Source organism: Spiroplasma corruscae (assembly GCF_002237575.1).
In the GTDB taxonomy this organism is placed as follows: domain Bacteria; phylum Bacillota_I; class Bacilli_A; order Mycoplasmatales; family Mycoplasmataceae; genus Spiroplasma_A; species Spiroplasma_A corruscae.
Map to the genome: position 1 here is coordinate 173,014 of NZ_CP022535.1, position 230,686 is coordinate 403,699.

Annotated in this window: 197 protein-coding genes, 7 tRNA genes, 3 rRNA genes and 1 pseudogene (2 of these 208 running past the window's edge); 185 read left to right on the forward strand and 23 right to left on the reverse strand. The window is 26.0% G+C overall.

Annotated elements, in window-relative coordinates; genetic code table 4:
- The 13 genes from SCORR_RS00875 to SCORR_RS00940 form a co-directional block, all read left to right on the forward strand.
- A protein-coding gene (locus SCORR_RS00875) for a septation ring formation regulator EzrA (RefSeq protein WP_094048207.1) crosses the window boundary here: on the forward strand, nt 1-181 show its final stretch. It extends 1,571 nt beyond the left edge of the window; the window shows 181 of its 1,752 coding nt (coding positions 1,572-1,752); its start codon lies beyond the left edge, outside the window; it ends in the stop codon at nt 179-181.
- Nucleotides 182-192: 11 nt separating this feature from the next.
- Complete coding sequence (thiI, locus tag SCORR_RS00880) at nt 193-1,389, forward strand: tRNA uracil 4-sulfurtransferase ThiI (protein WP_094048209.1); 1,197 nt, start codon at nt 193-195, stop codon at nt 1,387-1,389.
- Nucleotides 1,370-1,654, forward strand: coding sequence for a hypothetical protein (locus SCORR_RS00885; RefSeq protein ID WP_094048211.1), 285 nt, complete (start codon nt 1,370-1,372; stop codon nt 1,652-1,654). The genes thiI and SCORR_RS00885 overlap by 20 nt, the downstream gene beginning before the upstream one ends.
- A 14-nt stretch (nt 1,655-1,668) precedes the next feature.
- A complete protein-coding gene (locus SCORR_RS00890) occupies nt 1,669-2,079 on the forward strand; it encodes a J domain-containing protein (protein WP_094048213.1) in 411 nt (136 codons plus the stop codon).
- 704 nt (nt 2,080-2,783) lie between these two features.
- Nucleotides 2,784-4,568, forward strand: coding sequence for an ATP-binding cassette domain-containing protein (locus SCORR_RS05360; RefSeq protein ID WP_157705312.1), 1,785 nt, complete (start codon nt 2,784-2,786; stop codon nt 4,566-4,568).
- Nucleotides 4,569-6,108: 1,540 nt separating this feature from the next.
- Complete coding sequence (gene dnaE / locus SCORR_RS00905; RefSeq protein WP_094048217.1) at nt 6,109-9,087, forward strand: DNA polymerase III subunit alpha; 2,979 nt, start codon at nt 6,109-6,111, stop codon at nt 9,085-9,087.
- Nucleotides 9,088-9,103: 16 nt separating this feature from the next.
- Nucleotides 9,104-11,791, forward strand: coding sequence for a DNA polymerase I (gene polA, locus SCORR_RS00910; protein WP_094048219.1), 2,688 nt, complete (start codon nt 9,104-9,106; stop codon nt 11,789-11,791).
- A gap of 13 nt (nt 11,792-11,804) precedes the next feature.
- Nucleotides 11,805-12,638, forward strand: coding sequence for a DNA-formamidopyrimidine glycosylase (gene mutM / locus SCORR_RS00915; RefSeq protein WP_211279183.1), 834 nt, complete (start codon nt 11,805-11,807; stop codon nt 12,636-12,638).
- Nucleotides 12,639-12,790: 152 nt separating this feature from the next.
- A complete protein-coding gene (locus tag SCORR_RS00920; protein ID WP_094048223.1) occupies nt 12,791-14,041 on the forward strand; it encodes a DnaD domain protein in 1,251 nt (416 codons plus the stop codon).
- Entirely contained in the window at nt 14,041-14,940 is a 900-nt protein-coding gene (locus SCORR_RS00925; RefSeq protein WP_094048225.1) for a DnaA ATPase domain-containing protein, read from the forward strand. Before SCORR_RS00920 ends, SCORR_RS00925 begins: the two co-directional genes overlap by 1 nt.
- 117 nt (nt 14,941-15,057) lie before the next feature.
- Nucleotides 15,058-16,071: a type I glyceraldehyde-3-phosphate dehydrogenase gene (gap, locus tag SCORR_RS00930; protein ID WP_094048227.1), complete on the forward strand. Its 1,014-nt coding sequence runs from the start codon at nt 15,058-15,060 to the stop codon at nt 16,069-16,071.
- A 94-nt stretch (nt 16,072-16,165) separates the two neighbouring features.
- Nucleotides 16,166-17,362 carry a phosphoglycerate kinase gene (locus tag SCORR_RS00935; RefSeq protein WP_094048229.1) on the forward strand — a complete coding sequence of 399 codons (1,197 nt, stop codon included), beginning with the start codon at nt 16,166-16,168 and terminating at the stop codon, nt 17,360-17,362.
- An 88-nt stretch (nt 17,363-17,450) separates the two neighbouring features.
- Nucleotides 17,451-18,221 (forward strand): hypothetical protein, encoded by a 771-nt coding sequence (locus SCORR_RS00940; RefSeq protein WP_094048230.1) that lies wholly within the window; start codon nt 17,451-17,453, stop codon nt 18,219-18,221.
- Nucleotides 18,222-18,242: 21 nt separating this feature from the next.
- On the opposite strand, the gene SCORR_RS00945 is transcribed toward SCORR_RS00940, so the two are convergent.
- The 5 genes from SCORR_RS00945 to SCORR_RS00965 all read right to left on the reverse strand — a co-directional run bounded on the left by SCORR_RS00945 (nt 18,243) and on the right by SCORR_RS00965 (nt 25,630).
- Nucleotides 18,243-19,169 carry a hypothetical protein gene (locus SCORR_RS00945; protein ID WP_094048232.1) on the reverse strand — a complete coding sequence of 309 codons (927 nt, stop codon included), beginning with the start codon at nt 19,167-19,169 and terminating at the stop codon, nt 18,243-18,245.
- A gap of 1,302 nt (nt 19,170-20,471) precedes the next feature.
- Nucleotides 20,472-21,482 carry a hypothetical protein gene (locus SCORR_RS00950; RefSeq protein WP_094048234.1) on the reverse strand — a complete coding sequence of 337 codons (1,011 nt, stop codon included), beginning with the start codon at nt 21,480-21,482 and terminating at the stop codon, nt 20,472-20,474.
- A gap of 63 nt (nt 21,483-21,545) precedes the next feature.
- On the reverse strand, nt 21,546-23,084 hold the full coding sequence (locus SCORR_RS00955; RefSeq protein ID WP_094048236.1) for an APC family permease: 1,539 nt from the start codon (nt 23,082-23,084) through the stop codon (nt 21,546-21,548).
- A gap of 1 nt (nt 23,085) precedes the next feature.
- On the reverse strand, nt 23,086-24,864 hold the full coding sequence (locus tag SCORR_RS00960; protein WP_094048238.1) for a ribonuclease J: 1,779 nt from the start codon (nt 24,862-24,864) through the stop codon (nt 23,086-23,088).
- 136 nt (nt 24,865-25,000) lie between these two features.
- The gene (locus tag SCORR_RS00965; protein ID WP_342746543.1) at nt 25,001-25,630 is read right to left on the reverse strand and encodes a peptide deformylase; all 630 of its coding nucleotides are present in this window, start codon (nt 25,628-25,630) and stop codon (nt 25,001-25,003) included.
- A 69-nt stretch (nt 25,631-25,699) separates the two neighbouring features.
- Here SCORR_RS00965 and rsmD point away from each other — a divergent pair, with 69 nt between their 5' ends.
- The 9 genes from rsmD to SCORR_RS01010 are packed head-to-tail and all read left to right on the forward strand — an operon-like array spanning nt 25,700 to nt 33,497.
- Nucleotides 25,700-26,263 (forward strand): 16S rRNA (guanine(966)-N(2))-methyltransferase RsmD, encoded by a 564-nt coding sequence (gene rsmD, locus SCORR_RS00970; protein ID WP_094048242.1) that lies wholly within the window; start codon nt 25,700-25,702, stop codon nt 26,261-26,263.
- The gene (gmk, locus tag SCORR_RS00975) at nt 26,264-27,136 is read left to right on the forward strand and encodes a guanylate kinase (RefSeq protein WP_094048244.1); all 873 of its coding nucleotides are present in this window, start codon (nt 26,264-26,266) and stop codon (nt 27,134-27,136) included.
- A 1-nt stretch (nt 27,137) separates the two neighbouring features.
- A complete protein-coding gene (gene rsmB, locus SCORR_RS00980; protein ID WP_094048246.1) occupies nt 27,138-28,394 on the forward strand; it encodes a 16S rRNA (cytosine(967)-C(5))-methyltransferase RsmB in 1,257 nt (418 codons plus the stop codon).
- Nucleotides 28,395-28,439: 45 nt separating this feature from the next.
- Nucleotides 28,440-29,510 (forward strand): dual-specificity RNA methyltransferase RlmN, encoded by a 1,071-nt coding sequence (gene rlmN / locus SCORR_RS00985; RefSeq protein ID WP_094048248.1) that lies wholly within the window; start codon nt 28,440-28,442, stop codon nt 29,508-29,510.
- Nucleotides 29,500-30,258, forward strand: a complete 759-nt coding sequence (locus SCORR_RS00990; RefSeq protein ID WP_094048250.1) for a PP2C family protein-serine/threonine phosphatase — start codon at nt 29,500-29,502, stop codon at nt 30,256-30,258. Before rlmN ends, SCORR_RS00990 begins: the two co-directional genes overlap by 11 nt.
- A 41-nt stretch (nt 30,259-30,299) precedes the next feature.
- On the forward strand, nt 30,300-31,313 hold the full coding sequence (locus tag SCORR_RS00995; protein WP_094048252.1) for a serine/threonine-protein kinase: 1,014 nt from the start codon (nt 30,300-30,302) through the stop codon (nt 31,311-31,313).
- A 1-nt stretch (nt 31,314) separates the two neighbouring features.
- Nucleotides 31,315-32,202: a ribosome small subunit-dependent GTPase A gene (gene rsgA / locus SCORR_RS01000; protein WP_211279184.1), complete on the forward strand. Its 888-nt coding sequence runs from the start codon at nt 31,315-31,317 to the stop codon at nt 32,200-32,202.
- Between the two features lies 1 nt (nt 32,203).
- A complete protein-coding gene (locus SCORR_RS01005) occupies nt 32,204-32,887 on the forward strand; it encodes a ribulose-phosphate 3-epimerase (protein ID WP_094048254.1) in 684 nt (227 codons plus the stop codon).
- Nucleotides 32,877-33,497 (forward strand): thiamine diphosphokinase, encoded by a 621-nt coding sequence (locus SCORR_RS01010; protein WP_094048256.1) that lies wholly within the window; start codon nt 32,877-32,879, stop codon nt 33,495-33,497. The genes SCORR_RS01005 and SCORR_RS01010 overlap by 11 nt, the downstream gene beginning before the upstream one ends.
- Before the next feature lie 34 nt (nt 33,498-33,531).
- Here SCORR_RS01010 and SCORR_RS01015 read toward each other — a convergent pair.
- A tRNA-Leu gene (locus SCORR_RS01015) sits at nt 33,532-33,614 on the reverse strand.
- Nucleotides 33,615-33,632: 18 nt separating this feature from the next.
- Nucleotides 33,633-33,833, reverse strand: a complete 201-nt coding sequence (gene rpmB, locus SCORR_RS01020) for a 50S ribosomal protein L28 (protein WP_094048258.1) — start codon at nt 33,831-33,833, stop codon at nt 33,633-33,635.
- Nucleotides 33,834-34,037: 204 nt separating this feature from the next.
- On the opposite strand from rpmB, the gene SCORR_RS01025 reads away from it, so the two are divergent.
- From SCORR_RS01025 to phoU, 12 genes are all read left to right on the forward strand, one after another.
- The gene (locus SCORR_RS01025; RefSeq protein ID WP_211279185.1) at nt 34,038-34,337 is read left to right on the forward strand and encodes an Asp23/Gls24 family envelope stress response protein; all 300 of its coding nucleotides are present in this window, start codon (nt 34,038-34,040) and stop codon (nt 34,335-34,337) included.
- 61 nt (nt 34,338-34,398) lie between these two features.
- Entirely contained in the window at nt 34,399-36,042 is a 1,644-nt protein-coding gene (locus SCORR_RS01030) for a DAK2 domain-containing protein (protein WP_094048260.1), read from the forward strand.
- Nucleotides 36,043-36,054: 12 nt separating this feature from the next.
- Nucleotides 36,055-36,549: a peptide-methionine (S)-S-oxide reductase MsrA gene (gene msrA / locus SCORR_RS01035; RefSeq protein ID WP_094048262.1), complete on the forward strand. Its 495-nt coding sequence runs from the start codon at nt 36,055-36,057 to the stop codon at nt 36,547-36,549.
- A gap of 26 nt (nt 36,550-36,575) precedes the next feature.
- A complete protein-coding gene (locus SCORR_RS01040; protein WP_094048263.1) occupies nt 36,576-40,412 on the forward strand; it encodes an FtsX-like permease family protein in 3,837 nt (1,278 codons plus the stop codon).
- A 34-nt stretch (nt 40,413-40,446) separates the two neighbouring features.
- Nucleotides 40,447-40,662 (forward strand): hypothetical protein, encoded by a 216-nt coding sequence (locus SCORR_RS01045; protein ID WP_094048265.1) that lies wholly within the window; start codon nt 40,447-40,449, stop codon nt 40,660-40,662.
- 72 nt (nt 40,663-40,734) lie between these two features.
- Nucleotides 40,735-41,742 (forward strand): phosphate acyltransferase PlsX, encoded by a 1,008-nt coding sequence (gene plsX, locus SCORR_RS01050; protein WP_094048267.1) that lies wholly within the window; start codon nt 40,735-40,737, stop codon nt 41,740-41,742.
- The gene (gene rnc, locus SCORR_RS01055; protein ID WP_094048269.1) at nt 41,735-42,433 is read left to right on the forward strand and encodes a ribonuclease III; all 699 of its coding nucleotides are present in this window, start codon (nt 41,735-41,737) and stop codon (nt 42,431-42,433) included. The genes plsX and rnc overlap by 8 nt, the downstream gene beginning before the upstream one ends.
- A gap of 129 nt (nt 42,434-42,562) precedes the next feature.
- Nucleotides 42,563-45,514, forward strand: a complete 2,952-nt coding sequence (locus SCORR_RS01060) for an AAA family ATPase (RefSeq protein ID WP_094048271.1) — start codon at nt 42,563-42,565, stop codon at nt 45,512-45,514.
- A 22-nt stretch (nt 45,515-45,536) separates the two neighbouring features.
- Nucleotides 45,537-46,712: a phosphate ABC transporter substrate-binding protein gene (gene ptsS / locus SCORR_RS01065; RefSeq protein ID WP_094048273.1), complete on the forward strand. Its 1,176-nt coding sequence runs from the start codon at nt 45,537-45,539 to the stop codon at nt 46,710-46,712.
- 1 nt (nt 46,713) lies between these two features.
- The gene (pstA, locus tag SCORR_RS01070; protein ID WP_169709023.1) at nt 46,714-48,816 is read left to right on the forward strand and encodes a phosphate ABC transporter permease PstA; all 2,103 of its coding nucleotides are present in this window, start codon (nt 46,714-46,716) and stop codon (nt 48,814-48,816) included.
- A gap of 83 nt (nt 48,817-48,899) precedes the next feature.
- On the forward strand, nt 48,900-49,712 hold the full coding sequence (gene pstB / locus SCORR_RS01075; RefSeq protein WP_425442627.1) for a phosphate ABC transporter ATP-binding protein PstB: 813 nt from the start codon (nt 48,900-48,902) through the stop codon (nt 49,710-49,712).
- Between the two features lie 19 nt (nt 49,713-49,731).
- A complete protein-coding gene (gene phoU / locus SCORR_RS01080; RefSeq protein WP_169709024.1) occupies nt 49,732-50,418 on the forward strand; it encodes a phosphate signaling complex protein PhoU in 687 nt (228 codons plus the stop codon).
- A gap of 10 nt (nt 50,419-50,428) precedes the next feature.
- Here phoU and SCORR_RS01085 read toward each other — a convergent pair whose 3' ends face one another.
- On the reverse strand, nt 50,429-51,319 hold the full coding sequence (locus tag SCORR_RS01085) for a hypothetical protein (RefSeq protein WP_094048279.1): 891 nt from the start codon (nt 51,317-51,319) through the stop codon (nt 50,429-50,431).
- A gap of 69 nt (nt 51,320-51,388) precedes the next feature.
- Here SCORR_RS01085 and ftsY point away from each other — a divergent pair, with 69 nt between their 5' ends.
- The 11 genes from ftsY to SCORR_RS01140 all read left to right on the forward strand — a co-directional run bounded on the left by ftsY (nt 51,389) and on the right by SCORR_RS01140 (nt 62,074).
- Nucleotides 51,389-52,384: a signal recognition particle-docking protein FtsY gene (gene ftsY, locus SCORR_RS01090; RefSeq protein WP_094048281.1), complete on the forward strand. Its 996-nt coding sequence runs from the start codon at nt 51,389-51,391 to the stop codon at nt 52,382-52,384.
- Nucleotides 52,374-52,697 (forward strand): YlxM family DNA-binding protein, encoded by a 324-nt coding sequence (gene ylxM / locus SCORR_RS01095; RefSeq protein WP_094048283.1) that lies wholly within the window; start codon nt 52,374-52,376, stop codon nt 52,695-52,697. The genes ftsY and ylxM overlap by 11 nt, the downstream gene beginning before the upstream one ends.
- The gene (locus SCORR_RS01100; RefSeq protein ID WP_094048285.1) at nt 52,697-53,461 is read left to right on the forward strand and encodes a TIGR00282 family metallophosphoesterase; all 765 of its coding nucleotides are present in this window, start codon (nt 52,697-52,699) and stop codon (nt 53,459-53,461) included. The genes ylxM and SCORR_RS01100 overlap by 1 nt, the downstream gene beginning before the upstream one ends.
- 78 nt (nt 53,462-53,539) lie before the next feature.
- Nucleotides 53,540-53,905 carry a hypothetical protein gene (locus SCORR_RS01105; RefSeq protein WP_094048287.1) on the forward strand — a complete coding sequence of 122 codons (366 nt, stop codon included), beginning with the start codon at nt 53,540-53,542 and terminating at the stop codon, nt 53,903-53,905.
- A 29-nt stretch (nt 53,906-53,934) separates the two neighbouring features.
- Nucleotides 53,935-54,885 (forward strand): serine aminopeptidase domain-containing protein, encoded by a 951-nt coding sequence (locus tag SCORR_RS01110; protein ID WP_094048289.1) that lies wholly within the window; start codon nt 53,935-53,937, stop codon nt 54,883-54,885.
- 45 nt (nt 54,886-54,930) lie between these two features.
- Complete coding sequence (gene metK, locus SCORR_RS01115; RefSeq protein WP_094048291.1) at nt 54,931-56,064, forward strand: methionine adenosyltransferase; 1,134 nt, start codon at nt 54,931-54,933, stop codon at nt 56,062-56,064.
- Nucleotides 56,064-56,735: a copper homeostasis protein CutC gene (locus SCORR_RS01120; protein ID WP_094048293.1), complete on the forward strand. Its 672-nt coding sequence runs from the start codon at nt 56,064-56,066 to the stop codon at nt 56,733-56,735. Before metK ends, SCORR_RS01120 begins: the two co-directional genes overlap by 1 nt.
- A 181-nt stretch (nt 56,736-56,916) precedes the next feature.
- A complete protein-coding gene (locus SCORR_RS01125; RefSeq protein ID WP_094048295.1) occupies nt 56,917-58,485 on the forward strand; it encodes a lipoprotein in 1,569 nt (522 codons plus the stop codon).
- Nucleotides 58,486-59,045: 560 nt separating this feature from the next.
- Nucleotides 59,046-59,495 carry a hypothetical protein gene (locus tag SCORR_RS01130; protein WP_094048297.1) on the forward strand — a complete coding sequence of 150 codons (450 nt, stop codon included), beginning with the start codon at nt 59,046-59,048 and terminating at the stop codon, nt 59,493-59,495.
- A gap of 100 nt (nt 59,496-59,595) precedes the next feature.
- The gene (locus SCORR_RS01135; protein ID WP_094048299.1) at nt 59,596-61,089 is read left to right on the forward strand and encodes a biotin/lipoyl-containing protein; all 1,494 of its coding nucleotides are present in this window, start codon (nt 59,596-59,598) and stop codon (nt 61,087-61,089) included.
- Between the two features lie 19 nt (nt 61,090-61,108).
- Nucleotides 61,109-62,074 carry a 3'-5' exoribonuclease YhaM family protein gene (locus SCORR_RS01140; RefSeq protein ID WP_094048301.1) on the forward strand — a complete coding sequence of 322 codons (966 nt, stop codon included), beginning with the start codon at nt 61,109-61,111 and terminating at the stop codon, nt 62,072-62,074.
- Here SCORR_RS01140 and SCORR_RS01145 read toward each other — a convergent pair.
- Genes SCORR_RS01145 through SCORR_RS01155 form a run of 3 tightly spaced genes read right to left on the reverse strand, consistent with a single transcriptional unit; the run spans nt 62,071 to nt 66,643 of the window.
- Nucleotides 62,071-62,490: an HIT family protein gene (locus tag SCORR_RS01145; protein ID WP_245831793.1), complete on the reverse strand. Its 420-nt coding sequence runs from the start codon at nt 62,488-62,490 to the stop codon at nt 62,071-62,073. The two genes, SCORR_RS01140 and SCORR_RS01145, sit on opposite strands and share 4 nt — an antisense overlap.
- Nucleotides 62,491-62,543: 53 nt before the next feature.
- Nucleotides 62,544-64,376, reverse strand: coding sequence for a lipoprotein (locus SCORR_RS01150; protein WP_094048305.1), 1,833 nt, complete (start codon nt 64,374-64,376; stop codon nt 62,544-62,546).
- Complete coding sequence (locus SCORR_RS01155; RefSeq protein ID WP_094048307.1) at nt 64,376-66,643, reverse strand: lipoprotein; 2,268 nt, start codon at nt 66,641-66,643, stop codon at nt 64,376-64,378. The genes SCORR_RS01150 and SCORR_RS01155 overlap by 1 nt, the downstream gene beginning before the upstream one ends.
- A gap of 141 nt (nt 66,644-66,784) precedes the next feature.
- Between SCORR_RS01155 and sufC the strand changes: the two genes are divergently transcribed.
- The 5 genes from sufC to sufB are packed head-to-tail and all read left to right on the forward strand — an operon-like array spanning nt 66,785 to nt 71,384.
- Complete coding sequence (gene sufC / locus SCORR_RS01160) at nt 66,785-67,528, forward strand: Fe-S cluster assembly ATPase SufC (protein ID WP_094048309.1); 744 nt, start codon at nt 66,785-66,787, stop codon at nt 67,526-67,528.
- A complete protein-coding gene (locus tag SCORR_RS01165) occupies nt 67,528-68,307 on the forward strand; it encodes a SufB/SufD family protein (protein ID WP_094048311.1) in 780 nt (259 codons plus the stop codon). The genes sufC and SCORR_RS01165 overlap by 1 nt, the downstream gene beginning before the upstream one ends.
- Nucleotides 68,307-69,521 (forward strand): aminotransferase class V-fold PLP-dependent enzyme, encoded by a 1,215-nt coding sequence (locus SCORR_RS01170; protein ID WP_169709025.1) that lies wholly within the window; start codon nt 68,307-68,309, stop codon nt 69,519-69,521. The genes SCORR_RS01165 and SCORR_RS01170 overlap by 1 nt, the downstream gene beginning before the upstream one ends.
- Nucleotides 69,522-69,534: 13 nt before the next feature.
- Complete coding sequence (locus SCORR_RS01175) at nt 69,535-69,972, forward strand: iron-sulfur cluster assembly scaffold protein (protein WP_094048315.1); 438 nt, start codon at nt 69,535-69,537, stop codon at nt 69,970-69,972.
- Complete coding sequence (gene sufB / locus SCORR_RS01180) at nt 69,972-71,384, forward strand: Fe-S cluster assembly protein SufB (protein ID WP_094048317.1); 1,413 nt, start codon at nt 69,972-69,974, stop codon at nt 71,382-71,384. Before SCORR_RS01175 ends, sufB begins: the two co-directional genes overlap by 1 nt.
- A gap of 362 nt (nt 71,385-71,746) precedes the next feature.
- Here the strand turns inward: sufB and SCORR_RS01185 are convergent, their stop codons facing one another.
- Both SCORR_RS01185 and SCORR_RS01190 read right to left on the reverse strand, forming a co-directional pair.
- Nucleotides 71,747-72,211, reverse strand: coding sequence for a hypothetical protein (locus SCORR_RS01185; RefSeq protein ID WP_094048319.1), 465 nt, complete (start codon nt 72,209-72,211; stop codon nt 71,747-71,749).
- 24 nt (nt 72,212-72,235) lie between these two features.
- On the reverse strand, nt 72,236-72,475 hold the full coding sequence (locus SCORR_RS01190) for a NifU family protein (RefSeq protein ID WP_094048321.1): 240 nt from the start codon (nt 72,473-72,475) through the stop codon (nt 72,236-72,238).
- 88 nt (nt 72,476-72,563) lie between these two features.
- On the opposite strand from SCORR_RS01190, the gene SCORR_RS01195 reads away from it, so the two are divergent.
- The 50 genes and pseudogenes from SCORR_RS01195 (at nt 72,564) to SCORR_RS01440 (ending at nt 124,608) form a co-directional block, all read left to right on the forward strand.
- A complete protein-coding gene (locus SCORR_RS01195) occupies nt 72,564-72,884 on the forward strand; it encodes a S1 RNA-binding domain-containing protein (RefSeq protein WP_094048323.1) in 321 nt (106 codons plus the stop codon).
- A 31-nt stretch (nt 72,885-72,915) separates the two neighbouring features.
- Nucleotides 72,916-74,196 carry a glucose-6-phosphate isomerase gene (locus SCORR_RS01200; RefSeq protein ID WP_094048325.1) on the forward strand — a complete coding sequence of 427 codons (1,281 nt, stop codon included), beginning with the start codon at nt 72,916-72,918 and terminating at the stop codon, nt 74,194-74,196.
- An 831-nt stretch (nt 74,197-75,027) separates the two neighbouring features.
- Nucleotides 75,028-76,608 (forward strand): ATP-binding cassette domain-containing protein, encoded by a 1,581-nt coding sequence (locus tag SCORR_RS01210; RefSeq protein WP_094048329.1) that lies wholly within the window; start codon nt 75,028-75,030, stop codon nt 76,606-76,608.
- 17 nt (nt 76,609-76,625) lie between these two features.
- Entirely contained in the window at nt 76,626-76,877 is a 252-nt protein-coding gene (locus SCORR_RS05560; protein WP_157705314.1) for an ATP-binding cassette domain-containing protein, read from the forward strand.
- A gap of 32 nt (nt 76,878-76,909) precedes the next feature.
- Nucleotides 76,910-77,083, forward strand: a pseudogene (locus tag SCORR_RS05610) (ATP-binding cassette domain-containing protein); the annotation flags it as partial.
- A 54-nt stretch (nt 77,084-77,137) separates the two neighbouring features.
- A complete protein-coding gene (locus tag SCORR_RS05515) occupies nt 77,138-77,317 on the forward strand; it encodes a hypothetical protein (RefSeq protein ID WP_245831808.1) in 180 nt (59 codons plus the stop codon).
- On the forward strand, nt 77,310-78,611 hold the full coding sequence (locus tag SCORR_RS01225) for an FtsX-like permease family protein (RefSeq protein ID WP_094048333.1): 1,302 nt from the start codon (nt 77,310-77,312) through the stop codon (nt 78,609-78,611). Before SCORR_RS05515 ends, SCORR_RS01225 begins: the two co-directional genes overlap by 8 nt.
- 127 nt (nt 78,612-78,738) lie before the next feature.
- A complete protein-coding gene (locus SCORR_RS01230) occupies nt 78,739-79,242 on the forward strand; it encodes a dUTP diphosphatase (protein ID WP_094048335.1) in 504 nt (167 codons plus the stop codon).
- A 12-nt stretch (nt 79,243-79,254) separates the two neighbouring features.
- Nucleotides 79,255-80,331: a hypothetical protein gene (locus SCORR_RS01235; protein ID WP_094048337.1), complete on the forward strand. Its 1,077-nt coding sequence runs from the start codon at nt 79,255-79,257 to the stop codon at nt 80,329-80,331.
- On the forward strand, nt 80,331-81,092 hold the full coding sequence (locus SCORR_RS01240; RefSeq protein WP_094048339.1) for a TrmH family RNA methyltransferase: 762 nt from the start codon (nt 80,331-80,333) through the stop codon (nt 81,090-81,092). The genes SCORR_RS01235 and SCORR_RS01240 overlap by 1 nt, the downstream gene beginning before the upstream one ends.
- Nucleotides 81,093-81,101: 9 nt before the next feature.
- Nucleotides 81,102-82,517, forward strand: coding sequence for an NADP-dependent glyceraldehyde-3-phosphate dehydrogenase (locus tag SCORR_RS01245; RefSeq protein ID WP_094048341.1), 1,416 nt, complete (start codon nt 81,102-81,104; stop codon nt 82,515-82,517).
- Nucleotides 82,518-82,598: 81 nt separating this feature from the next.
- Nucleotides 82,599-83,795 carry a hypothetical protein gene (locus SCORR_RS01250; protein ID WP_094048343.1) on the forward strand — a complete coding sequence of 399 codons (1,197 nt, stop codon included), beginning with the start codon at nt 82,599-82,601 and terminating at the stop codon, nt 83,793-83,795.
- Between the two features lie 261 nt (nt 83,796-84,056).
- Nucleotides 84,057-85,577 (forward strand): 16S ribosomal RNA (locus SCORR_RS01255).
- Between the two features lie 288 nt (nt 85,578-85,865).
- Nucleotides 85,866-88,776 (forward strand): 23S ribosomal RNA (locus SCORR_RS01260).
- Between the two features lie 107 nt (nt 88,777-88,883).
- Nucleotides 88,884-88,989: ribosomal RNA gene (gene rrf / locus SCORR_RS01265) — 5S ribosomal RNA — on the forward strand.
- Together the 16S, 23S and 5S rRNA genes form the textbook arrangement of a ribosomal RNA operon.
- 180 nt (nt 88,990-89,169) lie before the next feature.
- Complete coding sequence (gene pheS, locus SCORR_RS01270; protein WP_094048345.1) at nt 89,170-90,216, forward strand: phenylalanine--tRNA ligase subunit alpha; 1,047 nt, start codon at nt 89,170-89,172, stop codon at nt 90,214-90,216.
- 12 nt (nt 90,217-90,228) lie between these two features.
- The gene (pheT, locus tag SCORR_RS01275) at nt 90,229-92,631 is read left to right on the forward strand and encodes a phenylalanine--tRNA ligase subunit beta (RefSeq protein ID WP_094048347.1); all 2,403 of its coding nucleotides are present in this window, start codon (nt 90,229-90,231) and stop codon (nt 92,629-92,631) included.
- A gap of 1 nt (nt 92,632) precedes the next feature.
- The gene (locus SCORR_RS01280) at nt 92,633-93,121 is read left to right on the forward strand and encodes a hypothetical protein (protein ID WP_094048349.1); all 489 of its coding nucleotides are present in this window, start codon (nt 92,633-92,635) and stop codon (nt 93,119-93,121) included.
- Nucleotides 93,122-93,137: 16 nt separating this feature from the next.
- On the forward strand, nt 93,138-93,314 hold the full coding sequence (gene rpmF / locus SCORR_RS01285; protein WP_094048351.1) for a 50S ribosomal protein L32: 177 nt from the start codon (nt 93,138-93,140) through the stop codon (nt 93,312-93,314).
- 60 nt (nt 93,315-93,374) lie between these two features.
- Nucleotides 93,375-93,704: a hypothetical protein gene (locus SCORR_RS01290; protein ID WP_094048353.1), complete on the forward strand. Its 330-nt coding sequence runs from the start codon at nt 93,375-93,377 to the stop codon at nt 93,702-93,704.
- 74 nt (nt 93,705-93,778) lie between these two features.
- Entirely contained in the window at nt 93,779-94,210 is a 432-nt protein-coding gene (mraZ, locus tag SCORR_RS01295) for a division/cell wall cluster transcriptional repressor MraZ (protein ID WP_094048354.1), read from the forward strand.
- A 1-nt stretch (nt 94,211) separates the two neighbouring features.
- Nucleotides 94,212-95,156: a 16S rRNA (cytosine(1402)-N(4))-methyltransferase RsmH gene (gene rsmH / locus SCORR_RS01300; protein WP_094048356.1), complete on the forward strand. Its 945-nt coding sequence runs from the start codon at nt 94,212-94,214 to the stop codon at nt 95,154-95,156.
- 2 nt (nt 95,157-95,158) lie between these two features.
- Nucleotides 95,159-96,670 carry a cell division protein FtsA gene (locus tag SCORR_RS01305; protein ID WP_094048358.1) on the forward strand — a complete coding sequence of 504 codons (1,512 nt, stop codon included), beginning with the start codon at nt 95,159-95,161 and terminating at the stop codon, nt 96,668-96,670.
- 20 nt (nt 96,671-96,690) lie between these two features.
- A complete protein-coding gene (gene ftsZ, locus SCORR_RS01310; protein ID WP_094049880.1) occupies nt 96,691-97,968 on the forward strand; it encodes a cell division protein FtsZ in 1,278 nt (425 codons plus the stop codon).
- A 681-nt stretch (nt 97,969-98,649) separates the two neighbouring features.
- Nucleotides 98,650-99,870, forward strand: a complete 1,221-nt coding sequence (gene oppB, locus SCORR_RS01315) for an oligopeptide ABC transporter permease OppB (protein ID WP_157705316.1) — start codon at nt 98,650-98,652, stop codon at nt 99,868-99,870.
- Between the two features lie 10 nt (nt 99,871-99,880).
- Nucleotides 99,881-100,843 carry an oligopeptide ABC transporter permease OppC gene (oppC, locus tag SCORR_RS01320; protein ID WP_094048362.1) on the forward strand — a complete coding sequence of 321 codons (963 nt, stop codon included), beginning with the start codon at nt 99,881-99,883 and terminating at the stop codon, nt 100,841-100,843.
- 8 nt (nt 100,844-100,851) lie between these two features.
- The gene (gene oppD, locus SCORR_RS05565) at nt 100,852-102,711 is read left to right on the forward strand and encodes an oligopeptide ABC transporter ATP-binding protein OppD (RefSeq protein ID WP_094048364.1); all 1,860 of its coding nucleotides are present in this window, start codon (nt 100,852-100,854) and stop codon (nt 102,709-102,711) included.
- A gap of 3 nt (nt 102,712-102,714) precedes the next feature.
- A complete protein-coding gene (gene oppF / locus SCORR_RS01330; protein ID WP_094048366.1) occupies nt 102,715-104,874 on the forward strand; it encodes an oligopeptide ABC transporter ATP-binding protein OppF in 2,160 nt (719 codons plus the stop codon).
- Nucleotides 104,875-107,184: an ABC transporter substrate-binding protein gene (locus SCORR_RS01335; RefSeq protein WP_094048368.1), complete on the forward strand. Its 2,310-nt coding sequence runs from the start codon at nt 104,875-104,877 to the stop codon at nt 107,182-107,184.
- Between the two features lie 72 nt (nt 107,185-107,256).
- Entirely contained in the window at nt 107,257-108,189 is a 933-nt protein-coding gene (locus SCORR_RS01340; protein ID WP_094048370.1) for an alpha/beta hydrolase, read from the forward strand.
- Nucleotides 108,190-108,200: 11 nt separating this feature from the next.
- On the forward strand, nt 108,201-109,469 hold the full coding sequence (locus tag SCORR_RS01345) for an ATP-binding cassette domain-containing protein (RefSeq protein WP_094048372.1): 1,269 nt from the start codon (nt 108,201-108,203) through the stop codon (nt 109,467-109,469).
- A 13-nt stretch (nt 109,470-109,482) separates the two neighbouring features.
- Entirely contained in the window at nt 109,483-110,472 is a 990-nt protein-coding gene (locus tag SCORR_RS01350; protein WP_094048374.1) for a hypothetical protein, read from the forward strand.
- Nucleotides 110,444-111,490, forward strand: a complete 1,047-nt coding sequence (locus SCORR_RS01355) for a DMT family transporter (protein WP_094048376.1) — start codon at nt 110,444-110,446, stop codon at nt 111,488-111,490. The genes SCORR_RS01350 and SCORR_RS01355 overlap by 29 nt, the downstream gene beginning before the upstream one ends.
- A gap of 2 nt (nt 111,491-111,492) precedes the next feature.
- Entirely contained in the window at nt 111,493-111,840 is a 348-nt protein-coding gene (locus SCORR_RS01360; RefSeq protein WP_094048378.1) for a hypothetical protein, read from the forward strand.
- Nucleotides 111,841-112,126: 286 nt separating this feature from the next.
- Complete coding sequence (gene ileS, locus SCORR_RS01365; protein WP_094048380.1) at nt 112,127-114,850, forward strand: isoleucine--tRNA ligase; 2,724 nt, start codon at nt 112,127-112,129, stop codon at nt 114,848-114,850.
- Complete coding sequence (locus SCORR_RS01370; RefSeq protein ID WP_094048382.1) at nt 114,851-115,615, forward strand: signal peptidase II; 765 nt, start codon at nt 114,851-114,853, stop codon at nt 115,613-115,615.
- The gene (locus SCORR_RS01375) at nt 115,599-116,516 is read left to right on the forward strand and encodes an RluA family pseudouridine synthase (RefSeq protein ID WP_094048384.1); all 918 of its coding nucleotides are present in this window, start codon (nt 115,599-115,601) and stop codon (nt 116,514-116,516) included. The genes SCORR_RS01370 and SCORR_RS01375 overlap by 17 nt, the downstream gene beginning before the upstream one ends.
- An 8-nt stretch (nt 116,517-116,524) precedes the next feature.
- The gene (locus tag SCORR_RS01380) at nt 116,525-117,865 is read left to right on the forward strand and encodes a hypothetical protein (protein WP_094048386.1); all 1,341 of its coding nucleotides are present in this window, start codon (nt 116,525-116,527) and stop codon (nt 117,863-117,865) included.
- On the forward strand, nt 117,865-118,338 hold the full coding sequence (locus SCORR_RS01385) for a deoxycytidylate deaminase (protein WP_094048388.1): 474 nt from the start codon (nt 117,865-117,867) through the stop codon (nt 118,336-118,338). The genes SCORR_RS01380 and SCORR_RS01385 overlap by 1 nt, the downstream gene beginning before the upstream one ends.
- Before the next feature lie 102 nt (nt 118,339-118,440).
- Nucleotides 118,441-120,036 (forward strand): hypothetical protein, encoded by a 1,596-nt coding sequence (locus SCORR_RS01390; RefSeq protein ID WP_094048390.1) that lies wholly within the window; start codon nt 118,441-118,443, stop codon nt 120,034-120,036.
- Nucleotides 120,026-120,364: a 4'-phosphopantetheinyl transferase superfamily protein gene (locus SCORR_RS01395; RefSeq protein WP_094049882.1), complete on the forward strand. Its 339-nt coding sequence runs from the start codon at nt 120,026-120,028 to the stop codon at nt 120,362-120,364. The genes SCORR_RS01390 and SCORR_RS01395 overlap by 11 nt, the downstream gene beginning before the upstream one ends.
- A complete protein-coding gene (locus tag SCORR_RS01400; protein ID WP_094048392.1) occupies nt 120,365-121,234 on the forward strand; it encodes a thymidylate synthase in 870 nt (289 codons plus the stop codon).
- The gene (locus tag SCORR_RS01405; protein WP_094048395.1) at nt 121,234-121,704 is read left to right on the forward strand and encodes a dihydrofolate reductase; all 471 of its coding nucleotides are present in this window, start codon (nt 121,234-121,236) and stop codon (nt 121,702-121,704) included. The genes SCORR_RS01400 and SCORR_RS01405 overlap by 1 nt, the downstream gene beginning before the upstream one ends.
- A gap of 2 nt (nt 121,705-121,706) precedes the next feature.
- On the forward strand, nt 121,707-122,591 hold the full coding sequence (locus SCORR_RS01410) for a lysophospholipid acyltransferase family protein (protein ID WP_094048397.1): 885 nt from the start codon (nt 121,707-121,709) through the stop codon (nt 122,589-122,591).
- A gap of 9 nt (nt 122,592-122,600) precedes the next feature.
- The gene (locus tag SCORR_RS01415) at nt 122,601-123,911 is read left to right on the forward strand and encodes a thymidine phosphorylase (RefSeq protein ID WP_094048399.1); all 1,311 of its coding nucleotides are present in this window, start codon (nt 122,601-122,603) and stop codon (nt 123,909-123,911) included.
- Nucleotides 123,912-124,182: 271 nt separating this feature from the next.
- Nucleotides 124,183-124,258 (forward strand) — tRNA-Thr (locus tag SCORR_RS01420).
- 4 nt (nt 124,259-124,262) lie between these two features.
- Nucleotides 124,263-124,346: transfer RNA gene (locus SCORR_RS01425), tRNA-Tyr, on the forward strand.
- Nucleotides 124,347-124,351: 5 nt separating this feature from the next.
- Nucleotides 124,352-124,426, forward strand: a tRNA-Gln gene (locus tag SCORR_RS01430).
- A 10-nt stretch (nt 124,427-124,436) separates the two neighbouring features.
- Nucleotides 124,437-124,512: transfer RNA gene (locus SCORR_RS01435), tRNA-Lys, on the forward strand.
- A gap of 7 nt (nt 124,513-124,519) precedes the next feature.
- Nucleotides 124,520-124,608: transfer RNA gene (locus tag SCORR_RS01440), tRNA-Leu, on the forward strand.
- A gap of 532 nt (nt 124,609-125,140) precedes the next feature.
- On the opposite strand, the gene SCORR_RS01445 is transcribed toward SCORR_RS01440, so the two are convergent.
- Nucleotides 125,141-126,016, reverse strand: coding sequence for a hypothetical protein (locus tag SCORR_RS01445; protein WP_094048400.1), 876 nt, complete (start codon nt 126,014-126,016; stop codon nt 125,141-125,143).
- A gap of 235 nt (nt 126,017-126,251) precedes the next feature.
- On the opposite strand from SCORR_RS01445, the gene rpmG reads away from it, so the two are divergent.
- The 24 genes from rpmG to SCORR_RS01565 all read left to right on the forward strand — a co-directional run bounded on the left by rpmG (nt 126,252) and on the right by SCORR_RS01565 (nt 151,669).
- Complete coding sequence (gene rpmG / locus SCORR_RS01450; RefSeq protein WP_094048402.1) at nt 126,252-126,395, forward strand: 50S ribosomal protein L33; 144 nt, start codon at nt 126,252-126,254, stop codon at nt 126,393-126,395.
- Between the two features lie 48 nt (nt 126,396-126,443).
- Nucleotides 126,444-127,508, forward strand: a complete 1,065-nt coding sequence (locus SCORR_RS01455) for an aminopeptidase P family protein (protein ID WP_094048404.1) — start codon at nt 126,444-126,446, stop codon at nt 127,506-127,508.
- A 4-nt stretch (nt 127,509-127,512) separates the two neighbouring features.
- A complete protein-coding gene (gene uppS / locus SCORR_RS01460) occupies nt 127,513-128,235 on the forward strand; it encodes a polyprenyl diphosphate synthase (protein WP_094048406.1) in 723 nt (240 codons plus the stop codon).
- A complete protein-coding gene (locus SCORR_RS01465; RefSeq protein WP_094048408.1) occupies nt 128,225-129,292 on the forward strand; it encodes a phosphatidate cytidylyltransferase in 1,068 nt (355 codons plus the stop codon). Before uppS ends, SCORR_RS01465 begins: the two co-directional genes overlap by 11 nt.
- 1 nt (nt 129,293) lies before the next feature.
- Nucleotides 129,294-130,421: a 1-deoxy-D-xylulose-5-phosphate reductoisomerase gene (gene dxr / locus SCORR_RS01470; protein WP_157705318.1), complete on the forward strand. Its 1,128-nt coding sequence runs from the start codon at nt 129,294-129,296 to the stop codon at nt 130,419-130,421.
- 1 nt (nt 130,422) lies between these two features.
- The gene (locus SCORR_RS01475) at nt 130,423-131,634 is read left to right on the forward strand and encodes a site-2 protease family protein (RefSeq protein ID WP_094048412.1); all 1,212 of its coding nucleotides are present in this window, start codon (nt 130,423-130,425) and stop codon (nt 131,632-131,634) included.
- Nucleotides 131,635-131,647: 13 nt separating this feature from the next.
- Nucleotides 131,648-136,072 (forward strand): PolC-type DNA polymerase III, encoded by a 4,425-nt coding sequence (locus tag SCORR_RS01480; RefSeq protein WP_094048414.1) that lies wholly within the window; start codon nt 131,648-131,650, stop codon nt 136,070-136,072.
- A gap of 23 nt (nt 136,073-136,095) precedes the next feature.
- Nucleotides 136,096-136,578 (forward strand): LSm family protein, encoded by a 483-nt coding sequence (locus SCORR_RS01485; RefSeq protein WP_094048416.1) that lies wholly within the window; start codon nt 136,096-136,098, stop codon nt 136,576-136,578.
- A 32-nt stretch (nt 136,579-136,610) separates the two neighbouring features.
- Entirely contained in the window at nt 136,611-138,638 is a 2,028-nt protein-coding gene (locus tag SCORR_RS01490; RefSeq protein ID WP_094048418.1) for an ATP-binding cassette domain-containing protein, read from the forward strand.
- A 62-nt stretch (nt 138,639-138,700) separates the two neighbouring features.
- Nucleotides 138,701-139,006: a hypothetical protein gene (locus tag SCORR_RS01495; RefSeq protein ID WP_157705320.1), complete on the forward strand. Its 306-nt coding sequence runs from the start codon at nt 138,701-138,703 to the stop codon at nt 139,004-139,006.
- Nucleotides 139,007-139,034: 28 nt separating this feature from the next.
- The gene (gene ybeY / locus SCORR_RS01500; protein WP_094048422.1) at nt 139,035-139,505 is read left to right on the forward strand and encodes an rRNA maturation RNase YbeY; all 471 of its coding nucleotides are present in this window, start codon (nt 139,035-139,037) and stop codon (nt 139,503-139,505) included.
- A gap of 29 nt (nt 139,506-139,534) precedes the next feature.
- Entirely contained in the window at nt 139,535-139,945 is a 411-nt protein-coding gene (locus SCORR_RS01505) for a diacylglycerol kinase family protein (RefSeq protein WP_094048424.1), read from the forward strand.
- A 1-nt stretch (nt 139,946) separates the two neighbouring features.
- Complete coding sequence (gene cdd, locus SCORR_RS01510) at nt 139,947-140,351, forward strand: cytidine deaminase (protein ID WP_094048426.1); 405 nt, start codon at nt 139,947-139,949, stop codon at nt 140,349-140,351.
- 11 nt (nt 140,352-140,362) lie between these two features.
- Entirely contained in the window at nt 140,363-141,067 is a 705-nt protein-coding gene (locus tag SCORR_RS01515) for a hypothetical protein (protein ID WP_094048428.1), read from the forward strand.
- A gap of 33 nt (nt 141,068-141,100) precedes the next feature.
- Nucleotides 141,101-141,817, forward strand: a complete 717-nt coding sequence (locus tag SCORR_RS01520; RefSeq protein WP_094048430.1) for a hypothetical protein — start codon at nt 141,101-141,103, stop codon at nt 141,815-141,817.
- A gap of 57 nt (nt 141,818-141,874) precedes the next feature.
- Nucleotides 141,875-142,546, forward strand: a complete 672-nt coding sequence (locus SCORR_RS01525) for a hypothetical protein (protein ID WP_094048432.1) — start codon at nt 141,875-141,877, stop codon at nt 142,544-142,546.
- A 9-nt stretch (nt 142,547-142,555) separates the two neighbouring features.
- The gene (locus SCORR_RS01530) at nt 142,556-143,689 is read left to right on the forward strand and encodes a hypothetical protein (protein WP_094048434.1); all 1,134 of its coding nucleotides are present in this window, start codon (nt 142,556-142,558) and stop codon (nt 143,687-143,689) included.
- A 12-nt stretch (nt 143,690-143,701) separates the two neighbouring features.
- The gene (gene era, locus SCORR_RS01535) at nt 143,702-144,604 is read left to right on the forward strand and encodes a GTPase Era (RefSeq protein ID WP_094048435.1); all 903 of its coding nucleotides are present in this window, start codon (nt 143,702-143,704) and stop codon (nt 144,602-144,604) included.
- A 9-nt stretch (nt 144,605-144,613) separates the two neighbouring features.
- The gene (gene recO, locus SCORR_RS01540) at nt 144,614-145,393 is read left to right on the forward strand and encodes a DNA repair protein RecO (protein WP_094048437.1); all 780 of its coding nucleotides are present in this window, start codon (nt 144,614-144,616) and stop codon (nt 145,391-145,393) included.
- 99 nt (nt 145,394-145,492) lie between these two features.
- Nucleotides 145,493-146,866 (forward strand): glycine--tRNA ligase, encoded by a 1,374-nt coding sequence (locus SCORR_RS01545; protein WP_094048439.1) that lies wholly within the window; start codon nt 145,493-145,495, stop codon nt 146,864-146,866.
- A gap of 11 nt (nt 146,867-146,877) precedes the next feature.
- Nucleotides 146,878-148,782, forward strand: coding sequence for a DNA primase (dnaG, locus tag SCORR_RS01550; RefSeq protein ID WP_157705322.1), 1,905 nt, complete (start codon nt 146,878-146,880; stop codon nt 148,780-148,782).
- A gap of 2 nt (nt 148,783-148,784) precedes the next feature.
- Nucleotides 148,785-150,179, forward strand: a complete 1,395-nt coding sequence (locus SCORR_RS01555) for a sigma-70 family RNA polymerase sigma factor (protein WP_094048443.1) — start codon at nt 148,785-148,787, stop codon at nt 150,177-150,179.
- A gap of 13 nt (nt 150,180-150,192) precedes the next feature.
- A complete protein-coding gene (locus SCORR_RS01560; protein WP_094048445.1) occupies nt 150,193-150,885 on the forward strand; it encodes a tRNA (adenine(22)-N(1))-methyltransferase in 693 nt (230 codons plus the stop codon).
- Nucleotides 150,878-151,669 (forward strand): Nif3-like dinuclear metal center hexameric protein, encoded by a 792-nt coding sequence (locus SCORR_RS01565; RefSeq protein ID WP_094048447.1) that lies wholly within the window; start codon nt 150,878-150,880, stop codon nt 151,667-151,669. The genes SCORR_RS01560 and SCORR_RS01565 overlap by 8 nt, the downstream gene beginning before the upstream one ends.
- Here the strand turns inward: SCORR_RS01565 and ispH are convergent.
- Nucleotides 151,666-152,547 (reverse strand): 4-hydroxy-3-methylbut-2-enyl diphosphate reductase, encoded by an 882-nt coding sequence (ispH, locus tag SCORR_RS01570; protein ID WP_094048449.1) that lies wholly within the window; start codon nt 152,545-152,547, stop codon nt 151,666-151,668. The two genes, SCORR_RS01565 and ispH, sit on opposite strands and share 4 nt — an antisense overlap.
- Nucleotides 152,548-152,640: 93 nt before the next feature.
- On the opposite strand from ispH, the gene SCORR_RS01575 reads away from it, so the two are divergent.
- The 6 genes from SCORR_RS01575 to mtnN all read left to right on the forward strand — a co-directional run bounded on the left by SCORR_RS01575 (nt 152,641) and on the right by mtnN (nt 160,434).
- On the forward strand, nt 152,641-153,363 hold the full coding sequence (locus tag SCORR_RS01575) for a hypothetical protein (protein ID WP_094048451.1): 723 nt from the start codon (nt 152,641-152,643) through the stop codon (nt 153,361-153,363).
- Nucleotides 153,364-153,393: 30 nt separating this feature from the next.
- Nucleotides 153,394-155,685 carry a hypothetical protein gene (locus SCORR_RS01580; protein WP_094048453.1) on the forward strand — a complete coding sequence of 764 codons (2,292 nt, stop codon included), beginning with the start codon at nt 153,394-153,396 and terminating at the stop codon, nt 155,683-155,685.
- A 379-nt stretch (nt 155,686-156,064) separates the two neighbouring features.
- Nucleotides 156,065-157,783: a hypothetical protein gene (locus SCORR_RS01585; RefSeq protein ID WP_094048455.1), complete on the forward strand. Its 1,719-nt coding sequence runs from the start codon at nt 156,065-156,067 to the stop codon at nt 157,781-157,783.
- A 25-nt stretch (nt 157,784-157,808) separates the two neighbouring features.
- Nucleotides 157,809-158,672, forward strand: a complete 864-nt coding sequence (locus SCORR_RS01590; protein ID WP_094048457.1) for an HAD family hydrolase — start codon at nt 157,809-157,811, stop codon at nt 158,670-158,672.
- A gap of 9 nt (nt 158,673-158,681) precedes the next feature.
- On the forward strand, nt 158,682-159,782 hold the full coding sequence (locus SCORR_RS01595) for a nicotinate-nucleotide adenylyltransferase (protein WP_211279186.1): 1,101 nt from the start codon (nt 158,682-158,684) through the stop codon (nt 159,780-159,782).
- Nucleotides 159,772-160,434, forward strand: a complete 663-nt coding sequence (gene mtnN / locus SCORR_RS01600; RefSeq protein WP_157705324.1) for a 5'-methylthioadenosine/S-adenosylhomocysteine nucleosidase — start codon at nt 159,772-159,774, stop codon at nt 160,432-160,434. The genes SCORR_RS01595 and mtnN overlap by 11 nt, the downstream gene beginning before the upstream one ends.
- A gap of 69 nt (nt 160,435-160,503) precedes the next feature.
- Here the strand turns inward: mtnN and SCORR_RS01605 are convergent, their stop codons facing one another.
- Entirely contained in the window at nt 160,504-160,701 is a 198-nt protein-coding gene (locus tag SCORR_RS01605; protein WP_094048463.1) for a hypothetical protein, read from the reverse strand.
- A 50-nt stretch (nt 160,702-160,751) separates the two neighbouring features.
- Between SCORR_RS01605 and SCORR_RS01610 the strand changes: the two genes are divergently transcribed.
- The 14 genes from SCORR_RS01610 to lon all read left to right on the forward strand — a co-directional run bounded on the left by SCORR_RS01610 (nt 160,752) and on the right by lon (nt 177,051).
- Entirely contained in the window at nt 160,752-162,251 is a 1,500-nt protein-coding gene (locus SCORR_RS01610; protein ID WP_094048464.1) for a glycoside hydrolase family 1 protein, read from the forward strand.
- Between the two features lies 1 nt (nt 162,252).
- Complete coding sequence (locus tag SCORR_RS01615) at nt 162,253-162,861, forward strand: hypothetical protein (protein ID WP_094048465.1); 609 nt, start codon at nt 162,253-162,255, stop codon at nt 162,859-162,861.
- A gap of 69 nt (nt 162,862-162,930) precedes the next feature.
- The gene (locus tag SCORR_RS01620; protein WP_094048467.1) at nt 162,931-163,233 is read left to right on the forward strand and encodes a PTS sugar transporter subunit IIB; all 303 of its coding nucleotides are present in this window, start codon (nt 162,931-162,933) and stop codon (nt 163,231-163,233) included.
- 23 nt (nt 163,234-163,256) lie between these two features.
- On the forward strand, nt 163,257-165,437 hold the full coding sequence (locus SCORR_RS01625) for a PTS sugar transporter subunit IIC (protein ID WP_094048469.1): 2,181 nt from the start codon (nt 163,257-163,259) through the stop codon (nt 165,435-165,437).
- A gap of 291 nt (nt 165,438-165,728) precedes the next feature.
- A complete protein-coding gene (locus SCORR_RS01635; RefSeq protein ID WP_094048473.1) occupies nt 165,729-166,049 on the forward strand; it encodes a PTS sugar transporter subunit IIA in 321 nt (106 codons plus the stop codon).
- Between the two features lie 88 nt (nt 166,050-166,137).
- Nucleotides 166,138-166,665: a phosphoribosyltransferase gene (locus SCORR_RS01640; RefSeq protein ID WP_245831797.1), complete on the forward strand. Its 528-nt coding sequence runs from the start codon at nt 166,138-166,140 to the stop codon at nt 166,663-166,665.
- A complete protein-coding gene (locus SCORR_RS01645; RefSeq protein WP_094048475.1) occupies nt 166,665-167,408 on the forward strand; it encodes a class I SAM-dependent methyltransferase in 744 nt (247 codons plus the stop codon). The genes SCORR_RS01640 and SCORR_RS01645 overlap by 1 nt, the downstream gene beginning before the upstream one ends.
- Nucleotides 167,408-168,262, forward strand: a complete 855-nt coding sequence (locus SCORR_RS01650) for an ROK family protein (RefSeq protein WP_094048477.1) — start codon at nt 167,408-167,410, stop codon at nt 168,260-168,262. Before SCORR_RS01645 ends, SCORR_RS01650 begins: the two co-directional genes overlap by 1 nt.
- A 125-nt stretch (nt 168,263-168,387) precedes the next feature.
- Nucleotides 168,388-170,235, forward strand: a complete 1,848-nt coding sequence (locus SCORR_RS01655) for a hypothetical protein (RefSeq protein ID WP_094048479.1) — start codon at nt 168,388-168,390, stop codon at nt 170,233-170,235.
- A gap of 119 nt (nt 170,236-170,354) precedes the next feature.
- A complete protein-coding gene (locus SCORR_RS01660) occupies nt 170,355-171,617 on the forward strand; it encodes a hypothetical protein (protein ID WP_094048481.1) in 1,263 nt (420 codons plus the stop codon).
- 410 nt (nt 171,618-172,027) lie between these two features.
- Nucleotides 172,028-172,582 (forward strand): hypothetical protein, encoded by a 555-nt coding sequence (locus SCORR_RS05365; protein ID WP_157705326.1) that lies wholly within the window; start codon nt 172,028-172,030, stop codon nt 172,580-172,582.
- 5 nt (nt 172,583-172,587) lie between these two features.
- The gene (locus tag SCORR_RS01670) at nt 172,588-173,229 is read left to right on the forward strand and encodes a hypothetical protein (RefSeq protein ID WP_094048485.1); all 642 of its coding nucleotides are present in this window, start codon (nt 172,588-172,590) and stop codon (nt 173,227-173,229) included.
- A 44-nt stretch (nt 173,230-173,273) separates the two neighbouring features.
- A complete protein-coding gene (gene tig, locus SCORR_RS01675) occupies nt 173,274-174,563 on the forward strand; it encodes a trigger factor (RefSeq protein WP_094048486.1) in 1,290 nt (429 codons plus the stop codon).
- Nucleotides 174,564-174,663: 100 nt separating this feature from the next.
- Nucleotides 174,664-177,051, forward strand: a complete 2,388-nt coding sequence (gene lon, locus SCORR_RS01680) for an endopeptidase La (protein ID WP_094048488.1) — start codon at nt 174,664-174,666, stop codon at nt 177,049-177,051.
- 522 nt (nt 177,052-177,573) lie between these two features.
- On the opposite strand, the gene SCORR_RS01685 is transcribed toward lon, so the two are convergent.
- Nucleotides 177,574-178,833, reverse strand: a complete 1,260-nt coding sequence (locus tag SCORR_RS01685) for a hypothetical protein (protein ID WP_094048490.1) — start codon at nt 178,831-178,833, stop codon at nt 177,574-177,576.
- Between the two features lie 846 nt (nt 178,834-179,679).
- On the opposite strand from SCORR_RS01685, the gene SCORR_RS01690 reads away from it, so the two are divergent.
- From SCORR_RS01690 to SCORR_RS01725, 8 genes are all read left to right on the forward strand, one after another.
- A complete protein-coding gene (locus SCORR_RS01690) occupies nt 179,680-181,569 on the forward strand; it encodes an ABC transporter ATP-binding protein (RefSeq protein WP_094048491.1) in 1,890 nt (629 codons plus the stop codon).
- Nucleotides 181,570-181,585: 16 nt separating this feature from the next.
- The gene (locus tag SCORR_RS01695; protein WP_094048493.1) at nt 181,586-182,830 is read left to right on the forward strand and encodes a replication-associated recombination protein A; all 1,245 of its coding nucleotides are present in this window, start codon (nt 181,586-181,588) and stop codon (nt 182,828-182,830) included.
- A gap of 10 nt (nt 182,831-182,840) precedes the next feature.
- Nucleotides 182,841-183,629: a hypothetical protein gene (locus tag SCORR_RS01700; RefSeq protein ID WP_094048495.1), complete on the forward strand. Its 789-nt coding sequence runs from the start codon at nt 182,841-182,843 to the stop codon at nt 183,627-183,629.
- A 46-nt stretch (nt 183,630-183,675) separates the two neighbouring features.
- Nucleotides 183,676-184,200, forward strand: coding sequence for a hypothetical protein (locus SCORR_RS01705; protein ID WP_094048497.1), 525 nt, complete (start codon nt 183,676-183,678; stop codon nt 184,198-184,200).
- 114 nt (nt 184,201-184,314) lie between these two features.
- A complete protein-coding gene (locus SCORR_RS01710; RefSeq protein WP_094048499.1) occupies nt 184,315-185,847 on the forward strand; it encodes an ABC transporter ATP-binding protein in 1,533 nt (510 codons plus the stop codon).
- On the forward strand, nt 185,847-187,847 hold the full coding sequence (locus SCORR_RS01715; RefSeq protein ID WP_094048501.1) for an ABC transporter permease subunit: 2,001 nt from the start codon (nt 185,847-185,849) through the stop codon (nt 187,845-187,847). Before SCORR_RS01710 ends, SCORR_RS01715 begins: the two co-directional genes overlap by 1 nt.
- Nucleotides 187,837-188,766, forward strand: a complete 930-nt coding sequence (locus tag SCORR_RS01720) for an ABC transporter permease (protein ID WP_094048503.1) — start codon at nt 187,837-187,839, stop codon at nt 188,764-188,766. Before SCORR_RS01715 ends, SCORR_RS01720 begins: the two co-directional genes overlap by 11 nt.
- A 126-nt stretch (nt 188,767-188,892) precedes the next feature.
- Nucleotides 188,893-190,239 (forward strand): hypothetical protein, encoded by a 1,347-nt coding sequence (locus SCORR_RS01725; protein ID WP_094048505.1) that lies wholly within the window; start codon nt 188,893-188,895, stop codon nt 190,237-190,239.
- 34 nt (nt 190,240-190,273) lie between these two features.
- On the opposite strand, the gene SCORR_RS01730 is transcribed toward SCORR_RS01725, so the two are convergent.
- Nucleotides 190,274-190,696 carry a hypothetical protein gene (locus SCORR_RS01730; protein ID WP_094048507.1) on the reverse strand — a complete coding sequence of 141 codons (423 nt, stop codon included), beginning with the start codon at nt 190,694-190,696 and terminating at the stop codon, nt 190,274-190,276.
- Between the two features lie 69 nt (nt 190,697-190,765).
- On the opposite strand from SCORR_RS01730, the gene SCORR_RS01735 reads away from it, so the two are divergent.
- The 8 genes from SCORR_RS01735 to SCORR_RS01770 all read left to right on the forward strand — a co-directional run bounded on the left by SCORR_RS01735 (nt 190,766) and on the right by SCORR_RS01770 (nt 198,632).
- The gene (locus SCORR_RS01735; protein ID WP_094048509.1) at nt 190,766-191,338 is read left to right on the forward strand and encodes a DJ-1 family glyoxalase III; all 573 of its coding nucleotides are present in this window, start codon (nt 190,766-190,768) and stop codon (nt 191,336-191,338) included.
- Nucleotides 191,339-191,443: 105 nt separating this feature from the next.
- Entirely contained in the window at nt 191,444-192,592 is a 1,149-nt protein-coding gene (gene nusA / locus SCORR_RS01740) for a transcription termination factor NusA (RefSeq protein ID WP_169709027.1), read from the forward strand.
- A gap of 28 nt (nt 192,593-192,620) precedes the next feature.
- Nucleotides 192,621-192,905 carry an RNase P modulator RnpM gene (gene rnpM, locus SCORR_RS01745; protein WP_157705328.1) on the forward strand — a complete coding sequence of 95 codons (285 nt, stop codon included), beginning with the start codon at nt 192,621-192,623 and terminating at the stop codon, nt 192,903-192,905.
- Nucleotides 192,898-193,197 (forward strand): L7Ae/L30e/S12e/Gadd45 family ribosomal protein, encoded by a 300-nt coding sequence (locus tag SCORR_RS01750; protein ID WP_094048515.1) that lies wholly within the window; start codon nt 192,898-192,900, stop codon nt 193,195-193,197. Before rnpM ends, SCORR_RS01750 begins: the two co-directional genes overlap by 8 nt.
- A 19-nt stretch (nt 193,198-193,216) precedes the next feature.
- Nucleotides 193,217-195,085 carry a translation initiation factor IF-2 gene (gene infB / locus SCORR_RS01755; RefSeq protein WP_094048517.1) on the forward strand — a complete coding sequence of 623 codons (1,869 nt, stop codon included), beginning with the start codon at nt 193,217-193,219 and terminating at the stop codon, nt 195,083-195,085.
- Nucleotides 195,086-195,087: 2 nt separating this feature from the next.
- Nucleotides 195,088-195,432 (forward strand): 30S ribosome-binding factor RbfA, encoded by a 345-nt coding sequence (gene rbfA, locus SCORR_RS01760; RefSeq protein ID WP_094048519.1) that lies wholly within the window; start codon nt 195,088-195,090, stop codon nt 195,430-195,432.
- A 114-nt stretch (nt 195,433-195,546) separates the two neighbouring features.
- Nucleotides 195,547-196,932, forward strand: coding sequence for a lipoprotein (locus SCORR_RS01765; protein WP_094048521.1), 1,386 nt, complete (start codon nt 195,547-195,549; stop codon nt 196,930-196,932).
- A 107-nt stretch (nt 196,933-197,039) separates the two neighbouring features.
- A complete protein-coding gene (locus SCORR_RS01770; protein WP_094048523.1) occupies nt 197,040-198,632 on the forward strand; it encodes a hypothetical protein in 1,593 nt (530 codons plus the stop codon).
- Nucleotides 198,633-198,670: 38 nt separating this feature from the next.
- Here the strand turns inward: SCORR_RS01770 and SCORR_RS01775 are convergent, their stop codons facing one another.
- Together SCORR_RS01775 and SCORR_RS01780 are read right to left on the reverse strand one after the other, a co-directional pair.
- On the reverse strand, nt 198,671-200,341 hold the full coding sequence (locus SCORR_RS01775; RefSeq protein ID WP_094048525.1) for a dicarboxylate/amino acid:cation symporter: 1,671 nt from the start codon (nt 200,339-200,341) through the stop codon (nt 198,671-198,673).
- Nucleotides 200,342-200,373: 32 nt separating this feature from the next.
- Nucleotides 200,374-201,696 carry a CoA-disulfide reductase gene (locus SCORR_RS01780; RefSeq protein ID WP_094048527.1) on the reverse strand — a complete coding sequence of 441 codons (1,323 nt, stop codon included), beginning with the start codon at nt 201,694-201,696 and terminating at the stop codon, nt 200,374-200,376.
- 118 nt (nt 201,697-201,814) lie between these two features.
- Between SCORR_RS01780 and SCORR_RS01785 the strand changes: the two genes are divergently transcribed.
- Nucleotides 201,815-202,345 (forward strand): ECF transporter S component family protein, encoded by a 531-nt coding sequence (locus SCORR_RS01785; RefSeq protein ID WP_094048529.1) that lies wholly within the window; start codon nt 201,815-201,817, stop codon nt 202,343-202,345.
- Nucleotides 202,346-202,394: 49 nt separating this feature from the next.
- Here SCORR_RS01785 and SCORR_RS01790 read toward each other — a convergent pair whose 3' ends face one another.
- Entirely contained in the window at nt 202,395-203,063 is a 669-nt protein-coding gene (locus tag SCORR_RS01790; RefSeq protein WP_094048531.1) for a hypothetical protein, read from the reverse strand.
- Between the two features lie 93 nt (nt 203,064-203,156).
- On the opposite strand from SCORR_RS01790, the gene SCORR_RS01795 reads away from it, so the two are divergent.
- From SCORR_RS01795 to SCORR_RS01805, 3 genes are read left to right on the forward strand one after another with little or no spacing between them, the layout of a single operon-like run.
- Nucleotides 203,157-203,882, forward strand: a complete 726-nt coding sequence (locus SCORR_RS01795) for an RsmE family RNA methyltransferase (RefSeq protein WP_094048533.1) — start codon at nt 203,157-203,159, stop codon at nt 203,880-203,882.
- 8 nt (nt 203,883-203,890) lie between these two features.
- Nucleotides 203,891-205,069, forward strand: a complete 1,179-nt coding sequence (locus SCORR_RS01800; protein WP_094048535.1) for a hypothetical protein — start codon at nt 203,891-203,893, stop codon at nt 205,067-205,069.
- A gap of 12 nt (nt 205,070-205,081) precedes the next feature.
- On the forward strand, nt 205,082-206,419 hold the full coding sequence (locus SCORR_RS01805) for a hypothetical protein (RefSeq protein ID WP_094048537.1): 1,338 nt from the start codon (nt 205,082-205,084) through the stop codon (nt 206,417-206,419).
- Between the two features lie 477 nt (nt 206,420-206,896).
- Here SCORR_RS01805 and SCORR_RS01810 read toward each other — a convergent pair whose 3' ends face one another.
- Complete coding sequence (locus SCORR_RS01810) at nt 206,897-207,421, reverse strand: hypothetical protein (RefSeq protein ID WP_094048539.1); 525 nt, start codon at nt 207,419-207,421, stop codon at nt 206,897-206,899.
- A 110-nt stretch (nt 207,422-207,531) separates the two neighbouring features.
- On the opposite strand from SCORR_RS01810, the gene truB reads away from it, so the two are divergent.
- The 8 genes from truB (at nt 207,532) to SCORR_RS01850 (ending at nt 213,322) form a co-directional block, all read left to right on the forward strand.
- On the forward strand, nt 207,532-208,449 hold the full coding sequence (truB, locus tag SCORR_RS01815; protein WP_094048541.1) for a tRNA pseudouridine(55) synthase TruB: 918 nt from the start codon (nt 207,532-207,534) through the stop codon (nt 208,447-208,449).
- Nucleotides 208,442-209,182 (forward strand): nucleotidyl transferase family protein, encoded by a 741-nt coding sequence (locus SCORR_RS01820; RefSeq protein WP_094048543.1) that lies wholly within the window; start codon nt 208,442-208,444, stop codon nt 209,180-209,182. The genes truB and SCORR_RS01820 overlap by 8 nt, the downstream gene beginning before the upstream one ends.
- Nucleotides 209,183-209,271: 89 nt before the next feature.
- Nucleotides 209,272-209,538, forward strand: coding sequence for a 30S ribosomal protein S15 (gene rpsO, locus SCORR_RS01825; RefSeq protein ID WP_094048544.1), 267 nt, complete (start codon nt 209,272-209,274; stop codon nt 209,536-209,538).
- Nucleotides 209,539-209,892: 354 nt separating this feature from the next.
- Nucleotides 209,893-210,447 carry a hypothetical protein gene (locus SCORR_RS01830; protein ID WP_094048546.1) on the forward strand — a complete coding sequence of 185 codons (555 nt, stop codon included), beginning with the start codon at nt 209,893-209,895 and terminating at the stop codon, nt 210,445-210,447.
- A gap of 193 nt (nt 210,448-210,640) precedes the next feature.
- Nucleotides 210,641-211,570: a tRNA (adenosine(37)-N6)-dimethylallyltransferase MiaA gene (gene miaA / locus SCORR_RS01835; protein ID WP_094048548.1), complete on the forward strand. Its 930-nt coding sequence runs from the start codon at nt 210,641-210,643 to the stop codon at nt 211,568-211,570.
- Nucleotides 211,571-211,579: 9 nt separating this feature from the next.
- Entirely contained in the window at nt 211,580-212,329 is a 750-nt protein-coding gene (locus SCORR_RS01840) for a MurR/RpiR family transcriptional regulator (RefSeq protein ID WP_094048550.1), read from the forward strand.
- A 126-nt stretch (nt 212,330-212,455) separates the two neighbouring features.
- A tRNA-Gly gene (locus SCORR_RS01845) sits at nt 212,456-212,529 on the forward strand.
- Nucleotides 212,530-212,602: 73 nt separating this feature from the next.
- Nucleotides 212,603-213,322, forward strand: a complete 720-nt coding sequence (locus tag SCORR_RS01850; RefSeq protein ID WP_094048552.1) for a DxFTY motif-containing membrane protein — start codon at nt 212,603-212,605, stop codon at nt 213,320-213,322.
- Here the strand turns inward: SCORR_RS01850 and SCORR_RS01855 are convergent.
- Nucleotides 213,312-214,127: a phosphotransferase family protein gene (locus SCORR_RS01855; RefSeq protein WP_094048554.1), complete on the reverse strand. Its 816-nt coding sequence runs from the start codon at nt 214,125-214,127 to the stop codon at nt 213,312-213,314. The two genes, SCORR_RS01850 and SCORR_RS01855, sit on opposite strands and share 11 nt — an antisense overlap.
- Before the next feature lie 53 nt (nt 214,128-214,180).
- On the opposite strand from SCORR_RS01855, the gene rdgB reads away from it, so the two are divergent.
- From rdgB to SCORR_RS01920, 13 genes are all read left to right on the forward strand, one after another.
- Nucleotides 214,181-214,777 (forward strand): RdgB/HAM1 family non-canonical purine NTP pyrophosphatase, encoded by a 597-nt coding sequence (gene rdgB, locus SCORR_RS01860; protein ID WP_094048556.1) that lies wholly within the window; start codon nt 214,181-214,183, stop codon nt 214,775-214,777.
- Nucleotides 214,778-214,780: 3 nt separating this feature from the next.
- Nucleotides 214,781-215,299 carry a TrmH family RNA methyltransferase gene (locus SCORR_RS01865; RefSeq protein ID WP_169709049.1) on the forward strand — a complete coding sequence of 173 codons (519 nt, stop codon included), beginning with the start codon at nt 214,781-214,783 and terminating at the stop codon, nt 215,297-215,299.
- An 11-nt stretch (nt 215,300-215,310) separates the two neighbouring features.
- On the forward strand, nt 215,311-216,675 hold the full coding sequence (locus SCORR_RS01870; protein ID WP_094048560.1) for a DEAD/DEAH box helicase: 1,365 nt from the start codon (nt 215,311-215,313) through the stop codon (nt 216,673-216,675).
- A gap of 61 nt (nt 216,676-216,736) precedes the next feature.
- Nucleotides 216,737-218,233, forward strand: a complete 1,497-nt coding sequence (locus SCORR_RS01875; protein WP_094048562.1) for an AAA family ATPase — start codon at nt 216,737-216,739, stop codon at nt 218,231-218,233.
- Between the two features lie 64 nt (nt 218,234-218,297).
- Nucleotides 218,298-219,953 (forward strand): VWA domain-containing protein, encoded by a 1,656-nt coding sequence (locus SCORR_RS01880; RefSeq protein WP_094048564.1) that lies wholly within the window; start codon nt 218,298-218,300, stop codon nt 219,951-219,953.
- A 12-nt stretch (nt 219,954-219,965) separates the two neighbouring features.
- The gene (locus SCORR_RS01885) at nt 219,966-220,328 is read left to right on the forward strand and encodes a hypothetical protein (protein WP_094048566.1); all 363 of its coding nucleotides are present in this window, start codon (nt 219,966-219,968) and stop codon (nt 220,326-220,328) included.
- 150 nt (nt 220,329-220,478) lie between these two features.
- Nucleotides 220,479-222,017 carry a cytoskeletal motor fibril protein Fib gene (gene fib, locus SCORR_RS01890; protein ID WP_094048568.1) on the forward strand — a complete coding sequence of 513 codons (1,539 nt, stop codon included), beginning with the start codon at nt 220,479-220,481 and terminating at the stop codon, nt 222,015-222,017.
- 77 nt (nt 222,018-222,094) lie between these two features.
- Nucleotides 222,095-222,484, forward strand: a complete 390-nt coding sequence (locus tag SCORR_RS01895) for a hypothetical protein (RefSeq protein ID WP_094048570.1) — start codon at nt 222,095-222,097, stop codon at nt 222,482-222,484.
- A 19-nt stretch (nt 222,485-222,503) separates the two neighbouring features.
- On the forward strand, nt 222,504-224,129 hold the full coding sequence (locus SCORR_RS01900; RefSeq protein WP_094048571.1) for a YitT family ABC transporter: 1,626 nt from the start codon (nt 222,504-222,506) through the stop codon (nt 224,127-224,129).
- Nucleotides 224,130-224,197: 68 nt separating this feature from the next.
- Nucleotides 224,198-224,476 carry a hypothetical protein gene (locus SCORR_RS01905; RefSeq protein WP_094048573.1) on the forward strand — a complete coding sequence of 93 codons (279 nt, stop codon included), beginning with the start codon at nt 224,198-224,200 and terminating at the stop codon, nt 224,474-224,476.
- Nucleotides 224,477-228,181 (forward strand): protein translocase SecDF, variant type, encoded by a 3,705-nt coding sequence (locus tag SCORR_RS01910; RefSeq protein WP_094048575.1) that lies wholly within the window; start codon nt 224,477-224,479, stop codon nt 228,179-228,181.
- Between the two features lie 3 nt (nt 228,182-228,184).
- Nucleotides 228,185-228,706: an adenine phosphoribosyltransferase gene (locus SCORR_RS01915; RefSeq protein ID WP_094048577.1), complete on the forward strand. Its 522-nt coding sequence runs from the start codon at nt 228,185-228,187 to the stop codon at nt 228,704-228,706.
- Between the two features lie 176 nt (nt 228,707-228,882).
- Nucleotides 228,883-230,686, forward strand: the 5' portion of a protein-coding gene (locus SCORR_RS01920) for a RelA/SpoT family protein (protein WP_169709028.1). 509 nt of this gene lie beyond the right edge of the window; the window shows 1,804 of its 2,313 coding nt (coding positions 1-1,804); the start codon lies at nt 228,883-228,885; the stop codon falls past the right edge of the window.

The window sequence follows — 230,686 nt, forward strand, 5'->3', positions numbered from 1 at the left end:
AATTTTTTTAGACTATATTTCACAAGAAATAATGATATATTTAGAAAGATATGTTGGAGAGTTTAAAGAAATAGAAAATGTAATTTATTCATGTGAAGATTTATTTAAACGAAGAAATCTTGAACAGTTAATTGGATATGCATTAGATATTTTATTAAAAATTAAAAATAAAAAAAATTAAAGGAAATAAAGATGACTAATATACTTATAAGGTATGGTGAATTAACACTAAAAGGGCAAAATAAAAAATTATTCATAACAAAGTTAATAAGAAATATAAAAGTAAAATTAAATTATTTTAAAGATAAAATTGAATATATTAAAGATACCAAAAGTCTTATAATATCTTTGAATGACAGTAATCAATTAGATAAAGTTTTAGGTATTCTTAAAAATATATTTGGGATATATTCTTTATCAGTCATTGAAGTAGTGAATAATAATGAAGAGGAGATATTAGCTAAAACACTTGAAATAGCAAAAAACCTAACTCCAGGAACATTTAAAATAGAAGTAAAAAGGGTTGAGAAGAGTTTTAAAATTGGCTCACAAGAATTAAAAATTTTGATTGCTTCAAATATTCTAACTCATACTAATCATTTAAAGGTAAATGTAAAAGAACCTGATCATTTAATTAATGTGGTTTTAAAAAAAATGGGCACACAAATTTTTATAGATAGAATAAAAGGATTGAAAGGATTACCAGTTGGAACAAGCGGTACAGCTCTTTCTTTACTAAGTGGTGGTATTGATTCTCCTGTAGCAAGTTTTCTCTCTATGAAAAGAGGACTTACAGTTTCTTATATTCATTTTATGACCCCGCCACATACTAGTGAAAAAGCATTAGATAAAGTGTTTAAACTTGTAGAAAAATTACAAAAGTATAATACAAATGACTTTCAATTTTTTGTATGTGATTTTTCAGATATATTAACTGAACTTATGCATATAAAAAATGAGTCATATAGAATAACAATAATGAGAAGAATGTTTGTTAAAATTGCAAACATAATTTGTCAACAAAATAGTTTTAATTGTTTACTAACCGGAGAATCACTAGGACAAGTAGCAAGTCAAACAATTGAATCTATAAATACAATTAACTGTGTTTCAAACCTACCAATTATTAGGCCTTTAATCACAATGGACAAAGAAGAAATTATAGACATCTCAAAAAGTATCGACACTTATGAAACTTCAATTTTACCATTTGATGATGTTTGTTCAATGTATGTACCAAAATCACCAGTAACTAAACCGAAAATATTTGTAGCTGAAAATCAAGAGGAAGGCTTATTGTTAAATGAATTAATTAAGCATACAATAAATAATAAGATTAAAACTTATGTTTGAAAAGATGGTGAATTAGTTGAGAAGGAAAAAAGTTAGAAACTCTAGCAAGTATGGAGTTTTTAAAGGAAATATCATTAATAGTGAGACAATTTTAGAAAACGATAATTTAACTGTCGAAGAGTATAATGATGATGACCTATCTATTAAAATTATAAATAAAAATGTAGATAGTGAAGATGATAAGTTGTTAATACAAAAGAGAAAAAATAAAAAAAACTTTTTTGTTTACAAAGTTTTTGGATATATAATAATACTATTGCTATTAATAGTCTTTTTAATTGTAATTATAGTATTGAAATAGAAAGAGGTTTCAAAATGGATGATTTATTTAGAATAATTGGAAAAATATTAAACTTCATATTTATTATTTTAATATTTGACTGAATATTTGGAGGTTCTAGAAGAGCTAATAGAAGAAGTGCAGGAAGTATGGGTGGTGATACTGGTAATGATCATAAATCATATGATGACTACTCACACACAAATAAAGATACTGACTCTTCATCAAACTATTTTAATGGTTTTGACAAACCCTCTCAACTTGAAGAAGCATATGCAGTTCTTGGATTAAGTAGTAGCGTTTCATTAAAAGAAGTCAAAAAAAAATACATAGAACTTGCAAAAAAATATCATCCTGATAAAAATAAAGGAAACCTAGAAGCTCAAGCAAAAATGACACAAATTAATAATGCTTATGATACAATATTGCAACATAAGCAAAGTTAATAAAGAAGGTGAATGTATGATAATTAAAACTAAAAAATCTAAACTAACAATTCTATTGATAGTTATTTCGATTATTTTATGTTTATTAACTCACACAAGATTAGACTTTATTTTCAAATTCATTAATTATAGTGTTTATATATCTAGTTTTGTATTATATATTTTTGTTCGTTTTCAGTTATGAAAAAGTATTATTCAAATTCATAAGTCATTAAGAATAGATAATTTAAGTTATAAAAATTTTTATACTTTAACTGGAAAAGAGAAACTATATTTCTATACAAATGTAATTTTTTTATTAGTTTTATTTTTTGAAAATTTATTATTTTATAATAGGGAACTTAACTATGGCTTGTTTTTTCTTTTATTCTCAATAATTTGAATAGTATTTTTAGATATATGTAAGGTAAATTTAATTCTTATATTTACTTCCTTGGAAGAAATTAATAATATACTAAATAATTTTTTAACTACTTCTTTTAGAAATGTTCATTATTTTATTAAAAAACTAAGTTCTAAATTAACTAGGTTTTTTATTGTTTTATTAAAATATTTAAAAATGAAACTTTGAAATATAAAGTTATACATTGTATATAAATTAAAATGTAAAAAGATTAGTATAATAAAATTAATATCATATGGAGATAATTTTTAAGCCATAAAATTTTTACTTATATTAAAATTTATGGAAGGAATTTAAAAATATGAAAACAAATATAGCGATCGAAGTAACTGACTTAAATAAAAAGTTTAAAAGTGGTTATGGTATAGAGAATATTAATTTTAAAGTAGAATACGGAAAAGTTTTTGGGTATTTAGGACCAAACGGCGCAGGTAAGTCTACAACATTAAGAATATTAATGGGATTTATTAAATCAGATAGTGGTAAATCAAGCATTCATTATTTTAAAGAAAACAATAAAGAAATTAGCATTGATGAGTTGATATCATATGACTCTTGAACCGATTCACAGAAAATACAAAAAAAATTAGGTTATGTACCAGGAGAAATAGCATTTCCAATTCATATGACAGGTACAGAATTATTAAAACAAGTTTTTAAACTTAGAAATATGACAAATTGAGATGTTGTAAAAAAATATATAGAATATTGAGAATTTAATCCAAATATAAAGATTAAGAAAATGTCAAAAGGGATGAAGCAAAAAGTTGCATTGATTATAGCATGAATGCATAATCCTGATGTAATTGTTTTAGATGAACCCACAACTGGTTTGGACCCTTTAATGCAGGATAAGTTTATTAAACTTGTTAAAAAAACAAAAGAAGAGGGTAAAGCAATAATACTTTCATCTCATATCTTTTCGGAAATTGAAAAAACATGTGATTATGTATCTATTATTAAAAGAGGAAAGATCATATCAACTATCAATATAAAAGATATACAATATAATGACGAAAAAAAATATGAGATTTCATTTAAAAATAAATTAGGAGAAAAAGAGTTAGAATCTAATGATTGAAAAATATTAGAAACTGAAAAGAATTCAATATATTTAGTTATAGAAAACAATAAAATTAATACTTTATTAAAGAAGCTTTCTTCATACGAAGTAGAGTTTATTAAAGAGCATCCTTTAGATTTGGAACAATATTTTATGAAGTATTATCAAAATGAAGTTGAAAAAGACGTCATAAATACTGATAATGAATATATTCCAAAAAAAACTAATGGAAAAGAACATAAAATATCATTGGAACTAATAAAAGACACATCAAAAAAATCAGTTTACCTGTGGCTGTTTATGACTTTGTTACCAATATTAATGATTATAACGTCATTTATAGTTGTTTTAAATAACCCTAATTTTATAGAACAAATCAATAATGGGAAAACAACTTGAGATATGGTTATTAATAACTTAGTAGTGAAGTTAATTGCAAGTACAACTGGTATTGTATATTTATTAATGCTTGTATATATATTGGTCACTGGAAACGGACTTATTGCTAGCGAAGTTGAAAAAGGTACACTTGTAAATTTATTAACTACTAATCAATCAAGAAAAAGCGTAGTATTAAGTAAAATATTTACTTTTGTTTCCTATTTATCATTAAGTTGTTTATTGTTTTACATAACAACAATTATTGGTATTATATCAACTGGTCATAGTGAAAACATTAACTACGCAGTTATAACTCTATATTTTGTAGGATTATTTTTATTATTATTAATGATGTCTTCAATTAGTTTTATAGCAAGTAGTTACTTTAATAAATCAGCTTATTCATTGTCTTTTGCGGGTGGTATTATAATATTATTTTATGTTTTATTCTTTATTGCACAAATTGATGAATCAGTTAACTTCTTTAAATATTTAACTTTAAATACTTTATACAGAACTGATTATAATAAAACAAACGAGCTTATAAAATACTTACCACAAGATATTGTAATGTTATTAATATCAATTGGATTATATACATCTGGATATTTTATATTTATAAAAAAAGACCTGCCTTTATAGTTGTTTCAATAAAATTTAACTTATTAATATTTTTAAATATTAATAAGTTTTTTTTAAATTTATATTTAGTTTTATAAAATGTATTTTAAAAAGTTATTGGTACTTATGTACAAGCATAAGGAATACTACAAAAAAAAATATCAGTATCATTAATTAGATTCATAATAATACCATCAACATAGTTATTGTATTATTTTGTGTCAGCACAATAGTTTTTATATTTAATCTAATACTGGTTTAAAAACAAGTTATTTTAATAAAAATGGAGAACAACAGATGGTATATTAGAAAATAAGATTAAAGAAATTATTCTAATTTAATAATCAAATTATAACTAAAGCGAGAACCGCTTTTTATACTTGAATAACCATCTTTAAACTCGTGATTTTAGACCTAGTTCTTGACCAATAAAGAATATTAAAGTTTAGGATTAATATAAATAAGAATACTTGGCATAAGTATTTTGTTAGTGCTAGGTTTTGCAATAAAGCACGTTTCAAATGGAGAGACACAGTTGTTAACATTATTTATATAAACATAAATTATTATAATTGTAAATTATCAGAAGGTCTTATAACTTAAAATAGAATGACGATGTAATTAGAGTAGAAAATAGTTTAATATGTATTATATAATAGTGCAATTTAAAAAATGTAATTAATGTACTTTAGAATAAAAAAAGAGTTAAAAAGAATTAAAAGCACTCGTTTTCAACATTAAATCAATTAGTGTGAATTTTGTTTGAACATTAGTTATAAATAATTTTATATATAAAAATAATAACCTTCATATTGATTTTAATAATTTGAAACTAATTCTTTTAAAGTTATAGAGTATTTATATTTTGTAACTAACTGAATTCTTATGCATAGTCTGAAAACTGTGTATTAGAATATATCACTAGTATTTAAAAAAGTATATCAAATCTAATTTCTAATATGATGTATATTTACATAAAATATAGCTCAGATAATTTTAATTCATTTTATCAATTAAATGATCATTACAAAACTATAGTTAATGTAACCAATTTAATAATTTATTTATTTTTTGGTTTATTAGATACAAGTGCTTATATAAATAGATAAGTATTTAAAGGAAAACTAATCAAGTTGTAAATATTATCGTGATTATTTATTACTCAATAACTTATAATCATTAAAAGGATGATAATTTATCAATAAATATGGTAATGGATATATTGCAAATAGCTATTATTTTAAGAATAAATTGTGTTACATCAAAAATCATTGCTAGATTATTTCTTAGTTAATTTTATGATGTTATCTATAATATGAAGTAAATACATATTAAAGGTTAAACATAAAATAAATTTCACTTTTTTAAAAAAATTATGGAATTTTATTTTATTTATACTATAATAAAATTGTTAGCAAATATTTTTGTTAACGTATTGAAACTATAGATAAAAGATTGTTGATTTTAAGATATGCTTATTGACTAACCAATTTAATTTGGTTGGTTTTTTTTATGCAATATTTACTAATGTATTGTAGAATAGTTAAGAAGAGGTATTTTGATGAATTACAAAGCAATAATTGGTGTTCAAACCTGCTATAATTTTTTAGATTCTACTATTAAAGTAAATGATTATGTAAGTTTTCTAAAAGAGAGTAATATAAATGTTGGTTTTTATGCTGATGAAAATGTTATGTATGGCGCTTATGAATTTTTTGATGCTTGTAATAAAAATAATATAAAACCTATTATTGGGTTAAAAGTTGCTATTAATGATAGTTTATTATATATATATGCCAAAAATAATAAAGGATATATCTCACTTATTAAATTAAGTACATTTATACAAGAAACGTTAGAAGGCAATAAGAGTTTTATACTTGAAGACATACAATCATACGTTAATGATAATCATATTATTGTTTTGCAAACAGATGAAATTAGTTTTATAAATACATTCACAAAAAAAATTGATGAAAATGATATCTTTTTTAGTGCTAGTTCTATTTGCGTGTCTAATAAAAATAAAATAATTTATACAAATAAAATATGTTATTTAAATAAGGAATCATTCGAGGTTTATAAAGCACTAAAAGCACTAAAAAATGGCATTACTTATAAGGAAGTTAACGATCAGAATAATTATTATTATCAAACCATTGAAGAAATAAAAGATATTGTGGATATTAAAAATCACGATTATAACATACAATATATAATTGATAATGTTGACGATGATGTAATTACTAATAATGATAAGCATTTTTTAAAATACCCAAATAGTATGAAAATGCCGTCAGATTCATATCTAAGGTTTATTTGTGAAGAAAGTCTAGAACTTTACTTAAATGATATAGAAGACAATAAAAGAAGTATTTATACTAATAGATTAGAATATGAACTTGAAACAATATATTCTATGGGTTTTTCAGATTATTTCTTAATAGTACATGATTTAATAAAAAAATCAGTAGAGCTTGGTATATTATATGGCCCCGGAAGAGGTTCTGCGGCAGGAAGTTTAGTCGCATATTTATTAAAGATTACAAAAGTTGATCCAATAAAGTGAAACTTAATATTCGAAAGATTTTTAAATATTGAAAGGATAACTCTTCCTGATATTGATATAGATTTTCAAGATGATAGAAGAGAAGAATTAATAGAATACTTATTCGAAAAATATGGAAAGTATCATTTTGCAACTATAACAACTTTTCAAACAATAGGTGTTAAAAACGCTTTAAGAGATTGTGGTAGAGTTTTAGAAATTCCATTACTTGATATAAATGATATGACAAAATCTATTTCAAACGAAGATATGCTAAACATGGAAGCAGCTTTATTAAATAGTGTTAAATTATACAACTATAGTTTAAAATATCCTAAATTATTTCAAGTAGCTAAAAACATTGTTGGCTTACCAAGACAGTCAGGGACTCATGCAGCTGGAGTAGTGTTTTGCGATAAGTTAATGAATGAAGTTGTTCCATTAAAAGTTGGAATAAATGGTATATTACAAACTCAATATCCGATGAACTACCTTGAAAGAATAGGATTAATAAAAACAGATATTCTAGGGTTACGGAATCTTACAATACTTCAAGATATATTAACTCTTATAAATAAAAATACAAATGAGAATTTGGCTTTAGAAAATATAGATCTCAATGATGAAATGACCTTTAATACCCTTAATAAGGGTGATACTTTAGGAGTATTTCAATTAGAATCAAAAGGAATGACAAACTTACTTGTTTCTATGAAGGTAAAATCCATTGATGATATTGCAATTACTAGTGCTTTGTATAGACCGGGACCGCAAGATAATATTCAAGAGTTTCTAAATAGAAAAAATAATAAGATAAAAAAATGGAATGTAAATGAAAAACTTAAAGGAATATTAGAAAATACATATGGTGTTATAGTTTATCAAGAACAGATATTAGAGATATTAAAAACAGTTTCAAAAATGTCTTATAGCAGAGCTGATATTGTTAGAAGGGCAATAAGTAAAAAAGATCAAAACTTATTGCACACAGAAAGAGAAAGTTTTATTAATAGTGCAAAAAACAATGATTACTCAGAGTCAGAATCTATTGAGTTATGAAACTATATTGAAAAGTTCGCAAACTATGGTTTTAATAAATCTCACTCGGTTTCCTATTCTTTTATTAGTTACTGGATGGCATATTTAAAAACACACTACAAACTATATTTTTATTGTGCATTATTAAATGGAGTCATTAGAAATGAAGAAAAAACAAAACAATACTTAAAAGAGGTAAAAAAAGATAAGTATATAATTAAACCACCAACTATTAAAAATTTATCAAGCAATTTTGTAATAAAAAATAATGTACTACACATTCCTTTAACGGTTATAAAATATATTGGTCCAGAGTTTATTAGAAAAATTAAGGAATCATATTTAAATAATAAGAGAATTTTTGAAAACTTATTAACATTATTATATTCATTAAACCAATCAACTTTAACTGAACAGAAATATTTAGCCCTTGTTTATTCAGGAGCTTTTGATTGTTTTGGAATTTCAAGAAAAGCTTTAATAGACTATAAAGAAGAAATATTTAACTTAATTAAGTCTTATAAAAGTTTAGATAACTACAACTTAAGCATTGATATACCTAATGTTCAGTTTAGTAATGAAGAAATATTATGTTATGAAAAAGAATATATCGGTTTCTTTATATCATCTAATCCAATTATAGATTTAAGAAAAAAGTTTAAGAATAATAACCTATCAAAAATCGAATCTATTGTTTTACCTGATACTCAAGTTAACATAATTGCATTGGTAGAAAATATTGTTATTAAATTTGATAAAAACAATAAGGAGATGGCATTTGTTAGATGTTCAGATGAAACTGAAAGTTTAGAATTCTCAATATTTTCAAGTGTATATGGATCAATAAAAGATAAAATAATTAAAGGAAAATACTATATTTTTACTTTAAGAACCCAATTTTATAAAGAAAATTTATCATTTAGTTTTGTTAATGTTATAAATCAACTAAATTAGTTAGAAAAGGATTATTATGAAAAAGTATTTATTAGTAGATGGGAACTCTTTATTATTTAGAGCTTTTTATAGTTCGTTTGGAAGAGTCACTTTAACTACAACATCGGGACAACCAACAAACGCAGTTTACTCATTTATTAATATGTTATTTAATATTAATACTAATAATAATTATGATTGTATTGTTGTTGCTTTTGATAAAGGAAAAAAAACCTTTAGACATGATAAGTTGCCAACATATAAAGATGGTAGACAAAAGACACCTTCTGAATTAGTTACACAGTTCCCTATTGTTAGAGAGTTTTTATCAAATGCAAATATTAAATGATATGAAATAGACAATTATGAAGCAGATGATATTATAGGAACACTTGCTAAAAAGTTGGAAAATGAAGATGATGTAATTGTGCATATATTAACTAGTGATCAAGATATGTATCAATTAATAACAAAAAAAGTATTTGTACTAGCACCACAAGTTGGTACTAGCGATATCTTAATTTATGATGAAAGTAAGCTTCAAGAAAAATGAGGAATTAAACCATATCAAGTATCTGATTATAAGGGACTAAGAGGTGATCAGTCTGATAATATAAAGGGAGTAGTTGGTATTGGTGAAAAAACAGCAAAAGAATTATTGAATGAGTATGATAATATTGAAAATATTTATCAGAATATAGAGTCTATAAAAGGGGCGAAAAAAGAAAAATTAATCAACGGAAAAGAAGATGCTTATCTATCTAAAGAAATAGCGACCATATTCTCTGATGTTGATCTTGATTTTAATTTAGAATGTACAAATATTGATTACAACTCTTTAAAAACTTTTTTTCAAAAGTATGAAATGCAATCTCTGGTAAAAAAATATTGTCAAAATACTCCTAATATAATAAAAGAGACAAATTTAGATTATAAAGTTCTAAATAAGTGAGAAGAAAAATATAGTTGTGATGAAAATTCAATCTATATTGAATTACTTAATGACAACTACCATATGCCAGACATTATCGGAATAAGTATTTCAAACATCAAAGGAAACTTTTATTTAAATCTTAATAGTAGTGAAGTTGATATTTTTAACTGAAATAAACCACAATTAGATGAGTCTTTTCAAGAATTTATATTAAGTAAAAAATTTTGTAGTTATGATATTAAAAAAACAATAACATCATTAAAGAATATTGGATATAAAATAAATTCAAGTAATTTTACTTATGACATGATGTTAGCTACATATGTACTTAACTCAAGTATTAAATCAACTTTTGATTCACATTTATTATTTTTAAAACCCGATTCAGAACTTAAAACCTTTGATGAAGTATTCGGTAAGGGAGCTAAAAAAACAAAGGATGTAAACCCAAAAGATAAAGAAGTATATCTTGTTGAAAAGTCTATTTTTATAAACGAACTAAAAAATGTAGTAATAGAAAAACTTATAGCTTCAGAACAATTCGAACTTTATGAATTTATGGAGCTTCCTTTTTCAAAAGTCCTTATAGATATGGAAAACGAAGGAATTCTAATTGATACAGAAGTATTAAAAAGACAAACGGAAGATATTATTTTACTAATAAATAGTTTAGAAAAAGATTTAAAAAATATATTTAAAAAAGATATTACCGATGATTTTAATATTGGTTCACCGAAACAACTTAAAGAATTATTATATGTTAAGTTAGGGTTGCCCGACTTAAATAAAGGAAGCACTGACAAGGAAACTCTCGAAAAACTAGTACAATTTAACCCAAGTATAGAGAAAATTTTGTTAATAAGAAAGTATCAAAAGTTATATTCTACTTATTTAAAAGGTTTTGAAAAGTATATTTATTCAGATAAAAAAATTCATACAATATTTAATCAAACTTTAACATCAACGGGAAGATTAAGTTCTATATACCCGAATATACAAAATATATCCATAAGAGATGAAATGCAAAGGGAGTTTAGAAAAATATTTATTTGTGATGAAGATTACATTTTCTTAAGTTTTGACTATTCTCAAATTGAGTTAAGGGTATTAGCAGATGTTGCTAATGTAAAAAATTTGATTGACTCTTTTAAATCTGGTAAAGATGTTCATGAAGAAGCAGCAAAAAAAATATTTAAGATTCCCGATAATGAAAAAGTTAGTTCTGAAATGAGAAGAATAGCAAAAACATTTAATTTTGGAATATTATATGGATTAAGTGACTTTGGTTTGTCAAAAGATCTTAATATTACAATGAAAGAAGCAAAAGAGTATATTAAAAGTTATTATGAATCATTTCCGGAAATACTTGATTTTAAAAAAGATGTTATTAATTTTGCTAATTCTGAAGGATATGTCAAAACTATGGCAAATAGAAGACGATATATTTATGAGTTACAAAGTTCAAACTTCATGATAAAGCAGTTTGGAGAAAGAGCAGCTGTAAATGCGGTTATACAAGGTACAGCTGCTGACATCTTAAAAGTCGCAATGATCGAAATTTGAGAAATACTCTTAAAAAATTTCACCGAAGCCAAAATGGTAGCGCAAATACATGATGAAATAATTTTTAAAGTTAAGTCAAATGAAGTAGATAAATTGATTCCTGAAATAGAATATATAATGTCTGCAGCATATAATAAAATTTTAGATAAATACAATCATTGTAGATCATCGAGAGTTAGTTTAGATGTAAATTATAGTATAGGTAAGAATTGACTTGACCTAAAATAAAAGAGGAATAATTATGCCAGAATTACCAGAAGTTGAAACAGTCGTAAGTATTTTAAAGAAGAATGTAATAGGGAAAATAATTAAAAACATTTCAATTTTATACCCTAATTTAATAAAAACAGATATTTTAGTTGATGAATTTAAAAATACATTAATTAATAAAACAATACTTGATATTACTAGAATTGGTAAATATATAATTTTTGATTTAGGAGATTATGTTTTAATTAGTCATCTTAGAATGGAAGGTAAATGATTTTACATTAATGATTTAAGCTTAGTTAGCGAAAAACATATTGAGGCGATTTTTAGTTTGGATAATGGTTATTATTTGATATATGATGATACTCGTAAATTTGGTACTTTCAATTTAGAATTAAAAGATGAATATAAAAAAATAAATCCTATTGTAAAAATAGGTCCTGAACCTTTTAATGAAGCGGTTAATGGTATATATTTATTTGAATTAATGTCAAAATCAAATAAATATATAAAAACAATACTTTTAGATCAAACTAAAATTTCAGGTATTGGTAATATTTATGCTGATGAGATATTGTTTGATGCAAAAATACATCCTGAAAGCAAAACTAATAAACTATCATTAAATGCATATAATAATATATACGAATCTAGTAAAAAAATACTTAGAAGAGCAATAGAACTAGGTGGGTCTACAATTAGTACTTACAAGGCAGGACACGGCATATCTGGTAAGTTTCAAAATGAGTTAAAAGTTCATTTAAGAAAAAATGAACCGTGTTTTGTTTGCAAAACTAATATTATTAAAATTAAAGTAAATGGCAGAGGAACATATATATGTAGTAATTGTCAAATATTGTACTAACATGTGGATAACTTAAATTACCCTTGTAAACATTGGTTTAAATAAAAAAGTTATTAACATTTTTATTTAAAATTTTTAAATATTATTAAATCTATTCTATTTAAATAGATTTAAACATAATATTAATTTATATAAAGCGGAGGGTATCAGTCGTGAATTTTTATGAATATAGAATATTCCTTAATAATATAATAGATCGTCCTAGTTCTAAAGTTTTAACATATTTATATCAACCTATTGTAGGAGTAGAAGCTATTACTATATATAAAACCCTATTAGAGGAAGGGTTGATATTGAAAGAACTTAAAAACTATAAATTCAAACTAAATAGACTATTTGTTTTAATAGGATTAAAAGAAGAAGAATATTTCAAGAATATCAAAAAGTTAGAAGCAATAGGGCTTTTAAAAACATTAATAAATGTTAAAAAAGAGTACTATGTATTTAATCTAAATTCACCATTAGAACCTTCACTATTTTTTGAAAACGAAACACTTAACAATCATCTATATAAAAAGCTTGGTAATTATGATTATGAAGTATTAAGATTTATTTTTAGGGATGATAATAAAATAATTACTTCAGAAAGTGAATGCGTTGATATTTCTTCTTCATTTACTGATGTATTTGATATTTCAAATCTTGGTATTGATCTATCAAATAAATCTTTTTTAAAACCTAAACCATCAAAATTGTTTACTCTTAATGAAAAGGATTTGAATGATATAATAAATAATTTGGAAAAAAATGGAGTTACTTGTGAGTTAGGAAAAGAATTAATGTACTCATGATTAAATGAAATATTTCTACTTTATAAAATTAGTAAGGATTTATTTATTAAGTTAGTAGTAAAAGCAGGTTTAAAAGTAATAACAAAAAATAATAGAACCATTATAAATAGTCTAATATTAACTGAACTAAAATATAAAAATAACTTATTGAGAAATCAATTATTTGACGTAAATGAGAGTATGATTGAAAAAAGAAATATTAAAGTAAAAGAAATGGAAACAATTAAATGCGACTTATATTTAAAAGCTTTGATTAATGTAGATAATTTATTAACTTCTCAAAAAGACTTATTAAGAGAATTAACAATGAAATATAAATTAAGAGATGGAGTTATAAACTGTTTATTAGAGTTTTCATATTTAAAGAATGAAAAGATAATTGTAGCAAATTATATATATAAAATAGCTCGATCATTAAATGAAAATAATATTAAAACAGCTGAAGAAGCTATGGAATATCTAATAATAGCTCATAAAAACTCAAGAGTTTTAAAAAATAATATCAAAGATAGTGATGCATTATCAATCAATAAAGAGGTAAAAAATATGGGTTATGAAATAAAAGTAGAGAATGATATTAAAGTAGACTTATCTGGTTGAGGAGATTTATAATGAATGATGACTTAGTCAAGAAATTTAAGTCTAACCCAAAACTTAAAGTTTTAATAGATAAGTATGACATAGATGATAGCGTCTTACAAAATAATTCATCTATAATTCAGGAGTTTTTAAATGATTACACTTATTGTAATTCTGATGAACCGTTAGTTGATTGCAAACAAGCAATAAAAGGAGTACAGCAAAAGTTGTTATATAGAAATAAACTTTTTTATATAACAACAGAGAAATGTAATCATTGATTATTTGAAAATAAGTATTATAAAATTGATAAAAATATAATTTATTGTGATTACGATAAAAGAGAAATTAGACAAACAATTGGTGACTATATTGAACAAACTAAGCTAGTTGGTTGTGATGCAAGTATTATAAAGTTCTTTGAAGAGTTTAAAAAAACATTCAACAATAAAATAATGAAAGGTTTTTATTTATATGGAAAACCCGGTATTGGTAAAACATTTTTGTTAAAGTTGTTAGCTAATACTATGGCGACAAAGGATAATAGGGTTATTTTTGTTTCCGTTAATAAGTTCTTAAAGATCATTAAAGATACTTTTAATAACAACTATCATGATGATGCAAATTATTTTTATGATAAGTGTTGTGATGTTGATGTTTTAATATTAGATGATATCGGCGGAGAAGTTGTAACAGATTGAAGTAGAGACGAAATTTTATTTGGTTTATTAAACTATAGAATGGAAAAAAATTTAAGAACATATTTCAGTTCTAACTTTTCATTAATACAGTTAGAGGAAAATTATCTTAATAAAAAAGCTGTCAGTTCTAAGTTAAAAAACTTTGACCTAATAAAAACAAGAAGATTTACCGAGAGAATCAAAGCATTGTCTTATGTAATTAATATAAAAGGTGAGAATAAAAGATATTAATGGAATTTTTTCCATTATTATTTTTTTTATTAAAATATATAGAAAAAATTATATTATATCTAATATAAAGTCTTTATTTTAGGGTGTAAAATATGAAAGTGAAAGGAAATTAAAACAATGAAAAAATTAGCGATTAATGGATTTGGGAGAATAGGACGTTTAGCATTTAGACAACTATTCGAAATGAAAGACATAGAAATAGTAGCAATTAATGACTTAACAAGTTCTGATGCACTTGCTTACTTATTGGAGTTTGATTCAGCGCATGGTCAATTTATGCCTGGTAAAATTAGTTCAAAAGAGGGGGCTATTATTGTAGACGGAAAAGAAATAAAAATTCTTGCCGAAAAAGATGCATCACAACTTCCTTGAGGAAAATTAGGAATTGATTTAGTAATAGAATGTACTGGATTTTATGTTTCTAAAGAAAAATCACAAGCTCACATAGATGCTGGAGCTAAAAAAGTTATAATTTCAGCACCTGCAACAGGAGACTTAAAAACAATAGTATTCGGAGTTAACCATAAAGAATTATCATCAAGTGATGTAATTGTTTCAGCAGCTTCTTGTACAACTAACTGTTTATCACCAGTAGCAAAAGTGTTAGATGATAATTTTGGAATAGTTAGAGGATTGATGAATACAATTCATGCGGTAACTAATGACCAAAAATTATTAGACTTACCACACAGTGACTTACGTCGTGGACGTGCTGCTGCTTGAAATATTGTTCCAAGTAAAACTGGTGCAGCAGCAGCAGTTGGTAAAGTTTTACCAAAATTAAATGGTAAATTAGATGGATTAGCATTACGTGTGCCTGTTATTACAGGTTCAATTGTAGACTTAACTGTTGAATTAAGTAAAGAAGTAACTGTTGAATCAATAAATAGTGCTATTGAAAATGCAGTTAAAAATGATGCAGATTTAGGTCAAGCATTACAATACTGTACTAAACAAATAGTTTCTCAAGATGTTGTATCATCAAAATATGGTTCAATATTTGATGCAACATTAACAAAAGTTATGACTGTAGATGGAAAACAATTAGTTAAAGTATTCTCATGATATGATAACGAAAACTCATTTACTTCACAATTTATCCGTACAATTAAACATATGTTAACTCTTTAATTAATACAAATAAGCATATTTCTTTTAATTCAATTAATTATTTAGTTAAAAGGGTATGCTTTTTTTGTTAATTAAAAATCGAAAGGAAAATTATATGAAAAAAACTTTAAAAGATGTAAATGTTAGTAATAAGACAGTTCTTGTAAGAGTAGATTTTAATGTACCTATCAAAGATGGTGTTATAACTGATGATAATAGAATTAGAGCAGCATTGCCAACAATAAATTACTTAATTGAAAAAAATTCAAAAGTTGTTTTATTTTCACACTTAAGCAGAATCAAAGAAGAAGCAGATAAAGCTAAAAAATCATTAAGACCTATTGCAGAAAAATTAGAAGAATTACTTGGAAAAAAAGTATTTTTTGTAGATCAAACACGTGGAAAAGAACTTGAAAATTCAATTAACAATTTAAAAAATGGTGAAGTTTTATTATTTGAAAATACAAGATTTGAAGATGTTAAGGATAATGAAGTCGTTAAATATGAGTCAAAAAATAATGAAGAACTTGGTAAATACTGAGCAAGTTTAGGAGATTTATTCGTAAATGATGCATTTGGTACAGCTCATAGAAAACATGCATCAAATGTTGGTATAGCTTCAAATATATCAGAAAGTTGCGTTGGTTTCTTAGTTCAAAAAGAGTTAGAAATGTTAGCTAAAGGAATAGATAATCCAGAACATCCATTCATAGCTATAATTGGTGGAGCAAAAGTTTCAGATAAAATTGGTGTTATAGATAATTTATTAACAAAGGCAGACAAAATTATTATTGGTGGTGGAATGGCTTATACTTTTTTCAAAGCACAAGGTCATTCAATAGGTAAATCACTATGTGAAGAAGATAAAGTTGAACTTGCAAAAAGTTACCTAGAAAAATCAAATGGAAAAATAGTGCTTCCAGTTGATTCAGCAACTAATAACGAATTTAAAGATAGTCCTGCAAACTTTGCTGGTCTAGATTTACCAGAAGATCAAATGGGATTAGATATTGGTCCAAAATCAATTGAATTATTCCAAGATTTATTAAAAGGTGCTAAAACTGTTGCCTGAAATGGACCTATGGGAGTATTTGAATTTGAACATTACAAAAAAGGTACTGTTGGAGTGTGTGAGGCAATCGCTAATTTAAAAGATGCATTTACTTTAATTGGTGGTGGAGACTCAGCTGCAGCAGCAATTCAGTTAGGTTACAAGGATAAATTTACTCATATTTCAACTGGTGGTGGAGCATCTCTTGAATACATGGAAGGAAAAGTACTTCCAGGAATAGACATTATACAAAATAAATAATAATAAAAATAAAACTTGCATTGCAAGTTTTTTTTGATGTTTATTCTAATATATAATTAAATTAATGTTCTAACTTAAAGAGGTGTATATGAAAATAAGAAAAATTGATAATACTTATTGAGTCAAAAATATATTTGTAGATTCTAATTATTTGTATTTAACAAACTCAGAACCGAATAAGAGTTGTTTTTTAGGGAGAATACCATTGGTTATTTTAAAGGAAAATCTTAAAATTAAGAGTGATTTAGAGAGATACTTTTTATCAAACCCTAATCCTATGGAGTTTGATGCAGTTTTAGGAGCTAATAGTGACGTTGAAATTATTTATAATTCAGATAAGTATATACAAAATTTTTTTACTATTGATAAAAACAATTACATTACATTTATTGATAATGAAAATAATATAAAAACAATTGGTTATAATGGGTACAATATTGAGAAAATAAAAGATTTCTTATTCCTTAACAAAATAAAAGATGATTGCGTATTTAAAAATAAGAATAAGATATTTTTATTAAAGAAAGATGACTATATAAATATAGATGCTGTTAATATTATTTATATAAATAATCAGTATATTATTCAAGATTCATTGGAAAAAATATCTATTTATGACTTAAATTTTAATTTTGTAAAGTATATCGAAAAAAGTAATGAATTTAAAAAAATATATTTTTTAAACAAAAAAAATATATTAATATCTTTTCTAAATAATAATAAAACATATATGTATAATTTAGATACAAATAAAAAAGAAATATTTTGTGATTTCTTCATTAATAGAGCAGTATTAGTTAATGAAGAATTGTTAATAGCTAAGTCAAATATGAATGATAACCTTTATTTTATTGAATAAAAAAAAACCAAATTGGTTTTTTTATCTATTCATTTCATAATTTCTTTGTTTTTCAGATAAATTTGTATATACTCCGTATTCGAAGCTATCGCTTTTGGCCCATAGACCTTTGATTGTTTTAATTATAGTGAATATAATAAATAGTTGCATTGCTATTCTTAAAGGAGCAAGTAATGCATTTATAAATGACATACTATTTCCTCTTCTACCAACAAGGTCTGAAATAATTGTAATAATTGATCATATTGAAATTATTATTTGAATCATAAGAATTATAGTAGCATATATCATATTTATAGTAGCAACTAAATTCATAAAAGTATATTGTGATCCTTTTTTGTTTCATGCTTCCTTTGAGTTTGGCAATGCAAACAGCATTATATTTAATACTCCTCAAAACATCATTAATCCAATAACTGAATAAAATATAATACTTATTTGATTTAACTCATAACCTAAATTAATTGCTTTAGTAAATAATAAATAAAACGCTAATCCTCCTAGTGGAGCTATCAAAGCATTAAATCCATAACCTTTTGATATTGTAAATTTAGGACTAATTGTTGATTTCACATTAACATTAGGCATTTGAGCTAATACAATTGGTGTGAACACACCTCCAACTGATAATGAGAAAACCGCTAATATTCAACGGTTATTAATAAGTGTATCATCATCTGATTTTCTTATAAAGTTTATTAGAAATGCACAGTAATATATATTACCGATTGATACAAAACCAATAAATCCAAATAAGATAGGAATATATTTAGCATCAATATTATCAAAAATATTTTTTAAGTCTTCGCTCGATACACCTTGCTTAAATGTCATTTGTAACAAATAAATAAGAGCACCTATTCCAAAAACTCCTGCAATAATACCAAATATATTTGCTATTACAAGCATGAATCTAATAGAACCCATAGATCTTCCAGTTCTAACCATATTTTCACCTCCTAATGTTTATATTAACATTTATTTAAGTAAAAAATGTTTCTAAATAAAGTATTCTACCAGATTTTATATGCTTAATAAGCAATTATGCTACATTTAAAGTTTAGTCTTAGGAGCTTGTGTGAAAGGACAGCTTTATACTTAATAAACATTTAAAATAAAATTGATAGATACCTATTAAATAAATTAATAGTAAAGAAAATTTGAGCAACTACTTTGGTGTTCTAAGTATATATGTAAAATTTAAGAGTATAGACTATTTAGCATATTGTTTTATATTTAAAAAATAATGATAAAGTATTAAAAATAAAATTAATATAAATGCTATAGATCAAGTTATAATACTTTGTAATGAAAGTATTTGACCTTCGTACGTTTATTTATTAAAGATTTTAGAAACTAAGAGTTGGTTATAGCACTAAGAAATATAATAAAAGAAACTAGCAAAACCATATTTACAATCAATAGAAAAATGGAAATAATTTAAATTAAGACATAGTACTTAGATTTAATAATTTATTTACATATTAATTTATCACATATACTTATTTTAAAAAATCAACATCCAACTTAAAAAGAACAAAACTTCGATGTTGATGCATTAAATTATGATTTAATAAAGTGTTTAAAATAAATATAAAATTTAAAGACTATATTGAAGCTTGTAATCAATTGCAATTTACTTTTATTTTTAAAAGTACTACACAAAAAATTTTAAATAGTAAAATAAAAATTATGTTTAATGTCATTAGGAAAGTGCTATATGCTGTAACAAAATGATTTATAATAAAAAAACAATAGAACAAATGAAGATTTGATATCATTTCTTTCATTACTTATTAAGGAAAATTATAATTATTTTTTACTCATATCAATTATTTAATAAGTTATTTTGAAGATTAAAAATATTAATATCGTTTTCTTATATAGATCAACAAGAATTTTTATAATTGTTTAAGCATTTATTTTGATGATGAAAAATATTTGTTATTTTAAGTTTTATCCATTTTATTTAAAACCTAAAACAAAAGTTTCGAATTTAAAAAATAAGATATAAATTTTATTATTCCATTATGAATTATGTTTTTACTTTATTGAAATTATCGATACATTAATCTATGTAGAAAAAGTAATTGTCTATAAAAAAGACTATGTTAAAAATGCATAATCATAAAAGATTAGTAACTAATCTTTCTTTAAAAATAAAAAAACAAGAAGTGTTATTAAATTCTTGTATTTAATGTCATATTTGCTTATTATTTAAAGTCGCTAATAAAGTATTATATCAAACTTTTATTTAGCATCATTTTTCAATAATATATAAAATTCACCTTGAACTTGAGACTTAGATGTTATTTTTGCATAAAAATAATCTCTATTTATTCCTGCATTATTATCTGTAAAAGCATCTCCTACATCAAATTTACCATCAGGTGTTTCTACATAGTCAAAAATCGTTTCAAGCTCAATGTTTTCTCCACCTAATTTATCTAAAGAACTTAATGACTCAACATCACAAATTGTTTTAATATATTTCAATATTTGATATTGGAATCTTTGTTCATCAATTGTATTTTTATATTGTTTTAAAATAATACCCACAATGTTTGATGTAAAAATTATATTTGAACTAAATTCTGTATCTTTATGTTTGATGCTTGCTACATAATATATTGTTAAATCGAATGTATTAACAAGGATACTTTTTATGTCATTTAAATTTGTAAATGGTTTATACGATTCGATTCCATAAATTCTAATATTGTTTTCTTCCTTCTCGCCATCATTATCATCTTTATAAGTAATATCTAATAATACATTAATATAATATTGAGTTCCATAAATGTTATTATTATGTTTTTCAATTATTATTTTATGTTTAAGACTAGTTATCTTATCCAACTTTTTATTTAAGCTAGTAAATACAGTATTTAATCTATCAGTGTTTTTTGTGTCCAAGTTCTTTCTGTTATTCTTAAAATTGGTCAGTACTGAGTTAATTTTAAAATCATTTGTATCATATTTATCTAGAATATCAAATAGTTTTTTTAATTCAACATCTTTGAAATTTTTATCTAACTCATCGCTTTCAACTTCAGCTTTTCATATTGCTCCTACTTTTATAAATTCTAAATCATCTAAATTAAGCATATTAAAATCAAGATTCATATCAAGTTTTTGTTGCTTAGTAATTTGTGGAAGTTTTTCATCTTTAAAAACTTTATTCTTGTAACTAGACACAAAAGGAGTGGTTGAACCAGTTAACCCAAGTGTAGTCAAACATATTGCAAGTAATTTCTTCATATAACTCCTTTTTATAATTATAACATTTATATGATTATGCATAAAAAAAAGCATAAAATGCTTTTAATTATCTTTTTGTAAAACAATTGTGAATAACTTTTCGTATTCTTCTAACTCCTTCATTTCTATTTCATTATCCTTAATTTTTTCTAATACTTTTTTATTATATACAAAGTAAAGTAAAAGAGTTATTACTATTAATGAGAATATATATATTAATTGGAATGAACTTGACAGAATTGATTGAATATCATTACTTTTCATAAATCCTTTTAATAGATCCGTAAAGTACATAACAAAGAAGAATGTTAGTAGAAGCATGGTTATGCATCAACCGACGTATTCTCAAATTCTAACTTTTATTTTTTTTCTAATACCTTGAACAATTGCGGTTGGTATTACTAGATAATAAATTGATAGCAATAATATTGACGCGACGTTTGCTATAGTACCATAATTAAATGGTGAAGGTTGCTTAATGGTTCCTTGTACAATATCAGGAATAAACAAGAAGAAAAATCCAGTTATTGATATTATTAATATTGTAGTTATAACACCAGCAACTGGTACATTTTCTTTATTTTCTTTTTTAAATTTTTTTGATATAAATCTTTGTGATGATAATGGTTCTAATACAGCTCCACCAAATAGAGTTACTTGTAAAGATGAGTTAAATCTCATAAGAACTGTACAGATTATTATTAATCAAGGTCCAAAGTTTTGAAGAAATCTACTATCAAATTTTTTAAAAACTTGTAGATTAGGGTTACCAATAAATCTATCGTTAACCGCAAACATAATTATCAAACTAAATAGGATATAAAATATTGTTGTAACAATCATAATTACTATTATAGCAATAGGCATGTTTCTGCTTCTTTTTTTAATATTCTTACCAGTTGATATAAATGTCTCTATTCCAGCGAATGCAAAGAAAACAGTTGTAAAAGTTTTGCTAAATGAACCAAAACTTAGTTTTGAATTGCTTATGTAATAGTCTAGACCTGATGATTCACTTGTGAATCCAGCTGCTAGTCCAAAAATCATAATTGAAATAGTTATTCCTCAAGTTAAATATGCTATTACTACAGAAACGTATTTATATTTTTTAATTCCAAAAAATATGATTGTTCCAGCGAACATATATAATCCAAATGCAATCAAGTCAAGATATAGACTACCTCAAGGTCCTCAAGAACCTCAAGAACCATCTTTGTTATATCCAACTAGATTATTGTCTCCGCCATCAAAATTTTGACGTACCATTGATACAATAAGTCCCATTCCAATTAATGGAACTACGGAATAATTCATTATTCCCATTAATAAACCTCAGAACTTACCAAATGCAGTTCTGACATATTGACTTCCACCACCATTTGCTTGGGGATGATATTTTACAAGTTTGGCAAATGCTCACGCACACATAAATGCAACAGCACCTTCCAATATAAATATCCAAAGTATATGTATACCAACACCATCCGCTTCATTTGAAGCGACTACTGTTGAGAAACTTGCAGTAAATGTTATTCCTGCAATAAAACTTACTCCTATTCATATAAGTGAAGGAAGGCCAACCTGATCTTTCTTAGTTTTCATACTATTTATTTTCAGCCTTTCTGTTTAGTATGACTGGTATAATTAAAGGATTTCTTCTCTTACATCTAAAAATAAAAGGAGATAATGACTCTTTAATTGAGTTTTTAATAGCACCAAAGGTAGGTTTGTTAGAATTAAGAACTGTAAGAACAGCATTGGTAACTATATTAATTGCTTCAGCAATCACATTACCACTTTCTCTGACATAAAAACTTCCTCTTGATACTATTCTTGGTTGTGAAGATAATTTATTAGTTTGTGAATCTATTGAGATTATTACAGCCATCAAGCCATCGTGACTTAATATATTTCTCTCTCTTATGACGTTGCTAGCCTTACCAGTCATATCCTTACCATCAATGAAAATTGCATCAGCTGGAACTCTCTTTCCCAATTCAGCTGTACCATTGTGTAATAAAATTTGATCTCCGTTAGCAACAACAAATACATTATCTTTTTTTACATTAACAGAACTTGCAGTTTCTCCATGCGTTTTAAGCATTCGATACTCTCCATGCATTGGCATAAAGAACTTTGGTTTAAGTAAAGTAAAAAGTAATTTTTGCTCTTCTTGACTTGCATGTCCTGATGTATGTATTTTATTTTCGCCACTGTTTTCAATAACGTTGGCTCCAATTTTTGTTAAATTATTGACTACATTTTCTACGTCTGCTCTATTACCTGGAATAGGAGATGATGACATAATCACTGTATCTCCTGGAATTATCTTAATTGTTTGGTGTTCCAGTCTAGAAATTCGTGAAAGCGCAGCCATTGCCTCTCCTTGACTTCCAGTACACAGAATCATAATCTGATTTTTTGGGTAATTGTCAATTTCATTTGGTTTAATAAACATTTTGTCATTAATATTCAAATGACCAATTTGTCTAATGATTTTTATAATTCTTTCAATACTTCTTCCAATAACTATTATTCGTCTACTATATTTATTAGCTAATTCGATAATGTGTTGTAATCTATGGACATTAGAAGCAAATGAAGCAATTATTATACGCCCTTTAGCTTTTAAAAAATGTACATCGATATTTTGAATTATTTTTTTCTCACCAATTGTATATCCTTCAACTTCTGCATTAGTTGAATCAGCCATTAAAAGTTGAATACCTTCGTTACCTCATTGAGACAATCTTTGGATATTTGCATTATGACCCAATGGAGTTCAATCGAATTTGTAATCTCCAGTCGAAAAAATAGCTCCATTAGGAGTATCTACATAAATTCCAAATGCATCAGGGATTGAGTGGTTTACAGCCGCAAACTCTAATCTAAAGTATTTTGTAGCATATACATCATTTTCAACATATTCTTTAACTACAGTTTTATTTTGTAATTTAAATTCTTTCAAACGATCTCTAATTAAAGCTGCTGCTAATTCAGGTGCATATATAACTGGTACATCAACCTGTTGCAATAAGTAAGGAATACCTCCTATGTGGTCTTCGTGACCGTGTGTAATGAATAGTCCTTTTACTTTTTCATTATTTTCAACAAGATAACTAAAATCTGGTATAACTGCAGTAATACCTAATTGAGTATTATCTGGAAACTTTACACCAGCATCTAAAATTATAATCTCATCGTCATGTTCAATACAATATGTGTTTTTTCCTACTTCTTCAAGTCCACCCAAAGCAAATACTTTAGTAGGGTACTCAGAGTACGCAACTTTTTTTCTTTCTGGATTTTTATTATCTTTTAATTTCCTAACCTCAATTTTTTTTTCTAAATTAGTTACTATATTTTCTTTATTATTTTCCATTTTATTCCTTTCGATTTTAAATATATTATTTATACAAGTAATATTTTTCAAGAGCATTTTAAATATTATAACAAAATAAAAAAATTAATCTATTATAATACATTTTTTTAAATGAAATAAATTTTAAAAAAGATGACTAAACAAAGTACCAGTCATCTTCTGAATAATAATTATTGGTTTTATTAATATGATCATAGTATAATTTTCCATTATTATGATCTAATTCGTGTTGAAAAACAATGGCTTTATATCCTCTCAAAGTAATATTTATATTTTCTTTAGTTAATCAATTATAACCTTCAACTTGTATTTTGTAACTTCTTGGTACCAAACCTTTATAGTTTTTATCAACACTTAAGCAGCCTTCGCCTCCATCTAAACATGCTATTTTTGTACTTCTAGCTGTAATTTTGGCATTAACCATTGCATATTCTTCTGCTTGAATTACTTTTTCTTTTTCATTAGTTTCAGGATTTGTTATAGTTTTCTTTCATTCAAATCTAGCAAAAAACATATTTTTATTTGCTCCTATTTGTGGAGCTGCCAAACCAACAGCGGGTCTTAAATGATCAATACTTTCTTTATCGTTAATTATTGGGTCTTGGCTAAATCTCACAAAGTCGATAAGTTTTTTCATAATTAATTCATCCTCACTAGATAAAGGAAGATTAACATCTACAGAAATGTTTCTTATAACTTCGGGTTGAGTGTCCTTCCATAACCATTTATTTGTTGGGATTTCTGCTTGTAAAAGATCTTTTTCTAAATTAAAGTTCATATAATTACCTCAAAATGATTATATAATAAAATTAATTTATTATATAAAAGAGGTTTTATGAAGGTTATTAGTGGTAAGTATAGAGGGCGTAAGTTACAAGTGTTAGATGGTAAAAATACTAGACCAACTTTAACAAGAGTAAAAGAAGATATGTTTAATGTTTTAAACAATTATTTTATATACGAGGGTAAAAAATGTTTAGATCTATTTGCTGGTAGTGGTGCACTAGGTATAGAAGCTTTATCAAGAGGCATTGATCACGTTTATTTTAATGAACATAACAAAGAAGCTTTAAAAATAATTAAATCTAATTTAAAGAATATAGATAAAGAGTATTATACATTATTAAGTCTTGATTATAATGTAGCATTAAATTTATTGCATTCAAGTAGTGTTAAAGTTGATTTAATATTTTTAGACCCACCATTTATAGAAAAAGAATACTACGTAAAATTCTTTGACTTCATTAGAGTCAATAAAATACTTAATAATTATGGTATATTAATAATAGAATCTCAACAAAAGTTAAAAAATGAATTATTAATAGGTTTTACTAGCTTAAAATACAAAGACTATAAGAATAAACATCTATATATAATAAGATTAGAGGAAGATAACTAAATGAAAAAAGGAAAGATTATAATTTTATCAGGTCCTTCAGGAGTAGGAAAAGGGACTATTAATAAGGAACTTGCAAAAGATCAAACGCTAAACCTAACTCAATCAATATCAATGACAACAAGAGAACCCAGACCTGGAGAAGTTGATGGAGTAAATTACTTTTTTGTTGATAAAAAAACTTTTAAAGATGCAATTCAACATGATGAATTAATTGAACATGCTGAATTTATTGGTAACTATTATGGAACTCCAAGAAAATATCTTTATGATAAAATCGAAAAAGGTGAAAATGTAGTTCTTGAAATCGAAGTTATTGGAGCTACACAAATATTAAAAAAAGAAGAACCTATTAACTTGGTTTCAATATTTTTAATGCCGCCAAATTTAAAGCAACTTGAAAACAGGCTAAGAAATAGGGGAACAGAAAATGAAGAAGTTATCAAACAAAGATTAGATAAGGCATTACTTGAAATACCTTTAAAACATAAATATCAATATGTAATTACAATAGATAGTGTTGATGATGCTGTTAAAAAAGTCAAAGATGTTTTGTTAAAAGAAAACACTTTAAGTATGGACTGAAAAGAAAGTAAGTATTATAAACTTAAAGAAGATATAAAAAAAGTAATTATCGATCAATATATGTTCTTGGTTAATAATTGAAAAGATAATGTTATCCATTTAGATGACTTTAAAGAAGATAAAGACTTCAACTTTGAAGAATACCTTGTTAACTTCTTGACCGAAAAAATTTATAAATATGTTTTAGCATTTAAAGAAATTGAGTACTTAGATAATTTTACAAATGTGCAATCTATTGCAGAAAAGTTTATGCTTGATTTTAATTTCTTTACAATAAAACAAGATTTGTAATATGACTCCAAGACATATTGCATTAAATATTTTAAATAAGGTCATTTATAACAATCAATTTTCAAATAAGTTATTAAATAAGTTAAAACAAAATTCAAAACTATCCAATAGTGATATTTTTTTTATTTTCAAATTAGTATATGGCGTAATTCAGTACAAAATTTATTTACAGTATGTTTGTGATAAATTGATTAAAAAAGAAATTCCTGAAAAGAAGATATACTTAATTATTTGAATGGCTCTATATCAATTAAATTATTTAAAGGCGGAGCCATATTATGTTATTAATGAAGCTGTTAATTTATGCAAAAAAATTAATATAAAGTATGTTGGATTAGTTAATGCTACTTTAAGAAATTGTATTCAAGAAAGCGTTTGAGAGATAAATATAAAAAATAAAAAAAACATTAAACCATTAAGTCAAGGTATTCCATATTGATTATATTCACAAATTAAAAACCAATATGGTAATGAAGTCTCTGATAAATGGCTATTAAATATTAACGATGAAACAAGTTTGTATGTAAGAGTAAATACGTTGAAAGTTTCTAATACCCAATTTTATTTAAGTTACAAAGATGAATTATCTTTAGAAAAGGTTGATAAAGTAAATGATTTTTACAAGAGTAGCTCAAAAATCTTTCAAATTAAATTAATTGAAGATGGTATAGTATATATTCAAGATCCATTAAGTGGATTAACTTGCCAATTACTTAATCCAAAAAAAGATAATTACATACTTGATATGTGTTGCGCTCCTGGTGGAAAACTAAGTTATATTTATCAGTTGGTTAATGGAAAAGCTAATATTAAAGGTATCGAATTAAATCTATTGAAAAAAAATATACTATTAAATAATCTAAAAAGATTAGGTATTAAGAACATAGATATTGAGTTTATTGATGCTTTGAATTTTGAAACAAGTGATGTTTATGATTATATCTTATTGGATGCACCTTGTTCTGGTTATGGAGTAATAAAAAACAAACCTGAGATTAGGTTAAAAAAATATTCGGATGAAGAAATGAATAAATTATATGATATACAATTATCATTATTAAATAAAGCTTATGATTTATTAAAAGTTAATGGTTCATTAGTTTACTCAACGTGCACTATAAATAAAAAAGAAAACGAAGAAATGATAAAAAACTTCTTAGCCTTGCATAAAAATATCAAAATTGTATTTGAAAAACAATATTTTGGTTATGAATTTAACACAAACGGGTTCTACATGTGCAAACTAATTAAGTTGTAGAAAAGTATTATTCCACAATATGGTATAATTACTAATGGAGTTTATATGAAGAAAAGTATATTTAATTACACACTTGATAAGTTAGGTTTATTTTTAGAAGAAAATGGTTTTAAAAAATATTCTGCTAAACAAATTTTTAATTGATTATATGTAAAAAATGTTTTAGATTTTGAACAAATGACAAATTTAAGTAAAGATCTAAAAGTTTTTTTATCAAATAATTTTATTATTAACCATCTAAATATGTTGGTTTCAGAAGAATCTCATGATGGTACTATAAAACTTCTGTTTATGTTAGATGATAAGAGAACAATTGAAACCGTTTTAATGTCTCAAAAGTATGGACAATCTGTTTGTGTTACAACACAAGTTGGCTGCAAAATGGCTTGCAAGTTTTGTGCTTCTGGTTTAATAAAAACTGAAAGAAACCTAGAAATACATGAAATGGTTTTACAAATTCTAACTATTAATAATATTTTAAGGGAAAAATATAAGGATGACCCAGATAATCCAAGATCTAGAGTAAGTCATATTGTTGTAATGGGTATAGGGGAACCTTTTGATAACTTTGATAATGTTTGAGACTTTGTAAATATTGTGAATAATGACCATAGTTTCAATATCGGTGCTAGACACATAACAATATCAACTTGTGGCGTTGTTCCTAAAATAATTGAGTTCGCAAATCTTAACTCACAAGTAAACTTAGCGATATCACTACATGCTCCTAATAATGAAATAAGAAACAAATTAATGCCAATTAATAAAGCGTATCCAATTGAAAAATTATTTGAAGCAGTAAAATACTACATTAATAAAACTAATAGAAGAATTACTTTTGAGTATATTTTAATAGAAGATATAAATGATTCAGAAGAAAATGCAAGGGAGTTAGCAAAATTAATTAAAGGAATAAACGGTTATGTAAATTTAATACCTTATAATGAAGTAGAGGAAAATCCTTTTAAGAGATCTACTAAAATTAGTCAGTTTTTTTCTGTATTAAGAAAATTAAATGTCAATGCAATATTAAGAAAAGAGTTTGGTAATGACATAAATGCAGCTTGTGGTCAGTTGAGAGCAAAAAGAGAAGGAATAATAAAAAATGAAATTTAGACATACAATGCTATCAGACATAGGAAATTATAGAAAACTAAATCAAGACTACGCTGGTTTTTTGGAAAGTAATGAAGGATATGCTTTTGGTATTGTTTGTGACGGAATGGGTGGACATGCCCATGGTGAAGTCGCTTCTAAAATTGCTGTTGAGAAATTTCTAGACATATTTAAAAATCAAAATTTTGATGGTATGAATCAAAGAGATATTAATCGATGGTTAAGAAATAGTGTTAATGAAATATTAAATGAAATGGTTGAATATTCAAACGATCACTTCGAAACTAAGGATATGGGCACAACTCTAACTGCGATACTTTTTACAAAGATTGGTGCATTTGTTGTAAATATTGGAGATTCAAGAACCTATAAACTTGTTAATGATGAGTTACATCAAATAACTCAAGATCAAAACTTATGAAACTCAACACCGGAAGCTGAAAGAAATGATATGAAAATGTCAGGAATTTACAGCGAAGTGAATGAGGTAACATTTTGAAAAGTACTAACTAGTGCGCTAGGTCCTCAAAAAACATTAAGGATTGATACTTATTTTATTGAAGATATGAAAGGTTTGTATATTCTAACAACTGATGGTATTCATGACTATATGGATAATGACTTAACTACTTCAACATTAGAAAATAATAGAATTAAATTAAAGGATAAAGCATCATTAATAATTGAAGATGCAAAGGAAAATGTATCGACAGATAATTTGACTATACTAATAATTGAGGTGGAGTAAAATCCATTTTTTTTGTTATTATATAGATAAATGAGGTTTGAATGCAAAATTACGTTAGAGGAGAAATACTAGCTGAGAGATATGAAGTCATCGAAGAAATTGGAAAGGGTGGAATGGCTTCAGTTTTTAAAGCGAAAGATATATATACCAAAACAATAGTCGCTGTTAAAGTAATTTCTCTTGATATAGTTACAAAGCCAGTAGGACAAGAACGATTTGAAATAGAAAAAGAAGCTTTTGCTAAGTTGGGTAGTAGTCCATATGTAGTAAAACTTTTTGATGTTATTCAATCAGGAAGCGAATGATTAATCATTTTAGAAAATATTGATGGTGGAACACTAAAAGATAAATACCAACAGTTTGGTGCCATGACACTTTCGGAAATCAAATATTATTTCCCAAAATTATGTGATGCTTTGGAATTAGCCCATAAATTAGGTATTATTCACAGGGATATAAAGCCAGATAATGTATTACTAACTAAAAGTGGTCAAGTAAAACTTTCAGATTTTGGTATTTCTGTTATGGAAGGATTTAATTCGGAATTAGAAAAAGCAATTGGTACTCCTAAGTATATGCCACCCGAGATTATCGCAGCGCAAAAACCAACTCCACAAAGTGATATTTATTCATTGGGTATAATGCTTTATGAGTTTGCAACCGGTATTGCACCATTTATCCATAAAGAACCAAAAAAAATTGCAATTAAGCACATTAATGATTTACCAACTTATCCAAGACTAATTAATCCTTCCATTCCTCAAAGTCTTGAAAATATAATATTAAAAATGATTGAAAAAGAACCAAGAAATAGATATACATCAGTTGCAGAAGTTAAAAGAGATATATTAAAAATTAAATCAACAGATATTGTTAAACAATATAATTATCATAATAAGGCGTCTATCTCAACTGGGCAAAGAGTAAAAAAAGTACGAGTAGGTACTTATTATAGTAAACTTCCATTTGTCGCAAAAAATAGGTTCTCAATACTTTTATCCTTATTTATTTTGGCTTTTATAATAGCATTTGTTTCTGTCTTAGTGTTTGTTTAAATTGAAATTAGGAATAGTTCTAAAAATACTAAGTGAATTTGTTTATGTATTTTTTGAAAACACAATATACATATGTAATACAAAAGGGAATCTAAGACATAACAAGGAAATTCCAATAACAGGAGATCAAGTGTTTTTTGAAATAATTAATAAAGATAAAAATCAAGGTATGATACAAAAAATTAATCCAAGAAAAAATCAACTATATAGGCCTAAAATTGCAAATATTGATCAAGCAATTATTGTTACATCTCTAAGAGAACCTAATTTTAATACACTTACACTTAATAAATATTTGTTTTTTATTGAGACTTTATCAATCGAACCTGTATTATTATTCACAAAGACGGATCTCTTAAATAAAGATGATAAAGATTATTTAAAAGCATTAGAGTATTTCAAACTAGGTTATAAAACTATATTCATTAGTAATGTATTTAAAGTAGATGAGGATTTTCATTCATTAGAAGAAGTTGTTAAAGATAAGGTGTCGGTATTTACAGGTCAAACCGGAGCGGGCAAATCTACAACTTTAAATAACTTAATACCAAATTTATTTGAAAAGACACAGGAGATATCAAAGTCTTTAAATAGAGGTAAACATACCACAACTAAAAATGAATTATTTCATTATAATAGTGGTTTAATAGCAGATTCACCTGGTTTCTCATCATTTCAATTAAAAGATATAAGTCCAATTGATATCACAAATGGCATTCGTCTTTTTAAAAATTATAGAATGAAATGCAAATTTAATAATTGCATTCATATTAACACGCCTAAATGTGAGGTCATTAAGCAATTAGAATTAAATAATATACCTAAATTTATTTATAATGATTATGTAAAAGTCCAAAATGAATTAAAAGATTCATTTAAGAAAGGTTAAAATGAGTAATAAAATAGCTGCAGCTAGTATTTTAACAGCAAACTTTTTAGAATTAAATAAAGAACTAAATAAATTAAAAGATTCTAAAGTTAAATGAATTCATTATGATGTAATGGATTATAATTTTGTACCAAACTTATCTTTTGGTACAAAAATACTCAAAGACATTTGTGATAATTTTAATTTTAATATTGACATTCATTTTATGGTAAGGCTTGATGATAAATGATGTGTAAATAATTACCTAGATTCTTTCTATCATAATAATGTAAAACAATTTACTTTTCATATTGAATCAATCTTAGAAAATAAAATGAAACTAATTTCTAATTATTGTAAGGAAAAAGGCATAAATTTCTCTATTGCTATTAACCCTGATACAGATGTTCAAAAATTAACAAGTTATTTAGAAATAATTGATAATGTTTTAGTAATGAGTGTAAATCCTGGTTTTGGTGGACAATCATTTATAATTAATACATTAAAAAAAATTGAGCAATTATATAAAATTAGACAAAAAAATCATTTAAGCTATTCAATCCAAGTAGATGGCGGAATTAACAATCAAACAATTGATATAGTGAAGAAAGCAGGCGCAGATGTATTGGTTGCTGGTAGTTATTTGTTAAATAATAATTTGAGTATTGATGAAATTAAGAAAAGAGTTATAGAAATTGAAAAATAAAGCATTAGTTGTATGTTGTGAATCTGAAATTGATATTACTAAGTTTAGTGACACTCATTATCTTGTTGGTGTTGAAAGAGGTTGCTTAGATATAATAAAGAAAAAAAGGAAGATTGATTTAGCTGTTTCGGATTTTGATAGTGTTACAAAAGATGAATTGAAATTAATTGAAAGTAACTCTAGTAAGTTAATTAAATTAGATTGTGAAAAAGATAATATAGATGGAATTGAAGCAATGGATTTCACTACAGAAATTCTAGGTGTTAGTGACATCACAGCTATAATTAAACCAACCAAAAGAATTGATTTTAATTTGTCGGTAATAGAATTAATAAATAAATATAATGTAAAAATTATTAACGATTTTTCAATTTTGTTTAAATTAAAAAAAGGAATAACCGAATTGAATTACTTACAATATGAGTCTTTTACTTATGTTTCTTTATTTCCGTTGGAAAAAACAAATATCACAATTAAAAATATGAAATATAATGTAGAAAATCTTATTATTGACAAATTATCTACAAGAGCTTACTCTAATGAAATGTTATATAACGTTAATCCAATATTAGAGATTGATAATGATTTAATAATAATTTTTACAAAATAAAAAACCTAGTTTAACTAGGTTTTAATTTCTTTGTTGGTGCCCTCTGTCGGACTCGAACCGACATGATTTCTCGGCAGATTTTGAGTCTGCTGCGTCTACCAATTCCGCCAAGAGGGCATAATTAAATAATAATTATTATTTAACTAGTTGACTATTTTTTTTCAATGTTCTTAAAGTTCTTGCAGAAACTTTAGTTGTAATTAGTTTTCCGCTTTCATCAATAAGTTTTACTTTTTGTAGGTTAAGGTTTCATTTTTTCTTATTAGCATTCATAGCATGTGATCTTGAGTTACTAAAAATTGGTCCTTTACCAGTTAATGAATCTTTTCTTGCCATTTCAATCACCTCAAATTTTATTAATTTATTTATGTTATAATTTTACGAGCATTATAATTATACATTATTTATAGAATTTATAATAATTATTTAAAAAACTTAATAAAATTTATTTTAATATATATGTTATTGGGGTAAAATAAACTTGTACATTAAAATTTAAATTACTTAGTAACAATTTTAAATAATTTGGGGAGTGATATTGTGGAAACTAATATAATTGATACTATTAAAAATACAATATATACTATTCCAGGAATTGCATCTTTTGCAAATTATCTAATTGATTCATATGATGTTGTAACTGATGATGTTACAAAAGCAGTTGAAATATCAATATTTGAAAATATCTATAAAGTTAAATTACATCTTGTGTTATTCAATGGTGTCAACATTAAGGATGTCTTATCAGAAGTTCAATCACGACTTAAATATGAGTTAGAAAAGAAGTATAACTTTAAAAATAATTTTATTATTGATGTAGTTGTTGATGACTTAAAATAAACTTCTTAATTTGAAATCATTTTTTTAATTTATTTATAAATTTAAGTAGAAAGCGGAAATTATGAAAAAATTGCAAACCTTAAAGAACATGATAACTAGTGGAGTTAATAATATTTATAATAATTATCCTAAAATTGATAAACTAAATGTTTTTCCAGTTCCAGACGGAGATACAGGAACAAATATGAATTTAACCTGTACAAATGGTTTAGCCGAAATAGAAGATGTAAACTTTGAAAATGCTTATGAGTTAATGTCAAAATTTTCAAGAGGTTTAATAATGGGAGCCAGAGGAAATTCTGGTGTAATTTTTTCACAAATAATTAAAGGATTCTCAGTAGGATTTAAAGTTGATGATAGTCAATCTGTTGCTTCTTGAAAAAATGCGTTTAAAAATGCAAAAGAGGTAGCGTATAGTGCTGTTATGAAACCTGTTGAAGGTACAATTTTAACAGTAATTAGAGAAACTAGTGATGCAGTCAATTTATTAGAAGATAATTTAAAAATAGAAGATTTTTGATTAAATGTAATAAAAGCTTCTAAACAATCATTAGATAAAACACCTGAATTACTTCCAGTTCTTAAAGAAGTTGGTGTAGTTGATAGTGGTGGATATGGGTTAGTTAAGTTTTTTGAAGGAATGGAAAACTACATTCGAGTAGGTAAGATAATAACAAGAACAAAAAAACTTGAAGAAAATACAGGTAATAATATCGAACTTGATAATATTGATGAGTTTGGTTATTGTACTGAAGCAATAGTTAACCTAATGGATGATTATATTGATTCTTTAAATGTTGATGTTGTTAGAAGTACATTAGAAGGATATGGTAATACTTCAATAGTTGTTGTAACTGATTCTGATATTCTAAAAATACATACACATGCTCTTATGCCTGGACAAGTTTTGACTTTCTTGCAACAATATGGAGAATTTAAGTCTATAAAAGTAGAAAATATGACTTTACAAGCAGAAAAACATACAACTGCAAAAGCTAAGAAAAACTCTTTAATCAATGATAATGATAGAAAAAGAGAGTTAAAAAACGAAATAGCATCAATTTCAGTTGCTAGATCAAAAGGTATCGCTGATTATTTTAAAGAACAATTAGTTATTGATTATGTTATTAATGCAGGTTCTAAAATGAACCCTTCAACAAATGATTTTTTAGAGGCAATAGAAAAAGTCGATGCAAAAACTGTTTATATATTCCCAAATGACTCAAATGTCTTACTAGCAGCTAAACAGGCAAAAGATTTAGAAAAACATTCAAAGGTTGTTGTTATTGAAACAACAACAATACCCGAAGGAATAACAGCTTATTTAAATTTAGACCCAGATGAGACAATCAAAAAAAATGAGTCTTCTATTAATAAAGCATTAAAAAATGTTACTTCAATCGCTGTTAATAAAGCAGCGAGAGATGCAAAAATTGATAATGTTGAGATTAAGAAAAATCAATATATGGCATTGGTTAATAGAAAAGTTGCAATTGCTACTGATAATTTAAATGAAACATTAACAAAAGTGTTATCAAAAAATATAAACTCTAAAACAGAGATTTTAACTATCTTTACAGGTATTGATGCAACTTATAAAGATGTTAGTAATTTAAGAAAATATCTTGATGAAAATTTTGACGTTGAATATGAATTAGTAGATGGTGGACAAGAAGTGTATACTTTTATCATAGGTATTGAATAAAATAGGTGAAATATGAAAGAAATAGTATTAGGTGCTGGCTGTTTTTGGGGAACACAAGCATTTTTTGATAGGATAAAAGGTGTAAAATCAACTTTAGTTGGCTATGCTAATGGTAATTTAGATAACGTTACTTATGAACAAGTATGTAAAGGAAACACTGGTTTTATTGAAGTATGTAAAATAAGTTTTGATGAAGGTATATTAAATCTTAATACAATATTAGAAAAGTTCTTTAGAATCATTGACCCAACAATTGAAAACCGACAAGGTAATGATTTTGGAACACAGTATCAATCTGCAATATTTTATAATTTAATGGATAAGGATGAATTTGTTCCAGTTATAAATAGTTTTTTTAATAGTGTAAAAAGTAACTATAATAACGAAATAAAAACTAGAGTTGATGTTCTAAAAAACTTTGTTAAAGCCGAAGAGTATCATCAAAAATATTTAGATAAAAACCCAAGTGGATATTGTCATATTGATCTTAATAAAGCTAATGATTAAGAGAATTTGAATGAGAGAAAAAAATAATGAAAAATATTTTAAAGTCATATTTTAAGTTATTTATAAAGTTATGAGTGGAAACAATTGGTGTAATTGCATTTTTAACAATTTTTACTATGCTTGTAGTAGGTATGTTAGCAACGCCATTACAGTTAACTATGAAAACAAGTAGTATTGAAAATAAAACAAATTTATGAAACCAACAAAGACAAACTATTCCAGCTCTAACAAATGATTTTATAAATAATTACTTTATTAACTACGATGTTAATACCGATAAAGAAATTAAACTAAATAACGAAAATTATTCTATAACTATAAACACCCCTGAAGGTGGTTTTTTTACTAAGGATTCATTAACTAGAATTGAAGAGTATGCTGAGTATTCAAAGACACATGATGCTAAATATTTTTGTGAAGAAACAAGTGTAGGTAATGAAAATCAAGATTGTATTAATGAGTTTGTAGAGTCATCTAAAATAGATCTTGCAAGAAGTTTAATTGATTCTTTTTATTATTATGGAGATGAGCATAGTCTAACAATTGCTGATGGTAGTGATATTGAACCATTACTTGTAAAAGATATTTTTACTAATAATGGAAGTTGATTAAATATTAATAATTGATCAACAAGAAGTGTAGAAGATTTTATAATTTACAACATTATAAAAAACATTGATGATGATAAAATGGATTATAATTCTTTTATGAATGTTGTTTATAATGAACCAATACAGGGAACTGAAAATCAATCATACGAGTTTCTTTTAACTTCATCAACAAGTCTTGAATATGATTATCAAACTTTGAATAATTTAATTTTAGAGGATATCAATAGCAGACTACCAGAAATAAATTCAGAGGTAGTGGTAAGTGATAGTTATGCAAAAAACTTTAATAAAAAAATTGGTGATGAGATAGAGATAAAAGGTAAAAACTTTAAAATAGTAGGTTTTGGTAATAAGTATTCAACTTTAACACCAACATACTATTCTCCTTTTAGTACTTCAATTGAAAATTATGTACAAGTGTATATGAAAAATAGTTTTTTTTATGAAACAAATGATAGTTATTCTTTTAAAAATCTTTTCCTAACAAATAACTTTGAAACTAGTAATATAAGTGGAAAAATGTTTAGATATTATTATGAAAATTATGTAAATTTTAATGATAATAATATTAATTTAAACAATCTACTAACAAATTATATTGAAAATGGTAAACCTTCTTTAGAAAATGAGTTAAAAGGCACATCAATATTTTCACCAGGAGCTAGTCCCTTTAAAGATATTTCACAACACAAAAATATTAGTGAACTTAATAATTTATTTATTATGACCTATATTTATTTAGCTATAGGAGTTATACTTTTTGTATTAGGTTTTTGTTTTGTGATATTTATTTTAAAAAAAGAAATAAACAATACAAGAAATCAATTAGGGGTTTTTAAAGCACTAGGTTATAGAACAAATCAGTTAACCTGAATATTTGCTCTAAAAAATTTTGTATCTATGTCAATTTCTATTATTATTGGATATTTATTGTCATTTCCATTTCAAATAGATTCTGCAGAAAAACAGTTTAAATCATTGGTAACATTTAAGTTCGATTATATTTATCATGATCCAATATTTATAATTCTTCTTGTAGTGTTAATACCATTAACATTCTCACTATTCGCTTACTTTATAATATTTAGGGTCTTAAATGCAAGTGCGTTAGATTTAATTCAAAAACAGACTAAACGTAATAAGAAAAGCTATTTTATTCTTTCGTTGCAAGTTTTATTCTTTCCATTTTTAATATTTACATTAATAAATTACTTGATTTTGAATTATTCAAAAAAATATAATAAGTGATTCTCTTTTAAACTTCAAAATGCATTTGTGAGTGATAATAAAGGAAAGTTTTTATTAATTGTTTCATTATTTGGTATAAGTGCATTCTTATTTACAACTCAGCTTAAAGCAATCCCGGTTCTTAAAAATATGTTTGAATCTGGATATAATATATATAACAAAGATGTAAATCATTACTATAATTTTAGAAAAGTTAATAATGTGAAGTATTCAGATAGTGGATTAATGAGAAACAATATTTTACCTGATTATAAAATTTCATATAGTGACATTGAAGAGGATAAAGAAAAATATATAAAAGAAAATATATTATATAGTGGAAAAATATCATTACTAGCAGATTCAATATCAAATTTTAGAAATAAAGTACTTAATAATGAAGATTTAAAAGAGTATAAAGCATATTTAAATATTCTTTGCAATACCACATTTTTAATGTATCCTTTAAACTTCGATGATACTAGTATAGATGTTGAAAAATGAATAAAAGAAAATCTACTTCCATTATTATTAACAAGTGATGAAAACGAAATAAAAGAGAAAGTTGACAAAATATTAATATCTAGTCCTAACTTATTAACCATTAAACCAATCGAAGGTGATAAAAATACAGGTATATATACAAATGATATTGCAAAATATGTTTGTGTTTCACTACCTGATTATAATGGTGATTGTAATAACGTCAATGAATTTAGAACTTATGCAAAGAATATAAATAATAAAACTAGTTTTAACAATTTTAATGAACAAGCTAACACTAATGAGCAGTTTCCAGTTATTAGTACAGCATTAAGGGATTGGATATCTGCTTTTATATTAAGTGATAGTTCAATCAACCCTTTTATAGCCGCTAATAAAGTACTCTTTGATAAGCAAAGAGAATTACTTACATTAAACCTTAAATTTTTTGTAGAAAATAATCAAGATGTAGATGTAACTGGAGCAAATATAATTCTTACTGATACAAATAATAATTATGGTAATCCTAAAATTATTTTTAACTGATCTTCAATAAGTGATGATGCATATAAAAGTCTATTGGAAGATAATAAAAATTATACAAATGGACTAATATCTTATAGGTTATCAAGATTATTAAATTTAGGTGTCGGTGACACTTTTGAAATAAATGTTGGTCAAACTACGCATAAAGAATTAATTAAAGTATCTGGTATTATTGATGACAATACATTATTAGAAGAAATATATGTTGATTATAATGTGATGATGAATAAAGTTGGTAAATCTATTATTTCTAATAGAGTAGTATTTTCTAATTTGTATAGCACAATGGATGCTAGTGAAGGTGAGATTGATTTAACTAATATAAGAAAATCAATAGATACTTTTAAAAATAAAAGAGATCTATTCTCATATGCTTCTACTACTAAAAAGCCCTGATTAGCTTCTAATCTAGATCTTTACTTAAATCAAATATCAAAAACAAGTAATAGTTCTAATTCTATATTTGATAATTTAAAGAAAGCAGCAAAATATATTAATGATAATTATTTGGAAGCACCGTATAACCAATCATTCTTTATTAATCCTGGAGTAATAACTTTACCAATATTAAAAGAGTTAATTGATAGTATATTGGGTGAAGTACAAAAATCATTACTTACTTATGTAATAATAGACATATTCTTACTCACAATTCTATTAATAGTTTTAATGAATGTAATAATTAATGATGCAATAAATATAATTACTGTTATGAGATCAATGGGTTATACTAACAAAAAAATTAATTGAATGATAATGGGAAAATATATAGTCTACTCCTTTATTGGGTTTTTAATCGGCTACGGAATGTCCGTTGTGTTATGATATTTAATACAGTACATTGTTTGAATGAAATTCAAAGTTGCAGTTATAATACCAACTTTAGTTTGGATACCATTTGTCTCGGCAATAGTTCTTGGTACCATATTATATATAGGGTGACTTGCAGCAACAATCCAGATTAAGAAAAAACCACTAACATTGCTAATAACATAAAAATTGTTTAAAATCTTATAAAGGAGATATATATATGCCATTACCTAAGAATAGTTCGTCATCTAATGATGCTTGTTGTCCTGGAGGAGCACATAATTGCTACACTTGTAGAGTTTGTAGTGGATCATTTCATGGCTGTAAAAGTTGTATGAAATGTATTAGTTGTGTAGTTTGTTATGAAAAAAAATGTCCATGTTGTATCGATGGTAGCTCAAAACAAAAGGAAAATAAAGCAAAATATAACAAATAGATAAAAACAATGTTTAAACATTGTTTTTTTGCGTAAATAATATTACGATATTATTATATTGGAGATTAAAATATGTGCTATAAAATAATTGCATTTGATGTTATGGGTTCAGATAATGGCCTTATACCAGCTATAGAAGCAACGGTTCAAATATTAAAGGAAATAAATGATTTAAAAGTTATACTTGTTGGTGACCAAGAAGAAATAAAGAAAATTCTTCAAAACCTTAAATATAACTCAGATAGAATAGAGATTGTTAACACTACTCAAGTTATTAATATGAACGATGGTATATTAGAATTTAGAAGAAAAAAAGATTCAAGTATGGTGAGGGCGATTGAATTAGTTAATGAAGATAAAGCGGATGCTATTGTTACTGGAGGAGCAACAGCTCCCTTTATTGCCGCTTCTCATTTTATTTTAAAAGAAATGAAAGGTGTATCAAGGCCGGCATTTATGCCAGTTATACCCACTATTATAAAAGATAAGGTAACCTTATTATTAGATGTTGGTGCTAATATTGAATGTGATATAAATGATTTAACAACTTTTGCTATTTTAGCAAGCGCATATTCAAAAGTTATTAATAAAATTAATGAACCACTAGTTGGTTTATTAAATGTAGGGGAAGAAAAAACAAAAGGACAGGAACTTCATAAGGAAACTTACGTAGAGTTAGAAAAAAATAAAAAGATTAATTTTTATGGAAACATTGAGGCTAGATATATTACATCAGGATATGTTGACATAATTGTAACTGATGGTTATAGTGGAAATATTGCATTAAAATCTGCTGAAGGAATGGGAAAAAACTTACTAAACGAAATTAAATCAGCTTTAACAAAAAATATTTTTAGAAAGTTGGCTGCCTTAAGATTAAGAAAAGCTTTTAAAGAAGTATCTGCAAAATTTGATTATAAAAACCATTCAGGTGCATTATTAATTGGTCTAAATAAAATTGCATTTAAGTCTCACGGTTCAAGCGATAAAAGATCATTTTATGGCACATTAAAAATGACATATAATGCCATTAAAAATGATGTTGTAAATAAATTGAAAGAAGTATTAAAAAATGAATAGTATAAAGAAGTTTTTTGAAAATTTAAATGTAATAGTTAATAATCAAAGTATATATGAAGAAGCATTAACTCATAACTCATTTGCTAATGAAAATAGATTATCAAGGAATTATCAAAGATTAGAATTTTTAGGTGATGCTATTATCCAATTAAAAGTTAGTGAGTATTTGTTTAATAAGTTTGATAAAGCCAATGAAGGAGTTCTTACTAAAACTAGAAGCGCTGTGGTAAGAGAAGAATCATTGGCAATAATTTCAAGGTCAATTGGTTTAGGTAAATTAATAAGACTTGGAATTGGTGAATTAGATTCTGAAGGTTATAATAAGGACTCAATATTATCTGATGTCTATGAATCTATAACTGCTGCAATTTATTTAGATAGTGATAGCGAAAGTCTAAACAATTGGCTAAGTAATACGTTATTTAAAGAGATTAATTTAAACAATTTTTTAGAAGAAGTATCTGATTATAAATCTGAATTACAAGAATTAATACAATTAGAAATGAGAAATGAATTAGTTTATAAATTATTCTCACAACAAAAAGATAACAACAATCAAATTGTATTTACAGCCCACGTTATGATAGATAATATGTTATATGGAGTCGGAAAGGGCACAAGTAAGAAAAGGGCTGAGCAACTCGCAGCTAAAGATGCATTATCAAAAATAAAAAAAAGTAAGACACAATAACGTATGTTATTGTTTTTTATTAATATAAAAAAATAAACAAAATTTTAATTTGTTTGGTATTTTTTAATAATTAAGTTTATAATAAAACCAGTTATATAGGACGGCTATATACAAATACAAGAGGTAAAAATGATATTTTTAAAAAGAATAGAAGCTATTGGCTTTAAATCTTTTGCTGAAGAAATTAAACTGGATTTCGATTTCTCAATGACAGGAATAGTTGGACCTAACGGTAGTGGTAAATCTAATATTAATGATGCCATTATGTGAGCACTAGGTGAACAGTCATATAAAACTTTACGTGGAGATTCAATGGAAGACATTGTATTCTCAGGAAGTAGCGAAAGAAAAGCTCTAAACTTAGCAGAAGTTACACTTGTATTTGATAACTCAAACAGATCATTTAGTTCTTTAGAATTTAATGAAGTAGCCATTACTAGAAAATACTTTAAAAACACAAAAGAATCTGAATATTACATTAATAATTCAAGAGTAAGACTTAAAGACATTCAGGATGTTGCATTAGAAACAGGATTGACAAAATCAAGTTTAGCAATAATATCACAAGGTTCAATTAGTAACTTTGTAGAGTCAAAACCTGAAGAAAGAAGAAAACTTTTTGATGAAGCAGCTGGTGTTGCTAGATATAAAAAAAGAAAAGATGAAGCTATCAGAAAACTTAGTAGAACACAAGATAATCTAGATAGAATTAACGATATAATAAATGAAATTGAAAGAAAGCTTCCAAGTTTAGAAAAGCAATCTAAGAAAGCTCAAGAGTATCAAAAGGCATTTGATGAACTAAAGTCAATTGAAGTTTCGGTACTGCTTAATGACATTAAAATATATACATCAAAATTAAATGATTTAGAAAATCAAAAAGCAGATTTAAAAAATGAAATGAATAGTTTACAAAAAATTATTACTAAAAATAATTTAGAATATAGCCAGTTAGTCTCAACTAGTAATGTTAACGACAAAGATCTTTCAAAACTTAATAAAGATTTCACAAAAGCAGTAGAAAAAATAAGTGAACTTAAAGTTGCTAAGATTACTTTAGAGTCAAAAAAAGATAAAACAAATATTGATGATAGTGAATACAAAATTTCAGAACTAAAAAATCAAGCTAAATATTTAGAAATTGAAATAGAATCTGAAGAAAATCACTTAACAAGTCTTATTAATTCAAAACATAATAAAAAACTTCAAATAGATAATTTATCATCTGAAAGATATAAATTAAATAATGAATTAGAAGCATTAAATAAAAATATTAATAAGATTGAAATTCAATTGGAAAACTTGCAGGCGAAAAAAAGCTCATTGGATAATTTATTTGATGGAGTAAAAAATATATTAGAAAATAAAAATATCTTACCAGGCATTGAAGGCACTGTATCTGATTTTATAAAAGTTAATAAAGACCATGAACATGCAATTTCAACAGCATTACAAAATAATTTACAAAACATTATTGTAAAGAATACATCAAATGTAAAAAATGCTATTGAATTTCTTAAGAACAATAAAGGTGGTTATGCAACTTTCTTACCTTTAGATACACTAAAAGCTAATTATATTAATGATCAAACAAAATTTATTATTAAAAATACAGATGGTTTTATTGGGTTTGGTAATGAAATAGTTTCTATTGAAAAAAAATATAAAATCGTTTTAGATTATTTATTATCAAATTATTTAATTGTTGATAATTTTGACAATGCAGTAAATTTATCAAAAGTAACGAATGCAAAGTTTCACATTATTACCTTAGATGGTCAAAGAATTTTACCATATGGAGCAATTGTTGGTGGAAGTAAGAAAAATAAAAATACAAATTTATTTGATAGTGGTTCAATTGAAAAGTTTGAAACAGCTAAACAAGAGTTGCTTTCAAAGCAAGAAAGTATAGAAGCAACAATCTTAAAAATTTCAGAATCAATAGAAATTCAAAGAGAGCATCATAATGAAATTCAAGCATCTATAGCAACTTCTAAAAAGAACTCAGAGAATTTGGAAAAAAACCTAAACACTATTAAAGATGAATTTAGAATTTTAACTGGTAATGAGTTGAATAGTGAATCTATAGAATATAAATCAATTGATGAACAAATAATAAAAGTTATGGAACAAATTACAGCTGCAAATAATTTTAAACTTCAAATTGAGCAAGAAATAAATGTAATTCGTTCATTGAAAGATCAATCTAGTCAAAAACAAAATGATTTATTTAAAGCACTTGAGGTTGATAGAAATATGTTAAGTGTATTAAAAGAGAAGTTTTCAAGTTTAAATGGTGATAGTAATTTATTAAGAGAAAAGCAATCTAATGCAAAAGACAGGCTTGCACAAGATTATAATATGACTTATGAAAATGCATTAAAACTACAAGAAGTAGAAATAGAAAATGAAAAAGAAGTAAGAGAAAAAATTAAAGAACTAAGAAGTCAAATAAATTCACTAGGAAGTATAAATGTCGATTCTATTGAAGAATATAAAGAAGAAAATGGTCGATATGAATTATATTTATCTCAATCAAACGAGATAATTGAATCAATAAAAAACCTAAAGAATGCTATAGTTGATATGGATCAACAAATGATAGACCAGTTCAAAAAGATTATTTCAGACGTGAATAGAGTTCTTCCTGAAACATTTGCAACTCTGTTTGGAGGAGGAACGGCTTCTATAATCTATACTGACCCTGATGACATACTAAACACTGGTATTGATTTAAAACTTGCACCACCTGGAAAAAAAATTTCAAATCTTAATTTATTAAGTGGTGGAGAAAAATCAATGGTTGCTTTATCAGTATTGTTCTCAATCTTAAAAGTTAGGCCAATACCATTAGTTATACTTGATGAAGTTGAAGCGCCATTAGATATTGCAAATGTTGAAAGATTTGCTAAGTATATAAAAACTTTTATAAGCAATACTCAATTTATTATTGTAACCCATAGAATAGGAACAATGGAAAATTGTGACAAGCTTTTTGGGGCAACTATGGAACAAAAAGGAATTACTAAAATTGTACAGATTAAACTAGTTGATGCTAAAAAAATTACAAGTAGCAATTAACGGTTAAAGGAGAATATTTTAAATGAGTAAAAAAATTAGTATATTTCTAATTTCATTCTTATTAATTATGTTAAGTTTTTGAATTTGAACGATTGCAACAACAAAAGATTCAATTGTTATTGGTGGTAGTACGAGTGTTAACCCGTTCATGCAACTAGCAACAAAATCATATTCCAAAAATGATTTCGTTTATAATTCAACTGGTAGCCAAGCAGGTGTTAGTGGGGTTGAAAAAGGAATGTACGAGGCTGGTTTCATCTCTAAAGATGCTGTTGATGGAGAAGGTAAAAGCCAAACATTGTCAAGTGGTAATAGTTTTATTAAAGATGGTTATTGAGAAGTTAATAAAGATGGAAGTTTCACCGATTATAAAAAACAGCTTAAAGAATATAGTAATAGTTCAAAATCAAATAGTTTTTTATCAATAACAATTGCTATTGATGCAATTGGTATTATATTTAATTCACCTAGTTACTGATCAAAACAAGTTAATGGAACTTCTATAAATGATCTCGTAAATTTTAATATTAATGAAAAAGATGATTTATTAGCTTTATTGTATGAAGGTAATATAACATGATATGATTTAGCGTCAAAATTTTTAGCTAAGTTAAATAAATCTAATTTAGATTTATTAAAAACATGAAATGAAGATAATAAAGATGCTGGAAACAATAAAGTTCCAACATTTACTAGAGAAGACGGTTCAGGAACTAGATCTGCATTTTCGGATTTAACTAAAATTAAAAAAATGCCAAACTCTAATGTAGTTAATTCAAATGGTGCAATGATAGAACAAATCAGATCATCGACTGGTTTTGGATATGTTTCCAATGGTTTTATACAAAATCTTTCAAAAGATAGTGGAATATATTTAGCTGGAATAGAATGACAAAAATTAGCATCTCCATTAACAGAGGGAAATAATCCTTTCAAGTTTAGCGATGAAAGTTTATCTTGAGAGAAGTCAGATACATATAATAGTAATAATGAGTTCATAATAAACAGCTACTCATTTAAAAGACCATTTATATGCATTGCTAATATTAAAAGTAAACATTTTGAAGAACTTTATAATTTTATTGAATTTCTTTACTTGTGAAATGAAGATGATAAAGAGAATCCTTTTAATATAGAAGGGTTAGTAAAATCAATAATTTTTAATGAATTACACAAACAAGTGGGGAACCAGGAGTAAGATGAAAGAAAAACATAGATCAATGAAGCAATATAAAACAAGATCTAAAAAGATAGATATTGCATCAAAGAATTTAATTATTTTTATGACAACAATTGTCATTTTAATTCTGACAATTCTTATATCATTTATTCTTTATAAATCAGTAAACTTCTTTAAAGAATTCTCATTTTTTAAATTTATATTCTCAGGGGATTGATCCCCAGGTAAAGATGGAGCATCTGATTCAAGCTATGGAATAGGTAGAATAATTGCATCAACGTTAATGATGTTATTAATATCATTAATATTCGCTATTCCACTAACAATTTTTAGTTCATTATTTATTACAGAATATTTATCTGGACGACTAAAAAAATTTGTAATTCTATTTATTCAATTACTTGCTGGAATACCATCTGTTGTATTTGGATTATTTGCAATAGATCAAATAGGACCAATGTTTGTTAAAATGGGTGCACCAACAGGTGCAAACATGATGACAGCAAGTTTAACATTATCATTTATGGCATTGCCAACTATGATTGCTTTATCAATAAATGCAATAGAAGCTGTTCCGGAAGGTCACAAATATGCGTCATTAGCATTAGGGATGACAAAAGAGAGAACTACTTTTAGTGTAGTATTAGTTTCTGCATCACCTAAAATAGTTACTGCAATTATAACTGGAATTGCAAGAATTGTTGGAGAAACTATGGCCGTTATATTAATAGCAGGAAATTCAACCAGAGGTTTAAATGTTGATGATGGATTTACAGGGTTCTTATTCTCTTCAATAAAAACTTTAGCAGGAACTATTGGGTTAGAAATGCTGGAGAATAATGGTTCAATTCATGAATCATCATTATACGCAATTGGATTAGTTTTATTTTTTGTTGTTATAATTATTAATTTATTGATAATGGCTATTGGAAATATTAGCAATAGTAATAGAAACAGACATAAAAAAAATAAAAAGTTTGCTTCTATTGGTTATAATAAAAACTATACATATAATTCACATAAATTAGATGTCCTTGTTCAAACAAATACAGAATCTAGATTTAGAAAAAAAGTTCACTCAACAGTGCTACGGGCATTCATGATATCTTCAACAGCTATAATAATAGGATTTATATCTTGAATACTTATAACAGTAATAGCTAATGGATTAATTAATTTTAACTATTATTCATTTGTAGAAATAACAGGACAAAGATCAGGTATATTCGCATTGCTATTAACGACAATATTATTAGTTGTATCAACAATTATTATTGCAATTCCTTTATCTTTATTTATTGCACTTTATTTAGCTGAGTATGCACATAAAGATAGTAAGTTTGCTAAGATCATTAGATTTTGTATAAATGTTCTTGCTTCTACTCCAAGTATTGTATTTGGTGTATTTGGTCTAAGTTTATTTGTAACTGCGATGGGACTTCCAATGTCTATATTTGCTGCTAGTTTAACTATGACAATTGTGATTATGCCTACAATGATTACTTCGTTTGAAGACTCAATTACATCAGTCCCAACATTATACAAGGAAGCTGCTTATGGAATGGGAATGTCAAAGTCGGGAGTTATGTTTAAAGTAGTTATTCCAAATTCATTAAAAGGATTTATGACTACTGTTATTCTATCTGTATCAAGAATAATTGGTGAATCAGCTCCTGTTTATTTAACACTTGGTACAGCTGTAAGAATGCCATCAGATGGTTTCTTTTCTTCAGGTGCAACACTAACAACTGAAATATACATGCTAGCTTCAGAAGGAAGTACTGCTGAACTACTAGGAACTGCTTATCAAATAGCGTTTGTAGCAATATTATTAGTTTTAGGATTAATAATTTTGAGTAGATATATAAGTAATAAGTTAGATCCACTTCATAAAAATGTAACTTGAAAAAGTAAGTTTATAAATCTATATAATTCAATTTTTAAATTTCATTATAGAGCTTGATTTAAAAAATTATTTAAAAATATAAGAAGAAAGTTCAAGAAGTTATTTAGAACAATAAGTTATAAAAATATTAGAATTTATTATAAAAATAGTAGGATTAGAAAAAAAGTTATAAAAGATATAATTAAAGATGCTAAAGGACCAAGAAAAACTAATTAAAAAGAGGGGTAATCATGGCAAAGTTAAATAAAATAAAAACTACTAATGTAGATGAAGAACTTAATCAAGAAGTTATAGAAGAGATTTCAGAAGATCAACTTTATGTTAAAAATACTCACAATGTTCCGATTAGCAAAAGACCTGAAGTAATTAAAATAAGTGATTTTAATTTCTATTACAATAAAACAAAGAAAGCATTAAAAAATATAAATATGAATATTAAGCAAAACACTGTTGTAGCCTTCATTGGACCATCAGGTTGTGGTAAGTCAACTCTTATTAGATCAATAAATAGAATGAATGATTTAGTAAATAATATTTATCTTGAAGGACAAATTGAGGTTAATGATATAAAAATTTATGAAAAAGGGGTTGATGTAGTTAAATTAAGAACTAATGTTGGTATGGTATTTCAAAAAGCAAATCCGTTCCCAATATCAATTTATGATAATGTGGCTTTTGGGCCAAGAAATCAAGGTGTAAAAGATAAAGCTGCCTTAAATCAAATAGTAGAAGACTCTTTAAAAAAAGCTGCATTATGAGATGATGTAAAAGATTACTTAAGAGATTCTGCACTTAGTTTAAGCGGAGGCCAACAACAAAGGTTATGCATTGCAAGAGCAATTGCAATGAAACCAAAAATTCTTCTAATGGACGAACCAACAAGTGCACTTGATCCAATTGCCACTTTAAAAGTGGAGGAATTAATACTAAAATTAAAAAAAGAGTTTACAATTGTAATAGTTACCCATTCAATGGCACAAGCTACAAGAATAAGTGATTATACAGCATTTTTCTTAAATGGTGAGTTAATTGAATATGATAAAACAAAGAGAATATTTACTAACCCAAAAAACAAAAAAACAGAGGACTATATTTCAGGTAGATTTGGATAAGAGAAAGGAAGCAAGCAATATGTCATACAATAAAATATTAGACAGAGACATTGAAGTTATTAAAAAAGATTTGCTATCAATTATTGAATTAACTAAAACACAATTTGCAAGTACATTTGAAGCTTTAAAAAACCAAAACTATGATATTGCACAAGAAGTTATTGATAATGATGTTAGAATAAATGACATGCAGAATAACTTTACGAGAATGGCTCTTTGAAAAATTGCGAAACAACAAATGGTTGCTGGTGATTTAAGATTAGCGGTTGGAGGAGTTTTAATTTGTAGAGAGGTTGAAAGAATAGCGGACGTAGCAAAAAATATTTGTTACTTCTCATTGAAATATAAACCAGAGACAATCGAATTACAACAAATTTCTAAAATGTTTAACTTAGTAAATAAAATGCTGAATATAATATTGAACCTTGTTGAAAACTATAATGAAGATCAACACCAAAAGGTTATAAAAGTAGAAGAACAATTAACTAATGAATTTAATGATATTAATAATGCGCTTGCAGAAAAAGTTCTTGATTCAAAAAGTAAGGAAGAAGCAGTTAAGATTATAACTATTGTAAAACAATTAAAAAATCTGGAAAGAGCCAGTGAACAACTATTAAATATTGAAGAAACAGTTCAATTCATTAGAACAGGTAAGTTTGAAGAATTACAAGAATTTATAAACAAAAAAAACGAAAAAAAATAAATCTTATGATTTATTTTTCATTTAATGTAATTATTAAAGATTTATCAAAATACTTTTTGTTAAGTGTAATGGTAGTATATCCCTTTTTATAATCAATAGATTCAATACTAAAGAAATTAGCACAATCTTTATCATAGGGATTTAAATAAGTATGTTTTGATAACCACTTTAATATATTGAATGTCATTACTGATTTATCCTTTGAAAAAAATATTTTTTTATCTTCACTATTTCTTAAACTTTTAATGTCACGTCTAAAATAAAACTTTAAATTTGTGCTACACAAATAATCAGCTTTTATGTAGTTTTTTGATTCTAATGTTGTTTTAATAGCATCAAAATCTAAAAAATCATAAAATTCGTTTATATTATTCAAGTATAATAACTCAAAACTGTATCAATCAATAAAGTTTTGATATCTTGCTTTTAATTTATCTTCAATTTCGAGTTGAATGTAATTATTCTTATCAATTATCATTGGGTATAGCTTCAAATAATCTTGTGTATTTTTGATAAACTTATCAATATTGTCATAATTATACAAAATTAGTGTAAAACTTTTAATTATATCTTCTGATATAATTGACTTATTTTTTTTATTAGAGAATTGAACCTTTAATTGATCACCAACAAGTGACAAAAATTTTATATTAGCATCTTTAAAAATATCTATAAATAATGGGTCGTCTCCAAGATTATCTTTTACAATACTTTTTATATTTTTTTTAACATAATCTGTTTCAGATGATGACATATCATATCTATAATATAAAAATTCATTTCATGATTGGATAAAATTTTCATATTTTGATTCATTAACACTTGCTTTTTTAACAGTTCCTAGAGTTGAAGGAACAACAGTTAATCCTAATGCAAACATCATCTGTAGTATTTTTTTCATAAATTCCACCTTAAATAATTTTAGTATCAAAAATATTATACAATTAAATAAGAAAAATGGAGAAATAAAATGGGATTTTGAAGTAGTTTAAAAGAACGTAGAATAATAAAAAAGCAAGAAAAAAAACACAAAAAAGAGCATAAAAATACCCTTACATTCTCAAGTGATATAAAAAAACTTACAAAAAAATATAAAATACCTAATAATGATTTTTATGAAGAATTGGAAAATGTGCTAATAAAAACAGACATGGGAATGAAAATGGTTTTAGAAATATCTAATAATGTGCAAAAAAGAGTAAAACCTAAGTACGGATTTAAAGAAGTTAAAGAAATTTTAGCTGAAGAGATATACAAATCTTACACAAATTCAGGAAAACCAAAAACAGAACTAAACTACAAAGAAGGTAGATTGAATATATTTTTAATTGTTGGTGTTAATGGGGTTGGTAAAACTACTAGTATTGCAAAGATTGCAAATTTCTATAGTATACAAGATAAAAAGGTACTAATAGCAGCTGGTGATACTTTTAGAGCTGGAGCAGTAGAGCAACTAGAACAATGATGTATTAATAGGTTAAAAAATGTTGATTTAATGAAACCACAAAATAACACTAAGGACCCCGCTAGTGTTGTTTACGATTCTATTAAAGTTGCATTAGAAAAAAAATATGACCTATTATTAGTTGATACAGCAGGTAGACTACAAAATAAGGAACATTTAATGAGAGAACTTGAAAAAATAACTAAAATCATTCAAAAAAGTGTAAAGGATGGTCCGCATGAAAGATTATTAGTTATTGATGCACAGACTGGTCAAAACGGAGTTAATCAAGCAAAGGCTTTTTCAGAAGCAACTGACGTAACGGGAATAGTTTTAACAAAAATGGATGGAACAAGCAAAGGTGGTATAGCACTTGCTATAAAAGATATTTTAGGAATACCAGTTAAACTTGTTGGAACTGGAGAAAAAGTTGATGATATTAAGTTATTTAGTGTTGATGATTATATTTATGAATTAACCGCAGATTTTATGGAAGATGATGACGATAATAATGAGCAATAATGATTTAGAAAAAACAATGTTAATATCAGAATATTTTGATTATTATAAAAATCTATTAACAGATAAACAAAAGCAATACTTTGAACTATATTTTTTTGAGGATTATTCATTTCAAGAAATCGCAGATGAATTAAAAATTTCAAAAAGTGCTGTACATGATAGTTTAACAAAGACTGTTAGTTTTTTGAAAAAGACAGAAGAAAAATTAAACTTTGTTTATAAACACAATAAAATAAAACATTTAATTGAAAGTTTTAAAAACAAAGATATATCAGTTGATAACTTATTGAACTTAATTGAAAAGGAGATTTAATGAATATTTTATTTATTGGAGATGTATTCTCATCTTCTGGTAGGGAAATAATTAATTTAAAATTAAAAGATTTAGTAAAAAAATATAAAGTCGATTTTATAATTGCTAACGGTGAAAATATAAGTCATGGAAAAGGTATTAATAATAATCATTATAATTTTTTAAAAGAGCAAGGTATAAATGTTATAACAAGCGGTAATCATATTTTTAGGCAAAAAGATACTTGCAATTTCATTAATGAAGTTGATGACTTATTGAGACCCCATAATATGTCTAGTTATTTACCAGGAAAAGGAAGTTACTTGTATAATTGTAATAATAAAAAAATAAGAGTAACAAATCTTATGGGTAGAATGTTTATGGACCCTGTTAATAATCCTTATGAATCACTTGATAGTATTTTAGAAAATGATAATTCAGATATTCATATTGTTGATTTTCATGCAGAAGCAACCGCAGAAAAAGCTGCATTTGCATTTAATTATGATGGTAAAATAACTGCATTGCTTGGCACACATACACATGTTCAAACAGCAGATGAACAAATTCTTGAAAAGGGAACCGCATTTATAACCGATGTTGGTATGACTGGACCACTTAATTCAATAATTGGAGTTAATCCAGATGAGGTAATTTTAAAAGAAAAAACCGGACTACAGGCAAAGTTTATACCATCATCAAATAGCGGACAATTATGCGGAGTTTTACTTAAAATTTCTTCTAATAATAAGGTGGAAGAAATAATAAGGATAAAAGAAAAATAAATACCTATTTTTTTCTATCAATTGTAAAAATTTACATTATTAGGTATAATTAAAAATATTACAACAGGGGGATAGACTATGAAAAGACATGATAAATTAAGAAATTTACATGAGGCTCTATTCGCTTTAGATAAAGAAATAAAAAATATCTGTAGAGGAATTGAACAAAGATTAAGAAATAATACTAAATATATGGATACCTATGAAAGGGTTCTAACAGAAGTTGAGTTTGAAAGAAAAAATGAAATGTATGGTAGATCAACTATATATGACTTCGAAAGAATGAGAATTAATTTAGAACAAGATGCTGGTAATTTAATTTATGAAGCAATTAATGTAATGGGTAATGATGAATTTATAATTAGAAGACAAAATGTTATTTTTGCTTTCTGATTTATGGGTCAATTTGATGTCTACGCTCTAGACTTATCAAGAGGAGGATAAATTATTAATATTATTATTAATAATTTTTTATGAAAATGTTCAAGGATTACAATCTAAACTTAATATTAACAATAGTGATTGTATCAATCATTTTTTTATGTCTGTTAATAGTTAATACAAGATTAATTCTTGTAAAAAGAATAAAAACAAAAGTTAAACCCTTAGTTAAGTCAGAGCTTGTAAAGAAAAAGTTTTTCAGAACAAGTGATAATTACCAATTAAAATGGTTAGGTGAAATTAAAAAAGAGTCAAGTCATATTATATTAGGTGTTCATGATTTTGGAATGAGTAGAAAAAGTTTTATAGATACAGAAATGTATATTAATAAATATTATAAAAATATATCATTTCTATCATATGATCAAAGAAACTTTGGAGAAAATGAAAATTGTAATAAATTTAATTATGGATATCTTATAAATGATTTAAGAGAAATAATTATTTATTTAGAAAATAAATATCCTGATAAAAAACTTATATTATTAGGCGAGGGATTTGGATCTTCTTTATCTTCATATTTTGTTAATCATAGTTATGTTAATAAAGTAATATTAAGTTCAATTTATGTAAAACAGTTTAATAAAATTAGTTTTAGTATAATTATTAAATTCTTGTTTAGTTTTTTATTCACTTATAATATAAAAATAAATAACAAACTTTATGGAGAAGATTGCACAAACAATAGTCAATACGCAAAAAAATTAGGCGAATTATTACAACGAAAAAAGAGCATTAAAGAGTTTATGCAGATTAGCAAGATAAATAAGAAATTAGCTTCGAATATAAATAAGAAAGAAAAGAGTGTTGTATTTCTCTTACCATTAAATGATGTATTTATTTCAAAAAAATGATTATTAACAAACTTAAGAGATATATCAAATAAAAAATTTCAAATAATAAAATTTGAGAAAAATAAACATTTTTTATTAAATGATCTTAACAATAAAGAAATTGTAGAAACAATATTAAAAGATATTTAAAAATTTGTTATTATTAATATGCTATGAAAATTTAAGGAGAATTTTATGAAAAAGTATTTTACAAGTGAGTCAGTTTCAGAAGGTCATCCAGATAAAATCTGTGATCAAATATCTGATGCTATTTTGGATGCTTGCCTTGAACAAGATGAAAATTCTAAGGTAGCTTGTGAAGTTTTTGTGACGGGAAGTTTTTTAGTGATAGGTGGGGAGATCACTACAACTGCCAAAGTTGATTACAAAGAAATCGCGAAATGAGTTATTAATAGGGTTGGTTATAATGACGAAAAAACTGGTATAGATCCTAATCATTGTGATATAGTAGTTAAAATTAATGAACAATCTCAAGATATATCAATAGGAGTTAATAAAGATGATATGGGCGCTGGTGATCAAGGAATTATGTTCGGTTATGCAACAAACGAAACTTCAAATTATATGCCTTGCGCAATACAATTGGCACATGATTTAGTACATTTAGCTTCAAAATTAAGAAAAAACAATAAGTTTAAATATGCTCAACCAGATATGAAATCACAAGTAACTATGGATTATGAAAATTATAACAATCCAAGAATTGATACTATACTAATGTCAGTTCAACATGATGATAATTATAATGAAGAAGAGTTCAAAGAATTCATTAAATCTAACATAATGAATGTAATTGCTAAAAAACATAACCTTAATACTGACTTTAATGTATTAATTAACCCAACAGGAAGATTTGTAATTGGAGGTCCTAAAAGCGATACCGGACTTACAGGAAGAAAAATTATTGTTGATAGTTATGGTGGATATTCTAGACATGGTGGAGGTGCATTCTCAGGTAAGGACCCTTCAAAAGTTGATAGAAGTGCCGCGTATATGGCGAGATATGTTGCTAAAAATATTGTAGCAGCTGGATTAGCAGACCAACTCGAAATACAGTTAAGTTATGCAATAGGTGTTTCAAAACCGATATCAATTTTTATAGAAGCATTTGGTACAAATAAAGTTCCATATGCCATTATTTACAAAGCAATTGAAGAAAATTTTGACTTTAGAGTTCAATCAATTATTGATACACTAGATTTAAAAAAACCTGTTTATTTCAGAACTAGTAAATATGGGCATTTTGGAAAAAAAGAGTTTAGTTGAGAAAAGTTAGATAAAGTTAGAGTATTGGAAAAATACTTATAATGTTTTTAGAAGTAATCGCAAAATCAAAACAAGATGTTATTGATATAAATGATTCATTAGCAAATAGAATTGAACTATGTAAGGATTTGGAAGTTGGTGGGTTAACACCCCCATATGATTTAATTGATGAAGTTACTAGTATATCTAAAATTCCTGTAAATGTGATTGTTAGGCCAAGTTCAAATAGCTTCGTATATTCAAAAGCTGAAAAAAAACAAATTTTAGAAGACATTAAATTTATAACGAGTACAAAAGCAAGCGGAATTGTTTTTGGTGCACTTACTTCCAAAAATAATATCGACATAAAATTTCTAAAAAAAGTACTAAAATTTAAAAAAAATCTTACAATCACTTTCCATAAAGCTTTTGATGAAGTAAATAATTTTACTAAAAGTTATAAGAAGTTAAATAGTTTGGAGATAGATTATATCTTGACTTCAGGTGGATTGGATTTAGAAACAGGTCTAAAGGTCATTGACTTATTAGTAAATCTTAATTTAAAGACAAAAATACTAATTGGTGGTGGCATTAATAATAATAATATTAGTCATGCTTATTCAATATCAAATTATATTCATATTGGTAGATTAGCAAGAGTTAACAATTCATGAGATCAAAAAATTGATAAACAAAAAATTAATGCCATTTGTAAAATAAAGTTAGAAAAATAAATCAATTCATTAAGTCTATAAAGGACTTTTTTTTGCTTTTTAAAGATTTTTTACATATATTTATAGTTTAAAAATGGTAGTTATGTATTATTAAGTATTAATAAATTTTTGTATTATTTTAGTTATTTTAAAAATTTTTTTAATATATATACAAATATAATTAAGCAAAGGAGAATAAAATATGAAAAAATTACTATGTTTATTAACGTCAATGAGTTTAGTTGCAACAACAAGTGCAGCAGTTGTATCTTGTGGAAATAGCGAACCTGCAACTGAGGAAACAAATACAGATAAAAAATCTGATTTAAGCACAATTACTGGAGATGATTTAAAATTATCACCAGCTGCAAATGATGAAGCATCAGCAAAAAAAGCTGTACTCGATGCTGTTAATAAGAAGTTTAGCGGAAAGAACTATGTTGAAAGTGATTTATTATTTAGTGGGTTTAATGCAGCAACAAGCACTAGTAACCCAGGGTCAATTAAAGTTGAACCTGCTGCTAATAGCACAAAGTTAAAAGGATCTGCATCTTTTGAATTAGCTTATAATGATACGTTATCTGATTTAAGCACAATTACTGGAGATGATTTAAAATTATCACCAGCTGCAAATAATGAAGCATTAGCAAAAAAAGCTGTACTTGATGCTGTTAATAAGAAGTTTAGCGGAAAGAATTATGTTGAAAGTGATTTATTATTTAGTGGGTTTAATGCAGCAACAAGCACTAGTAACCCAGGGTCAATTAAAGTTGAACCTGCTGCTAATAGCACAAAGTTAAAAGGATCTGCAACATTCTCACTAATTTTTAGAGAAGTTGTAGATTTAAGTACATTACCAGAAACTTCAAAAATTGCACCTGTAGAAGATGAAAAACAAAGTAGTGCAGAAAGTTCTATAATCAAACAATTATTAATTAATGATAATTTAAGTGTTGAAAAAGACATAGATATTACCTTTAGTAGCTTCGTCGCTCCATCAAAAAGCGATAAAAAAGATGGTTCTATAAAAGTTGTTGCTACTAGCACAAGTAAGTTAGTAAAAGGTGAAGTTACTTTTACATTAAAAGAAGTAAAAGAAGTGGATTTAAAATTAGTTGATGATTTAATAAAAGGTGAAGGCGATTATGCAATGTTTAATCCAGCTATTTATAAAAAAGGCATAACAGTACCTGAAACAGAAGTTGGAACTAAGGATGGAGTATTTAAATTAATTAAATCATATACAGAAAAACTCCTATTATTAGCTTCATTAATAGGTATAAAAATAACTATTGATCAATTAGTTAATTTAGTTGATATAAATTATTTTGATGATGATAATGGCACTGTGCAACATGTTGAAGGTACTCAAATTAAACTTGCAAAATTAACTGTTAAAAGTGGAATGGCTTATTCGATTGATGGGTATTATGTAAGAGGTGAGATAAACGCGAAAATTTTCAAACAAATTGATATAAACACAGTAATAACTGATAAAACATTAAATATTAGTTGTGAAAAAGATGCAGAATTAGATGTGTTAGAAGAAGTATTAGCTGAAAAATATAATGATTTTATTACAAGCAATAATGCTACCGTTGATATTTTTGGTTTAAGTGGTAATGATACTCTTAATTATACTAATGGTTCTCCAGAAAGTGGTGGGACTGCAACAGTAATATTATTAGATTCTGAAGATGACATAAATAACTTTAACAATTTATTATCAGGTCCAATAACATTGACACTTAATGTTACTATAACTACTTAATTATTTTAAAATTAATCAAAATAAAGTTTATAAATAAAACCTTTAACAATTACAAATGTTAAAGGTTTTTAAATTAGCTATATATAATATTTAACTCATCGTATTCTAAAACACCATTAATTATATGCTATTATTTAATAAACTATGTAAATTGATTATTTAGTTATTAAGTTAAATCAAGATTAATAATTAATTATATACCTAATTTGTTCTATAATAATTTACTTATTCTATATTAAGTTGATAAATTTATTTTACCTCATTATAAAAAGTACAATAATAGTTCAATAAATATATAATTTATAATTAACATATAGTCTTGTATAATAGTAAAATAATAACCTACAATATTTTGTTAATAACCGTGTATTTTAATAAAGATTAATAATTATATTTTTAATTTGTTTGAATAACGATTATTATATCGTTAGTAAATTTCTGCAATAAAGCATTGTAAATATTTTATATTTATATACTATTATGCAAAATAATAAAAATACTTTATTTAAACTATTTTTTTAGTTAAAATAGATATATTAATACCAGAGGTGAATAATATAATGAGTGCATATGAAAAAGTAGATTGACTCTTAAACAAAGGTGATGGAGTTCTTAATTATACAAAAGAAATGATGGATGACTACTTCTTAACAAAAAGTGAAAAAGGTATTATGGTTAATAAACTATTAAAAAAGAGTTTATTAAATTATAATGGTCTGAATATTGATGGAATGTTATTAGTTGAAAGCTTCCCTAGAGATTTTATGTTTTCTAAAAACCCTTTTATCGACAAAGTTTTAACTAAATTTGTAAAAGATTTTAAATATGATTATATAAATGCAATTTCTTATTTAGACTCACTTGAAATTAGACAAAATTTCTTGAATTTATGAATAAGACCAAAATCAGTTAACTTCATAAGAAACATGATCTATGAAATACTTGAAAATGAAAAGAATTCAAAAAAAACTAAAAAAGTACAAGAATTAGAGTTTAAGTTTAAATATTAGTGAATATTCTAATATTTTTTTCTATGAAATAGTTTTTATTTTATTCTAATAGATAATAGTGTAAAATACTAATATGTATAGCGTAAAAGGGGCATAAATCATGGAATTTATTTTATTTAATAATAGTAAAAACTTAAAAGGTATAGTTGATGATGTCTTCGTTAAAGAAGGCCAACCAATAAATAAGGGCGATTTATTGACTACTATTTCAACTCAGTTAGAAAAGGTAGAAATAAAATCTCCAATTAATGGAGTTGTAAAAAATATATTTATAATTGATTCATTGATTGTTTCTTGTAACGATAAGTTATTTGAGTTAGTTACTCATGATGAACTAATGGAACTTGTTAGAGAACCAAAAAATATTAATGATACTCTAAAAGAAGGACTTGATGAATTTAATTATTTTGATAATTATGAAGAAGTTGAAACAACACCAGCTGTTGAAAAACTAGAAAAAAAATTAGAAGAACAAACAATTGATACAAATAATAAAAATAATGACCAATTAACATTTGATTCAAGTAAATTTAATAAAAAAAGTTCTGAAGTTAGTGGTATTGAAAGCCATATTTTGAATAAAAATAAAGTACAAATAAATGATTCTATCACTCAAGAATTAAGTTTTTTTAATAACACATCATTAGGCATGGGTGAAAAAGTAATTAAAGAAGACACTAACAATTTTTTAGCAAGATTTAGAGATAATCAAGAAAATAAAGAAGCTATTAAAAATGATAATAATAATGAAAAAATTAAGTTTATAGAAAAATTGCATCAAAGACAGAATGAAAACTTTGATAAAAAGCAAGAACATCAAGAGTTTAGAAAATCAGTTGATAGTATTAGTTCTCATGAAAAAATAGTATCAAATGAAGAAACTGGTGTTTTGAAAAATTTAAACTCATTAAACGAGTTCTCTAAAAATAATGTCAACTTAGATGATAAGAAAATTAACAATAATAATCATAAAGAAATTAATAGTATTGATTTAACAACAAATAATATTGAGAAAGTATCAAAAGAAGAAATAATTAAAACAAGTATAAGTAAATCTTCAGTAAGTTTATCATTAGATATAAATCAATTACTAAACCTTCAAGACATATTATATAAACCTTCAATTGATAAAGATGTAGAAATTAATGTATCAACACTTCTTACAAAAGCGATAGTTTATTCAATGTCTTCATCTGGTGCATTCTTTAAAAACAACCAAAAATTTATAAATATAATGCAAAAGTTTAAAAATAGCCAAAAAAGAAAATGTACGTCAATAAATAATTTAGGTATTAGTATATTTAATTTTAAGAAAGAGCTTGATAAATCTAATAATTTTAATCTAGAATCAAAATACATGATATATGACTTTCTTAACTTTAATAACTATATATCAAGTTGTTTATTAAATGATGAAACGATTTTTAGTATATCTTTAAATAACATAAATCAATTATTAAAAAATGATGGACTCTTATATAATTCTTTAAGCATAAATATTTCTTTTGATAATAATGAATTAAGTTTTGAAAATATAATGTCCTTTATAGATAGTTTTACAGAAGTAATTGAAAATCCAGGATATTTAATCTAATTCATAAAAAGGAGTAATTATGATAAATGAATTAAATTTAGAAAATAAAATTGTCAATTTAACAGCAAGGATTGAAAGGGTTGTACTATCAACAGGTAATAATGGTTTAAATTATTTGATTTTACATCTAATTGATCGAACTGGAAGAGTTGAAGGTAGACTATGAAATGTAAATGATGAAGATATTTGTAATCTTAAGGCGGGTACTATCATAAGAATTGATGCCAATATTAACAGTTATAGGCATCAACTTCAATTAAAAATTAACAATTATGTAGTAATAAACGAAGAAGAGTTTGAAGAGTACAAATTATCTCACGATATGTTCTCAATTAATGCTCCTCTTAATATAAATGATAAGTTTAAAGAGTTGCTAGGCTTTGTAGAATCGCTTAAAAACCATAGTTATAAGAAAGTTACCTTAGAGCTTTTAAAAGAGCATGAAGAGCATTATAAAACCTATCCAGCAGCAGTTAGTATACATCATAATGTTGTTGGCGGTTTATTTTGACATAGTAGTTCGATGCTGGAAGCGGCAAAGGCACTTAATAAAGTTTATACATTTATTGAAATAGATTGAGATTTAGTATATTGTGGGGTTATTCTACATGACATTGGTAAGGTTGTTGAATTAGAAGGAAAGAACGCTAGTGAGTATACTCCAATTGGGAAACTTATTGGACATATTTCAATTGGTAATAATTTTGTATTTGAAAAAGCAAGAGAGCTAAATATTGAAAGTGATGATATTGTTAAATTACAACATGTTATATTATCAAGTCATGGTAAAAATGAGTTTGGTTCACCAATTGAACCATTATTGGTTGAAAGCATAATAATTTCTACATTAGATAGCCTTGATGCAAGATTATACAGAGTTAATGAAGAAATAAAAAAGGTATCTCATAATAATTGGACACCAAGAATATTATCTGAAGATGGAAGAAGTTTTTTAAGACATTTTGAAAACGTCAAAAAAAATTAGTTTTCTTGAAATTCAGATATTTTTTTTATAATTTGTTCAGTTTCTAAATCATCAATTTGTTTATTAATTTTAAAAGTATATCCATGCTCTTTTTTATATTTAGGAATAATATGTTCGTGATAATGAAACACTGTTTGAAATGCTTCACTACCTTGATTTGAAATGTAATTATATCCAAGTGGATTGAAAACTTTATTTAAAATTTTAATTACGTGTTTTTTAGTTTTTAAAACTTCAATAGCGTCATTTAAGTCTACTTCTTCAAAGTTATCATAATGACTCTTAGGAATAACTAAGCAATGTCCATTGGAGTTGGGTGATAAGTCTAAGAAAGCTATTGTACTTTCATTTTCATATATTACATTTGATTTTATTTCCTTGCTACCGATTTTACAAAATATACAATTATTTTCCATAATACACCTCGAATAAATTTTATAATAAAAAAAACCTTTTAAAAAGGTTTTTTTTATTCATCGTAGTCATCTTCATTCTTGATATATTTACCAATTTCATTATATAAACCAGCATAGTATACTAAATCTTTATCTAAATATAATGAATATAGTGATGTTTTAGCTAGTTCTGAAGAAGTTGAATCATTTGAAACCAAATATTTTAATTGGTTCAACATTGAATCCCTTTTTGAACTATCCGCAATTAAGTCTTGAATATCTTTTGTATGTAATTTTTCGTTAATTGGTCTATCTCAAATATCTTTAAATTCAGTTTTGTTTGATACTGATTTACCCAAGTTTATATCTATTGTATCTGCTTGATCTTTACCTTTTATTTGGTATATATTAGCACCACTACCACCCAATAGTTCAATCATATAGACTGGAAGTACAACGACTATTTCTTCGTAGTTACCATTATCCTTATCAGTAAATGAGTACTTTTCTGGGCTTTTTAAGATAATTCCAGGACCATTATTTCAACTTTTTACAGCAGACTCGTAATTAGCTCCAGAAATAGGCGAATCACCAATAGAACTATCATTATTATAAATAGTAAATCCTTTAAAACCACCTTGACCAAAATATGGATCATATGAATTACTATCATCTATAACAGGGTTATAAGGGTTAGTAGGTGTTTCTTCTTTTGATTGTTCTCCTAATTTTGACAATATCTCTAATATATCGGTAATACTTGTTTCACTTGGACTTAACATTTCACCATTGGCAGGGTTAATAAATTTCTTTAACTTAGTTTTTATTTCACTTTCAAGATCTAAATCCTTTTTAGTATTATCATATTTTACTGTTCAAACCATTTTAACATTTGTTTTTAACTTTTCATTAGTATTATTACTTCAAGATTGTGTTTTAGAGAAAATTGGTGATGCTGTATTTAAATATACACCATTTTTAACCCCGCTTTCACTAGTGCCTTCAGATTTAATTTTAAACATATTGGCATCTAAGAATGATTTTGTAAGTAGGTTAGTATTAATATCTTCTAATAGTTTAGACTCAAAATATTGTTGAAATCTAATAAATAAAGCAGTTTTTGCAGACACTCTTTTTGTACAATCTTTATCAACATAGAACTTAGTTTTATCTTCTTCTTCTATTTTTGAATATTCGGCTGTCAAATCATTAATAGTTGGTAAGTTTGATGTTTGTATATCTTCATCTTTATCTGTAATACCAGGAACTATTTCACCTGAGTATTTTCAAAGAAGCGATTTACCTTTACCATTTTTTTTGAAATAAATTGCTTTATCATTTACATTAGAAGGGTCTAATTCAGCAGTTTTACCACTTAGCTTACCATCATTATCATTTAGAAGTTTTACGCTTGTTTTGCTTACTAGATTTAAATCATATAAGTATTTTGCTTGAATATTAAAGTCATAATTTTCATTGCTTGAAAGGGCTTTAGTATATTCTAAAAATAAATTATCTTCAGCAATTGATCTAGTATCTTCTGAATACAAATCTCTAAATGATTGTTCTATTGAACCATTATCTTCTTTACCGTATTTTGAGCTTCAACCTAAGTCACTTATTTGTTTATTTTTTGAATCAAAACTATATTGTCTAGATATCAATTCATTAATCATATTTACAACAATTTTAGTTGCATCATCTGAACTAAAGAATGAGCCAAAATCAATATCCGCAAGAGAAGAATCACCAGAAATACTTGCTAATAGTTTCTTAGCAAGATTTGAATCTAGTTTTGGTTTATCTGGTCTAACATCTCATGAGTTATCTTTATTACAAGATACTACCATTGATGATGATGAACCTATTATACTTAATGCAGTAAGTCATCCTATTAGTTTTTTCATTATTCATCACCTCTTATAATAGTAGTATTTTTAAAATACATACTAACTAATTCATTATTAATTAAGTTTATAGAAACGTTACTTCTTGTAGTGGGTGTTTCATCACCTGGTTTTCAAAACTTTTCATTAGTTTTCTTTTTCAAATTATCATTAAATGTATCACCATTTTTAATTATTTGTTTTGGATATTTTGATTTATCTGATTGTTTTAATATTTCTTTATTTCTTTTATTAAATTCATTAACAAATGCATTGCTTGGAGCGGAACTTATTATTGATTTTATAGTTGAAAGCATTGAACTAAATTTATCACCTAAGTTATAAGCATTTCCATTAGAATCATCAATTGAGTTAAATACTATAAATCTATTTATGAAATCTCTCTGGTCTTTAGCTTTATCTGTACTTATTGTATAGAAGTAATCAAAAACAGATGAAGATCAACTATATTTTGAAGCATCAGTTGATGATTCGATTTTAACTCAGTCTTTAACTTCTGACATTGCATCAAAGCTAGTAGCGGCACCGTCTAAACCTTTGATTAATGATGTGTTTACTAAATATTGCTCATAAGGATTTGTTATATGACTGTTAAGTTTTGTGAAGTAATTTTGATCATTTTCAACTTCAGATTGGATATATGCTATTTTTTCATTATTTGTTAATTTGTGGAAATTCTTAAACTTTTCTAATTCAGATAGTGTATCTTCATTAATTATTCCATCTTCGACATTGACACCTTTAGTACTTTCTAATTTACTATCAATATTATCTTTTAAATACTTGTAACCGTCAATATTAATGATGTGAAGTCCTGATGTATCAACTAAAATTAATCTTCCATCATTTAAAACACCATAAAAGTTTTTGCTCTCACTTGCGCTTCTATTAATTTTTGATATAAAATTTAGTTCGTTTGTTTGCTCGTCACTTCTTAAATCCACACCGCTTATTTTATCGAGTTTTCCCTCTTTATCAATATTAAGAACATAATCATAAACAGCACTTCTTAAGTCTTGAGTAAAGTCTGATGAATCAGATAATGTTAATAATTTATCATACTTTTTAATAGTTCCTTTACCATCTAATAACCCTGATATAGAACCTTCTGACATGTATTTTCTTCATTTAGAATCTGTAACACCTTTGTCTTCTTTACCTTTTAATTCATTAAATAACTTTGCAATATCTGCTTGGTAGTCTGTATAAGTTTTATTTTCAAAGCTACTTGCACTAACACCATCATCAAATTTATGATCATCAGCAAAAGGGATTGTGATTTCACTAATTGCTAATGGTGCTTGAGTAGTATATCATTGATCTAAAAAGAATCTTTGAGAGTTACTTACAAATCCTTTTCTTGAAGTAGCATCAGTAACACTTAATTTTGTTAAATCTAATGGCACATCGGTTTTCATTTCTGTATAATTTTGACCTATCTCACCTTTTAATTTATCTCAATTTGTTTTATTAGCAACCATTGTGTTGGTTCATTTCTTTGAACTATCTTGTTTTGAGTTAAATATTTGGTTTAAAACATTAGGATCTGAATTAAAAATTGAGTTTAATTTTGTCTCATCATCTCCTGCGAGATATAAGTTTTTATACTTTTCTTGAACTGTTGTTTTTGAAACTCAAGTTACACCTTGTTGGTCTGTATTTAATAATATATCTAATAATATTTTTGACACATTATTAGATGAGTCGCTTAAAAGGATATCAGCTTTGTATTTTTGTTCTAAAAAGTCTCTATCCATATCTTTTGTGTCAGTTTGATAAACACTATACTTATTAACAAGCATTTTATTTCATTCTTCTTCTCACTTACCTGCATGTTCATTTTTGTATTTATCTTTTTCATTTTGTATTTGTCTATCAACGTCAGCTGATAAAGTTTTAAATCTATCAATTAAAATATTTTCTAAATTATTTAAATAATATGGATTATTTTGGTCTAATTTATATTCAGTTTTACCATCAGCACCATAATTAGTACTTGCATTAGCCATAACCGATAAATTAAACATTTTTAATAAATCTATTGAGAATTTTTCTCTGTTTTTTACTCCTGAACTAGCATTAATTAATTTATCTAAAACGTCATTAGCTTTAATTTGTGCTTTCCCGTCCAAACTATTTAAAAATTGCACCAAAATAGAGTTACCATCAACATCTTTTTGGTCATATTTTGAAGTACACGCAACTACAACTTGTGCAGTTGTAACTATCATTGAAACACTGCTTAATAGTGTTAGTAACTTTTTCAAATCTTTCACTCCTTGATTTTTTATCAAGATAATTATAATAAAAAAATAGTCCAAATATTATATTATTTAAATTTAATTTTTTTAATAAAAATGGTTAAATAGTTTTAGAATAATTATAATATCAATGCAAAGGAACATAATATGCACAAATTAGAAATAAAAAATTTATATGTAAATATTGAAGATAAAGAAATACTAAAAGGGGTAGATTTAACCATTAACACCGGTGAAATACATGCCTTAATGGGACCGAATGGTAATGGTAAATCAACATTATTGATGTCAATAATGGGTCACCCAAAATATGAAATTATCTCTGGGGATATATTAATTGATGGTAAGTCTATTTTAGAATTGCCAGTTGATGAAAGAAGTAAATTGGGGTTGTTTTTAGCAATGCAAAACCCTCAGGTTATACCAGGGGTTACAAATTTAGAATTTTTAAAATACATTGTAAACGCACATAAAGACAAACCTCAAAAACTTAAAGAAATATATAAAGATATTAAAGATCAAGCTGAAGAATTGAAGTTTGATTTACACATGTTAAAGAGATTTGTTAACGATGGATTTAGTGGTGGTGAGAAGAAAAAAAATGAAATACTTCAACTTAAAATGCTTAACCCAATATTTAGTTTAATTGATGAAATTGATTCAGGGCTTGATGTGGATGCTTTAGAAGTTGTAGCTCAAAATTTAAACTCAATAGACTTATCAAAAAGTGCATTAGTTCTTGTATCACATTATGACAGATTCTTTAAAAAAGTTGTACCAACTCACGCTCATGTAATTATTGATGGAAGAATTGTTTTGAGTGGAGGTAATGAATTGGTTGAGAGAGTTAATAATGAAGGTTACTCATGAGTTAAGGAATTAAACAAATAATGAAAAAAGATTTTACAAATAATAATGTAAACTTTATTGATTTACGTAACTCAAGAGTTGAAAAAGTTGAAATTACAACTGAAGATGAATATTTAATATATTTAGAAGAAATTAATAATAATATCAATTTTAATTTTAAAGAAGATATTGTGGTAAAAGTAACGTTAGTTTTCTTTAATTCTAATAAGAAAATCAATAATATTAACTATAATATTAATTTTAATTTAGAATACAGTACTAAATTAAATCTTTATATTGCAAATCTTGGTAACTATAATGTTAATGAAGTTTTAAAAATTAACTTATTAAAAGAATATGCTAGAGTAGAATTCTATTCAGCGACAATTGTTAATAAAGATTTTGACAAGAACACAGTTGTTCAAGTTGAACATTTAGCAAGAAATACTTATTCAAATATAAAAGTATATTATGTATTAAAAGATACTTCAAAAGGATTTGTAAGATGTATTAGTAACATATTAAAAGGTTCATCAGGGTCTGAAGCACATCAAGAACTAAGGTTATTATTATTAGATGAAAAAGTAAAAGCAAACTCTGATCCAGTTTTATTAATTGATGAGAACGATATTGTTGCAAGTCATGCTAATGCAATTGGTATGCTAGACCCAGACCAAGTATTTTATTTATTATCAAGAGGTTTAGATAAATCATCTGCTCAAGAGTTAATAATAAATGGTTACTTTACACCAATATTTAATAATATTAGTAATGAAGAGCTGAATAACAAATTATGAGAAGTTTTAAAAGGAATGATTTAATGAACTACAAAAACCTTTTCTCTTATTTCAAGAATAACGTAGAAGAAATATATTTTGATTCTGCTGCAACTTCAATAAAGTTCGACGAAGTTATCAAAGCACAATCCGAGTATGATTTAATTTATGCTGCAAACGCACATAACAATTTATTTAAAAACGCTTTTTTATCTAATCAAATGATTATTGATACAAGGATTAAAATAAAAAATTTTATTAATGCTACAGATGAAAAAGAAGTAATTTTTACAAGCGGCACTACTTATTCACTAAATCAGCTAGCCTTTGGTCTAAAACCATATATAAAGGAAAATGATGAAATATTATTAACAGAACTTGAACATTCTTCAAATTTGTTACCTTGAATGGTTGTTGCCAAAGAAAAGAAAGCACAGATAAAATATTTAGCACTAAATAATGATTATAGTATTGATGAAACAAATTTAATTAATCAACTTAATAAGAATGTTAAGGTTATAAGTTTTGCGGTTAATTCTAACACGCTTGCTATAAAAAATAATGTTGAAAGAATTGTAGAAGTAGTTAAAACATATAATAAAAATATTTTAGTAATATTAGATTTAGCACAATCAATAATACATTGTAAAACAGATGTTGCTAATTGAAATGTTGACGCCATAGCATTTTCAACACATAAAATGTTTGGACCATTTGGATTAGGTGTACTATGAGCTAAAAAAGATCTATTAAATAGTATAGAACCATTATTGTATGGTGGTGGAAATAATATTGATATAAAAAAAAATGATTATAAATTAGCACAAATACCAGAAAAGTTTGAAAGTGGAACTTTAAATTTAAGTGCAATATATGCCTTCAATAAATGTTTAGATATAATTAATGAAATTGGTTTAGATAACTTAATTGAGTATCCTAAAACATTGAAAGATTACTTTAGAAATAATATAAACGATATTATTAAATCAAAGTTTAAGTTTTATAATTTAGAAAATGAAGAACCTATTATTCTATTTAATTTAATTAATGTTAATTCACAAGATTTTGGCGCTTTTCTAAATAAAAAATACAATATTTCAGTAAGGGTTGGTAAACATTGTGCTAGATTAACAACAAATGTTATTGGAGCACATTCAACAATTAGAATAAGTCTTTCAATATATAATACAAAAGAGGATATTGACATACTTATTAAAGCATTATTGGATTATGATAGTTGAATCGAAGAAATGATATAGTTAGGATAAAAAAATGATTGATAAAAATGACAAAATATTGTTAAGACAAATTATCATGGAACACTACACAGAACCAGATAATAAAAAATTGATTAATGATAGCAATTCCATAATACAAAAGCAAGATTCTCCAACTTGTAGTGATGAAATTGATGTGCAAATCCTATTTAACAACGATTTAATTATCAATTGTCGATTTGATGGCACTGCCTGCGCAATCGCAACTGCTGCAGCTGATATTTTATGCAATGGGTTAAAAAATCTTAATCTTAAAAAATCATTGGAATATTTAAATAATTACCATAGTTTAATAACCGGAGAGAAATATGATGAATCATTATTAGAAGAATTAATAGTTTTTTCTGACATATTTAAACAAGGAAATAGGTTAAATTGTGCTTTATTAGCAGCTGATGGTTTTAAAAAAATAATAATGAATGAGGTTAAATAATGAAAAAATTAAAACAAGAAAAAGAAATAAAAGAAATTTCAAATTATAAATATGGATTTAATGAAGGGGAGCTTTCTTCTTTTAAAGTGGAAAAAGGAATCAACAAAGAAATAGTTACACAAATTTCTAAGTATAAAAACGAACCCCAATGAATGTTGGATTATCGTCTAAAAAGCTTAGAGCTGTTTGATAATTTTGATCAACCTAGTTTTGGACCTGATTTAAGTTGAATTAATTTTAATGATTACTATTACTATACAGAGGGTAGTGAAAATATTTCAAATAATTGAGACGATGTTCCTGCAAATATTAAAAAAACATTTGAAAGACTTGGTATTCCAGAAGCCGAAAAAGAATTTTTACTTGGAATAAATGCGCAATGAGATGCTAAGCCGGTCTATGAAAACTTAAATAAAGAATTAATTAGTCAAGGTGTTATATTCACTGATTGTGATACAGCACTAAAAAAATATCCAGAAATATTTAAGAAGTATTTTGGTACTTTAGTAAAAAATGATGATAATAAATATGCAGCTCTTAACTCAACAGTCTGAAGTGGAGGTACCTTTATATATGTACCAAGTGGAGTAAAATTATCAAAACCATTGCAGGCCTATTTTAGAATTAACTATCAACTATCTGGACAATTTGAGAGAACTTTAATAATAGTCGAAGATGACGCTCAATTGCATTACATAGAAGGGTGTACAGCACCAGTTTATTCAAAGAATAATTTACATGCAGCAATAGTTGAAATATTTGTAGGAAAGAGATCTAGTGTTAGATATACAACTGTGCAAAATTGAAGTGATAATGTATTAAACTTAGTTACAAAAAGAAGTTTAGTAGATGATGATGGAAGAATGGAATGAATTGACGGTAATATTGGGTCAAAAATTAATATGAAATACCCGTCTTGTATTTTAAAAGGTAATCGGTCACAAGGAGATACCATTTCAATTGCAGTAGCAAAAAACGGCGTTTATCAAGATGCTGGAAGCAAAATGATTCATTTAGGAAAAGATACAAAATCTAAAATAGTTTCTAAATCAATAACCTTTCAAGGAGGAACAGCAAATTACAGAGGTTTAGCATACATTGGACCAGATGCAATTAATTCAAAGGCTAGAGTAGAGTGTGATACTTTAATTTTAGATAATAAATCACATTCTGATACAATACCACAAAACAAAGTACATAATAATAAATCACAAATAGAACATGAAGCTACTGTATCAAAAGTTAGTGAAGAACAATTATTTTATCTAATGTCTAGGGGTTTAACAGAACAACAAGCATTAGAAATTATAGTAATGGGATTTTTAGAGCCATTTACAAAGGAATTACCATTGGAGTATGCTGTGGAATTAAATCAATTAATTAAAATGGATATGGAAGGTTCCGTAGGATAAATATTATATAAAATAGAATTAATATTTAAAGTAATATTATTATTAAATTAGTTATTAAGAATGTTAAATTGGAATTTAATTTTAAAAAAATAATGGCGGAGACTAAAAGAAAAAGTGCTTCGTCATTTTTAATATTAAAATGATTTTTTTATAAGGTAGTTATGTAATTATTAAAAAGTAGTTGGTTATCATCACATGATTAAAGAAGTCTAATGTATACTATTGAACTAAACCCCTTATGTAATTTTTATATAATAGATTTTTTTACGTGAATAAATCATTTAAATACAAAAAAAACTCCATACTATATTTGCATGGAGGAAGTATCGTATTTATTGTTCATTAATAAATAATTAATTTACTTATTTAGATTTTTTCTTTTGCTCTTGAGTCATAACTTTTTCTACACCATCACATTTTTTACAATAAATTACTGTTAATTCATTTGAAAAAAATAATTTTGATGCTTTAAGAGAGAAGTTATTTACTTCTGGTAGTTTCTTTTTAGCTTTTTCAAAATATAGCATATAGTCTGTTGGTTGATATTTTCTTTTACAATTTAAACAAAGAATATGATTAATTTGGAATTTTAATACTATTGATCTTACTTCTGCAATATATCACTCTGTGTCATTTTTTGGATATTCTTCTGAGAAATATTTGTCAAATGCGTCAGCTAATTCTCTTTCACCTGCGTCTGTTCATTGTTTTTTATCATTATATTTTTTTACATAAATTGGTAGTATTACTAATGTTAAAAATGTAATTATTGTATTTAAACCTGTAAAAAACACTCCAATTATAGAAACTAATAATGCTTCATTCATAAATTTCCTTCTTTCTTGAATCTTTTATAACACAATTTCTACACCATCAATATCATAGGGGAATTCCTCTATTAATATTGATTCTACACCTTCTTTAAAGGTAATTTCAGTTAATCCACAACCAACACAATTCCCTTTTAATCTAATATATACAATTTTATCTTTGATTGCAACATATTCCATATCACCACCATCTTGATTAATATAAACCTTTAATTGGTCTAATACATCTTGAACTTTTTTTTCTAAATTATTTTTTTCCAAAATTTATTCCTCTCTTAAAAAAAATTTCATTTATAACTAAAATTTTTATAAATTAAGTTTATAATTTTATTGTTAGGAGAGCAAGAAAATGGTAGAAAAAGGACAAAAAATTATTGCTAAAGTAACTGCTATTGTTAATTATGGAGCATTTTGCGAAATAATTGATGATGAACAACCAGTAAAAGGTTTAATCCATATTTCAGAAATATCAGATTTTTATGTAAAAAGTATTTCAGATTATCTAGAAACTGGTATGGAATATGAAGTTCAAGTCATAGATTTTTTAGAAGATAAAAAACAAGTAAAACTTAGTTACAAAGCATTGAGACCAGAATTATTAAAAACAGAAGATTCTAAAATCAAAGAAACAACAAATGGTTTTGATAACTTAAAAAGAAGTGTAAAATAAAGTTTATAAATTAAAAATATAGGAGATATAAATGATTAAAATAAACCTTAAACATATCGAATTTGAAAGTGAAGTTAGCTCATTTGATATGAAACTAATTCAAGAATTAGAAGATAAAATTATTAATAAAACAGGTAAAGGATCAGATTTCTTAGGTTGATATAATTGACCTAATGATTATGATAAAAAAGAATATTCTTTAATGCAAGAAACAGCAAAAGCATTAAGAAATGAAATCGAAGTTTTGCTTGTAATTGGTATTGGAGGAAGTTATTTAGGAGCGCGTGCTGCTGACAATATGATTCGTGGTCTTTATAGTAAAGATAAAGTACAACTTATTTATGTTGGAAATACAATGTCATCAACTTATATAAATCAAGTATTAGAGTATGTATCTGATAAAGAATTTGGAATTGCAAATATTTCAAAATCTGGAACAACTACTGAACCAGGTATTTCATTTAGAGTATTTCAAAAAAAATTAGTTGAACTAAAAGGTAAAGAAGTAGCAAAACGAAGAATTGTAGCAATAACCGATAAAGCAAAAGGAGCTCTTAAAAGTTTAGCGACAAAAGAAGGTTATGCAACTTTTACTATTCCAGATGACATTGGAGGAAGATTCTCAGTTTTTACTCCAGTTGGATTATTCCCATTAATGGTAGCTGGTGTTGATACAGATGCATTAATGAAAGGTTCTCAGAAAGCCTTTAATGACTTAAAGTCAATTAATAATGATGCTTATAAATATGCAATAACTAGATATTTATTAAATGTAAAATATAACTACAAAACTGAGTTTTTAATTAGTTATGAATTACAAATGCAAATGTTTACTGAATGATGAAAGCAGTTATTTGGTGAATCAGAAGGTAAAGATAATAAAGGTTTATTACCTTCAAGTTGTATTTTCTCAACTGATTTACATTCATTAGGTCAATTTATTCAAGATGGAACAAAAAATGTTTTATTTGAAACTATCATAGATATTAAAAAACCACAAGTTGATTTAGAAGTTCCTAAGGATGATGAAGATTTAGACGGATTAAATTATTTAACAAGTAATTCGTTCCATGAAATAAATCAAACTGCACTTGAAGGGGTTATTGAAGCCCATGTAAATACAGGTCAAGTTCCAAATATTATTTTAGAATTTGATAAAATGGATGCTGAAATGTTCGGTTATTCAATTTATTGATTTATGAGAGCTTGTGCAATAAGTGGGTATTTATTAGAAATTAACCCATTTGACCAACCAGGAGTTGAAGTTTATAAAAAAAATATGTTTAAGTTATTAAAAAAACCAGGTTATTAAAAATAAATCACTTTTAAAGTGATTTTTTTTACAAATATTAGTTTAAAATTGTTATAATAACTTTAATAAGGAAGTTATTCAATGTTTATTATAAATAAAATTTTCAAATTAATTAAGATTTTAATACTTCCAACAATTGTATGTATAATTGCTTTTATTTTTATTAATAATGACAAATTATATGACAAAAATAATTATAATTTAATCAATTGAATTACATTAATTGGAACTGAAATAATAAGAGTGAATGCTTTCTTAGTGTGTTTATTAATAATTATTTTTAATTTACAAAGCTTAAAAACCAATAAGATCTTTAATTTTGATCACTATGATTATGTAAAATGAAATCTTAACCAAATATTTGCTTTAACAATAACTTTTTTTTGATCTTACACACAATATGATTTCGTATCAGAAAGAGTCATTTCAATGGATATATTTATAGTTTTATTTATAAGTATTTACTCTATATTATTTTTATTTAAACAAACTATAAATTTAAAAACATTTATAAAGGGATTAACTTATCTTAAGGCTTTTTTATTTAAAATATTTTATTTAGTAAAATTGTTTGTTTGAAGTTTTATCAATATAATAAAAATTTTATTAAAAAAAATTAGAAAAGATTTTATTGAAAAACTCTGACTAATATCAAATTTTAATAATACTTCCAAAATTAAATTTAACACTATCAATTATGGTGATAAATACAAACTAGTTAAATAATATCAAGGATATTTATGTCTATTAAACGTTTACATAAATAATTTTTTACGTACAAAAATAAAAACTTAATATAATTTTGTTTTAAAAAAGAATGGAGAATACAAAATGACAAAAATTACTAATAAATATTGGTATTTAATTTTTATTTACTCTCTAATTGCTTTGGTATCAAATGCTGGTTTAGTATATGGTGGAGTTCGATTATCGAATGTTCTAGAAGATGTCTTTAACAGTGATATGGATATGGCCATAAAAGATACTTTAATAGTAATGGGAAGTTTTATAGTTGGAATTCTATTTTATTATTTTGCAGAAATAACAAGTGTTGGGATAACTAAAAAACTTAATGTAAGTTTAAAAATGTATATAACTGCAAAAATTAATTCTTTATCAGATGAAGAATTTAGTAAATTTAAAAAAGGGGACTTTATTTCATGATATACAAATGATATTGAATCAATTGGTAATATGGTCTTTACAAGCGTATTTAATATATCTAGTGGAATATCTAGCGTAATTCTATCGACTTATGCAATATTTAGATTCCATTGAATTATTGGGTTATCATTATTTGGAATTACATTATTAATGATTATATTACCTTCGATTTTTCAAGGTTTGGTATCAAAAAGAGCGCAAGTTATGTCTAAAAATCAAGAAGAGTTTTCAAATAGAGTTGAAAATTTATTAAATGGATATCGTTTATTTTCATACATTAATAAAAAAAGAGTTTTTAAACATTTGATTAAAAATAGTACATTAAAAGTTGAGAAATCAGTGGCTTCATATGGAAATGCTAAATCAACTCAACAATCAGTATTGTTTGCTTTAATGATAGCTAGCCAATTAATAATGATGTTTGTTTCAATTTTTCTGGCGTTAAATAATAAAACAGATAAAGGTACAATGTTATCTGTCGCAAATATATCTGGTACATTTTTCCAAGGAGTGAATGCTTTATTTGGTTCAATGTTCACAATTAGAGCTGGTGTGATGATATTTAAAAAATTTGTTTTTAAAAATACTCAAAACGAGTATGTATCAAAAAATATAAAGTTTAAAAACTTAGAAGTTAAAAACTTAAAATATAAAATAAATAACAGTGTTGTATTTAATGAACTAAATCTTACTATCGAAGATAGTAAAAAATATTTAATTGTTGGTGAATCTGGTAGGGGTAAAACCACACTTTTGAAACTAGTATTTGGTTTAATAGATGATTATCAAGGAGATATTATATTAAATAATAATCTTAGTTATAAAGAATTAGATAAAAACGATATAAAAGATATTATATTTTATATTCCTCAAGAAACTTTTATTTTTAATGATACTTTAAGAAATAATATAACTTTATTTGACGATAGTATAAGTGATGAACAAATAATGGATGTAATTCAAAAAGTAAATTTAACAAAATGAATCAAAAAAAATAGTTTGGACACAATTATAAACAGTGAATTCAAAAACTTGTCAGCTGGAGAAATGCAAAGAGTTTCATTAGCTAGAGCATTAGTTTCAAATAAACAAGTTCTATTATTTGATGAATCAACAGCAAACTTAGATGCTGAAAATAGAGGGTTAATTGAGAATCTATTTGGAAGTCTTAACAAAACAATTTTATTTATTTCTCATACAGCATTAGTCGAAAATAATAAAAACTTTTATCAAGTAATAAAAATATAATGATTATATTAAAAAACATGAACAAAGAAATAGATAAAAAAAATATATTTGAAGATATTAGTTATAAATTTTTAGTTAATAAATTTACAGCAATTGTTGGAAGTTCAGGTGTTGGTAAAACAACATTATTAAACATTATATCTGGATTAGATAAAGCAACCTCTGGTGAAGTTTTTGTTAATGGTTATTCAATAAGTAAACTTAAAGAACCTAAGATCACGAAGTTCAGAAGTGTGAATATTGCATACATTTTTAAAATTATAATTTAGTAGAATATTTAAATGTTATAGAGAATATATTATTAACATGCAATATCAATAAAGAAAAAGTTAATAAAGAGAAATTAGATAAGATATTAAATATATTAAATCTAAAAGAAAAACAGTTAAAAAGTGTTAATGTTTTATCAGGCGGAGAACAACAAAGAGTTGCAATTGCTAGGGGATTAATCGGAGACAATAAATTAATAGTTGCAGATGAACCAACCGGAGCCCTTGACTATTATAATAAAAGGAAAATTTTAAATTTAATGAAAGAAACTACTTCCCAATTTAATAAAACATTAATTATTGTAACTCATGATATTTATGTCGCAAATCAGGCTGATGAAATTTTATTACTTAAAAATAAGAAACTTATAAAATTAAACAAAAAACTTGAAGAACAAGAATTTCTAAGAATGTTATCTAAAGCTGATTATAATGATTAAGATATTTTTCAAGCAATTTCTTAATAATATAAAAATATATACAGGTTTATTTTTAATATTATTAATAACTTCTATATTTTTATCAACTTCAAGTTTGCTGTTAACTAATTGTATTTATGCCATTATTAATAAAGAAAGTCTAAATATATTAAATCCGATTTTAATACTAAATCTATTTAGTGGTTTGGCAGGTATCATTATATTTTTAGGCTTATTTTCAATATTCAGTTGTATAAATTTAACAATTAGTTTAAAAAGAAAACATTATAATTTGTTAAGAGTTCTAGGTCTTAGTTTTAAAAGGATTAAAATAACTATATTTTATGAAATTATGATCTTAGTAGCTATTACAATAAGTTTATCTTTACCTATATCAGTTCCATTATCTAAATTGCTTTTAAATTATTTAAAAGAAAATAATGCAATTGAGCATAATTTTTATATATTTAAAGAGTATGAGTATCAATATATTTATGTAATTGCTACCTTTTTGTTCATAATATTAGTTACTTTATTAGCAACAATTAGTATAAAAAACCTGAATTATAGAAGTTTATTGAAAAAAACTTCTAACAAAACAAAACATATTTTTAAGATAATATTTGGGGCAATATTTTTATTAATTCCTTTAGCATTAGTTTTTAACAAATATACAATGGAAGGTGAATTAGGTCAAGGTTTGATAATTAATTTCATAATTAGTTTTATAATTGGGTTCAGTATTATTGGCAAAGGGTTAATCGGTTGAGTATTATTCAAAATATATAAGAAAACAAATACTTATTTTATAAAAATAATGTTTGGTTCCATATTAAAGAACTTAGATCAAATATTTTATGCCTTAGTATTATTGATTTGTACTATAATGTTCAGTTCTTATGCAGTTACTTTAACTAATTTAACTCAATATAATAACAATATAAATAATTTTATTCCTGTTACAAATGTATTTTTGTTAATTATATTTTGTTATAGTTTTATAATCTTTTCTAACTCTTTAGTAATTTATTTAATTGAACAAAGAAGCGACTATAAATTACTTAGAGTAATAGGTTTAAGAAGGCAGACTTCTAATTTATTATTAATATTTTCTACAATGATTATTTCTTTTATAACAGTTTTTATATGATCAATAACTTATATTATTTTTATTGGTATGTATTATTATTGAAATTCTAATATTAGTTACTTATTAATTAATATAAAAAAGGTTTTCATCATAAATATTATTATAATATTGTTAAATCTGTTGGTCTCTATTGGTCCAATAGTTTATATAAGCTGAAAATATTAGTACATAAACGAAAAAAAATAAAAACCTAATTATTAGACATCATTTAATTAGGTTTTTTATTCTAAATATTTTAATAATAAATAATTTAACCTTATTTTTATTTAAAATTATATAAAGGGGAAAAATTATGTTAAATAAAGAGCAATTATTGTATTTAAGCGAAAAACAAGAACAATTAGATAATTATATTATTTCAACTAAAGGTCTAGAATTAAACGAAGATATGGATAATAAGAAATTAATAGCACTTTTAGTAGAAATTTCTGAGTTTGTTAATGAATGTAGAGCATTCAAGTTTTGATCAAATAAACCTTCAAGTGAAAAAGAAGTTGTATTAGAAGAGTTTGTTGATGGCTTACATTTTATTATTAGTATTGGAAATAATGTTTTATATAATTTTTCAAATTTCGAGTATAAAAAAGAAGGTAATGGTGATTTAAATATTTGGACATTAGAAATGTATAATAGTATTATGAGCTTTTATAGTTTTAGAAGTCATAAAAACTACGCTGCAATGTTAAACAAGTTCTTAAATTGCTTATTTATTTTAAATTTCTCATCTGAAGATGTTATTAATTCTTACAATTTTAAAAATAAAACAAATTTTGAAAGACAAGATAACAATTATTAATTAGGAGGTAACATGGATACAACAAAAAAAAGTTCCATTAACTATAAACCAAAAAACCCAAATGATCCCAAGATGCCTAATCTAACTGGTCAAAATAGGGAAGAAATTAATTCAAAAGTTAAAGAAGAAATCATAGAAAAAGTTTTCAAAACAACTAAAGTAGGAGACGATGAACCATTTTCAGATAATTCAAAAGCCAAAAGTTTAATTAATAGTTTAAAGCAAAAACTAGCTAATAAAGAAGATGAAGATAAAAATAAGGATGATAATGAAGAGTCTAAACCTAAAATGGTTATGCCAGATCCAACCTCTGATTTAAATATTGTTAACCATCTTAGAAATAGAGGTTCAATTAGTAATAGAATTCTACATCAAAACACAAAAGATAAAATGAAAACTTTAAGAGAAGATCACCGTATTAGTTTAAAAAAAGACGAAATTGATTTAATTGCTGAAACATTTAGAGAAAAGGTTGTCAGAGTGTCTCCAAACTCAGTTGTTTTAAAAATATCAAAGTTTGGTTTAGAAATTTATAAAAATAACGTCGATAAAAGATATTGGGTAGTGGCAATTTGTTTTGATGAATTGTTTAACCCCGCTAAATTAGCTTTTACAAACTTTTGAACTGGTGGAGCTTTTATTGGTTATGGTTTTGATTATTTAGAAGAAACTATTGAAAAAGCAAAGGATTTATCTAATAGTGGGAGAACAGGTAATATATATTGAAAAGATTTTGTTGTTGATTGAAATAAAGAAACAAATAGATTTGTTACATCTGATGAACCTAAGCAATTTAAGTACAGTGAGTATAAAAAAATAATTGAATGATATAAACAAAACAAAGTAAGAATTTGTGTAAAAAATAAAAATAGAAAAGATTATGAAGATTTAATGAAAGAAGTAAAGGAAAAGAAAGCAAAAGGAGAGTTTGTATCACCACTAGCTTCATTACAAGCTAAAATGATAGATAAGCCTAGAAAAGCTACTTTTGTTTTTGGTTACCCGGTTGAGAAGTCTGATTATAAAGGAAAGGAATATGTAAAACCAGAAAATAAACTTTATGAAATTGGTTTTGCGTTCACTGACTAATGAAAGTAATTGATTCAATTTCTAATAATTTAATAAAACACATAATAGATTTAAAAAATACAAGTTATCAAAAAGAACAAGGTAAATATTTAATTGAAGGCGAGAAGATGGTTAAATTAGCCTATGATTTAAATAAAGTAGAATATATTTTAGTAACAGAAAAATATAATTATGAACATTTCAAACATGAAAATAATTTAATTATTATAAGTGAAAAAGTTTCTAAAAAAATAACTTCCTTAAAAAATCATCAAGGTTACTTTGCCGTATGCAACATTGATACAGCTAATTTTAATGATAATTCAAATTATTTGTTATTAGACGATATCCAAGACCCAGGAAATATGGGTACTTTATTGCGTTCTGCATGTGCTTTTGGTTTTCTTAATGTAGTTGCATCAGAAAATACGGTAAGTTTTTACAATGATAAAGTTTTAAGAGCTACTATGTCAAATCATTTTTTATTAAATTTACACGTTGTTTGTGATTTGGAAAATTTTATTAAAGAAATTAAAAATGATGATATTGAAATCATTGGTAGTTATTTAGGGGATGAAATAGTATCAAACCATTTAAGAATAAAAACAAAGAATAAAGTAGCTTTAATCCTTGGTAATGAAGGCAAAGGAATTAATAAACAACTTATAAAATACTTCGATAATAATATTATAATAAAAATGGACAATGGTGTAGATAGCTTGAACGTTGGTGTTGCTGGGTCAATATTAATGAAAGATATTTATTATCAAAAATCAGAATAGAGGTAAATAATGAAAGAATATAAAGCGCTAATTAATGGAGAATTTATTAATAACGGAGAATGACTTGAAGTATTAGACCCATTTAAAAATGAGGTTGCAGGTAAAGTTACTGCATTAAAAGCCGAAGATATTGAACATGCTTTTAAATCTGCAAGAGCAGCGCAAGAGAGTTGAGAGAAAACTGACTTAGTGAAAAGAATTGAATTACTGCATAACTTTAGAAATGTTCTATTAAAAAATAAAGATGAAATTGCAGCCGTAATGACTAGTGAAATTTCTAAAAGTTTAAAGGATTCTTTAACAGAAGTTGTAAGGACAGTAGAACTAATAGACTTTACTCTTGAAGAAGCAAAAAGAATGGAACCCTTATCTATGACTGGAGAAGGAATGGGTGCTAAAAATAAGATAGGTATATTTTCAAGAGTTGCAAAAGGAGTTATACTTGCAATTTCCCCCTTCAACTATCCTTTCAATTTAGCTTTAGCAAAAATCGTTCCAGCATTAGTGATGGGAAATACTGTTGTTTTTAAACCTGCGACTGCAGGAAGTTTAGTTGGTGCATTAATTGGTGAATTATCAATTCAAGCAAACTTTCCAAAAGGAATTTTTAATGTTGTTACTGGAAGAGGAAGAGAAATTGGTGATATTATCACTACTAACAAAGAAATTGATATGATTTCATTTACTGGTAGTGTGTCTATTGGAAATAACATTAAAGAAAAAGGAAGTAGTAAAGATTTGGTTTTAGAGTTAGGTGGAAAAGACCCTGCACTTGTTTTAGATGATTTAGACTTGCATAATTACGCAAAACAAATAGTGGATGGTGCTTTTGGTTATTCAGGTCAAAGATGTACTGCTATAAAAAGAGTTATTACAACTAATAAGATTGCAGATAAATTAGTACCACTTTTAATTGATAATATAAATAAACTTACAGTAGGATCTCCATATGAAAATAAAGATATTACCCCAGTAATAGATCAAAAATCAGCCGATTTTATTAAAGGTTTAGTTGATGATGCAAAAACTAAAAAGGCTAAAATATTAGTTGGAAATAAGTTTGAAAAAAATCTAATATGACCAACACTAATTGATAATGTTACTCTTGATATGAAAGTTGCTTGAGAAGAACCGTTTGGACCAATTCTTCCAATTATTAGAATTGAAGACATTAATGAAATGATAAAAATATCAAATGACTCCAACTTTGGTTTACAAGCAAGTGTATTTTGTAAAGATATATCACTTGCAATACAGGTTTCAAAGAAAATAAAAACTGGTACTGTAAATATTAATGGTAAATCACAGAGAGGACCGGATTGTTTTCCTTTTTTAGGTATTAAAGATTCAGGTCAAGGAGTACAAGGTGTTAAAGAATCACTTATAAGTATGACAAGATATCACGGTATTGTAATAAACTACTAAGAGTGTTAACTTGTTTTTTAGTTTAAAATATTGTATTATTAAGTAAATATGTATATGGGTTTACATGAATGGGGTTAAATAATGAATAAATTTAAGTTACTTTATATAATTTTTTTACCAATAACAATTTTTTTGAGTTTTTTTAGTAGTTTTATATTTATTGACAACTGAACGAATCAACTATACTTTTTAAATGCTTTGAGTGATTGAAGTATCAAAATTGTAAGTGTATTCCAAATACTTATGTTATTTGCAATTATTATTAATTTAATAATTTGATTTGTATCATTATTAGTTAAAGAAGATAAAAAATTAAATTATATTAGAATAATATCTATTGCATTTATTTTATTGGCAATACTATTAGAGCTATTTGTAATTACTATTAATCAAAAAGATCTTTTTAAATTAAGTTTTAAAATTATTTTAAATATAGTTTTATCATTGTTATCATTGTTATCATTTATTTCTTGTCTTGTTTTTAATATTATTTATGGTGTTAAAGGTAATGTGAGTACTACTAAAAAAGGAAAAGTTGTTATTACTAAACAACCTTTCACAAAACCAACTCAAGAAGTAGTTGTTGAAGAAGAGACTCTTACTTCACATAACTTATCTAATAAAGACAAAGAACAATTAGTTGAAAAAAGCTTCACTTCTACCCCAAATGAAGAAACTTTTAATATTTCAGATAAATTATCGGAATTAAAACATAATTTACATAATAATGTAATTCCTGAAGGTATTGAAAACTTTATTCCTAAAAGTAAGCAAGTAAGTCAAAAGATTGAAGAGGATACTCAAGATGAGACAAATAATACATATTTTGAACCTTCTAACGAAGAACAGAATTATGATGATTTTGAGACCACTAAAACAGCAGATTTAAATCCAACTACATTAGTTAAGGAAAACCCCAACAATGCCTATACAGGCCCTATAGACCCCTATAAACAGACAATTGTACCTAGAAGATTTGAAGGTGTCAAAAGTGGAAAATATAGCACTCCAATAGGAAATATTGCAGCTTTAAACATGGAAAATAAAGAACCTAGAAAAAAACCCTTATATGATGAATCTTACCAAGGAAAGATTTTTTTAGGTGATTCAGATCGAATTTGAGATGCGTTGAAAAAACAAGCAACAGATGTTTATAAAATAAAACCAAGATCCAATTTAAGAAAAGATATTACAGAAACAGTTGTAGACCCACTAAATAGTGTAGAAAAAAAGAATAATGATAAAAAAAATGTTTCTACAATTGACTGAGATGACTAAAAAATAACTCATAAGAGTTTTTTTTACTTTTTTAGCGAAAAAAGTAAAAAAAATAAAAAAAAATAAAACTTTTTTGTAAAAACTATTGATTATTGATTTTAAAGGTGATAATCTCTTAATTGTCATTGTTTGAGTGACAGAAACGATCTTTGAAAACTAGATAGAACAACCAATTATTTGTACAATTAATTGTTCAATTATTTGAGTAAACTAAACAACAAAAAAAGAGATATAAAGCCATGAATCAAAATTTCACATTTTTTTAATGAGAGTTTGATCCTGGCTCAGGATGAACGCTGGCGGCATGCCTAATACATGCAAGTCGAACGGGGTGCTTGCACCCAGTGGCGAACGGGTGAGTAACACGTATCTAATCTACCTCTTAGTGGGGGATAACAGTTGGAAACGACTGCTAATACCGCATACGACACCATTATGGCATCAGAAGGTGTTGAAAGATCCGTTTGGATCGCTAAGAGATGAGGATGCGGCGTATTAGCTAGTAGGTAAGGTAATGGCTTACCTAGGCGATGATACGTAGCCGAACTGAGAGGTTGATCGGCCACATTGGGACTGAGATACGGCCCAGACTCCTACGGGAGGCAGCAGTAGGGAATTTTTCACAATGGGCGAAAGCCTGATGAAGCAATGCCGCGTGAGTGATGAAGGTCTTCGGATTGTAAAACTCTGTTGTAAGGGAAGAAATGCTAGAAGAGGAAATGCTTTTAGTTTGACGGTACCTTACCAGAAAGCCACGGCTAACTATGTGCCAGCAGCCGCGGTAATACATAGGTGGCAAGCGTTATCCGGATTTATTGGGCGTATAGGGTGCGTAGGTGGTTAGTTAAGTTTGAGGTTAAATCCCAGGGCTCAACCCTGGTCCGCCTTGAAAACTGGCTAACTAGAATACAGGAGAGGTAGATGGAATTCCATGTGTAGCGGTGAAATGCGTAGATATATGGAGGAACACCAGTGGCGAAGGCGGTCTACTGGCCTGTTATTGACACTGAGGCACGAAAGCGTGGGGAGCAAATAGGATTAGATACCCTAGTAGTCCACGCCGTAAACGTTGAGTACTAAGTGTCGGCAATTTGTCGGTGCTGCAGCTAACGCATTAAGTACTCCGCCTGAGTAGTATGCTCGCAAGAGTGAAACTCAAAGGAATTGACGGGGACCCGCACAAGTGGTGGAGCATGTGGTTTAATTCGAAGCAACGCGAAGAACCTTACCAGGGCTTGACATCCAGTGCAAAACTACAGAGATGTAGTGGAGGCCAACATTGAGACAGGTGGTGCATGGTTGTCGTCAGCTCGTGCCGTGAGGTGTTGGGTTAAGTCCCGCAACGAGCGCAACCCCTATCGTTAGTTACTAACATTAAGTTGAGCACTTTAACGAGACTGCTAGTGTAAGCTAGAGGAAGGTGGGGATGACGTCAAATCATCATGCCCCTTATGTCCTGGGCTACACACGTGCTACAATGGCTGATACAAAGAGTCGCAATCCTGTGAGGGGGAGCTAATCTCAAAAAGTCAGTCTCAGTTCGGATTGAAGTCTGCAACTCGACTTCATGAAGCCGGAATCACTAGTAATCGCGAATCAGCAACGTCGCGGTGAATACGTTCTCGGGTCTTGTACACACCGCCCGTCACACCATGAGAGTTGGTAATACCAGAAGCACGTATCTTAACCGCAAGGAGAGAGCGTACCAAGGTAGGATTAGCGATTAGGGTGAAGTCGTAACAAGGTATCCGTACGGGAACGTGCGGATGGATCACCTCCTTTCTATGGAGTTAAACATAGTTAAATAAATAAGCTGAGTGAAAATGATTAACAGCTTATGGCTTATATCTTGGTTCTATCTAGTTTTCAGAGATTGTCTCAGTCACACTGACTTGACGATTTCTGAAAAGAAATGAAATCGTTCTTTGAAAACTGAATATTAGATGAATTAGACAATTTTATTTTTCTTACGTTTCAATATAAACGTAATAGTAACTTAATAAGTTTTACTAAGAAAACTAAAATTTCAATTTTATATAGATTATCTATATTTGCAATAAGGTTTTTCTTTAAGAAAGTATAGTAAGGGCATATGGTGAATGCCTTGGAAAATGGAGCCGATGAAGGACGTGACTACCTGCGAAAAGCGACGGGGAACTGGAAGTAAGTTTTGATCCGTCGATGTCCGAATGGGGAAACCCGTTATGATTAATCTCATAACATCTTTAACTGAATACATAGGTTAACGAAGGGAACCTAGGGAACTGAAACATCTTAGTACCTAGAGGAAAAGAAAACGAATGTGATTCTGTCAGTAGCGGCGAGCGAAAGCGGAATAGGCCAAACCGGTCTTCGGGCCGGGGTTGTAGGACTCTTGTTAGAGTTACAAAGTTAGTGTATAGCAGAAACTGTTGGGAAACAGTGGCATAGAGTGTGATACCCACGTATGCGAAATGCACTAACCTCGAGAGAGTATCCTGAGTACGGCGGGGCACGTGAAACCCTGTCGGAATCTACCCAGACCACTGGGTAAGCCTAAATACTACCATTTTACCGATAGTGAACCAGTACCGTGAGGGAAAGGTGAAAAGTACCCCGTGAGGGGAGTGAAATAGTACCTGAAACCATATGCTTACAAGAAGTCAGAGCCCGTTAATGGGTGATGGCGTGCTTTTTGTAGAAAGAGCCGGCGAGTTACGATATCATGCAAGGTTAAGTGGAATCCACGGAGCCGCAGTGAAAGCGAGCCTTAATAGGGCGTTCAGTATGATGTCGTAGACACGAAACCAGGTGATCTAGCCATGAGCAGGTTGAAGTTAGGGTAAAACCTAATGGAGGACCGAACCGACGTTCGTTGAAATGACCGCGGATGACTTGTGGCTAGGGGTGAAATTCCAATCGAACCTGGAGATAGCTAGTTCTCCCCGATATAGCTTTAAGGCTAGCGTCGAGGTTAGGATTATGGAGGTAGAGCTCTGAATGTATGATGGCCCCACCTAGGGGTACTGATTACAATTAAACTACGAATGCCATAATTTCATACTCGGCAGTCAGAACATGGGTGATAAGGTCCATGCTCGTGAGGGAAACAGCCCAGATCAACAACTAAGGTCCCTAAATTTATGCTAAGTGTGTAAGGATGTGGAAGTGCATAGACAGCTAGGATGTTGGCTTAGAAGCAGCCATCATTTAAAGAGTGCGTAACAGCTCACTAGTCGAGTGCTTCTGCGCCGAAAATGTACCGGGGCTTAAGCATAGTACCGAAGTTTTGGATTTACAGCAATGTAAGTGGTAGGGGAGCGTTCTAACTGTGATGAAGTTAAACCGTGAGGATTAGTGGAACGGTTAGAAGTGATTATGCCGGCATGAGTAACGTTTGGGAGTGAGAATCTCCCATGCCGTTTGACCAAGGTTTCCTGGGCAAGGTTCGTCCACCCAGGGTTAGTCAGGACCTAAGGCGAGGCCGAAAGGCGTAGTCGATGGACAACAGGTTGATATTCCTGTACCACCTAATAGAGTGATGGAGTGACGGAGAAGGATAGTGGATGCCGGCTGATGGTTATGCCGGTCTAAATACAAAGAGGTGTACGTTGGCAAATCCGCGTGCTATAACCTTGAAGTATGATGGGGAGTGAACGCTTCGGCAAGTAGCGAAGTCCATGACTCCACGCTTCCAAGAAAAGCTTCTAGCGCCAATTTATTAGGTGCCTGTACCGATAACGAACACACGTGGTCAAGGAGAGAATCCTAAGGCAAGCGAGATAACTATAGCTAAGGAACTCTGCAAAATGACCCCGTAAGTTAGCGAGAAGGGGTGCTCACTTTATGTGAGCCGCAGTGAAAAGGGAGGGGCAACTGTTTAGCAAAAACACAGCTCTCTGCAAAGTCGCAAGACGAAGTATAGGGGGTGACACCTGCCCAGTGCCGGAAGGTTAAGAGGAGATGTTAGCTTCGGTGAAGCATTGAATTGAAGCCCCGGTGAACGGCGGCCGTAACTATAACGGTCCTAAGGTAGCGAAATTCCTTGTCAGGTAAGTTCTGACCCGCACGAAAGGTGTAATGATCCCTTCGCTGTCTCGGCTATAGACTCGGTGAAATTTTAGTACCAGTGAAGATGCTGGTTACCCGCAACTAGACGGAAAGACCCCGTGGAGCTTTACTATAACTTAATATTGAATTTTGGTGTAACATGTAGAGGATAGGTGGGAGACTATGAAGCAATCACGCTAGTGGTTGTGGAGTCATCCTTGGAATACCACCCTTGTTATATTGAGGTTCTAACCTAGGCCTGTTATCCAGGTCAGGGACAGTGTTTGGTGGGTAGTTTGACTGGGGCGGTCGCCTCCTAAAGAGTAACGGAGGCGCTCAAAGGTACCCTCAGTACGGTTGGAAATCGTACGCAGAGCGCAAAGGTATAAGGGTGCTTAACTGCGAGACTTACAAGTCGAACAGATGCGAAAGCAGGACTTAGTGATCCGGCGGTCCCGTGTGGAAGGGCCGTCGCTCAACGGATAAAAGTTACCCCGGGGATAACAGGCTAATCTCCCCCAAGAGTTCACATCGACGGGGAGGTTTGGCACCTCGATGTCGGCTCATCGCATCCTGGAGCTGTAGTCGGTTCCAAGGGTTGGGCTGTTCGCCCATTAAAGCGGTACGTGAGCTGGGTTCAGAACGTCGTGAGACAGTTTGGTCCCTATCTGTTGTGGGCGTAGGAAAATTGAAAAGAGCTGTTCCTAGTACGAGAGGACCGGAATGGACGCACCTCTGGTGCTCCTGTTGTCACGCCAGTGGCATAGCAGGGTAGCTATGTGCGGAAAGGATAATCGCTGAAGGCATCTAAGCGAGAAGCCTCCTTTAAGATGAATTTTCCCATTCTTTTAGAAGTAAGATCCCATGTAGACCACATGGTTGATAGGTTGGGTGTGTAAGCACGGTGACGTGTTAAGCTTACCAATACTAATAGATCGAGGGCTTTCAAAGAAAGAATCTTATAAACAATTGCTTTATAGATATATATAACATCTAATATTCAGTTTTGAGAGAATGATTTAGTTATTTTTTAAATAACTTTTCTCTCTAAGAAAAAGATCTGGTGATTATGGTGCTGAGGTCACACCTGTTCCCATACCGAACACAGAAGTTAAGATCAGCTACGCCGACGATAGTATAATGCGAAAATAGGAAGTTGCCAGTCCAAAAAAAACCTACTTATGTAGGTTTTTTTTATAATTAATTTTATAAATTTTTGTCCTTATCCTTAATATATTAAATATTGTTTATTATAAGTTTTTTATTACATATAATTTTGTCTATTTATGGTATGCCTATACTAAGATTGTAATTATATAGTATAATGTTTATAAAGGTGGGTTTTATGTTAAATAAAATAGAACAATTACTTGTAGAATTTAATAAAGAAATTAAATCAACTAAAACTAAAGCAGAACTTGAACAAGTAAAGAAAAAGTATCTTGGTAAAGATTCTTTAATGAATGACATTTTGAGAAACATCAAAAGTTCAAGTGTTGAAGAAAAAAAATTAGTAGGACAAAAATCAAACGAAGTAAAAAACTCTATGCTTAAATTAGTTAATGAGTATAATGAAAAGTTTGAACTAGATACTTTAAAAAAACAATTAGAAGTAGAAAAAATTGATGAAACAATTCCAGGTATAAAATGAAAAAAAGGGACTATACATCCTTTAAACATAGTCATTAACGAGGTTTGTGAAATATTTAAGGAATTGGGATATCAATTAATAGATGGTACTGAGTTTGAAACTGATGAATTTTGTTTTCAAAAATTAAATATTCCAGTAGGTCATCCTGCAAGAGATATGCAAGATACATTTTATATTGATAATGAAACAGTTTTACGTACGCATGCTACTAATATAACAGCAAGAATGCTAACATATTGTGGCGAAAATAATTTAAGTGACATGGCCGTTTTAAGTTATGGTAATGTTTATAGAAGAGATGATGATGATGCAACTCATTCGCATCAATTCATGCAAATGGATGTATTTGCAATCGGTAAATCAATTAGTTTCGCGAATTTAAAGTGAATACTAGAACATATGTGCAAAAGGTTATTTTCAAAAAATACCAAAATTAGAATGAGACCAAGCTTTTTCCCATTTACAGAACCATCTGCAGAAGTAGATGTTGAATGTATAATTTGTAAAGGTAAAGGTTGCAAAATATGTAAATTTACTGGATTTATTGAAATATTAGGTTCAGGAATGATAAGTCCAAATGTATTAACTCAAAATGGATTAAATCCAGAAGAGATCACAGGTCTTGCATTCGGTGTAGGAATCGAAAGAATCGCAATGCTAAAGTATAATTTAAAAAATATTCGAGACCTATATGAAAATGATATTAGATTTTTAGAACAATTTACTTATTTTGGAGACTAAGAGGAATATAAGATGTACATTACAAGAAGATGATTAAATAAGTTCATAGATTTAACTGGTGTAAAAGATAATGAAATTACAAAATCTTTAAATACATTAGGTTTTGAGGTCGAATCATACAAAGACTATTCAAAACTAAACGATAAATTAAAGATAGTTCATGTTGGAAATGTTACTCCAATAGAAGGAACTCATTTAAATTTCTGTTTTATTGATAGCGGAGAAGACTTGGTGGTACCCGTTGTTTGTGGTGCGCCCAACATAAAAGAAGGCGATTATGTAATTTGAGCCGAACCAGGAAAAACAATATCCACTGGTCAAACACTCTCTCAAAAAGAAATAAAAGGTAAAATTTCTGAGGGTATGATTTGTTCATTAACAGAAATAGGTATGAATACAGAAGTTCAAAATAATGAAGACTTAGAAGGAATTTACAAGATTCATACCAAGGATGAGTCTTATAAGTTAATAGGTTCTGATGCTGCACTTGATAAAATCGGTTTTTTAGACTCTGTTTGAGAAGTTGATTTAACTTTAAATAGAAGTGATGCATTATCTGCATTTCAGCTACTAAAAGAAGTTGCAAATTATTTTAAAAAAGATATTAAAAACTATTTTGAAAATTTTGAAATCAAAATTAATAATACATTCAAAAAAATTGATATCAAAATACACAAAGAATCAGAGAAGTTAATTAAATATTTAGCTTACTCATTTATTAATCTAAAGGATATTTTTTCGATTGATAAATATGAAAATTTTATTTATTCATCTGATGATATTTGATTAAAATTTAATGGTGTAAAAAAAGAAGATAATTTTTTTGAAAATATCGCAAATATGTTAGCTATTGAAACAGGGCAACCTGTTTTAATATTAGACGCTGATAAAATAGATAAACTTGAGTATGTTAAAATTAATGATGGTGAGAAAGAATTCTTGCAATTAAACTCAAATGGAGTAGAGGTATCTAAAATTGGTATTTCAATTGTTGATGAATTTAAACCTAATTTAAAAACAAAAAACTTATTAACAATATTTGCAGGTTATGATAATGTCTTTATGAGAAATCAACAAAAAGTATTTAATGCAAATACTGTAGCATTGCAAAGATTTACTAAACCACTTTCAAATAGTATTGTTTCTGACTCTGCAAAAAGATTAATTTACATATTAGATAGATATAAAATATTCTCATCAACATCAGGTCTTATTGATGTAATTAAACCAGAAATAATTAAGAATGTAATCAGAGTTTCGGTTAATTTCATTAATAAATTAATCGGAGTAAGCTTATCAAGTAAAGAAATAATAGATTTATTTGAATTATTAGATTTCAACATTACAATTGAAGAAGATATTTTAGTTTTTGAAGTAGATCCAAAAAGAACTGATATTTCTAATTCTTCAGATATTTGTGAAGAAGTGGCGAGATTATATGGTTATGACAATATAGAATCTAAACCGCCTTGTTTAATAGCTAATTCAAATAAAAAAGACTTAAACTTAAAAATTAAAAACCAATTAGATTCTTATTTATACGGAAACGGCTTTAATAATATAAAATCATATTCATTAATCTCAGAAGAAAATAATAATAAATGAAATCTTTTTGGAATTGAAAAACCAATTAAATTAATGTCACCATTAAGTAAATTTAAAGAAATTTATAGAACTAATTTGTCATGGTCTATAATTGATACAGCTGGTTTTAATGCTGCTAGAGGTACAAAAAACTTAAAGTTATATGAATTTGCTGATATTTATAATCTTAATGGTTTACGTGAGAAACATTTATCAATATTGATATCTGGAACTTTACATAATGAAAAATATAATAATTTACATTTAAAATCTTCTTTTTATTATATAAAAGGGATATTAGAACAAATTATAACAAGTTATAATTTAAATATTAGTGACATTACATTTGAAGAAATGAAAAAAAGAGTTATTGATATACACCCATATATATGTTATGAAGTATTTTATCTAAAAGAACTTATAGGATTTGTATACAAATTAAACCCTAGATTTGAACAATCATTAAAACTAGATCATACATATGTATCTGAATTGAACATTAGTAAAATAGAAACTTTAAAAAAACCACAAATATTAATAAGTGAAATTTCAAAATTCCAGAAATCTACTAGAGATATTACATTTGTTTTAGATGATAAAGTTAAATTTATAGATGTAGTTAATAAATCTATTAAGAACTTAAAAAATTTAGTCAGTTGAGATTTAATTGATATTTATGTTGATGAACTTTTAGAAAAAGAAAATAAAAGATCAATTACAATCTCATTACAATTTAATTCAAATATAAATCAATTAAAAGAAGAGGATATTAACAGTGATTTTGCCAAAGTAGTTGATTGTCTAAAAAAAGATAACATTGAGGTAAAATAGAATGCTTAAAAAGGACTTTTATTTAAATAGTAAATTACAAATTAATGAATTTTTTTCAGAAGTAATAGAACTTAATAAGGAATTACTTAAGAAGGTTAGGAATTTAACTATAAAAGGAACTGCTTATTTTGATAAAAATATAAATTTACTTTCAATTAACTCGATTATTAAATGTGATATTTTTGTTATAGATGCTCGTGATGGAACTGAGTTTTGGCTTAATGACCAAAGTTATGATTGAATTGACGAATATTGTTTTGACTTAAAAAATAGTGATCAATATAACCTGGTAATAGGAGAAGATTTTGATTTTAAAGAGTATGCAATTGAACAAATACTTTTAAATATTCCTATAAATTTAACAAATAATTATGGTAAAATTTCTTATGTTGCTAACAATTATGTTTTATTATCTGAAGATGAATATCAATTAGAAGAAAAAAATAAAACTGATGATAGGTGAGACAAATTAAAAGAGTATAAATTTTAAACATGGAGGTGAAAATATGGCTGTACCATTTAGAAAGACCAGTAAAGCTGCTAAGAATAAGAGAAGAAGTCACTTAGCATTAGTAAGCTCTGCTATAATTTCATGTTCAAACTGTGGAAGTATGATTAGACCACATAGAGTTTGTCGTGAATGTGGACATTATAAAAACAAAGAAGTAAAAAAAGTAGACTAAACTTGCAATTTAATAGCAAGTTTTTTTTATTTTTAATCGACTTATATAATGGAGGTTAATATGAAAATACCAATGTATAAAGAAATTTTTAATCAAATTATCCCATTAACTATAAATTATTCATTAAAAGAGTTGGATATTAATTGTTATGACTTTAATTGAAGTATTGATGAGTTTGCAGACTTATTAGAAGAATTACACCCTGTAACCGCAACATCCTTGTTAAAAGCTTTTAAATTTTATTATAATTTATTATTAAAACAATTTATTAGTGCTAATAAAGAGAATTTTACTAATAGAAATATAAATGTATTAATGATGAATCATCTTACAATAATGACTGATATTGATAATAGTATTACAACTTTTGAGGCAAAAGTAAGACACTAAAATATTATCAAATTCCCTTGAAAATACTATAAAGTGGTATATAATAATAGTTGTGTGGGAGAAAGTGGGGCATTATGCTATTCGGAAGTTTTGAACATAATCTTGATAGTAAATTAAGACTTACAATACCGTCTAAACTACGTAATAAACTGGGGGCGGTTGTTTACGTAACTAGAAGTATTGATGGTCAATGTTTAGAAATTAGAACTCCAGAAAACTTTAATGAGTTTTATAAGAGTTTACAAAATCAAAACACACTACTTTCATCTGCTCGTACTGTAATTAGATCTATTTTTTCAAACACAGATGAGGTACAAATTGATAGTTCAGGAAGAATTAAACTTCCTGCCAATTTACTTGAAGAAGTAGGAATTGCAAAAATGGTTCAAATCACTGGGGCTGGTGAGTGAATCGAAGTATGAGATAAAGAGAAATTTATTGCTTACGATAAGATGGCTAAAAAAGAGCTTGTAGAAGCTGCTGAAAAATTGGGCGGAGTTAAATAAAATGGAAAAAGAACATATATCCGTATTACTTCAAGAATCAATTGATATATTAGATTTAAAAAATAATGGATTATATGTTGATTGCACTTTGGGCAGGGCTGGTCATAGTGCAAAAATATTAGAAAAATTAAAAGAAGGTCATTTATTTTGTATTGATCAGGATGATGATGCAATTAAATATTCCGAAAAAATACTTGAAGCAATTTCAAGTAATTTTACTATTTTGAAGGGAAATTTTATAAATATAAAATCATTATTGTATTTAAATAATGTAGAAAAAGTCGATGGAATTATTTACGATTTAGGAGTTTCAAGTCCGCACTTTGATAACCCTGAAAGGGGTTTTAGTTATCGTTTAGATGCTTTATTAGACATGAGAATGGATAATAACAATAACAAAGTCACTGCAAAAGACTTAGTTAATAATCTAAGCGAACAAGAACTTACAAATATATTATTTAAATATGGTAATGAAAGTTTTGCACCAAGAATTTCAAAGAAAATATGTGAGTATCGTATTGGACAAGAGATAAAAACAACATTACAATTAGTTGAAATTATAAAATCAGCATTACCACAAAAGGTGTTAAAACAAAAAAAACATCCAGCGAAAAAAACATTTCAAGCATTAAGGATATATGTAAATAATGAGATTGAATGTTTAAAATTATCACTTGAACAAGCACAAAGCATATTAAATATAAATGGTGTTTTAGCAATAATAACTTTTCATTCATTAGAAGAAAAAGTCGTAAAAGAGTTTTTTAAATCGCTATCATATGATATAAATGAGAAGTTTTACAAAAAGTTACCAATTAGTATAGAATTAAATAAAAAGTTTGAAATATTAACAAAAAAACCAATTAAGCCAAAATCGTTAGAATTAGAAAATAATAATAGAAGTCATAGTGCTAAGTTATGAGCAATTAAGAAAGTGGGTGATTAAATATGTTTAAAGAAGTATATGCTGTTCTTGAAGTTCAACGTGATGAAATTAAATTTGCTGTTGGTATTTTTAGAGATAACAGAGGTCTAAAGGTAGTTTATAAAGAAAGAGTTAAAGGAACTTGATTAACTGATGAAGATGAAATAATTGATATTAATAGAGTTTCACAAAAGTTAAGAAAAGCAATCAACTCGTATAATGCAAACTTTAAAGACAAGTTAGTTAGAATATCAGTAGTCCTTCCTTCTAAGACTTTGCAAATCAAAGATGTTAGTTCTCATATAATAGTAAATTTCCCAAACATTGTTACACACGAACATATTAGATTATTACACAGTGAAGCTAATAAGATAAACTTTGATAAAAGAAATGTCATGATAAACATAAAACCTTATAATTTTATTATTGATAATCAATTTGAATTTGGTATTACACCAATCAATGCTCCAAATGTGCATAGCATAACTATGTTAGCAAAAATATATACAGTAAACCAGAAGGTTTATAAATCATTTAAAGAAGTAATAAAACAATCAGATATAGATTCATTACTTATCACAAGTGATATGTTCTCGATAGCTAGACAAATAAATAGTGAAGCATCTTTTAAAGAGAATTTTATAACTATTAACTGAGGTAAAAATCAAACTGATATAGGTTATTTTTGTAAAGAAACCCTAGTAAAAAAAGAAACTGTTAGTTTTGGAATTAAGGATATAATCTCAAATATTGCAACTAAATTAAATTGTAAAAATGATGTAGCTGAGAAATATATATTCAAGTTATTAGATTTCTCATCTAACGACCAAAATGAATCTATAATTTATAGAAAATATATTTCTAAAGATAAGTTATTAAGTGAGTTAACTGCTAGTCAAATTAAAAATTTAGTTATAGAAGAATTAAATTGAATAGTTGATAAAACTGATGCATGTATTGAAAATGAACTAAAAGAAAGTATCCATGGATTTAAAATTTTACATGTCGGTAAAATGACTGAAATTGCTGGTTTTGAAAAGATTTTACAAAGAAGTAAGTTTAAGAATAATGCATCTGTATATTACTCACTTGTTACAGGCGCGAGTGAAATTTGGTTAACTAGTATTTGTGGTATGATTAAAATGGTAAGAATTTATAATAAAAACTCGGATAAACTAATTACAAGTAATTTGGAAATTGATAAGAGTCAAATTATGCAACCACTTAATAATCAAAACTTAAATATAAACAATCAATTTAATAGGGGGATTGTCAATCCAAGAATTCTTAAACAAGTTCAAAGAAATTATGTTCAGAGAAACCATAATAACATTGGTTCAAAAACCCAAAACAATGGTTTGCATTTTCAGAGAAATATGCAAAATAATGCAAATTTTTCCCATTTTAATGCAAATTTAGGGCAAAATAATCATAGTTGGCAAAATAACAATCAAGTGGATAAAAGTTATGGGTATCAAAATAACGGCGTACCTATTAATAATGAGTTTATGAATGATAAGACAAAGAATAGATAGTAAAGGTGAAAAATATGGCATTAGATAAGAATTTTAAACAAACTGCAAGAATTAAAGTTATCGGAGTTGGTGGTGGAGGTTGTAACGCCGTTAACAGAATGGTTGAAGATAATGTACAAGGTGTAGATTTCTTCATTGCTAACACAGATGCGCAAGTACTTTCTGCAAGTATTGCCCCAAATAAAATTATTTTAGGGGAAGAATTGTCGAAGGGATTAGGAGCGGGTGCTAACCCAGAAATTGGTAAGCAAGCCGCTATTGAATCTGCAGAAGAAATAAGAAATGCTCTTTCTGATTCGGACCTTATATTTGTCGCTGCTGGAATGGGTGGAGGAACAGGTACAGGTGCTGCACCTGAAATTGCAAAAATTGCAATGGAAACTGGCGCTTTGGTAATTGCTATTGTTACAAAACCATTTAGGTTTGAAGGAAAATTAAGAAACTCATACGCTGTTAAAGGTATTGAAGAACTTAGAAAATATGTTGATTCAATTATCACAATTTCGAATGATCGATTATTAGATATAATTGGTTCAATACCTGTTAAAGAATCATTTAGAGAAGCAGATAATATCTTAAAGCAAGGAGTTCAAACAATTACTGATTTAATCGCTGTCCCAGCCGTCATAAATCTAGACTTTGCTGATGTTAGAACTGTTATGAAGGGTAAAGGTAATTCTTTATTTGGAATTGGGATTGGTTCTGGTGAAGACAAAGCTATAGAGGCTGCAAATAAAGCTATAACTTCATCTTTGCTAGAAACATCTGTTAGAGGTGCAAAAGATGCAATAATTAACGTAACAGGTGGAAAAAACGTCACTTTAAATGACGCTTATGATGCAGTAGATATTGTTCAACAGGCAAGTGGTGAAGATGTAAATATTATTTTTGGTATTGCTATAAATGAACATTTAGGTGATGAATTAATAGTTACTGTTATTGCAACTGGTTTTGATGAAGATTATGAACCTGCACATGTCTCAAATAATATTACAACAAATAATACTACACCTAAAAAACCGGCTCAAGCTGAGCAAAGCTTATCAGAAGAAATAGTACCTGAAGACTTAGAAACTGCTTATGAACAAAGAACTAGTTTTTTGAATTCAAACGAAAAAAGACATGAATTTGTTAAGAGAACAGAACAAGATAATAATAAAATAAACGAGAGAGTAGACCGTTGAAAAGAAAATAGAGTTGAACAAAAGTCTTCAAATCAACCAAAAGTTGCTCAAAAAATTGAAGATACAGAAGATGATGATGGTGATTTTCCAACTTTCTTAAGAAAAAAATGATAATTTAAAATAATATAAATAGAATTTACAATAGAAAGTAAAGTGGAAAAATAATTTATACAGATATTATATTTTTACGCTGACAATGTTCGGCGTTTTTAATTTTATCTTTTTAAGAAGCTAATAAAAAAATTATAATTCCTGATTGTATATTGTATTATCAAATTTTTTCATTGAAGTTATGTAGTTAAGATTTTTCAAAACTATTGTAATTGCTATATTTAATACAAATAACTCGATAATTTAGTATGATTAAAACTTTCTAATTCTATATATAAATTTCGTATTTATTAAATATTTTAATTTTCTTATTTTTAGAATTAAATTTAGTCTTTAATAATTTCTTTTTTGTTAATTATTTAAATTATTTGTTATTCTTGCTATATATAGTTATAAATTTTAATATACTATATTCATTTTATAATGGTTATTTTTTTACATAAAAAATATATAGTTAAGAAACTATTAAATACTAAATATTATATAACCTCTGATTCTTGCAATTTAAACCTTGCTTTGTTATTATCATAAAGGAGTTGAAAATGCCGTTTTGTATTTTTTATAAATTGACATTTTTTTATGCGGTTTTGTATATATTTTTAACTTTAAATAAAATTATAATACAAATTATTAATTTATATATCATTCTAATTTGTAGGGAAGTAGTATAGGAAGGAAATGTTTATGAAATTAGATCAACAAGATCTCATTAATGTAGATAAAGTTGATAAAATATTTGAAGAGATTGAATTAAATGATAACGAAACAGATTTAAAAAAAAGTAAGTTTGATAAGTTGAAATTCTTTTTTAAAAAACGCGGGAATAATTTAAAAGAATTTATGGGAAAATCACCTTTATTTAGTTATGCCTTAAAAAGAATAATATATGCTTTTATTACTCTTTATATCGCAATTTCAATTATTTTTATCATGTTGAGTGTTGTTACAACTGATTCAGCCTATTTATCAGGTGTTAATTTAGAAAAATTAAATATTGAGTACGGTAGTGAACAATATCATAGATTATTGGATAATAAAAAACGTCTTTATGGTGCTTATGGGAGTGTATTTCAACAATTATTTATTTATCTTAGAAATGTTACTCCATTTATACCAAAAGAAATTATAAAGAATCCTAGTTTGGTAGGAACCGAAATTGTTGGGGAAAAAACAACAGTATGGTTTTATCTAGGCGCATTCATGAATAGTGCAAGCGGTGGTGTCCCAGGTACACCAGTTCTTGACGCTTTCTCTAAATCAATTCCTATTTCATTTAGTGTTGGTGCTATCGCTGTTGTTCTTTCGTATATTATTGGTGTTCCTCTTGGTATTTTAGCGGCAAAGTATAAAGACAAATCAACTGACAGCGCAATTAATGGAACAAGTTTAATAATAACTGCAATACCATCTCTTGTTTTAATATCTTTATTATACAAAATGTCTATTTATGTATTTGGTGCTAATGGTACTTATGCAGATTCGAACTTTAGTACAAAAATTTGACCAGTTTTGGGGGTTATGTTATTAATAATGCCTTACATAATCGTTAATACTAGAAGATATGTTATTGATGAAATGACTTCTGATTATACAAAGTTTGCAATTTCCAAAGGTCTAAGCTCAAGATATGTATTTTATGTTCATATATTTAGAAATGCAAGCATAAGATTAGTGAAAACAATGCCTGAAATATTTGTTATCACATTATTTGGTTCTAGTATTCTTGTTGAAAGACATTGATCTATTGATGGTATGAGTAAGTTTATTTTAAATGGTGTTTCTAATAAAGATACATATGTTGTTTTAGGATATATATTTATATCAGCTTCAGCTGGTGTTTTCTCGAGTTTAACAGGAGACTTATTACTTGCGGTAATGGACCCTAGAATTAAGTTGACAAAATAGAAAGGTATTTATGGAACAAAATTTATACTCTCTTGAAGAGATGCAACAAATTAACCCAAAATTATTTAAATTAATTGGTAGTAAGTTTGAAGAAGCGGAAAGAATAAACAACAAACCTTATAGCTATTGAAAATCAGTATTTACAAGAGTTTTAAAATCAAAAACATTCTTAATTTCAATCATATTATTAGTAATTGTAATAATTATGGCTTCTTCAATAGGGATTGGTCAAGAACCAGTTCCTGTAAATCCACCTTCAATTAATATTGAAGCACCAAGTCTAGAACATTTATTTGGTTTAGGTAGATTTGGTGAAGATTTATGAACCAAGATGTGAATTGGTACAAGGACTACTTTGATATTTACATTTATCGTTGCTCTTGTTCAAATAGCTTTAGGAATAGTTATTGGTTCAATATGAGGTTATTATAGAAAATTAGATATTACTTTTATTGAAGTAACAAGATTTTTAACATTAATACCTTCTCTAATTTTATGATTAATAGTAATATTTTTATTTGGTGGTATTTCTACTCTTCCTATAATTATTTTTGCAATCTCTCTAACAAGTTGGATTGAATTATCAAGTATAATAAGAGTTCAAATTATTATCATTAGAAATGCAGAATATAATATTGCATCTAGAGTTCTTGGTACTCCAAATCATAAGATTATTAAAAAAAATATATTACCAAAAATACTTCCAATTATCATTCAAACATCAACTTTTGCAATACCAACTGCTATTGGATTAGACTCTTTGCTAGCGTATTATAATTTTGGTTTTGTAACAAATAGTTTAGATCAGGCTTCATTGGGTTCAATATTAAACGAATTATTATTAGGTTCTGATTGAGAAGTTTACCCACATTTATTAATTATTCCAGTAATATTTGTTGGAGGAATATCATTATTATTTTTCTTAGCGGGAAAAGTATTTGCAGATTCACTTGACCCTAAAACTCATAGATAGGATTTACAATGAATAAAGAAAATAGAATTTTATCAGTTAGAAATATGGAAGTTAAATTTCAAGTTAGAGGTAGATTTTTAACAGCTATTAGAAATGTTGATCTTGATATTTATAGTCAAGAAATATTAGCCATAGTTGGAGAATCTGGTAGTGGAAAGTCTGTTATTACTAAAACATTTACTGGAATGATTGAATCAAATGGTTGAATAAGTAATGGTTCAATAGTCTATAGACCTGAAGATAATAGTAATTATTTTGATAAACCAATAGACATTGTAAATTTACAAAGTCCACTTATTGCTAAAGATCTTATTAAAAATGTAGTCAAAATAGGAAAAGAAAATATTAAAAAGGCATACAAGCAAATAGATAATATATATAAGTTAATACCAACTTATTCATCAACTAGTGCATACAAAATTGAAAAAGATATTAAATTTTTAAACAAATTATCATTATCAGAGGGTAATGCTCTATTCAAAGAAAATATTTTAAACAAAATACAAGATTTAAAAACTATTTTAATTTCACTTAAACTTATTGATTCTGTTAAAACTCATAAGCACAAAATTGTTTTAGAAAGTTTAGGTCAAAAATTAAAAGAACAAGAATTAAAACTTGATATTAGTAAAAATAAAATGTTTAGCAAAAATAATAATTCTCCAAAGTTTTATTCTAAAATTGAAGAAATAAAATTAAATATTGAATTATCAAATAACTTAGAATTAGCAAAAAGTAAAATTAATAACTTATATGATGAAATAATTATTAATGAAATTAATATAAAAAAAATAAAGAAACTAAGCCTAAAAGCTGAAAGCAATATTAATCGTCTAATTAAAATTATAAGCACTTATATTGATACAAATACAATTAATGATATCGATAAAAATTTTATAATTGATTTTTATATAAATAATCTTTCTCTAAATAGAATTCAAAGCGAATTAAAAGATATTTGCATGGACATATTAGATAATAAAACTATAGATTTAAACCATTTAGAAAATATAATTTATGATTGAAACAAAATTAGAGGAATTTCAATAATAAGTAAAATCAGAGCTATTAAAGAAGTTAGAAAACTACGTGGTAAAACAATAGCAACAATATTTCAAGATCCAATGACTTCATTAAATCCATTATTATCAGTTGGTTTTCAAATATCTGAGGTTTTAAGAAAACAACAAGGTATGTCAAGAGGAGATGCGAAAAAAGAAGCTATAAAACTATTAGAACAAGTTGGTATTAATGATGCTGCAAAACGTTATAAAGATATTCCCGGAAAATACTCAGGAGGAATGAGACAACGTGTTGTTATTGCGATTGCATTGGCGTGTAGACCGAAAATTCTAATTTGTGATGAACCAACCACTGCATTAGATGTAACTATCCAAGCACAAATATTAGAACTAATTAAAAAACTACAAAAAATTTATAAATTTACAGTAGTTTTTATAACACATGATCTTGGTGTTGTAGCTAAAATCGCAGATAGAGTTGCAGTTATGTATGCTGGTCAAATAGTTGAAGTAGGAACTATAAAAGATATATTCAATGATTCAGCTCATCCATATACTTGAGCACTGCTTTCTTCACTACCGCAACTTGGAAAAAAAGGTGAAGAACTATTTTCTATCGAAGGTACACCACCATCACTTTTCAATAATATTAAAGGTGATGCGTTTGCACCAAGAAATAAATATGCATTAGAAATTGATTATATTAAAGAACCGCCAATGTTCAAAATAAGTGAAACTCATTACGCAAAAACTTGATTACTAGATGAAAGATCTCCAAAAGTGGAAAAACCAGAAGTACTTAAGAATCTTAAAAGTAGAATCAAAGAAGTGGAAAAGGTAGGATAACATATGTCTAATAATAATGAAACATTATTAAATATTAGGGACTTAGTTATAGAATTTAAAAGCAAAGGTAAAAGAAATATTGCTGTTAAAGGGGCAAACTTTGATGTTTATAAAGGAGAAATCTTTGGTTTAGTTGGAGAATCTGGTAGTGGAAAAACCACAATAGGTAGAGCTATTGTAGGGGTGCAACCAATTAAAGATGGGACCGTTTATATTAATGGACAAGTTTTAGTTGGTAAACCAACCAATCTTAAAATTCTTACTAAAAAGATTGGGAGTTATATTTCAATTATGAAAGTTAGAATGAATGTAACAAGTTCAGAAATCAATGATAGAATAAAATATTTAAAAAATGTTTATGAAAAACTTAAAACTAATACTTTAACAGATAATGAATTTAAAAAAATTCAAAGTGTAAATAAAATTAACTACATAAATGATGTTGTATTATCTGATTTAAGGTTAATTAATAAAATTGTTTTATTTGAAGATAGAATGATAAAGTTTGTAAGCGGTATTAGTGACTATATTGATAGTATTCCTAATAAATTGGAAAAATCAATATTAACAAAGTTAGAAGAAACAAAAAAAACTATTTTAAAACTAAAAAAATATGTAGATACAATATATAAATCGATACAAAATATATCATTACTAAAACATAGTATAAATAAATTTGAAGACTTATTAAAAAACTTTTATGAACTTATGGAAAACTGATCTACAATTGTAAAAAACCATAGAGAATTTTTAACAGATTTGAAATGATTTGAAGAAATGCATAAACAATTATTAGCTCTTTCATCACCAATGAGTAAGAGAAGTAAATTTATAGATTTTTACAATAGTAAAGTATATATAAGTCGTTCAGACTTTTGAAATGAGTGTAATAGACAATTAAGTATAATGAAGTCTAATAATGTTTCAGAAAATGATAAAGAATATCAACTATTATTATCGTTCCTAACAGATTTTTGAACATCAAAAAACATTAACATTAAAGCTATTGGAAAAATATTTAAAGATTTTAATAAAAACAAAACTATAACAAATAAAATTAAGTATCTTTCTACATTACTAAAAGAAACAGTATTTGAAAAAGAGCTTAAAAAAATAATTGACCAAAATAGCATTGATGAAAAAGCAATAATTTTATTAGAAAATGAATATAAACAAATAAAAAAAGTAATATCTAAAAACATAGTTAAAGATGATGAGTTAATCAATTATTATTACTCATGAAAAAATATCGAAAAACCTTATTCCAAAGAAGAGGAAGAATCATTTATAGAGCTTATTAATTTTTTAGATATGCCTTCATTAGATGAAATAATTAAAAATTCTTATTTAGGAAAGAAAAAAACAAAAGCTGAGAAAAAAGAATTTAGAAGAAATGTTCAAATGATTTTCCAAGATCCTGGTTCATCTTTAAATGATAGAATGGCTATTGAAGAAATAGTTGCGGAAGGATTAGAAAACTACCCTCAATTATATAAAGATGAAAATCTTAAAAAAGATTATTTAAACAGGTATAATGCAGAAAACCCAAATAATCAACTAACAATGGATAAAGTAAAGTGAAATGATGTTAAAAAGGATATCATATTAAATGCTATAACATCGGTTGGTTTAATACCAGAACATCTCTCAAGATACCCACATGAATTTTCTGGTGGTCAAAGACAAAGGGTGGGAATTGCAAGAAGTTTAGTTATGAAACCTAAAGTAATTGTTGCTGATGAACCGATATCAGCTCTTGATGTTTCTATAAGAGCACAAGTTTTAAATTTATTTAAAAAGTTCCAAACTAAAATGGACCTAACTTATATATTTGTTGCACATGATTTATCCGTAGTAAGACACATAGCTGACAGGATTGCTGTAATTTATAGAGGGCAAATAGTTGAACTAGCTGATGCAGAAGAATTATTTAATAACCCATTACACCCTTATACAAGAGCATTGTTATCAGCAATACCAATTCCAGAACCAGATTTATCAAATGAAACAAAACTACTAACTTATGAACCTGAAAACGAGCATGTAGATTACTTATTTGATCTCCCTTATTTTAAAGAAGTTAAAGAAGGGCATTTTATATGAGCGAATAAAAGAGAAATAAGAAAAATTAAAAGCGAAATAAAGCAAAAGGAGCTGAATTAAATGCATAGAATATTTAAAAAATTAATATCCTTATTTAGTTTAGTCGGTGTAACTACAATTGTTGCTTCTTCTACTATTTCTTGTGGTATTTCATTAGATTATTTAATGAACAGAGAAACTGATGTTGATGTTTATAAAGATACTTATAGTTACAATGTTACAAGTTGAAATACAGCTCATACTATGCAAGCACAAGATGCAATAATATTAGCAAATACATTTGAAACTCTTTTATCTACTGATCAATACGGAAGAATATATGGTGCTTTGGTTGAAAGTGAGTATGGTGCAAATGAGTCAAATAAATTAGATCAAAACTCAAACTCAAACTATAATTATGTTGGTGTTCATAATGGTGATTATACAGAATGAACTTATAAATTTAGAGACAATTTATATTGAACTGCATCTGACGGAACCAAAGGAAGAAAAATTTTACCTTCAGACGTAATTAGAGCAGCGAGATATGCTCTAATTCCTGGAAATGGGTCTGATGTTTCAAGTCTTTATACTTCTTTTATACAAGGAGCACAAGAAATCTTTGATGAAACTGCAGAGCTTGAAAACAAAGATGGCGTAACACAAGAAGAAATAAATAATGTTTTTAATAAATATTATAATAGTAATAAATTTGGGATAATTCCTAACGATGATGCAAATACAATAAAATTTAAACTATCACAAGGATCTCCTTTTTTTGAAAGTTTATTAACATACTCTGTTTTTTCTCCAATTTATGATGAAACAAAATCAGATATGAAAAATTACAATGATACATATTTTGATGGAGCATACCTACCTAAACAAGTAAACCCTAATAGTAAAATTGTATTAGAAGCTAATCCTAACTATGTCTTAAAAGACGATGTAAATATTAAAAGATTAGAGTTTAACTATTTAGAAGGAGCTTCATCTTCAAGAACAAGAACCTTATTTGAATCTAATTCAACATCAGGGTTTATTTTAAGTGCAGATGATTTAAAAGGTTGAAATGATTATATTGGTAGTGATTATAATAATCCAAGGTTTGAAGGAGCATATGCGACAAAGTCAGTAGAGTTAGCCGGAACCTTTGTTATGTTTTATAACTACTATAATAGAAATCTTAATGATGCATCACGCGGAGTCATCGAACAAAAGAGAGCGCTAAATGCTTCAAGATTGTTGCAATCAACTGATGTAAGAGCATTTTTAAGTACGTCTTTAGATAGATCAAAAGCTGTCAGATATTTATCAAAAACAATCGATGAAGTGGGTAAACCTTCAAAAATGATTAGAAATGTTTTTACAGGTTATAGTGTTGCACAAGACCCTAGCAATAATAACAAAGATTATACTAGATTTGTATCGGATGTATTTGATAATGAAACAAATACATCTGGGAAAAATTCAAGTGGTGAATCAAGTGGTGAATATACTCTTCAGGATGGAAATGACCCGTTACTAAATAATAGTAAAAAAATAATGCATAAAGACAGAAATGAACTAATTAATTCTATTAATAAATTTATTAAAGATAACAATATTGAATCAATTAGAAGTGATAATAGAATTGAACTAAGTTTAGCATTGTCTCCATCAACAAGTAATTCATTTAATCCCTATATCAATTTTATGATAAAAGATTTTAATAATATTGAAAATAACCCTCTATATATAAAAACTTGAACCCCATCATCGAATGATGATTATAGAGGAATTGGTCAAGAAGGTAGAACAGACTTATTTCTAAGCGGATGGTCTCCAGATTATAAAGACCCTTCAACATTCTTAGATACTCTTACATTTAATGGTTCATATAAAGGGTACATAAATACAAATAAGGTGTTTGATAAATCAAAGGCCAATGATAAAGACTATCAAGAAATTAATAACTCTGGATACTATATTAGGAATTCTTTAAAAACAACAAGTTCTGTTGAAATGTTTACAGGTCTTAATGAATTTGAAACATTAAATGCGATAAACTCTAAAATAGTCGACAGTATAACTAGGAGATATGAAGAGTATGCAAAGCAAGAGTATAATTATTTTTATAAATATTTCTTTATGTTACCTTTATACACAAAAGCAATGCCTATTCAATATGTTGTTAACTATATTCAACCATATTCTAGATCATACGAAGCATTTGGAACGGGTCAATATAAATTTTATAAGGCATATCAAAATAAAAAACTTTTAAATAAAGCAGAGCTTGAAGATTTTATGAAGAAATTTAAAGTTGCTCAAGAAAAAGTTGATAAAGATTGAAATAGTTGTCGTTTTGGAGCTGAATGGTCAAACGGTAATGATAATTGTTTACAATAAAATATACCCAAATATTAGAAGTTTCTAATTAACGGGTATTTTTTTTATATAATATTTATTGAAGGAGATTTTATGGATTTTTTAATAGAAAATTTATTTAATTTATTAAATAAAAGAAATATAGATTCAAGAGATTATCTAAGTAAATTTAAGTCGGTTGATATTATTAAACTTTATGAAGATGCAGTTGATAATGAAATAGGTAATGATTTCAAACTTAATATTGATTATAACTTAATTAAAGAAACATCTTTTAAGTCATTTGATGATAAAGAATTAAAGGCAATATATAGTAAAAATAAAAAGTCAAAAGTTTGAGTAGTAAGTTTACATGGATATTCATCTTCAAAAGAATCTTCATTTATTTCAAGTTATTTTTTAAGCAAATTAGGTTTTAATTTATTTTCATTTGACTTTAGAAACCATGGTAGTTCAGATCCATCTCCAATAACACTTGGAGTACACGAACATAAAGATTTAGAAGCAGCCTTAACTTTTTTAAATAATAATTTTAAAGTTAAAAAAGTGATTTTGATTGGATATAGCATGGGAGCCCATGTCTTAAATCGTTTTGCATTATCTTCAAATTATAAAAAGTATAAAGTTAAACTTGGGATATCTGACTCAACTTTTTTACATTTAAATGAAGTTTTAAAAACTTTACTGTCTAGTTATGTTAAAATTTTAAATAATAAAATGTCTGAAGGTTTAGTAAAGAAACTTTTAGAGATGTATAATAAAAAGCATAAGATTGATGTTTTAGAAAAACCTATCTTTGAAACATTATCAATATGTAAAAAGTCATTTCCGATTTTATTTATACATTCAAAACAAGATCAAATAACTAGTTATAAAGATTCAGAAAAAATTTATGAAATGAGAAAACATATTATAAAAAAAGATCAAATTAAAGTATTTGAAACAGGAGAACATATTAGAACATTTATTGAACACAATCATGAATATATGAAAATGGTTTATAACTTTGTTAATAAAAATAAGTAGAGGGTATAAGGATGGAACAAAAAGATTGAATTGTAACATTAGAGAATGTTTCTAAAGTATTTAATAAAAAAATTTGAGCTATTAAAAAAGTTAATTTAAAAATTTTTAGGGGAGAAGGAGTAAGTGTAATTGGTCCTAATCAATCTGGAAAAAGTGTTTTGGGTAGATTAATAGCAAGTCAAATAAAAAATACCGGTGGAATTTTAGAATATAATTTTAATCAAGGTAATGCATTGTCATCTATTGGGTTTCAATTTAGACAAACTACATGACCTGATGGATTTAAAATAAAAGAAATTTTTAATTTGTATAAAGAAATTTTTAATATTAATGATAAAGAATGACTTGATGAAATTATGTTTACTTTTGATATAACTTCAAGATGAAATAAAGTTTTAAATAGTTGTAATACTTCTTGGTTACAACTTTTTTCAATTGCGTTAGCTATAATACATAAACCAGAATTAGTTGTTCTTGATGAAGTTTCATCAACAATTGGAATTGATTTTAAAGTGAGAATTCTAAATTTTCTTAAGAAATATAAAGAAAACAATAATGCTACTTTCGTAATAATATCACCAGATGACTCTACTTTTCACTATTTATGCAATAGAGTTGTTGTACTAGATACTGGATTAATAATTTCTGATGATTACACCGATGATTGGGATAAGAATATAAACTTTGAAACTTATTCTTTACAAGTGATGGAAGCGATTGTTAATAAAGAAGTACAAGTTAAACCTGACCCAATTTTTAAACCAATAATTCAAAACTATGAAGTTCACTATAATTTATTTAAAGAACAATATAATAAGTTTTTAGAAATTAACCAAGAGTATGAAAATGAACCTGAAATTGTTGAAGTGAAAAATATTAATTACTATATAAATGAACTTTATAATCAACTCATCGCTGTATCAACAACTGCTTTAAACAAAAAAAGCATTGAATCTCTAAAGGGAATGATTCATCAATTAATTACATATATGAAAAAAACAAAAAAGGCTATATGAAAAATTGATTCAGACTTACCTTATAAAAAATCAATTTTTATTTTTTTAGATAAAGTAGTATTTTTCTTTTTTTATTTAGAAAACACTTTAATGAAAATATTTAAATCTAATAATATATTAAATTATGCTAGTGAAAAAACTACTAGCATGACAGAAAAAGAAATTAGTAAGTTAGTATTATTAAAGAAAAAGTATATTCAAGAAGAAATTAGGTTAATGAAACAAGAAAATAGAATCATGAAAAGACTAGAAAAAATGAAGTAAGAAGGTAAAATAGATGAGATATAGCAAAAGAAAAATATTTAAAATAATATTAGGCATACAGTTCACAAATTATAGAAGTGATATTTTTTTAATCTTTTCTGGTTGATTCATAACAATTATTACTATGGTGGTTTGGCTTGCTTTTAAAAATGCTGGTCAAAATATAGTATACGATTCTTTTATATTAGCAAGTGCAATAGGAATCGGTACTATTAGAAATTGTCTTTTCAATTTTATTAAAACTATTCATGATTTTAAAACTAATTTATTCTTTCAAAGATTATTTAGTACTTCGTTATCTAAAAGTCTTGTCTTTACTTCGATGATATTGTTTAATCAACTTGTAAATTTAGTTGTTACAGGAATATTAATTATGATAGCAATGGCATTTGAAGATCAAAGGGAGTTAATAAAAAATGTTAACTGAGCTGTATTTTTTGCTGGGTTCTTTCTGTTAGTTTTTTTATCTAATGTAATGGCTTTTATTATTGGTATGAGTTGCAAAAAAATAGAATTAGCATTTGTAATTGGTAATTTATATTATTATGGGCCTGTTTACTTGCTAGGTCTTGGTATTCCTTATAGCACACTTGAAAAATCAGAAGGTGTTATAATTTCTAGTTTTTTATTCCCACAAAGGTACATGCTAAACATAATGGCATCAGGTTGAGTTAATGATCCAAGAATGGAAGTAAATTCATTTAGTTATGGTGGTAATTTTTGAATACCCTATTTAGTAAGTGTAATATTAATACTTATATCCATTATTATTTTAGTAAAAATATTTAGAAATATGTTTGAAGATATGAATAAGAAGTATAAAAATTTTTCAAATACCAAGAAACATCTTGGTTTAATTTATGCTATAAAAAGGGCATCAACAACTGATGAGTTAGAGCAAATAATAGAACTAAGGAATTTATTAAATAAGAGCACGAAAACTAAAACTTTAAAAATAAAAGGTGGAAGAGGAAATGTCAGAAGCAAACAAAGTGGTAATTAAGCAAAATAGTAATAATTACAAAGTATTTAATAGGTTATATTGATTATGAATAAAATCATTCATTTTTTCACCATTAAATATGTTTTTAGGTGTAGTTATAATTATATTTACACAATTTATATGATTATCATTTAAAAGCACTGATCCATTCATCTTCGCAAGTGCATTAGGTAGTTTGATAGTTAGAAATGGTTGTCATACTTTTTATCGAACTATTAATATGAGTAGAATTACAGGTTTTACAGAAAGATTAACTTATTCTAAAGCTAACAATTATTTGAGACCAATATCTCATTTAGCTGCTAGTTTAACAATTAATTTTATTGTTGGTTTAATAATGCTTACGTTAACTGTAATATTTTTTAAAGAACAAAGACAACTTGTTAAAAATGTTAATTGATATATGTTTATAAGTGGTGCATTCTTATTATGATTATTATCAATATTAATATGCTATACAGTTTATATATTTTATAAAAATTACATGTTAGGTAATATTGTTGTGATAATTATCTTTATGCTTTGTTATAATTTACTTGGTCTTGCATTCCCATATCAAAGTATCGCAAAACTTGAATGGCTTAATTTAATATTATATTTTCTACCGCAAAGATATATGATGAATGTTATGCAAGCTGGATGGGTCAATGCAACGAATTTAGTTTATAGCTCTCCAGAGTTTCCATCATCAAGTGTAGATTTTAAACTAACTACACATTTATGAGTACCATATTTAGTAACATTTGGCTTCATATTTTTCTTCTTTTTACTAAGTTTTATGCATATTAATAAAAAAGCTAAGCAGTTTAAGAAAGACAGTTATGGTGCAAGTGTTATAGCAAAATTATCAAATAAATATATTAGAGATTTAAAGAGATGTAGCTCAATAAGTGAACTTAATTCACTAAGAGATAAACATTTTGAAGAAACCGGTAGAACAGATTTAACTAAAAAGAAAGTTACAAAATCAACGATTTTTAAGAAAAATATTCAAAATAAAGAAAAAAAAGTAAGGTAATTATGGAAGAAAACGAAATACTGAAACAAAAAATATTAGCTTTAGAGAAAAAATTAGAGATTTACCATAAAAAAGAAGAATACTTAAATAAAGGAATTGATAAGGTTCAAGGAATTTATGAAGTTACAAGACAAAATGCTGAGAAAATAATATATAAATCAATCGGTATAGCTCATGCATTAAAAGATGATATGGCAATAACATTAAAAAAAATTCAAGCAGACCCTAATAACATTCATGAATATGTAAATGAATTATTATATAAAAATAGTCATTTATTTAATGATGACAATGAAGTTATTAAAAAAAATATAAGTGAAATTGTAATAAAAATTATTAATAGTAACTAAAATATGTATATAATAATTATATAAATATAAAATGCATAAGTAAGACACGGATTTTTGTAGAAAACTTAAAGAGAGCTAATGGTTGGTGTGAATTAGTAGGGATCACATAAATTTATCACTTACTTCAGTCATGGGGGAAGAAAAACAATTTGTTTAGTAGAACTCCTCGTTAGATTGCGTAAATATCAAAATTAAGGGACACTATTGTAGTGTCTAAAATAGGATGGTACCGCGTAGAAAATTCGCTCCTATACAGGAGTTTTTTTTGTTTTTAAGGAGGAAAAAAATGGAAAAAAATTATAAAAATACTTTGCTTATGTATCAAACAGAATTTGATATGAAAGCAGATTTAAAAACCAAAGAACCACTTATAGAAAAAAATTGAGAAGAAAAAGATATTTATAATAAAAGAATTATAAATAATAAAGGAAGAAAAACTTTTATCCTACATGATGGTCCACCATATGCAAATGGAAATATTCATGTTGGTCATGCATTAAATAAAATCTTAAAAGACTTAATTATAAGATGAAAAAACCATACAGGTTATTGCTCTCCTTACATAATGGGTTGAGATACTCATGGCCTTCCAATCGAAACAGCAATTACAAAAACTGGTATTGATAGAAAAAGCATGGACCCAGTTGAGTTTAGAGAATTGTGCAAAAAATATGCACTAGAACAAATTGATGTACAACTTAATCAATTTAAAAGATTAGGAATCTTTAGTGATTATAATAATAAATATTTGACCCTTACTCATGATTTTGAATTAAGTGAACTTAGACTATACAAAGAAATGGTTAAAAAAAATTTAGTTTATAGAGATTTAAAACCAATTTATTGGTCTCCTTCAAGTGAGTCTGCTTTAGCTGAGGCTGAAATTGAATATAAGGAATTAAGATCTCCAAGTGTTTACGTAGCCTGTGAAATAATTAATAATAATGATTTTAATAATACTAATTTAGTTATTTGAACAACCACTCCTTGAACACTTCCTGCAAATCAATTGATTGCTTTTGGAGAGGAATTAGACTACTGCGTATTAAATAATAAAGATACAAATAAAAACTATATAATAGCAAAAGACTTAGTAGAACAATTTACAGAAACAGTGGAGTGAAAAAATTATAATATTGTCAGAGAATATAAGGGTAAAGAATTAGTAAATCTTACTTATAAACATCCATGGTATTTAGATAAAACTGGGTTTACTGTAATTGGTCACCATGTTACTAGTGAATCTGGAACTGGTTTAGTTCATATTGCTGGTGGATTTGGAGAAGATGACTTTTTAATAGTAAAATCTCATAATATTAAACCATTTGCACCAATAGATAACCAAGGAAAATATGATGTAACTGTAAATGATAAAAGACTTGAAGGAATATTCTACGAGGATGCTAATAAAATAATAGGACAAGACCTTGAAAGCCGTGGAATTTTAATTAAACTTAAGTTTGTTAAACACTCATATCCGCACGATTGAAGAACAAAGTTACCAGTAATTTTTAGAGCTACTAGTCAATGATTTTTAGGCTTAAGTTCTGTAAAAGAGGAAATAGATAAAGTAATTGTTGAACAAGTTAATACAAATCCAGAATGGTCTAAAGAAAGACTAAGAAATATAATTAAAGAAAGAAATGATTGAACAATATCAAGGCAAAGATTATGAGGTGTCCCGATTATTGCATTTTTTGATGAAAAAAAACAACCTCGTCTAGATTTAGAAGTAATTGAACATGCAATTAATGTAATAGAAAAATATGGTACTAATGCTTGGTTCAAAGAAGATGCTGATTTCTTTTTACCAACAAAATATAAGAATAAAGGTTGAGAAAAAGAAAAAGATATATTAGATGTATGATTTGATTCGGGGTCATCAAACATAGCACTTCAAGATATATGAGGTTATGAACGTCCTTATGATATGTATTTAGAAGGTAATGATCAATATAGAGGTTGATTTAACTCTTCGTTAATTAACTCTGTTGTATATGATGGTAAACCAGCATATAAATTTGTTATTACACATGGAATGACAAATGATGAAAAGGGTAAAAAGATGTCTAAATCCCTTGGCAATGTTATTGATCCTGTTGCCATTACAGATGATTTAGGAGCTGATATACTTAGACTTTGAGTATTCACTACAGACTTCACAGATGATCAAAGATTAGGAAAAGAAATACTAAAACAAGTTTCAGAATCATATAGAAAAATTAGAAATACTCTTAGATTTTTACTAAATAATTTAGTTGACTTTAACCCAGAGACTGATTATCAAAGAGAGCTTGAGGAAGTCGATAAATATGCACTTCACAGGTTATCAAAAGTAAAAAACAGTTACCACAAAGCTCTTGATGTTTATAATTTTAACCAAGGTTATAAATTGTTAAACAACTATATTGTTAATGATTTATCTTCTTTTTATCTAGATTTTATTAAAGATATTATATATGTATATGCAAAAGACTCAAAAAGAAGACGTCAAGTTCAAACGGTTATGTATGAACAACTATGATGTTTATTAGATTTATTAAAACCAGTTCTTGTACATACTGTTGAAGAGGTCTATTCAATAATGAATCTTAATGATAAAAAAGAATCAATACATTTAGTTGATTATAAAGAACAAAACTATCTAAAAGATGAGGAATTTGATTCTAGATGAAAGAAAATAATGGAGTTTAAAACAGTTGCATATGAAGCGCTTGAACATGCTAGAAATGAAAAAATAATTAAAAAAAGTTTCGATGCCTTGTTAGAAGTAACTTTAAGTAAGGAATACTCATTTTTAAAAGATGTGAAAGACTTAAATAAAATATTTATAGTAAATACAATTAAATTCTCAAATGATTTACTTAAAGATGATTCAATAATAGCTAAAATTAATGTAAAATTAAAAGAAGGTCAAAAGTGTGCAAGATGTTGAACAATTTCAGATGAACTTAAAGATGATGTTTGTGAAAATTGTTATGATGTTTTAAAACAGTTAGGTGAAATTTAGATGAAAGATAAAATTACTTTTGTAACTAATTATCTTAAAAAACATAAATATAATTGGAAATTTAAGGTATTAATATGTATGCCTTTAATTTCCTTTTTGTTGTTTTTTGACTGAATTTCAAAATACTTAATAGAAATTAATATGAAACAAGGAGAAACTAGAACCTTTATAAAAGGTTTAATAAATTTTGATTATAAAATTAATCCTGGTGCTGCTTACGGGATGAACTCTGGAAGCCCAATTTTAGCAATATCTATTGCAGCGGTTGTTTCATTTTTTATCTTAATAATTTTTATTTTTGTTAGAGAAAAGTACTGGCTTATAGGAATTACTTTAATGGTAGCAGGTAGTTATGGAAATTTATTGGCTAGAATGTGGGCTCCAGAAGAAGCTGTTACAGGAATAAAAGGTGGAGTAATTGATTTTTTACATTGAGATTTTAGTATTCTCGGATCAAACGGATATATTTTTAACTTGGCAGACTTATTTGTAAATATTGCTGTTGTAATGTTAGTTATAGCATTTGTTATCTATGTAGTAGATGGTTTGATGAGATATAAGTATAAAAGCAATACAATACTTTATAATGAATATACTGAATATAAAGATTCTTTAAAAGAATTATATTTAATTTATTGAGCAAAGTTCTATAAAAAAGATCACGAGTATTATTTAAAGTTTAAAGATTATTTAGCAAAAAGAAAAGAACTAAGTAATAATTGGAAGGCATTAAAAAGGGAAAAAGTTAATGGAACAAAAAATTAAGTATAGTTTTTTATCAGAGCCAATTAGAATAGATAAATATTTAGTTCAACAACTTACTGATGATTATAATTTTTCTAGAACATATATTCAAAAAATAATTGAACAAAAAAAAGTCAAGGTTAATGAAGAGGTGGTCAACTCTAAATATATTTTACAACCAAATGATACTATTGAAGTTCTGATCCCAGAACCAGAAAAGTTAGATACATTACCAGAAGATATTGATTTTGATATCATATATGAAGACAATGACATCTTAGTTATAAATAAACCTAATGGATTAGTAGTTCACCCAGCTCCAGGTAATTTATCAGGAACATTAGTAAATGGTTTATTATTTAGAATTAAAAATCTTTCTTCAATTAATGGTGTCTTAAGACCTGGAATAGTTCACAGAATAGATAAGAATACCAATGGTTTATTAATAGTTGCAAAAACGGATAATGCACATAAAGTATTAGTTAAAATGCTTGGTGAAAATAAAATATATAAGGAATATATTGCTTTAGTGCATGGAGTTGTTGAATCAAATAAAGGTTTAATTGACGCTCCGATTGGTAGACATAGAACTGATAGGAAAAAAATGGCTGTGACTGAAGTGAATTCTAAGAGAGCAATAACAAAATTTGAAGTGTTAAAGAGATTTACTAAACACTCATTATTGAAGTGTGTAATAGATACAGGTAGAACTCATCAAATCAGGGTGCACTTAAGTTATATAAATCATCCAGTACTGGGTGATTCTTTATATTCATATAAAGAAGACTCAAAAATTGAGTATGGTCAATACTTGCATGCTCATAAACTGGTCTTTAATCATCCTATAACTAATAAAAAATTAGAATTTGTATCTGAAATTCCTGACGAATTTAATGTTAGAATAAATATGATAGAAAATTAGGTGTAATTATGAAGGTAGATTTAAATAAATTAAAGCTAAATTTGATTAATTATTTAGTTAAAGTTGAAAAGTATAAAGCTATTAAAGAATATAGTAATGAATATGTTACTTATTTACACAATGATAAGAAAGAATTTAAAATATTAAGAGTTACTATTGGTTACCCTGTAACTAGTGATGGGAGTTTAGATAAAATAAAATCATCTCTTAGATCTGGCAAAAGAGAAAAAATTAATATATTAAATATTGCTTTTTCAGATGAAGTTGAAGAAATTATTTTAGAGGGAATTACAATCACTGTAAATAGTTTAGATTCCATAAAAGAAAAACTAAATACTCATTTTTCAAGAATAGTAAAAATTAAAGATGAATCTACAGTTAATCAAGATGATAATGAAGAAAATATTGAAAATCTTTCTAATGAAGAACTCTATGATATGTTATCAAATCCTTCAAAATCTGATAATGTTAAATTAAAAACAGCGGTTGCAAGAATGAAAATTACAACTATAAACTCTTCAATATTATTTATATTTTTCTTTCTATTACCACTTGCTTCATTATTAGCAACGTTCTTTTATTTAAGTAAATTAAACGTTCTACCAGGGGCTATTGATTTATTCTTTGGTGCTACTAATAGAAATTTAACTAATGTTGGTAATCAATGATGAAGAATATTTACCTACGGGTTTACTGCTAATATTTATGATGGTAGTATAATGAGTCTATTGCTAATTTTATTAGTATCTGGTACTGCAGTTAAATTATCAAAATATACAGAGGGATTAGTTGGTCAATGAAAATTTTCAGTGGCAGTATTTGTATCTTATCCTTTATCTGGTTTCTTTGTATCTGTTTTAATACCAGTTTCTGATGCTATATTTTCTGGACCTTTTGTTATACTATCAAGTGTTGTAGGAGTTCTATGTGTAACAACTTGAAATAAAAAAGCTGATCCAATAACTTTATTTTCAAAAAATAGATTATTTTTTCCATTGATAATGTTAATTTTATTCCCCTTCGTTTTAGGGAAATATAATGACTACATAATTATTATCATGGGGATGGGAATTGCGGCTTCAATTACTTTATTATTCCAATACAATTGAAAAAACAAAGATTGATATTTAATATTCCCATTGTTCATCTTAATTGCTCCAACATTAGTTGCATTAATAGCTATTTTTATACCGGTACCATCACCTGCACTTGATACAAAATATACACTTACAGCTTTAAATATGTACCTTTATTATAATATTTTTGATCATAATCAAGTGAATAGTATTATTGAGGCTAATGGTTGATATTGCAGATTTGCTTCTGATGGTAGTATTTGGTGGTTTTAATGCCAAAACGCAATAATTATATAGATTGAGATACTTATTTTCTTGCAATGGTTAAATTAAATGCGATGAGAAGTAAGGACCCAGATACACAAGTAGGAGCAATAATTGTTAATGACCTAAAACATATTGTTTCAACTGGTTATAATGGTTTACCAAGGGGATTGAATGATGATGATTACCCTTGAAAAAGAGATGAAACTTTAGAAAAAAGTAAGTATGCGTATGTAGTTCATGCTGAATTAAACGCAATATTATCATCTAATAGCAACGTAAGAGATTGTATAATCTACACAAGTTTATTTCCATGTAATGAATGTGTAAAAAGCATAATTCAATCTGGCATTAAAAAAATTATTTATTCTAATGATAAGTATGATGGAACTGCACAAAATATAGTAGCAAAAAAAATGCTAAAAGATGCAAATATTGAAACAGTTTATAAAAAGGAAGTATTTTTAGAAATAAAATATTAATTAATGATTGCCAAGGTAATCATTTTTTTATAAACAAATTGTAGTATTATATATTAAGATTAATTTAGTTGTTATAATATTTAAAATAAAGGGGTATATTTAATGATAATAAATATTGGGCCATGATGATTATTTGATATTTTAAGCTTTGCGATAATCATTTCTTCTACAATATATGGTATTAAAAAAGGATTTTTAGTACTTTTTTATTTCTTATTTTTACAGGTTTTAATTATTGTGCTGTTACTATTTATTCCAGCTTTAATAACTAATGCCTTAGTCCCAAGTATTATGAATGGAGTAAATAAATGAGATCCTTCTAGTTGATTTGAATCGGTTAGTAAAGAGATTGTAAATTTAATAAATAGCTTGTTACCAAATTCAGGTGGTAATTCTAAAGAAAATATTGGAATTAATGGTAAAAATGTATCTTACGAACTAGCAAAAACTATAATTGCTCTTGTAGTGTATATTGTAATAAGTATAGTAATATTTATAATTGTAAACTTAGTTGGATTTTTGACATATTTAGGTTTTAGAAAAAGAATAAAAAATGTAAAAGTCTTCGGTAGGGCAGACTCTTTTTTAGGTGCAATCCACGGTTTATTTTTAGGATTTACAATATCAATGGGAATATCATTTATTGCCTCATTTCCATTAATATCAACTGAAAATCAAAGTCTAGGTGCACTTAGTTTTAATGATATGACTAATGAAGAAATACAAGAATATATTAATGGTGATACAGCTTACTCAAAATATTCATTATCTAAAAAACTTAATATGGGTATCCCAAATATACCTTCCTATAGTTTTACTTATACTAATGTTTGTTCAATGAAATATGTTGTAAAACCAACAACAATAATTAGTACTCAAGTGCTATCAAATAATTCTACGTCTTCTATATCAGACTTTTATTATAATTATGAAGATATATTAGCAGAAGGTTACTCATCAAATAATGTACTTGATGTTCCAGTTAGTTATTGCATTGAAACTATGCCAAAAGATTCTAAGACATTATTTAGACTTATCTCTGAAATAATGTTAATGGGTTCTAAATTATATGTAAAAGGTAATGAAGTTGAAAAATCACCTTTATTTAGTATAGATTTAATTAATGCTCTTGATGAATTTTATTATGACCAACTAGAACCAAATAATTATGAAACTAAAGTTCATGATGGTTGATTAAATGAAAATCAAATGATTAATTTCTATGAATGATCTGAAAAAAAAGCAAATGGCAATGTAACTTATCTAGAGCAATTAAACCCATTTATCAAACTATCAAATTATATTAATGATAATTGAAGAAGAAACTCAAGTAATCAAGAAAGAAAATTGGTTTCAGTGTTTAAAGACCCTTCACTTACTTATAACTTCTTCAGAAATCTTTATTATGTTAATAGTATTACAAGAAATGATTTAGACACTTTACCAACATTATCTTCAACTTTAACATCTTTATATTTCTTTAATGGTATGGAAATCTCTCCATCTGGAGAATTAAAATTAGGTAGATTTAAATCAAAACCTGAGACAGAAACAGAGAATGAGAGTTCTGAACCAACAATTGCCGATATTGTTCATAATGATGATAATTTTTGGGAAACATATAATAGAAGAGGTAATATTTGGCTAAAATATTATTTCTCATTTATGTACGAGGGTGAATGAGGTTATAATGAGTAATGTTGGCATAGATATTATTGAAATTAAAAGAATAAAGTTATCAGACAAATTTATTAATAAGATTCTTCACGAAGATGAAATCCAAATAATAAAGACATTTAATTCAACCAAAAGAAAAAAGGAGTTTTTAGCGGGCAGATGAGCCGCTAAAGAATCAATTCAAAAAATATTTGATGAAAAGATTTCAATGTCTAAAATTAATATTGGATATAAAAATGAAAAACCAACAATTTTTAATGTAGAGTTAAGAAATGTATCGCTATCAATAAGTCACGAGAAAAGATATTGTGTTGCAGTTGCTATAGTTAGTAATCAATCAGGGGGATAAATGATTCAATATATTAATTTAATTAAAGATATTTTAAAAAATGGTGAAAAAAGAATGGACAGAACTAAAACTGGTACTTTATCAAAGTTTGGTACTCAATCAAGATATGATTTAAGAGAAGGTTTTCCACTTTTAACAACGAAAAAAATGTTTTTTAAGGGGATTGTCCATGAAATGCTGTGATTTATTAAAGGAGACACAAACATTAAATATTTAGTGGATAACAATGTTAACATCTGAAATGAATGACCATTTGAAATATATAAAAAGAGTAAAGATTATAATAATGAAACAATTAAAGAGTTTATAGAGAAAATTAAAACAGATGATGAGTTTGCAAAAGTTTATGGAGAACTAGGTCCTGTTTACGGAAAACAATGAAGAAATTTTAATGGAATTGATCAGTTAAAAAATTTAATAAACAATATAAAAAATAATCCTTATTCAAGAAGACATATAATAACAGCATGAAACCCATCAGAAGTTGAAAAAATGGCGTTACCTCCATGTCACTCGTTATTTCAATTTTATGTATCTGAGTCTGGTTTTTTAGATTTACAGTTGTATCAAAGAAGTGGAGATATTTTTTTGGGTGTTCCATTTAACATAGCTAGTTACTCACTTTTGCTTATACTAGTTTCTCTTGAATGTAATTTAACTCCACGATTTTTTGTTCATACAATTGGAGATGCTCATATTTACTTAAACCATATAGATCAGGTGAATTTACAAATAACTAGAGAACCATTAAAATTGGCAAAGTTAGAAGTTAATTTTGATAATAAAACTATTTTTGATATTAAGTTTGAAGATATTAAACTTATAGACTATAAATCGCATCAACAAATAAAAGGAGAAATAGCTGTATAATGATTAGTTTAATTTGGGCTCAAACAAAAAATAATGTTATAGGTAAAAATAATTCATTACCTTGAAATATAAAAAAAGAAATGCAGCATTTTGTTGATTATACTAGAGGCAAAGATGTATTAATGGGTAGAAATACATTCGATTCTTTAAAAAAGAAACCTCTACCAAACAGAAAAAATATTGTTATTACTTCAAGACCATTAGAATTAGAGTATAATGAAATAGTGATTTATAATAATTTAAACAACGTTTTAAATGAATATAAAAAAATTGATAAAGAGCTTGTTGTTATTGGTGGTGCACAAATATTTAATGAAGCAATGAAATATGCTGATAAATTAGTAGTAAGCATTATTAATAATAACTATGACGGAAATGTTTTTTTTCCTGATTGAAACAAAGAAGACTTTAATCTAATCAAAAAAAATGAGTGTGAGGAATTTACTATATATGTTTATGAAAGGAAGTAACAATGTCAAAAAAATTAAAATATACACAAGATAGAGACCTTGCAACACCAGCAGAGTTTCACGAGGCTAAAACAAAAAAAGAAACTGCATATGTAAGAAAAGGAAAGTTTATTCTTAATTTTTATAATATTTGAAGAACTATTAAAAAAGCTAAAAAAGTTACTAAAAAAATTAAATTAGACCCAAATTTATATTCAGAAGAGTGAAGATACAATTGAGTTAAAAAGAAAAGTAAAAAAGTATTACAATTATTAAATGTCTATGTAGATGTTATTGGAGTTGAAAACTGGTTAGATAGAGGAGTAATAATTGCTTCTAATCATCAATCTAATATAGATCCAATATTAATGCTTGCTGTAAATGATTTTGCAAAACAACAACCTGTTGCTTTTATTGCAAAACAAGAACTTTGAACTCAAAAGATATTTAAACACTTTATGAATTTAATTGATAATGTACCAATCGATCGCAATAATCCAAGAAGTATTTATAACGCAATAAAAGAAGCTAAAGATTTAGTAACTGAGTATAAAAGAAGCGTAGTTGTTTTCCCTGAGGGAACAAGAAGTGCAAAACAAGAAATTAATGAATTTCAACCAGCAAGTATGAAAATAGCGCAAATGGCATATGTTCCAATAGTTCCGGTTACTATAATCGATTCTTACAAATTATTTGTTAAAAGACCAAAAGGTCAATTTAGAATAAAAATAATTTTTGGTAAACCAATGATGCCAGAAAAGTTTATTTCATTAAAAACAGAAATGTTAACTAAGAATGTTTATAAAGAAATTGATAAAAATATGAAAAAATACGAAAATTGAGACCCAATTAAACTTGGTATTAAACCAAAATTTGTTAATAAAAAAACTAGATGTTCATACTACTAGGTGCATAAAATGAGTTTTATTTCAATAATTGAGAAAAAAAAGAATAAAATAGAACTTTCTGAAGAGGAAATAAATTTTCTTATTGAAGGTTTTTTGTCTTCCTCAATAAAAGATTATCAAATGTCTTCTTTTTTGATGGTTGTTTATTTTCTTGGATTGACAGATAAAGAACTATTTTATTTTACAAAAGCAATGGTTAATTCAGGCTCTGTATACAAGTTAAAAGACATTATAGGACCTATAGCAGACAAACATTCAACTGGTGGAGTTGGAGATAAAACTAGCCTAATTTATGGTCCTTTGGTGGCTAAGTTTGGTGTTAAAGTAGCAAAAATTTCGGGTAGAGGTTTGGGAAAAACTGGTGGTACAATCGATAAACTTGAAAGTTGTACTGGTTGAACTAGTGAATTAACTGAGAGTGAATTTATAAATAATATTAATAATGTTGGAATATCAATAATTGGACAATCTAATGAGATAGTACCAGCTGATAAATTATTATATGCTTTAAGGGATGTTTGTGGAAGTGTTAATTCAATACCATTAATAGCATCAAGTATAATGTCGAAAAAATTAGCGATAAGAACAACTAGTATTGTTTTAGATGTAAAAGTTGGTAAAGGTGCATTTATGGAAAATATTGAAGATGCACTAATTCTTGCTAATAAAATGATAATTATCGGAAAACATTATAATAGAGATGTAAGTGTTATGCTAACTAATATGGATTATCCATTAGGCAATGCAATTGGAAATGCATTAGAAGTAAAGGAAGCTTGAGATACATTAAATGGTAATGGTCCAAAGGATTTAGAAGAAATTAGTATTTTAGCTGCTGCCATAACATTATTAGATAATAATATTTTTGATGATATTGAGGTTGCAAAGCTTAACCTAAGAAAAGTCATTAATGATAAAAGTGCTGCATATTTATTAAAAGATTTTGTAGAAAACCAAAATGGTGATTTTAATAAAATTATAAATTTTGATCAATATTTTAAAACAAAGTTTGAAATAGAAATAAGAGCTAATGATGATGGATATCTAGTCTATGAATCTGATAAATTTGGTTACTTATCAATGAACCTAGGAGCTGGAAGAAAAACTAAAAAAGATATAATAGATTATTCAGCAGGAATAAAATTACATAAGTCATCCGGGGAGTTTGTAAAGAATGGAGACTTATTATTTACAATGTACACAAATATAAATAATGTTCATCAATTTAATAAAATGGCTGCTTCGTGTTTTAAAATAGTTAAGCAAAATAATAATGAAAAATTAGTGCTAAAAGTAATTTCGAAACATTATAATTTATAATTTTTACTAATTATATATTGATTATTAAGGGGATTTCAAATATAATATAAATGTCTAAAGCAGGTAATAAAACATTAGCCCATATTGTTTATTTAGCCCTATTAAATATAATTATTTTTAATATATATATAATAAGCTTGTTTTAGATAGTAAGTACTCCGCCCTGAGTACTTTTTATTTTTTAAATAAAATAAAAAAAGAACAAAAGGCATTGACTTTTAATTAGTATTTTTTGTATAATTTAAAAGGTTCTTATTTTTATAGGACACTTGCTGACTTAGCTCAGTTGGTAGAGCAATTGACTAGTAATCAATAGGTCGAAGGTTCGAGTCCTTTAGTCAGCACCACAATGGGGAGATAGCGAAGTGGCTAAACGCGGGTGGCTGTAAACCATCTCCTAACGGTTCGGCGGTTCGAATCCGTCTCTCCCCACCACTTATTGGGCTATAGCCAAGCGGTAAGGCAATGGACTTTGACTCCATCATGCGCCGGTTCGAATCCTGCTAGCCCAGCCATATTTATTTCGTCTCGTTAGCTCAGCCGGTAGAGCAACTGGCTTTTAACCAGTGGGTCATAAGTTCGAATCTTATACGGGACACCATTAACAACCCCGGGTGGCGGAATTGGTAGACGCACTGGACTTAAAATCCAGCGGTTTTAATAGACCGTGCCGGTTCAAGTCCGGCCCCGGGGACCATTATAGGACTTGAGATAAAACACTTTAATAGTGTTTTTTTTTTTTTTTTTAAAAAAAGATGATTAATATTAAAAAAATTTTAAATGTAATTATAAACGAAATAATACTGTGTAATAACAAATTTTTTATTTTAAAATCTGAATTATATTTATATTTATGATACATTTTATTGTTTATAAAAAAATATTAAATTAAATAAAGTTTGTAGATATATATTAAAGGTAATTAAGGTATCATTTAATAATTACATATTAATTTTTTATCGTTACTAATATTAACAATTATTTATATATTAAAACTAAATAATTTTAAAGATTATTAGTTCTTGTTATAAATATATTATTTACAAAAAACATAAAACTATATAAAGGTGACTTATTCAATATAAACATAGCATGTTAATTTTGATGGTTTAATCACTATTATATTATTAATTAATTCATAATGAGTTAATAATATACAATCTTGATCTAAAGAAAACTTAAGTATATATCAAGCATAATAAAAACCATTCATATTCGAATGGTTTTTATTATCAATTTTTAATTAATGATTTTGAATCAAAATTTAAATCATATTTTGAAGAATTATATTGTTTAACATCAGATAAACTTATACTTCTAGATTCAGAACTGGTAGTTTCTCCTCCGCTACCTTCAGAAGTTTCTCCTCCGCTTTCAGCACCATTACCTCCAGAAGTTTCTCCTCCGCTTTCAGTGGCTGAACCAGTATTAATTTTATTAACAAGTTTAGCTTCTATTTCACTATCTAAGAAACTTTTACCTATTTGTGATACTAAACTTTCTAATGATTTATCAACTCACCCAGTTGTATCCTCTTCAAACCCAACTTCTCAGTCTACAACCTTACCATTTCTAATAATCAAGAACATAGGTGTAGCCTTAATCTTATCAAAATATTCTTTAACCTTTTCTTTAGCAACATTTTTCTGAATAGTTTCATTGCTACCGATATTTAGAGTTAGTTCATAATAAACTTCTGTTAGTTTATCAACTAATCAGGTAACTATGTTTTCACTTCATTTTTCTTTAAAATTATTTGCTTTTTCATCTATTACAAACTGACGTAAGTTTAGGTTATTGTTTAAAGTTTCACCATAACCAGTAAATGAATCGTTTAAGTTATTTAATGAACTAACATTGTTGTTATATTCACCTGATATTTGATTTAATTTATCATCGAAATATTGTTTATTGTATTCAATGTTAGATTCAAATTTTTGACAAAAATCACAATCTTTTGCACCAATATATAATAAAAAAGTTTCCTTATTATTTATTCATTGCAAGAATTCTTTATAATGCACATTTGAACTACATGAAACTACTGTTGCAGCACTTGAAGTTGCAATAGTTAATACTGACAATGTTGCAAGTATTTTTTTCAAATTAATCACTCCTAAATTACAAATATTATTTTACACATTTAATTATACAATTAGTATAAAAATATTACTTTATTACAAATATTTTATGTTTATAGTATAAAAGATTTAAATTTGTATTAAAATTAATAAGAACATAGAAATCTATGAGCATTTTTTAATCTTGTAAAAGACTATAAAGCAGTATTTTTTTATGATTAAATAAGTCAACTATATTTTATTTAGAGGAGGTATTAATATGCGTGAAGGAGTTATTTTACGTTGTACAGTATGTAAAGAAGAGAATTATATAGCTAAAAACGATAAAAGAAAAGATAAAATCGAAGTGAATAAACATTGTTTTAAATGTAATGCACATCAAACTCATAAACAAAAAAAATAGATTGTTTTTCAACTTTGGGGTTGGTTTCGATTGATAGGAGATAAAAATATGAAAAAAGAAATTCTTAATAAAATTCTTGAAGAAACTAATTCTCAAGCAATATTATTATATTCACCACAAAATAGGTATTGATTCTCTAGATTTAATTCTAGTTTAGGATATATTTTATATACAAAAGATGAAAGCGTTCTATTTTTAGATGGTAGATATATTACAGCTGCTAGAGAGTCTAATTCATTAGTTAACATAAACAAAGTTTTAGAATTTAAAAAGATTTACGAGTTATTAAATTCTGAAATAGAAAAAAAAGGAATAAAAAAAATATTATTTGAAAGTGATTGAGTATTTTATAATCAGGCAGAATCATTTAAGAAATTTTTAAACGCTGAAGTTGAGGGCTATAATTTTGATTGTGTCAGAATGATTAAAGATCAATGAGAAATTGAACAAATACGTAAAGCTTGTGACATAACCCATGAAGTATTTCTTGATGTTTTATCATACGTAAAACCAGGGATTACTGAAAAAGAACTTTCAAATTATGTGACCAACTCTTTTTTAACAAAGGGTGCAGATAAACTTAGTTTTGATACAATTGTTGCAAGTGGTAATAATGGAAGCAAACCACACGCTGTCCCGTCTGACAAAATTATTCAAGAGCATGATTTTGTTACATTAGACATGGGTTGTTCATATAATGGGTATTGTTCAGATCAAACTAGAACATTTGTGATGACATCTGACAATGATGCAGTGTTAAAAGAAATTTATCAAATTGTTTATGATGCTCAAGAGTTAGGAATTAAGGCTATTAAACCAGGTGTTAAAACTAATGATATTCATAAGATTTGTTATGATTACATTGAATCAAAAGGTTATGGACAATACTTTACACATGGTACAGGACATGGATTAGGTATTGAGATTCATGAAGAACCATATAATTCTGTATCAGGAGACAAAGTTCTTAAAGAAGGTATGTGTATAACTGTAGAACCAGGTATCTATATTCCTGGCACTGGTGGAGTAAGAATCGAAGATGACATTTTAGTTACTGAAAATGGATTTGATTACTTAACCACTCCTTTAAGAAAGTTACAAGTAGTAAAATAATAAGGTGGTCAATATTACAAATATAAAACACATTGCTCTTATCATGGATGGTAATGGTAGGTGAGCAAAAAAATTTCATAGACCAAGAACGTATGGTCATAGAGTTGGTATGCAAAACATATGACCAACCATTTTAGCAATAAAGAAGCAAAAAATTAAATATGCTTCTTTTTATTGTTTTTCGACAGAAAATTGAAATAGACCGACTCAGGAAGTAGATTTTTTGATTAAATTTCCAGTTGACTTATTTAATACTAAAAAACGTGATAAGTACCTCAAAAATGACATTAAAGTAATTTGGATAGGTAGAAGAGATAAGTTGCCAAAAGAAACAAGAGAAGCTATTGAAGAAATGGAAGATCTAACAAAAGATTGTAAATCATTAATATTTAATATATGCATTGATTATGGTTCATTTAATGAGATTGAACATGCAACAAAATTATTATTAAAGGATTACATTAATTCAAAAAAAAACATAGAAGAATTTAGTATTAACGAATTATTTAATAAGTTATATACAAAAGACTCACCACCAGTTGATTTACTTATTAGAACAAGCGGAGAACAGAGATTAAGTAATTTTATGTTATTACAAGTATCATACGCAGAACTTTATTTTACAAATAAGCATTGACCTGAGTTTTGTGAAAAAGATTTAGAACTAGCTATTGATAGTTTTAATAATAGAGATAGAAGATTTGGAGAAATAAGAAATGTTAAATAATGAAATCATTAGTAATGACACAACAATTGAAGCAGAGGTAGGTTCAAATAGATTTAAGTCAAAAAATGCTATTTCAAACTTTAAAAAAAGAATTATTACTTCTGTAATCTTTTTAATCTTTTTAGTTTTCTATATTAGTTTAGGGGCTCTATATACATTAATGGGTAAAACTAAAGATATTGAAATTACTGCTTACTTCTCATTTTTAATTACAATAGTTATTTTAGTAGCATCACAATATGAAATAAATAAGGCTACTAAGCTTGATAAATGATATGTAACTGGCACAATAATTTTTATTTCATTAGTTATTTTCTTATTTCCGGTTAATTCAAACTTATACAGAAATTTATCATTTTATAGTTATTTAAATCTAAGTGTATGAGTTCAATCTTGACAATTACCATTAATTATTTTCTTATTCTTCTTAATAATAGTTGTATATGCAGCATTAACTGCTAATAAGAATTTAAAAGGTGCCTTAATAAATTTTTCAACAACATTAATAATAGTTTTAGCTCTTAAAGCATTTGTAATTATTTCTTTATCAAGAATTGATTTTAATGACACAACAATTGGAAGATTTTCATTTAATACAGTTGTTTGAGTTTGACTTATTATAATTTTAAATGATTCTTTTGCTTACTTAGGTGGTATGAGATTTGGTAAAACAAAGTTAGCACCAAAAATAAGTCCAAAAAAAACATGAGAAGGGGCTGCAATTGGGGCTTCTGTATCATTCTTATTTGGTCTTACATATGCATTAGTTTTTTATTTTTGTAATCAAGAGAATAAGCCACTATTTGAAATTATGTCTTCGTTAGGTAACAAATCAACTGCATTAGAAATTTCAATGTATGTATTACTTTCTATAGCATTCCCATTTATTGGACTTTATGGTGATTTATTATTTTCATGAGTTAAAAGAGTATTTAATATAAAAGATTTCTCAAGATTATTACCTGGACATGGTGGATTATTAGATAGATTAGATTCAATACTATTTTCATTATTTATTCTATTTATTTTAGTAGTTGTAGGAAGTAGTGTATATTAAAATGAAAAGAATAGTTTTATTTGGTGCATCAGGTAGTATTGGGCAACAGTCGTTAGATATTTTAAAAGGATTAAAAGATGATTTTGAATTAATCGCTATATCTGTTGGGAAGCGAAATGAAACTATAAGCTCAGTAGTTCAAGAATTTCCTACTATAAAAAAAGTTTATTCTTTTGATATTCCATGAAAACTAAAAAGAGAATATAAATCTATTGAATTTGTCGATAATAATATTGAAAGTTTATTAGATCTGAAACCAGATATTGTAATAAATGCAATTAGTGGAATTAAAGGTTTGAACATTACAATTAATTCTATCAAGAAAGGAATAACTTTATTAAACGCAAATAAAGAATCAATTGTTGTCGCAGGGAACTTAATAAATAACCTATTACAAGAAAACAAAAAAGCAAAATTATATCCTCTTGATTCAGAACATTGTGCAATTTTTCAATGTATAGAAGAAGAGAATAAAATTAAAAAATTAGTATTAACTGCATCTGGTGGACCATTTAGAGATTATACTCTTGATGAAACTAAAAAAGTAACTCTTAAAGATGCTTTAAACCATCCTAATTGATCAATGGGTAAAAAAATCACTATTGATAGTGCTACAATGTTTAATAAAGCGCTAGAAATAATTGAAGCCTACCATTTGTTTAAAACAAAAAGAATTGATGTTATTGTTCATAAAGAATCAGTAGTTCATTCAATGGTTATGTTTGAGGATAACAGTATTAAGGCACAACTCTCTTACCCAGATATGAGACAAGTTATAAATTATTTTCTTAACTATCCTTCAAGAAAAACATATGATGGTCAAAAGGACTTAGATTGAGAAAAAGGGTTTAATCTAAGTTTTAAAAGAATTAGTGCATCAAGATTTATACCAATTGAGTTAGCAATGAAATGCATTAGTTCAAAAAATTCAAAATCAATTGCATTAAATGCAGCAAATGAAGTTTGTGTTGATATGTTTTTAAATGGTTTAATTAGTTTTTATAATATTACTTTGTTTGTAAAAAAAGTTTTTGATGAAGTAGAAGATATAGAGTTAGATAAAATTGAAGATATATATGAATTTGATAAAAGAGTAAGAAATAAAACAAAAGAAATGATTGAGGTTTAGAATGAGTGCTGGAATGATTGTTTTAGGTATAATTGTTGGTATATTTACTTTATTAGTAATAATAACAATTCATGAATTAGGCCACCTATTAGTAGCTAAGTTATTTAAGGCGTATGTTTATGAATTTTCTATTGGGTTTGGTCCAAAGTTATTTTCGATTAAAACTAAAGAGACTTGAATTACATTTAGAGCTATTCCCTTAGGTGGTTATTGTTCAATTGCATCAGATAAAGCTGATCCACCAAAAGGTAGGGAAAATGAGATTGTTCCAGATGAAAGAAAACTAGACTATATAGCAAGGTGAAAAAAAATGTTCTTCATTCTTGCAGGTCCTTTTGTAAATCTTTTATTTGCGTTATTATTATTTACTTTCATTTTCGCAATTGTACAACATAAAAAAAATGATATGACATATTTTGGTGCAGTTTATGATCAAGATAAAGTTGCAGCAAAGGCAATTAAAGATAAGGAAGAATCAATTAATTACGTTGGACAAGAATTTGTTATATGAGGTTTTAGACTAACATCAGATGAAAGAAATGGTACTAATCCTATTTTTGATAATATTTGCATAGATAGTACTAATGATGAATGTTCAAATGCAATAAATTTGAAAGAAAATAAGCAAGCGGTTGATTATAAAAAAACTGTCTATAATTTTATTGATAACTTGGCCAAAGTTGAAGATTCTGATAATAATGTAAAAATAAATTTTTCTTATAAAGAAGTCGATAAATATACTGGAATTGCATTATCTGATATAAAATATACAAAAGAATTTGATTATAAAAAGGGAGAGACAGTCGGTATTTCAGCGCCCACAAGATTGTATAAAAATAGTACAGTTGCATATGGAGCGGGTTGGGCAGAAACTTTTAATGCATCAGTAATGTTTCTAAAAGCTATAGGTAATTTATTTGTAGGTAACTTTGGTGGATTATCAGGTCCTGTTGGTGTTGCAAAACAATCTGCTCAAGTACTAAACTCAGCTGAAGATTATTTTTTATTTGCTGCAACAATATCAGCAAACTTATTTATATTTAATTTATTATTCTTCCCACCATTGGATGGTTATAGATTGATCGAAAACTTCTTTGAAATGGTTTTAAAAAGAGAATTATCACTAAAATATAAAATTATTGTTAATACAATTGGATTTATAGTATTTTTATTATTAATAATTGCAGTTACAATTAAAGATATAATTGGTTAACTAAGGGGAATTAATGAATTTACAAACATTTTTAAATAAAATAAATATTTCTTTCGAAGATAAATATATTGATAATTTAAAAGAATGTAAAGTAGATAAAAAAATTGTAATAAACACAGTTGAAAATTCTATTAAAGTTACATTTAATTTAAATAATTTTTTTGATACAAAATTTCTTGAAGTATTTGAAAAAAAAATAAGCTCATGCAAAAGTTTTGACATTAAGTTTTCTTTTAATGTTACAAATAAAAATTATAATAAAGAAACTATATGAGATTATATTCTTTATATTAAGGATCATAAATCTGATTTTAAGTCTGGAGCAATAAGTTCTTTAGATTTTAATTCAATTAATTATGATGAAAATACTAAGAAAGTAGTTTTTTTAGTATCAAGCTCAGTTGAAAAAGAAATGATATCAAATCATATTGATTACTATAGTTCAAAACTAAATAAATATGGTTTTGAGAGTCTATCATTTAAAATTATCGTAAAAGAAAATCATGATAATATAATTAGCATGATTAATGATGAATATGATAAAGTAAAAGCTACAAATGTCACTAAACCTATCGAAACTAGTCAACAAAAAATTGTTAAACCTAGATACAAAAGTAATAACGCTTTGTTAGATAATCCCGATTACAAAACATTATTAGATTTAGAAGAAAATGCTCAGAACGTGACTATACATGGACAAGTAATTGCAAAAGAAACTCGCAAATCAAAATCAAATAGAAACTTTTACAATATATCTATTACTGATAAAACTTCTTCAATTGTCTGTATTTATTTTCCTAAAAATGATGACCCAACATTTTTTGATGATTTAAATGACAATAACAATAAGTATTTAGAACAATATAAGGATGAGTTAATTGGTGTAAATGATTGAGTTGCTTTGAATGGAAATTACACTTATTCTACGTTTGATAAGAATTTTGTATTCTACATAAACAAGTTTAAAAAGTTACCTCCAAAAGATACATTAAGAAAAGATAATGCAAAAATAAAAAGAGTAGAACTTCATACACATACTAAAATGTCTGTTATGGATGGTGTTAGTAGTGTAAAAGATTATATTAATACTGTAAAAAGTTGGGGATGAAATTCAATCGCGATTACCGATCATTTAAACGTACAATCTTTTCCCGAAGCCTATGCTGCATTAAATACGATTAATAAAAAAGATACTTCAAATCCAATTAAACTAATTTATGGTAGTGAACTATGTTTATTAAATGAAGATTTTTGAATTGTTAAAAACCCTAAAAAGCAAAATTTAAGAACAGCTAAGTTTGTTGTATTTGACTTAGAAACAACTGGTTTATCACCAGAATTTGATGAAATAATTGAATTTGGTGCAAATGTTTATGACTATGCAAAAGGAACTTCGACTAGGCATGATATATTGATTAAACCAAAAAATAGCATTAGTAAATTCACAACAGAATTAACAAATATTACTAATGAAATGCTTTCAAATAAAAATAGCATTGAGATTGAATTTAAAAATATATTATCAATTATTAAAGATGGAATTTTAATTGCTCATAACGCAAATTTTGACTTTAACTTTTTACAATCTTGATCATATAAATTAGGGTTTGGGGTTTTAGAAAATACTGTTATAGATACTTTAACGCTTGCTAGAGTATTAAAACCAGATTTAAAAAACCATAGACTTGGTACAGTTGCTAAGGCTTTTGGAATACTATATGATGAGAAAAATGCTCATAGGGCTGATTATGATGCTGAAGTTTTAACAAATATTTATGAACATATCTGAAATTATGCTAAGAAAATTGAAAGCATTGATTTTGATGTTGATTGAAATAAATTTGAACCTAAGGATATTTATACAAATGAACATTACAAGAGAATAAAAGGATTGCACGTAAATGTATTAGCCAAAAATCAAGACGGGTTAAAAGATTTGTATAAAATTATTTCATATTCACATGTAAAAAATTACTTAGGTAGTCCTAAGATTTTTAAATCTGTATTACAAGAGTTCAGAAAAAAAGATAATATTTTATTAGGTTCTGGTTGTCAAAACGGTGAAATTTTTGAACTAATAAGAACAGGAACTGATGTTGACTTAAAAAAAGCTATTAGTTTTTATGATTATATTGAAATCCAACCACTTAGTGTTTATAAAAAACTCTTAGCTATAAATGAATTATCAATAGATAAATTAAAAAAATGCTTACTGAAAATTATAAAATACGCAAAAGAGCAAAACGTAATGGTAGTAGCTACTAGTGATGCACATTATATAAATCCTGATGATAAAGTTATTAGAGATATTTACATTAATACAAAAGGATTAGGTGGGGTTTATCATCCGTTATATGATTTTAGACAAAGGGTAAATGATAATCCAGATCAATTTTTAAGAACCACTGATGAAATGCTAGAAGAATTTAATTGACTCGATAAAGATTTAGCGTTTGAAATAGTTGTGACAAATTCAAATATTATAGCAGATAAAATTAGTGCTGATATTAAACCATTAAAGTCTGGATTATACACTCCAAATATAGATAATGTAGATAAATTGTTAACTGAAGAATGCTACAAAAATGCTAAGTCTATATATGGAGATAATTTACCAGAAATTGTAGAAAAAAGATTAGAAAAAGAACTAGCATCAATCATAAAACATGGTTTTGCGGTTGTTTATTGAATAAGTCACCTTTTAGTAAAGAAATCAAATAACGATGGATATTTAGTTGGAAGTAGAGGTTCTGTTGGTAGTTCGTTAGTAGCTACAATGGCGAATATTACTGAAGTTAATCCATTAAAATCGCATTACATTTGCAAAGAATGTAAATTTTCAAATTTTGAAGTTGATTCAAAATATAAATGTGGTTTTGATTTACCAAAAGCAGTTTGTCCAAACTGTAAAAATGAATTAATTGGTGATGGTCATGACATTCCGTTTGAAACCTTTCTTGGATTTGATGGTGATAAGATTCCAGATATTGACCTAAATTTTTCTGGAGAGTATCAAGGAGTAGCTCATAACTTTATTAAAGAACTATTTGGAGAAAATAATGTATTTAGAGCTGGTACCATTTCAACCGTTGCTGAAAAAACAGCTTATGGTTATGTATTGGGACATTTTGAAAAAAATAATATACCTCAAGAATCAATGAGAAGGGCGGAAATTTTTAGACTTGCACAATTGTCAACAGGTGTAAAAAGAACAACAGGACAACACCCTGGTGGAATTATAATATTACCTAAAGAGTATGAGATTGAAGATTTCACTCCTGTTAATTATCCTGCGGATGATGATGATAGTGATTGATTAACAACACATTTTGATTTTCATTCAATTCATGACAATCTTTTAAAAATGGATGTTCTTGGACATGTTGACCCAACAGCTTTAAAAATGTTAAAAGACTTAACCGGCATTGATCCAATTAATATTCCAATTAATGACAAAAAAATCTACAATTTATTTTCAAATTTAACTTCGTTAAATTTATCTCCTAATGATATTAATGGAGAAACAACTGGTGCTTTGGGTCTTCCGGAGTTCGGTACGCAATTTGTTAGATCTATGTTAAGAGAAACTCAACCAAAAACATTTGCTGACTTAGTTCAAATTTCAGGATTAAGTCATGGAACCGATGTTTATATTGGAAATGCACAACATCTTATAAAAAATAATATTGCAAATATTTCTACTGTAATTGGTTGTAGAGATGAAATCATGGTTTACTTAATGTCAAAAGGCTTAAGTGATTCAATTTCATTTAAAATTATGGAGGATGTAAGAAAAGGTAAGGGACTTACAAAAGAGTATATTGAATTAATGAAAAATAATAATGTACCAGAATGATATATTGATAGTTGTCAAAAGATAAAATACATGTTTCCAAAGGCTCATGCTACAGCATATGTTTTAATGGCGTATCGTGTTGCATGATATAAGGTATACTATCCTGAGGAATATTACGCAACTTGATTTTCAACAAGAACAGATTTTTTTGATTTAGAAACTTCTTTAAATGGTAAGGATGCTATTCTTAAAAAGATAAATGAAATTAAACATAAAATTAACAACAAAGAACCAGTATCTTATAAAGAAAATAGTCTATTACAAGTGTATGAAGTTATACTAGAAATGTTTGCTAGAAATATTGAGTTTAAAAATATAGATTTTAATGTTTCTGATGCCACAGCATTTAAAGTGGTGATAGAAGAGGGTAGAAAATTTATATATCCTTCATTTAATGTTATTGATTCGTTAGGTGAAACAGTAGCAAACTCAATTGTTAATGCTAGAAATGAAAGACAAATTATTACGTTAGATGATTTAAAAAGAAGAACTCAAGTTACACAAACACAAGTTGAAATTTTTAAGAAGTTAAATATATTAAGTTCTCTGAGAAATGATGACCAACTGTCATTTGATTTCTAAAATAAGGCTAAAGGAAAAATACAATGAATTTAAAAAATATAATTGAAGAAAAAAAACAAGAAGTTATCAATATTTTGCATAAATGTAATTTATCTTTATATGAAATTAATTTTACAAAAGAGTTTGACTCTAACGTAATACAATTTTTAGTAGAAAATATTGATATTAGTATTTTAAATATAGATTTCGATAATTTAATAAAGGCAAATGAGAGTATTTCTGAATGACTTGATGAAATAGATAACACTAATGAAAAATATTTATTAGAAGTTTCAAGCGCTGGTGCTGAAAGACAAATTAAGAATGAAGAAGTATTAAAAAATTGTATTAACAGATATGTATACATAATTCTAAAAGAAGAAGTAGAAGGTTTTAAAGAATTTAATGCAGTATTATCAGAAATAAATAATTATTATGTATTCACAATTAATCTAAAAGGTAGAATGAAAAAAATAAAATTAAAATGAGAGCAAATAAAATTAATTAGATTTGCAATAAAATTTTAATTTTTTTTATCGATTTATATAATGGGTGAATTATGAGTTTCAGGTTTCAAACACAAACAAATGAAAATGATTGTGGAGTAGCTGTATCAAGTATGTTAATTAATTTCTATTGTAAGAAAAATTATACTTTAGAAGAAGTCCGTTATGTAAATAATATTAGTAATGAAATGTTAAGTATGTATGACATAGAAAATATTTTACTTAATTATGGTATAGAATTTACTTCTTATAGTTGTAGTTTTGAGGAACTATTAACTTTAGATTTTAATAAACCAATACTATTGAATATACTAAACGCTAAAAAAGAAGAGCACTTTATATTATGTCTAAAAAAAAGTAAAGATAAGTTTCTAGTTGCTGATCCAGTTAATAAAGATATTAAATGAGAAAGTATAGAACATATAAAGAAACATTATCAAGGCTACATTGGTATTTCTAAGTTAGTAAAAAAAATAATTTTTAAAAATAAAAAATTAGTTAATTGATTTACTTATTTAAGTAATTATAAAGTCTTTATATATTTCACTTTATTTTTATCATTAATTATAAATTTTTTCATTATTCTAAATAGTAACTTTTTAAAAAAATTTATTAGTGAAATAAATATTAATGATATTGAATACAAAAATAAATTTTTTTTAGTTTTTATTTTTTTTAGTACAGTTGAAATAATTGTAACCTTTATATTAAAAGTATTTATAAATAAATTAAAAAATAGATTAAGAAGAAATATATTTCAAGATTATCGCGATAAGTTGATGTCATTATCTATTGAGAAATTTCATTCCAATAAAAAAGAAGTTTGATTAAAGAAAATAAGTTACATTAACGATATAGTTGATTTTGTAGTAGACTTTACTATTACTTTACCAATTGAGTTTTTATTATTTTTACTTACTTTAATAATATTAATCAATATTTCTCCTGTTATATTAATTTTGATGCTAATTGATAACTTCTTTATAATTATTGTATCTATATTTTTTACAACATTATTAAAAGATAAATATATTAGGTTTGAACAAAGATCTATTAAGTTTTCGAAAAAAGTAAGAGAGTTTGTTGATTCGTTTGAAGAAATAAAGTATAAAGGGATAAAAAAGAAGTTCCAGAAAGATTTGAATTTAGATTCGATAGATTTGTATAATAGTTCAGACGAGTTAATTGAACTTAAGACTAAGATTTCTGTTATAAATAATTTTATTAATACTTTTTTTTACTATTTAATATTTTATACATCTTATTTATTAATTTTAAAGAATAACTTTTCGGTCACAGAGTTGTTATTCTATACATCAATAAGTATTCACATAAACTCTTTCTTTAATAATTTAAATGCATTTGCTTGTAACATGCAAAATTATAGAATTGCTAGCTCCAATTTGTTCTTTCTTTTTGAAGATGTATTTAAATCTAAATCTTCTACCTTTATTGAAAAAGTTGATAAGATTGAGTTCATTAATATTTACAAGTATATTAGCAGCAAGAAATGTATCAATAACTTTAATTACAGTTTTAAAGGAAACACATTTGTATATGGTAGAAGTGGGTCCGGTAAAACAAGTATATTAAAATTAATTTCAGGACATTTAGAGAGCTATGAAGGAAAAATATTGATTAATGACAAAGACTTTCAAGAAATTAATATAAATGATTATCAAAATAAAATAATGTACTTAGGTCAATATGATTATATATTTGATGGAACTGTATGAGCTAATATCCAACAGTTTAAAAACAAAATAGATATGAACATCTTTAAAACTTTTAACTTTTTTGAAATATTAAAGAATAATTGTATTGATATAAATAAAGAAATTTATGATAACGGAAATAATCTTAGTAAAGGTCAGAGACAAATTATAAATTTTATAAGTTTATTTTTTACTAATAAAGATGTTTATTTAATTGACGAACCATTAAGCAATGTCGAAAAGGATACTGCTTATTATTTGTTTAAAACATTTTATGAATACAAAAAGAAAAGTTTAATTATAATGTGTGATCATGATTTAACTTATAAGAACTTTTTTCCTAATAGAGTGGAGGTATCATCATAAAAAAGTCGTGAAGAGTATTGTTAATTACAAATATTTTATCTCTATTAATTTTGATTGGTATAATGTTAATAACTATTCCGAATATTGTTGTTGGAAATATTTATATAGATAAGTTCATTAATAAATTTGATGAAATTGATAATGAATATTACATAATTACTCAATCAAAAATTAATATATCTGATATAAATAAGTTATTTATTGATAATAGTTCTTTCAGAATAGAAGTTGATATGAGTAAAGTTATACTTGATAATGGATTAATTAAAGTAGAGGACGAAGAAATAAAATCAAGCATTAAAAATAATGACACTGTATACATTTATCTAAGTAATAAATCTCTACTTACTTATCTTATATTTGATTAATTATTGATATAATCATAATGGTGAAAATATGAAAGATAAAATTTATTTTGTTTATGAAGTTGATTTAGCTAAACTTAAGTCATATGAAAAAGTATTATACAAATTACTTAAGTTTACTAAAAAATACCTAAATATTAATAAAAGATTATCTTTTTCCTTAAATTATATCAAAGACGAAAAATCAGTTTATCTAAATAAAACATATCGAAATAAAGACTATATTGGTGATGTATTGTCATTTCCTATTGATGATGAGTACAATATTTATTCTCAATTAAAGTATAAGGAAATTGGTGATATTTTTATAGCACCACATGAGGCCAAAAGAAAGTCTTTAAAACAAAAAAATAGCTTTAAAACAGAGATATCTTGATTGTTTGTACATGGGTTATTGCATATTTTGGGTTTTGATCACCAAGTTAATGAAGAAGCGAATGTAATGTTTAAATTAACTGATGATATTTTAAGTAAAATAAAGGTTAATTATAGTTATAATTAAGATATATAAAAATTTTTAAGAAGGTAATTATGGCAAAAAAGAAGTTCTCAAAAAGAGCAAAAGTAAGAATTAGGCTAAAAAATAAGTTTGTTAATGCAGCAAGAGGAGTATATACTGCTTTTAAAGAGGAATCTACATTAATTGTTTACCTAATTGCAATTATTATTGCAATTGCATTAGGTATTTGAATTAAATTAGATTTATTAAGCTGGTCTATTATTATACTTACAATAGGTGTTTTGCTTGGCTTTGAATTTTTAAATACTTCAATTGAGAATTTTGTTGATTTACTAAGCTTTGAGTATAATATAAAAGCTAAAAAAATAAAAGATATTTGTGCAGCTGCCAGTATTATAAATTCAATATTAGCAGTAGTAATTAGTTTCTTAATTTACTTACCACCATTAATCGATAGGATTAGTGAGATGATTGGTAATTAGTATGAGAGATTATGTTCAAATTTTTAATCATTTAAATGAAATTAAAAAAAACTGTTATTCTCCTTATTCAAACTATAAAGTAGTATGTTCATTTTACTTAAATGAGGGTATTGTAATCAACGGAGTTAATATTGAAAATGTTGCTTATAATCCAACAATTTGTGCTGAACGTTCTGCTATTGCACAATTTATTTCAAGTGGTAAGATTAATAGTAAGTTAGACTTTGTTGCATTATATGCAGATTCGAAAGTTCCTGTTTATCCTTGTGGAACTTGTAGACAAACACTAATTGAATTTTTAGATGGGAAAACAGAGGTCTTGATATTTAATAATCAAGGTTTTGTTGAATCTCATAAACTTGAAGAATTTATCCCATATTCATTTAATCTTAAAAACATTAAATAGGAAGGAGCAATATGTATTATACAAAAGAAACTTTCTGAGTAAAAACTGGTACACAGTTCATATGATTTTTTGCCACATATAAAAATATTGATGTTTCAATTGATGAGTTAGAAGATTTTATTACTAATAAAGATTATCTAAATTCAAAAGTTCCTTATATATTCAATGATGAAATTATTAATTTGGTAAAAGCTTGAGACTATATAAGATTAGTTGTATTAAAATATAAATTAGACGATCAAAATTTAATTAAACTAAAAACATTAATTGATAATGAGGTTTTAACAACAATTTATAGACTAATTGACCCAAATGAAAAGTTTATAGATTCTTTTGATGAAAATCTTGAAAATAAATTTAAAGTAAAACTTAATGATTTACTATGTTTATTAGATGATAATGATAATCTAAGCGAAATTATAGAAAAATTTTGTTTTTACCTTTATGAATTTGTTGTTTTTGATTATTTAGGTGAATATACTATTTTATTTTATTGTTATTTTATTCAGTTAGTGTTTATTTGTAAGGACTATGGCCCTGTTATGTTTAATGATATTGCTGATTTTAATAATGTTATTAATTTAAGCAAAAAAATAAAATTGTTTATGGAAACAAATGATAAGAGTAAATGAAAAAATTGTGAAGAATTAAATCAAGTAGAAACTATATGGAATGACAAAGTTGAGTTTTTTAAACTTATTAAAGATAATTTCTAATATGATTTGCGAAATTTATAGAAGGTAATTGTTATGTTATATATGAATAATAATTTTTGGATAAAAACTGGTATTGATCATACTAAAAACTTACTAAAGTTTATTGGTAATGACTTTGATGATACAAAATTTTTAAATGAGACTTTTACAAATTTATTTACAAAAAATTTAAAAGATTTAAATATTGAAGACGGTAAATTAAAATCATATGTATTAAGTTGATTTGAGTTAAAAAATATTATTGTGAATTGAAAAGAAAAGTCATCAAAGGATAATTCCTTTAGAATAGAAATGAAACATTTTGAATCATTATATATGATAATTGACAAAAATGGTACTTATTGACAGTTTTTCCAAGAAGTAAGTGATGAAAAAGAAGAATTTGAGATTGAAATAAATAAAGTCTTTCAAAAAGTATTAAAAACTAAATACTTGAAACCTACACTTGAAAAACTACTAATTTTTTGTCATAAGATATATTTAGATGGTTTATTTGGAAGGTATACTAGTCTTTTTGTTTGGTTGTTACTACAACTCTTTTTAATTTTTAAAAATTTTGCTCCAATAATTACATTAGTTGATAAAAATACTCAAATACTTTGATTATTTCCTCTAATAAATATGTTATATAATGAATTAAGTTGTTTACCTATGGCAAAATGAAAAAGGTCTCCATATTTTAAAAAGGTATTTAATTATTGTTATGCAAATTCATATAGTTATAAGATTAAAATAAAAAATATTTTATAAATTAAACTATGTATTATCATAGTTTTTTTATATAATCAAAAGAAATAGGAGTAAATTATGATAAGTCTTCAAACATTAGTGTTAGATATATTATCTATATTAGGGATTATATTTGTTATATTTATCCCCTTATATTTTTACTTTATACAAGGTAGGGTTTTGAATGGCCGTTTACATACAAAAATAGATGGTGAAAAACTCTTTGAAAAATTAAAAACAGACCTAAGATTATCAAGAATTTCAGGGATTGATAAAAAAAGATTATATTTTGATTATGACTATGCTGCTACTATTTTTAGAGGTTCCATGGAATATAATGCAAGAGAAGTTGTATGATTTTTTAATGAATACTATGCAAAAATATATATTAAAAAATCAATACTTAAAAAAGCATTTACACATATATTAATTTGATTAATATTTCTTGGTGTAGTACTTGGTGGAGTTGAACTTGATGCCTTATTGTGACTGTTTAATATAAAAAGTATGAGTTCAGATAGCGGTATAGTTTCAACATCAATTTTGTTTATCTTTGCAACAGCTTTTTGTGGGTTAATCAAGTATTTAGAGTTTAATCGAGTGAAGAGAGTCATTAATGATGAAGTTAGGCAAATAAATCTTGCTAAAAAAGAAAAAGTTTGAAAAGATTATAAATTAATATATTTTATATCAATTGGAACTTGAGCATTGGGATTCATTTTTATATTTATTAGCATGATAGTGAAATAAGAGGATAATATGAAAACAGTAAACTGATTAATAAATAGTAAATTAGGAAATGCCTATACTTCAAGGTTTTTAAGATCAAAGCATGTTAATATGATTTCTGAAACAGATTATTTAGCTAGACTTAAAAGTGTTTGTAAGGCTACTTTTTGCATTCCTGTACAATTTTTATGATTTTTATTTTTTGTCTATGCAGCTTATATAGCAAAAACACAATTCAATAACGCTACTACAAATATGTCAAGCATTGCTTGATTGTATAGTGATCAAATTAATTTACTTAATTTATTGGCAGGTATTCAAATTTATCATTTGTTCTTACTTTCAAGTGTAATTATTGTAATGTTAAACATGACTATAGGTAAAGGCACAATAGTATTCACGACAATATTTAATGCACTTTATATAGCTGAATTATTATTCTATGCAAGCTTAATTTTTATATTTGATTGAGCTGGTTTAATAAATAAATTTAATAATGTTGAAGATTTTTTAATAATATTAAAATCACAATGAATTTGAATTATTGCTGTGTTTATTGGCATTTTCTCTTTTATTCCATTAAGAACTATATTTATTGATGTAAATATGTGAAATAGAGAATGAATCAGAATTGATAGATATCGTAAAACTGAAGATAGAGAAAATGCCTTTATTTTTAAAACTTGAGTTAGTCCTGGTGAAGTAAGGGCAAGAATATTAATGATATGTACTGGTTGAGTTTGTGTATTAATAGCGAGTGTTTTTGAACTTTTTGGTATATTTATGGAAACTGATTTTTTAACAATGAAGTATTTAATTTTAGGAATTGGTTATTTTATATTTATATCAGCTTATGTAATACCATATAATGTATATAGTATAATTTTTTATTGATTTAACTTTTTAATACTATTAATTTTATTCTCGTATGGATTATCAATAATTGAAAATTATGCTTGAATGAGTGAACAAAATTATAAGTATTTGTATGCTCTACTATTAATTCCATTTATATTAAGTTTAAGATCTGCAATAATTTATACTTGGTCTTTAAAAGGTGGAAAAGAAATAAAAGCTGTGACGTTAAATTTATTTGAAAATGAAGAAGACTTCGAAGAGTATCTTGAAGAACAAAAAATTAAACAGAGTGATGACACAATATAAAAGGAGAATAATTTGGAAAATTTTAAATCAGGTTTTATAAGTATTGTTGGTAGACCGAATGTTGGAAAATCAACATTATTAAATGCAATATTAGGGCAAAAAGTATCTATAGTTACTAATAAAGCACAAACTACAAGAAATAGAATAAATGGGATTTTAACAAAAGAAGATTTTCAAGCAGTATTTTTAGATACTCCTGGAATTCATACACCAAAGCATGAGTTAGGTAGATTTATGAATAAAGTGGCTTTATCATCCGTAAAAGGTGTTGATGTAGTACTATTTTTAGCACCCTCTAATGAAGAAATTGGTGAAAATGACATGTTTATTTTAAAAAATCTTTCGAAGATTGAAGTACCGGTTTATTTAGTAATAACGAAAGTAGACTTAGTTAAAAAAGTAGAATTAGATACAAAAATAAGTAAATGAAAAGAACTAGACTTTAAGTTTAAAGACATAATTTGTATTTCAAGTATTGTATTGCAAACTATTGAAAACTTACTAAGTGTTATAAAAAGCAACTTACCAAGTACTGGAATAAAATATTATCCAGATGATAATATTACAGACCAACCAGAGAGATTTTTAGTTAGGGAAATTATTAGAGAAGAATTGTTAATGCAAACCGAGCAAGAAGTACCTTATTCAATAGCTATTTTGGTTGATAAAATCGAAGATAAACCAAATATTATAAAAATACTTGCAACTATATATTGTGAAAGAAACTCGCAAAAACCAATTATAATTGGAAACAAAGGGTCAAAAATTAAAAATATCGGAATCGAATCTAGAATAAAATTAGAAGAATTATTTGGTAAACAAGTATACTTAGAATTATTTGTCAAAATAAAAGAAGGTTGAAGAAGTTCTCCGTCTTTAATCAAACAACTAGGTTATGATAAGGATACTTATTAATAAAATAAAATGAGCACAATTAACACTAAAGGTATAGTATTAGAAAGTATAGATTATGAAGATTATGCAAAAATCGTAACTATATTTTCAAAAAAGTTTGGGAAATTATCTTTTTATGCACCTGGTGTAAATAAAAGTATTTCAAAAAATAGGAACTCAGTTCAATTATTTTGTCAAAGTGATTTTGAACTTTTTAAATCAAGAACAATTGAAAGATTAAGTAAACTTAAAACAGGCGTTCTTTTAGCTAGCTACCACAAAATTGCAAATAACTATACAGTATATATTTTTGCATCGATAATAGTAAAAGTTTTATTACAAATAAATGAAATATCGAATAATAACGAAATGATCTATGAATTATCAATAAATGTAATTGACAGGTTATCAATAAATAAAAAAACATTTATTAATTACTGTTATTTTCTTTTCAGTATACTTAAATTTACAGATTATAAGCTTAATTTAAGAAATTGTGAAAGATGTGGAAAAGATAAAGATATTGTAAGATTTGATTATATTGATAATTACATTATATGTAAAAGTTGCTTAAAATCTTTTGAAAAAATACAACCATTCTCATTTCTTGAATTATTAAGACTATTTAATGAAAAAACAATTGAATTTATTGAAGAGTTTAAGTTTAACACAAATGATTTATTAATTTTGCACAGCATAATGGTCGATTTTTATGAAAAAAACTTAGGGTTTAATTTAGGACCGATAAATATACTAAAAAATTCAGATCCATTTCAGTTCAGCAAAGAAGTTGCTGATCTCTATAAATAACACTTATAGTGTATTGACAAATAGTCATTTAACTAGTTAAATTAATGTTGTATTTAATAAAATGCAAACTAGTTTGCATTTTTTTTATAGGAGATACGTATGAACAACAATTTTGATAAAATAATCAATCATTTAAAATCACAAGGTTTTGTATTTCAAGGATCTGAAATTTATGGGGGACTTGCTAATTCTTGAGATTACGGACCACTTGGAGCTGAATTAAAAAATAAACTGAAAAATTTATGATGAAGATTTTTTGTTAAAAGAAATAAGTATAATATTGGATTAGACACATCAATAATTTTAAACCCAAAAGTATGATTAGCTTCTGGTCATTTAGGTAATTTTAATGACCCATTGGTAGATTGTAAGAGTTGCAAATCTAGGTGAAGAGCAGATAAACTAATCGAAGAAAAGTTCCCTGATGTTAATGCTGGTGTTTTAAGTAATGAAATGTTAGAAGAATATATTAGTAAAAATGATATATCATGTCCAAAGTGTAAAAAGAAGGATTTTACTAATATAAGATTATTTGATTTAATGTTTAAAACTTTTCAAGGTCCTTTGGAAGATGATTCTGCAAAAGTCTATTTGAGACCAGAAACTGCACAAGGAATTTTTGTTCAGTATAAGAATTCTCAGAGAACTTCAAGAAGAAAACTTCCATTTGGAATTGGTCAGATAGGTAAATCATTTAGAAACGAAATTACTCCTGGTAATTTTATTTTTAGGACAAGAGAGTTTGAGCAAATGGAGTTAGAGTTTTTCTTTTCACCTAACGACGAAAATAATTGATTTGATTATTGATTAAATCAAGTTAAGCATTTTATTACTAAGGAATTAGGAATTAGTACCAATAATTTTATTATAAGAGAACATGAAAAAGATGAACTTTCTCATTACTCTAATAAAACTGTTGATATTGAATATAATTTTCCATTTGGAAGAGGAGAACTTTGAGGAATTGCCCATAGGTCTAATTATGATCTTACTCAACACCAACAGTTTAGTGGTGAGGATTTAACTTACTTAGATCAAGAAAATAATGTAAGATTTATTCCACACGTTATTGAGCCTAGTGTTGGTGTTGAAAGATTATTACTAGCAATTCTTTGTGAATCTTATTGTGAAGAAAAACTTGAGAATAATGAGTTAAGAATTATACTTAGGTTACCAATAAAATTAGCTCCTTATACTATAGCTATACTTCCATTACAAAAGCAACAATCAGAAAAAGCTAGAACTTTATTTGAAGATTTATTGCAATACTTTGATGCCACTATTGATGAAACAGGTAATATTGGTAAACGATATAGAAGACAAGATGCCATTGGAACTCCGTTTTGTATAACAATTGATTTTGACACTGAAAATGATAATTGTGTCACAGTTAGAGAAAGAGATTCTATGCATCAAGAAAGAATCAATATTAATGACTTAAAATCATATTTGACTAATAAATCAAATATGTAAAGAGGTATTTAGTGATAATAAAGCAAGATCAAATTGATAAAGTTATAAATTCTGCAAATATTATAGATGTTATTTCAAGTTATATAGATGTAAAAAAAAGAGGGCGCAATTATGTAGCGGTATGTCCTTTCCATGATGATTCTGATCCGTCATTAAATATTTCTACTGATAAAAAAATCTTTAAGTGCTTTGTATGTGGTACCGGTGGAAATGTAATTGTTTTTATACAAGAATTTAATAATGTATCATTCTTTGAAGCTATTAAAATATTAGCAGATCAATTAAAGATTAAAATTACGGGTATTAAACAATATGAAAATAAAAAAAATTTATCCTCTATTGAAAATAAAATAATAGACATAAATAATAATGTCGCAAGTTTGTTTAATGGATTACTAGTTTCAAATTATTCTAAGTTTGCTCAGTCTTATTTGTTAAAAAGAAGAATTGATGTTGATCAAATTACAAAATATAAAATTGGATTTTGTCCAAAAGAAATAAACTTACACGAATACTTGATAAAAGAAGGTTTTGATGAAAATGTAATATTAAAGTCAGAACTGCTCTATCAAAAAGGAGTAGAATATATATCTTTTTTTGAAGATAGGCTTGTATTTCCAATAATGGATGCTGATTCAAATATTATTGGATTTTCTGGTCGAGCGATTAGCGAAAATCATAAACCTAAGTATAAAAATAGTAAGGATAATGAAGTTTTTAAAAAATCTAATCTTGCATATAATTTTAATAATGCAAAAAATTCTATCAGAGTAAACAATGAAATAATTATTTTAGAAGGATTTATGGATGTAATTAGTTTGGATCGAATTGGAATAAATAATTGCGTTGCAATTATGGGCACTTCACTCTCCGACTTTCATATAAAACTATTTTCATCTTTATCAAAAAACTATAAGTTATTTTTGGATAATGATAATGCAGGTATTCAGGCAGCATATAAAATAACAAAAGAGCTTATTAAAAAAAATGTTAATTTATCAATTGTAAATAATGATTCGTTAAAAGACCCTGATGAATTGGTTCTTAATAATAAAATTGATTATATTAAGAAAATTATAAAAGATGCAAAGCATCCAATTGATTATTTTACTAATATATTTTCAAAAAATCTTAATAAGAATGATTCACTTAGTTTACAGGATTTTATTGATAAGTTATTTAGTATTATAAAATTAGAAAAAGATTCAATAATTGTTGAAAAGGCCTTATTAAATATATCTTCATTAACTGAATTAAGTATTGAGACGTTACAAAACAAACTGAAGGAAATTAAGATTGATGACGTTCAGGAAAATGTAAAATACGTTACAAATAATTATCCGCCTAGTTTTCAAGGTAACATAAACTATTTATCTGAAATGGAAGAAATATATTATGAGTATCCAATTGAGAAGCCTAAAACAATTAATTCTAGTTATGAAGATAATTTAAGGAATCTAATAAATACAAAAAACTTAGCAGAAGCAACAATAATATGGAATCTATTAGATAGTAAAAGATTTATTCCTTTAATTGAAAATAATCTTAACAAAATAAAAGATTATGCAGTAGTTGAAATACTTAATTTTATAATTGAAGAATATAAAACTAATAATTATTTAGGTAATGATTGAGAGTATATTGCAGATAAAATAAAAAAACTAAATGTTAAATATTGTGAGAAAATTTATGAAATAAAAAATCAATATTTTACTATTTTGAAAAGTTCTTATACAGAAAAAGCGGTTAATGATTGTTTTGATATTATTGAACTTTACAAAATTCAAATGGAGATAGACGAATGAAACAAAAAAATTACAGAATGCGAAAGTATAGAACTTAAAAAGAATTACTTAGAGCATATTGAAATTTTGCGAGAAGTTAGAAATATAATTTACCAAAAGAGGAGAAAATAATAATGGGATTAGAAAATAAAAAGTATAGTACATTTCAAGAGTTTAAGGATAGACTTTGAGGTTACTTAGAAAAAAATGATAATGAAATTTCACAAGAAGAAATACAAGAGGTTCTTAGCAAAAACTTTGAGGACTTAGATGAAGATGAAATTGCACAATTATTCCAAGAGTTATCTGAAAAAGAAGTAGTGTTTACAGATGAGTTAATTGATGATGAAGATCTTGTTACATTATCTTCAGTTGGTGCGGTTGAAGACTTAACAGATTTAGAGGATGGATTTAAGTCAAGAGACACTGAAAGAAAAAATCTAAAACAAGCTAATATAAATAGTGGTCCAGTTAAATATAGAGTTGGTGGAATTAGTAATGAAACTAAGATACAAGATATAATTAAATCATATTTCAATCAAATAGGTTCTTCAAAAATATTAAGCAAGGATGAAGAAGTTGAGTTTGCAAAAATGTTAGAATCGAGTGATGAAGATGAAGTTAAAGAAGGAAGAGATAAATTAATTACTTCTAACTTAAAACTTGTTATTTCAGTTGCAAGAAAACATTTAAATAGAGGGCTTGATTTTGCTGACTTAATAGAAGAAGGTAATATTGGTTTAATGAAAGCTGTAGATAAATTTGACTATAAAAAAGGATTTAAATTTTCAACATACGCAACTTGATGAATAAGACAAGCGATAACACGTGCAATTGCTGATCAAGCTAGAACAATAAGAATCCCTGTTCATATGGTTGAAACAATTAATAAGTTAACTAGAATTGAAAGACAACTTACACAAGAGTTAGGAAGGGAACCAACACCAAAGGAGATAGCAAAAGTATTTGGTAAAGGTATTACAGCTCAAAAAGTTGTTGAAATTAAAAAGCTATCTATTGAACCGATTAGTCTAGAAAAACCATTTGGGGATGAAGACGATACTCACTTTGGTGATTTTGTTGAGGATAAAGACATTTCATCTCCTGATGAATATGCTGAAAAAGAAGCTTTAAGAGAAGTTATGGATGATGTTTTTGCAGAAATTCTTGCTCCTCGTGAAGAAAAAGTAGTCAGAATGAGATTTGGGATATTACCAACAAAGTTAAGAACATTAATTAGACTTGCAAAAGAATGTGAAGATGAAACATATGAAGAACTAGTAAAAGAAATTAATAACTTGGATATTCATTATGATACACCAATAGAAAAAATTCAAAAATTTAGAAATTCTTTAATACAATTGCATCTATCAAAATATGATTCTCCTAAAACATTAGAAGAAGTAGGTAAAGAGTTAAAAGTTACAAGAGAAAGAATAAGACAAATTGAAGCTAAAACTATAAGAAAGTTTAGACCAACTGCTTCAAATCAAAAAGCAAAAGTTTTAAAAGATTTTTTTAAAGGATAGAAAAGAGATATATATGAGTTTTTTAACCCCTAGGTTATTTGCATTGGCTAAACTAGTAAATGATGAAGATATTGTTGCTGACATTGGAACTGATCACGCTTATCTACCAATTTATTTAGCTAAAGATAGAAAAGCAAAAAAAATATTTGCGACTGATATAGCAGATGGACCCCTTAATATTGCGAAAAATAATATTAGATCTTTTGGAGTTGAAGATAAAGTAGAAATTATTAAATCTGACGGTATTAATTGAACTCTTAATAAAGATGTTAATATTAATGTTTGTATTATATCTGGTATGGGCAGCACTACAATGTTGAAAATATTAGAAAATGATAACAAAAACATTGATTCATATGTTTTTTGTACCAATACAAATATAAGCAAAATTAGAGAATGGGCTAAGGTTAATAAATATTTTATTGAAAGTGAACAAATAGTACTAGATAATGATTTATTATATGAAATTATAAAAATTAATAAATTTGCAGGTAGTAAAGTAGCAAATAAAAAAGATATAATATTTGGACCAATATTACGTAAATCTAGCGATGATTTGTTTTTAAAAAAATGAATGGTCGAAGAAGAAAATCTATTAAAATTGTTGTTACAAGTACCAAAAAAAGGAAAAAGATATAAAGAAATTTTAAAGTATAAAAAAATAGTTTCAAATTTATTAAAAAAGGGGATTAAAAAAAATGACTAGCTTAAAAACAAATGTATTGATTAATTATCTAAATGATTTGTTTCCAAAATATCTAGAAGCTGAGTGAGATAAAGCAGGATTTCAAATAGAAGAAGTCTATAATCTTAAAAGTCAAGATGAAATAAATGGTATTGTTATATGTTTGGATGTTACTTTAGATGTTGTTAATTATGCAATTGAAAATAAAACAAACTTGATTATTAGTAGACATCCATTCATATTTAAAGAAGTTCAAGAAGAATTAAATAACTCATATAAAAAGAGATTATATGATTTATTAGTTAAAAATGAAATTCAAGTATTTTCAATTCACACTAATTATGATAATAGTAGTAATCAAGACTTAATTAATTTATTAGAAACACAGTTTAACATTAAAAATGAATCAATAGTTGGTGAAAGTAATAGGTATTTTGAAATTGAATTAATTAGAGAAATGCAAGTTAAAGAAATTATTGATAAACTAATATTTATTTTTGGAAGTTCTAACCCATTAGTTACTCAAAATATTGATATGGATGCTACATTTAGTAAGTTTCTTATTGCTACTGGAGCAGCGGGTGGTCTAATCGAAGAATTAAATTTAAGAGATATTTTTTATGTAACTGGGGAAGTTAAATGACATGAATGATTATATGCAAATCAGAATAATGTTAGTTTACTTGCTTTAGGTCATTATATGGAAAATTATTTTATAGAAGATATTCAAAACAAAATCTTAAAAACCTTTAATGACTTAAAGGTGTTAACTTTTGATATAAAAAATCAATTTATGAAATATTAAGGTTTACATAAAGATTCTAAATAAGTAATGACTTCATTTTGAATTATACTAGGCGTTGATGCACCTGCAGTTACTGCTATTGTGTTAACGTCTTTTATTTCGTTTAAATCAATATCGTTTTTTGAATTAATTCTTATTGATCTAATTCCTTTATTCTCAGCTAATTCTACTAATTTTAATGTGTTGTTACTTCTTTCATCACCAACCACAAATAGTAAATCAACCTCATCTGTTTTTAAATCAAGAACAGCTTTTTGTCTAACCAAAGTCGCGTCACATAAGTCATTTTTAAACTTTACATTTTTATATTTAGTTTTAATCTTTTCATATATTATCTGAGTATCAATTATTGAAAGAGTTGTTTGATTAGTAACAAATATATCTGATTCACCATTTAAGTTTAGATTTTCTACTTCTTGAGTGTTTGTTACTAAATGAATTTTTTCTTTATTAATTGATGTTAGTGCTATTGTTTCGGGATGATTATGTTTACCAATAAAAATAATTTCAAATCCTAATTTTAAGTAATCATTTATTAAGTTTTCTGTTTCAAGTACTCATTCACATTTCGTATCAATTACTATTAGACCATTTTCTTGTGCATAATCAACAACATTTTTATCAGTTCCATGAGCTGAAAAGACAACAACACTTCCTTTTGGTATTGATTTTATTATTTCTAGTCTTGATTTTTTTCAGTCATCAATTATTTTTATTCCTTGTGATTCAAAATCACTCACAACATTTTTATTATGTACTAATAAACCTATCATATATATATCCTTATTTGGATACATTTTTAAAGCTTCTTTTGCCATTTTTATTGATTTTACAACTCCTAGACAGAATCCTCTTGGAGAGACTTTTAATATATTCATAATAACTCCTTAAACTAATATATATTATAATTTATTTACTATTATATTAATTAAAAACAAAAAATAATTTAAAATAATACTATTGGAGGAATTATGAAAAAACTATCTGATTTTTTAATTAGACTAAAACCTTATAGAAGACTAAATAAAATCTTTTGAATGTCTTTTACTTTAATATGCTTATTTGTCTTTCAAATGTTAATGCTAATTTTTTCTTCTGTTGTTATTCATAAAAATAGTGGCTTTTATTATTGGTTTAGAGGTTTTCACTCACTATTAGTAGATAGTTGACAAGAACCTAATTCAGCAAGAGGGTTTATTTTTGCATCAACAATAATTGGTACAATACCATCTGTTGCAATGATTCCATTTCTATATTTTATTTTTATGAATTGATTAATATTAGAAAAATTATCTGATAAATTTATTTCAGTACCAAAAGATAAATATAAATTCTGATCTACTTATATTCATTTTACTTCACTTGGTGGAGTATTCTTTATTCTATTTGGATGTATGTCATATTTAGGTAATGGAAGTATTCTTCCTCATAAAGCTTTCTATGCTTTACCAAATGCTTTTTCCGATGTTTTTATTCTGAGAATTGGGGGTATTTCTGCATTCTTATACTATGGAGTTGGATGCGTATTTTTATTAATAATGATTTTCTGAAATATTGGAATCATAATCAAATATATATTTGTAAAAATATCTGCTTGATTAGAGAAAATGAAAGAATTAAGAATGATTAAAAAAGAAGAAAAGCTATCACTAAAATCACAAAAAATAGAATCAAAAAATAATAAAACTAAGTAAATTGTATTAAAATAATATAAAGGTGAATATATGAAAAAATTTCTTGCACTATTAGCTGGTATAACACTTACTTCATTTTCAATTGTTAATGTTGTATCTTGTGAAAGCAACCCAAACTTAGATAATAATTACACAGATGAAGAAAAAATAATGAATATAAGAAACTTAACTACATCATCTCTAAAGAGTGCGGGGGTTAAGGTTGGTAATTCATTAACCTCTGACGAAGTTGAGACTTTATTTAATAGATTAAATTTGAAAGAAACCTTAGATGAAGATGCTTATTCTAGACTTTCAACTGAAATGGTAAACATTTATATAATGGCTAATTCTTTTTTAAATGAAATTTCAACTAAAGTAAGTGGATATGATTGAATAGCAAAAAAAGTAGCGTGACAATCTCAATGAACTTTAAGAGATTTATTTGAAAATAAAGATTGAGGAGTTGCTAATAACGTAAGTGGGTGAATGGAACCAATGTACAAAGACAATGGTTGAAGTTTATCTGTTACATTTTTAGATAGTAAAACTCTAGGTTGAACTGGTGATGGACCACCAAAGTATGCAAGAGTTAATATCAATAAGAGATTAGTAGCAAATGAAGATGGAGATATTATTGATGAGCAATCTAATCCAGATGCAATTAGAAAGTCTTCAGTAAATGCATTAGATTCAATATTTGAATCTGCAAGAAATATTGGACCTATTTATAATGGATATGCTTCTTCAAGTGATCTAATTTTGCTTGATGATTTATTCCAAAAAGATAATAATGGATTGAATCCAGGTTTTATAAATTATTCACCAAGTGTAATGGATATTATAAATAACATACCTTTAAACTTTGATTTTGGAAATGATGTACTAAAAAAATCTAAAGAGTTAATTGAAGAAGAATTAAACAATTATTTAATAAAAAATCCAATATATTTAAATGAAACATCTGATATTAAAATGATAAATATAGTATTAAAAAATCAAATATATAGTATATTATTTTCAGAATCACTTAAGAGAAGACAATTTAAAGATGATGAAGGTAATGGTTATACAAAAGAACAAATGAATGTTGCAAATAAATATGTAAAAAAACTGTTTAATAATTTATTTACTACATTAACTTCTTTGTTAAGGGAGGACTTTGTTAATTCAAATGAAGAAAGTAAAAAGTTTTTAGAAGATTTTTCGAATCAGTCAATTAACTTTTCGGCAATTGATTCTACTAGTGACGGTTTAACTGATAGTCAAATTGAAACATTTAAGGAAAATTTATTAAAAGCTTTTGAATACTCTAGAAATACCAATGATGTTGAATCAGGTCAAAAAGATTTTGGAACCACAATGTTAACAACAGTTAATAATAAAATAGATACAAAGAACTCAGTATTAAAAAATGAAGAACAAGGAGAAGGATCGGAAAAAGTAGATTTAGCCTCAAATTTAGTTAGTGTTAACGATTACCTAGACTTTGGAATCGATAACTCATATAAGTTAGTTATTACATATTATTCTTTAAAAGTTCCAAAAAAATTAGAAGATTTTAAATATAATCCAGATGCAACAACTTCGAATAATGATCAATTCTATACAGATTTATTCTTTAAAAGTGTTTTTTTTAGTCATAGATTCAAAGAAAATGATATTAGCACAATGATTGGGACTCTTAATAAAAAGACATCTGGAGATGATGTATTTAATTATAAGTTATTTGATTTAAATATTAGTTCATCTGATAATGAAGTAATAAACTATATGGATGAAATGCTTAAAAAAGCATCAGATACTAGTGGAAATGTTAGTTCAAGTGATTGAAGAGTTTATCTAATGGTTGACTATTATCTAAAAAATTTATCAGAAAAATTATGAAATATTCTTGCGGATGTAAATTATTTCCATGATGAAGGAATATCATTAGACTATAAAAATAACAATAGTCCTGGGGTAAATAGTTATTCAAATGCAGATGATGATGAAGCTTTTGCAAGTTTAGTGAAAAATAAAACTATCAATGTAGTGCTTACCGATAACAACGGAGAGATAAGAAACAATAAGTTAGAAGAAAACTTGTATAATCAAGGAATAGATGCCATTATAGGAGATATTAGTTATGAGTTTTATTTATATAAAACATCAGTAAACATTTTTGGTAAGGCTATTTATGAGTACTTAAGTCCTCAAAACGCTTCTTCAAATAAAGAACTATATACTGGTATATTTAAAGCAAGTTCAAAAGTAAGTTATGATAATGTCATTAATTCGTTAAGGAGTTATTGAAATAAAAACGTTAAAGAAAATTCCGAAAATCCGGACTCAAATTATTAAAAATACAAAAAAAAACACGTGTAACGTGTTTTTTTTATTATGCTTTTTTGCACTTATAAATTGTTGATTTGCTAATAATTAAAAATATATGAATGAGTAATAAATAAGACTATTTTACTAACTATGGCAAATTGCAAAGTAGCCTAGTCGAAAGAAAGGATGTTATAAATTGTATAAAAAATGATTTTTCATCTTCTGAAAGTGATGTAAAGGGAGATGAATTCATTATTTATTATGCCATAGTGTTCGGAAAGGACAAAATTAATATATCAAATTAATTACAAAAATTCAACTTTTTTTTAAAAAATTTTTTAAGTTCTGAAAATATTTTTAAAATTAAAATATATTTTATACAATAATAGGTATACTAGGGGTTTAAATGGAAAAAACAAAGTTGTGAGAAGTTCTTAAAGATAAATACGGTGAAGATTATTTATCCTACTTTACAATATTTGATATTAATAAAGATGATATTAATAATGTTTTTGACTCCTTACTTTCTGTGAATGATAAAATTTATGATTATCGTAACTTTATTATTAAAAAGATAAAGGAAAAATACATTTTTTTTACAGAAAATGTTTTTGATAATGGTCATTTTAAAAAGACAAATAATAAAGATGAGATCAATAATAATACTGCATTTTTTAATAGTCTAATCAGTTTATCGTTAAGAATATTAGCGTGTCAATATAATCATATCGAGGATAATGAAGAATACCTTAACATTTCAAGAATTAATATCCCAAAAGTAAGTGAAGAAGTAACTAATGTTTTTAATTATAAAGAAAGTCTTTTATTGTATTACACCTCACTTTATAAATGGTTATTAACATTAATCAATTTCAATCATAATAAAACATTAGACTATTTTTCGAAAGTTGACAGTTTTATTATGATAGCACTTCAAAAAATTAAGTTTTATAAATCATTTTTTATATTAATTTGGATTTATGGAATAATACAAAAAGCTATTTTAGCACATGAATATTGTAAGTCTTTATCAAATAACGAGAATGATTATAATATTAATAATATATTTAACCTAAGTACATTATCACCTGTTAGTGTATTAAAAATATCTAGTTATAATCATATTAGTCAAAATTTAGCGATTAAAAATGCAATGGAAAATAACAAAAACAAATTATTAAAGAATAATTTTGAAAAGCTTATTATTAAAAAGTTAAAAGAACGAGATTTATTAGCTTTTGACTTTAAAGAATATTTTACTATTATGGAAAAAGTTGAAAGTTCTTTTAGTTTTTATTATTCTTTTGAAAGTAATAAGTATTTAGATAGTTTGTGTAATGTTCTATTTTACTCTGATAGTTATGAAAATAATTTAAATACCATTAAAGAGGTTCTTGATATTCATATATATAATAAGATGAAGAACAAAATATACACACAATTAATAAGTACTAATTATGATGTTGATTTCTTTAAAGGAGTTATTTTTAGTCATTCATTGCTCGGTCATAAAAAAACCTTATTCTCATATCCTGAGTTAATTGAAATGAATATTAGGTTAGAGAAAAAAGAGTTATTTACAATTTTAAATGATGAGTTTCAAATAAACTCTATTGTTAAAGAAACATTAAAAGAAGTGATATGAAATTATTTTAGCTCATTAAAGTTCAATAATCCAAATTATATAATTAAGGATATTAGCGGTATAAAATTAAAGAATCAAAAAAAAGAAGAAAATATTGGTGAAGCAGAAAAGTTTGACTTAGCTTTTATAGTAAAAAGTACAAATAAACTTTATCTAATTAAGTTTCTAAGGGTTAAAAATTATAAAAATTTAATGAGTAATTTTTTAAATGATATTTACTTTGGTAATAAATTCGATGAATTTACTTCAAGAAAAGTTACTGGTTTTTATGAAATATATCAAAAAAGTTGGCATAGATTAAAAAAACATTTAGGTTATAAAGATATTGAACAGACAGAATTTGTAGTAATTACTGATGAAGAGCCTAATTATATTATTTCAAAAAAAGTTGATGGAAAAGTAATTCATATTATTAAATATGATGATGTTGATTATTTTTTTAGGAGTTATATATTTAAAGAAATAAATATATTAGAATAATGATTAAAAGTAGTAAAATAATCTTATGAAAGAAGAAAATAATTTACCTTATGTAGCAAGTGATTTAGATGGTACTATTGTTAGAAATGAGGATTTTAAAATATTAGATGAAACAGTTAGAGACATTCTAAACTATCAAGTTGAATCTGAAAGCAAATTTTTTATTGTAACCGGAAGAGCTTATCAAAATATGAAATACTATATTAAACAACTTAAAATTAAGTTGCCAATAATATGTTCAAATGGTTCTGCAATTATAGACCCAATAACAAATAAGGTTTTATTTGAAAACTCAATGAGTGATAGTGTAGTTTTAAAGTTACTTGATCATGCTCATAAGAATAGTCTTGATGTAAATATTTATACAGCTAAAGATTTAATATCATTAAAAACATCTGAAAGGTATAAAAAATATCAAGAATTGTTTGCACATTATCCTAAAGAACTACAACCTGAGTTTATATTTATTGATAGTTATTTAGACTTAATTGAAGATATCAAAAACAAAAAATATAAAACATTAAAATTAATGTATTCATTTGACCCAATTCAAGATAAAGAAAAACATCTTAACTTAGTAAATTTCCTTGATGAAATGAATCTTTATCATCCACAAACATTTATACAGTCAAGATTAATAATGGACGCAATGGAAAAGGGAGTTAATAAAGCAACTGGTCTTGAAAAATGGTGTGAGTTAATGAACGTAGACAAAAACAATATACATGTTGTTGGAGATAATAATAATGATATCGAAATGGTAAGTAGTTTTAAGTATGGGATATCAGTTGGAAATGGTGTTTCAGCTTTAAAAGAAGTAGCAAATATAGTTATTGATACTATTGATAATAATGGAGTGGGAAAGTATTTAGATAATTTGATTAAATAAAGGAATATTATGAAAAAAGTAGCACTATTTGGAGGCAGTTTTGACCCAATTCATACTGACCACATTAATATAATGAAATCTTGTAAGAAAGATTTAAAGTTTGATGAAGTATGGCTGATACCAACTTATTTAAACCCGTTTAAATTAATATCAACTTCAAGTGTTAATCAAAGATTAGAAATGATTAAAATCGCTATAAAGGGTCTTGATTTTGTGAAAGTTAAAACTTATGAAATATCAAAAACTGTACGATCTTATACATATGATACTGTTTGTTATTATAAAAAAAAGTATCCTAATATAAATTTTTCTTTTATTATGGGTTCTGATCAATTAGATAAGTTTGAAAAATGAGATCATTTTAAAAACTTAATTAAAGCTATTGATTTTAAGGTATATAAAAGAAGTGACACATATAATAATGAAATAATAAATAAATACAATTTAGAACTATTTGAATTTGAAAATAATTTTATAAGTTCTACTGAAATAAGAAATCTTGAAAAACTAAATCTTCAAATCAAAGAAGTAAATGACTATATAAATTATAATCTTATGTATCTTTATGAAAGATTAGAATCAAGAATGACACAAGAAAGATATTTTCATTCACTAAATGTTGGACGTTACTCATTAGAACTAGCCTTATTAAATAACTGTGATTTAAATAAAGCTTTTGTTGCTGGAACCCTTCATGATATTGCTAAAGAATGAGATTATGATGAAATGAATGAATATATTAATCTTTTTGATAAAAGCTTATTAAAAGAACCAAAACAAGTATGGCATTCATTCGTTGGTTCTTTTCATCTGAAAAAGGATTGATTAATTGATGACCCAGTAATTACTAGTGCAGTTTTTAAACATACTGTTGCAGATAAAGACATGAGTGTAATTGATATGATAGTTTTTTGTGCAGATAAAATCTCTTATGAAAGAGATTATTTTGATATAGAAAGGTTTAGAGCAGTTGTAAAAGCTGATTTAAAAATGGGATTTAAAGAATTGCTAAAGAGACAGTTTGAATTTGCTAAATTAAAAAATGGAGTCGAAAATATTGGAACTAAGCTTTTAGAAGCATATGATTGATGGGTTACAAATGATAATTAATAAGTATAATTACGCTTTCATTTTCGCAATGTATGATGAAGCAAAAGATACAATTGAATATCTTGGTTTTGAAAAAATAATGGGATTATTCGATATATATAAAAAGGATAATTATTATATAGTTATATCTGGTATTGGTTTGGTAAATGCTTCAACTTGCCTTACATATATGGATACTAAGTTTGATATATCATATTTTATTAATGTAGGTACTGCATGTAGCTTGTCTCATTCATTTAAGCAACTTGATTTTTTTATAGTCGAAGAGGCTTTTCTTGGAAATGTGGATGTAACTGGTTTTGGTTACTCTTTTGGACAAGTTCCAAAAATGCCAAAAAGTTATCTTTCAAACGATCTTTTTAATAAGGAATTAATTAATTTTAAAAAAGTAAAAATACTATCAAGTGATGTATTTATAAATTCTAAGGAAAAAGTTGAAAACATTATTTATAAAGTATCTAAGGATATAGATTTAGTTGATATGGAGTGTGCAGCAATTTTTCAAAGTGCATATATTCTTAAAAAAAGTGTCATTAGTATAAAAATCATAAGTGATGTTGTTGGAACAAATTCAAATGAGAATGATTTTGCAAAAGTAATGGTACAATGCTCAAGCAAAATTAAAAATTTAATAAAACTAATAATAAAATAAAAATATGGAAAATTTTCCATATTTTTATTTTATTATTAGAATATAAATGTATAATAAAAACAAGAATTATTAAATTTTATTAGTTATCTTTAATACTAATAAAACAATTCCGATAGTTCAGAATAATAGTAATGAGAAAAATATTAAAAATTTTGATCAAGAAAAAAATTTATGCATTATTTTATCCATAAATCTAATTATTCCTCAAATAACAAACGGTGCTGCAAATATTATTCCTATTATTATAGCTATTACTTCAGTGCTCATTTCATAACCTCGCTACTACTATTCTATAATAAAAATGAGAGGAAAATTTTATGAAAAAACATGATTTTTTATTTTCGGTATCAACAAATGCATTTCAAATTGAAGGTGCAAGAAGTTTACATGGTAGAACTGACTCGTTATGAGATTGATATACAAAAACTTATTATAAAGTACCACCAGTAGGATCTACAGAAAGAGAAATTAATTCAATAGAAGTATCAAGTGATTTTTATCATAAATATAAATCTGATATAAAAATCATGAAAGATTTGGGATTAAATGCCTTTGTATATAATATGGATTGAACTAGAATTTTTCCAACTAATGAAAATTATATAAACCCAATGGGAATTCAATTTTATGTTAACTTATTTGAAGAACTTAGAAATAATAATATTAAACCTATTCCAATTTTATTTCATTGAGATACACCTATGTGACTAGAAATAAAGGGTGGTTGAGAGTCAAAAGAAATACTTAAAGCATTTAGAAATTATTGCGCAACTGTATTTAAGTATTTAGGTAAATACACAGATATTTGGTTTGTTAATGATGAAAATAAATCATTTACATTAGATGGTTATTTAGGTGACACATTTCCTCCTTGTAAAAATAGTCCAACAAGTTTTGTAAAAGCTATTCATAATTTAAATATGTCGGGTGCAATCGCAAAAGAAGAGTTTTTAAAAGCTAAAGAACTAGGTTATATTACAGAAAGTTCAATACTAGGTATTGATGATGATTGATCACCTCCTGTAATTTGAGGTGATGAGAAAAATGATACTCTTAATAATGAATTATTGGAGAACTATAATTCATGAATGAGAGATTTTTGAATTGATCCAAATATTCTTGGAAAATATCCAAGTGTTTTTTGAGATTATATAAAAGAAAAAAATCTAGACCCTAATATTTTGGAAGGAGAGCTTGAATATTTAAGTAAATATAAACTCGACTTTATTGGTTGGAATTTTTATAGACCTTATTTTATTACAAACAAAAATATGATAATTGATAAAACATTACTTCATAAAGAACCTGTTAATTTTGACTTTGGAAATTTCTCAGTTGTGTTGCCAAAAGAACATAAAAATTATACAAAGTGACTATGACCAATTTTCCCTGAATATTTAGAAGTTGGCTTAAAGGCTTATAAAGATAAATATAATTTACCAATCATGATAATCGAAAATGGTTTTGGAGACTTTGATGATAAATCTAAAAAGCTTATATTAGACTACGATAGAATAAATTATTTAAAACCAATCATAGATATAATTACAAAATGTAGAGAAAAAGAACTAAATCTTTTCGGTTATTCATTGTGGACTTACTGTGATATATTTTCACCTAGTGCTGGATATAGAAAAGACTATGGTTTAGTATCTGTAGACTTCAATTCTCCAATTTTAGAAAGAAAACCAAAACTTAGTTATTGTTGATATAAAAATGTCATTAAATCAAATGGTAAAGTAACAGATTTTAATAAAAAAGAACTAGAAAATGAACTTAATGAATTATTAGATAATTGGAATATAGGATGAAAATAATATGAAAGATATAAAGTTAGAAAATGAAGAAAAATTAATAGCTCAAAAAAATTATGATGATATTGTTGAAAAATTAAATAAACAAAAGTATACTTCTTTATTTGAAGAAAGAAAAAGAATAAGCAAGCTTTTCTCTTCAATGAAAATAAAAAAACCTATTGAAGAAGTTTATAATGCATTTTTACAAATATCATTAGATGATATGAATCCAAATTTAAAAAACTTAGTACTAGAAGAGGGAAGTTGATATAGATCTAGTAAGAAAAACAATAATAATATTTTCAAATTAGAAAAACTTGTTGAAAATAAAGAAATTTCTATTACTTGAGCTATCAAAAATCAGCTGTTTATTAAATCAGTTAAGTTTAGGTCTAATTCTTCAAATAAAATAACTAAAATAACATATTTTGATTTCGCAAAAGGCGATACATCTATAATGGGGTTTTTTGAAAGGCATATATTATCTGTTTATTTAAAAAAGCAGTTCTTAGCATTTAGAGTTCAAGTTTATAAGACTAAATTATTGCTGAATTTATATAAACCTGCCAAAGTTGTTATTGTTAATAAAAAAATAGATAAATTATTAGAATATATTAAAAATATAATTTAAATAAAAAAAATTCTATTATTTTGTATTATTTTGGAAAAATTAATATATAATTTTCTTAAAGGAGGTTGTATGAAAAAAATTTTATTAGTTTGCTCTGCAGGTATGTCAACAAGTATGCTTGTAAAAAAGATGCAAATGTATGCAACAATTAAGAAAATAGATTTTGAAATTGTAGCTAAAGGCATGGCAGAAGCAAAACAAGATTTAGCTTCATTTGATGCTATAATGATTGGTCCACAAATAAGTTATGCATTAGATGAAATTAAAAAAAATGCTTCCGGAAAACCGGTGGAATTAATACCTACACAAATATATGCACTAGCAAAAGGTGAAGATGCTGTAAAACAAGCATTAAGAATGCTAGAAATGTAATATGTAAGGAAAGGAGTAATAATATGAAGGATAATAAATTTACCCCTGATAAAGATTTTAGATCCAAAGAGAAATTGAATTTTAAATCTTGATTCAAAACAAAATTTATACCGACAATGGCTAAAGCTGGAAATCAAAGATATCTTGCTGCAATTCGTGATTCATTTGGTACAATGATTCCTCTTATTATAGCTGGATCAATTGGTGTTTTAATTAATGCAATTGTGTTTGGTGGAGCTGGATCAGGATACATATCACTACTTGGTCTTTTTGCCAAAGCAGCTCATAGTGATTATACTTGAGAACAAGTTGGTAATTTAATTAGTACTGGTAATGCAGGTTTTGATGGTGCGCCAGATATTCTGGGATGAATGCAAACATCTAAAATATGTGGTTTAGCATTTGGACATATGAACACAGTAACAGTAGGAATGATGTCAATATATTTCTCATTTTTATTTGGTTATTATATATCAATTTCAAGAGGTTTTCAATCACCGATAATAGCAGGTATGGTTTCAACTGCATCATTTATGCTTGCTAGTTTAGGTGAAGTTCAATTCTTTATGGATGCTAAAGGTCTTATTGGTGCCATTATATTCGGTATTATGGCAACAGAACTATTTTTATGGTTATCTTCATTAAGAGCCTTAAAAATAAAACTACCAGATAGTGTACCTCCTGCCGTTGGTAAATCATTTGCCGTATTTTTACCAGTTACATTAACACTTATGGCAGTTAGTGGATTGAATATAATTATTTTAACACTTGCTATTGTAGTATTTAATTGAAATGTTACAGGTAATAATCAAGTTGCTGGATTAAAAGATGTAACTGAAATAGATAGTCTATTTAATGCAATTAAGTCTTTGGGAGGCGAGGGTATTGCTAAACATTTAGGAATTGATTATGCTACAAATCAAAGCTGAATTGATTCATTAGTTACAAACCTTAATAGAGAAAACTTCGCACAATGATACGAAGGTCAAGATTCAATGGTTCAATCTTATGTCGCAACATTAGTTATGACAACAAAATTTGGTGATTCTTCTACTTCGTTAGTGGATTTAGGTAACTTTTATGATATTGCCAAAAATAATATCTTACATTTTGGATTAAGTAATGGATCAATTGATGTTATTACTGGTTCATATATTGGCACAAATTTAGGACCAACACAGTTTGGTGCAAGTGCTGCAATTTATCAATTCATAACATCATGATTTATTGGTTTTGCAACTGGTAATGGTGGATTAGGATTAGGTATAGCATTCATGATATTAGTTGGGTTCTTCTGATTCTTTGGTGTTCATGGATCAAACGTAATGGGTGGAATATTTGAACCAATATTCTTAATGGTCTTGGGAATTAATAGTGCATTAGTTAGTTCATTAGGATATGAAGCAGCCGCTGCAAGTGGTTCTATGGGTGTATTTGCAAAACCATTCTTTGATGGTTATGCATATGTAGGTGGTAGTGGTGCCACATTAGGATTATTAATAATGACATTTTGTTTATCAAAAAGAAGAGAATTAAAAGAAATAGCAAAATATTCAACACCGGCAGGTATATTCCAAATTAATGAACCAGTTATATTTGGATATCCAATGGTTTTAAATGTTGTTTATGTTGTGCCATTTATTTTCACTCCTGTGTTAAATCTAATAATTGGTTATCTATTCTCACCAGCTGTCTTTGGCTTTGTTAAGTATTCATATGTATTAGCACCGTGAACAGCACCGTGATTCTTAACAGCAGTAATAACTTCTCTAGATGCTAGGGCAATTATTCCAGCAATGATCTGTTTTGGAGTAACTATTACTGCATATCTACCATTTGTTATGTTAGATAACATACTATATTTTAAAAAATTAAAACTAAATGACCCTGCAAAATATGAAGAAGAAAAACGTTATTATGGTGATAAATTATACAGATTTAAAATTGATACAGATACAAAATATGAAAATATGCAAAACAAAGCTGAGTATATTTTATTAAATGCAGAATCTTCAAATGAGTTTTGGGCAAAAAGAATGGTAAATAAACAAAAACTTGAAGAACGAAAACAAAATCAAATTGAAGCAGCAAAAATTAAAAGAGAAAAAGTTTTAGAAAAATCAATAATTTATAAAGAAAATAGAGATAAAAAGTATATTATTCTAGAACAAAAAATTAAAAACAAAAAACAAAAAAGTGTATAAAATTTAGAAAAACTGTCTTTTGACAGTTTTTCTAAATTGAAACAAATAATGAGGTAATAACAATTGCTATAACTATTATTGTACATACTATTATACCGATTACATACATTTTTAATTTGAATGCGAAATAATGATGCCAAATTTTTTCCATTGACTCAAATATTATATAAATAATTAAACAAATAATTATAGGTATAAAACTAAAATAAGCTAAATCAGATATGTGCATAGTTATAACCAACTTTCAATAATATTATAGCAATTTTATTTAAATTATATGGAGGAGTAGTTATGGAAATATTAAACTTTGAAGAAATTTCTTTTACAATAATTGCAAATGCAGGTGAAGCAAAAGGAAGAGCTATTAATGCAATAAGGTTAGCTAGGGAAGGTAAATTTGAAGAAGCGAAAGTAGAATTAGATTTGTCTGAAAAATCAATGGGCATTGCAGGTCATAGTCATTTAGATGTAATTTCTGCAGAAGCATCGGGAAAGAAGATTCAAATTCCAGTTTTATTTATGCACGCAGAAGATCAATTATTAACAACAGAAACTGTTATTTTATTAGCAAAAGAAATGGTTGAATTATATAAATTTATTAAGAATAAATAAAAATTAATTAAACGTTCATACATAGATTTTAATTAATTAATGTATAAATGTTTTTTTAATTTATAATTAATTTGTTTAAGAGGTAAATATGATAGATAACAATAAGTTTGAGTTACTAATTTCTAAAGAAGAAATACATAAGAAAATAAGTGAGTACGCAGATAAATTAAATAAAAAGTATAGTGGAAAAACTTTAACGGTAATCGCAATCTTAAATGGAGCAATATTCTTTTTCACAGATTTATTAAAAAAACTAAATTTTCCAATTAAAATGGATACAATAACCGTTTCAAGTTATGATGGTATTAAATCAACTGATGATTTAAATTATCATAAAAAACTAGTAAAACCAATTGTTGAAAACGAAGATGTATTAATTATTGAAGATATTATTGACACTGGTAAAACAATGAACTCAGTTTATGAGTACATTAAATCGTTAAATCCAAAGTCATTAGAGTTAGTTGTATTAGCTTCAAAGTCGGATACAAAAAATAAGTTTAATTATGATTATGAATCATTATTTGTTGTTCCAGATAAATACATTGTAGGTTATGGTTTTGCAATTGATGATCTTTATAGACAACTTGAAGATATTTATATAATGAAGGATTAATGAAAAATCTTTATTTAAGTTTAAGTAGTCTAGTTTATGATTTTACAAAACCGCCAGGAACTTCAATTGATGGTGATATAGAATTTTATAAAAAAGAATTAATTCCATTAGAAGGAAAAATATTAGAATTAGGTTGTGGTAATGGTAGACTATCAATTCCGCTAATAAAATATAATGTTGACATTGTTGGTATTGATTTATCAAAGGATATGCAATCGCTTTATGAAAATAATATTTCCATTAATAATTTAAAAGGAAATTATATTAATAATAATATATTTGATTTAACTACAAATGATAAATTTAATCATATTATTGCTCCAAATGGATTTATTAATTTAATAAATAAGTCGTTAATAAATAAACTTTTTATAAAAATTAACAGTATATTAAAATTAGGTGGAAAATTAATTATAGATTTAATTTATCCAATTTATTATAAAGAAGGAATAATTAATACTAACGAATATCATATTAATGACGATATTATTAAGGTGGAAAATATTTCTAAAAGTATTAACTTTATAGAACAAAAAACTCTAAATATTATAAAATATTATAGAAATGACAATATTGAAGAAGTTCAGAATATGGAATTGAATTGATATTGTCGCTATGAAATTATTAAATACCTAGAAGATAATGGTTTTAATATTACCCAAGTATTTTGAAATTTTAAAAAACAATACGTTAGCAACTTTAATACTTTAACTATTATTTCTATAAAGAAAGAAGGATTATAATGAAACTAGCAGTAGATATTGGTGGAACTAACATAAGAATTGCTATAATTGATGGAAAAAACATTGTTGTTAAAGATTCTATTACTTCAGAACCTAATGATTTTGAAAAAAATTTTAAAGAAATTATTGAATTAACAAATAAATGAAGTTATGATATTGATTTCATTGGGATTTGTTGTCCTGGTCCTTATGATCCCAAAACAGGTATAATTATTAACTCTAATAACTTACCAGGTTGGAATGGAATTCCATTAAAAGAAAAGTTTCAAAAAGCTTACAATACTGATAATGTAAAGTTAAATAATGATGCTAATATTGCAGCGCTTGGTCAATTCTTGATTAGAGATAATATACATTCATTATTATACTTTACCATTTCAACTGGAATTGGTGCTGGTTATGTTTGTAATGGGAAGATTTTAGAAGGTTTTACAGGAAATGCCTTAGAAGTTGCTAATTCTATCCCGGATATAAGTGCTATAAATCCAACAAAATCTGGTATAGAATTTATTGCTAGTGGAAGAAATATACTTAAAAATTTATTAAATGAAGGTCTAGATATAAAAGATACTAAACATGCATTTGAGTTATATTATTCTAAAAAAAACCCTATTATTAATGCATACTTTGGATTTATAGAAGAAAAATACATTGAGTTTTTTTCTACTGCAATATATTTTTTTAACCCAGAAATAATAGTTATTGGTGGCAGTGTTGCATTACACAATAAAGATTGATTTGAAAATATATTTCAAAAAGTTATTGATGTGACGAAAGATATAAGTTATAAAACAAAATTTGAATTTGCAAATAAATTAGATGAATCAACTTTATTAGGTTGTGCGTTAATGTAAATTTTATTTTGTTTTTTTATTTATAATATTATGTATGCATAATTAGTGTATAATAAGTGCCTTAGTACTTTAAAAATAGGAATAAATAGTGTATAATCAATTTAAATTGATTTTAGGGGGTAGCTATGGCGTCTAATAATTCAGAGAGAAAATCTAATGATTCAAAAAGAAATGATCAAAAAAATAAAGAATTTGAATATGTGTACCAAACTTTTGGTCAAAAAGCTCTTGCATTAATTAATAAATACAATTTACAATCTGACGAGAGTTACAAAAAACTAATATCTTCATACGAAAGAATTGACTCTTTACCTAAAGATGACCCAAGAAGAGTTAATCTTATAGATTTATGAGAGTCAGAATTTAATAGAATTTTCAAGTTTTTTTGAGAAGGTTATATTAACACTAGTAAGAAAAGTTCAGGTGGTTCGGGAAGTAAAATTGATGGATGAAAAGAACGTTTAGATGTTAAACCCGTCTCAATGTCTCCCAATCAAAAGAGACAAGACTTATTAAATCGATTATCTGGTGGAAATAAAACTATTAATAGAAATACGAGAGAAGATATTTTAAGTAGGGCTGGTTATCAAAATCAATCAAAAGTTGAGCAGTTTAACTTTACTGCAACACCTAAAACAGGTAAAAATATTCATGAAATTGAGAATATTCTTAATGACTTAGATACTGGTGCAGATGATACACTTGAACCAGAAAGTTTCTTGAAAAGTGGGTATTTAGCGGATAGAAATGAAAATAATCAAATAGTTAATCAAAGTATAGAAAAAGACCTTAATGATTTTGACTTTGATCAAGAAACTCAAATTATGACTGCCGATGCTGTTCCTGACCCAAATCTTGAAGATTTTGTTAAAGGCAATAACACTTCCTCTAATTCTTATACCGAAGAAATTGAAAATAATCAAGATTTTATAGCTAATGAACAAATGAGTAGAGCTGAATTTAACGCTGTTAATAAGATTGACTATGATGAAAATCTAGTTCAAAGTGAAGAAAATACAGTGGCCGCTCTTGAACTTGGACTTGATTTTTTTCAAAGAAATATAGGTGACGGTTTTTATGATAAACAAAAATTAAGTGTAAAAGAAGATGATTTTGAACCTTTTAAATATAATTCAAAAGATGAAATTATAAATCCTTTGAAAAAAAATATAGTTTCAAAAGAAGGTTTTGAAATTAGTAAAAATGAATTAAGATCTGAAATATTTGATGCAAGTAAAAAGAGAACAGAAGTTGAATCTCAAGAAATTAAAAAACCATATCATGAAATAAAACCAATAGGTAATTATCAAATGAAGTTTGATGTTTTAAAAAGACCTTCAATGAAAGAACTTTTGGAAGAACATCGAAATGAAAATAAAACAATTGATGAAATGACTGAAAAAATTGAGTTCCTAAGAGAGCTAAGAAATGAAAGACGTCACAGAATCAATTTATTAAAAATTGAAAGAGCAAACAGCTACATTGTTGCAAGATCAAGAAAAATTGCAGAAGCACGTGAGTTGAGAAGAATCAAACAACGTGAAGAAATTAATCTTAAAGCAATTCAAAAAGCTGAAAGAATGAGAAGGCTTCAAGAAAGACAACGTCTTATTGAGTTAATGAAAGAACGTCAAATGAAGAGAACCGAGGAGAAAAGAATAGCCACGGTTCTTAGACTTGAAAGAGAAAGAAGACTTGAAAGAGATGCTAAAAATAGAGCTGAAATTTCAAGTATTGATGCTCAAATTAGATATGAACAAGAAATGATCAAAAAAACTGAGCTTAAAATGAAGGCGTACTTCACAAGAGTTCATGACGATGAATTATTTGACGAATCATTAAAATTAGCAAGAAAAACTGATAAATATAAAACAATTGAAGAAAAAGCCTTAGAGATTCAACAATTAGAAGATCAAAAAAGAAAAGATAGAATTGATAAAATTAGTAAAAAGTTTACTAAGAATATCAAATAACTTTAATAGGCAAGTTTTTTTATAACTTGCTTATTTTTATAAAAGTACAACTTATATAAGTTTATCAAATGTTAAAATATATGTATTGTAATGATTTATATTAGTAGATGGAGGTTTATATGGTGAAAAAGACATCAAAAAACAGAAATTTAAGTAAGTTTAATGATTCTAAATTTAATTTAATTTCTGATAAAACAAAGTTAAGAATAAAAGGATTAATTGAAAAAAGGTTGACCACAAAAACAATTCTAATTTTTGCACAAGAATATGAGTCTTATGACTTAGCTGTTAGAAAGCAATTAATTTCATATATTTCATATTTATTTAATCAAGAAGAAGAAATATATCATCAAGAATTTAACAGAAATATTCAACAAGACCCAAGAAGTAAACATCTACAACAAATTAGGTGATTAGAGTTATCTGAAAAAAGAGAAAACATTAAAAGAATTGAAGAAATTTTAATTAAAACTGATCCTGAAACCATTGTTGAAAATCTTACTGTTGATACTTCCAAAGTTATTGAAATTGAACAAGTTCCAGAAGAGAAACCAAAAAAAATTAAACCATTAAAACCAAAAAACGAAGAATCAAAAATCGAAAAAATGCTTAGAGAAGCTCAAATACGTGAGCAAAATGAATATAAATTAAGAGAGAAAAAGGCTGCAGAAGAAAAACTTAAAAAAGAACAATATGAAAAAGAAAAAGAATTAAGAGCAAAAAAACAGGCGGAAAATAAAGAAGTTAAGTCAGATAAAGTCAAAAAAAATAATAATCTAATAGAATCTAAATCAGAAAAAGAAATTCAAATTAAGAAAAAAGATACTATAAAAAAAGAAATTAAGAAATCACAACCTAATATAGTAATAAATCATAACCAGACCGAAGAAAAACAAGTTTCTACTGCTAAAGTTGATAGAAATTATGAAAAAGAACAAGCTGAAAAAGAAAAGTTATGAAAAGAATTATATGGATCAACTAGAAGTGTAGGCGGAAAAGTACCTAACGATAATGAAAATAACTCAAAAAAAGTTTTTGTTCCAACCGATAAAACACCATCAATAGATTTTGATGAACTAACACATTTTGTAATTTGTGGAAGATCTTTTGAAATTGCTGAATACTCAAGTGCTAATAATAAATATTTTATATTTTGAAGAAAAATGGCTAAAAAGTTTAAAATGTCTAATTTAACTGTATGACTAAATCTAAATATTAATAAACAGCCTAAATTATTGAAAAAAAGACTTAAGTTTGAGAAAAAAATCGAAAAAAGATTTAAATTAAATAATCAATTAGATTCAAGAGTAAAAAAAGAAAAACCAATGAAGAATACAAAAGAAAATGATACAAAAAATGAAACTGTTGAAATTAATTCATAGGATCATTTTTTTTATTTAATATGTGGTTATATATTTATGCTTTTGGTTCTCTATTATTGGTTATATTTTTAATTATGTTTATAGTGTTAATAATAAAAAAATCAAATAATAAAATAAAATACTATCAGTATATAGATGAAGATTTCGTTTATAAGAAAAATAAACAAAAGGTATGGTGAATCAGCAATAAAGGTCGATTTGAAAAGCTGTGAGATTTAACACAAAATAAGTATTATGATATTAAAATTCTTAATATTAAGGAATGCTTTAATTTGGGTTTTTGTAATTCACGTTATTTATACCTGTATAATAAAATACATAAAAACTTTGGATACTTAGTTGCTAATAAAGTATATAAAAAAACAAAAAATTATAATAGCATTATTGAGAATATTTGGTTTAAAGTATATATGAAAAAATTACATATTAGATTAAAATCATTATGTAATTCAACTTCATCACCTGAGTATTTTTTTTATAAGTATTATTTTCTATTTATTTACAAATCAAGACATTTATTAATGAATATTATCACTAACGAAATAATTCCTTCAATATTAAAACTTGAATTACCTATCAATATTATTGAGGAATATGAAGAATTAGTACATCTAAAAAGTTTAAAGCCAGATCTTACAATTGAAACTGCATTTTTAAAAATAAAGAACAAAATGCAAAACTTATTTAAAATAATTAATTCAGAGTGTGATAATGAAGTTTTATTAAAAGGTGAAAATTGAGTAGCAAATTATAAAGAAGTAGATATTTTATTTACTATGTTTCCGTTTAAACATTTTGATAATATTTTATTCAATGAAAAATTTGTAAAGCTTGCTAAGAAATTTAGAATTAATATGAGCAATTTTAAGGAAGAAAATATAATTAAATTAATTGATATATTGAAAGAAAATAATGTGTTATTTGATGAAGAAAACTTGAAGAAATTAATTTCTTATGGAGGTTAACATATATGAATTGTTGCAAATGTGATGTTAATATAGTGAAAAACTGTATATGTGCAATAAATAATTGTGAATGTGATAATAACGATAGTTATGATTGTTGATGTTGTATAGAGAAAAAATGACATTCATTAATTAGTACTAATGGGTCTTTCAATTATGTAAGTAACATATTAGAAAATTCTATAAAAAATAAATCTATTGAAAAATTAATTAGATATGAGTTTTCAATGCTTAAAAAAGATATTTTAAGCAATAAAAAAAACATAGTTAAAGATGTGAGTAAAAGTTATGTTGACTTAATAGATACAGAAATTAATCCAAAATTAATTGTTGAGGCGTTCCATGCAAATTTAATAACTAAACTTATATATTTTGTAAATGAAGTTTCATATTATTTAGAAGTTGTTAATTTAGCTGTAGAAATATATCCTACATTTAAACTTAATATTAATTATAATTTAATAACTTTATATTTGGAAAGTGTTGATGAAATATTACCATTTATTGTAGGAGAATTTAAAACTATTGTAAAAGAAGTATATAATTCATTTGAATATGAAATGTTAAAGTCTAAACTGTTTAACTTAGATGAATTAGTTGTGAGAATTAAAGATAAGATAGAAGTTAAAACAATAAATTATGAATAATTATTTGATATAATTAAAAAAGTCTATAATAGAGGAGATAAAAAATGAAATTTACTGCAAAAAAAGAAATAGAAAAAGGTCTTGGTTATTGAACTGTTGTAGTTGAAGGTCAAAAATGAAAAGATGCTGTTAAAAAAGGTAAAAATAAAGTTGCATCATCAGTTGAAATACCTGGTTTTAGAAAAGGGAAAGCACCAAAAGAAAAACTTGAAAAGTATATTACACCTGTTAAGTATTTAAATGCAGCTTTACAATCAATAATAGATAGTGCTTGAAAGTTTGCTTTAGAACAAGATTCTGAAATAAAACCTTTTAATTCACCAGTACCGACTCCAAAAAAAATTAATGAAGATTATTGTGAAATTGATTTTATTTTTGATTTAAAACCTGAAATAAATATTAAGGATTATAAAGGTATTAAAGATGATTCTCTTAAAAAAGAAGAAGTTAAAGTAACAAAAGATGAAATTGAAAAAGCAATTAATCAATATAGAGAAAAGTTCGCTATGGAAAAAGATAAAGATGTAGATTCTAAAGTTGCAAAAGGGGATGTGGTTACATTTGACTTTGAAGGCTTTATAGATGGTGTTGCTTTCCCTGGTGGAAAAGGACTTGATTTTAAACTTGACATTGGAAGTGGAAAAATGGTTCCGGGTTTTGAGGATCAAATGATTGGGAAAAAATTAGGAGAATCAACTATTAAAGTAACTTTCCCTAAAGATTACACACCTGAGTTATCAGAAAAAGAAGCTGAATTTAAGCTTAATATTAAGTCAATCAAAGAAAAAATATTACCAAATAAAGATGATGAATTAGCAAAAGACCTAAATATTCCAGATATTAATACATTTAAAGATTTAGAAAGTTATGTTAAAAATCAAATAAAAGAGCAAAAAGATACACAATTCAAAACTGTTTTTGTTAATAAAGTTATTGAACTAATATCAAAAAACTCAGTTATTGAAATACCAAAAACTGTAATCGATAAAGAAGTTGACAATTTGTATAAGGAATTTGAAGCAAAAGTACAAGGTCAAAAGTTGACAATGAAAGATTATAAAAAGAAAACTGGTTTAACTGATAAAAGTATTCGTGAAGAACTTAGAAATGATGCTATTAAAAGACTTGAAAGCTATTTAATAACTGATAAAGTAAGAAATACTGAAAAGTTCGACGTTTCAGAAGATGAAATTAGTTCAAAATATGAGAAGTTAGCAAAATCATTTGGAGTTGAAGTAGATTACATTAAGAATAATTTATTGCCAACTGACCATATCAAAGAAGAAATAATTAAAGAAAAGATAATAGATTTCTTATTCCAAAATAATGGATAATGCACATAAAAAATGTGTTTTTTTTTACTTTTTTAGCACTTAATGGTTGCAAGTGCTAAAAATTATGTTATTATATTTTTGACCAAAAGGAGGAAGAAATATGTCAAATCAAAGATTACCTATGTTAGTAACAAGGGGTAGTTATGTTTACCCAACTTTTGAGCAGATACTTGAAATTGGTCGAGACAAAACAACTCTCGCTGTTAAAGAGGCGGTTGAAAAGTATGATGGACAAATACTAATAGTTTCTCAAAAAAAACCTTTAGAAGATGATCCACTTATAAAAGATTTGTATACATTTGGTATTATTGCTAATGTTAAGATTAAAAAAGAATGAAAGGATGGTACTCTAACCGTTAATATCAAGTCTATATCTAGGGTTGAATTAATGAATATTGAATTAGATAACTTCTATACATCTGATTATGTTATTAAAGAACCTCTTAAATCAGAAGATAAAGATGCTTTGAAAAAAATAACAAAATATATTAAAGCTATGATAAATTCACAAGAGGAGTTCCCTTCAGAAATAGAAGAAGTTTTAAAAATAGCTTCAACAAAAGGTGATGTTGATCCCAACTATATTGTTGATAGTGCTGCACATTTAATGACATTTATGCCAATAAATAAAAAGCAAGCAATTTTAGAGGAATTAGATCCTGTTAAAAGAATTGAAATTATTAATGATTTCTTAGATGAAAAAAGACAATCAGCTGATATCGAGTCATCAATCAGCAAAAAAATAAAATCAAGAGTTGATGAACAACAAAGAGAGTTTTATTTAAGAGAAAAACTTAAAGCTATTAAAGAAGAACTTGGTGACATGGATGGAGAAGGCGACGATATGAAAAAATATCGAAACCGTCTTGAGACAGAACCATTTCCAGATAATATTAAAAAAAGAGTAAGTCAAGAAATTGAAAGATATGAAGGATTACCAGCAGCTTCATCTGAAGCTAATATTATAAGAACTTATATTGATTGAATGATGCAAACTCCTTGATGACAAAAAACTAAGGAAAAAACAGATTTAAAATATGCAAAAGAAGTTCTTGATAAATATCATTATGGTTTAGACAAAGTCAAAGAGAGAATCATTGAGTATCTTGCTGTTAAACAAAATACTAACTCAGTAAAAGGACAAATAATTACATTAGTAGGTCCTCCAGGGGTTGGTAAAACAAGTTTAGCAAAATCAATTGCTGAAGCAATGGGTAGAGAATTTGTTAAAGTTGCCTTAGGTGGTATCAAAGATGAATCTGAAATAAGAGGACACAGAAAAACTTATATAGGAGCAATGCCCGGTCGAATAATTCAAGGTATGAAAAGAGCCGGAGTAAAAAACCCTGTTTTCTTACTTGATGAAGTAGATAAAATGGCAAGTGACTATAGAGGAGATCCTGCATCAGCAATGCTAGAGGTTTTAGATCCTGAACAAAACTCTAAATTCTCTGACCATTACTTGGAAGAAGAATATGATTTAAGTGATGTAGTATTTATTGCTACTGCCAATTATCCAGAAAATATTCCTGAAGCTTTGTATGATAGAATGGAAATTATTGAACTTTCTAGTTATACTGAAATTGAAAAAATGAAAATCGCTCATGAATATTTAGTACCTAAGGTACTTAAAGATCATGCATTAAATTCAGATCAAGTAAAATTCCAAGAAGATGGAATAAGTGAAATTATTAAACATTATACAAGAGAAGCTGGTGTAAGACAGCTTGAAAGATGAATAGCTTCAATTGCAAGAAAGTTTGTTGTTAAAATGTTAAATAAAGAGTTAGATAAACTTGTTGTAACTCCAAAAGTAGTAAATGAACTTTTGAAAAAAAGAATATTTGAGCACACTGAGAAGGATAATGAATCTCAAATTGGTGTTGTTACCGGACTTGCATATACGCAATTTGGTGGAGATATATTACCAATCGAAGTAAACCATTTTCCAGGTAAAGGTGGATTAATCCTAACAGGTAAACTTGGTGATGTTATGAAAGAATCGGCAACAATCGCATATGATTATGTTAAATCAAATTATAAAGCATTTAATATTCCAAAAGAAGTGTTTTCTGAAAATGATGTTCACTTACATGTACCAGAAGGTGCTGTTCCAAAAGATGGACCAAGTGCAGGTATAACATTAACAACAGCTATTATATCAGCACTAACAAACAAACCAGTTCCTAAAGATTTGGGTATGACTGGAGAGATTACACTGAGAGGTTTGGTATTCCCAATTGGTGGATTGCGTGAAAAATCAATTTCAGCTCATAGAAGTGGATTGAAAAAAATTATAATACCTTTTAAAAATAAAAAAGATATTGAAGATATTCCTGAAGAAGTTAAAAAAGACCTAGAAATTATTTTAGTTAAAAAGTACTCAGAAGTTTATGAAGCTATCTTTAATGAAAAATTAAAAGAGTTAGAAAAAGAATTACCAATTAGCACTACAAGTACTGATAAAGTTACTGCTAAATCACATTAAATAAAAAAAACTTAAATATAAGTATTTTTACAAATATTTGATATAACACAGACATTAGTTTGTGTTTTTTATTTTATATAAATTATTGTTCACACAATTTTAACCAATTTTAGATTTTATTGAACACACCGTGTTCAATCATAAGTTTACAAATTATTACTTTTTAATTATCCATAAAATGGAGTAATTAGATACTAATTAGTATTATTGAAATAATTGTGAAACTAGATTACCGTATTAATTTATTAGTATGACAAAAATAAGTAATAATGAAATTAGTATTGTTAATTTTAATTAGTAAAAATTTCTATAACATTAATATATTAATATTTTTAGTCATGCATTAAACTTATTTGTAAATTATTAATAATTTATTTTTAAGTTCTTTAAACATATTTATTAATTATTTACAAATAGTAGAGGATCAATTAAAATTTTCTTATCTTTACTAATTATTTATTAATAAATAGTTTATAAAAAAAACTACACTATTTATAGTGTAGAATTATATAATTTTAATAATTATTTTTTTTCTATTTTAAATTTTAAAGTAATACTATTATAAAAAATATTATTAAATGTATCCTCTTTTGGTAATGTAACTGTTGCTGATAACTTTGAATCATCATCGTACTTAAAACTTTTATTATTAATAGTTTCTCAACAATCAGATGTAATATTGTTTTCATCCATAATGTCTTTGTATTTATTTGTTAAATATTCATTTACTGCTCTCAGTGCATAAAGCTGATGAGAAGTTGATGTTACTTTTAATGTTCCTAAATCTGTATCTGTAATTATTTTAGTTATATCAATTTTCTCATAAACTTTTGCATTTATCACACCTTTTACATAATAACCATCAATATTCAATTCATAACCTTTTTTAACTGTAATCCTTATAAGTTTAATTTTTTGATTTCCTTCATGTAAAATAGTACCATTATCGTCGCTATAATAATTAATATCAACCATTTCATTTAGTTGATCGAATGATATGTTAATACCAAGTAATTTAGCTAAATTAAGTAATTTTTCTGTAAAAGTTTTTATGTTATTAAACATGCTTTCCTTATTATTTATTTCATCAGGATTTGCTGTAATTCCTTTTTTAAAAACGGCAGGACTCATTGAAGCATAATCTCCTTCGCCATTTATTAAATCATTAACAAGTTTAAGATCAACTTCAGTTGCTACACTGTATTTAAAAGTTAAATCTATAGAACCTACAAATAAATCACTATTTTCGTTTGCTTCAATAGTTGCTTCTGTTAAATCTTCATTAAGTGAGTTTTGTTTTAATCTTATATCAGTTGACTTAATTCCTTCTTTATTATTTATTAATAAAAATTTATTAATAATTTCAGTTTCAGACGGTTTTGAGTCTTTACCATATAAAATATCCAAATTACCATTTAAAGTAGATAAATCTCTTTTTTCTACTTTTTCATAATTGTAAGTAATTATAACTTCTCCTTTAAAATTCAGTGAATTTTCAAGTGCTACCAACTTTGTGGATGTTATTGTTTGACTTCCATCAATTCTAACATCATCTTCACTTAATTCTAAGTTTTCATTTATTTCATTAATTGAAAGTACTAATAACTGTAACGTAGGTAAATTTGTACTTCCTTTAATTTCGCCTAAATTGTTGTTAATGCTACTTAAATCTATTTTTTCATTATTCTTTTCTTCAACTTCTGGTATTCCCCCACATGCTATTACCGATGATGAAGTTGTTATTATAGATATTGTAGCTAATAAACTTAATAATTTTTTCATTATTTCTACCTCTCATTTCTAAATATGAATATAGTGATATAGATTAACTTTTTAAAGTCAATTTAACTAGTTTAAAAAGTTTTTATAAATTTAATTATTTTTTAAAATAATGTCCTTAATTAATTTTAAAAACTAACACGCTAAAGATGAATAAGTTTTAATTATCATATCTAAAAAATTGAATGAGAAGATATATTTTAAATTAAAAAAGCACTAGTTTTATAGGAAATTAATATAAGTTGATATAAATAATAATTTATCGTGTTTATCAAACAAATCGTTAGTTAATATTTTTATAAACTAAATTTAAAATATAAAGTACTTTATATTAAAATAAGAAATTAGAAAAATAATATAACACTAAAGAAAACAGATATTAGTTTTATATTTAGTTTTTTTAATAAGTGTTTACTTATTGTATATATTTTTCAAAAAAATTTAATATATAAGATAGTAATAAGATCTGGTTAATTTTTACAAATTGATTAGTTAAAATAAAGTGTATCTAAAATTATAAAAAATAAGATTTATTTAATATGAAATGAATAACAAATTATTTTACTCAATATATTTTTATGTAAATATAAACAATAAATATATAAATTAGAAAAAAAATATTCGTTATTTATCAAAATAAATATTGTTCTAAATAAAAATTAAACCTATAGAAAATTAAATTTACATTAATAGAATTAGAATTTATTAAATTGATTTGTTATACAAGAATATATATAAAATCTAATAATCCATATTTATATTAGTTTATTATTTTTATTAGTGGTTTGTCTTTTATCTTTAATATTCAATTTTCATTTTCTTGATATATACTTTTATTAAGAGGTATTTATGGATGCTAGTAGAAATGTTGATTATATAGGTTATAATAACTCAACAAGAGTTGGGTCAAATAATCCTAAAAAACCTAAAAAAACAGCTGATGATAAACTGTATGAATTTATGAAAAAGAAGAACAAACTTAGATTCTTCAAAATAGTACTTACGTATGGTTTTAAGCATAAATTTCTATTTTTCACTGTAATTTTTGTTGCTTTACTTAGTTCAATATTAGTAAGTTTAAACTCATTGCTTGTTAATATTACATTAAACCAAGCACAATTTGATTATGATAATAACGCTGGAAAAGATTATGGTTTAAGATGGTATTGGTGATTATCAATAACTGTTGGTGATTTAGTTTTTTTATATCTATGTACATTTATAAGAAATTCTTGTTCAATAGTATTATCAGTAACTATTGAAGTCGAATTGAGAAAATTAACAATTAAAAGATTATTGGAGTATGATATTTCATATTATTCAGACAAAAAAACTGGCAAACTTATGACTAAATTAGTCGGAGATACTAATATAATAGGTAATGAGATCTCCGGTTTAGTTTCTTGAATTATACAAGCGCCTTTAGTATTAGTTTTTGGTACTGCTACATTGTTTTTAATAGATGTATATTTAGCTTTAATTTCATCTGTTAGTGTATATCTACTTGCTGTTATTATTATAATTATATCTGCACGATATCAAAAAAAAGTAACAGTTGTTAGAGAAGTTATATCTGATATTAATGGTGACGTTATTGATAGAATTAATGCTATAAAACTTGTAAAATCATCAGCAACAAGAAAATATGAAGAAAAAAGAATCAAAAATATACATGATCCTTATATTAAAGTTTTTAAACCGATCTCAAGAATAGATGGAACATTACTTGCGATTCTAGTTGCATCAGATGTATTAATCAATCTATTAATAATAGCATCGGCAGTGTTAATATATGGTGATAATGGAGACGTAAATAAGTTTATTACAATTATAATTCCAATTTCAACAGCAATGACTGGTTTAACAAGACCACTATGACAAATTTCTGCAATTATTCCTGGATTATCAAGAGCTTCTGCTTCTTCAACTAAAATATATGAAGTAGTGTTTAAAGATCCTATATTATCTGATAATGAAGATAATGGTTTACTATTTGATCAAGAAATTAATAAAATTGAATTTCGTAATGTAAAGTTTAATTATCCGGAAAAACCAGAAATAAATGTTGTTCCAATCCTAAATTTAACATTTGAAAAGGGTAAAAGTTATGCTTTTGTTGGTGAAACAGGCAGTGGAAAATCAACAATCTCAAAACTATTACTAAGGTTTTATGACCCAACAGATGGATGCGTTTTAATAAACGACATTAACTTAAAGGATTTTAACCTAAGAAGTTATTTAAGTCATGTTGGTTATGTTGAACAAGAACCTCAAATACTTTATGGAACAGTTTATGATAATGTTAGGTATGGTTTTTTCAATGCTACCGATGAAGAGGTACATGAAGCTTGTAAAAAAGCACAAGTTCATAACATTATAATGAGTTGGCCCGATACTTATAATACAGTTCTAGGTGAAAGGGGTTTATTATTAAGTGGTGGTCAAAAACAAAGATTAGTAATTGCAAGAATGCTTTTAAGGAACCCTGAATTACTAGTTCTTGATGAAGCTACTAGTGCGTTGGATAATATTGTTGAAAAAGAAATTCAATCACAGTTAGATAACTTAATGAAGGGTAAAACTACTATTATAATAGCTCATAGATTAACAACAATTAAAAATGTTGACAAAATTTATGTATTAGAATCAGGTAAAGGTATTGTCCAAGAAGGAACTTATAAAGAATTAATATCAATTGAAGGAAGATTTAAAAATTTATATGATGCTGCTAATTCATAGTAAATAAGGAGAAAAGATGAAACAACCATTAAGTTACATTTTAAGACCTAAAACAGTAAATGATGTTGTTGGTCAAAGTCATTTAATCAATAAAGAAAATGGTTTGGTTTCAAGAATGATTGAAAAAAGGTTTTTAACAAATTTAATATTTTATGGTCCTCCAGGAATTGGGAAAACTTCATTAGCAATATCTTTAGCTAATGATTTAAAAATAGACTATGATTTTTTTAATGCCTCAAATGATAAAAAGGAAAAACTACAAAGTATCGTAAAAAATATCAATGACAATGAATTTGTATTAATTATCGATGAGTTTCATAGAATGAATAAAAGTATTCAAGACTTTTTATTAGAATACATTGAATCAAAAAAACTTGTTGTTTTTATAACAACGACAGAAAACCCGTATTTTGTTATTAATCCAGCCGTCAGAAGTAGAAGTACTATACTACAATTAAAAGAAATCACAGAAGATGAAATGTTCAATGGATTAAATAAAATATTATTAAAAATTGATAATAAAACAGTCATAAAAGAAGATGGTCTAAGAGCTATTTCATCAAGATCAAATGGAGATTTGAGATTTGCAATTAATATGATTGAAATAATACAAGAACTTTATAATGATAAAGTGATAGATAAAGATTTTATAGACCAATTATCATTTATTAATTCAGCAAAAGGTTCAAGTTATGGTGATGAATTTCATGATTTAAAATCAGCACTTCAAAAATCAATTAGGGGTAGTGATGTGAATGCTTCATTACATTATTTTGCTAGATTATTTGAAATTGGTGATTATGAAACTTTAATGAGAAGAATGATAATTATAGCTTATGAAGATATTGGTCTTGCGAATCCAAGTATTCCAGTTAGAGTTGTTAATGCTTGTAATGCTTTTAGACAAGTAGGAATGCCTGAAGGAAGAATCATATTAGGTCTTGTGATAATTGAAATGGCACTAAGTGAAAAGTCAAATTCAAGTATAATGGCAATTGATAATGCTATTGCAGATGTTAGAAAAAGCAACATTCCTCCAATTCCATCATATTTAAGAGATAATCATTATGATTCATCAGCAAAACTTAATCATACTTATAATTATAAATATGCACATGATTATCCAAATGATTATGTTGAACAACAATATATGCCAGATTTGATTAAAAACAAGAAATACTATATTCCTAAAACACATAACATTTATGAAAAAAAGTTAGTAGATATTTACAATAAATTTACTGGTAAATACAATAAATAGAAGGAGAAATATGAAATCAATAAATGATATCAAAGTAGACTTAGAAAAAAATGGCTATAGTTGAGCTCCGACTTATAAAAACATTAATGAAAAAGTATGAAGTAATATGGAAACATACTTTGACGAAGATGAAAACGTATTATCAGCTCTTTGAGCAAGTTTTAAAAGATACGAAGAAGATATGATTGGTATTGTTTTTATAACTTCAAAAAGAACATTTACTATTGAGGTTTTAGATAATGAGAATAATACTCAAATAAGATATTTACCATTTGATTCATATTCATTACAAAAAATATTAGTTCAGTATTCTAAAAGTGATTCTAAATTAAACTATGTATCATTACAAAATGATAGTTTTGGTAATGGAATAACATTTGCAACACCTAATAAAAAAGTTTTAAAACATTTTGTTGATACTTTAAAAGGAGTAACGGGTGGTGAAATTGAAATATTACCAGATTCAGATGATCCATTATTAGCTGAAAATGAAAAAGAGCAACTTATTGATGAAAATTTAGAGAAAGCAAAAGAAAATAAACCTCGTAAAAGAGAAGAAAAGCACGAGGAACAAGAAAAGGTGCAAGAATCACCAATGTGAAAAAAATCGTCATTTAATAATGAAGAAAAAGAAGTTCCTTTAAAACTTGTTATTGAAAAAAGACCAAAAAAATCAAAGTTAAAATCAGAGTATGCTAACAAATGAAAAACCAAGTTATGATTACTTTGGTTTTTATTACCAATTTCATTAATACTAATTGCTATTGTTATAATTTATATATTAAGGTCTGCAATTTAATTGAATTTTATTTATGTTATAATTAAATAAATCAAAGGAGTTTTTTATGAGTGAGAAGATTTACCAAATAAGTTCTGAGCAGGTTGGTGTAGTTTCTTTTTCTGAACCTTGATTTTTAGCACACGTTGAAGTTGAAGGTGTCGAACCATTTCAAATATTTTATCCATCACTTGATGAAGGGATAAAAAGATTTGCTCCATTTTTCGAAGAACATGTTATAAACGTATGAAAAAAATCAGGTGAAGAAGGAGAAAGAAAAATCCAAGAACTAAAAGAATATGTTATTAAAGAATGGTATGATCCAGGAGTTGAGACAATGCGTAAAGCAATGTATGAAACCTATGGTTACCCAGAATTTAAAGATAAAACAGGAAAAGAATTAATTGAAGATGGGTATGATTTTTTAGCAATAACAATTGGTCATATTGCTATTAGATATAACAAGTTTAACTTTTATTTTAAAGATTTACATATTTCAGCAAGAATTGTGGATAAGTTCTTGGCTGTTGACTTTTGAACAAAGGCTAAAAAAGATGCATTAGACGAATTAGCAAATACAGTACTGAAATAATAATAAAAAAAATAAATGTCTTATTTTTATAAGACATTTATTTTTTTATTTATATATACTTAATTATTTAATTTCTTTATGATTAAATATAGTAGTAAACAAATAGGAGAAACAATGAATAATAATTTTGCTGTTGAAATGAAAAATATTACAATGGTATTTAATAAGAAAATTATTGCCAATGATAACATTAATTTAAAAGTGAAAAAAGGTGAGGTCCACGCTATTATCGGCGAAAATGGTGCGGGTAAGTCAACTTTAATGTCAATTTTATTTGGACTTTATAATCCTACATTTGGAGAAATATTAATTAATGGAAAGTCTCATATTATTACTAGTCCTATTAAAGCAAATAATCTTGGTATTGGAATGGTGCATCAACACTTTAAGTTAATTGAGACTTATCCTTATTGAAAAAATATTTCATTAGGTTGTGAACAAACATATTTAAAATTTTTTATAAATAAATCAAAAACTATAAACAAAATTACTGAAATAATGAATAAATATAATCTAACTATTGATTTAAATAAAAAACCAATTAATTCAAGTGTGGCTTCACAACAAAAGGCAGAAATTTTAAAAGCTCTTTATAGAGAATCTGAAATTCTAATATTTGATGAACCAACTGCAGTACTTACACCTAAAGAAATTGAAGGTTTTTTAGAAGTGTTAAAAAGCTTAAAAAAGAGTGGTAAAACAATTATATTTATTACTCACAAAATGGCTGAAATTAAAGAAGTTGCTGATAGTGCAACTGTTTTAAGGAACGGTAAAGTTGTAGGTCATTATGATGTAAAAAATACAAGTATTGAAGAATTTGCACAAGCCATGGTTGGAAGAAAAGTAGTGGAAGTTCAAAATGATTATAAAGATATAAAAGAAGACATCATATTATCTATTAAAGATTTATATGTTCCTAATCAAAATAATCATAAAGTAGATGCTTTGAAAAACTTCTCACTTAATATTTCTAAGGGAGAAATTGTAGCTATTGCTGGTGTTGAAGGTAACGGACAGCAAGAATTAGTTAATGCAATTACTGGTTTATGTAAATTTAAAAAAGGACAAATTTTTATTAACAATAACCTATTAAATAATATTAGTGTTAATAAAAGGTATTCTAAGTATAAAATAAGTCATATTCCTGAAGATAGACATAAGTATGGTCTTGTATTAGACAACAACTTAATTGATAATATGGTTCTTCAAGACATATCCAACAGTAAATTTAGTAGTTATGGATTTATAAATTTTAATTCAATCCAAGAGTATGGGCAAAGAATAATAAAGAAATATGATGTTAGAAATTCACAATCGGGATACGCAATTGCAAGAGAATTATCTGGTGGTAATCAACAAAAAGCAATTATTGGTAGAGAACTTGAAAGAGATAGTGATTTAATCGTAGTATTCCAGCCTACTCGTGGATTAGATATTGGTTCTATTGAATTTATCCATTCAGAAATACTTAAAGCAAAAAAACAAGGTAAAGCTATTTTGCTAGTATCATATGAACTAAGTGAAGTACTAGCGTTATCAGATAGAGTAGTTGTTTTAAATGCGGGGTCAACTGTTGGTGAGTTAAAAGGAAAAAACATTAGTATTGATAAAATCGGATTAATGATGATGGGAGAAAAAATATAATGAAATTTAGCACTAGTAGGTGAATAAAAAAACAACATTTAATAAACTCTCTTAAATCTGATAAGACAAAAAAAAGCTTATCAGTAGCAAAAGCGTCTTTATACTCAATCTTATTTGGACTGTTAATTGGAATAATCATAATTCTTGCAAATGGTGAAGATGGGTTTGCGTTTATATTCTCATCAATAGGTTACTCACTTAGAAATTCTTCATCAACATTTTTACCTTCAACAATAAATTATTTTTCAACATATGCTTTAATGGGAATTGGGTTAGCACTAGGTTTTAAAATCGGAATTTTTAATATGGGTGGTACAGGACAAGCTGTTATCGGAATGGTTTTCAGCGTACTTGCAATTGGTAATAAGGCTAGTGCAGAAGGAGTTGGTTTCAAAGATGTTGATAATTCATTTGTAATTAATGTATTCTTAATATTTGTATTCTCTGGAATTGCTATTTCGTTAATATCTGGTATCTTAAAAATAAGTTTTAATATTCATGAAGTTGTAACTACAGTTATGTTGAACTGAATTGTGTGAATATTTGCCAATTGAATTTTTGACAGACCTGAGTGAGTGTGAAGTAGTAATCATGTCACACAGCCACTTAATACGAATTGATTATCAATAAATGGAAACACTTGATTATTTGGTGTGATACTTACAATTATTTCAGTTATCCTAGTTTATATTTTAGTTAATCTAACTACTTTTGGATATAAATTTAAGGTTTCTGGAAAGCAACCAACTGCTGCAAAATATGCAGGTATTAATATAAAGTATTACATTCTTCTTACAACTGCCTTACAAGGATTATTCATTAGTATGGGTGGATTCATTTATTATATGACTATACAACTTAGTATTTCAACAGGAAAAATTAGTGAGCTTCCAACAATAGGATTTGATGCTATTCCAATTGCACTTGTTGCATTTAATAATGTAGTTGGAATTTTGCCAGTCGCAATGTTTTGAGCTATGCTTAAAAATGGTTCAGGTATTGCAAAATCGATTGAGTTTCCATTGCTTTCAAAAGATGTTTCAACTCTTGTTTTTGGAGCAATTACATATGGGGCAGGTATATCAGCGTTATTCTTTAAATTAAGAATTTATGAATACTTATATAAAAACTTTTTTATATTTTATCAATTTGAGGTCAAAAAAAATTTTTATATTACATTTAATAAAGTTTGATCACTAAGATTTAAAAAACTTCTATATTTTAAAGATGATGAACTAAGAAATTTAAAAAAAAGTATAAAAGATACTGAGTATAGTAAGTCAATTCTAATACTTAAACAAGAAATTTCAAATCTTAAAAAAACTAATAATAACTCTGTCATTAAGGAAAAAAGCGAAGAATTAGAAAACTTAATTAATAAAAATAAAGCATTAGTAAAAAAATGTGCAAAACAATATAAAATAGAAAAACAAGATTTTAAAAATAATGTTAAATTTGAAATAAGACAATTAAAAGAAAGATTTTCAATGTTCAACGAGGAAAGTATATTACTTCATAAAAAGTATTCTATTTCAGGATTAAGAAAAAAAATTAGTAACCAAGTTTTAAAAAAGAAATATGAATTATTAAATAGTTTTGTTATTTCTTTTAATAATTATAAAACTAAGGTTAAGGATTCTAGGCAGAAGTTAAAACTGGATTTAAAGAATAAGCAAACAAGTAAGGAAGAACGCTTAAACCTAAAAAAACTATTATTGAATAATATCCAAAAATGAAAAGAAGAATTAGAGAGTAAAAATAAAATTAGTCTAGATGAATTTAATAAATATAGAATAGAACAGTATGAAAAACTAAAAAAAAGTATAAATGAAATAAAAGAGAAATTTTTAATAATAAAAAAAGATTTTAAAGAAAAGAAAGTTACAATTAAAAATACATCATCAGATAAAAAACAAAAGTTTTTCGAGAAGGAAAATTATATAAATAAAATTACTTATTATAATAAAAGATGTGAGGTGGTGAAATCTTATGGCAGCTAACATATTATTAGAATCAATTTCAATTTACTTTGTCATATTTTCATTAGCATCACTTGCAGGACTGGTTTCGGAAAAATCAGGAGTTATTAACGTTGGTATTGATGGAATGATGGTAATTGGAGCGCTAACTTATGCTATTGTTGGTAGTAAAATATACAAAAGCGATTCAACAGATATTATGCAAATTATTCCAATAATTTTAGCTGCTTTAGTAGCAGGATTGTTTGCATTATTTCATGGATTAGCTTCAATTAAATTAAAAGCTAATCAAATAATATCTGGTACGGCAATTAATTTATTTGCTCAAGGATTAGCAATGTTTTTAACTACAACAAGAGGGTGAACTGAATCAAATGGAACTTTAATAACGTCTGGCTACTCTGTTATATCTTTTTCAGGTTCAAATAATATTTTTACATTATATTTATTATTATCAATAATAATAACAGCATTTTCTGGTATTTATTTTTCTTTTACAAGAACTGGAACAAGACATATCGCTGTTGGAGAGAACCCTAATGCAGTAAGTTCTGCAGGAGTAAATGTATATAAGTATAGATATTTAGCAGTGATAGTTAGTGGTATGATTGCAGGAATATCAGGAGCTTGCTTTGTAATTATAAAAAACAATGGAAATTTTTTTGGAACTGTTAATGGTTTTGGTTTTATTGCACTTGCAATTATGATAGTTGGTCAATGAAAGATAAGATACACAGTTATAGCATCCTTTATATTTTCGATGTTTTTTGCCATTGGAGAAAGAATCATTAACTTAACTAATAGCGTTTGAGTATTAGGAAATTCTAATTTATTTAATATATTACCATTTTTACTATCTATATTCACAATGATTACTATTTCTAAGTATTCAAGACCACCAAAAAGTATTGGTCAACCATATGATAAAACAATAAGATAATATAAATTATTTATTATCTTCAAAAATATGATTAAATATAGATATAGATTAAATAAAAGGAGGAGAAAATTTTATTAGATATAAAACTTTTCTACTCTTTTTTTAATTTATACAAAGGAGATTAAAATGAAGAAATTAATATCAGGATTATTAGCTTTTACAGTTATTGCAAGTAGTGCTTCAAATGTAGTTGCTTGTGGTGCAAAATCATTTAATGATATTTTTTTAGTAACCGATGCTGGAAGAATATCAGATAAATCATTCAATGAGAGTGGAAAAAATGCAGGTGATTATTTTATAAAAGAAATATTAGAAGTAAATAAAAACAATACTTATGCTGGTATTGGTTTTAATGAACCACATAATGAAACTGAGATACCAGATGGTTATAATATAGCTAAAGAATCAGGTGCAAAAGTTGCAATTTTACCTGGATTCCATCATGCTGGAGATAATTTAAAATCAGCTTCAAGTGCCTTAGGAGAAAATGGTACTGAAATATTTATTGATGGGAGAAACGAAGGTTTAAACACGGTTATAGGATTATTATATAAAGCAGATATGTCTGGTTTTTATGCTGGTATAGCCGCAATTTATCAAACTATAAAGGATAACAAAGAAGTAAATAAAACAGTTAAGCTAGCAACTTTTGGTGGACAAACAAATTATATAGCAGTTGAACTATTTATGGTTGGTTTCTTAGCAGCTATTGATGTATTTAACTATTATAGTGAAAATATAGATACAAAAGATGCTGTTGATCCGTTAAAAGATATTTTTGGAGATGTTGTTTATAAAGGTATAAAAGCAGATAGAATTTCATCTCAAAAAAGCGCTCCAACTAGCGATACAGATGCTAATTGATATTCAAACTCATTCTTAGCCGGTGAAGGAAGTGCGATATCTGAAAAAATAGTTGCAGAAAACCCTAATGTAGTAATGCCAGTCGCAGGTCCTCAAACAGCTGACTTATTAGGGGTAATAAAAACAAGAAACAAACTAGATACTATTAAAGTTGTTGGTGTTGATACAAATCAAGCAGAAGCATATTCAAGTAGTTATTCAAACTCATTTATAACATCAGCTGAAAAAAATATTAAGGATAGTACAGTAGTTGCTTTAGCTAGTTCTAAGGAATATTACAATAATGAAACAGTAACTTCAAATATTAAAAAATATTATGATGATAATAAATTAAGTATGACATTTGATGATAATGAAAAAGATATCAAAGACTCATTAGGAACTAATTTATCTGGTAAGACAATATGAACACCTGGAGATATATCTCAAGATGGTAATAACTTATTAACAAGCGATATAGCTTCAAAAATTAAAACGTCATTCTCAGTTGATAAATTAAAATTAGCATCAAATAACTATTTTAAAAATCAAAGTACGTATAAATCAGTAGATCTTTTAAAAGCTGTAGAAGATTACACTAACAAAATTAAAGAAAGTTTTGCTTCATAATAATATATAATAAAAAAATCCTTGTGGGATTTTTTTACTTTGAAATAGTTAGAAAATCATTTTTTTTAATGTTTAGAAATTTATTACTATTATTAGCTAGAACAAATATTGAGTATGTATCTTCGTGAAGACTTGTAAATTTATTTGGCTTAAAGTTAGAATAAATCGCTATAACTTGTGAATGAATATTACAAAAAATGATATCCACTTTTTCTTTAAAACCAAATGAATTAAAACCTTTAGAATATACAAACTTAAATCCTACCTCTTGTTTAAGCTTGTCTTTAAAAACAAGATTTGATGCCTTGTTAATTGAATTTCTAATTGTTCTTATACTAATATCAAGCATTATATTATTGTGAACCAATTTTTTTGTACTTTTGTATTTTATTAATTTGGTTGATTCTTTGTAATTAGCTAATTTTGCTGCAACCTTTAATATTTTTAAAATACCCATATTTTCACCATTTCTCTTTAATTTATTATATAAAATTTATATAATAAAAGTAGAAATGAGGTAAAAAAAATGGCAAATGTAGCAATTTTTTTAGCAGAAGGTTTTGAAGATACAGAAATGGTTGCGACAAATGATGTATTAAATAGGGCAAAAAAAATGTTCCCAGGTAGTTTTGAAAAAATTGATCTAGTTTCAATTACACAAAATTTAATAGTTAATGGAGCAAATGGTATTACTGTAAAAGCACATAAATTAATTGAAAATATTAGTTTTGATGAGTATGATTGTTTAGTTTTACCAGGAGGAGCTGGCGTAGCTAACCTTGAAAAGTGCCAACTTTTACTTGACAATTTGAAAAAATTTAATGAAAAGAAAAAAGTTATAGCTGCAATTTGTGCGGCTCCGCAAATACTTGGAAAGTTAGGTATCCTAGATGGAGTGGAAGTTACTCATTATCCAGGTTGTGTTGATGGTTTAGATAAAGCAATTAAAAAATCTCATAATGCAGCAATTACTGATAGAAACATAATAACAGGTTCTTCAATTGGTGCAGCATTACAATTTGGTTTACAAATTGTTGATTATTTTACCTCAACAGAACATATGTTGGAATTATATAAAAGTCTTGTTTTTAACAATTAGTTAAAATTATCCTTTTTATCAAATAAATTATATGTATAATATTAGTAGTCATATTTGTAAAAAGAAGGCGTAAGTCTTCTTTTCTATTTGATAGGAGGAAAAAAATTGATAGACGGAGCAAAATTGCTTGATGCAATTTATGAAATTGTTCAAGACAAAAAAATTGATAAAAGTATTATTTTTGAAGGAATAAGAGAAGGTTTTCAAAAAGCCTATGAAAAATTCTTTGACCCAGAAGCTATAATAAGAGTTGAAATAGATGAAAACATTGGAACAATAAATGTATTTAAAGAATTAGTTATTGTTGAAGAACTTGAGGATGAATGACTAGAAATAGAATTGAAAGATGCTTTAAAAACTTATGGAGAGAATTTAAAAATCGGTGATAAAGTCTATGAACCAGTTGAGTTTACTGTTGAATATTCAAAACTAGCAGTAATGCAAGTTGGTCAAATCATAAAACAAAAAATTCGTGAAGCAGAAAAAGCAATGATTTACGAAGAGTTCTTACCAAGAAATCATGAAATAGTTGGTGGTACTGTAAAAGATTTAACAGAAACAAGTTATTTAGTTGAAGTTGATGGAGTAATAATACCTATTTGAAACCAAAAAACTATACCTGGTGAGTTCTTTAACATTGATGATATTATTTCATTTTATATTGAAGATATTTCTAAAGATAACAAACATTCACAAATATCTGCAACAAGAATACACCCTGACTTTCTTGCTAAATTAATGGAAATAGAAGTACCTGAAATTATGGAAGGTATAGTTGAAGTAAAAGCTGTTTCAAGAGAACCTGGTAAAAGAGCAAAAATAGCAGTTGTGTCACACGAAGAAAACATTGATCCAATTGGTAGTTGTGTAGGAGCATCAGGAAGTAGAATTAAAAATGTAACTAAACAACTAAATGGAGAAAAAATAGATGTTGTTCTATATGATGAAGATAAAAAAGTATTTGTTATGAATTCATTAGCACCTGTTAGAGTAATAAGTATTGCTATTGATGATGATAACAATGAATGTTTCATCGTAGTTCCAAATGAACAACTTTCCCTAGCTATTGGTAAAAAGGGAATGGCAGCAAGATTAGTTGCTAACTTAGTAAGTATGAAAATAAACATTTATTCATTAGATGTTGCTAATGAGAAAAACATTGAAATTTTATGAAATGGTAATATAACAAAAGAGGAGTTGGAAAATACTTCATTTATAGAAAATGCAAATAGAAGAAGAGAAAATAGATCTTAATAATAAAAAAAATGTAAGAAAGCTTTTTATGAAGAAAAAATTAAATAAACAAGTTTTGAGAAAAGATGTAGCATCTAATAAAATGCTCCCTAAAGATACCCTTTTAAGAATAGTTAGAAATAAAAGAGGAGAAGTATTTGTTGATCATACTAAAGTGGCTGAAGGTAGAGGAGTTTATGTTTTACCTAATAATATTTCAATAAAAAAAATTAAACAAAGAAATATACTAGATAGAGCATTTAAAACTACTATTAATAGAGATATATATGAAGCAATTGAAAAAGAACTAATGAGGTTAGTTAATTATGAATAAGGAAAAATTAGTATCATCATTGGGAATAGTTTCTTCAGCAAATAAACTAACATATGGTTCAAAATTAATTGACAAAATAAGAGAAAATAAAGTTAGTTTAGTAATTATTGTAACTGATATTGGTCCAAGCCAATATAAAAAAATTACTAACAAATGTAGTTTTTATAATGTTAAATATTATGATAATCTATTAAATGGGATGGAATTAAGTAAAGCAATTGGAAAAGATAACATCAAAGCAGTTGGAATACAAGATTCAAATTTCATTAAATTAATTTTAAGTAATATTTAATTAGAATGGAGTTGGTATTATGACAAATAAAAATAAGAAACCAATTAATAATAATAAACAAAATTACAAGAGCAAATCAAAGGCACATACAACTAATATAAAAAATAAATTAAGAGAAACGAAAGAAACAGGATTAATCGATGGGGTTTTTATTTTTACTGAACCATTATCAATAGCAGACTTTGCAAAAAAAATTGGTAAAGAACCAGCAGCCATTGTTAAAATATTTTTTACAAAGGGTATAATGTTAAACCAAAATGTTACTCTTTCTGAAGAACAAATGGGAGAATTATGTTTAGAACTAGGATATGACTTTAAAAAAGAAACTAATATTACAAAAGAAAATATATTTGAAACATTAGAAGAGGAAGATAACCCAGAAGAACTTAAAAGTAGACCACCTATAGTTACTATTATGGGTCATGTAGATCATGGGAAAACAACATTATTAGACTCAATTAGAAATGCAAATGTAATAGATGGAGAATTTGGTGGAATTACCCAACATATTGGTGCTTATCAAACCAGCATTAATAAAAATAAAATTACATTTATAGATACCCCAGGTCATGAAGCTTTTACTGAAATGAGAGCAAGAGGTAGTGAAGTAACAGATATTGTAATTATTGTTGTTGCTGCTGATGATGGGGTAATGCCTCAAACAGAAGAAGCGATTGACCATGCTAAAGCTGCAAATGTACCCATTATTGTCTTTGTTAACAAGGTTGACAAACCAGGGTCTGACCCAAGTAAAGTAAAAATGGAATTAATGAAGTATGGAATCGTTGCAGAAGAATTTAGTGGAGACACTCCATTTATCGAAGGATCTGCAAAAACTAAGTTAGGAATCGATACTTTATTAGAAACAATATTACTTATTTCTGAATTAAAAGATTTAAAAGCTAATCCAAATAAGTTTGCTAGAGGTACAGTAATTGAAGCTCATATCGATAAAAATAGAGGTCCTATAGCAACTGTTTTAGTTCAAAACGGGACATTAAATATAAAAAATATTATTATTGCTGGTGCAACATATGGAACTATCAAAGATATTGAAAATGAAAATAAAATGAAACTTAAACATGTGAGTCCTGGTCAACCAGCAGTAATCATAGGTCTAAATGAAGTACCAAGAGCTGGTGATAAATTCATAGTTGTTTCAGAAGAGAAAATTGCAAGAGATATTGCAAAAGCGCAGTTTGAAAAACAAGCAAATGACTCTAGAAATAAAACTACAGCATTTACCTTAGACTCTATGAAGAATCAAATTGAAGCTGGGGAATTAAAATCAATTAATATTATCTTAAAAGCAGATGTACAAGGTACGGTTGAAGCAGTTAGAAATGCAATGTTAAAAATTAATATCAAAGGTGTTAAAATAAATGTTATTCGTGCAACTGTTGGTGCTATATCAGTTAGTGATATAACTCTTGCATTAGCATCTAATGCATTAGTATATGGATTTAATGTAAGACCAAATGCACAAGTTAGACAAAAAGCAGAAGAAGACGGAGTCGAAATTAGATTACATAATATAATTTATAAATTATTAGAAGAAATTCAAGAAGCTGCTGCTGGTATGCTAGATCCAGTTTATGAAGAAAAACAACAAGGTGAAGCTGAAGTAAGAAAATTATTTAAACACTCACAAGTTGGTACTATTGCAGGATGTAGGGTAATAAGTGGTACAATTCCAAGAGGTTCAAAAGTACATATAATAAGAGATGGAATAGTAATTTACAGTGGAGATATGGCTTCTTTGAGAAATAATAAGGATGATATAAAAGAAGCAAGGACTGGGCAAGAATGTGGTATTGTGGTAAAAAACTTTAATGACCTAAAAGAAAATGATATTATAGAAGCATATAAGATAGAAGAGGTGAAATAATTATGCCAAAAGATGTAAAAATCGAACGTACTCAATCTATTATTTTAAGAGAATTGACACTAATTTTACAAAGAGAGTTTCACGATAGCGACTATATTAAGTTTTTATCAATCCATGAAGTTAGATTATCAAATGATATGAGTCATGCAAAGATTTATTATTCATATTTAAACCCAGAATTTGATCTAGAAGATGTAAAAAGTGAAATTAAAGATTATCTAAAAGAAATAAGAATGCTACTTGCTAATAAAGTTGAAATGAGAAGTGTACCAGAGCTATCATTTGAATATGATAATTCATTAGATAATGCAAATAAAATTGATAAAATTTTAAAAGACATCAAATAATAATTAAACTTGGTTAACATTAACCAAGTTTTTTTATAAAATATTTTACGATACTAAAAATACTTTACCTATTTTTATATATATAATTTTTTATGTAGAAGGTAGGAATTAAAAATGAAAAAATTATTAAGTATATTAGCATCGATGGGAATGGTAGTGACAACTAGTGCAACGGTTATCTCTTGTGGAAATGATACAACTAGTACAGATACTCCAGTTGATGAAACACCTGATTTAAGTAAATTAACATCAGAAGAACTAAAAATATCTCCAGCGTCAAATTCGGAACAAGATGCTAAAATTGCAGTACTAACAACTATTAGTCAAAAGTATATTAAATCATCTATTACAGAATCTGATTTAATGTTTAGTGGTTTTGTAGCAGCTAAAAGCACAAGTGAGCAAGGGTCTCTAGTTGTTGAAACAAAAGATTCTACAAAAATACTAGGTAAAGCCACATTTAAAATAGAGTTTTTTGATAATTCAAGAACTAATTTTGATTTAGCGTTAGTTGAACAGGTTGTAAATGATACCAGTTTAGGTTCTGTTGTAAGACCTAGTTCATTAAATCCAGGATTCTTGATGGTTGAAGATATTAAAAGTAAAGAATCAGTATTTAAATCACTAAACAAATTTGTTACTGAAACATTAATAAAAGCAAAAGGCTTTGGTTATGAAATAGACCCAGAAATAATAATGAGCATGATTCATATTAATTATTTAGATAGTAGTGATAAATTAATAACAAATAACAATTCAACTATTGAAATTAAGTCTATTGTAGGTACTATTAAGAGCGGTCATAATAATGATATTGATGGTTATTATGCTAATGGAAGTGTAAAAATCTCTATAAAAGGTCAAACAAAATTAGATGATAATATAAAAACAGAACTAGGTGATATATTGTTATCAGATCCAAGTAATGATTATGCTACAAAAAATGAACTTATTGAAAATTTATTAAGTACAAATTCAATAGAAAAAAATAAGAAAGATAATTTTAATTTGGATAGTTACGACTTAAAAGAAGGAAAAGGTGTTATTAGTATTGTTATTAATTCTGATTTTGCTCCAAGCACAATAAATATAACTTTTAATATAACAAATAAAAACGATGAAAAAGTTGGGATGTTTAATCTAGATTCATGAGTTAATGAAGAAATGGGCATACCTCCAATTAAATATCAAGGTGATAGTGTTGATGCTACTGAAATAACTGAATATCTATTTGATACAGAAAATAATATTGGATTTTGAACAGATTTCTCAAGTAATAGCGGAAAATACTTCTTCGTTGGTCAAAAACCTGAAGATGAAAATTCATATAAAGATGGAACAGTGACAAAAGATCAATTTATTGCTGATTTTGCAAATATTATTAATGTTACACAAACTGGGGAAGATATAACAATAGAATTTAAACCTGAGGCTAAAAATAAATATGCTGGTTATCAATTAACTGGAAAAGCAACAATAACTAATGGTGAAGAATGATAGAATTAAATTTAAAAATCTCTTATTTTAAGAGATTTTTTTAAACTTGTTATTTAAAGCACCCTTAAAATTTGATATATTAATATTATTGAATAAATAAGGGGAAGATTATGAAAAAATTATTAAGTATACTAGCATCAATTGGATTATTAACTCATTCTATTTCAATTGTTTCATCTTGCGGAAAAGAAAATGATCAAAGCCAAGAAACAAATACTGTACCAAGTGATGTAAATAAAATAGAAAAAATAGAAGATCAAACAATGTATGAAGCCAAAACTAAAATAGTAGTTGTAAGGTCTCAAGTAATAATAAAAGATGCCGAAATTAGTGCAATATCTGAAAATGAAGGTGCATTAAGTGTTTCGGTCTCAAACGCCATTGATAGTGAATCGAAAGGGTTCTTTGAAGTTACTTTAAAAGCTAAAACAATAGTTGATACAAATGTAAAAGTAAAATATGGTGATTTTGAAAGTTCATTTAATGTAAAAGTCCTTGGGGCAAAACATGATGAACCTAGTACAAATGAATTATTAGATTCAAATGTACAGCTTAATTCTTCAACACCAGAACAAGTAATATTTGCCAATCCAGTAAAAGATGCTAATTATGAAGTTATTGTTGTTGACAAAGATTTGGTAAGTATTGAAAATGCAATCAGTAAAGATTCATCAGGAAATGGTGAAGTTACTTTTAGAATAAATGGTTTAAAGTTAGGGAAAACAAAAATTCTAATAAACTATGAATATTCACAAGTATCATTATATGTAACAGTAGTAGAAAAATATGGATTTCCATTTTTAAGTGACTACGAAAAAAAGGTAACTATTATTAAAAGTACAGAAGATAATCAAAATACTATTACCAAATACATAACAGTAAATAATCCTATAAGCAATGGAGAATTAGAATTATCAACTAATGTAACAGAATCACTTTTACCATTTAAAGTTGAAAAAGTAGTTGAAGATTTAAAATTTGTAATATTTAAAATTAATATAACTTCCGGTTATAAAAAAGAACAAGATGTTGTAGTTAATTTAAAATATATGAATAAAATTAATGAGACATTATTGGTTGATATAATTGATGAACATACAATAAAATTAGATGTTGAACAAACTTTGCCAATTGAAGTAAGTGAAGGTAGACATAAATTAATTAAACTAGATGTAACTGATAGATTTAAAAATGCAAAAATAAATGTAGTTAATGAAAATGCCTCAACAGGTAATATTGATGCGTTTGCAATGAATGATTATGATACTGATACAAATGAAGCATTAACAATAGTAGTTTATGGATTAAAAGTATCAAAAGAGAATGTAATTGAATATAGTTATAATGGAATAAAATTTGAAATAAAGATAAATATTATTGTAGATAGTACAAAAAAACCCTCTATTAGTGGAATAAAATATAATGATGTTATCAAACTAAATACTAATTCGGGTACATATTACGGTATATACATCGATAATCCATTAACTAATGAAATTATTTCCGTATCATATGACAATGAAAATTTAAAAGGTAAATTTAGTGCCTCTGTTGAAGGTCACAATGGTGCATCATACTATAATCTACTTCTAGTTTCTGGAAAAGATGAAGTAAATGATGATGCAAAAATAAAAGTGACTTTAAAATATAAAAATGCAGATGATCTTAGTTTCTTTGTAACAATCAGCTCAAAAAAAGCTTAAATAACGAATAAAAATCTAGCAAAATAAAGCTAGATTTTTTATTTATTTTCATTTTTAGTTTTTAGATTAGTTTTTTTAATTTTATAGTTTTCTTCTATTTCTTTGATTAAATTACTGTGATCTAATTTTAATTTATCAATATCTTCTTTAGTTATATCTTTTTGTTTTATACTCTTATTAAACTCTTTCTTACTATTTAGAATTTCTAAACTAAATTGATCTTTTAAATTTTTCATTGCTAATATACTTTTTTGTTTTTCAATTCCTTTATGGTTCAATAAAGGCGAACCATCTTCAATTAAGCCTTCTGATTTAGCAACAATTGTTGCTGTAGCAAAACCACCTAACACATTAGCTCCAGTTCTTCCCATATCAAATAATCCATCAAGTGGTGCAATTACCCCTAGAACAGACATTATAAATTCAGAATATCCAATTCCACCAATAACACCAACTGTAACAACTGTAGCAGTTCCTGGTACACCTGCAATACCCAGTGATGCAACCACAGTAACAAATAACGAAATAATAAAGTAAGTAAATAATCCCATTGAATGTGGTGCATTAGAACCTGTTCATAATATGCTTGTTGCTAAACCAGCTTGTATACCAGCACATGCGATAAGACCCATTGTTGTTGAAATTGGAGGTATACTACTAACAACTTTTTCATTAATTTTCATATCTTTCAAAGCGTTCATTGATACTGGTAAAGAAGCATTTGATGATTGTGTTGAAAATCCTTGCACTAAAGGTCTTCAAGCATTCTTCCATCAAGCACCAAGTTTAACTCTTGACAATAGTATTTGTAATGATAATCAAATAATAGCTATTATTATACATAAATAACCAACACCAATAACCTTACCTATATTTGCAAGTTCGCCAATTGGTCTTTCGGTAATTGATGTTGAGAGCATAGACATAACTGCTAACGGCATTATTTTCATAAAAGTTGAAAGCATTGATGATGTTATTTTTCATGCAGTATCAGCACCTTTTACAATTGCTTCCATTTCTACTTTATTTCTCTTTGATAAAATTTTTACTGAAATTCCAGCTATTGCAGCAATTACCATTACTGGGATAATTGTATTTTGTGTTAATGCTGAAAAGAAATTTATTGGTAAATATTCTCAAATTAATTTTGGTAATGGGACATTATTCTTACCATCAGGTATTGCTTCATCAACTAACTTAAATATTCCACCACCAACATCGGTTGCAATTCCAATAAAGAAAGTTATTGTAAACATTACTGCAACATTAGTTAGTAATATCGCAATTCCTTTACCTGTTATACGTGCTAAGCCGTTTTCTCCTGGTTTTGCAGTAATTTTAAATATTGCTATAAAGACAATTGGTATCGTTAATAGGTTTACACCACGAATAAATATGTTTTTAAAGAATTGTGATCAAATATTTAGTTCATTTACTCAATAAATATCACTGTTACTATCTAAATACCCTTTTTTTAAGGTTTCTGAGTCAGGAAATTCTATTATTCCTTGGACAACAATACCAAATATTAACCCAATAACCATACCTATAATAACTCTATACATAAACGTAATTTTTACTTTTTTTAAAAATATTCATAATCCTATTTGAAGTCCAACAAAAATTAGAATTCCAACTGCTGATTGTCATTTACTAATTGCAAGAAAATCACGTAAGATGTCATTCTTATTTGATGCTAATAAATTCATTATAATCCTCCTTCTAAGTTAATTAAAATATATTATACTAAAAGTTTAGATAATGCTATGTGAATTATGTCGTAAGTTTTAGAAAAAGGAGGTGAATAGGGCAAATCAATTTGTTCAATTGATTCAGTAATCTTTGTTTTATTTCAAATTAGCGTAGCAATACAATAAAACCTTAAGATTGAGTCTTTATCTCCATACATTTGTCCACCAATTATTACATTATCATCCTTATTCATAATTAATTTTATATAGATATCTTTTTGACCTTTTAAATAATGAGTATGATCTTTATCTTTTATAAATACTGTTTTTATGTTTAAATTATTTAATTTAGCTTCGTTTTCTGTAACCCCAGCTCTAGCTACACCTTTATCGAATAATTTGATAATTGAACTTTGTATTGTTCCATTAAATTTACTTTTTATGTCACAAATATTATTTGCTATAACTTTTGCTTGTTTTGATGCAACTGTTGCTAAAGGTGAATAACAATATTTCTTTGTAATAATATTTTCAATGACACAACAATCACCACCAGCATAAACATCTTTTATATTTGTTTTTCCAAATTTATCAACAATTATAGCATTGTTACTTGATAATTCTAATTCTGAGTTAATTAAACTTTCAGTATTAGGTTTAAAACCTGATGCAATAACTACCAGGTCGCATTCAATTTCTTCACTATTTAGTCTTGCTAAAATTTTTGACTCTTTACTTATAAACTCCTTAACTGAGTTACCAAGGTATAATTTAATATTATTATCTTCTAAATTATTTTTAATTAACTCAGATATTTCAAAATCATATAATCTTGAAGATATTTGATTTTCTAACTCAACAATTGAAACATTTTTACCAATATTTATTAGATTTTCAGCTAACTCCATACCTATAAAACCAGCCCCAACAATTAACACATTTTTTATATTATTAGAGTTAGAAAGTTCTTTTAGTTTTTCTGCATCTTCATATTTTGTTAACTTATGATATTCAATATTTTCTAAACCTTTAATTTTAGGTATAAATGCATCAGCACCAGTTGCTAAAACTAATTTATCGTAGACAATCTCTTTGCTATTTACTAACATTTTCTTATTTTCAAAGTTAATATTTGATATTTTAGAGTTTAGTATAACATCAATACCACTTTCATTAAACTTTTCAATAGTTCTTGCAAATAACATTTTCTTATCTTCAAACTCATTACCAACAAAATAAGGTAAACCACAAGCGCCTAGCGAAACATAATTTCCGGTTTCTAATACTAGAACTTCATAATCTTTTTTTAGTCTTTTTATTTTAGCGGCAACTCCCATTCCTGTTGCACCACCACCAAGTATTACAATTTTCATACGTTTTCCTCTCTTGATAAAACAAAATGTTTTAAATGCTATAATTTATAAGGTTATAACAAAATTATTATAATTGAAATCTAACTAAAAATAACCAAATAAATTGAGGTAGTTACTAATGAAAAAATGAATTTGTTCTAAAAATATAGCTAATTGTAGTTTATTAGTTGGAGTAATGTTCATAATGGGGGCAGTAATAACTACATTGTCATCAGTTACAGGTAAATCAATAATACAATTTTCTGATATTGTTTATTTAATATTATTAGGTAGGATAAACTTATTTACATTAGTATTAAGCGCTTTAATTTCTGGTATTTTAATTGATTTATATGCAGGTGGATTAATTTTTATTCCAATATCAATATTAGTAAAAATATTAATTGGTTTAACGTATTATTTACTCAGAAAAAGAGTAAACATTCACTTAATATTTATTATTAGTTATTCTTGAGTTTTTATTTATAATTTGTACTCTTATCTATTATGAGATGCATCTGTTTTAATTGTTGAATCAATTGTTAATGCAATACAATACTCAGTTACAGTAGTAATGTCATCAATTATCGTGTTATCTTTAGAATTAAATATGTTTAACAAAAATAAGAAGTTTCATAATAATAAAAATAATAAAGAAGAGATATCCTAATATAAAAAAATCTACACTTGATGGTGTAGATTTACCAGTTTACAAAATTTTAAAGTAATCTTTTATTTACAATTTTTTGAATTCTTATTGTAGTGAGTGTGAATAATACAATTGCAAATAAGTCGAAAATCATAAAACTAATTCAAGCTTGGAAAAAAGCAATAATACCATATGCAGAACCTAATTCTACATATCTTTGAAATGCATTTAACAATGCTGAAATTAGTGGAGCAGTAATGAAAACAAATACTGCACTAATTGTTAAACTAGTTGTCTTTTTAAAGTTATTTGTAACTTTATAAACACAAAATAATTTATTAAAAAATAATCAAAATAATAATACTCATAGCATTAATCCAATACTTGAGGTAAACCTAAACAATGGGCTTTGACCTCAAATAATGAATTGTAGAACGCCATCTAACAAACCTATTATCATACCCCAGTATAAACCGACTACTTGAAAGCTTATAGCAATAATGTAATATTTAAGTGAAAAACCAACGTTTACACTTGTTATACCTAGTGGTAATAATACATTTATAAAACTAACAGCTGTAGACATACTTAGTAACAAACTAACAAGGGTTATTTTAAGAGTCTCACTTCTTAAACCGTTATGTTTGCCTGTTTTGTTAAGTTTGCTGATCTCATAATCTATATCAATTTCATCTTTTTCAGACTCAATTTCATCAAGATTAGTATCAACTTTCTTCATTCTTTTCTCCATTCTAAATAAACAATGTATTTAGAATTCAAACATATTCACCTCATAAGTATTATAATATAAAGTATGTAGGTGGAGAATAGAATGTACCAATATTTTACAAATAAAAAAGTTAATAATAGTTTTATCATTGACGGTAATGATTTTCATCATATAAAAAATGTAATAAAACTTAAATTAAAAGAGCATATTCATATAGTATTTAATGAACAAAAGTATTTATGTGAGTTAGAAATTATTAAAGAATCAGAGTGCATTGCTAAAATTATATCTAAAATAGATATTACAAAAAATAAATTTAAACCTATTATTAATCTTTATTGTGGAATAATAAGAGAACAAAAATGAGACTATGTCCTCCAAAAAGCAACAGAATTAGGTGTTAATAATATTTACCCAGTTATATTTACTAGAAATGTTGTAAAAATAAATAGTAAAGATGAAGATAAAAAAATTTTTAGATGACAAAGTATAATTGATACTGCAGCAAAACAAACAAAATCAATAATAATCCCTAAGGTCGGAAAAATTATTTATAATTTTAAAGATATTAAAATTGATAACAATTATTTAAATATCATATGTTATGAAAATGAAAAAAATCAAAACTTAAAAAATATACTTAATAAGAATAATCTTGTTAATGCAATAAATATAGTAATTGGGCCAGAAGGCGGCTTTACAGACAATGAGGTAACATTTTTTGTAAAACAAAACTTTAATTCGGTTAGTTTAGGAAATAATATATTAAGAGCGGAAACAGTACCATTATTTGTTCTTAGTTGCTTAATATACGAATATGATATGTAGGTGTATTTATGAATAAAATTGAACTAAATAATTTATTAATTAATGATTTGTCGATAATTAATGAACAATTAGATAAGGTTAAATTAGGTAAAGATATCAATAATATAATCAAGAAAAATATTTATCTAATTAGAAATAAATTAAAAGGTTCTTTAGATATAAAGACTCATGGAAGTTACTCTATAAACAATGTTTATAATTTTGATGATTATATTTCAGTTGATCTAATAGCTATAAAACATGTAAGTAAAAAAATATATATGAAGTATCAAAAAGAATTTGATACAAATGACCATTTTGTTTCTTGCATTATATGTAACTCTAATTTAATCTTATTTAAAAAAATAATTAATATTTATTTAAAAGACAAAGATGTAAAAGTGAAATGAAAAGAGAAAAATTATTCACTTCCAACTTCAAATGAAATTATTACCTTTAAAGATTCATTGATAATACATATAAATTATGAAAATCAAAAAGAAATAAGGATAAATCTAAGAACTTCTATCAAACATGCTGACTACCCTCTAATAATTTGTAATAAAACCATGTATAGAAGAACTTTTACACTAGAGTATACAAAAATTTATAAAACATTAAATAAACTTACTCTAAAGAAATTACAGCTACTATATTTTTATATTAGAGTTAAATATAAAAATAAAATAAGTAAGAAAAGGGAATTAACACTAAAGTTAGAAATACTTCAAGATTTACAATTACAACTATTAAAAAACAAGTATTTCCAAATTTGATTAGATACAACATTTGAAAAAGTTTTTAAGTCACCAAAAGAAGTAGAACTATTATTAGAATCAAAATTAATTTATTATAAAAAGTATAGAAAGATTGATAAACTATACAGATTAATAAAATTGAAAAACTTAAAATGAGTATATCTGTGTTCTTATAAATCAATAAAGAGGTTTCTAGATTTCTATTTAGATTTTTGTGATGGGTATATTAATAACATAGAAGAGAATTATAGCAATGAAATAATGTTTTATTATGATTCGGTTGCTTATTTAAAAAATAAGCTAGATACAAATAATTTTTCTGTTAAAAAGAATAATAAGTTATATGATGAAATTGATATAAAAATAATTACTAAGACAATTTATCCGTATGATAAAAACAATGGATTGTTCCTTGTTTTTCTAAAGTTTTTTAAATTTGAAATAATATAGAAGGGTAACTATATGAAACTAAATTATGAAATTAATAAATTTAATAGTGCTGTAAAAAAAATGACTTTTAAAAGAAAAGATTTACTTGATTTTATTAATAGTAAATATAATTATATTAAGGATGAGTTATCAAAGGTTTATATTAACTTTAAAAAAATGGGTGACTTTGCTTATAATACATTTACTTCAAATAATAAAATAATTAATTTAGATCTTTCAATTGTTAAGTATAACTTTTCTTCTAAAATAACACACGATTCTATACAAAATGAGTTTCTTGAAGTTATTAAGAACATTGATTTTATAAGTGAAATACATACTCATAAAAAGGGTAGCTACTTAAATATTATTCTTAAGTTTAAAAATTATAGTATTAATTTTAGAGTAATTAGTATTCTTTATAAAAAATATAATAAAGGAAGGTTCTATATTATTAATAAAAATAATGAGAACTACGAAGAAATAGCTATCAAATTACAAGAAGATTTTATCTATGCAAATAAGTTAAGTTCTGGGCTATTGTTTTCTTTAAAAAGACTAATGAACTATATTTTAAAAAATGAATTTTGTTATACCTATAACTTAGACATGATAATGCTTAGATGATTCTATGAATACGTATGTAAATCAGTAGATGACTTTATATTAAAAAATTATAAAGATAACAATAACTTAAATATTAAAAAGTTTTTAACACCATCGGTGTTTAAAAAATGAATAAAAAATAACATTAGTTTCTTGGATTTAGTATATTTTATTTTCGTTAAGTGAGATTCTACAACAACATATTATTATAAATTAAGCGGATTTTTAAATGAAGAAATGTTTGATGATATTTCTAGATGAAGTCAAAATACATATTCAGCATTTAGTTTACCAAAAAATTACATATCAAGAATAAGTATATTTGATTCAAATAATTATGAAGATAAAAGGTATATGCAAAATAATTTATCTGAAGAAGATGGTTTCTCAGAAATAGTGTGATCAAAGTATAAAAATGAAGGCATGAAATATTTAGTCACTCCAAAATTACGTAGTGGCATACCAAATTTTATAATGTTTAAAAAATGATTAGTTTCTAAATCAAATAGTTTATATTTAATGCTTGGTGAAAATTTACAATCAGAAATAAAAACTACTAAAACAAGGGAAGCTATAAATGAATTAAATTACATTGCTAATAATTGATTTACAAAATATAACCAAATGCTAAAATATTTGCAACCATTTTTTGATAGAAAATACTCTTTTTTTAATAGTTTTAAAATTGATGAACTTGTAGCATATATACTAAATACTGTTGATAAAATAAGCAAAGATGATTGACTTATTAAAAATTATTTCTAACTTTGAAATTAATTTCTTGGAAAAATTTTGATTTCTTTTATGAAATATGGTAATTATTATATTGAGGAAAGTTTTTCGTTCCTCATCAGAATTACATATGGTTTTCAAAACTATTAAAAACCATTAAAATGTGATTTACACATTTTAAATAACTACACTAACTTTTATATGTTTATTCCTTCTAATATTTACTCATTTCAATTGTAAGATCCCACAATTAGAAATTAAGAAAATAATAAAAGTAGTTATTTATTTGTTAAAAATTAAGAATAACATCTCTATACAAATAAAATAATAGTATATTTAGCAAATGCTTAATATACAAATAATTAGTATAAACCTTAATAAATATGCAAAACAAATTACTTACTAATTTGCATTACATTTTATTAAGGTTTTTTATATTTATTTAAAATAATAAGTTATGTTTAAACATATATCTAATTAAAAAAAAGTATAAATATAACTATACTTTTATTAATTTTCATCATTTATTTTATTTTTTAAAATTTCATTTCTTTTTTTTACATAGTTCTTTTCAGCAGAACCAATATTATGATATAAGTCACGACTTACTCTAGTTCTTAGTTTTTTTAATTCCTCGTCACAGAATATTCATGTTAATCATACAATGTGGAAATATCTTAAATACTTTAACTCCTTTTCGCTATACATTTCAAAACTTAGGTTTGATGCTTCCCCTTGAGCAAAATCAATTCATTTCTGAGGGTCAATCTCTTCTTTATATGCTTCTTTTGCCAACCTTTGATACTCAAATGCTTTTTTGACAATTATATCTTCCAGTGATTGAAGTGTATTTGCAATTTCAGTAACTAATGCTTGATCAAAATCATCAAATGAATTGAATTGATGCTTAGATAAATAAAACATTTTAGTACTTAGGTTACTCATTGCATTCCCACCGTTACCTAAATGTTCTTTTTCTGATATTATTTTAAATTCTGACTCTATTTCTTTGTAAAAATCTGATTTGATTCTCATTCAATCACCCTTAATTGTTATTAGTATTATACCATAAATTAACTCAAAAAAACCTATGATAAATAGGGCCTGTATATGTATAATAAAGTTATATTGAAAGAGGAGTATTTATGACTGAATCAGGAGTTTTTTTAATTGATAAACCAAAAGGTATTACATCAAATCATTTGATACAGCAATTAAAAAATAAATTAAATATTAAAAAAATCGGTCACGCAGGTACTCTAGACCCAATGGCTAGAGGTTTAATGATAGTTTTAGTTAACCAAGCTACAAAAATTTCAAATTATTTATTAAGTAGTGATAAAAGATATATTGTTACATTGGATTTTTTTATAAAAACAGATACAATGGATATCACTGGAGAAGTTATTGAAAAACAACCATATGAAAAAATTGATAAAAAAATTGTTGCTGATATGGTTGAAAAATTTAATGGTTTTATGTACGAACAATATCCACCTATTTATTCCGCAACTAAAGTTAATGGTAAAAAATTATATGAATATGCAAGAGCAGGTCAAGATGTAGAGATAAAGTCAAAAACAGTTACAATAAAAAAATGTACTTTAATAGATTTTGATCAAAAAAATGGAAAACTTAGTTTAGATGTCTTATGTAGCAAAGGAACATATATAAGAAGTTTAATTGGTGACATGGCAGAAAGTATTGGCTTAATTGCAACTATGTCAGTTTTAAATAGAATAGAATGTGGAAAGTTTAGTATTAATGATGCAAAAACCGTTGAAGAAGTCCAAGAAAGTGATTTAATTTCAGTTTATGATAGTTTAATGATAAATGATCAAAATTTAATTGAATATCATAAGGAGTCAGACATTATACAAGGTAGAACAATTGAGTTGCAAGGAATTAATTATCCAATTATATTTATAATTAATCATCAAAAAGAAGTTATTGCAATTTACAAGCATGTAGCACAGAACATTTATAAATGTCAACGTGGTTTATGAGAAAGTAAAGACCCACTATTTTTAACTGAAGCTGAAAAAGAAGGAAATTATGATTAAAATTGTTACTAACCTTAATAATGACGAAGTAATTAATTTAAATAATAATTTTGTCGCTTGTATTGGTTTTTTTGATGGTTTACATAAAGTTCATTGAAAACTATTTATGAAAGCAAAAAGAATTGCTAAAAAAAATAATTTAGGTTTTTTAATTCTTACTTTTTCAAATAAAATTACTAACTTTATAACCGGAAAAGATTATGTGCTATATAATAATAAAATTAGATATAAGCTATTTAAAGAGAAATGTAATCCTGATTTATTAGTAGAGATTAATGTTAATAAAAAAACTATATCTAAAAGTAAAGAGGATTTTTGTAACTTTTTGATCAATAAGTTAAATGTAAAAAAAGTTGTAATTGGAGAAGATTTTAGATTTGGTAATAATAAATCAGGAAATGTTAATGATCTAATATATTTTTTAGGTATGGGTAATGTTAAGATATTTAAAAGAGAAGAAAAAATATCTACTTCAAATGCTAAGATGTTACTTCAAGATGGAAATATTAGAAAAGTAAATAAACTACTGAAATATAAATATTTGATCATAATTAAAAAAAATATCAATAATGAATTTTCTATAATAAGTACAAATATCGTTCTAAAAGACGGGTATTATAAGCTGCTAATTAACAATAAAAAATATGTTGCTAAAATAACAAACAATTTAATAATATTCAAAGAAACTGATTTAGCAGTTTTTTTTAGTTTTTTTAAATATAATTTGTTATAATTTTAAAGTGTTTTTACATTGTTTTAATTTTACCCTAGAATTATTACTTTGTATTTACATAAATAAAATAGATTTAGGGGGAACTAGTTATGGTATCTAAAGAGGCGAAATTAGATATTATTAAGAATTTTGGAGCTAACCAAAGTGACACAGGTAGTGCAGAAGTGCAAATTGCAATTCTAACTAAAGATATTCAAAACTTGACAGAACATCTTAGCATTCATAAAAAAGATATAACATCAAGAAGAAGTTTATTGAAAAAAGTTGCACAAAGAAGACATTTATTGAACTTCTTACTAGGAAAAAGTGTTGCTAGATATAAAGCGATAATCGAAAAACTTAATATTAGAAAATAGAACATTCTTTGCTTTTGGCAAAGTTTTTTTATTATTAATTATTTATAGAGGGTCAAATAAGTATTTTGAAAATGTAATATGATAATTGTAGAATAAATGTGTAAAAATTTCTTACAACCATTTATAGATAATAAGTTGATATATAGTTAAAATTTTGTTTTAATATAATTAACTTTTCAAATGAAAAGAATATAACTATAATTGTTAAATAAATGCTAAAATATATTAATAAATTTAATTTTTACACTATGTATACTACTCAAAATTACAAAAATAGTGTATAATAAATATATGTTTTGGTGTTTATTATGCTTAAACATTAAAATTTAATTTATTAGAAAGATGGTGCAAGATATGGCAAGTTCAAACAAAGCAGCTGTAAAAAGAGCTGCATCAAATAAAAAAAGAGTTGAACATATTCAAACTAGAAAAAAAGTCACTGACCCAAAACCTACTAAAATTCCAAGTACAGTAGCAAAATTATCAGATGGTCAAGCTAAATTTATTTGGGAAAAAGCAGATAATGTTTCAGCAACAAACGCAGCTATTTACAGACAAGATGTAGCAGGTGCTATTATAAAAATTAATGAATTTGGTCTAGAGTCAGAATTTGGATGAGTTTTCTCATTGGTTGATCCTGAAGGAGAAGTTGATGATGTAAACAACATCGTAGCAATGCATTGAATGAATGCTAAGGTTAAACGTAAACCTTTTGAACAATGAACTGCAGTTGTAAGTGGTGGTAAAGATGTTACAGGATTATTTAATTATAAAAAAGAGGTAAAAATCCATGGTTTAACATTGTCAAAAACAAGAAAAACTGTTTTGTTCCAACCTTCAGTAGTAGAACCTAAAAAAATTAATGTTGAAATTAGAGAAACTATGAACCCAACTCAACAAAAAAAATAATATATAATAAAAAAATATTTACTTAAGTAAATATTTTTTTATTATATAATATAGTTGTCCGTAAGGACACCAAGAATATATGTTATTCTTAACGTTTGTATGAGATCTTTTAAAACCGCTCAATAAATAAATATTTCCTTTCTCATGCATTTTATAGCGGGTGGAAGTATTTTTTTTATACAGAGGAGAATAAATGAAACCTATAATTGTAATAGTTGGTCCAACCGCAAGCGGTAAGACAGACTTGTCGATAAGAATAGCTAAAAGTCTTAATGGTGAATGCATAAATGCGGATTCTACACAAATATTTAAAGGAACTGATATAGCAACTAATAAAATAACTTTAGAAGAAATGGACAATATAAAACATTATTTATTATCTATAAAAGAAGTTAATGAAACATATTCTGTTGCTGAGTTCCAAAAAGATGCAAGAAATTTTATTGATAAAATACATAAAATGAATAAAATACCAATAATAGTAGGTGGTACAGGATTATATATTAATGCCTTGCTAATGAATTATAAATTTAGTGGCGATGATCATATAAAAGACTTCTCAAAAAAATTTGATGAACTTGATAATATTGAATTATGAAATATTCTTAATAATATTGATAAAATCGAAGCTAATAAAATCCATCCTAATAATAGATATCGTGTTATTAGAGCACTTGAAATAATAGAACTAAATAAGAATAGTAAATCAAATATTATTAAAAATAATAAAACTTTTTATTATAAAAATATTATTATGATTGGATTAGAACCAAAAAGAGAAGAATTGTATGTTAGAATAAACAATAGGGTTTTAGATTTGGTGAATAGAGGTCTCATACAAGAAATTGAATTAGCATATAAAATGTGCGAATATAACGAGAGTTCACAATCGCTAAAATGTATAGGTGGCCCAGAAATAATAAGTTATTTAAAAGGCAAAATAACTTATGAATCGGCAATTGAAGAAATGCAAAAAAATAACAGACACTATGCAAGAAGACAATTGACTTGGTTTAAAAATCAATTTGATTGTATAAAATGATATGAATTTTCATATATTAATTTTGAAGAAACTTGTAATAGTATTTTAACTTACTTAAAAAAAGTCAAAAGAGTAGATTAGGGGTTTATAATGGTATCTATATATGAAAGAATTGAAAATCTTGTAAAGGATAATAAGAATACTACTTTTAAAATAATCGGAAAGCAAATTCAAAGTGATTGACATTTAGGAATATTCAAAACTCAGTATGAAATATCTGAGGCTTGTTTTGTTTCTTTGGCAACTGTTACTCAGTTTGCTAAAGCTTGTTTATGTGAAGGATACAAAGAATTAATTATTAGGTTGCGTGTTGAATATGAACAAAGAATGCAAACTCAACAATCAACGCCACTTGATTATGAGCCTGATAAATCAAAAATAATTAATGAGATGTATTTATGAATAGAAAATAATGACGATTTTATTAATAATTTTGTTAGTAAACTTAAAACATCAAAAAAGTTATGAATTTGTCCTTCTTCACAAGCGATGTACTCATGCAAGTTCTTAGAAGATATATTAACTAACGCAGGAATTGATGTAAAATTAGTAGACCTATCAGTTAGTTTAGAAATGGCAAGAACAAGAGAGTTCAAGGGTGAATTAATTCTTGTTATATTATCAGGTAGAGATACTGAGACTTTAAATAGAACTATTGAATATTTATTAAATTTTAAAAATGAATTATTTATTATCACAACACCAAATAATATTTATGAAATTGCAGAAGAAAATCAAGTAAATACAATGCTGATTAACTTTACTGATAATAATTTTCTTTATAAATATAGAGCTTATGCTTTACTAACATTATTTTTAAAAATTTCAGAAAAACTTTAGTTTATTACTTTAATCTCGTTAATAATTAAACATATAAGTTTTTTTGTAAAGAAAAATAAATTATTTTATATATAATTTATTGACATAATAAACTAGTTTATATATTATTATTAATGTGATTGTTATGCGGGTGTAGTTTAATGGTAGAACTTCAGCCTTCCAAGCTGACTGTGAGGGTTCGATTCCCTTCACCCGCTCCAATTTGAATTTTAGCTCTTTTATAAGAGTTTTTTTTATATTTAGAGTATTATAATTTAAGTAAAGGAAATCAAGATGAAAATATTCAAAAATTTTAGTGATTGCAAAACACCGTTTTTTAAAAGTTTATTTTTTATAAGTATTGAATCAATTATACCTGGGTTATTAATTTGATTTTTATTAGGCTATGATTTTTCCTATTCATTTAAATATGATCTCCCAACCCCGAGGGGAGCTTATATATTTTTAATACTTTTCTCATATTTAATTTATACTTTTTCTATAACTGCAGTTTTTTATTTTTTAAAGTTGCATAAGGCTGATAACTTTACTTACTCACTAACAATTACTTCGTGTTTGATAGTTTTATACATTTTAGGTATATTAATTGAAAATGTTAGTTATTGAATTTTTGTTAAGTTTTTAATTATATTAGTTGTTGCCATTTTGGTTTTACCTTTTTCAGTACTTATAACAATGTTATTCAATAATTTAAGTATTAAGAAAAATGAAGAATATGAACAAATGTTATTAGCATATAAAAATGGTGAAGTAATACCAACTAGTAGGTTAATTAAAGCGCAAAGATATCAAAAGTTTATTTTAAATAAACAAAAACAAAAAGAAGAATTAGAGAAATTTAAAGAAAGCTTAAATAATAAAATTGAAGAAAAAATAAATGAAGAAAATATCAAAAAATTAGCAAAAATAAAGAGTATAAATGAAAAGTTAGATAAAAAAGAATTAAAACAAAGAAAAAAAGAAGAAGAAAAAAATAGTCAATTTAAAAAGTAATTTGTTTCCTAAATTTTAGTCTGTCATATTTTTCCATATAAATTTTTTTATAGATATCATCTTTTTTATTTTCAAACATATAGTTTGCTCACAAAGTCCACAATAAATCTTGATATTTAATTACTGTATTTAAATTATTAAACTCATTTTTATCTATTATCAACATTCTTTTTTTTATTAGCTGATTTATAAAAATACCTATATTCTCATTATTTTCATTAAGTGTTTCTGTTATAAAACTTGCATAATCAAAATATTTATCATTCATCATAATGTAATCATAATCAATTAATAAAAAATTATCATCTTTGAACATTATATTTCCAGGTACAAGGTCATTGTGTGAAATGACTTTTTTTAATCCTTTTAAATTTTCTAGTTTATTACATATTTCTTTATAGTATTTATCTAAGTTAAAAAAAGGTTTTTTAATATTTTTATAAAAATAATCAAGCATTTTTTTATAATCAAATACTTTTATGCTATTAAATAAATTAGATTTAAGTTTATGAAACGAATAAATTAAATCAACTACTTTTCTAATATGAAACTCTTCAATATTAATTTTACTTAAGTCTTTATAATTTTCTAATATTTCAAATTTAGAAATAAGCTTCTTTTTTGTTAATTTAAAACTTATTGGTTTTAAAAGTATATCTTGGTTTAGGTTTTTAAATATATTAAGTACTTCATATTCATTTTTTTTGTCTAAGTAGTCAACTTTTTTCAACATGTAGATTTTAACTAATAAATTTCTTTTATTTATAAGTTTATTAGTCAAACCATTGTATATATTTTTTTTCATAGTTCCCCATATATGATAATATATACATATTGTATCATTAAAGGAGTAAGTTTTTGGAAATAGTACTGGCAACAAATAACCAAAAAAAAGTTGATGAAATACAAAAAGTTTTAAATAATCATAAAGTATTAACTCTAAAAGATGTTGGTATATGTGTAGAAATTCCTGAAGATCAGAATACTTTTAAAGGTAATGCATTACAAAAAGCGTTATATGTATCAAATTTAACAAATTATCCTGTTATTGCTGATGACTCGGGATTATCAATAACTGGTTTAAATAATTTCCCAGGAGTTTATTCTGCAAGATGAGCATTGCCTGAAACTGATTATGATATTATTAATAAATTATTATTAAAAAAGATGAGTGATCATAATCTTATTGACAAGTTTAGTAGGGACGCAAGTTTTATTTGTGCAATTGCATTTGTTGATAAAATCAAAGGGATTAAAGAAGTTTTTGAAAAAACATTAAAGGGCTATATTTCAAATGAACAAATAGGAAATAATGGTTTTGCTTATGATAAGATATTTACTCTATATGATAATAATAAAACATTAGCACAACTATCATTTGAGGAAAAAAACCAAATTTCTCATAGAAAGTTAGCTTGTGATGAATTGAATAAGTATTTAGAAAATATTAAATAGAGGATTTTTATGAAAAAATTAAACATTGTTTTATTTGAACCTGAAATTGCAGCGAATGTTGGAGCAATCATGAGAACCTGTGCCTTGGTAAATGCTAAATTACATTTAATTGAACCATTTGGATTTATTTTTGATAAAAGAAATTTTGCTAGAACAAGCGCAAATAATTTTGAGGGTTGTGAATATATTAAATATGATGATTTATCTTCGTTTTTTGAAATAGTTAATCCAAAGAATATGTATTTATTAACAAGATATGGAAAAAAACCATTGAGTGATTTTAATTTTAAATCAATTGATGATGAAGTTTATTTATTTTTTGGTAAAGAATCAACTGGTTTACCAATAGATTTATTAAAAAGTAATAAAAGCTTATGCTTTAGATTTCCAATGGTTGATAATGGAAGAAGTTTAAATATAGCTAATTGTGTTGGAATAGCTTTATATGAAGTTTTAAGACAATGAGATTATTTAGATTTAAGTAAAGTAGAAGTTGAAAAGGGTGAAAATTACCTAGATTAAAGGAGATAAAAATGAGTTTTGAAAATTTTGGATTAAAAAAATTCCTTAATGATGCAATTAAGGAAATCGGTTTTAAAGACCCAACAAGTATTCAAGAAAAAGTAATACCATTAATAAAAAGAAGGAGATCAGTAATAGCTCAATCTCACACTGGAACAGGAAAAACTCATGCATTTCTTTTACCGATAATTAATAATATAAAACCTGATGAAAAAAAAGTGCAATCATTAATTATTACTCCAACAAGAGAACTTGCTCGTCAAATATGACAAAATACTAGAGAGTTAATTAAAAATAACCCAGATATTAGTTGCGCACTATATGTAGGTGGAGAAGAATATGATAAACAAAGTGCTGCGTTAATTAATAAACAGCCACAAATAGTTATAGGAACACCATCAAGATTAAAAAAATTGTATGAAGAAAACTTTCTTCAGTTAACAACTTCTGATAATGTAATAATTGATGAATGTGACATGATATTTGAATTAGGTTTTATAGATGAAGTTGACTTTTTAATATCAAAAATTAATAAGCAATGTAATATTTCATTATTTTCAGCAACACTAAATAATGAACTAAAACCATTTCTAAAAAAATACTTAAGAAACTCAATTTACATTAATAATTTAGAAAATATGACTACAAATAAAAATATAGAGCATATATTAATATGAACTAAGAATAAAGAAAACAAAGAAGTTATGCGTGCACTTACTTCTACTATTAACCCATATGTATGTTTAATTTTTGTTAATAAAAAAGAAGAAATTAAGCATTTGGTTAGTTGATTTAAAGAATTTAAAATTGAAAACTTTACTGAACTTCATGGAGGGTTAGACCCAAGGCAAAGAGTAAATGTCCAAAAAAGAATAAAAAACATGGAGTTTAAGTGAATAATTGCTAGTGATGTTGCTGCTCGTGGTATCGACATTGATGGTGTTAGTCATGTTATTTCGATTAATCTACCTAACGACTTAAGTTATTACATCCATAGAAGTGGGAGAACTGGTAGAAATAAATACGAAGGAATAAGTTATGTTTTACATAACTCTGATAATGAAGATAAAATACTAAAATTAAAGGCAAAACAAATTGTTTTTACAAACTATAAATTAGCTGATGGTAAACTAATAAAAGTTGAACAAAAAATAAAAAAACCACCGAAAGAAAATACAAAGTTAGCAAATGAAACTAACAAAATAATTAATAAATATAAATCAAAGAAACTTAAACCTGGTTATAAAAAAAAGAGAAAACTTGAAATTGACATTATAAAAAGACAATTAAAAAGAAAACATATAAAAGAATCAATTGAAAGAATAAAAAAAGCAAGATATAAAAAACGAAGAGATGAATTGTTTGATGATGAATAAAAATTTTATTTAAATAAAAGTGTACATTTAATTTATAATTAAAGTATTTAAAGGGGTTAACATGGAAATAAGTGAAAGAATTGAGAAATTAATAAAAGAAGTTTCATATCAAGTTTATGAAAAAGAAACTATTTTTAAGTTAGCGATGCTAGCATTATTAGGTGAAGAATCAATATTCTTGCTAGGTAAACCTGGAATAGCAAAATCATTGATTTCTCGTAGAATGAAGTTTGTTATTTCGGGTGGAACAAACTTTGAATATTTAATGAGTAAATTCTCTACACCAGAAGAAATATATGGACCAATTGATTTAAGACTTTTAAAAGATGGAAAATATGTTAGGGTTGTTGATGGATATTTACCATCTGCTAACATTGGGTTTCTTGATGAAATATGAAAAGCTGGACCAAGTATTCAAAATACATTACTAACTATTATTAATGAAAAGATATTTAGAAATGGTGGAGTTGATATAAAGGTTCCGTTAAAACTATTAATTTCAGCATCCAATGAGTTACCAGCAGAAGGTGAAGGTTTAGAAGCTTTATTTGATAGATTTATTATTAGATATATTGCTGTTGGATTAGAAAAAAGAGAAAATTTTGAACAATTATTAGATGGTGATTCTTCACTTGATGTAAACGTAGATCCGTATTTACAAATTTCAATTGAGGAATTAGATGCTTGAAGAAAACAAATGAAAGAAGTAAAGCTAAGCAGAAAAGCACTAGATTTTATTCATTATTTTAGAAATAAGATATATCGCGATACAAATGGAGAAGCCTATATTTCTGATAGACGTTGAAAAAAAATATCTGGTTTAATTAAAACCAGTGCATTTTACAATGGAAGAGCAATCGCAGATATTCCTGATTTATTTATAATTCCACATTGTATTTGAGATAACGAAGAACAAGAAGCATTATATAAAAAAATATTCTTAGAAGCTTTTCTTGAGCAATTTGGTTTAGAATGAAGAACAGAAAAAAATAATTTATTAAATCAATTAGATGTAATTAATTCACAAATTGGTCAAATAGAAGCACAATACCTTAGATTAACTCCTTTCGATAGTCCTTTTAAAGGTAAGTTAACAGGAACATACTACTTAATTAACTTTACTGATGGTGGTTCTGAGTATTCTCACTGTTTCATTTCTGCTGCTGATTGAAATAAAATGAGAAATCTTTCGTCAGAAAACTTTTCTATTGATTTACATTTTGGACCAAACCAAATGAAGTATGTTGGCTCACAGAAAACTTTAGTAAAGGCTTATAAAGCGGATCAAATTTTATTTGTAAATGAAAACAAAAAATATCAATTAATGAACGATAGTTCTAATGAGTATAACAATCAAATAGCAAGTCTTGGTAACCAATTAAAAGATTTTGAAAATAAATATAAAGAACTATCTTATGAAATGCTTTCTGAATATAAAAAGTATACAAATATGAAATGTATATTCTTTGATGAAGAGTATAAAAAAATTATATCTGAAGCATTTGATTCTAAACAAAAAGAAGAGAATACAACTGAACAATATCAAGAGAGTATTTAAAATTATAAATATTAATAACTACTAAATTTATGTAACAATAAATTTATTTTTTTAAGGGGCATTTATGGAATTCGATTTAGAAAAACCAATGAGTGAAATTAATAAAGAACTCGAAGAATTAAGAAAAAAAGATCTACACAATAGTGACTTTTTGCTTTTTAAAAAGAATAATGATTTTGCAGCTGAACAGTTAGATGACAAAATCAATAATTTTTATAGTGCATCTAATCTATCGACAATTAAACAAATTAAATTACCGGAACCAATTAGGAAAGAAGTAATTTATTATAATTATATTTCTGATAAATATGATGAAGTGAGTTTTGCTAAAAATCTTAGTTTAATTAAACAAAAACTAATAGAATTTGATTCACCATTTGCAACATACATTGATACAATGGAATGAAAGATTGATAATGGATATATTGAGTTAAAAGACAGGGATTGATTAACAGAGTTTTTTAGAACTTGAACTTTTATGCTTACAAAAAGAATAATTGATTTTAGAATGAAGGCAGTTGAAGATTTAAGATACAATTACTTGGTAGAAGTTTATTCAATAATAAAAAATTATGGTAGATATGCAAAGATATACAAAACAATGTATGATGTTTTTGGTAAGTTAGCGAATATTGAAGATGAATTAAAAAACAAAAATATTGAATCAGTTGCTAGGTTTGCAGAATTCCTATACAAAGACCCATCAATTTTACGTATTGCAGAGTTATTAGGAAGACTAAATGGCGAAGATGATTTAATGGAAAAAAATATAACTGAGCAAATTGTAACTTATCCAACATATAAAAAACTACCATATAACCCTGAAGAAATAGTAGGGTTAACAATTTCAAAAGATATAGAGAGATTGTTACCAATGGAGTTTGCCAGCTTATTTGACGAAGACTTTGAAATAGTTTTTTTTAAAAAATATATTGAAGCACAGTTACAAACATTTCTTTTTGAATCAAATGAAAGAGTAATAGAACATGACGTTGAGGAAGTTGAGTATGAAGCACCAATTCCGCTTGAACAAGGAAAATTTATTATTTGTATTGATACTTCTGGATCAATGGAAGGTTCAGGTGAGTATATATCAAAGGCCTTAGCTTTAGCAGTTGCTAAAGTAGCATTAAAAGAAGAAAGAGATTTAGTTTTCTTAAATTTTGCAAATGATTTTGTTGATGAATTTACAATAAATGCAAAACACTTAAACATTCAAAAACTACTTGAATTTTTATCTAAATCATTTTATGGTAAAACAAATGCTAAAAAGGCTTTTACTAAATTGATTGAGAAGATGCATACTGATGAGTTTAAAAGAGCAGATTTGTTAATGATATCAGACTTTATGATGGATTCTCCATCTAACTCAATTAGAAGTAAAATAAACGAATTGAAAAATAATTACAATAGATTTCATTCATTAGTTGTTGGAACTATGCCTAATGTTGAAACACAAGATGTCTTTGATAATGTTATGTATTATGACCCAAATGATCCATATGCTACAACTCAAATTGTTAAGTCATTAAATGATACATTAAGAGATCTTAGAGAATTAAAAGATGAAGAAGTCGCTTATAGAGATGAGCAATTTGCAAAATTTAACGCTGTCCGAGATAAAAAAAGGTTTAGAGAAGTTCAAAAAGATTCTCCTAAGTTTAAAAAACTTGAAGAAAAAAAGAGAAAATTAAAAGAGTTAGAGAAGGCCCAAAGTTAGAGAGGTATTGCTGTGGAAATCGAAGAAAAGTCAAATTTGCTTATTGTATATTTAAAAAAAGATGAGGATATTTTTTTGCAATTAACTGAAATTACAAGAATTTATAGATTAATAAAGGCAAGAATTACAGGTTTCGGATATTTGAATAGACTTGAGTATGGTATTCTAAGTACTGTAGAACCATTGTTCTTAACAAAAAATTTAATTGAAGATTTCATTACGGTCTCATCGATTAATGGAATGATTTATAACAAAGATACAAATCTAATGATTAACTCTGTTGACAAACAAAAACAAATACATTTAGGTAGATTCATTAGTGGTTTGGTGGCAGATTCATTTACAATATTTTTAAATATAATTGAAACCGAATAATATAAATAAATCACTTCATTAGTGGATTTTTAACTTTTTAGTAATTTGAGTAGTTATTTTGGCAAAAATAAAGTATAATCTAATTAATCTTTATGTAAATGTTATTTTATCATAAAGGTAAATGAGAAAAAAACGAGGTGAAGATAAAAGATGATTGGTATTGTTTCAACAGCATACTTCACAGTAAAAGACCGTCCAGGTATAAAAACAGTGAAAAAATATTGATGGCGTAATGTGGTTATTCAACATCTTAAATTTAGAGGGAAAGCATTTATAATTGCTACAACAGGGTATGGTAAAGCCAACGCTGCTATGGTTATTACTTATTTGATGGAAGAGTATCCAAGTCTTGAAACAGTTGTTAACGTCGACTTAGCATTATCAACTAATGATAAGTTTGATACAACAGATACAGTTTTAGCAACTAAATTCATTTATAGAGACGCTGACTTAACTGTTTTTAAAGATATTAAATATGGACAAATTGTTCATGAACCAGAAGCATTTTCATTTAGTAATGAATTTGTAAATCAAGTTAAAAACTTCAAATTAGGTGTTTCTGACGGTATTGTTGGTACTGCAGATATGCTTATTTATAATTCAAAACAATTTAAAGAAATGGTTGACAAATATGGTCAAACAATTGACGTAATTGATACAGAAGCTGGAGCTATTGCTCAGGTAACTAAAAAATCAAGAGTTAATTTTATTGCTTTAAAAATTATGTATAACAATGCATTGTCTCCATGAGATAATGATCCACTTCATAAATTTAAAATTTATGAAACAACTAATACTTTAAAATATCTTTTAGCAAGATTATTTAATTTATTATCATCAAGACTTGTTTTAGATTTCACAAAAAACAACAATGATGAGTTAGAAGTAATTAATGAATTATTTGAACTGAATCATGATGCTTGACCAAAAATGTTTAAAAAAGACGTTGTAAAATTGGTTTCAGGTTTAGGACCATCTTTAATGTTAATTGATAAAAAAGGTATTAAACCTGAAGCTCTTGACATTGTTGAGGTTATGAAGAAAAAAATTGAAGACGAAGGTCCAAGTAAAATTATCTTAGGAGAAGATGAATGAAAAAATGCTCCTAAAAAATGATTACGTAAATTAATGTTCTTACAAAATATTCATGTTAACGATGATGAATTATTATGAAATAAATCAGCTAAGTATGATTTACAAACTGAAAAAATGTTCTCAGTTGAAGATTATGCAAAAGCAGTTGCAAAAGTAATTGCTGATCGTTCACAAGATAAATCATCATATACATATGATGGTGGAACAGTTATTAAAAAACACTTACTAGTAGCACTTGATGCATCAATTTCATTCTACATTACTCATAATCAAACTCATGAGTTTGTAGAAACTGCAAAACAAGGTTCACAACTGGTAGCAAATGAATTCATGAAATTCTTAAACGAACAATTAGCAGAAGTAGAATCACCATTCTCAAAAATAGTGGTTTACATTAAAATTCCAGCAATGGGAGCTGCAAAATTGCCAGTATATTTAACTACAAAAAGCAAAGTAAACACTCCAATTGTATTTGGTGGATATTCTGAAAAAGATCAAAAAGTTTACACAGTTGTTGATATTACAAGAAATGACTATGACCCATTAAAAGTTGGTTCATTCAAAGTTACAATTCGTTTGAAAAACGATAAATAGTCATAAATAATAAAAAAAGCACCAAAGGTGTTTTTTTTATTATTTTTTAATTTATACTATTTTAATAGGGGTATAGAATGTCAGAAAATAAGAAACTAGAAGATGTGATTGATGATTCAGCTGAACAAGCATTCCAAGATTTGTTGGATTTAGTATTTACTGATTTAGAAAAAAATGATGTAAAAAAAGAAAAAAAATTACCATTTAAATATACCAATAATGATTCTAATAATTTAAGTTCTATCATTAATAGAGCAAAAAATGAAATCAATAGCATTAAGACTAAGTGTGAAAAGAATTATATTATTGACCCTGAAGAAGAAATTATTAAGAAAGCTAAAATTAAAGGAAAATCTCAATATGATTCGGATGTCTTGAGAGAAATAATATTAAATAGACAAAAAAATAAAAGGTCTGTGAGTAATGATTTAACAGATATAATAAAAAAAGCAAAATTTAAAGGATAGAAGGAAGTAAGAAATAGAGATGTCGAATGGAATGAACACTAGTGATACTGAAGTTACTGTTGAGGTTGACAACAATGCTGTAAATGTTGAAGAACATATAAAACCAGTTTCAAAGAAAAATAAAATCGATAAAAAAACTGCTAAAACATTATTATTAAAAGATGACCAAGAACATTTGTTTTATATTGAAAATAAAATAATATCAAAAAAAGAACAAACATTATTAGTTCAAGAATATTTTAAAAAAAGATTTATTAAAGAGTTTTTTATGATTGCATTATCATCATTGCTAATTACTATTGCTTTTGATTATTTTGTAACACCAACTGGTAGAACAGGTTTATTCCCAGCTGGTATTGGAGCATTAGCTAGATTTTTTTCAATACTTTCATTTCAAAATGATAGACATATGCAAGGTTCATTTTATTTTATCTATTATTTTACTATAAATACCCCTTTATTTATATTTGGTTTTTATAAACTTGGTAAAAAGTTTACATATACAACAACAGTATATATTGTTCTTCAAATTGCATTTGACCAGTTCTTTCAAAATATGCCATTTATTAATCCGATCGAGTTCAACTTCATAGTCAATTTTTACCAATTAAATTCAATGCCTAATGCACTTAACACTTCAATATGACTATTTATTTTTGCAGCAATAGCGGGTGCTATATTAGGTGTTGCTTACTCATTAGTTTATAGAGTAGGGTCGTCTACTGGTGGACTAGATTTTATAACTATTTATTATTCTAATAAAACAAATAAATCAGTTGGTTCTATAAATAGAAATGTTAACTTAATAATTCTTGGTACTATTATTATATTAAACACTCTTATACTACCTGTATCACAAATTAATAGTGATATAAAAATGAGTGTACTTAAAGGTTTAAGCATTGAAGAAGCTAATAATAATGGATTATTAGATCAAATGTGAAAGTTTGCGCAAAATGTAAACCAAGTATCACCAGATTTTCAAATGCAACAAATACTTGATAAGTATAGTAATACAGCAACTGCTTCGATGAGTATTGATGATTTTAAATACTTGGCTGAATTTGTATCTAAACATAATTTTGATGGTGATATTCCAACTTTATTAGTAGTTAAAATGAAAGTATTATTTATTTTTGGACCTTCATTATTTGCATCAATTGTTTTAGTTTTAACAGCTGGTATGACAACTAATGCGATGTATCCAAAATTTAAAGTTAGAACATTTATGATTACTACAAATATGCCTAAGGAAATTAATAAATTACTAGTTGAAAAAGGTTATCAAAATGATATTTTGAATTGAGATACAACAAATAGAATTAACGGTAATTATTTACACAGAAGTTTAGTCATGGTTGCTATGACGGTTTTAAATTGACAACAAGTTGAAAAAGAAATATTTTTAATAGATCCAGAATCGAAAGTTACAATATTAAAAACCAAAAAAGTTAAAGGTATATTTAAGTATGATATTAAGACTAATGAAGCAAGGGATTTTGTCACTCATAAAGTAAGAAATAATGAAAAAGAGTTAGAAAAAATTAAACAAATTGCAATTGTAAGATTAAATAAAGAAAACGAAAAAATAAATAAAAGAAATAAAAGAATCACAAAAAGTAAGTCAAAATCTCCTAATAATTAAAATAATTTAAGAATTAATAAACATTTAATACAATTTTTGTTTATAATTATTTAGGTAATGGTGATTAAATGAATTATAAAGAATTAGAGACGGCTACATATGATATGTTGGATCTAAAATTAACAGAATTAAGAAAAGAAATACCAATCATTAGTTTTAAAAATCTTATTGATTATTTTGAAAATATAATATTAAAAAATAATAAGATTTATGACCTAAATGATATTGCATTTTACGTAATGAATATTAAAATAAATAAAGTTTGTGAATATTTAAATTTTGTTGAAATATCTACTGCTAGTAATTCAGATATAAAAAATGATTTAGAAAGTATATTAGAGGGATAAGTGATTAACGTGAATAACAATAATAAGAAAAAAAACTTTAAAAAATCTACAATATTCAAGTTTTTTACTTTATTTATAATTTTATCTTCATTAATTCTTTCGATTTTTTTCTCTTCTCTATTCTTTTCAGAAAAATATAAATTAGGTTCTGATTTTAAAGGGTATTACTCGGCTTTAGTAAGTGTCAATAATATTAATAGTGATAATACCACTGATAATCAACCTAACGGAGATGCAAAAGAAGCTGCTAAAGTTCTTAATGATCGTTTAAATCCAATGGGAAGTAACCAAATTATTATTGAAACAGCTGGTAAAAACTTCTTGAAAGTAATGTCTCCAATTGATATTTATGATAGTGAAACTGTTTTTGAAAACCAAATTCAAAGAAACGGTGGAATAGTACTACTTAACAGCGATAATAAAGATCTACAAATATCTGGTGAAGATGATAAAGTAACAAGAAAAGGTATTACTGATTATTTTTCTTCAGCATCATCTACAACAATTACTGCAAGGTCTGCAAAAGAGCCCGCAATTTCATATGATTTAAATGGAGATAATTTCACATCTTTATTTCCATCAGACGAAACAAATGCAACTCCTTTAAATCTAAAAATTATGATTGATGCAGATGGTTTTTTCAATGATATTCGAAACTATTACAAACTTGTATCTGGTGAAATGAAAGATAGAGTTTCAAACTTTTTTGATATAATTATTACACCTTTAAGAGACGCTTATAAAACTGCAGATGATGACACAAAGGCAATTTTATATGATTTGTTTTATGGAAGATGGAGAACAACTACTTCAGGTGGTGTTAATGACTATAGTTATGATTCTATTATAAGCAATGATTCTATTACTAAAGATGTATTTTTAAACGATATTGTTGATTCATTTACTTATGAATCTGATACTTCTAAATATGTTTATGATGCTAATGCAAAAACAGAAGATTTTACTAATGATGATGGTAAATATAAAAACCCAATAAAAATTTATAAAGCCAATCAAGGTCATAACCTTATCGACTTTAAACGAATTGATAAGAGTTTCTCATTATTAAGCACAAGTTTAATAAATTTCTATAATAATAATAAAGAAACAATTTTAAATAAAAATAAAAAATATTATAACAACATGGAAAGTTATTTCTTATTTAATGGTTCAATACTTAAATCAGGAAATGAACTAAACGAAGGTTATATCAAAGATAATAAGCTTTACACTAAAGTTGATACAGATTCAAAAGCGAGAATTGGTGCTTCATTATTTAATGCATCTGGTAAAGGGTTTGTATTTAAAGTAAATAGTATGGCAGTAAATACAGCCTCTGTTACAAATATAATGTTGATAATAGGTTTAGTTTTTATAGCGATTGTTACACTATCGTTACTAATCTATATGTGTTTCTTCTATAGAATTCTTGGATTATTTGCAATGGTTATTACCTTGGCAATAATAGGAGTGACTTTACTAATAATTACATTATGATTTGGATTAACTATTGGTCCTGAAACTATAATTGCAGGTTTCATAATCGCGGCAATAAGTGTTGAACTATTCTCGATGATCTTTGAGAACATGAAGGAAAGTTACTTCCTAAAACAAAGAGGTATTAAAACAAGTTTTAATATTTCTATTAAGGAAAATATATCTTTAATGCTTGATATTTTAGTAGCTATATTAATACCTGCTATTAGTATGTTTTGATTAACTTCTAACACTATTCAATCATTTGCAATTATATTAACCATAGGTAGTTTAGTGACAGTATTATTCGGTATCATTGTGGGTCTAATATTATTTAAAGTATTTTTATCAACAAACATAATAAATAAGTGACCAAGCATGTTTGCTTTAAACACAGTAGCGCCAAATTATAATGTTTCAAAATTGCTTATAAATATTAAAATAAATAGTTTAAAAAATAAAATTTCAAAAAATAATAAAAATGGTAAAGAATCATTAAACGATCCTTTAAACACTAAATTAGATATACTAATAAAAAAACTTGAAGAATATGAAGTTAAGAAACAAGCTAAATTAAATAAAACAAACGATAGATACATTAAAAAACTAAATTCAAAACTTGATAAATATAATGCATTTATTCAAAAACTTGATAAGGATAAAAATGCTTATCGTTATCAGAAAGTAGAGTTTAAAATTAGAGATATAAAATACTTACTTGGTAATGATGCGCAACAAGTTGATGATGAAATTTTACTAACTTCAACTAAAGAAAAATTAAGAATTAAATCAACAGAAAAAATTATTTACACAGGATTAAAAACTATTCCATTTATCTCAATGTTTTTAATTATGTTATCAATTATTTTAGGGTTCTTTGTTGGTGTTAGATATGATAATACATTTGGTGGTAGAACCGAGTACACATTATGAGGAGATAGAATAGGTACTGTTTATGATCAAATGAACAACCTTGATGATGAAGCTCCAACTCATTTGTTAGATAAAGTTCAAGCTTTACAAAAAGAGTTTGATGATTATAACAATTATAATCATTCTCAAACAGAGATAGATTTTAAGAAAACAGAAATTGTAAAAGAATTTATTAGTTACTCTTTTTTAAATATTGATGTTGTAAATAATATTGCACATGCACCTACTAATAAATCTTATAAATCAACTCCATTTACTATAACTGATGGAAATTCATTCTCTTATAATGATACAAATTCAACATTAGAAAATGATATTAATTGAATAACTTTAAGCGTATCAACTACTGATAATTCTCAATCTGCGATTGTTAAAAGATATTTTGCTAATTTATATGTTTCTAAAGAAGATGAATCTACATACGATTCAGGATTTATTACAAAACGTATTAGTCCTTCAACAATGCTTGATTTAACAATTCAACTTGCTTATAGTGTTTTAGCACTTATATTAGCTCTAATTATTTATATAATAATTAGATTTAAGTGAACATATTACGTTGCTATTGCATTGTCAATAATTATTACTCCTTTAGTTTTAAGTGCAATAATAATAGCATTCCAAGTTCCTTTCGGAAACTTGATAATTGTTGGTATTACAACTTCAATCATATTTGCAATTACTACAGCATTTGCTATTTTTGGTAAGGTTCGTAGCACAATTGCATCAAGAAATGAAAAATCACTTGTCACTTACTTTAATAAAGAAGTGGATTATGCATATGAAATTAAAGACAAAAAACGTAAAATAAATCATGAAATTTTCTTAGAAAAACAAGCTATTAAAATTAAATTAAGCGAAAGAAAACACTCGCGTGAAGAATTAAGACAATATAATCTTGACTTTAATAAGTTTGTTTATGATAAAAAAGCAGAATACAAACAGTTTGCAAAAGAGAATAAATCATTGATTTATAAAGTGGCTAAAGAAAATAACTACCTTTCAGAAGTATTGGCAAAAACATTTAAATTTGGTATTAAAAGATTCATATTAATGTCAGTTCTATTCTTTGCCCTATCTTTATTATTGATCATTGCAATTAATCCAATAGTTTATTTTGGAATTTCAATAATATTAGGTGTATTAATTTCAAACTTAGTTGTTTTATTTATATCATTACCTGTATTTATATATCTTGAAAAAGTTAGAATAAGAAATAATTTAGCTAGAAAAAGATTTATTAATAAATTAGTTGTATCAAATGAAGAGCAAATAATAGAAGGATTAAACGACTAAAAAATGAAACAATTTGACTTAAAAAAGTTCATAATAGAAATTAAAGATTTTCCAATCAAGGGAGTTGGTTTTAAAGACATAACTCCATTATTAAAAAATGCTGAGGCATTTAGATTTGCGGTTGATAAAATGGTGGACTTTGTTAAAAAAGTTAAAGCAAATGTGATCGTCGCACCTGAAGCAAGAGGGTTCTTGTTTGCTTCTGCAGTAGCTTATGCATCAAATTGTGGTTTTGTTGTTGTAAGAAAACCAAAAAAGTTACCAAGAGAAGTATATGAAGAATCTTATGATTTAGAATATGGTACAAATAAATTACAATTACATAAAGATGATTTAAAGTCTGATGATAAAGTTGTTGTAATCGATGATGTTTTAGCAACCGGGGGTACAATTAAAGCAATTATAAAACTTGTACAACATACAGGGGCTAAAATAAATGGTTTATTATTTCTTGCAGATTTAAAGTTTCTTCATGATAAAGATTTATTTTCAGAATATGAAAATGTATCGTTAATTGAATATTAAAAAAGTAATTTTATGTTACTTTTTTTCTAATTTTAGTTAAATTACGATATTTTACATATTAATTAAAATATTATAAAATAAATTAATAAGAAAGTATAATATCTACAAATTAAATTTTATGTTAATAAAACATATATATTAATATTTATAAAAAAATTATGAAAGGATGTATTATTTTGACTTCACTTGATTATGAGTTTGACTATGTAGAATGTAGAGATGTTAATACTTTAATATCTGAAATGAAAAAATATATTAAAAATAAAAAAACGATCGATGAAGTTAAAAGGGCATACTTTTATGCAGAAGATAAACACAAAGATCAGAAAAGAAAAAATGGAGACCCATTTATTGTTCATCCATTATCATCAGCGTACTATTTAGCTCAATGAAGAATGGGACCAAAAACTATAATTGCAGGACTTTTACACGATGTTATTGAAGACACCCCAGTAACATTTTCTGAAATTGAAGAAATGTGAGGAACAGAAGTCGCTGATATTGTTGAAGCTGTTACAAAAGTAAGTTATTTCACTAAAGAAAATCGTGAACAAATGAAGGCTAATTATTTAAGAAAACTTTTCTTATCAATGATTAGAGATATTAGAGTTATTATTGTTAAAATTGCAGATAGAATGCATAACCTTCTAACATTAAAATATATGAGTGTTGAAAGACAAAAAGTTATTGCAAAAGAAACTTTAGAAATTTACTCAACTATTGCTCATAGAATTGGTATGAAATCTGCGAAAAATATATTAGAAGACTATTCATTCTATTATTTGAATCCTCAAGAATATAATAAAATTAAAAACTTACTTGAAGAAGATATTGAAGCAAGAAAACAAATAATTGTTGATATGATCAACGATATATATAAAAAATTTAAAAGCTATGGATTATCGAATGATACTATGGTATTTGGAAGATCAAAAACAATTTATTCTATATATAGAAAAATGCACCAATTTGGTAAAGCGTTTTCAGATATTAATGACATATTAGCAATTAGAATAATCACTCCAAAGGTTGATGATTGTTATAAAATTTTAGGTTGAATACATAGTATGTTCACTCCTTTATCTGGAAGATTTAAAGATTATATTTCTACTCCTAAAAATAATTTATATCAATCAATTCATACAACTTTAGCTAATAGGGATGGTATTATTTTCGAGGTTCAAATTAGAACTATTGAAATGGATGAAATTGCAGAGCACGGGGCTGCTGCACACTGAAAATATAAAGAAGGAGAAAGATCAATTAGTGTAGAAGAAAAACAAAAGGAAATTGATCAAAAAGTGGATATGTTCACAAGATTAATGAATCTTGAAAAACTAGCTTATGAAAACTTAGAAATGGAATTTAATGACGAGCATAATTTTGATTTTGAAAGTGAACTTGAAGAAACTTTTAAAAGTGATTACTTAGCTCCATTAATTTATATACTTACACCCGATGGAACGGTAGTTACATTACCGTTTGGCTCTACTGTTTTAGACTTTGCATATAAAATTCATACTGAAATAGGTAATACTACTGTTGGTGGAAAAATAAACGGTGTTTTTTCACCATATAATACAATTTTAAACTCTGGTGAAATGGTAGAAATACAGACATCAAAAGAAGTGAAACCTCAAGAAAAATGGTTAAGATTTGTTAGAACAGCTGCTGCAAAGAAAGCTATTGAATCATATTTATCAGAACAAAAGATTAAAGAACAAAAAGAAGAGAAAATAACTAATAAAAAAATAATATTAAAAACAAAAAGAAGAATTGATAAATATATTATTGACAATCAATTAAAATGAAAAGTTAATTCTCATGAAGAAATATTGAAAAAACTTGAAGAACTAGACTTTAAAAATATAGATGAATTCTTGTTAAATGTTGGGAATGGTCATTATACAATTGAAGAGGCTGTTAACTATGTTTTTATATCAAAAGAAAAATTAAAAGATATTGAAGTTATAAATGATA